This is a genomic window from Fusibacter bizertensis (assembly GCF_029914245.1).
GTDB classification, from domain to species: Bacteria; Bacillota; Clostridia; order Peptostreptococcales; family Acidaminobacteraceae; genus Fusibacter_C; species Fusibacter_C bizertensis.
Genome location: NZ_JARYZI010000004.1, coordinates 115,343 through 346,028, shown reverse-complemented (window position 1 = coordinate 346,028; position 230,686 = coordinate 115,343). Strand labels below are relative to the sequence as shown.

Sequence of the window (230,686 nt, the reverse complement as noted above, 5' to 3'; positions counted from 1 at the left end):
GCGAATCGATGGTCATCTAAAGCATCTGATGGAAAATCCGATCACGATCAATGATAGAAAATTTGTTTGCTCTTACAGCTATGGTATTTCTTCCTTTGGTGAGGAAGGGATGACTTTAAATGAGCTTTTTAGAGTTGCGGATGATCGCATGTACCAAAACAAAATTAGGTACAAATTAGGATTTGATTTTATCGAGGCATTTGATTCGGGCAATGTTCCAATCTTCGATTCCATAGAACTAAAAAAATTCAATGAGAGTTTACCCAAATAACATATTTATGCGAGTTTTAAAATTTGGCAATGGCCGATTTAAAAGCTCGCATTTTCTTTCGTTGAGCGCAATAGAAAAACTGTGATATACTAATAAAGGTGTAAAATATTCGAAAAGAGGGCTATATGGAAAAGGGATATGTGCATGTTTATACGGGGAATGGAAAAGGCAAGACCACTGCTGCGTTTGGGATAGCACTTAGAGCTGCAATGGCTGGAAAAAAAGTCTATGTTGGGCAGTTTGTGAAAGATATGAAGTATAGTGAGACAGGAATTAGTGATATCCTATCAAACATCGTTATAGAACAACTTGGAGAAGGGTGTTTTATAAAAAAAGATCCGGAAGCATCAGATCGAAAAGCGGCACGCGAAGCACTTGAAAAGTGTGATGCAATCTTACAATCCGGTGATTATGATATGGTAATTCTAGATGAAATAACCATTGCACTTTATTATCAGCTCATCAGTTGTGATGATGTTATAGAAGTTTTGAAACACAAGGCAGAATTTGTTGAAGTGATCTTAACAGGACGATATGCGCCGGATCAACTATTGGAAGCAGCTGATCTGGTCACTGAAATGGTTGAAAAGAAACATTATTATAGTCAAGGTGTGTTATCTCGTAAGGGGATTGATTGTTAAGTAAAATAAGGATGTGGGGCAGGAGGAAATATGGAAAGTAGTTTTTATAGTTATGGTGCACTTACTTTAATTTGTACGCTTATGATTTTAAATGATTTGAGAAGACGTGTATTTGCTAAAGAAGAAATTTTATATCGCATAAAATATAAAGCCAAGTCAAAAAAAATCTTTTTCTTGCTTGGATTGACGATTCCTGCTGTGATCATAGTTGCTGCACTTATGTTAAGTTATGATTTACCTACAAGATTACTTGTGATTTTCATGGGACTAGAGATGTCGGTACTTTGGGCAATCATGGAGCTAGGCGATGGGCTCATTACTAAAAACTATATTGGAAAAGTTTGGTTTACTCGTGTTGACAAGGCAGAATACTATCAGCTTATGTCATTTAAAAAAGAAAACTACCTAGTTATAAAAAAAACGGATGCAAAACGGGCTGATATGATCCAAATTAGCATTGAAGATCAAGAAAAGATCATTGAGACCATGAAAATGCTGAAAATCGCTAAAAAATAAATGGAATATTCTAAATTGCATGACAACTGCCACAATTGTTTGGTACAATGTAAGTAGGGTTTTTTTAATTTGTCATGTCTTTTTTTTAACGAAATATTTTTCGAATTAAATTAACCTAAAAAAAAATAAGGGGTACTAATTATGGGAAGAAAAATTAAAGCTTTGGTATTGGTGGCGGTTATGATCGTCACGATGTTTGCAATGCCAGGTACTGCATTTGCAGATACGGATACGTGGACTTCTGCAACACCGACGACACCAACTGAGCCAGCTCCAACAACACCAACAACACCAACAACGCCAACGGCTCCTACTGAGCCTACAACTGAAAAGCCAGAAGTTATGGAAAGTGATTTTGCAATTCCAACGATTACGAGAGTACTTTATTTTGGGACTTCAGGCGTAGATGTTGAATCATTACAAAATTACTTGATCAAACTAGGTTACTCAATTGAAGCTGATGGCATGTTTGGAAATATGACTTTGAAAACAGTTAAAGCATTCCAAACAAAAGCTGGTTTAGTAGTGGATGGTTATGTAGGAAAAAATACAAACAAAGCTATCTATGATGCAGCAGGTGGTACTGATGCAATTACGACAGCATCTTTAGTAAATGATATTGATGCATTTAAAGCAGGAATCAGTGAAAATGGTACTTGGATTATCACGACTTTAGGTGATTTAGTTTCTGAGGAAGAACTAGTACTTGAAGGTACATTTAAAAATGGTAAACAAGATAAAGTTACTGGAGAAGATTTAATTCAAAGAAAAATTGGTCTTTATACTCAAGATGAAGATCACAATGTAACTGCTAGATTTACTTTAACTGCACCAAAATTAACAATTAACAGCCCAAACACTAGACTTCAAAGTGGTACATTCTACGGCAATATATATGTAAATGCAACAGGATTTAACATGAAAGATTTCGTAGTAGAAGGTAATGTTTACTATACAACTCAAGAAGTGAAAGATACTGCTTCTATCGATGATACAGACAATGTTAAAGGTGAAATCGCACTTGTAGAAATCATTGAAGGTACTGATGTTGTAACATCAGCTTCTTTGACATATGAAACAGATGTCTTTGCAAATAGCATCGGCGCTGAAGGAACTTGGATTATTTCAGTACTTAAAGATATGACGATTGATCAAGATTTAGTTCTTACTGGAGAATTTTTAAACGGTAGAGGAACTGTTCAAAGAAAAATCGCACTTTATAGCCAAGATGATGCACATGTAGTTACAAGAAAATTCACTTTAACTGCTCCTAAACTTACTATTGAAAGTCCTAACGCTAGAATTCAAGGTGGTATCTTTAAAGGTGATGTCTATGTGACAGTAGATAATTTCCAACTCGTAAAAGCAACTGTAGATGGCAACATCTATTTTACAACTCAATCGGCTAAAGATACTTTCACAATGGATGAAGAAAGTTCTGTAACGGGTGAAAAGATCCTTACTGAAGTTGATGCTGTAGTTTCTCCTTCACTTTATAGAGACGAAGATGCTTTAATTAAAAATCTTTCAAAAGATGGTACTTGGATTATCTATGCTGGTAATGATGTGACAACAGATCAACCTCTATACCTTATGGGTGATTTCACTTACAAAGATGTGGTACAGAGAAAAATCGCACTTTATAGCCAAGATGATACAAGAAAGGTTACTAGAAGATTTACTTTGACTGCTCCTATGTTAGTTATCAATAGTACAAATGCAAGACTTGAAAAAGGTGATTTTGTAGGTGATATCTATGTACAAAAACCTAACTTCAAATTAAATGTTGCAAAGGTAACTGGTAATATCTATGTAGGTCCATTTGCAACTGGATTTACAATGGTTGATACAGCTGTAACTGGTAATGTATATTATGCAACTCAATCTGTAATGGATTCAGCTGTTATAGATGAGTTAACTACAGTTTCTGGTGTTCAAGAAGTAGAATAAGGAAAACTAACGAGCGTTAAATAACGAAATATTAAAAAAATCTCCCTTTGTAAATCAGAGGGAGATTTTTTGTTAAGTGACCACTCATAACTTTGTTAAGCATTGTTAACATTATGGTGTCGTGATATAATATAAAAAAACAACTATCAGGATGGACAATATGCAGGAAAACTCTCTCTTAGAGCGAATTAGTGCTCTTGAAAATAATCCCAAAGATACTATCAAACAATTGCTTGAAGAAATTGACTTCAATTCAGAAGTTAATACACTTTATCATGCTCAAACTCTTTTTTTATTAGGAAGAGGCTATTTGATTACAAGTAGGAGTGATATTGCAATTAGATTTCTAAATAAGGCGTTGGATTTTTTTGTAAAAAATAAAGATCCTATGTCTTTGTTCCAGTGTTATAGCAACCTTGGCATCGTTTATAGAGAAGAGAAACAATATGATTTAGCACTAAAGGCACTAAATAAAAGTTACAATGTCGCTTTTGACCTTGACGATTTTTCGTATACAATCTTATCACTGGTTAATATCGCATCCGTTTACAGCTCTTTAGACAATATACATAAAGCAACTGAACTCCTTGATAAAGCGCTGGAATACAAAGATAAGTTGAAAAACAACAAGATACTAGGTGATCTTTATAACAATTATGCATTTACGTTGTTAGGTGCTTGTGATTATAAAAGCGCACTGGAATATTTGAAAAAAGCTTATAGTGTATATGAAGGAATTTATGGTGATGTCGTTAGAACCAATATGTTGATTGTGATCAGTAATATTGGAGAAGCTTATGTTATGCTAGGTGAATACGAGAATGCATTTCATTACATCAATAAGGCACTTCATTTTGCAAGTGAACAGCAAATAAAATATATTGAGATAGATTGTCATCATAACCTTTCTATGATATATGAAGCACAAGGTGATTATAAGAAAGCTCTAGAGCACCATAAACTATATACACAGATCAAAGATGAAATCAACGAAAAGCAAAATCATGAAACAATTGAAGCGTTAAAAGAGAGTTTGGAGCAAGAATCTAAGAAGAGTGAAGAAGAGATCAATTTGCTCAAAAATGTAGAGCTAAAAAATAAAACAAACGAATTAGAAAAGACACTTAAAAATCTATCTATGATCGGTCAAATAGGACAGAGGCTAACTTCCTCCATGGATATCGATCAAATTTACGAAATTTTGAGAAGTTCTATCTATAAATTAATGAAAGCTGATATGTTTGGTTTAGCATTATACGATAAAGAAGACGGTATGATTATCTATAAGTACTTTGAAGAGGGTGGACGAAGTTTACCACTTAAAGAAGTGGATGTAAATGATCATGTATCTCTTGCCGCATATTGCATACAAAATGGTGTGGACGTTCATGTGAAGTCCTTTGATGAAGAGTTTACTAACTATTATCCCAATTCTTACTATGCAGCTATTGGAAACAACAAAGAAAAAAAGACGCAGTGCATCATATATAGTCGATTAATCAGTGAAGAAAACTGCATAGGTCTTATCACTGTTCAAAGTTATGAACCTGAAGCATACACAGACGCTGATTTTGAAGTCATAAAGGCATTGGCATCTTATGTTGCAATTGCTATATCAAATGCACAAAAGAAAAATATCATCAGTGAAAAAGCAAGAGAACTTGAGTACCTTAGTTTTAACGATCCACTTACTGAGCTATATAATAGAAGGTTGTTTAATATAATGACAGAGTCTTATTGTCTTGATGAGAGATTGTTACCAATTGGCCTTGTGATTGGAGATATGAACTACTTAAAAGATATTAATGATCATTATGGTCACTTAACAGGAGACCAACATCTTATAGAAATTGCTAAAACGCTGAAAAAATATGCAGATAATAATCCTGTATTTAGACTTGGTGGAGATGAGTTTGCAATAATGGTAAAAAATACCGACGAAGACTACATGCAATCACTTATAGATAAAATCAAGGCTGAGTGTAAAGAGAAGTTTATTATTGATAACGCATTATCTATTTCTTTAGGATTTGAAATTAAACGTGATAAAAAAGAAAGTATTGAGGAGTTATTTGCTTTAGCTGAATCAAAAATGTACGCAGAGAAAAAAGCGTACCAAAGAAGATCTTGAAAAGAGAAACTAGTAAAAAAGAGCATATGTAGATATATATTTTAAAGCCCATCTGAATGGTTTAAGGAATTTCCTTAACAGTGAAGATGGGCTTTTTTTGTGTGGAACTTTTTGAGTGATTCATCCGTCTAATATTACAAGAAGATGTCAGTTATATGACAAGTGTATGTTAAACACAAATTTACTTTAATGCACAAGTAAACCTTGTCATTCATATCATATAAAATGGGGAAAATATTTTATGGCTAATCATTTTAATGTACGAGATAAATTTTTATGGGGAATTTGTTGTTTTGCACTAGCCGGGGTTTTGATTATGGGGATTAACCTGAAACTATCAAATACGCGTAGTTCTGCACTGGAAAATGCGCATGATGCAGTAAAACAAGAATATGGGGATTTTTATATACCGAGTAAAGTAATTTCCCTTGAATCACTGAAGGATACGTATGGAATTTCAATGAAATATGTTGAGGATTATATTGCTGAATCAGCAATGATGTCAACACATGCAGATATCTTTATGGGCTTTAAAGTTAAAAGTGGAAAAGTGGATCTTATTAAAGAGGAACTTATAAGGTATAAGGAATCTTTACTTGTGATGTATAAAAACGATAAAGTCAAGTTGGCTAAAATAGAAGCATCTGAAGTATTCAGGTATGGAAATTATGTTTTTTATATGGTGTTGGGACAAAATATAGATGTCATTAGTACTGATGAAGATGAATTTCTAAGCGATGCAATTGCAGAATACACTAAAGGTGTGAAGGTACTTGCTCATATATTTAATTGATGAAGATAATGCCCAAAATTTGAATAGATATATAAAGATAAAGTTCTACCCATACTGTTATGATGATGAAAAGGTCACCTCTCTATCCTTTTCTCAGATTAGCAGTTTTTTTTGTATCATGAATCAGTTGTTAACTTTTTGAGAACTATTCTCAATGGTGTTAGTGATAGAAATTTTCGGGTATATGCATATTAAATACTTAAACGCTAATGGAGCAGTTATGAAAAAGAGACTGATGATACTTTCAAACTCAAAAGATCCTTATATCAACCACGCGATTGAAGAGATTCTATTCACGACTTTTGTCGATTATGAGCAGATTCTTTTTCTTTGGGTAAATGAGCCTTCAGTGGTTTTTGGTCGTAACCAAAATCCTTGGCACGAAATTGATGTGAGGTTTGCTGAAGAGGCGGGTATACATTTGCTGAGGAGAATCTCAGGTGGTGGAACTGTTTTTCATGATGAGGGTAATTTAAATTATGCATTTATTGAACATCATTCGATTTATGATGAAAATGCACATTTTGAAATGATCAGTGAGGCAATCCAGAAATTCGGTCTCGAGGTTAAAGTAACTGCACGAAAGGATATAACGCTTGAGGGAAAAAAAATCTCAGGAAGTGCTTTTTTTTTAAAAGGGATGAGAAGGCTTCATCATGGTACGCTGCTTGTAGATGTTGATCTTGATAGACTCTGGAAAAGTCTTAAGGTTAATGATGAAGTCTACAAAGCAAGGTTTTCAATAGGGAGGACTATCCCCTCAGTGCCTAGCCCAGTTATCAATCTAGCGCAGGTGAATCCTAAGCTAAAAGTATCGGACATTACCAATGCAATCGTCGACGAATATTACAAAAGAAATGAATACGACGTAGAACTACAAAGCATCGATGATGTCATAAAAGCACATGAACCGGCTTATGAAACGATTAGGGCCAGACATGCTTCGTGGGAGTGGGTATTTGGTGAAACGCCAAGTTTTTCATTTAGGAGCGAAGATGGCATGGAGTATCAGATCGTAAATGGTGCGGTTACGCCTACGGGCAATATAAATTCCATATTGACGACACAAGTTATTTGTGACAGAAACTGAGGACTCGATGTCCGAAGTTTATTAATGAAGGAGGGCATTATGTTTTTAGAGAATTTTGACCCATTAAAGGACAGTATGATTCAAATTATGGACAAAGACGGAAAAATCGTCAACCCTGACGCAATGCCAGAGCTTTCAGATGAAGAGATCATCAAGCTCTATGAAACAATGCGTTTTAGTAGAATTATCGATGAAAAAACATTACAGTATCAAAGACAAGGACGTATGTTAACTTATGCACCGAACCTTGGGCAAGAAGCAACTCAGGTGGGTTCAATAGCAGCTACGAAACAAACGGACTGGGCTGCCCCTTCTTTTAGGGAACTTGGCGTTTGGCTTTATAAAGGCGCACCGCTGAGAAGTATATTTCTTTACTGGTTTGGTAATGAGATGGGCATGCACATGCCTGAAGATGTAAGGGTATTACCTATATCAGTGCCAATCGCATCACAGATGCAGCATGCAACTGGACTTGCTTATGCATCGAGGTATAAAGGTCTAGATGACATTGCGATCGCTTACGTTGGTGATGGTGGTACATCACAAGGTGACTTCCACGAAGCGCTTAACTTTTCAGCAGTTCAAAGTCTGCCAAATGTTTTCATCGTTCAAAATAACCAATTTGCGATTTCAACACGTAGAAAAATTCAGACAAAAGCAGGTACGATAGCACAAAAGGCCATCGCTTATGGGATCCCTGGTATACAAGTAGATGGTAATGATATCTTTGCAATGTATGCGGTTACAAAAGAAGCGGTTGATCGTGCTAGACGTGGAGATGGACCAACGCTTATCGAAGCCTATACTTATAGGATGGGTGCACATACGACTTCAGATGACCCAACTGTTTATAGAGACAATAGTGAAGTTGACGAGTGGCGAGATAAAGATCCAATCGATCGACTTAGAAAATATATGATGGAAAAAGGCATCTGGGATGAAGAAAAAGAAGAAGCTTTCACAGAAGAAAAAGGCAAGTTTGTCAAAGCAACTTTTGAAGATGTTGAAAAATCTGGCTTAACACCACTTGAAGATACATTTGATTATGTATTTGCTGAAAGAACACCTATCTTAGAAGCGCAGTATCAGGCGAAAAAAGCATTCTATGCAAAGGAGGGTAAATAAATGTTAGTACTCAATTTAGTAGAATCGGTTACCAATGCCCTTGAAGTGGCAATGGATCAAGATAAAAATGTAGTTGTATTTGGTGAAGATGTCGGCGTAGAAGGTGGCGTGTTTAGAGCGACCAAAGGTTTGATGGAGAAGTACGGATCAGATAGATGTTTTGATAGTATACTCGCTGAATCTAGTATCGTAGGATCTGGCATCGGGATGGCAATAGCAGGTCTTAAACCTGTAGTGGAAATCCAATTCTCTGGTTTTATGTTCCCAGGTTACAACCAAATCGTCACACATGCTGCAAGGATGAGAAACAGAACGAGAGGCCTTTTTACAGTTCCTATGGTGATACGTATGCCGTATGGTGGTGGTGTGAGAGCGCTTGAACATCACTCTGAAAGTTTAGAGGTTTTATTTGGTCATACTGCTGGACTTAAAGTAGTTGTTCCTTCAACACCATATGATGCAAAAGGACTTTTACTTGCAGCAATTGCAGACCCTGATCCTGTTATCTTTATGGAACCAAAAAGGATTTACCGTGCCTTTAAACAAGAAGTACCTGATGAATATTATACAATCCCGATCGGTAAGGCAAAAGTACTTAAAGAAGGTAATGATCTTACTGTAGTTGCTTGGGGCGCTATGGTGAGAGAGACGCAAAAGGCAATTGAAATTTTAGAAAAACAAGGACATAGTATCGAACTAATTGATCTTAGAACGATTTCACCTATTGATAAAGAAACGATTATAAAGTCTGTCCAAAAAACAGGTAGGTTTGCAGTTGTGCATGAAGCTGCTATGACTTTTGGCCCTGGCGCAGAGCTGATTACAACTGTTAACGAAGGTGCCTTTTTATATCTTGAAGCACCACCAAAACGTATTACAAGTAATGACACCATCGTGCCACTTCCTAAAGGGGAGCATCATTATGTGCCAGACGTAAACTTTATCACAAGTGAGCTAAAAACTGTTCTCGAATTTTAGGAGGTGACTTTATGTTTCATGTTAAATTTGCAGATATAGGCGAAGGCATACACGAAGGTGTGCTGCTCAAGCTATTTTTCAACGAAGGTGATTCAGTAAAGGAAGGGGATTCTTTATTTACGCTAGAAACAGATAAGGTAAATGCAGAGATTCCCTCTCCAGCAACAGGAACGCTAAAACGCAATAAATTTAAAGTGGGTGCAAAGGTTCATGTTGGTGACGTAATCGTCATCGTGGATGATGGTGAACCTGGAATCCGTTCCAATATGGAAGAAGGAGAAGTCATATCAGAAGATGAAACTTCTGGTCAGGCAGACAATTCGTCTCAAAAGGATGCGTCAGCGCAACCTAATTCTCAACTCACTCCTGATGCTGATGTAGCACTAGAATCGGTTGTAGAAAAAGGTAGCACAGCTGTTGTAGGGGAAATAGAGATCTCCGATGCTGTGATCCCATCAAGTGGTGAAGGAAGTGCTGTCTCAGAACCGTCTAGGGCAACGACGAAAGTACTTGCTACGCCTGTTGCAAGGAAGATGGCGAAAGATTTAGGTGTCGATATCAGTACTGTAAAAGGCACAGGTCCACAAGGACGTGTGATGAAAGCTGATATACAGGCAGCTGCTGATACAAAAGCACCTAGTGATGGGGCAAAAGCACCTAGTGCTGACACATCAAATTCTTCAGTAGGTGTCAGTTCAGGCCAAGGTGGAGCAGGTCATGCTTACCCTAAAACCACTGTTCCTGAGCTTGATCGTTCAGAACGTGTGCCGATGACCATGCTTCGCAAAACCATAGCAGCAAATATGTCTCTTTCTAAATTCACAATCCCGCATACAGCGGTGATGGATGAAGCAGATGTGACTGAACTTGTCACGTTTAGAGGTGAAGCGAAAGCGCTTGCTACAAGTGAAGGCGTTAAACTGACTTACCTAGCATTCTTTATAAAAGCTGTTATTGCAGGACTTAAAACGTATAAAGGATTAAATGCATCTATAGATGAAACTGCAGAAGAAATTGTGTATAAACATTTCTACAATATTGGAATTGCAGTAGATACACCGGATGGATTAATGGTTCCTGTCATTAAGGATGCTGACCGTATGAGTATCTTTGAACTTGCAGCACATATTGAAGATTTAAGCACACGTGCGCGCAATAAAACGCTCAAACTTGATGAACTCAGCGGTGGTACATTTACGATTACCAATTATGGTGCTGTAGGGGCAAGTTTTGGTGTGCCTGTTATTAAACACCCAGAAGCAGGTATTTTAGGTGTAGGTGCGATTGTAAAAAAACCTGTTGTGGTTGACGATGAAATTGTTATCCGCTCAATTTTACCTCTTTCACTTTCATTTGATCATCGTATTATAGATGGTGCAGATGCTGGTAGGTTCGTCGGACATGTAAAAAAACTACTTGAAAATCCACACTTTTTATTGATGAACTAGGAGGCAACTTATGAAAACGTATGATGTGATCGTCGTAGGAGGCGGACCAGGAGGCTATGTTGCTGCGATTAAAGCTTCGCAGCTCGGCTCAAAGGTTGCGCTAATCGAAGGAGATCGTATAGGAGGTGTATGCCTAAATTATGGTTGTATTCCTACTAAAACATTGCTCAGAAGTGCTAAGCTGTATCAGGATTTGATGATTTCTGAGAGTTTTGGTATAGATATAGAGAATTTGTCAGATGTAAAAATCAATTGGGATAATTTAATGAAACGTAAAGATACAGTTGTTAATAAGATCGTGGGCGGTGTCGAGCAACTCGTTAAATACAACAAGATCGATGTGTTTAAAGGATATGGTCATGCAACTGATGCGCATACTGTTGTGGTTGGTGAAGAAACCCTAAGTGCAAAGAATTTGATTTTAGCGACGGGTTCTTCTGTCTTGATTCCTTCTATACCGGGGATAGATGATGCTGTCACAGCAGGATATGTTATCGATAGTACTGGAGCGATAAAACTACCTAAACAACCCAATTCAATTACGATTCTTGGTGGTGGTGTTATAGCGATTGAGTTTGCGACGTTATTTAACAGTTTAGGTACAAAAGTAACAATTTTGCAGCGTTCCGATACAATTCTTAAAAATCTTGACGCTGATGTACGTACCACGATACAAAGACATTTAACAGATACGGGCGTTGAAATTGTAACAAACTCAAGTATTTCTCGTGTTGATAATGGAACGGTTCATTATACACATGAAGGTAAAGAACTTTCAGTGACTTCTGATATCATCCTTGCAAGCCTCGGTAGAACACCTAATCTTAAAGGGTTTGAACCGCTTGGTATTAAGGTTGATAAAAGAGGTGTCGTTGTAGATGAACACATGCAAACCAACGTAAAAGGTGTATATGCAATAGGTGATATGTGTGGTAAAATGATGCTGGCACATGTAGCCTCTGCTGAGGGAATCGTTGCAGCAGAAGCGATACACGGTGACAAGACTTCAATTAACTATCACAAAGTTCCTTCATGCATCTACAGTTTCCCGGAGGTAGGCGTTATTGGTTATTCTGAGGAAGCTGCGATAGAAGCGGGTTATGATGTAGGAACAAGTATGTTCCCTCTAAGTGCTAACGGCAAAGCTGTAGCAGAAGGGGAAACAACTGGTTTTGTCAAAATTGTTCATGATAAAAAATATGGAGAAGTGATTGGCGTTCACATCGTTGCCTCACATGCCACAGATATGATTGCAGAAGCTGCTGTATCTATGGAACTTGAGGGCACAATTTACGATATTGCAAAAACAGTTCATCCACATCCAACTTTATCAGAGATCGTTATGGAAGCAGCGCATGGCGCAGTTGATAAACCGATCCACATTATCAAACGCTAGTATAAATTGTGTTCATAAAACGAGGAGGAAATATGCATACACCTGAAATCTTTACTATGGACATGCCCCAGCTATCGAAAACTAGAAACATTAGGGTATGGACACCATCAAATTATGAAAGCGAACCTACACGGCGTTTCCCAGTTTTATACATGCATGATGCGCAAAATCTATTTGATAAGCAAACAGCAGCATATGGTGAGATTTGGGACGTACACACAGCAGTTGAAAAAGCTATGAAGGAAAAAGATTTTAAGGGGATCATCATCGTGGGGATAGATAATGCGCCAGGTCTTGAAAGACTTGATGAATATTCTCCATGGATTTCTGAACGTGCCAATGAACTCAAAGAACTTGGAGAATTTACAAGAGACATAGGTGGTGAAGGTGTTCGCTATGGTGAATTTTTAGTAGACACGCTTAAACCTTATATAGATGATAATTATAGAACAATACCTGATCGTGATCACACAGGTGTAGCGGGCAGTTCAATGGGAGGTTTTATTTCTCTTTATCTCGGCGCTCAGTATCCAGAGATTTTCGGAAAAATCGGTGCATTTTCAACAGCAGCTTGGTTTGCTGATCGTGCGCTAACCTCCCATTTAAACAAAATTGATAAAAATTATCGCACACGCTGGTACTTAGATATAGGTACTGAAGAAACAAGTAATCAAAACGTCAAAGATTTTAATAAACTTTATGTGGATGGTTCTCTTGCAATAGAGAAACAGCTACTTGATTTAGGTGTGCCAAGAGATGATGTGAAACTCGTTATCGAAGAAGGCGCAAACCATTTTGAAACTGCATGGGCAAGACGCTTCCCAGCTGCTTTTGACTGGCTTTTTGAGATTTAGTGGAAGTTGAGAAATATAAAAAAAATTAGGTATATTACGATAATGCAAGAAATGGTTTGTGGGCTGCTATCATATAAGTTATAATAAAATAAATACTAAAATTATAATTGAGATGGTGGCATACGTGAAAAAAATCATGAAACATATGAATGAAGTTTTAACAACATTGATTGTACTTTTAGGTGCGATGATAGCGATCCAATTTATAGATACTGCTAAAGTTTTGGAGCATGATGACTTAGTCAAAGGCATCCTTTTAGCTGTAACATTGATTGGGTCGTTTTTGTTGATTATATTCTTTCAAAATAAATACATCAATCAGCCACTGGTAGAAATAGAAGATCAAGTTGAGCAGATAGATTTTGATAAAAATCCCGATTTTTATCTGACGCTTTCCAAAAAATCCATGTTAAAAGTGCTTGTTACTAAGCTTAATTCTATACTTGATAAAACCTATAGCATGATGAAAGAAATTCATGAAGATAAAGAAGAGCTTCAAGCCCTTAATGAAGAACTTGAAGCTTCTTTTGGTCAACTTGTCGCGATGGAACAGGAAGTCACAAAGCAAAAATTGAATTTTGAAGCTCTCTTTAGAAATTCACATGATGCGATTGCGATGTTTGATCATGTGCATAATGTGATGGACTGTAATAAGCATTTTGAATCCTTTTTTGGTTATAGTCTCAATGAAATGTTAGGTAAAAATCTAGATTGTTTTGTCTCTAGCTCGGATCATCGCGATGATGCAGAAGTTTTGACTGCTCAAATATTTGATGGTAATCATGTCATCACTGAAGGGGTAAGATATAACAGGGATGGCTCTCCACGCGAAGTGTCTATTCAAGGTGTACCAATGGTTATTGATAACCATATCGTTGGAGGTTATGCAATCTATGCTGATATTTCTGAAAGAAAAAGCAAGGAGAAACATTTAGCGCATATAAGCACCCACGACTATCTCACAGACCTTTATAACAGGAATTATTTTGATCAACAATTGACAAAACTATATAAAGACAAAGAATACCCAGATGGTTTTATAATGATTGACATCAATGGTCTGAAGTTGATCAATGATGCATTTGGTCATGTTGTAGGTGACATGGTGCTCGTAGAGACAGCAAACCGGATAAAGGCAGCGGTTACTTCTGATGAAATCGCTGCAAGGCTTGGTAGTGATGAGTTTGGTGTGTTGGTAACACGTTCTAATGGGAGACAGATTGAACAAATTGCAGATAAAATTAAAGCGAATTGTTCTGATATAAGTTTAGGTGAAGTTGAAATCTCAATCTCAGTAGGTTGGTCAGAACTCAAACAAACTGAAACTTCTGAAAGAATACTTTTGAGAACTGCTGAAGATAACATGAACAGAAGTAAACTGATGGAGGCACCCTCTGTTCGAGGTAAGGCTGTTTACGCAATTGTAAATACACTACATGAAAAGAACAAAAGAGAAGAAGAGCACAGCCGTAGAGTGGGTGTTCTAAGTTACCAACTGGGTGTTTGCTTAGGCGTTTCAAATCGTGAGTTAAATGAGCTTAAAAGCATGGGACTTCTACATGACGTTGGAAAGATCGCAATTGAAGAGCGAATCCTTAATAAAGAAGAGCGTCTTACAACTGAGGAATACCTTGAAATTAAGAAGCATCCAGAGATCGGATATAGAATACTTAGTTCAGTTAATGAACTAAGTGAGATGGCAGAATATGTGCTGTGTCATCATGAGGCATGGGATGGAAGTGGTTATCCAAGAGGGCTAAAAGGAGATGAAATCCCTTATTTGGCAAGAATTATCGCGATTACGGATGCCTATGATGCGATGACCAGTGATAGAGCATACCGTAAGGCAATGCCAAAAGATGAAGCACATGCTGAACTTAAAAGATGCGCAGGATCTCAGTTTGATCCTGAAATCGTATCAGTGTTTTTAAACCATATTGATAGTTTTGATGAAATATAAGAAACGTAACATATGTAACGGAAATTGATTTTTCAACCTGCTATAGTCATATTAGAAGATATGATTTAGCAGGTTTTTTTAGTTAAATCTTTAATAATTTTAAAAACAAGGAGATAAATAATGATTACGAAAGAGATGACGATCGGCAGTGTAGTTAGAAACAACCCAGCAGCAGTAGAGGTGCTTTTTAGTTTTGGTATGGGATGTGTGGGATGTCCTTCGGCACAAGCAGAAACACTTGAAGAGGCATGTTTGGTACATGGTTTAAACATAGACACTTTAATGACAGCATTAAATAATAAGGCTTAGTAGGTGAAGAGATGAGTGCATTTTTAGGGCCAATTCATTATTGGCTATACGATAAAGTAAAGTGGCATGAAGAATTGTTAGATGAAATCTACAATCAAATGAACAATCAAGTAAGTTATGAATATAATGCCAGTGATTTAGCGCTTTTAAAACAAAATCTAGAAGCACAATTCGGTTCACCGGTGGTGGCTGATCTAGCAGATGTAATTGAAACAGATAATATACATGGCTGGTTACAACTAAAAATACAAAGCTTAGAATATAGGATGGCTGGTGCGATTACAAAAGGCTTGGAGAATCAGTGGATTGATTTCTCAACTTTAGAAGCTTTATACCGTTCAAATGGTGTTAAGGCATACAAATCATATAAAGGAAATCTTAGAACACCTCAAGAGATGTTCAAAGGAATCTATGATTATCTTCTTGAGGGGATGCCGTGTGACAGAGTGAACCAGCCTACAGCATCTGAAGAAAATTTTATTTCTTGGGAAAAACGTATTTGTCTGCATACTGAATTTTGGCATGCAGTAGGTGGAGATATAAATGTGTATAATCAGCTAAGGGAGAAGTGGCTTGATGGGTTTATAACATCAGATTATGAACTTCTTTGTATGGATCATCAAGCGTACAAACTATCGAGGAGGACTGCATGAAGAGCATAGATTTAATGGTATCAGAGCACAAATTGATCAAAAGAATGCTGACTGTTTTACGAAAAGCATCTTTTAAAGCGATTGAGACTGGTGAAGTTGACTATGAAGATTTTGCAGGTATGATAGATTTTGTGAGGGTATATGCAGATGGACATCATCACGGCAAAGAAGAGGAATTTCTATTTGATGAAATGGTGAAACACGCTGGACCAGCAGCAGAAAAGTTAGTAACTCATGGTATGCTCGTTGAACATGACTTAGGTAGACTTTATATAAAAGGACTTGAAGATGCACTAAGTGCGCATAAAAGTGGAGATAGAGAAGCTGTATTAGATGTTATTGGCAATGCAATAGGCTATACGCATTTACTGCATAGACATATAGATAAGGAAGATCAAGTGGTTTATCCTTTTGCTGAACGGACGCTCTCTAAAGAAGTACTTGAAGCTGTTGACTTAAGAAGTGAAGCATTTGAAAATGAACAATTAGAAAAAGGCATTCAAGAAAAATATATGAAGGTATTAGCATTACTTGAAAGCAAATATGTTGCTTAGCTAAGAAGATGTATTAGTATCGACCAAATAATAAAGACCAAAAGACTTAGTACAATGAGAATATTGTAGCGTCTGTTGGTCTTTTTTTTAATTTTGATTCTTTTCTCTATAGCACAGTGATTATTAGCATGATATGATTGGTATATAATACATAAAAACATCCTAAGGAGCATATCAATGTTTATTGCTAGACAGCCAATCTTTAACAGAAAAATGGAGGTTTTTGGATACGAGCTTCTATTTAGGGCGGGGAGTGATTCAAAAGGATTTGATGGCATATCTTCATCACATGCAACTGCTAGTGTGATAGGTGGTCTTTTTGAATCTGGAATCGATCAAATTGTAGATGATAAACGCGCATTTATCAATTTTGATGCGGAGTTTATCAATTCTGATCTACCTGAATTAATTGAAAGTCATCGTCTGATAATTGAAGTGTTAGAAGATGTTGAAGTTGATGAACAACTAATAGAACGTATAAAAAGTTTGAAATTTAAAGGTTATCGAATTGCACTTGATGACTTTGTGGAGAGTTATGATGATTATCCACTGGTACCTTTTGCAGATATCATAAAATACGACCTAATGGCAACACCACTTTCTACGCTTGAATCAACAGTGATAAAAGCGCTTAAAAACGGGAAAATACTACTTGCAGAGAAGATTGAAACTGAAGTGGAATTTATTCAGGCCAAGGAGATGGGTTTTACTTTATTTCAAGGATACTTTTTTAGTAAGCCTTCAATTATTGGAAAACCAAGCTCAAAGGCAACAACAAAGGCACAATATAGCCGTATTATAAATGAACTCAAGAAAGACGAACCTTCTTATCAAGTACTTGCAGAGATCATTGAAAAAGATGTGAATCTAGCCTATCGTGTGATGCGTGTGATAAGCTCAAGAGCAGGAGATGATTTGGTTTATTCTATTAAACGCGCTTTAACCTATATGGGTCTGAAAGAAATTGAGAGATGGATTAATATATTGATGATTCAAGAACTTGGTGATCATAAACCAAAAGAGTTGATGAATATGTCTTTGATTCGGACCAAGTTTGCTGAAACGATTGCCATACAAAGTGGCATGAGAAACATTAAGCACGAAGCATCTATGATGGGTCTTTTTAGCACGATAGATGCAATGCTCGATCAAAACATGGAAGAAGCCTTAATGGATATCTCTTTGCCAAACTCGATTAAAGATTCATTAATCAAGCATAAAGGTGTACTTATGCCAATCTTTCAGCTGGTGAGTGCATATGAAAAAGGTGAATGGGATATTACTGAGGAACTGACAAAACGGATGAAACTAGATGAAGATCAGTTGTTTGATGCCTATGTAGACGCTGTGAGCTGGGCGCGTGAAACGGTCAATCTGATGTATAAGATATAAGTTTACTTACACTGGAGGTTAAGGTGGCATTAAGCAAAATCATATCAAATGTACAACTCATATGTGAAGCAATTGCGAGTGTGGTTAATATTGATGTCACTATAGTTGATGATCAGCGGATTAGACTTGCTGGCACAGGGAGATACCGAGAGAGCATTGGAGAAAAGGTCAATGAAAACTCGGCTTTTAGTTATGCACTGAGAGAGAGCATGGGCTTCATCATTGAAAATCCAGGTGAACATCAGGCTTGCCTTAACTGTGATTGTAAAGATAAATGCACAGAACATGCTGAAGTGTGTTGTCCTATTCGTATTGATGGGGAGAATGTTGGTGTAATAGGGCTGATTGCTTTTAAAGAAGATCAAAGATTAGCACTGATAAAAAACCAAGGAAATCTGATGTCTTTTCTAGATCGAATGGCAGATCTAATTGCTTCTAAGTTAAAAGAATTTGAAAGTCATGAGGCGATTGAGCTTTTAGCTAAAGAGCTTGAGGTCGTTTTTGAAAGTATAGATACGAGTTTGATTGCATGTGATAAGACGGGGACTGTTTTGCGAGTGAATAGAAAGTTTAAGCGCGCTTTTGGTCTTGAAACTATAGGGCATCTAGATGAACTTTTATATGAAAGAGAGTTAACGCATCTACTGAGGTTAAAAGAAAATAGTAAAAACCACTTTCAAACTTTTAAGGGCGGGATGCAGGGCATCTTCGATGTCTCTTTGATCAAAGTACAACACGCGATTAAAGGCTATATCATCACTATTAAAACGGTGGAAGAAGTGATGCGCACTGTCAATGATATGGTATTGGATTCACTTGCGACCGGTTTTGATCAAATCATAGGTGAGTCAAAGTCTATGGTCCAAGTCAAGGCATTGGCACAAAAGGTAGCAAGTAGTGCATCTACGGTACTGATTCTCGGTGAGAGTGGCACTGGAAAAGAACTGTTTGCAAGGGCGATTCACCATAGCAGTCAAAGGCAGGCATTTCCTTTTGTTGCAATTAATTGTGCTGCGATACCAGATCATCTTCTTGAAAGTGAGCTTTTTGGTTATGAAGAAGGTGCCTTTACAGGTGCTAAAAAAGGTGGTAAGCCTGGTAAATTTCAGCTTGCTAATAAGGGTACATTATTTTTAGATGAAATAGGCGATATGCCTTTGCATTTACAAGTAAAACTTTTAAGAGCGCTACAAGAAAAACGTATAGAACGGTTGGGTGGTAATGGCGGTGTAGATGTAGATGTTAGAGTTATCGCTGCAACGCATGCCAATCTTGAGGAAAAAGTGAATGAGGGTACTTTTAGACAGGATCTATTTTATAGATTAAATGTAATCCCCCTTAATATTCCTCCCCTTAGAGAGAGATCAGATGACCTAATGCTTACGGTGCATTATATGATCTCGAAGTGGTGTACAAAACTTTTAAAACCATTGCCCAAAATATCAGGTGCTTTTAAAGATGCCTTGTTACTTCATGAATGGCCGGGTAATGTGAGGGAGCTTGAAAATGCAGTGGAGTATGCCATCAATGTATGTGAGGGCGACCGCCTCGAACTCTGGCATCTGCCAAAACGATTTACAGCTGTTTATGAAAAGGCAGCGAATAAAACTAAAGATCAAATTGTAGATCACCAACTAGATCAGCAACTAGTTCAACCTGTTGAACAACCGCAAAATAACTGGTTGATGCCACTTTCGCTGCTAGAAGAGAAAGCAATACATGCTGCTTTAGAGGTATATGGTAGTAGCGGTGAAGGTGTTGAAAAAGCTGCTAAAAGCTTAGGAATTAGTAGAGCGACACTTTATAGAAAAATGATGAAGAAATAGTTACATTGAAATCAATTATAGGTTTTATCTATAGTTGATTTTATTTTTTGACTTATTATTGCCACAAAATATGACGATACTATTTTATAGTATGGATACAGTTGAAATTTTTTAACACATGGAGGTGTTGACATGAAAATTTCGAGTTATGATGTGCAGCAAAAAGCGACATCAGCATTCTCAAGGGTTGAGCGAAGTGAGGTTAGTGTACAAACTTTTAACGTAGGCACTCAGCAAGGGAGTGAGCAAGGGTTACAAACTGGGAATCAAAACAGTTTTCTATTGTTGTCTTTATCTGACCAACAGTTAAGTCTAAATGAGACTAGAACTGAGGATTTATTTCATCTATCGGATGCAGATAAAGCAAAGATTCAATTACTAGAGACTTTTATTTCGGCAATAACAGGCCAGAAGTTTAAGTTTCAACAAGTGGTTAAGTCTGATGATAAGGCGAAAGATAATTCAGACTTTAAAAATCCCATCAAACTTGATCCAAAGTGGTGGCAACGTTATAAGAACGGAAAGGTCCATGGTAGTGGTCAGCGCGCTAATCAGCCGCATGTTGATCACGCGCCTCTTGATGTGGTTCCATCGCAGTCAAGCGGGCAAGGGGAAGGTGGATTTGGCGCTAGAATCACAACCTTACATACTGTAAGTGAGAGTGAACAGATGCGCTTTAGTTCACAAGGTGTAGTGAAGACCTCGGATGGGAAAGAAATTGCTTTCAATCTCAATTTGGAGATGTCACGCTCATATACAGAATCTACATCAACTTTACTTGAGATTGGTGCAAAGATGCAAGATCCTTTGGTGATCAACTTTGACGGGAAAGGGATAGCTTTTGGAGAAGATAGTCTAAAGCTTGACATCACTATGGATGGAACACCAGATCAGTTTAAAAATCTTGCTTCTGGTAGTGGTTTCCTTGCACTTGATAAAAACGGTAATGGAACAATCGATGATGGTTCTGAACTTTTTGGTCCTCAAACTGGTAGTGGGTTTGGAGAGCTTTCAAACTATGACACTGATGGCAACGGTTGGATTGATGAAGGCGATGAAATGTTCTCCTCTTTAAAAATATGGACGGTTTCTCCAGCAGGTGAGCAAACTTTGATCGGGCTAAAAGAAGCTGACGTAGGCGCGATTTATTTAGGAAAAGTTGCATCTAAATACCAGATGAAAAATGGTAGCGACTTGCTAGCATCAATCAGAGAATCAAGTGTTTATCTAAAGGAAAATGGTGGTGCTGGTTCGATACATGAAATAGACTTAAAAATTTAATCAATAAAAAGTGACGTGCAGTTATTAAGATGAACATTCTTAATAGCTGCTTTTTTCTAGCGTTTTAAATTTTGTTACAATTCATACATAAAGTGCGCTAGAACAGAGCCCACTCTTTTGTTAATTTATATATAAGAGTTAAATACTAGTAAAATTGTCGGAATTGCCATATTTACGTTTTCTTTGGGTATAAACATAAAGTAAAGAAAACATATTAAAAGATAGAAAATGTGGTGAAAAAATATAGGAGGAGGACAATTATGAAAAAACATGAACCTAAAGTGGTACTCAATGTACTAGGCATATCAGAGATGGTTCTATTTAAAGGCAATGAGCTTTCGATCAGAATTGGAAAAGAGCCTTCTCGAGATTTAGAAAGAGATTTAGTTGAAGATGCTATGTACGCACTTGGCGTAACAGTTAAAAAACCAAATCCATCTGCGCAATATGATGTGAAAGATTTTTATAGATTTGGTGTGCTTTTAGAAGTGAAGAGCATTAGACGTGAAGATGATTTTTATTACCTTGATGTTAAGGCTGTAGATAAAGTGAAGATAGAGCGGTTCTATACGATGGAATCTATACTTAAAGCGGATTATTCTTTCGAACCGACTATTGCAGATATGGAAGGACTTCCATATGCAGATATGTTAAAACATATCAAGCAGCTGGTTAAGGAGATCAGTATCTACTTTAAGGGGTCTGAACCTTTTGTGAATTTCATTGATGAAATTGATGATATCGAATTGTTAGCAGGTGTTTTACTTCAGTATATGAATATCACAATTGATGAAAAACAGCATATTTTTGAAGCCAAATCGTACAGTGAGAAGGGACTTAAGTTAATTGATGCCCTTAGTAAGCAGCGGGAATCTTTTGCTTTTCAAAAGGAAATGAGCGAGAAATTTTCTCAAGAAGCGAATAAAAATTACCGTAAGGCATTTTTAAGAGAACAGCTGAAAGCGATTCAAGAGGAATTAAATGAAGAAGGATCAGAAGGTTCTGGTAAGAAAGATTATAAACAACTTGTAGAAGATTCGCTTATGCCTGAAGATGTTAAAAAGATTGCTCTTGCAGAGAGTGAAAAATTTGAAGCCTTATCTCCGCAAAGTGCGGAGCGCAATGTCATCGCAAACTATCTAGATCTTTTAATTGCACTACCATGGGGTAAGTTTAAAGGTCCAGAAATCGATATCGAAAAAGCGAGAGCAGTCCTTGATGAAGATCACTATGGACTTAAAGATGTTAAAGATAGAATTATCCAGCACCTTGCAGTGCTTAAACTTAAAAAAGAAAAGCAAGGTTCGATTTTGTTACTTGTTGGACCGCCTGGAACTGGTAAAACAAGTCTAGGTAGAAGTATCGCGAAAGCGCTTGATCGTCCATATGTCCGTATGAGTCTTGGTGGTATACGTGATGAAGCTGAGATCAGAGGACATAGAAGAACTTATGTTGCAGCACTTCCCGGTAGAATTTTACAAGGAATGAAAAAATCAGGTCAAACAAATCCTATTTTCGTACTAGATGAAATTGATAAGCTACAAGTGGGCAACAGTGGTGATCCAGCAAGTGCACTTTTAGAGGTCCTCGATCCTGAACAGAACAATTCTTTTGCCGATCACTATCTGGAAGTACCTTATGATTTATCAGATGTCTTTTTTATCGCTACTGCTAACTCACTGAGAAGTATACCTGGACCATTACTTGACCGTATGGAAGTGATCGATATCTCAAGTTATACCAACATGGAAAAATTCCATATTGCGAAGGATCACTTGATTCCAGATGTTTTAGAGGAACATGGTCTAAGTGATGAGCAGTTGGTTATTGAGGAAGATGCGATTAAACACATTATTGATGCCTATACTAGAGAGGCAGGGGTGAGAGGTCTTAAACGCCAAATCGCTTCTGTTGCAAGGGTTGTATCTGAAAAAGTAGTGTTAAACCAAGTGCCACTTCCATACCATATCACTGACGATTTGGTATATGATGTGCTTGGAAAACCACTTGCAAGGCATGATCTAGCTGGAACCAACAACGCAGTTGGTGTAGCTACTGGGTTAGCTTGGACACCTGTTGGTGGTGAGATTCTCTTTATTGAAGGGTCGTTTATGCCAGGTAATGGTCAGCTGATTCTTACAGGTAAACTGGGTGATGTCATGAAAGAGTCTGCTCGTATTTCGCTAAGTTTAGTGAGATCAAGGCTTGCTTTCCAATCTCCTAATTTTGAATTTGGTAAGAAAGATCTGCATATCCACGTGCCATCTGGTGCGGTTCAAAAGGATGGTCCATCAGCAGGCGTTGCACTTTTTTCAGCCATATCATCTTTGATTTTAGGTCGTAAGATTCCATCGTATATTGCTATGACTGGTGAGATCACGCTTAGGGGCAATGTGCTTCCGGTTGGTGGGGTTAAGGAAAAAGTGATTGCGGCGCACCGTTCTGGTGTTAAAAAGATTTTGCTTCCTGAGGAGAACTTAAAAGACCTTGATGAAGTCCCAGAAGAAGTGAAAAATGAACTGGAATTTGTTGGCGTTTCTAAGGTTGAACAAGTGATCAAAGAACTTTTTGATCTTGAGCTTCCTGAAAATGAACCACTTGGCGGCGCGAGTTTTGATAGTGTCCATGCAACATTTTAGTTAAATTTAAGGAGTTGTCGCAAATCTAATATTCAAATTAGAAGAGCAGCAACTCCTTTTTTGTCGCAACTATTTTACTCGCTAACGTGATCGAGCATGACGTTAAGGATGACTTGATCGACTGTATCCATGGCATGTCTCGATAGAACACCAAGGTTTTTAATGGTATGGTCTGCCGTCTTCCCGATGATACCGTTTCCTTGCGGGACGATGACACCGCCCATAGAGAGGAGCGCTGATTGAACGGCAGCAGAAGCAGAGGTAGCAAGTTTAAGTGAGCAACCAATTTTTGCGCCATCACAGATCATACCTGTTGTATTGGCGATCATGTTTTGAACGGCACCTTCTAGTTGCTTTTGAGTGGCGCCCATTAACCATGAAAGTGCCACGGAAGCGCCAGTACCGGCTGCTACACCGCAGCCACAAAGCGCAGATAATCTGCCGATGTTGCTTTTTATGATGCCGTTAACAAGGTGAGAGATCGCAGCTGCTCTTGCAAGATGATCATCAGAAACTGCTGTTGATTTTGCGTATGCAACGATAGGTAATAGTGCTGTGATGCCGTTGTTACCACTGCCATTGCTACTCATAACTGGAAGTGAAACACCAGACATTCTCGCATCTGACGCTGCCGCTGTAAGGATCATGGAACGGTTCATAAGATCATCGCTGAGGATACCCCGTGTGGTGTTTTTATGAAGTGTTCGTCCAACTTCGAGTCCACAAGTGTTATCAAGACCATATTCGGCGATTTTTCGATTCATTTCATATCCTTCAAGTAAAAATTTAATTTCATCATATGGTAGTTTCTCTACTTCTTGAACAAGTTCATATAATGGGTATTCATATAGTGGGTTGATTTGAGCGCTTTTGCAAGTGCTAGGTTCTTCATAAAATTCGATGCCATCTTGGGTTTCAATGAGTGAAAAGTGATCGTGACGCCCTTCAATGATTGATTTACCAAATAGGACTTGATCGCCAACTTTTACTTCTATATAGATTTTGGCATCTGTGTCGGCGATTTTGAGCCTTATGCGTTTTGCGTTGATCAGTTCATATGCGCGATCTATGTCTTTGCGCGTGATGTTTTTGAAAATTTCAAGTCCATCTTCACTTTCACATGCGACGATACCAAGTGCTGAGGCAACCACAAGACCAACTTGATCTGTGCCAGGTATGCCAACTGCTAATCCGTTTTTGAAGATGTTTGGACTCACTGCGACATCTACTATAAAATCAGGATTCTCTAGTGAGAGATCACCGCAGTATAACTCTTTAGCTTTTGATACCGCAAGTGCAACAGCAACTGGTTCGGTACAGCCCATCGCTGGTTTCACTTCATCTTTAAGTGTTTTAATGATCATTTGTGAAAGTGTCATCTTATCCTCCGCTCTTTTGGTTGAACATATCATGCATGGTTTATTCTGCACTTTGCATATATGTGTTAGCATGCATGTATAAGTTCATTTACATATGTAGCTTCTCTTGTACAGTTATAAGTGCAATTGTCATGCCAAATTATCAGGAGAATGATATATACGTTGATATTGCTTTAGTGTTGGAAGATTAAGAGTTATGAGAGGGAGGAAATTCAATTCTGATTTCTCATATTGAGAAATATTTTGAAGAAATTGTGTTGATATATTCTCATATTGAGAATAATCGGTATCTTTTGATGTTGTTTCTCATTTTGAGAATATGATGCGTGTGATTACAAAAAAAAATGACGCATAAGCGTCAAGTGGCATGTATACGTTATGAGGAAATAACGTGTTATTTTTATCCACAAAGAATAGAAATTAATAAGGGATACCCCCTGCGTGGGGGGCTATAATTCATTTTAGCACAGGCGGTTTGATTAATCAATAGAGTATGATAAAATATTTATAGTGATAGTATTTATAGATGAAAGGTAGGTTAAATTTATGGATTATAAAGAAGTGAAATTGGAATTTACAAATAGATTTGAAGGTGATTTAATTGCACCTAAAGCAGTGGTGAAAATAGGCGGAGAAGAAGGTATGGTAGCGCCATATGACATGTTATTAGGTGCCCTTGGTTCATGTCTTTACTCGACTTTCCTCGATATTATGAGAAAGAAACGTATCGGTTTTGAAAAACTTGAGATGGTGATTACTGGAGAGAAAAGAACAGAAGTACCAACTACCTTAAAATGGGTGAAAATTGAAGCGAATGTATTTGCACCAGAAAAAGAAATCGGTGTGGATCAAGCTTTCAAATTATCAACTGAATATTGCTCAATCTATCAGACGATCTCACATGTGGCTGAGATGTCTTATGAAGTAAAGATCGTTTAGTTAAGGATCGCCCCATTAACCAGTCGGTCAATGGGGCGAATTTTATTTTTAATCGTTCTAATTTTTAAGTGTTTTTATTGCGATGTGAATTTCAGTCATACGTGAGCGTGTTAGCGAATAGGGTTTATATGAAAGATATGCAAGTCCAAAGCTGGCAATTGCACCGACTGCTAAAAGTAGTGCAAGTCCAATTACGGTAGAGTTCAGCTGTGTACTTAGTTTTGAATCAAATTTTAAAAAATCTAGTGCAAATCCTAGTAAAAAAATCGCAACGGATTGAGACAACTTGTAACAAAGTGTAAGCGTACCATAGAAAACACCTTCTTGTCGCGCGCCAGTTTTAAGTGCTTGCGCATCTACGGCATCTGCAACCATGGCTTGTGGCAGTGTAAATAGTCCGCCTGTTCCAAAACCAGCAATGATACCAAAAGGCAGGAGATAGATGACATTGCCTTGTATCGCATCTTTAAAGATGACGCATATAACAAAATATGCTGTAGCTGCAAAAGCTAACTTTAGTCCAAGTTTGATCCCTGTTTTCTTTTCATGTCGATCGGTGTATTTGATCCAAAAAGGTTGACTTGCAATACTGAGTACAAGTTGAGAACCAACGATTGCTGCGATTCCTGTGTTGTTGAGTCCAAAGGTATACGTATACACATGAAGCCCTAAAGTGCTGATAAGTGCACTTGCGATATTTGTAAATAGATAACCTAAAACTACCGCTCGGAAATCAACGTTTTTAAAGGAACTCCCAATTTCAAAGAAAAATGATTTTATATTTAGTGATGAATCTCTCATCACGCGTTCATTTAGCTGAGGAATAAGATGTTTTGTTGACGTGTAAGCTGCGATCATGGAGAGAAACATTATAACAGAAGCAAAGATTGCCATGTTGTGATAGCCTGCGGGATTAAGTTGCCCGATTGGAAACTCAGGTGTACTTCTAAAAAACACGAGCATCCCAAAAGCGGTTGCTAGAAACAAGCCAAGTAAAAAGAAAGTTGTCTTTACAGCTTGAATCCGTGTACGCTCTGTATAATCATCGCTAATTTCAGCGGCAAGTGCAGTATAAGGTGTTATAAAGATGGTTAAGAAAGTCTTCACTAAAAGAACTAGTATAATCATAAGTAGCCATTTGACGATATCACTGTATGAAGCAGGGATAAACCAAAGTCCCAAATTAACAACTGTTGCCCCTATGCCACCAATGATCAGATAGAGGTGTCGTCTACCAAAGCGTTTATTTCTTGTTAAATCAGAGAGGTATCCCATAATAGGATCTGAAAGTGCATCCCAAATAATGCCAAGACTGACCAATAATCCGATAGATGCACCGGACATTCCCAGAATTACAGTGGCGTAAAAGACTAAATATGCCGATATTATCTGTGTAGTGAGGCCAAAGCCTATATTTCCGAAGCCAAAGCCCCAGAGTGTGCGTTTTTTCAGTGCTTCCATAGTGTTCCTCTCAGTCGGTCTATATTTGTAAGTGTCAGTTAGCTGTGTAGCTATAAGGCAATTGGTAAGTCTTATGTCCCATTATATGTGAATCTTATATGGGTTTCAAGATACGTACAGATAAGTTATTGTTAAATCTTTATAGACGTTTGTTACATAGCTATTATATACTGTAGAAAGTCATACAATATTATATAGCCTTATATTGTTAGTCACTCAATGTCAAATTTATAAAGTGGTGAGATGATGTCAAATAAAATCGATATAAATACGAAAATTCAAAGCAGTTTTGAAGGCCCAAGTAAAAGTTATTATCAGACGAAAACGCGTTTTGATGAGATATTAAAAAACAAGCTTGGGATAGGTAAAGGTGCATCGTCAGAGTATAGTGTCAGTGGTTATTCTGATCTCTCTGGTATAACGCCTACTTCAAATACCAACAACTATGGCATAGCTTCATCGGTCAATTCTATATATGACAATGTGAGGCTTTCAAGTGGTGCGTCGGCAGCTGCTATAGATGAAAAGCTTAGAGGTACTGAACTAGAAGGCTTAGGTGCTTCTTTTGCAAAGGCTGAAGCAGATTATGGTGTCAATGCATGGTTTTTAACGGGATTAGCGATCCATGAATCCGGTTATGGGACAAGCAAGATCGCTCAGGATAAAAACAATCTCTTTGGGTATCAAGCTTATGATGCAACGCCATATGCCAGTGCAGCTACTTTTTCTAGTAAATCTGAAAGTATTGACTATGTTGCAAAGTACTTATCTGAAGCGTATCTAACACCAGGTGGTACATATTATAATGGTACTTCAGTGGACAGTATCGGACAAAGATATGCTACAGATCCGAACTGGTCAAGTAAGGTTAAGAAGCTTATGGCGAATCTTCTTAGCGCATAAACAGCATAACAAACGTTTATGAAAATCACATTAAAATATAACTAAAATTCAATTTAAAGGTGTGACTTTAGACGTGTTATTATAAAGAAGCTATGAACTATATAGCGTAAAATTAAAGAGAAGATTAAAGAGGAAATCAAAGAGGATTTTAATTTAAGTAGATGTACTACGAAGTCTAAATATGAAGTCGCGGTACGAAGTAAAGGGAGGACACATGTCAAAAGTTTATTTTAAGAGGGTAGACAACAAGGATATTAAAGCGCTTAGTGATGCTGCGCTTTCACTTATGGAAACATTAATTGCTCAGGAAGGGCATACCTTTAAAGGTACTGTGCCTATGAAAGTGCATTTTGGCGAAAAAGGCAACGATACTTATGTACCGTCGACTTGTTATGAAGGTGTTATAGATTATTTAAAAGCAAATGAGATTCCATCGGCTTTTATAGAGACTAATGTACTTTATAGAGGCGCTAGAACAACAGCAGAAAGTCATAAACAAATTGCAAAAGACCACGGTTTCACACAACTTCCTGTGATCATCGCAGATGGTGAAATGGGTGAACTTTTCGATGAAATTGAGATCAATAAAGAGTTTTTTAAATCATGTAAAATCGGTAAAGCTTTTGGAGATTATGAGCAGTTTATAGTGATGAGTCACTTTAAAGGTCATGGCTCTGCTGGTTTTGGTGGCGCAATGAAGCAACTTTCTATGGGTTTTGCATCAAGAGGCGGCAAGATGGCACAGCACGCAGGTATTAATCCTGTGGTGAAGGCATCAAAATGTATCGCTTGTGGACTTTGTATCAAAAAATGTGATGTTGATGCGATTACTATGGAAGAAAAAGCGTTCATCAATCATGACAAATGTGTTGGCTGTGCAGGCTGTATCGCTGTTTGCCCTGTAGGCGCAATCCAAAGTGACTGGACAGGCAAAAATTTTAAAGAAAAAATCGCTGAATACGCTTATGCTGCTCAGCTTGGAAAAGATAATATCTACATTACGTACCTTATCAACGTGACACCAGAGTGTGACTGTATGGGACAACACATGCACACAGTCGCTGAAGATATCGGTGTTTTCGTCTCAAAAGATCCGGTAGCAATAGATGCAGCTTGTATTGATATGCTCCAGAAAGAAGCTGGCGAAAAATTATTTGATGATGGTCGTGATTCAATAAGACATGCTGTGAAGATCGGACTTGGCACAGATGCTTACGAACTAATAGGCTAAAAGGTGTCAGGTCATAGTTAGCCTTTTGGCTAACTTTGACCTGACACCTTTTAGCTTTAACCAGATAGGGAGTAAAATTTTGAAGAGACAGAAAAAAACAAGATGCATGATGATGTTATATCAGATGCTGATGCTGACGATGGTCGTGTTAACCGGTTGTAATCAAGGTGGTTCCGGCTCAAATGAGCCTATAATTCATGAAGCTACCTCGCAAGTTGAATCACAAACTAAGCCGCAAGACGACCCAATAACGCTTCCTTCTCGTGACACAAATAATCAAATTACAGCAACGATTATCTCGGACATACACCAACTTTCGCCAGATTTAAGAGCGGACAATAAGGTGTTCGAAACATTTATAAATAGTGGAGACGGCAAACTCTTAGCGTATTCGACTGAAATTTTAGAAGCTCTTAAAGTGGATATTGACACTGACATCTTAATCGTCAGTGGCGACCTTACGACCCATGGTGAACTTAGCTCGCATGAATGGCTTGCCAATTATTTTCATGAGATCGAAGCAAAAGATATAGGTGCTGACAGTGGCACAAGTAGACATACGCGGGTCTTTGTCATCCCAGGTAACCACGATGTAAACAACCCATATGCGCGGACTTTTGTCTCTGGTAAACAGGAAGTCACTGACACAGTTTCACCTGGCGAATTCTCCAGTATATATTCGGATTTTGGCTATAACGAAGCACTGTCTAGAGATCCAAGTTCACTCAGTTACGTGGTAAGATTAGCAGATGATTTTTATTTAGTGATGCTTGATACCTGCAAATATGAGGATAACATAGCACTTGGTTACCCAGTCACAGGAGGCGAACTTAGGACGTCTACGATAGAGTGGCTTTTGGATGTGGATAAGCAGATAAAAGCACTCTCGCCAAAAGGTGCAAAGGTCATTTCTTCTTCTCATCATAATATGCTATCGCATTCACCAGTTCATGACCGTGGGTTTGTCATTGATAATATTCAGGAAGGAACCGATATCCTTGATACATTGGGGATAAAACTCAATTTTTCAGGACATATCCACATACAAGATATTATATCTGAGGGTAATCTCACAGAGATTGCAACAGGCAGTCTTTTGCAATATGCACAGACTTATGGCGTTGCGACTTTTACAGATGAAAAGGTAGATTATCACACGCAGTGGATAGATATGGACAGTTACGCCCAATTAGAAAAATTAACAGATCCATTTTTACTAGACTTTAAATCGCATGCACGTGAAGTTTTTAGAGAAAATTCTGTGGCACTTATCGGTGAAAGAATTGCAAATAGCCGAACGCTTGAGGAAGTTGAGGCGATGAAAACAGTATTTGCAGACCTTAATGAAGGGTATTTTGCTGGAACAGATAGTGATGCTATCATAAAAGAAACCATCAGAAACGGACTGGGTTATGCACTTTGGATGCAGGAAGAAGAAGGGTTTTTGAGGAGCTATGTGGAATCCATGCTATTGGATGATTCACCCGATAATGAATATAGCGGAGAAATATAGGCTAAAAGGTGTCAGGTCATAGTTAGCCATTTGGCTAACTATGACCTGACACCTTTTAGCCAACTAGGAGATACGTATGCGAATTACAGTGATTACAGTTGGAAAAATTAAAGAAAAATTCTTTACTGATGCGATTGGTGAATATACGAAGCGGCTAAGCAAGTATTGCACCCTAAATCAGATAGAAGTACCAGATGAAAAAGCACCGGAGACACTCTCAGACAAAGAGATGGTGCAGATCAAAGATAAAGAAGGCGAACGAATCTTAGCCAAAATCAAAGATTCACAGTATGTGATCACACTTGAGATCAAAGGAAAGCAGCTTACTTCTGAGGGGTTATCAGAGAAGTTAGCGGATCTTGGACTTGAAGGTAACTCTGATGTTGTATTTATCATCGGAGGGAGTCTTGGACTTTCGGATCTTGTTTTGGAGAGGTCTAATTTTGCACTGTCCTTTTCTAAGATGACGTTTCCGCATCAGATGATGAAGGTGGTGCTCTTGGAGCAGATTTATCGTGGGTTTCGGATTATGAAGGGTGAGCCGTATCACAAGTAAGTGCGTTTTTTTCAAAAGTTTATGGAAATCAAAATGATGCACAGGAGAATCTATGGAATACTTGACATATAGACCTAGCCATGAATTGGAATCATTAATAAACTTATACTGGAGTTTGAAAGTTCCTAAGCAGGAAAGTCATAGTAGGCAAAGAATCATACCAGATGGTTGTATAGAGATGGCTTTTATTCTAGGTGATGACATCAAAAGATTTATATCAGATGATGAGTTTATCTTACAGCCAAGAGCTATGGTAATTGGGCAAATTGTGGAGCCTTTTTATATTGAACCTGTTGGGGAGGTGGATACTTTTGCGATTAGTTTCTTCCCGCTAGGATTTTCGAATCTGATTGATCAATCATTGGATGAATTAGTAAACAAAGAAACACCTTTAGATGAATTGTTTGACCCAAAGATAATCAGAAAACTGGAAAGTGATATCATACAAGCAGACTCTACTCAAGAACGTATTGCTATTATGGAGGCGTTTTTACTTGAGAGGCTAAAAGAAAATAAAGTCATAGATCAAGTTGTAAGAACGACTGTAGACGCCATTTATCAAAGTAGTGGTCGTGTAAAAATTGCGGATATTTTCGGAGTAGACAAGGGGAGTAGAAGACGATTAGAACGTCAGTTCAAAAGACACATTGGCTTAAGTCCTAAACAGCTAGGCAAAGTTATACGCTTACAAGCAGCACTTTCTCTATTGCTTGATATAGAACCTCAAAGTTTGACGAAAATCGCGTACTCAAGTGAGTATTATGACCAGTCTCATTTTATAAAAGATTTCAAGGAGTTTACAGGAATTACACCCAAGGATTTTTTTAGATCGGATGAAATGATTCTATCAAGTAAATTCTACAAATAGAGCATCTGTCGCTTTTTTACAATTTTTTTAATCAGGTATGGTTTATAGTGATAATACCATTAAAAAAAGGAGGCATTTTATATGAAAAGCATGATTGCAATATTTGAAATTCCAGCTAAAGATATCAATCGGGCTGTGCATTTTTATGAAACACTGCTTGGTATTAGTATTAAAGTTATGGATTTTCAGGGTATGAAGATGGGTGTATTCCCCAGCGAAGATCAATTGTCATTTGGCACTATTGTCGAAGGTGAAGGAAATGAACCTTCGGTGAATGGCGTGACAATATACTTGAATATGGAGAAAGACATTGAAGGACTTCTAAGCCTTGTTGGCGATCTTGGAGGAACAGTGCTAGTAGAAAAATCACCTCACGCAGATGAGAGTGGATATTATGGTTTGTTCATAGATTCTGAAGGCAATAAGATAGGGCTTAATAACTTTAAGTAAATTTGAGGACAATAAAGATCTTTTTCATCGCACTAAATAACTAAAGGGACAGTTAATGCTGTCCCTTTTTACTGCTTATAAGTGTTCTAATACTTTTTGGAAAGGCAATCCTCTTCGTACAGTGCATTTCATAAGCAAAGGAAGTTTTAAGTGATTATTGTTTCCAGAACTTTGGTGAAAAAAGTGCAAGTACTGTAAATAATTCAAGTCGACCAAGAAGCATAAAGAACGATAATAAGAGCTTACCTGCATTTGAGAATTCAGAGTACGTATTCGTTGGGCCTACGAAATCAAAACCAGGTCCAATGTTGCCCAGTGTTGCTGCGACAGCACTGCCTGCACTTAGCATGCTAATACCTTCAAGTGAGATCAGCATCGTTCCAAATACAAATATGAGTATATATAACATAAAGAAACTTGCGATATTTAGAAGGACATTCTCTGGAACAGCTTGATTATTTAGTTTTACGGCTACTACGGATCTAGGATGTAGTATGCGCGTAAATTCACGACGGACAAGTTTGATTAGGGCAAGTATTCGGACGACCTTGATGGAACCACCCGTTGAACCTGCACTACCACCTACAAACATGAGCATGAACAGAATTGCTTTTGAAAATGTCGTCCACTGTTCATAATCAAAGGAGGTGTAACCCGTCGTTGTTATGATCGAGGTTACCTGGAAGAATGCGTGTTGGAAGGATTCAAACCAGTTGTGGTAAAGATCCATATTCATGTTAATTGTAATAGCAAGAACCGTTGCAACAATAATGCCTACATAAAATTTCAGTTCACTGTTGCGAAGCACATCGCGCCATTTACCTTTATATACGTCATAGTAAAGGGAGAAGTTTGTGCCTGATAGCATCATGAAAACAGAAATCACGATATAAATATATGCGTTATTAAAGCCACCAATACTAGCATTTCGGGTAGAAAAGCCACCAGTGCCCAAAGTGGCAAAGGTGTGTACAGCGGATTCGAATGGGGTCATGCCCCCTATGAGAAGTAGAATAAATTCAGCGAAAGAAATAATGATGTATGTGGCATACAGAATTTTAGCAGTATCCTTAATACGAGGAACGATTCTATCTGCTACAGGGCCTGGGCTTTCTGCTTTGAAAACATGAAAACCACCAGTACCCATCATAGGAAGAATGGCGACTGCCACCACAAGAATTCCCATGCCTCCAATCCAGTGGGTGAAAGATCGCCAAAATAATATGCCCATTGGCAAGACTTCAATATCATTTATGATAGTTGCACCCGTTGTGGTAAATCCAGAAACGGTTTCGAAAAATGCATCCACATAACTTGGGATGCTGCCTGAAATATAAAATGGCAAGGCGCCAAAAGCTGATGCTAGAAGCCAACCTAAAGTCACTATGGCCAGGCCATCTCGTGTTTTAATCTTGGTCTTACCCTTTATGGGTATTTGAGACATTCCTGCGCCTGTAAATGCTGTAATACCAATACTCAATACAAATGGCATCACATCATATTGTTGCTTTGAAATGGCAATAAGCAGTGGAATAACCATACCGAGTGCCAGGATTAATAGTATATAACCAAGAACTTTTACAATTATACGTTTATTCATTAAAGACCATCCTTTAACTTCAGGAATGCTTTAAGTTTATGCACTTTCGCTAGTATGGAGAATATGACAACTCTATCGCCAGCTTGGATTTTAGATTCACCATGTGGAATAATCACTTTGCCATTATGGACAATAGAGCCGATTATAATGCCTTGTGGTAACTTGAGGTCTTTTAGAGGTTTGTTAATAATGCTCAATTTTTTATCAGCAATAATTTCCATGACTTCTGCTTGTCCATCGAGTAACAAGGAAACGGCAGCAACTCTACCACCACGGATGTATTTAAGAATATCACTGGCTGTAATGTTTACAGGGTTTATCGCCATATCGATTCCAAGTTTTTCGATAATATGAACATAACTTTGTCTTGATATCTTAGCAATAACCTTGCCTATCCCAAGTTGCTTTGCACGTAAAGACATGAATAGGTTTTCTTCATCAAAGCCTGTACAACCAATGAAAGCATCCATGTCAGCCAAGTCTTCTTCTAGCAAATCAATATCCGTTCCTTCACCATGTATGATGAGGGCGTTATCGGGTAACAGTTCAGAAAGATTTTTGCAGCGCTCTAAATCAGACTCAATGATTTTAACACTAATCCCTTTTTGAGTGAGAGATTTTGCAAGATAGTATCCAATTCTACTTCCACCTATGATCATGACTTTACGAATGTTTTTATTGTCAACTGAAGATTTCAATACTTTTGCTAAATTTTGAATCTTATCACGTTGTCCAACAACATAAATCGTATCATTTTCTTTCAAAATAGTATCACCATGTGGAATGATAATATTTCCATTACGTGAAATAGCCGCGATTACCAGATCATCTAAGTAATCAAGCTCACTAATGGACTTATTAACAAAGGATGAGATATTTTTAATACTAAAGTTAACAACTGAAACTTTCCCCTTTGCGTAATCGTCAAAATAGAAGGTATAGCTTTCCATTAAATAACGCAGTATCATGTTTGCAGTGGATTGCTCAGGATTGATAACGTGATCAATGTTGTAGTATTTTTTAAAAAAGTCAAGTTGTGAAGCGTACTCTGGATTCCTGATACGAGCGATGCTACGTTTAGAACCGAGATTTTTTGACATGGAACTAATGAGAATGTTGGTTTCATCACTACTAGTAACAGCGATGGTTAAGTCATAAGTTTCAATATTCAATTCTTCCAATATATCTTTTCTAGCACCATTTGCATGTACTGTTAATACATCCATATGATCCTTTAAGTGATCTAAAACTACAGGATTGTTATCCATTAGTGTAACTTGTATTTCGCCATTGAGTGCAGCTGCTAATTTTTTGCCTAATTTTCCTGCTCCAATAATCATAACTTTCATATTGCGACCAACCTTTTGATTTTTTATGTTGTCTATAAGCATTGTATTAGAAAAAATAGGCATTTTCAAATTTTTATTTAGAGAATTAGAATCATTTTCAAAAAAATCATTTCAAAATTACCATAATAATCCTGAATTGCTTTTGCTCTTTATCAATAGATCGATGAACGCATCAGCATAATTAAGCAGACCTAGAAAGCTTCATAAGGAGTAATATATCTTAAGATTTTTTTGGAAAGAGAGTTACACCAATTTTGAATATCATTATTTTGATAGAGCCATACACCGATAGGCTTAATCAAGATGCTGTATGGGAACTACAGCTTTTTAGTGGGCGTTTTTAATAGTTGTATCTAACCATTTGACGATCAACTCAATAGCTCCTTGGGCATATATTTTGTCTCCCAGAAAAAAAGCATGGTAAGGCAGCTGATCCCTTTTATAATTGTAGCGCGCATTAAGAAGCTCATGACTCGCATCCTTAATTAAATGAAGTTCGTAATTTTTTTTATTTATTTTTTCAAACTCACTGGTATACGTCTGAATCGAATCTTCTACATCGACGTTTAAATCAGAATCACCAAAAACACCAAGAAATGGCGCTTTGATATAAGATATTCCCTCTATGCTATTTGCCTCAAAATTTAGAAAGGCAAAGTTAAAGCGTTCTTTTGACATTGGTTGTTCGTAATCATGCTGCTTCACATACGCTGAGTATACTTCGTAGTCGTTTTCAGCAATGAGTTGATCACTTGTATCGATATAACTCAAATAGTTATTGGTTTCCTCTGCACTAAAACCTGAGGTTTCTGCATACTTTGTTTCAAAATAGCGATGTTGTTCGATCCAATCGATGGCGCCCCCGACAACAATATAAAAATCAAGGGGTGCATCCATCATTGCTAACTCAGAAGTTACCCAACCACCTTGTGAGAAGGCCAATGTACCAAGTGATTGAACTGGCACTTGTTTTTTTATTGCTGAAACAGCATCCACAACTTCTACAGCACGGTCTTTTATCGTCTGATTTAACCAATCTCTAGATGACTTACCAACACCTGCTTTATCATAGGAGAAGCAGGCATAACCAGCTTCTAGCAGGCGATTCATGATAAAGTTATAGCCACCATCCAAAGTCCTATTTGCGGCACCATCGCCATGAACGAACACGACCACATCATAGGGACCAGGCTTATCAGGTAAAAAGAGTGAACCAGACAGCTGGTTCTCACTTGAAAAAGTGAGTTCAATCTCTTTTGTGGCCTTAAGTTCCATCGCATCTAATCTCACTAAAATATACATCGCCAATATGACAAGTAGAATGACTATAAGTGTAACTCTTTTTTTCATATCGCCTCCTAGCTAGTTTAAGTTTTTTTTCATGTGCGTCACCCCAGTAACGCCCAACAATCCTGCAAAAGGTTTATGAGTTTTCGTATAAGCTGTTTTTCTAAAGCCTAATCTATAATAAAGGTTTTGGGCTTTAGGGTCTTCATCCCCGATTATATTAACAAACTTTCTTTTGAAGGCACTGGCATATAAGTAAGCTGCTTGGTCTTGATCAATTTCTTTAAAGCCTTGTTGTATACTCATTTTCTGCTCTCCAAGTTTAAATAGAGTGTAGCTGCGAGGTGATCTCCCGTATAATAGGATGGTTTTGCTAAAACTTTTAAGTATATTGCAGGATTGGGAATCAGGCTGTTTTGATCGCAGTAGGTCATCATCTCGTCTATTGCGGCATCAATGTCCACCTCTTTCTTGTAGATTAAGGCCTTCAGTAGAAATAGATTCCCCTGCGCCGGGACATTTGATAGGGGGAGGACAATATCCTTATCCGATAACAGGAGTTTCAAGTCGGTTAACTCAGTAATATCAAAGGCTTCAGAAACATTACAAACATGACATCCTTTATTTTGCAGAGCATAAAAGTCTTTCAACTGTTCTAAACTCGCCATTAAATCTGCTTGGATTTTTTCTAAAGCTAGAATATTTTCTTTCACATGGTCCAGGCCTTGAGAGATAAGTTGAAACTGCATGTCAGGTGTATGTGCATATGCCCCTTCGTGTAACTGTTTGATTTGTTCAAGAGAAAAACCCGCATGCCTTAATTGCGTTACGCCTTTTAAAAACAAGAGGTGCGTTAGTGAGATCAGTCGATAATTATTGGTATCGCGATGTAACGGTGGAATGATCCCTTCCTTCTCATAATAGCGAATTGTTTCCACGCTAATGTCTAAAAAGCTTGCTGCTTGACCAATCGATATATATCTACTCATATTCCCTCCTTGAACCTATTATATACCCTGAAGTTACTTTAGGGTCAACAGGTATCACGCATTAGGTGTTGTTTTACTTTGGTTCACTCAATTTTTTGATAGATATCCTTTGTAAGTATTAACAAGCCTACTCTGTTTCGTCTTTTGATTTATGTGTCTATTTCATATGAAAAGTAGATAAAAATATCAATTATGTAACCAGCCTTGTTATAAATAGAATTTGCTCTTGAAGAAAGATTTTTTATATGACAAACTTGAATCAGACCACTTAAAAAGGGAGATGAAGAATATGGACGTCATTCAAGTATTTATCGATTATAGAAATTCGATTGGTGACAGGATGCCACTATACAAAAGCGTTACCGATACTTTTGAAATTCAAAGAGCACTGTATCCGGGGAGTCATGTTGATATAATGCCATCCTTCGTTATACCAAGTGTGATATACATGGACAGTTTCAAAGGAACAATAGAGTTCTTCAAAAAGATGGAGATTATACGAGGGTACGTCGAAACAAATAAAGCCTATTATAAAGACTTAGAGATCACTTTCATCGAAGGCGATTATAATCTTAAGTATGACATTCAACCTGTTGATTTGATCATCTCCCAGTTTGCTGGATTTGTTGGTCAGGCGACAAAGGCATATCTAAAAGTGGGTGGGATCTTGCTTTGTAATGACAGTCATGGAGATGCAACATTGGCTTACTGTGACTCTGATTATGAGTTTGTTGGTGTTGTAAATGCTAATGGCATAATTGATACTGAGAACCTGGAGAAGTATTTTAAATTTGCGAGAAGTCGTGATATAGACTTGGAAAAAGTAAGAAAGACGATGAAAGGCCCAAATTACAAAACAAAAGCTGATAATTACATTTTCAGAAAAAACCGCACTTAGGGGTTGTACGGAGAACCGTATTATAAATAACTACGATTTTTAGAGGAGCAATGAATGGCAATTTACTATTTAATACGACACGGCGAAGCTGATTATAGTGAAATGATGGATAAGGGATTTTGGGGATTTGGTCGTTCTTTTGCGCCATTATCACAAAATGGAGTCGCTCAAGTTGAAGCTACTGCAAATGATGTGATGGGAGACATTGGCGAACTTAAGAAATAGAATGAGAAATGTAGCTGATAAATATACTGATTACGACAAAGTAATTTTTGTTGGTCATGGTATGGCATTTAGAACGCTATCATACATTGAGCAGATGAATCCTGCTGAAATCATAGAATGCACTTATGATAGAGGTCAAAAAGATTGTGAGTACACTTTTCTCTAATGTTATACACAGAAGGTATACTGTAAAATATGCATTATATTTTACAGTATACCTTTTTATAATTTGAGTAGAAGGAGTTGATGAAAATGTCAAATATGTATTCGTCCATATCACCGCGCTCCAAGTATCAAAGCGGCATTTTGGATGATAAGCTGCAAATTTTCAAAAAAAGTCTTCCACAAAAGACAAAAACATTAAATACCACACAAAAGTCTTGTATAAAAGACTTTTGTGTGGTATTTTTATGTTGAGGTGATGTCTATGATGATCAAACGAGAAAAATACTTAGAAGAAATAAGAAAAGTAATGGGTAAGCAAGTGATTAAAGTACTATTAGGTATGCGCCGTGTTGGAAAATCTACATTACTTTTACAGATACAAGAGGAACTTTTAAGTCAAGGTGTAGAGAAGGATCAAATCATCAGTCTTAATTTTGAGTGGTTAGAGTTCGAAACGCTTAAAGCGTACAAGGCTCTTTATGAATATATTGAATCTAAGAAAATTAAAGGGAAGAAAACCTACGTCTTCTTAGATGAAGTTCAGGAAGTTGATGGATTTGAAAAGGTTGTAAATTCATTGAACTCAAAGGGTGATACAGAAGTCTTCATCACGGGCTCAAACTCAAAACTCTTATCTGGAGAGCTCGCAACCTATTTGACAGGGCGATTTTATACGATAGAAGTTTTGCCATTATCCTATAAAGAAGTGAGTGAAAGTTTCTCAAAGAATGAGGATGTTTTTATAGAATACCTTAGAACCGGTGGTATGCCTGGAAAATTTCAGTTTGATGAAGAACGCACTGCGAAAAATTATCTGATGGATATGTACCAGTCCATCTTATTAAGAGATATTGTCAAACGCTATAATGTAAGGGATGTAGATTTACTACAGCGTTTTATGTCTTATTTAATAAATAACATCGGTCAGATATTTTCAGCAGTGACAATTACAAATTATCTTAAAAGTGAAGGCCGAAAACTCTCAAAAGAAACGATCTATAACTATATAGAAGCTGCGAAGAGCACATATCTTGTTCACGGTGTCCCTAGGTATAATATTAAAGGCAAAGAACTAATGAAGACCAATGAAAAATATTTTATCAATGACCTAGGGATTAGAAATCTCTATTTTGACAATGAAAAAGATATAGGGCAAGCACTTGAAAATATAGTCTATCTAGAACTCAGAAGAAGGGGCTATGAAATATATGTTGGTAAATTTGACGATAAAGAAGTTGATTTTATAGCTGTTGATGGAGATAAGACAAAATATATTCAGGTTACGTATTTATTAGCAGAAGAAACGACTATTGAAAGAGAATTTTCAGTGCTTGAAGCCATTGACGATAATTTCCCCAAGATGGTTATTTCTATGGACAAAGTGAATCGCTCAAGAAACGGCATTGTGCATAAAAACATTATCGACTTCTTGCTGGATGTTTAGCTACTTAAATTGAGTACAATCTTAATTCCTTCCCAAGTGCGACACTCAGAATCGTATCATAAATAAAGGTTAACTTCGGTGTCACCAATAATAATTATTAGAAAGGAATCCTAATTTCAAATTTTGAAATCAGGATTTTTTACAGTTTGTCCTTTTGTGAAAACAATATGCTCACACTACATATTTTTCTCGATTGTTGGGGATTATAAAGCATGATATAATTGCACCAAAAGACCCGCTTTGATATTTGAAGGTAGGTAAATAACAATTTTATTCTCAAAATAGTGTATTAAAAACATCAGAACTTACACAGTTGGGACTTTCGAGTAGACAAATGAAAAAATTGCTTGACGTCGGTTTAACAAATATCGATATGAACGGCATAAAGGTAAGAATTTATGATCGAGAAAAAATGAAAGAAATAGTGTTTGTAACAACTAATAAGTGAAAAATCGCCTACGCAAATGAGTTGCTTTCGAATATAACAGTAATTCCATATGAGTATGATTTAGTAGAACCCCGTGAAGATGATATTAGAGTTATTGCAGAAGCTAAAGTTAGACAGGCTTATGAGAAAACAAAAAAACCTTGTATAGCCATGGATATTGGCTTTTTTATAAGGTCGTTAAATGGATTTCCAAAAGCTTATGTCAATTATGCATTAGAAACTATTGGAATATCAGGGATATTGAAACTAATGGAAGGTATTGAGGATAGACATTGTGAATTTCGTGAATGTCTTGCTTACTATGATGGTAATAAACTTGAATTATTTGAAAGTATTGGACCTGGAATTCTTTCAACTGAGATTAAAGGGGTTGAAAAAGAACATAAATTATCAGATCTGTGGTATATAGTCGAACCAAACGGTTTTGGAAAGACTCTGGCCGAGTTCAGTGAAGATGATTTCAATAAGCATCGAAAGCATCGTGAAAAATCAAGTTTAAGCATGTTTAGTTAATGGTATGAGAAACTGGTTTAGCATCAAATTATGCAATTGGATTAAGACGTAATTGTTACATTAAGTAAGTAAAATAATGTTATTCCTAGATTTTGAAGACTAAGATTCAGGGCATAGATTACCCATCGAAATAGGCCCAAACTATGGAATGTCAACACTTAGATACCCAAGCGTCCAATGAATTCTATTATTATTGAACCAATTCAGTATCCTTTCTTTCACCTGAACTGTAACCAATTATTTTGCGATTATACAGATCTATAAGGATACAAATGTAGTCACAGCGATTTCCAACTCTTACATACATCAAATCGCTTACAACAGCTGAAGTTCTTTGCGGAGTTTAGGCAGTTCTTCTTCCTCTGGTGTACGATTATCTTTAGCTTTGAACGATCCAGAGCTTTGACTCTGCTTCAGCCAATTATCAAAGTTGAGTCAGTCAAATGTTATTCAGCTAAAATATCTTTGCGTAATTTACCATTCAAATGTAGTTGGTTCATTTGTTTTTTGAATTCATCAGTAAATTTTCGGCGTTCGTGTCTAGACATAGTTATCTCTCCTAATCTTTTTCGGCTAGTTTAGTGCTGACAATCCATAGAGATATAGAGAAGTTAGTGCTAAAGAGTTTGTAGATTCTTAAAAGTCTCCCACAAAAGACAAAAACATAAAATGCCACGGAAAAGTCTCTTATAAAAGACTTTTCTGTGGCGTTTCTAAATTAAAGAATACGAAAGCAGCACATTAAGGTACCGTTTGGTACGCATCAAGCTAGTCACTCAAAAAAATGGCTTAACTTTCCCAAAACAGCTTAATCGTCTCCTCAGAATTCGCTCTACCGAAGAATGAGCCAAGGATGAAGGCGATAAGTGCGATGAACAGGGTAGGTACAATAGGGTGTGTATCGAAAAGCTGGATGTCCTGAATTGTAAAGAAAAAGAAGGCGGCGATACCTGTTACGATGGACAAGATGGCGCCTGTGGCATTTGCCCTTTTCCAGTAAAGACCTAGGAGTGTTGGCCAGAAGAAGGCTGCTTCTAGTCCACCGAAGGCAAAGAGATTAATCCAAACGATAATTGAAGGTGGTTTTATCGCGAAGATAAAGACTATTAAACCAATGATCGCTGTGGATACAAAGCTGATGCGGTTTAAATGCTTTGCTTTTATGTTGCCCTTACCATAGTTGATATAAAGATCTTTGATGATAGAGGCAGAAGCCAAAATCAGCATCGAGTCAACAGTAGACATAATCGCTGCAAGTGGTCCTGCAATAAAGATACCAGTTAAAATGGGTGGTAGTACCTTAATTGTAATACCTGGGATGGCACTATCGCCTGCAAGTCCAGGAACGACATAAGCGCCCAAAGCACCAACCAGATGCATGCCGAGCATCAAAAATCCTACGACTACTGTACCGATGATCATGGCACTATGAAGTGATTTAGAGTCTTTAAACCCCATACATCTGACTGTAGTTTGAGGTAATCCAATAACAGCAAAGCCAACGAGTACCCAAAATGATAGAATATATGGAATAGGGACTTTGCCACCGGCTGTTGGTGTCAGGGCGTCTGGATTTTCAACGATCATTTTTGCAGTAATATTTTCCATGCCACCACCTGCATGGATGACAGCAACAAGTAGAAATATCGTCGCAAGAACCATAACCACACCTTGGATTGCATCTGTAATTGCGACAGCCTTAAAACCACCGATGGTCGTATAGATAATTACAGAAATACCAAAGATGACGAGACCAGTTAAATAAGAATACCCTGTTACCGCTTCAAATAGCTTAGCACCGCCGATGAATTGCGCCACCATAGCAGCAGCAAAGAAAACGATCATTGCAATAGAGGTGGAAATGGCAATAAAATTATTGTCATAGCGCTTCTTTAAATAATCAGTGACAGTAACCGCGTTAATCTTTCTAGAGATAATGGCAAATTTCTTGCCGAGTACACCAAGGGTTAAAAAGGCGGTTGGCACTTGTATCATCGAGAGTAAAATCCACGCATAGCCTCTTGAATAAGCGACGCCAGGACCACCGATGAAACTACTTGCACTAGAATAGGTGGCAATCAAAGTCATGGCAAGAACAAATCCCCCCATAGAACGCCCACCGATAAAATAATCCTCAAGGAAGTTGCCATTATTTGAAGTGCGTGAGTTGGTATAAAGTGCAATTGCCAACATAAAAATGAGATAGACAATCATAGGGATTAAAATCATTAAATTATTCATGGTGCTCCTCCTCATCGCTTGCTTCATCTTCAAAAGGGATGTCTTTAAAGTGTTTTTTTACTACAAATGCAAGAAGCACTGAAATAAACACATACCCTAGGATACAACTATAAAAAAACCATGCTGGGAAGCCTAAAATATAGCTGTACTGAGAAACGTCCTTTAATCCTAACCCGTAAGCAAAGGCAAACCACCAGATGAAAAATATAATGTAAAGTCCAACGGTAATGAGGGCTTCCTTGTTGATCTGCTTGTTTTTTTCCTTGAAATTCATAGTTAATCTCCTCAATTATAATCAAAAAGGCAATAAAAAAGATGTAGATTGAGACCTAAATAGTCTTACTACACCTGCTTAGAATTGTTTATGAAGTAAAGATAGAGCCACCAAAAAAGCGATGGTTTGATCTGTCTTTGGCCGTGGCTCAAAGCAGAAAAAAATGAAAAAAAAGTATTCTAGCAGGTATGACTCAAAAAGATATCATCCACTCGCATAATACCATAATTTTCAAGTTGATTCAATACAAGGTTAATGGTTCATCATTTTCTTTCATTATTAGTTTTAGAAAATACACTAAAATACAAAAAATGGCAATCTATCCATCACCTATTGCAGAAAGGTAAGACACAGAAGTACAGGGGAGTTTATTGGCATGACCGAGAAATTCCTTTTTTTCAACATGGAGTAAAGGCTCAACGTGAAATAGATTTTGTCGGTATCAGATTAATGATAAACTTATCAAAGTATGAGTTAGATGTTTCGAAGAAAGAACAGGTCGCTCAACTACTGAGGGGAAAAACGTGCTTTTACAGTGAAATTTTGTTATGATGTATATAGTAAAATACATATAGTAGGTGATAAAATGTATTCGATTATAGATTTTAGTCAATGGATAGTAGATGAAGATACACCATATGGTAGTGGGGCAAGTGAAAAACATTGGTTAGTGAATGAAGAGACTAATGAAAAAGGAATTTTCAAATTTCCTAAAATCCAATATAATAAGAAAACAACAGGGGAACATTTAGCTGAGAAATTGGCTTATGAAATAGCAAAATGTATTGGTGTTAGTTCAGCGCGAGTAGATTTAGGACAATATCAAGGTAGAGTGGGTTCAATGAGCTATATGATTTTAAATAGTGATGAAGAATTAATTGAAGGTATTCAATATATAACAAAGATTTATCCCAATTATGATTCGGACAAATTTAAAGATAGTTTAACGGGTGACATTTATTCTATACAGATGATAATGGATTCTTTGATTGATTTAGGAGATAAGAGTAGAAAATTTATAGAAATTCCATTATTTGATTGCCTGATTGGAAATAGTGATAGGCATCATAGCAATTGGGCCATAATAAAGAATCGAAAGACTGGAAAATCAAAATTTTCACCAGTCTACGATAATGGTTCATCATTATGTTGTTATGTGAATCGAGAGAAAATTGATGATATATTGCGAAATGAACAACGGCTTGAGTCTTTGATTTATGGGAAATCAAAATCTTTAATAGGATGGGATACAGAAAAAAAAATAAGACATTTTGATTTATATGAGAAATTACTTGATGCATATTACGATGAATGTTCATTATTTGTTGAAAAAATGAAAGCCAATTTATCGGACCAGAAAATTAATGTTTTAATTAACGATTTTGATGATATAATTATGGATGCAAAAATGAAAAAAATAATTCAAATATTTATACAAAAACGAAGAGATTTCATGATAGATAGATATATTCTACGAAAGGAGGCAAAGGATGAGTAAGTTTGAAGGACGCGATTATTTATATGTTGTTTGGAAGTCCCCAGATAATGGTGCTCGAATTGTAATTGGAAAACTTTCAAAGAACGGGTGTTATGAATTTATATACAATGAAAAGGAAATTTCAAGAGCGTGCAAGAATGGATTTGAGCCATTAGTTGCTTTTCCTGAGTTTTCAAAAGAATATAAAAATGATGAAGTTTTCCCTACGTTTTCTTCAAGGCTTCCTGATAAAAGAAGAAAAGATATTCAGAAAATCTTACAAAAGTATGAAATGGATAATTATGATTCTTTTGAGTTATTAAGGAAGAGTGGTGGCAAACTACCAACAGATACATTGGAATTTATTGATCCTATTTTAAGTGATGATGTACATAGTATTGTAAGAGAATTTTATATTGCCGGAACGAGATATCGCGATTTATGTGATAGTGAAACGTATCCGGAGTGTATTTTGAAAATAGATTTAGTTGAAGGAGAAGCGTTAATAGTAGTTCATGATATAGATAATCAATTTGATGAAAATGCAATTTTACTTTTAAAGAATTCAGATAAGCGTGAGAAAATTGGTTATATTCCTGCATATTTTTCTGAGGCTGTATTGAAAGCGCTTAAATCAGACCGAAAAGTCACATGCGTTGTTAAAGAGTTTAGCCGTGAGAATTGTCAAGAATGTGTTAAGGTTAAAATGGTGATCCATTAGTAAGTATTGTTTAAAATACATTAGTTTAGTTAAATTATAGATTTTTAGTTTTTTCTAAAAGCGAGTTCAAGATGATGAATTCGCTTTTTTGAATAGTAATCAATTGGAATTGCTTAGTGAAAATATTTAAACTGTAGGTGTTTTTGACACTCACTAGGGTGCAAAACTAAGTACCTTAACACAAGAGATTGCGTTACCGATTATAAAGATCGTGATTAGCTTCTCAAATTTACCACAATTGTAGATGCAGGTAGCACGGGTTGCGCCCATGAAAATATAGATTCTCAATTTTTTAACTTAAAAAAGATAAATGACTGTTTGAAAAATACCCAGAGGAGCTATTGGGATTGAAAATACGCTTTTCGAAAGAAATTGTTGATGATCTAGGAATTGAACCCCTATTGAAAACGATTGAACTAGCGAATGAACTAGCGGTTCCAATCGTCGGTCATAGTACGAACTCACCTATTCCAGTAGATAAATTGGTATCCTATTTGAGATCTGGTGACATTCTAACACACGCATTTCATGGTATTGTCGGCGGTGATAAATGGATATTTTGAAAACATTATTCCCAAATGGTATGCAGAAACAATAGCTAAACTCAGAAACAACGGTTAAACTCAGATGCAATGGCTAAACTTGAAGTGGATGTTAAAAGGGACAAAGGATGATTTTTATAAAAACCATTCTTTGCCCCCTTTTATACTAGCGATTTACCTAGATTTAGTTGCCGAAATCACCCTATAAGGGCTTAAATTTGATTAAACGATTTTAAGAACATGACGTCCTGTATGTGAACCAGCTTTGATGTTTTTAAACACTTCATCGAGTTCTTCCATAACAACATCTTTAACAATCGCTTGACTCATGATGTGCCATTCATTTGCAAAACGCGTCCAAATTGCATCACGTTTTTCGATTGGGAAATTTACTGAGTCAACGCCAAGAATGCTAACGCCTCTGAGAATAAATGGCATAACTGTCGCATTGAATTTAATACCACCAGCATTGCCGCACATGCTCATGCTTCCACCGTAATAGATCTGAGGCAGTATGCCTGAAGCGACTTCACCACCTACAACATCAAGCACATAATGGAATTTTTGAGTATCGAGTACTTTTGGTTTTTCAGGGAACACGTCGCGCGCTAAAAGCACTTTTGTTGCACCGATTGAGAGTAGTTTTTCTATTTCATTTTCTTCTCTTGCAAGTGCGTTAATTTTCTTATAGCCACTTTCTCTAAGAAGTTGGATCGCAACACTGCCAACGCCGCCAGAAGCGCCAGTAACGAGAATTTCTTGATCCATATCAGGTGACATGCCTTTTGACTCAAGGGTCATAATCGAAAGAGCAGCTGTAAATCCAGCAGTACCGATGACCATCGCATCACGATGTGATAGTCCTTTAGGCAACGCGACAACCCACTCCGCGGGCACACGTACATACTCTGAAAAACCGCCTGTGTGTGACATCCCAGTCTGGAAACCAGTTACAAGAACATCTTGCCCTACTTTAAATTTGCTGTTTTCAGATGAAACAACAGTGCCACTTAAATCGATCCCAGGAATCATCGGATAGTCTCGAATGACGCCACCTTTCGTTTGTACTGCTAGCATATCCTTAAAGTTTACAGATGAGTATGCCACTTTTATTAGTACATCACCTTCTGAAAGCATTTCAGTTGTAATTCTTTCAATAGAATGTGAAACCTCACCGTCTTTTTCTCGTACAACAATAGCTTTAAATTCATTATTCATATTTTATACCTTCCTTTTTTTCTTTTATACAAAACAATTCGAATACAAAACATTTCTGTATAAGAACTATTTCTACTTCAAATATTATCAAATTTATGATATACTGTCAATAGAAAAAAATGAGGTGACCGTATGGAAGTAAGAGAATGTATCAATTTTTTATTGGGCGCTTCGCAGAATGTCGTATTTAAGTATTTTGCGAAACAATTATCAGATTATGGCTTGACGCCATCTCAATATGGCGTTTTAAATTGTCTTTGGCAATATGGTGATTTAAGCCCTTCTAAAATAAGAGAAATTTTGAGTCTTGAAGCATCATCAGTGTCTGGAATTCTTGATAGGATGCAAAAGAGTGGACTTGTTGATCGGCATATTGATGAAAATAATCGAAGGATTATCATTGTTACTCCAACAGAAAAATCCATGGAAGTGAAAGATGATGTGGAAGCAGTGGTTCGAGAAATGAATCAAAAATTTTTGGAACCTTTCTCAGATGAGGAAAGAATAATACTTAGAAAAGCGCTGACAACCATTATTGACAATGAATGAAAAAAGATATATTAGGATTAAAATGATAGCTTAATAAGCACTATAGAACGCCATACAAAATGCTTGCACTAAGGACTTTGTATGACGTTTTTATGTTTGATGGGGTCGAAGTGCTTCAAACATATAAGGTGCTTTATAAATATTGCGTAAATGCATAGGATAATACGGCGGCACATGGCACTAGCTGAAATAATAAATACTAATAAGGTGAAAAATATATAAATTAAATATATAAATTAAATTTATAAAAAAAAGTTTGGGGTATAAACTTTTTAAATCTTACGAATTTGTGGTTATTAAAGTTCATTTACACGGGGAGGAATGAATGTTTAATAAAGTCAATCAGTTGCAGATTATATCGAATCTAAACCTGTAGAGGGTTTTGAGTTCAAATTTATCGATATTGCAAATCTACCACTCTATAATCAAGATTATGATGAAAATTCTCCTGAAGCATATGTGGCTTTCAGAAATGAAGTAAAAGCAGTTGATGCAGAACAAGTCTTAGGATTCCTGAATTTGTTTGTGTTACCACAACCAGAAGTTTACCTAGGTAATATCATGAATGCTTTAGATGAAAATGGTAAATTAAGCAATGAAAATGTTCAAGGCTTTTTAGACAGTTTCGTTGGTTCATTTATACAATGGATTAATAAATTCTAATCGATTTGACAAAGTTAAAATCTTTCTTGGTAAAAATCAAATCCCTCATGTCTTCATGAGGGATTTTCTATGTTTCTTTTTTTGATTAGCCAACCATTCAAATAAGCTGATCGTCTTACTATCAATCGTCTCTGCTTGTAATCATTTTATAGGTCATCTGAGTGTTCTCTTTCATTGAAAAGAGGTTGGCTAGTGGTTTCCTCTCTATAGAATAACATCCCTAATCCCACCGCTGCAAGAGAGACGATTAGATAAAGTCCAATACTCGGATTTGTGATACCGCCATAGACGATAACGAGTGCGCCTAATATTGCACAGATGGGCACAACATAGCGTTTGCCAAAGCTAAGATCATCAAATGTGCGAATATACCAGATGTATAAAAAGATATATAAGCCATAAATCATTACGATTGGAATTTCATCGAGTCCGATGTATCTACCGAAGGTTTCGTTTATGCTAGCGTACCACAGTGCGGTATAGAGCAATGAAAGAGCAGCTGCGAAAAAAGCTGAATAAGTTGGAATACCTGTCCTTGGATTGACAAGTGCAATCTTCTTTGGAAAGGGACCTTGATTTCTAATCGCCAAAGAATAAGGGATACGGATACAAGAAAGAACGAGTCCGTTCAGGGTTCCTAGACAAGAAATGATAACAAAGACGGTTAAAATGGTGGACGCTACAGAACCAAACAACTGCGTGGTTGCAGTAGCGATAGCGCCATCTCCTTGAGCAATAATCGCAGAAGTTGGCAGTACCGATGCGATGCCTAAAAAGTACATGACGTAAACCACGAATACGATAAATGACCCCCAAACAAGTGCTTTAGGAAGATTTTTTTTCGAATCCTTTATTTCACTGTTGATCGTCACAGCAGCAATCCATCCTTCATAAGCAAAAGCAGTTGCTACAACGGCGTTTGCTAGAGTGCCACCGGAGGTTCCGATGGTACTTACTGCAGAAGAGAAGTTGTCGAAGGTAACGTGATTGAGCAGTCCTGAAATTGTTCCGATAATCGCAACCAAGCTTAGAGGAATAAGCTTAATCACCGTTGAGCCCACTTGAAATTTACCTGCTAAAAGAGGAGCCAAGCAGTTGATTAGGTAAATGACAGTAAGGTAAATAAGCGCCAAGCCCCAGGTCATTGGGGAATTTGAAGGATTATCACTACCTGTTAATATCATCGTGTATAAGGCTGCCACCCAAGCGAGAATTGCCGAGAGAGGCGTATAATATAGCACGCCCTTAAACCAACCGACCAAATAACCAAAGCGTTTGCCATATGCCATTTCTGAGTAATCTACGATACCATTTGATTTTTCTATTCTCTGAGCAAACTCCGCAAATACCAATGATCCAAAAATCATGGAAAAGGCACCCAACCCCCATGCGAGTAAAGCTAAAATCAAGTTACCATTTGTAAGTGTTAAAACGTCATCGGCTTTAAAGAATACACCTGAACCGATTACGACACCGACCACCATTGCAATAGCAGTGGGAAGTCCATATTTTTTTTCTAGTTTTCTCTCCATCCTACACCCCTTGGTTTTTATTAGGTGTAATTTTAAGTGTTTCGGCTGATTCTGTCAATGTATTTATATAATACATAGCGTATAGAAATATAGATAAGGTATAAACAATTTTGAATATTAGTTTTCTTTACGGTTTGCAAATTCCCGTTTATAATTATAAATAAGTATCATAAAGATAATTATTTATACAAGGGCACAATAGGAAAAGCATCAAACGCTCAAAAATAAAATTGCAATAAAAAGACGAAATCTATTATCATAGAAAGTAACGCCAAGAGAAGTTTCTGGGATTTTTTATATCGAAGTCGCAATTGATTTGTGACTGGAGTTGAGTTTTATATTATAATCGGGAAGGTTGATCAATATGCCTAACAAAGAAACTAGAAAAGAGGAGAGACGTAAAAAGAAAGAGTCTTTTTATAACGATGCTGAGATCTGGTGGGATAAACTGGATAATACTGCACATATTTTCCCGGTAATCGCTGGTGAGAGTATGTCAAATGTCTACAGGATCAGCGTAGTTCTTAAAGAGGACGTCATCCCTGAAAAACTTCAAGAGGCGCTCTCAATTGTCTTACCTAAATTTAAAGGGTTTAATGTTCGTTTAAGACAGGGCTTGTTCTGGTACTACTTTGAGAAAAATGGCAAACCAGCGCCTATTGTCAAGGAAGAGTCTTATTATCCATGTAGGTTTATCGTGCCGCATAGAAATAAAAGTTATTTATTTAGGGTGAGTTATTATAAAAAGAAAATTAATCTCGAAGTCTTTCATGTCCTATCTGATGGAATGGGAAGCCTTGCATTTTTAAAAGAACTAACATATCAATACCTCAGACTTGTTCATCCATCACTTAGAGAAACCCACGGCGATACCCTGAGCAGTGATACCTCAATGAATCGAGAAGATAGTTTTTTAAGTAATTTTAAGAAAAAAGCAGCAAAGCCCTATGTTTCAGCTAGAGCTTTTCTAATAAAAGGACAAAAGCTCACCAAGAACGAAATTGGGATCATACATGGCTACATGCAAGTAGATCAGCTCAAAGCTGTCTCAAGAAGCTATGGCGTTACCATAAATGAGCTATTGGTTGCGGTGTTTACTTATAGCATCTATATGGAGCACAATGAAGAGATGAAGGACAACAAAGCCATAAGAGTTGCCGTTCCTGTTAATTTGAGAGGTTTTTTTGAGTCTATCACAACAAAGAATTTTTTCGCAGTCGTTTCATCAGAATTCCATGCCCAGAAAGAAAACTACACATTTGAAGAGATTTTAGATATCGTAAAAAAAAGCCTTAGAGAACAAATTACACCAGATAACTTAATGAAGATCGTTTCTTACAATGTTTCTAATGAGAAAAACTTGTTGATACAAGTACTGCCACTTGAGATCAAAAAACTTGCGATGTATTATATTTACCGGAAGTCCTCACTTGCCAATACGACCACTATTTCAAACCTTGGAAATGTCGTTTTTAAAGATGAGTATGCGCCGTATATTGAAAAGTGCAACGCGATTATCGCTTTATCAAAAGGGCAAAGCTTAAAAGGAATTGTTTGTTCATATAATGGAACGCTTGCATACACCTTTAGTTCAATTCTTGTGAAGCCAGCCATTCAAAGGCGGTTTTTTAGAAAATTTGTCGAACTTGGTGTTGATGTCACAATAGAGAGTAACGGGGTGTATGATGAGTAGATGCAATCAGTGTAAAGTCGATGTCATAGACGATCATGCGGTTTGTCCTTTATGTCAAAGCGTACTTGAAAAAACCGAAACTACTAAAATTACTAAAACTACTGAAAATTTGTATCCCAATGTTAGGGTAATCGCGAAAAGGATTGATCTTATGATTAGGATTTACGCATTTTCAGCAATAGTTGTTGAAACTATGCTCGCTTATTGTAACTATAGAACATATGAAAAGTCATATTGGTCAGTTCTAGTTGGTGTAGTTCTTTTCTATGTGTTTATGGCACTCAAGATCACTTTTAAGGAAGGATATGAATATACAACCAAGAGTCTACTAATGGTGATCTTGGCGGTTTTATGCGTGGTTTTAATAGATGTTTTGACGGGCTTTAGAGGTTGGTCTCTTAACTATGTCCTACCATCGGCCATCATACTTCTAAATACGGGCATAATTGTCGCCATGTTTGTCAACATAAGAAATTGGCAAAGCTATATGATGATTGAACTCTTCGCGATTATTTGGAGTGCATTACCATTTGTTTTAAATAAGCTTGGATTTTTGACTGACCTAAACTTAAGTCATATTGCAACTGCATATTCAATCTTACTGTTTCTCGGCACAATTATAATCGGTGGTAAGCGCGCATCGAACGAACTTAAAAGAAGATTTCACGTGAGGTAGAGATGGCTAAAGAACCAAGCATACAAGGTAAAATAGCACGAAGTATGATTGCGAGTATCGCGTCAAATAAATTGGCCGGTTCAAAAATGAAAATTGGAAAAAAACTGAAGAATAAAAGTATATTTAAGTTGTATTATCCCCCTATATATAAGAGTGAAACTATAGAAAAGGCTCAGTTCACAATGGAGACATTGCGTAAAAGAGAAGTGACAGTGAAGTGCGCAATTCTTTATTTACATGGTGGCGGTTATGTTGGAAAACTAAAAAACAAACATCGATTAATGGCACTTAAATACTGTGAAAGCATCCCAGATGTGATGGTGCTCATGCCAGATTATAGAACGGCACCAGAGCATCCATATCCTGCGGCACTTGAAGATGCACTAGATGCTTATAGTTGGCTTCTTGAACAGGGTTATAATGAAGACCAAATCGTTATTGCTGGTGATTCTGCAGGAGGTGGTCTTGCTTTAGCAGTCTGCCTTTATTTAAAACACCTTAAAAGGAAACTTCCATGTGCAATAGTTGCAATGTCACCTTGGACAGACATGACTGCTAGTGGTGCATCCTATCATTTCAATTACGAAAATGACCCTCTTTTTGGCAATACAAAAGAATCTCTACTGTACAATAGAGATTATTTGGGCCGAGCAAGTAAATTTACACCTTATGTGTCGCCTTTATTTGGTGATTATAGCGATTTTCCCCCGATATTAATACAGGTTGGTAGTGATGAAATGCTACTTTCTGACTCAGTACGCGTAGCAGAAAAAGCTCAAAAAGATGGTGCAATAGTATGGCTACATATCTACGAGGGAATGTTCCATGATTTTCAAATGGCTGGTGACTTAATTCCAGAATCAAAAGAAGCCTGGAAAGAAGTCACCCAGTTTCTTTTAGATGTAAAAGAACAAGATAGCATTCTAGTGAAAAGGAGTCCAACTTTGATTAAATGAGAACCTTGATGGTGGTTAAAATGATAAATATAGTAAATGAATTCAATACCTATAAAAATTCAATTGGTAACAGAGTAGCTCTTTATAGAAGCGTTGCTAAAGCATTTCAAATAAAATCGGCTTTATATCCCGGGAGCCATATCGATATCATGCCATCATTTGTAATTCCAGATGTGACCTATATTGATAATTTTAAGGGAACGGTTAAATTTTTTAATGAAATGGAAGCGATTCATCGTTTTATAGATGAAAACAAAGAGTATGATGGCGAATGTAAGTTGAATTTTATAGATAGCGACTATAAAAAAAGTTTGGAGATTGAACCGGTTGATTTGATTATTTCTCAATTTGCAGGATTCGTTGGTCAAGAGACCAAGCGATATCTTAAGGCGGGAGGAATCTTACTTTGTAATGATAGCCATGGTGATGCAACTTTAGCTTTTTCTGATGAAGATTACACTTTTGTTGGGGTTATAGTTTCTAACAACAAGATAGAAACTAAAAATTTAGATTGCTATTTTCAGTTCGCTAGAAAAAGGCCAATTGATATCGGAAAAGTTAAAGGCACCATGAAAGGGCCAAACTATAAAGTAAAGGCAGAGAATTATCTGTTTAGAAAGATTAAAAAGTAACATCAATCACACAACCTTACCACTATTTATGGTAAGGTTGTTATATGTAAGGGTATAATAATTATAGCTACTTTGACAGAGTTTACTCAAAAGTGGACAAAGACTAATAAGGCCAGGTGAGATAATGCTCAAAGGAATAATAAAAAATATAAGCAGAAAACGATTGGTAATTCTTGTTTCTATGGCTGTTTTCGTACTGTTGATGTTTATCAGCTCAATGTTTATATATAACTATTCAATGAGAATCAAAGAAGATAATGAGAATAAAGTAACTGTTTCTTATTATAGTTTAAGCGATGAAATTAGGGATTTTAAAAATCAAAATGCGAGTCTCTTATCTGGATTTGCTGCTTATATACAGCTAAAAAATACATTTGATGGTGACGAAATTTATAATTATTTGGATTATCTATTGAGAGACCATCTAGAAGATATAAAAAATATAGGTGTATTTGTTGATACAACGATCAGATGGATATACCCACTTGAGGGAAATGAAAGTGCAATAGGCACAGATTTATCAAAGGTCCCAGGACAAGCAGAAGAAGTCAGAAGGGTGAAAGAAAATTTGGAAACGCTTTTTGTTGGACCCATTGACTTAGTTCAAGGTGGTACTGCCTTTATCGTTCGGATGCCATTACTTAAGGATGATGTTTATTGGGGAATGGTCAGTATCGTATTAAAAGCTGAGAATGCTTTTACGTTTGTGGAAAAGTTTTCTGATATTTATGATGTAGCGTATTTGATAACCACTGCTGATAACAAAGCAGAAATTATTCATGGAGATCGTAAAGTCCTAGAAATGAAACCGTTAAAATTCAGAACTGAGGATTCGCTAGGTGGTTGGGATGTATACGTTGTACCTGCTGGCGGATGGGACAACAAAACTGGACAGATCTTATTCATTTTGAGTATATGCGCGGTTATTAGTAGCTTGATTGCATGGCGTATTTATCTTTGGATGAAAAACTACAATCAAATTTTAACTGATAAAATTGAACTTGAAAGCAATTATATATTAGATCGTTTTACAGGAATTTATACAAGAGAATATTTTAATTTTCGTTTAAAAGAAGAGGTTAGTCACGTAAAGCGGAGAAAATATCCAATAGCCATGATCTATTTTGACTTAGATCACTTTAAAAATGTAAATGATACGCATGGACATTCAGCTGGTGATGAAGTCTTATTAGTAGTAGTTGCAGTAGTCAAATCTATCATCAGAGTTGAAGATGTTTTCTCAAGATGGGGAGGCGATGAATTTATTCTACTTCTACCGAACACGGACTTAGTTGGGGCTGAATTTGTGGCTGAGCGTATTCGCTCTGAAATTGAGACGCTGAAGATCAACAAAGCCTATGGTGTAACAGCTAGTATAGGCTATTCACAGTGGAAACTCAATGAATACCTTGAATCTTGGTTTCTTAGAACCGATAAGGCTCTGTATGTTTCAAAAAATACCGGAAAAAACAAAGTGACAGCAAGCGACTATAATCTCGAGAAGAACATACTTGTTAAAGTGGACTGGGAGGACGCATCAAATTCAGGTTGTACTATCATTGATGACGAACACAAAGCCATACTAGATCGCTGTAACATAATTGTAGAAAGTGCATTAGAGGCGTCTTCATTTGATGAGACCATTCGCAATGTTGAAGAACTTATTCGAGAAATGGAACAACATTTTGAAGATGAAATAAAAATTTTAAAAGAAATTAATTATCCTGAAGTGGAAAAGCATAAAAGAATTCATGATGCATTAATGAAAAAAACAAATGCAATTTTTAATAAAACGATTCAGCGCGATGTTACTGCAGTAGAGTTTTTCACATTTTTGTTAGAAACAGTAGTTGAGGGACATTTTCAAAACGAGGATGTTAAATATTTTGAGTTCCTTTTTGAAAATAAAGTAAAAAATTTAGTTCTAAAGCAATAACGCTAAAGGAACCCTTGTTCTCAATATGCCAACGTGATAAAATAAATGCGAAATCGATTTCGTTATTATTGATTTTAAATCGGATATTGAGAGGATGTTTATGAATAAGACAATAGTGATAATTTTAGTTCTTTTCACACTGACATCACTTGTGATTACTGGTTGTAGTGCTTCTCAACCAATCGATGAAAGTGAAGATGCATTGGACCGAGGAAAACTTACAGTTGAATCATATGGTTCCATTGACAAAGCAATTGAAAAGATGACACTTGAGGAAAAAGTAGGACAGTTAATCCAGGCTGAGCGCAGTGGTATCAGCTTAGCAGAAGTTACTCAGTACAATATTGGCTCAGTTTTATCGGGTGGTGGTTCCACCCCAGTAGATAACACACCAGAAGGCTGGGTGAGTATGTCAAATGAATTTCAAAACGCTTCGAGAGCATCTTCAAGTGGCATCCCAATCATCTATGGAATCGATGCGGTTCATGGACACAACAACGTCAAAGGCGCTGTGATTTTCCCTCATAATATTGGTCTAGGCGCTGCCAATGATCCAGAATTGATGTTAGAAATTGGTAAATCAGTAGCAAAAGATTTAAAAGCGACAGGCATACAGTGGAATTTTGCACCAGCGGTATCAATCGTTCAAGATGTTCGCTGGGGGAGAAGCTATGAAAGTTTTAGCGAATCAACCGAGCGTGTCGCAATACTCGGTTCAAACTATGTAAAGGGATTACAAAGTGAAGGCATTGCAGCAACTACGAAACACTATATTGGAGATGGCTTTACAACCTTTGGTACTGGTGAAGGTGAGAATCTAATTGATAGAGGGGATGTAACTGCATCCTATGATGATTTGCTTGAGCTATACTTACCTGCTTATGAAGAAGCGATCAAAGCGGGAACAAAGACAATTATGGCCTCTTTCAATAGTGTGAATGGTGTCAAAATGCATGCACATAAAGAACTTTTAACAGATGTATTAAGGGGGCAACTTGATTTTAAAGGTGTTGTGGTATCCGACTGGGAAGCTATTTCAGCTTTAGATGGTAATCTAGAAGAACAAGTGGCATCGGCTATCAATGCAGGCGTCGATATGTTGATGCAACCTTATAACTGGAAAGAAGTTTATGAAGCTATTATAGCTGATGTAAATAAGGGCACTATTAGTGAAGCGAGATTGGACGAAGCGGTAAGTCGTATACTCACATTAAAATACGAAGTAGGCCTCTTTGAGCCTTTTGATAGATTTACAGCACAGCCTTTAGGTGGTGAGCAGTCTCAGGAACTGGCGAGACAAGCAGTAGCAGAATCACTTGTACTTTTAAAAAATGATGGCACACTGCCTTTGGCGACAAATATTAAGGTGTATTTAACAGGACCAGCAAGTGATTCAGTAGGTATACAATGTGGCGGTTGGACACTGAGCTGGCAAGGTGATCGATTAAGTAAATTTGAAAACGGGACGAGTATCAAAGATGCTTTTGAGGCGGTATTAACTTCAGGTGGTGGTAAGTTGGTAGAAACTGCTGATGAAGCTGATGTAATCGTGCTAGCTATTGGGGAGAAACCTTATGCTGAAATGATGGGTGACACGGCGAATTTAGCACTTGATGGACCATTGTCTCTGCCTGAAAATTTAGATGCAATAAAAGCGATAGCAGGTACTACAAAGCCTGTAATTACACTTATGATTTCAGGTCGTCCGCTTTTGATAGATGACCATTTAGATACGTGGAATAGCTTTGTTATGGCATGGTTACCAGGCACTGAAGCCCTCGGCATAACAGACGTACTGTTTGGTAACAAAAAATTCACAGGTACTTTACCGATTTCATGGCCAAAAACAAGTGAGCAAGCTGGTATGGTGTTTATGAGTCGAAATAATAGCTTAAACGAATATCAATTTAAGTATGGTGATGGACTATCGACCAAATAAGAAAACTGCTGTAGATTTTATCTATAGCAGTTTCTTTTTTAGAGATCCATAAATTTTATTTATATCTATCTTGATTGTTCAGCTAACCACTGGAAGAGGGTAATTTCATTACCATCAATGGTCATAACGCAGTCGTTGTTAAGTGTATATATCCAAGACCAGTGTCCCATATATTCATAAGGTTTTCCGTCTGCTGTAAAATAGTTGCCAGAAGTATCTACAACTTTATCGAAAAGACTGTAATGTACATTTTTATTGCCAGCAGCAACTAATCGGTTATATAGCGCATTTGAGGAATCGTCAAGCGGTATGAAATTTCCTTTAGCATCAAGTTTAGGGACGAAGTTTGTAAAGTTTACAACTTCCCCTTCAGAGATTTTTACGGTTGGATCATTTTGAGCATGCGTTAACCACATAGGTAAATCTTTGATCGTATTAATTCTTTCTTCTGTCAGCCAATCACCTAAATACGCCTCAGCAGCTGGATATGCCGCAGCAAAATATTCAGGGTGATCAATGACCATTTTCACTGTCATGTAGCCGCCATTAGAACAGCCACCGATATATATACGATCAGTATCAATATCCCCTTGTTCAGCGACAAAATCTTTAATAAGCGCCATCAATGCTTCTTCGTAGAAAGAATGGCTATCGCTATCAGCGATGGTGTTGTTATAGACATTTTCACCATTAAAATCCATCCACATCGTCGGTGCTTGAGGTACGAGAACATAAGCGCCGTTATCACCAAAGTAAGCTTGTGTATCTTCCTTGATGAGATTTGTGACATTGTTACCGAGGACTGCGATGGTCGTATCAACGCCACCTTCGCCAGCACCATGTAACCATATAAGCAGAGGTGTTTTTTCATTTGTTTTTTCCTTAGGTGTAAAAGTTGCATATTTAAGTGCGACACCGTTTAATTCAAAGTCTTGGTTATGAACGAACTTGTCGCTATATGGCTGAATATCACCAGTTTTATCTTTAATACTTGTAGGCTTAAATGTCAGCTGTTTTTCTTCTAAGTTAGCTATTTTGCTACCTGGAACAACTGATATTTCATATGAAGTCTCAACATATTCGTTGCGTCCAGACAAAATATTGTAGTTAAAAGGTGAGCTTTCTGCCATATCAGGACCGACTTCAAATTCTAAAGTGATAAAAGATCCGTCAGTTATAGCATTGCCTGTGGCATCAGAGGTATAAGCCTTGATCACTTCTCGTGTGACTTCATGATCTGTCGCCGCATCAGCAAATGTGAAAGTCGCAAAATCCAAATCCTTGAAAGTTCTTATTGACTTCACTTTGAAATGCTCTCGACTAACTGTCTTCGAGTCCACAGCCATACCCATATCAAGTACTACTTTGTCAATTGCTGGTCCCCAATCATAGCCATTTGTAACGGTGGTATAGGTAACATCCACAACATCTTTTGCAAGTGTCTCATCATTTGTTGCTAATTTTTTAATCATAAGTGGTAACCATTTTCCCAAAACATCGTTAGATTGGCTTTCTATGAAGTTAAGCCAGTCCTCTGGATTTTCGGTCCTTTCATAAAGGATTTTTTCAAGTGATGCATCAACATCATTTGTGGTGACATCAGCTAGTGTAAAATTAGCTGTCAACATTAATAATAACATCATCATCATACTAATTATCGTTTTTTTGTTAATTTTTTTCATTTTTTAGCCCCTTTTCCTAAATTTTTTTTTGAATCAAACTCCCGTAAACCTGAAATTTCATCTAATTTCATTTCAGGTTATAACAAAATTTTAACATGCTGAAAATTCTGAATCTTTAAAATGCGTGAACTGTAGATTAGAGAACTTGATTTGTAGGTAGGGGGGGATTTGTAGTATCATCTATATAGAAAAGTAGTTAGTGGCAGCAAAGTTATTCTTTCACTACAAAATATAATAAATGAGGTGTAGTCATGAAATTAGATCGTGGAATAGTGAATTTGACTTTTACAGTGGTTGTTGTTATAGTTATACTTATTCTAACACAACAATATTTAGGGGATTCACTTGGTGAAATAATTACGATTATTACAGCAGTATTCGGTGTGTTTTCAATTTTATATCAACTCAGAAAGGATTATCAAATTTCAAAGGCAGAATTTATTTATTCGTTAAATGATTCTTTCTCAAACAATGCTGAGATTGCATATGTTTATATGCTACTCAAGAATTTCCGTGATAATGTAAACCAAACGATCAGTGAGGATGACGGAAGAAGAATGGGTGACTATATCATGTTCTTTGAAATCATGGGTTATTTACTCGAAGAAAATATGATTACACTTGAATTAATGGATAAAATTTTTGCAAATAAGTTTTTCTTGTTTATGAATAATCCATATGTTCAAAAATATCAACTAGCTTATAGTGAAATAAACAAACCCATCTTAGAACTATATTGTGTATGGTACAATTATAGATTGAAAATCGGAAGACGAGAATTGTATCCTCAAAACAGTTTTAGCAAGTTTAAGTCATATGTACTTGTAAAACCCAACGGACAAATATATTTGAATGAAAATGAAATGAGCGTTGGGTATGATTGAAAACAAAGTATTTCCAGCTGCATAATATGCAGTTCGGTGCATAAAAATTGACTATATGTACAATATGTGTTAAAATTGTCAAATAAATACGGTCAAAAATAAGTGAAGTATGTTGTTTGAGTAATTGAATTGTGAGTATAAATACGCTATTTAAGTGGATTGGTATTAGCTTTTCGGTAAATGAAATTACGACTGAAAAATGTGTTTTTAGAACTGGGGTCTGGTTAGGACGATAACGTCATGACCTATGCTACCTGTGGTGGCATAAAATGAGCATAATGCGAAATTTAGGCACTCTAACTCTATTTGGAAATCAAATAGAGCTAGAGTGCCTTTTTTGTTTATTTGCACGGTAGCTTTGAATAAAGATGCCGGTATATGCAATTATTAAATTTTATCAAGGAGGAAATATGAAAACAATGAAGACGGAACAAAAGAGTAAAAGAGTGATGAAAAAAATAGTGATAGGAATTATGTTGTCAGTAATGGTGTTCACTTTATTTGGCTGCCAATCTTCAGATGAGACTACTTATGAGAAGATACAGTCTTCAGGAGAAATGACATTTGCCATGACAGGAGCTTACCCACCTTTTAATTTTATCGATGAAGATGGAGAACTTGCAGGTTTTGATATCGATATTGCAAATGCACTTGCTAAAGAGATGGGTGTAAAAGCCGTTCCAATTACCACAGCGTGGGATGGTATTATCGGTGGAATTACAAGTAACCGCTTTGACACCATAATCGGAAGTATGGCGATTACCGAATCAAGACTTAAAGAAGTAAATTTTACAGATCCTTACTACTATGATGGCGCACAGTTTTTTGTACCGACGAGTTCAGCAGTAACGAGTTTGGATGATCTTGATAACGGCGTTGTCGGTGTCGTAACAGGTACAACGTTCCACGATATGCTTAAAGATAAAGAAAATGTTGCTGATATTATGCAATTTGAGAGTGATGTAGATAACTTCATGGCACTTGAGCAAGGACGTATGGATGGTCTTGTTACAGGTAAATTCGTTGGTTTACAAGCACCTGATAAATATGGAATAGACATTGTACCAGCTGGTGAGATGCTTTACGCTGAAGAGATAGGTATAGCAGTCAGAAAAGAAGATACCACTTTACTGGAAAAACTTAACGAAGCACTTGCAACTATTGTTGAAAATGGAACATACCAAGAAATTAGCGAAAAATGGTTTGGTGTGAACATATTAGAGCGATAGGAAGGCATATATGATGACGTTTATAGATAGTATAGTTGCCTTTTTCGAGGTTGCTATAAAATTTGCACCTAAATTTTTGCCTGCAGTCGGTTTGACGCTTCAGTTGTCTTTTTTATCAATTTTACTTGGAACGGTCTTTGGCTTGCTAGTGATGTTACTGAAACTCACGAGACTTAAAGTGCTGGAGGCAATTACAAATGTATATATCTCAATCGTAAGAGGTACGCCACTACTATTACAACTTTATTTTATCTATTTTGGCTTACCAAAACTGGGACTTGAATTTGATAGTTTTACTTCCGCTGTAATTGGTTTGGCATTTCATAGTGGGGCCTATATTAGTGAGATTTTTAGAGGTGCAATCAATGCAGTTCACTATGGGCAAGAAGAAGCAGGAAAAGCGATTGGATTAAATCGTTTTCAGATATTTTATTACATTATACTGCCACAAGCGGTTAAGCAAGCAATACCAGCTCTAGGAAATCAGTTCATCATTGCTGTGAAAGACTCGTCTCTTGCGAGTGTCATCACGATTACAGAAACAATGCTTATAGCGCGACAATTTGTCGCCGCAACATATAATCCGTTTCCAATTCTATTTGTAGCAGGATGTTATTACTATGTTATTATCACATTCCTCAGTCTTGGCCTACGAAAAATTGAGAGGAGGTTGAAGGTTAATGAACGATAAAGTAATCCTAAAAATCAACAATTTGCACAAATATTTTGGAGAGTTAGAAGTCCTAAAAGGTATTGATCTCGACGTCTATGAGGGAGAAGTTATAAGTATCATAGGCGGTAGTGGATCTGGTAAAAGTACGCTTTTAAGATGTATTAATGGACTTGAAAGAAAAAACAAAGGTGACATCGTATTTGAAGGCAAAAAAGTTAAACGCGATTTTACTAAATTACGAGAACGCATAGGTATGGTGTTTCAGCATTTTTACCTTTTTCCACATAAGAAAATCATTGATAATATTACATTAGGACCACGTGTTGTCAAGCATACTGCAAAGGATGAAGCAAAAAATCAAGGCATAAAGTTACTTGAGAAAGTCGGTCTTGAAGATAAAGCAGACGTTTATCCGGCTATGCTCTCTGGGGGTCAGAAACAACGTGTTGCCATTGCGAGAGCGCTTGCGATGAATCCAGACATTATGCTATTTGATGAACCGACATCAGCACTTGATCCAGAGCTTGTAGGTGAAGTGCTCCAAGTTATTCAACAACTTGCAAAAGAAGGGATGACCATGCTTATAGTAACCCACGAGATGGGATTTGCAAGAGAGGTTTCAGATCGCGTTATATTTGTAAGTGAAGGTCAAATCGCAGAGATGGGAACACCAGAAGAAATCTTTGAAGCACCAAAGGATGAAAATTTAAAAAGGTTTATACAAAGTATTTATTAGCATATAAATCTATATGTTATGGTAAGTATCAGAATTGCTTTTAGCAAAGAAAATGATATATTACTACTAACCCCTGAGTTCAATTTAGAACTCAGGGGTTTTGTCAATCTTGGAGGTATGAATTTTCAGCGAGTTGACATAATGTAGAAATAAGCGCATACTGAAGTAGGAGTGCAACCGATGACCGGTACTTTTGAACTAAATATTTGATACTAATGCCACTTTATTTAAGGTGGCTTTTTTGTGCTTCATTATGCATCAGATTGTAGATGAAAGGATTTAATATTATGTGGGGAATAGTTATTGTTTTAGTTGTTTTATGGCTACTTGGTGTTGTAACAGCAAAAACCATCGGTGGTCTAATTCATGTACTTCTTGTAATTGCAGTTATAATAGTATTGTTTCGAGTTATTAGGGGCTAGGAATATAGCATTAAAGGAAATATTAAGTGAAGTTAAGGGATGTGTCAAAATCCCTGACTCAATGGGAGAAAAATGAAAGACAATAGAGCGTATATGGAAAAGAGATCCAAAGTTAAAAAAACGATTTGGTATATATGTGGCTTTTTAGAGGTTCTTTTCGCTTTTAGACTTATATTCAAGGTTTTAGGAGCGAATCCATCGAGTGGATTTGTGTCTATAATATACAGTGTTACTGGTGTTTTCTTAGCACCTTTTAATGGTATATTTAGATCAGCTGTTACAGAGGGGATCGAAACCACGTCAGTCTTAGAACCAATGACTATAATTGCCATGATCGTTTATGCACTTATTGTATATGGTATTGTTAGACTAATAGAAATTTATGATCCAAATAGAAAGGCATAATTGATGAACCTGAACTTATTTCCATTAAGTTCAGGCTTTTTTTGCAATAATACTTTAAATTTGTGCTATAAATGATGGTGCACAATATATAAAAGAAATATACTAGAGAAGTTTTTTTATGGTAAAATATAGTAACTTACAAATTTGATGGCTATTTTGATGGCAATAGGTATTCATTTTCTTCTGTTCAAATCTGTTAGATGCATAGAAAGGAAGCTGTTATTATGAACTCTAAAAATAAGCTACTTAAATCGGTCATTAAACATTTTCTAATTATGATTGGTTTATGTATTATGGTTTCGATTGGTCTTTACTTATTGAGTCTTAGTCCTACTGTGAAAGTTCATCCTAATGCATATAGGGATATGATTCGAAACGTTGTTGTGATATATGTACTGTTTTTTTGTGTTTTAAAATCAACAGAATATCTTTTGAATCGTTACATAGTAGGGAATTCTGATGAAAATGAAAAATTCAGTCTCAGGGAGTATTTTGAAAGGATTACGCCATATGAGACCATAGCGATTACTTTTACTTTGTTGACCATTGTAAACAGTATAATGATGCTTACAGGAGTGGATACTCCAAAGGAAGGTGTATCCGCATATATTCACCTGATCACAAGATTGGGGATTATAACTTTGGTTGTGATTACAATCTTCTATAAGGAAATAAAGGAAAGGCTCAAATGTTTTGACCATAAAGAGCTTAACTTATTTGATGTCATGTTTGGACATAAAAAAGATGCTTTTATTAGCGTATCCAAGACTTTTACTAATACAATTGTTCTTTACTGCATTATGATGATTACCTTTCAATGGTCTTTTGATTTCCTAGGAGGACGAAACTTCTATGTATCTCTACTTGTTGTTTTAGGGATTATAACTTTGATCAGAGTAACCAGCTCTTTGATAGGACCTTTTTTTCGTAAACAAATTAAATGAATAGCAGGTTAGAGTTTAGTCTGTTAATAGCAAACCTAAATAATTAAGTAATAGGATTGATGAGGAGATATCTGTATGAACGAAAAACAAAGACGCATATTTATGACGGTTGCTGGTGTACTGATCTCTGGTTTCAGTGTAGGTCTCTTTAATTTCTCACTGTTTGGAATGGATCCTTTTCAAGTACTTGCTCATGGTATATGGCGTCATACGACTTTAGGCTATGGTACTTTTTACACGATTGTGAACTTATTGATGTTAGTAGGTATATTTTTAATTGATAAATCAAAGATTGGACTTGGAACGGTTATCAATATATTTTTACTGGGTTACGTGGTCCAATTTTCATCATGGCTTTTTAACGTTTGGATACCTGAACCATTGCTTTTGGTGAGGGGGATAGCACTTATGATTGGAATTTTAGTAATCAGTTTTGGATCTGCACTTTATTTTACTGGTGATCTTGGTGTTTCCACATATGATGCAGTTGCACTGATCATGGCTGAAAAGAAAATAGCGAAGTTCCATTATTGTAGAATGGGTACTGACTTAGTTTGTACTTTAACTGGTTTTTTACTTGGAGCAACTGTTGGGGTGGGGACTCTGGTAACGGCTTTCTTTATGGGACCAATAATTGCATTTTTTAACAGAACTATAGCTGTGCCATTTAGGTATGGGAAGGCTAAACAAAATACGCCATTATAATTTGACGTATTTTATCCAGCCTATAGAAAAGAGATTACCTTGCGATTACGCCTTCTGGAAAAGCTTTTCTGAAGACGAAGCGCACAACTGGACCAGCAATAAGCAATTGTAGTGGTAGCGCCACAACAAAATTCGCTGGGATGTTATAAAGCCAAACGATAAGTGTTTGTGAGCTGAATCCTACCCCCATGATTGCGCCAAAAAGCGACATGATGAGCACCATTCCACAGACCATACAAGTTGGAATAGCAATCATTTTTTTCCATATGGGTGCATCATAGCCAACAATTTTTAAAGCAAGTTTTTTAGCGATTGGAGCGACAAGAAACCAATCTGCTATAATTGCTATTGCATAAGCAAGAGGGAATCCTAACCAAGCATTTGCTAAAAGGTTAGCTGAAATTCCATGGATACGCGCAGTGTTATAAAGTGTCATGAAAAAAACCATGAAAGCACACATTATAATAGTAAAAACCATACTTTCTCTTTTGTTAATGGGCATAATTTGATCTCCTTAAATTAATTTGATAGATGGGGTTCTCAAAAAAAGGTAGTGAAAAAAAGACAGCTATCCAATCTATAACTTTCGCTAAGATTGACATACCTGCCTGAATCATCACTACCATTTTCATTTGATTTTTTTGCAATTGTAGCGTTATTTTAACATGAATTAGGATTTTGTGCAATCTCATTTATTTATTTCATTATTAATTGGAGTTTGAGTTGGAATTTTTATATGATTTATTATATTCTATTTATAAAGAAGTCGTAAAGTATAATCAAAAATTATCAGGAGGCCCATATGCAAACGAATTTTGATGAAATTATCAACAGAAAAAACACCAATTCTATTAAGTATGAACCTGGGGTTTTAAAAGAGATGTTTGGCTCGGAAGATTTGTTACCTATGTGGGTGGCAGATATGGACTTTAAATGTCCTGATGTCATTGTTAATGCGATTCTTGAGCGTGCAACGCATGGTATATATGGCTATTCTGATATGGACGATGCATTTTATGATGTTTTTATCGATTGGAATATGCGTAGAAATCAGTGGAAGATTGAAAGAGATTGGATATGCTATTCGCCAGGGATTGTGCCTGCAGTCAATTATATTGTACAAGCTTTTTGTCATACGGGTGACAAAGTGATCATTCAAAATCCTGTGTACTATCCATTTTCACAAGCTATTTTAAATAATGGTGCTCAGGTTATATATAATCCACTTGTGAAGATTGAAAATCAATATAAGATGGATTTTGATCATCTTGAGGAAATTGTAAAAGATTCCCGTGTGAAACTTTTTATACTGTGTAATCCACATAACCCTATAGGGCGTGTATGGTCTGAGGAAGATCTTTTAAGACTTGGAGAAATATGTATAGCACATGATGTGATTGTAGTTTCTGATGAAATTCACTCGGATCTCATATTGAAAGGGCACAAGCATATTCCTTTTGCAAGTTTATCAGAAAATTTTGCCGAACATTCTATCACATGTATGTCCCCTTCAAAGACATTTAACATAGCAGGTCTTCAAATTTCTAATATCGTCATTCCGAACGCCAATATTAGGGCGACCTTTCAAACCATATTAGAAAATAATGCCATAAGACATCCCAATATATTTGGAATTGTGGCGCAGAAAGCGGCATACGGAGAAGGAGAACAGTGGTTAGAAGAGGTGTTAGAATATATCGAAGGCAATATGGACTATATTGATGCGTTTGTTAAGGCGCGTTTACCGGAGATAAAGTTTCAAAAACCAGAAGCAACTTACTTAGCGTGGCTTGATTTTAGTGGACTTGGAATGGATCAATTATCTCTTGAAAAATGGATGCATCATGAAGTGAAACTCGCACTTGACGAAGGCTATATCTTCGGTGAAGGTGGCGAAGGTTTTGAAAGAATCAATGTAGCTTGTCCTAGATCAGTTGTAGTTGAAGCACTTGAAAGAATTGAAAAGGCAGTTGCATTGAGACGATAGAGAAAGGAAGGAGTGCGATTTGAACGATACGTGGGAAAAACTGTATGATACAGTTAGAACAAAGGAATTTCAAAGCATTCAAGATAATTTAGCCAAGTCTTCCGATCTTGCTATTATCACTGTAGATTATAAGGGTAGGCCACTTACGGCGCATAGTGAGTGTAGTAGCTTTTGCGAGAAAATAAGGACGATTCCAGAATATGCAAAGCTATGTGAAAAATGCGATTCACATGGCGGGCTTGAAGCTGCAAGATCAAAAGAACCGTTTATCTATCTTTGTCATGCCAACGTCATAGATGTTGCAGTACCAATTATGGTCAATGATATGTATCTTGGTGGTATCATGGCAGGTCAGATTAGATTGGACCCAAGTGAGTCTGAGGTAGAAATTGAGCAAATCTATCGACCCTCTGATTTAGAGGGATTGTTTACTGATAATCCAATGCTTAAAGCGGACTACGATGAATTGCCACTAGTTTCTTTTCACAAGATTGAGGCAACTGCTAAAATACTTCAAACCATATGTAAATACATGGTTCAAAACCCAGGTGAGAAGTTATTAGATGAACTTACTTCTTCAGTTGAAGGTTTTAACCACTTTGAAAAAAGAAATAACTTAACCAATGAAGAGTTACTAAAACCTGCGATACACTATATTAGTGAGCATTATTCAGAAAAAATTAGGTTAAAACAACTTGCCCATGTTTGTAATGTCTCTGAAAGTTATTTTAGTAGGCTATTTCCTAAAAACTACGGTAAAAATGTAACACAATATATCAACGATATTAGAATTAATAAAGCAAAGTTGCTACTTTCCAATCAAGAAATGACGGTAAACTATATTGCAAGAGTTTGTGGATATGATGATAGTAGTTATTTCATCAAATGCTTTAAGAAATCCAATGGCGTGACACCTCAAGAATATAGAAAAGCAATTGGACAATAAACTAGAGTCTATATGTATTTTCATGCATCAAAAATTGAACGCCCCATCTTTAATAAAGATGGGGCGTTTTGTTAATTCATAATTCTTATTACTTCATTTTAGAAGCTAGATCGGTAAAAATAACACCAAGTGCATGCGCGCCTGCATCAGGATGCCCAATGCTACGATCACCTACTGTACCAGCTCTACCCATGCGAGCAGCAATTTTTTTAGTTGCCTCAGCGCCTTCTACAGCTGCTTTTGCGCCGTTTTCTAAAGCGATTTTGATATCAAGACCTTCTTTTGCGCTTTGTGAGAGTGCATCAACTGCTGGTACGAGTGCATCGATCAGTGTTTTATCTCCGACCACAGCGCCTCTACCAAATGAGCGCTCGCCAGTCTTTTGGATAGCTGATATTGCCCCTTGCATCATCTCAGCAAATTGCGTCAATCCCATTTCATTGACCAAACCAGCTTTTTTTCCTGCACCTCTGAAAGCTGACCCCCAGATTGGACCAGAAGCGCCACCACAGTATTCCATGATGATGAGTGAGCAGTTTTCTAAGAATTCACCAATAGTTGTTGATGTGCTCACAAGTTCATGCCACTCTGATTTCAGTTGTCTGAAGCCTTTGGCAACACTCATACCAAAGTCACCATCACCTGCAAAAGAGTCAAGCTCGCAAAATGGCACTTCATTTTTGATGATACATTCACTCATCACATCGACCATATATTCAAGGTTTTCAAGTGTTACGACATTGTTTTTGAGAGTTGATGCTGATGCATCTGTTTCAACTTCATAAGAAACTTTTCTTGCCAAAGTTTCCTTGTTTATGATAGCAAGTGGTGTATATGAAGGTGCTTCAATAGGACCATATATGTTAAGTCCAGGTGCCTGGCAAGGTTCATTTAGCAGAGATTTAAGTTCATCATCTAGTTTCATGATAGAAACTGAAGCACCAAGCATGTCGATGCTGGTCATGAAATTACCTACGAAAATTCTATGAACTTTGATGTCTCTGTTATGAAGTGCTTTGAAAACAGAATGATTTAATAAATAAAGTTCTTGTAGAGGTGTACCACCAAATCCATTGATCATAAGTGCAATTTCATCACTTGAAGTAGAGTGGCTTTTAATCTCTAGTGAAGATAAAAGAGCAGGGACCATCCTTTCAGCAAGTTCATCAGCAGAGATGATTTTTTCTCTTTTAATACCTGGCTCACCATGGATTCCTACGCCATATTCCATTTCGCTTTCAGCGATTTCGAAAGTGGGTGTTCCTTTTGCTGGTACTGTACATGAACTAAAAGCAAAACCTATGCTTTTAACGTTTCTTGCAGCTTTTTCAGCGGCAGCTTTAACTTCGTGAAGTTCTTTTCCCATCTCAGCCATAGCGCCTGCAATTTTATGAACCATAACGGTTCCGGCAACGCCTCTATGTCCAACCGTATAAAGCGAGTCTTGAACAGCGATGTCATCGTCAACCTTTATATAATCTACGTTTATACCATCTTCAGTAGCGAGATAAGCGGCATTCTTGAAATTCATCATATCGCCGCTGTAGTTCTTGATGATCAGCAGTGTACCTTTATCGCTAGCAGTTTCACGGATTGCTTGATATACCTGGATTTGAGATGGTGAAGCAAACACATCTCCACATACTGCGGCGTCTAGCATACCTTTTCCTACAAACCCTGCATGAGCAGGCTCATGACCACTTCCACCACCACTGATTAAAGTTACTTTTTTTTCATTGATGTTTCGTTTCTTAATGATCTTAAATTTTTCTATAAACTCAAGTTCTGGATGTGCCAGTTCAATGCCTTTGCACATCTCATAGACTAAGTTCTCAGGTTTATTGATGATTTTTTTCATAAAAACTTCCTTTCAAAACCGATATTTGGAAGTGGACAGGTAATCTACCTGCCCACAAAGATTTATCTATTAGAGATTCAATTACCATTTGATGAAATACCATATGGTGATATTACTGTAGATTGTTGATGACATTTTATAATTTAGATGCTTTAAATGCTTTAAATGCACTTCCGATAATGTCAGCAGTTTTTATAGCTGCAGCAACTGATTTAACTGTGATTGGGAATGGCATTGAGTGTACAGACTCTTCAGGAATACAAGCTTTTTCTGCAACAGCATATAATTCTTCATCAGTAAGATGATCTACACCAATATCTGCTAGACATACTGGAAGTCCAATACTATGGCAAAATTCTAGTACTTGACCTAGTTCTTCGCTTGGAGAATTTTCAAGTACCAATTGTACCAAAGTACCAAAAGCAACTTTCTCGCCGTGGAAGTAATGATGTGTACCTTCAAGGATTGTAAGGCCATCATGAACTGCATGAGCAGCAGCAAGACCACCACTCTCAAAGCCAAGGCCTGATAATAAAGAGTTTGCTTCTATTATATTCTCAAATGCAGGAGTCACTTGATTTGCATCACATGCGTGTTTAGCTTTTAAGCCATCAGCAAGAAGTGTTTCATAGCAGAGTGTTGCAAGTGCAAATGCAGTATTAGTTCCCTTTGCTGGACCACAGTGTCCTTCTCTAAAACCACATGGGAGACCAGCGTTTACATTAGCATAAGCATTTCTTGTTGCTCTAGCTTCAAAGTAAGTAGAAAGAGCATCACCCATACCTGATACTAAGAAACGAGTAGGTGCATTAGCGATGACAGTTGTATCTACTAATACAACACTTGGGTTTTGGTTAAAGTAAGCATAGTCGTCAAAAGCGCCTTCTGGTGTGTAAAGCACAGCTGAATGACTAGTTGGTGCATCAGTAGCAGCAATGGTAGGACAAATAATGAGTGCATGACCTTTAGCGACACACTTGGCAGTATCTATAGCTTTTCCGCCGCCAAGACCGATTGTACAATCGCAGTTATTTGCTTTTGCAACTTCAGTAAGTCTTTCAATCTCTTGTCTAGAACATTCGCCACCAAAGTTGCTTTCTACAAATTTGATCCCGTATTTTTTTTCTGTTTCGTCTAGTTTTGCTTTAACTCGCTTTACATCTTCTGAATGTGCGATTAACAAAGCTGATTGACCAAATGTTTTAACAAAATACCCTAAGTTCAATAATTCATCTTCACCTTGTACGTATTTAGATGGAGATATGAATGCTTTTCTCATGAATTTGTTCCTCCTCATTTTTATTTCTTACAATTAAGTATATGTAAGTTTTAAAAACAGTACATTAGACACAAATGGACACTGATGAAACATTACGATAGAAAAATATTGTCGCGAAATAGCGCTAAAATTTCATGAGGACAAAATTGTTTCATAAAAAGGCTAAAAGGTGTCAGGTCATAGTTAGCCAAGTGGCTAACTATGACCTGACACCTTTTAGCCTTTTAACACGCCATTACTTGAGACTTCAGTAACGGTACATCTTGTAAGGTCAAAACAACAAGGTCTTTTTTTTCCATTATCTAGTTTTGAACATGTCACTTCGATTCTTCGCTTCCTCGTATCAGGATTTTTAGTAAACTGAATCCAGCGTATCCATTCCCATCGTGCTCTTACTGTGAGTCCATCCCACAGATCAAGAAGTTCCGATGATTTTAGTGCGACTTCAAGGTCCTTTGGTACAACCGGTTCATACCAATTATCTAAAACCGATATTTCAAGTTTCACCAGACCACCAGTTGAAAGTGCTGCATCATCGATTAGCTTATCATCTAATTCAAACCAGTGAGAGCCTAAACCATCGGGTTCAAGTGCAGCTTGAAAAACTATTTGATTAAGGGTACCTTCGAACATCACCATGCCCCGCGAGGGAAGTTGATCGCTGATTTCTTTTGGTAGCTTTATGATTTGGTGTTGATTGATATCGTGTACATTAGTTTCAAAATGAAGTTTTGTCATATTAATTTTCCTTTCATACTTTTAGTAATTTTAATAATTATTTATGATCTTGGACAAGTCAATCTTATTATTGTTAATATACTTATACCTTATCTTTTAGAATTTATGCCTCAATTTAGTATTTAGCGTTGTTGGTTAGCTCTAATGATCTCTGTATAAGTATAAATTAAGACTTTGCAATTACGTAAGTTGACTTAAATATTCTTCCATGTTATGGTGAACAGAGAGGCATTTCACGATTTATCGTGAAGTGCCTCGTTGCATTTTTATGGGGCTTCCATTAAATGTATAAATTTCTGAACAATATGAACTGAGGAGGATGAGTATGTCTGGTGGAGATTTGCTCAAGCGTCATTTGGCGTGGGTTGAGCAGGATAAGCTAGAAGTGAGTGAGAAATTATTTGGATTTAATTATCAAGAAAAACAACAATACGAAAGTTTTGTGGAGGGCTATGTCAAAAAAATCTGCGATATCTATGGAGAGACAGTTTTAGATGAAAATGATTTACCTTTTGTTGCGATTACATCACGAGTGACCGTGTTTGACGAAGCAGAAGGCGAGCGATTAACCTTTAGAATTATTTCTCCTAATGATAATAACACTGTTGATTTTGAATCAGCTGAAGAGGTGATTGGTGCTTCATATTTATCAAAGGTAGGCAAAGCAATGCTGCTTAAAGGAAAAAATGAACGTGTAGAAGTTCATACACCTCAAGGTGGTCTTTGCTATAGAATAGAGAAAATAAGTATGTGAAATAAAGTTTAATATGAACAACAGATAAAAAGTGACTTCCAATGTGTATAGGAAGTCACTTTTGTATTGTCTAACAAATTTATTGTAAAAATAAGTTGATAAAATAATTATATACAACAAGGGCTGATCTAAGCTTCTATTTATATGATCTTCTCCCCCTGATAAGTTTCCCCATCAGCATCTTTCATAAAGCCATATCCTACTGTCCAAAGTGTTTTATATTTAACCGCTTGAGCGTGGATAGAAGAGATGTCTTCTGGTAGTGTTTTTACTATTTTTCCAGGGATGCCAACTACAAGTGAGTAGGGTGGAATTACGGCATTTTCCTTCACTAGCGCACCAGCAGCGATGATACTTCCTTTACCGATAACAGCACCGTTAAGCACTGTGGCACTCATGCCGATTAGGCAGTGATCTTCTATGGTACAACCATGGATACAGGCTTTATGTCCGATTGTCACAAAATCACCTATAATCGTTGGATGGGCATCTGCCACGTGTACAACAGAGTTGTCTTGTACGTTGGTATAAGCACCTATTTTTATAAAGTTTACGTCGCCTCTCACCACAGTGTTAAACCAAACGCTAGCGTATTCGCCCATTTCGACTTTTCCGATGACCTTTGCACCTTCTGCGATAAAAGATTTTTGATGGCAGGTAGGTGTATGGTCGTTAAATGTTAGTTTCATTTTGCCTCCTCAGTATTTATAGGATTATTTTTCTATAGTAGCTTTCTTTTAGCTTTCATATTAATTGTAATAATTATATTATAGCAAAAATGATGAAAATATAGTAGGTTACACGTCCTTCCAAAAAAATCAGAAGAGATATCAGAAAGAACCCTTTAAGCAATAATTATTAGAAACTTAAAAAACCTTAAAAACAACTACTTTATCAAATTCTCATGTACGCTTCTTTTTAGGCGTCAATAACGACAAAATCAACATCGTAAGACTAATCACGATAAGTGGTAAATTTCCTAGCGCACCTGGTGCCGTTCCAGCTGTAGGGATGGGTTTGAAATTCGGGAAATAAAAAGCACGTATGCAGTATTCAACGCACATTAGAATGTACATGAGAGGAATCAAGGCGCGGTACCTTAAAGACGTTAGTAAATACAAAATCCCGATGATGAGTTGGGATAATCCCCATAGACCAAAAACACCTATGACAGCAGCTGCACCGCTTGAAGTAAATGTATCTAGTGGTATTGTTGCGATGCTTTGAGCGCCACCATCAGGTGAAAAAAGGTGATGTTGGCTTCGCCAAAGTGTGATAGCTGTAAGGATATAAAACACGAATTTTGCTAAATCATACCCTAAGTAGTTATTATTTATATTTTGTGGAAGAATCCTGTTTATTATTTTAATTTTAAATAGCTTTTCAAACAACTGTGATTTCATGTGATGCCTCCTAGGGACTAAGTTAAACTTAAAATGTTACATTGTAACTTTTGTAAGAGAATTATATAATAGATGTTGTGTGATATCAATATGAAGAAGTCATCTTATACACATATAGGAGATCTGTAACATGAAAAGAGAAAAGCAAATCAAAGAGTCCAAAGAAATGATTAAAAGTGCATTATTCAAACTAATGAAGTCAAAAGAATTTGATGAAATCACGATGTCTGAAATCGCCTTAGAGGCAGGTCTTGTAAGGATGACCCTTTATCGACACTTTAAAGATAAAGAACAGATTTTACTCTATTGTTTTGAAGATTACTATGAAAGAGCACTACTAGAGATGAAAGTGAAAATCAATCCAAACTTAAATGATTTGTTGAGATTTAGATTTAAAATGTTAAAAGAATCACCGTATACTAACTTGTTGATGGCACATAACTTACTTAATCAGCTTATTCAACGTATAGGGCTAATTTATATACAGAGTTTTAAAGGGATTTTACCTGAAATTGACGATGCTTATAGAAAGAGTTTTGTAATGGGTGGCATAGATGCGATGACTATCAGATGGATTGAAGGTGGCATGAATGAACCCTATACTCAGATTGCCGATAAAGTAGCAAACATTTTAATAATGTTTCGTAATAAAGGTCTGGAGGTGCAAAGTGAAGCTTGAGCGCATGTTAGCGATTATCAATATATTGACAGAAAGGGGTAAAGTTACAGCACCTGAACTTGCCCAAATGCTAGAAGTATCAAAGCGGACCATCAACAGGGACATTGACAGTTTATGTTTAGCGGGCGTTCCAATAGTTACAACTCAAGGTTATAACGGTGGTGTTTATCTCATGGAAGGGTACACTTTTGATAAACGCATCTTGAAGGAAGATGAACTTTCGGATATCGTTGCTGGACTTAAAGGTGTCACTAGTATCCAAAAGAACCAAACGGGGCACATGTTGTTACAAAAAAGGCTAAGTGGCGCATCGGATTTTTTATCTATAGATTTAGCCTCTCATTATACAGAGAGCTTGTCGTCAAAAACAGAAATTTTGAAGTTAGCTGCCATGAATCACCAAAGCGTGATGTTTGATTATTATAGCCCAAAGGGGAAGACTTTGCGTACTGTAAATCCTTATCGCATGCTCTACAGATGGTCATACTGGTATCTACTTGGATGGTGCACCGAGAGCAAAGATTTTAGATTTTTTAAGCTTAATCGTCTCTGGGAACTTAAGCTTACTGACATAAAGTTTGAGCCACTTATGATTACAGATGACAATTTACTTATGGGGACACATATGGTGGATGATCAACCTTTTGAAGTTATGTTTAGTAAAAGCGTGGAATATCAAATTATTGAAAGTTATGGACCAAGTAGTTATGTGCATACAAAAGAAGGATTACATTTCAAGGGACAGTATTCTAATATTGGATATATCATCAGTTGGATTTTGAGTTTTGGAAAAGATGCAAAAGTGATTGGTCCAGATGAACTTACAAGGGCTGTGGAAGAACAGCGGGGGTGAAGATTTCTGATAATATATTTAGACTAAAATATTAGTCAAATACGGAAATGGAAACGCTGATTTACTTCTCGATTTCTTCTAGAAATCTAACTGTTTTCCCATTGGATTTAGCATATTCTATTTCAGATCGAGTACTGCTGCCAATATAACCATTTTTGTTAATTACAAATATTTCATTTGCCATATCGATTTTTCGCTTATGCATGTCATCAAGCATTTCTTTAGTACCCTCTTGCCATACTTCTTCATCTCCTGAATGACCAAATAAGCCGACAGAAATCACGATATTTCCCTTTAGTGTTAATTCCTTTTGAACTTGTAAAAATTCATCTTTAAATTTAGTACTTCCGCATAAAGTAATTACATTATATTCTTTCATTTCGAACCTCCTAATAAATATAGTGTTTGTCCGGACGTATTGTAAACATGAGTTTTTGTTTATTATAGAATGACTGTTCGTGTTCGTCAAATAACAACTGGAAATTTATTTTCAACTAACACGACATACAGCTGTCATGTTACTGCTGATATACTTATGATAAATAAAAAGGAGAGGTGTTATTATGAGTATATTTAATCTTCACAACGTTTATAAACAGGCTTCTGACATCGTTAGTAAATGTACAGAAGGGCAATTCGCAATTATCGATGAAAACGGCTATCCAAAAGTAGCAACAAGATCATGTATTAAAGTAACTGGAATCAATGAAGCATATTTCTCTTCTAATGTAAGTGGTCATTTGATACAGTCTATCTTAAACAACCCTAAATCTTCAGTTTGCTTTGAAAAGGACGGCAATAACATTACTTTAGTAGGAAAAACTAAACTTGTGACTGACTTTGAGGTTAAGAAAGACTTATGGCTTGACTGGTTTATAAATCATTATCCTGGAGGATTTGATGATCCAGACTATGGCATTATCAAATTTGAGACTGAATATGTATCTTTATGGATAGATCGGAAAGTATATAAATTCCAGATTGCTGATCTCAAACAGATCACGTCAAGGTGTGGACTAATGTGTAACAGTTGCGAGTGGAAAGTGCCAAATAACTGTAAAGGGTGCATCGCTTCAAATAGTAGACCATTTTATGGTACATGTCGCATTGCCACTTGTGCTCAGGAGAAAAAACTTCTGCACTGTGGTTTATGTGATGAGATGCCGTGCGAACTTTTAAAGGATTTTTCATGTGGAGATGGCGAACACTGCGATATTCCAAAAGGTGCTAGGATAGAGGTGTTAAAAATGTGGAGCTAAAAGGTGTCGGAGCTAAAAGGTGTCAGGTCATAGTTAGCCATTTGGCTAACTATGACCTGACACCTTTTAGCCTTGCTTAATCATCATTTACAATATAAAATTGTATAAATAGTAAAAACATAAATTTTAGAGGTCAATGTGGCAAATAAAGATAAAGAATCCATGATGAGAGACTATAAAGCAATATTTGAAAAAGCATATGCACTGATGAACGAACCAATAATAGAGGGTAACTGTGGTGCGCTTTGTGGCTATCATTGTTGTAGGCGAACAGAACCAGATGGTGAAAGGCTTGGGATGTATTTACTACCACTGGAATATGAGTACATGCAGGTGGATAAGGCTAAAGAACTTGAGGTTCATACCAATCTGATCTACGATATGCCACCTCGTATAAAAAAAAGGTACTATATATATTGTCATGAAGAAGAAGGATGCTTAAGAGATTTTCGTCCCATTCAGTGTAGAACTTATCCCTTTGAGCCACATATTGAAAATGGGGAATTCTCTCTAGTGGTTGAAAAAAATCAAATACATGCATGTCCACTTCTTAGTCAACCTGAAATTTGGAGACCAGCATTTATAGAAGGGATCTATGAAGGTTGGTTAGAGCTACTTAAGATACCTATTATCAAATATTTCACACTATATTTTTCACAGGAAAGAGTTGAAAACGCTAATGTTTTGATGCAATATACACATGAAGGATGGAAAGACAGTTATGAAAAAGACAAATGTTGAACGGATATTAGATCAGCAAAAGTTAATTTATGAAGTGATTCACTATGAGGTTTCAGATGGTAAAATCGATGGTCTTTCAGTCGCTGAAAAAATAGGAAAACCACCTGAAGAGGTATTTAAAACTTTAGTAACATTAGGACACAGCAAATCATTATATGTGTTTTTGATTCCAGTTGCAGAAAACTTAGATATGAAAAAAGCTGCAAAAGCTTGTGGTGAGAAAAGTATCGAGATGTTAGCAGTTAAGGATATAGAAAAATATACTGGGTATATACGAGGTGGATGTTCACCTATTGGGATGAAGAAGAAATATCATACTTTTATCCATCAAAGCATTGAAAATGTTGACTATATAACTGTAAGTGCTGGGAAAATTGGCTCTCAAGTAAGGCTTAATCCTGAAAAACTAGCACAGTTAACGGATGCCGTATTTGTCGATCTGATACAAAAAGGCTAAAAGGTGTCAGGTCATAGTTTGCCAAAAGGTGTCAGGTCGTAGTTAGCTATAGTTATCCATAGTTATTCATGGTTTTCTACGGGTGATGAATTTTTATATTTTAAGGAGGTTTTGAATTGAAATTATTTATGTTGAGTTTAGGCGGTAAGATATTTGGCGCTAATATCGAAGTACATGATGTTAAGTTTGCAGTTGCTGAAAAGATAGAAGACACTTATGATCTTGTTCGCTCAAATTGGTACGGTATCAAGGAAAAGCTGCATATGGATGCTTATACCGAGATAAAAGGTGCAGATGGTTATAGGATTAGGCTTACAATAGAGAAACCAGTAGTTTCAGATTCTAAAGAAAGTGATTCCATTGAAGCGACTGAGAAACTATATTTTGTCTATATGGGTGGTTACAGCATAGGCAAAACTCAGGAACAGCATGATGTTGGTTTATATGTGGCAAGTTCTCCAAATGAAGCAAAAGCAAAGGCTTCAAAAGACACGCGAAGGTTTGAAAAAGAAGGACATATTGATAGTGTTGTTGAAGTTGAATCTTGTTTGCTCGCTGCAAATGGTGATAAATACTATATTGCTTTTGAAAAGACGGATGAAAGTTTTGAGATAAAACCTGAATGGCTTGGCTATAAACGATTGGATATTTAGAGCGAATTAGTTCAAACGATTAATCATTTCTTGATGTATGCCCATAATTTGTATATAATTTAGATATTCATTTCCAATAAAAAGGAAATACATATCAAGGGGGAACTATACATGGAACAAAATGAAATGAGGCATCAGTCTGACGAATATGGTCAGCGTCAACCTTCTACGGGAAGTCGCAGAAACGAAAATCCTGAGCCAGTATCAATGAAAGAATGGATTATCACGATGCTGATATTGATGATACCACTGGTAAATCTTGTGATGCCTTTTGTATGGGCATTTGGGGGAAGTGCAAATCCAAGTAAAGCAAATTTCTTTAAAGCACAAATCATCGTTGCTTTAGTGGGTATTGTTTTATGGTTTTTATTTGTTGGTGCACTTATAATGCCAATGTTCAGATCAATGTACTAAGCTAAAAGGTGTCAGGTCATAGTTTGCCATAAGAGTCGCATCGAAATGGCATTTAAGGATTTGGCACTTTTTATTTTAAAGGATGGTTATATGAATAGAAGCGATCGAGTAGCTATAAAAACTAGATTTAGAACTGTGGAGCAATGCAGAGAAGAATGTGTAGACGGTATAGGGATTAAGCATATTGCAAAATCATGGTCAAATAAACTTTACGGTATTTTTGATGAGGCAAACCATTTCAAAATAGCTTCGGATGCAAAAGGAGCAGCCCTCTTTGTTTTTGAAGGTGTGATTATCGAAAGAGAAGATGGGATCTATATGGAAGGCAATATTAATGTGAAACCTCATTCTAAAAAAATAGTTTTGGGTAGCATATTGATGAGTCTTATTGCAGGCATTATATTAATTACAACGTTTAACATTGTTTTAATGTTTATGGGAATTTTGTTTATGATTGTTCCTTGGTTTAACTACACCTATATGAAGAAAAGTGATGTACTTTATAAGATGATTCATAAAAAAGTGAGCTAACATAAAGAGGTATAATATTGCCTTCATCGAACTGATGAGGTGATATTATACCTTTTTTTAACCTACTTAAGTAGCTATTCAATATAGTTTAATTAAAATAAGATAAGTATAAGTTAATCGTTTTTTACTTACATAATTGCTGGGTATAATAGTAAAAATATGATACCAAAACAAATAGTACTGGAGGTTGAGATGATAAGGACAAAGTTGAATTTACCTGTCCAACATACAAATGATATTGCTAGAAATAATGTGATTGATAAGCTAAATCAGAAATTTTCAAGCAGACTTTTTTTGATCATAGCAGGTGCTGGTTATGGTAAATCGACTTCAATTAGTCAATGGCTTACTAAGATAGAAAATCAAAATTGTCGCGTAGGTTGGATTTCACTTGATCATTTGGATAACGATCCCATTAGATTCATGAGTTATTTTGTTACAGCTATTCAGATGCAATTAGGATCAGGACTAGAAGAGGTCATTGAGAGACTAGAATCGCCTTATGCGCCTAATTTAGATTGGGTCATGATGGCATGTATTAACGCTATAGATAAAGAACTTAGATCAAACCAAAGAGATGAGCCATTAAAGCTAGTCTTAGCACTTGATGATTTTCATTTTATAAAATCGAAAGAGATACTTGCTGCTATTGACTTATTAATCACCTATTGTCCTGAAAATTTTAAACTGGTGCTTATTTCTAGAGAAATACCTGATCTGTCACTTGTGACTTATAGATCAAAAGGCTGGCTAATAGAAATTAGTTCAGCAGATTTAGCCTTCAATCACATGGAGAGTTTGGTATTTTTAAAACAGGTAATGGAAACAGGTCAAGAAATAAATTTGTTAGAGACTCTAATTGAAAAAACTGAAGGTTGGGCTGCAGGGCTACAATTAGCAGCGTTGGCAATTTCTAAAAATAATAATGACGTCTTTGAGGTTGAGAAAATATCGGGGAATCATCCTTTTATACTCGAATATCTGACTGAACAAGTTTTAAAAACACTTCCTGAAAATGAAAGAATTTTATTGATGCTATCCTCTATATCAGATAGGTTTTGTATAGAATTAGCCCTAAAATTGTTGAAAAGTGTAAATCAAGCTGTAGATTTTACTGAAAATCCATATGTTTATTTTCAAAAGAAACACTATTTTATAATTTCTTTAGACGCTGAAAAGGTCTGGTTTAGATTTCATCATCTGTTTTCAGATGTACTCTGTCTACAGCTAAAAAAATGGATTAAGCACCAGAATAATCTTGATGGCCAAACGACACTAAATAAATTGCATCTAGAGGCAAGTATTTGGTTTTTAGAAAATGGATATGAAGTAGAGGGATTTCACCATGCGGTACTAGCTGATGAGATTGATCATTGTACTAAAATTTTACACTCTGGCATAGTACCTTTTCTTTATAGAGGTGGGGCGGGTCAAGCTATTGAGTGGCTATGTAAGTTACCGGCTTTCGAACTTAACAAGAGGCCATGGTTATGGATGATATACGCTTCTGCGTCGCTTCATGTGGGTAAAACAGATGATGTTGAAATTAGGCTGTTGGCTGCAGAAAATAGTTTAATAGCATGTGAAACTATGATGGAAAAAGGCATTCCAACGATGTCGAAGAGTGAAATTGATAAAATAAAAGAACATATCGCGTCAATTAGGGCCGTACTTTATGCAACGCAACATCATATGGAGAAGGCAATCGAACAAGCTCAGCTAGGGCTAAAATATGCTGATGAAAACAGCATTACAACTTTAAGTTCGTGCAACTGGGCACTTGGATATGCAAAATTTGAAGCAAAAGATTATCGTTTAGCACAGCAATACTTTGGCACTGCAAAATTATTAAGTCAAACTAATGGACCGCTTATTATCTGGCTAATGTCCACAATTGGACTCGGTAAAATTAAGCAATATAGCTTATCTTATGAAAAGGCTTTAATGATTTTTCAGGAAGTCTTTGATTTTCCAGGACATAAGGGATACGCAATTACCTGTGATGTATATTATGGGTGGGCACAAATTCTTTATCAACAAGGTGACATTGAAGCGGCAGAAACCGTACTGGACGAAGCTATTGAAATTGCAAAAAGTATAGATAGAACGGATCGAAAAGCAATGTATCAAATTTTTAAAGCAAAAATAATGGCATTCCAAGGAGAAGAAAGAGAAGCTTTGTTTTTGCTGGAAAAAGCAGAAAAGTATTGTAAAAGTGAAGGATACACACATCTGTTGGCAGAAATTGCTTATGAGCAAGGATTGATTTTATTAAAACTTGGGAATCTTACGGCTGTAGAAGTGAGTTTGAAGTTACAAGATCAAGAAAAATTAGAGATAAGATTAAAGCTTGCAAAAGGTGAAGGGCGTGATGCAATTGCTTTATTAGAAAAAAGAATTCAAATTGAATTTGAAAATTTATGGCTTGAAGAAGTGGTAGAGGATTTGATATTACATGCTTTGGCATGTTATAAATACGGTGTGCTTGGCAAGAGCCTTGAGTCCTTACAAAAGGCTGTAGAGCTATCACATCAAAGCAACAGTATTCAGATGTTTATAACAAATGGACTGGAGATGCTTAAACTTTTACGTGAATCTAACTTAGACCAAGTTTATCCCGAGTTTATCAGGGGGTTAATCAAAAAATTAGAACTTGAAGTTTCAAAAGATGAATACAAGCTGATTGAACCATTGACCACACGTGAACTGGAAGTTTTAAAGCTGATTGCAAATGGCTATTCTAATGAAACCATAGCACAAAATCTCTTTTTAGCGACGAGCTCGGTTAAAGGAATCAATCAAAGAATTTTTAGCAAATTGCAAGTAGACCGAAGAACAGAAGCAGTTTTAAAAGCAAAGCTATTAGGTTGGATAGATTAATTATGGGAGGCAACATATGAAAGCAGCTATTTGTACGGGTTATGGATCACCGGATTTAGTCAAGGTTATGGAAGTACCTAAGCCTACGGTAAAAAAAGGGGAGTTAATGATAAAAGTTATGGCTAGTGCTGTAAATTCAGGTGATGCTAGAGTGCGAGGCCTAGTAGCTAGTCCGATTTTGCGTATTGGCCTTAGACTTGCACTAGGGATTAAAAAACCTAGAAAAGCTATTCTTGGTGTTGCGCTAGCAGGTGAGATTGTAGAAATTGGCGAAGGCGTTAATCAGTTTAAAGTAGGAGATCAAATCTTTGCGATGACAGGCATGAGGTTTGGTGGACATGGACAATATGCAGTACTTAGCGAGAAAAGTGCTATGGCTTTAAAACCCAAAAGTGCACTTTATGAAGAAGCAGCTGTACTACCTTTTGGAGGAACAACTGCGCTTCACTTCTTAAGAAAAGCGGGGTTGCAGGATGGTAATCAAGTGATGATTTATGGCGCGTCAGGTGCAGTTGGTACATCCGCAGTCCAGTTAGCCAATGTATTAGGGGCTGAAGTTACAGCGGTATGTAGTGACAGACATAATGCTGTTGTCAGTGAGCTCGGTGCAAATGAAATATTAGATTACCGACGAGTAGATATATCAAAATTAGATGTGAGATATGATATTATATTTGATGCTGTTGGTAAAATAAAGAAAAACGAAGTAAAACACTTACTTAAGCCAAATGGAAGATTTATATCCGTCGCTGGATATGGTGTTGCATCAGAAAAAAAAGTAGATTTGCAACTTTTGGCACAGCTTTTTGATGAGGGGAAATTGAAAGCCGTTATTGACCGCTCATTTCCGCTAGAAGAAATAGCCTCTGCATATCGATATGTAGATCAAGGTGTAAAAACTGGAAATGTAGCAATAAGGATTAATCATGTTTAGTATAAAAGATCAGCAATTGCTGAAAGATGGAGAACCGATTTATTTGAAAGGCTTCAATCTCACCTGTAAATATTGGGAAGATTATGAAGTGATTCTAAATTTATATCAAACAAATCATGCTTATATACAAATGAAACACTTAGGTGCCAATGCAGTCAGAATACTTTTTAGCTACAAAATTTTCGAATCTGATAATTATCCTTTTACCTACAACGAGGCAGCTTTTCAATGGCTGAACTTACAAATCGATTTTGCTTCCGAACAAGGACTTGGCGTTATTTTATGTATGATATTACCAGTTGGTGCTGACTGGAACGACGTGAAACCAAATCTTGATTTTTCACTTTGGCATGATCCAGTTAAGCAAGAGCGGTTTATTGCATTATGGTGTGAAATGGCAAATAGGTATTCTGAGAATGATGCAATCATTGCTTTTGATTTGTTTAATGCGCCTGTTACAGATGATGGTACTGGCATATTATATGAACTACTGGCAAGTAAAACCATTAAAGCTATAAGGCAAATTGATAAAAAAAGAGTCCTAATAATGGGTAAGTTATATGGTGTTAATGGTAAGCAACCATTTTTTTATGATCATGATCGATTAATAAAATTTGATGATGAAAGCCTAATTTATGACATGCATTTTTATGAACCGTTTATGTATACACATCAGTATGCAGAATGGGTAGGCGTGTCTTCAGACGGAGGAAGATATCCAGATATAGATAGAGATAAAAAACATTTATTGTCTTATTTTAAACAAATACTGGATTTTAGGGAGAAATACAATGTTCCCGTTCTAGTGAGCGAAATTGGTTTAATCAATCACTGTTTCAATGCTGAAAAAGGTGGTTTAAACTATATTTCGGACCTTGTTGAAATACTTGAAGACAATGGATTGGGTTTTTTCTATTGGGAGTTTCAATCTGAAGTTATGGGCGTTTATAAAAGCGAAGCTGAGCAAGAGCTAAAAGAAACGGATTTGAATTTTGAACTTACAGGCATACTATTTAATAAACTATAATCTATACTAGATTTTTCAATTTTCTTTTTAGAGACTACTTAAGTAGCTACCCCAAATCTTTTGAAATCTATATGATTGATTTAAGGCAAGATAAAATAATCATAGATTATTGATCAAATGAATTGGAGGAAATATTATGAAAGAAAATATTATGAAAGAAAATGAAATAATTTCTAGAGGTACTTTAAATTTTCGTACTAAAATAACATTAGCTTCAATATGGACTAGCTTCATGATTTTTTATTTATACGCTGATGTACTTTCATTTTACAGACCAGGTGTCTTAAACCACATAATTGAAGGTTTTATGGGTCCATTACAAGCTAACCAGTCTAACCTGTTAATGGCTTCAATGCTCATGGCAATACCAGCGCTTATGATTCCATTATCGATAGTATTGAAAGATCGTGTAAGCAGAGTAGCCAATATTGTAATCTCCACACTTTATATTTTTGTGAATATTGGCAATCTTGTGGGAGAAACTTGGATTTATTACATTGCATATGGCGTAATAGAAATAATTTTAAATATCACAATGATATTTATAGCAATAAGATGGAAGACTAAATAAAGCGAAAAGGTATAATTACACTTAAAAATGTGAAAGTGTAGTTATACCTTTTTCTAATTAATAAACTAAAACAATTATTAAATTTGGACTCAAGTTTTAAGTAGTTCCATTAAGCAACGTCAAAATCAACATAAAAATGAATCATTCCTTCATCATAGTAAACACCGTATTCGTTGTTATCCGCTTCTTGTATAGCTTTGATAATTGAGAGTCCTAAACCGTAACCGCCGTTTTCTCTGGTTCTTGCTTTATCAGCTTTATAGAAACTTTCCCACCAGTTTTGAAGTTCATCTGGTTCAACAGGTGGATGACTATTGGCAAGATCAATCCTAAGATGAGTTGAATCATTTTTTTTATTTTTTGGAGGTTGATTAAGTGCAACGGTTATATCTATAATCTGATGTTCATCTACATAAGCAAGTGCATTGTTCATTAGATTTGTGATGATTTGTTCACTGCGAAGGGCATCTATACTCAGTATAATAGGACTTTTTAAATCTGTAATTGAAAAGTTGTAGGACAGTTTGATATTATTACTTTTAAGCATGGGTTCGTATTTTTTTAGAATATAATCAATAAAGTCCTTTGCAACAATTGATTCTTTATACAAAGGAATATCGCTAAATTGAATACGATTGATATCTAGGAGCTCACTCACTAGCAAATCCATCTTTTTAGCCTCGTCAATAATGACATCACAGTAAAAAGCGATTTTCTCTGGATTTTTGTTAAGGCTTAGTTTAAGACCTTCGCTATACCCTTGTACAAGGGATAAAGGGGTTTTAAGTTCATGAGAGACATTGCTTAGCAATGCTTTACGTTGTTCGTCAATTCGATGCCTTTCATCAATTTCGATTTTAAGCTCTTTGTTATTTTCCTCAAGTTGATTAAGGTTATTTTTTAAAGAATAACTCATCTCGTTGATATTTTCAGCTAATTTTCCTAATTCATCATTGGCAAGTACTTCACATGAACTAGAAAAGTCTAGTTTCTTGATATTATCTGTAACCGCGAACATGTTCAAAATAGGAGTGGTAAAGTGTTTTGAAATAATATTTGCAGAAAAAATAGTGACCACTAAAATGACAACGCCTGCGATTAATAAAAATTGATTTAAAAAACCTACATTTTCATTGATAGAAGTCATGGGCACTCTTATCTCTATATGTAGACCACTATCCAGATAGCCTGAAAGCATGAAAAAATGAGTGCCTTTTTGTGGATCTTCAAACCATACATATTTCAAATTTTGATTGACTGATTCTTCTTTTTCAATAATTATCCGTTCAAAAGGAGGTGGTTTTGGTCCTTCTCTATCACTAGGAGTCGTTGAAAGATAGTCTGGATTTTTAGGAATGATAATTGTGCCATCAGTTTCATTGATGACTTCTATTTCGATAAAGGTAGAGCTTTTAAGTTGTAAAGTATATAGCGTATTTGAATCAATTGCTTCTGAATGCATTGCATTTAGATTTTCATAAGTTGAAAGTAGTTTTCTTTTTTCACTCTGAACGTAAAAAGGTTCAAGTAAAAAAGTGTTTGCTAAGAATAGTAGTAAAATAAATAGCAACATCAACGAACCTATCTGGAAAAATAATTTTTGTCTAATATTCATAATTTAGTGACCTCAAATCTATAACCCATTCCTCTAACCGTTTGTATATATTCCATTGCTTTACCTAACTTGTTCCTTAAACGATTCATATGTGTGTCAACCGTCCTCTCGGTACCTTCATAGTTAAAACCCCAGACTTTATAGAGAATTTGATCTCTTGAAAGGACAATACCTTCATTTTCAGCTAAATAATAAAGCAGCTGAAATTCCGTGTGACTCAGTTCTATATCCTGATTTTCAATGGTAATTTTTTTTTGTTTAAGAAGGAAATGAATAATGCCTTTCTCTAGGGTTTCATAATCGCCATAGACTCTTGAAAAAAGAGCGTTTACTCTAGCAACGAGTATTGTAGGACTGAAAGGCTTTCGAACATAATCATCTACGCCGAGTTTGAATCCTGTGAGTTCATCTTGATCTGTTGATTTTGCCGTCAGCATCAGTATTGGCGTATCTGTTAAGGGCCTTATTTCTTCGACGACTTGGAAACCATCATAAAAGGGCATCATTACATCGAGAATAATCAACTTACAATCTTTGTGAGCATAAAAGAGATCAAGTGCCTCTTGACCGTCTTTTGCTGTGATTACATCGTAACCTTCAGCTTCTAGAAAATCACTTACCAAGATCCGAATCCTTGTTTCATCATCCGCAATTAGAATTTTACCTTTCATTATCTTGTCCCATCTTTTTTTATTTTCAATACTTTTTTCTTTTTAATATATCATATTCCTACTATATTATAAAACGTCATTGTCACAGTAAGGTTACAAATATGAATTTATATATTTATTATTTTATTTTTTTTGTGACAAAGCTGTGACATTGACAGTGTAAATTGTTTGTAAAGGTAAGATAAAACAAAATAAAACAGAACAGAACAGAAGAAATCATAGTAAACATTATTTTAGAAAGGAGGTAGACATGGAACAAATTAAAAAAGTCTATCGACATGAAAAAAAATATACCATTTGTTGGAATGAATTTCAGGTTATCAATGGTAAACTTAAACATTTATTGAAACGCGATCCTCACTGTCCTGAATATGGCTATGAAGTGAAGAGTTTGTATTTTGATAATCCTTATGATTATGCACTTGGGCAAAAGGTCGAAGGAACGGATCTGCGTCACAAGTTTAGACTCAGAGTTTACAATAATAATTTTGATTTACTGAAGCTCGAAAAAAAATCGAAGAACAACGTAATGACAGATAAAGAAAGTGTCTACATTACAAGTGAAGAGGCAAAGCGAATCACAAAAGGTGATTTTGAGTTTTTAAGAGAAAGAGAAGATGGATTTCATCAAAATTTTTATTACAAACTAAAACATGGAAAGTACACCCCAAAAGTGATCGTGAAGTACAATCGCATAGCATATATGTATCCTGTAGGAGATGTGAGGATTACATTTGATTCCCGAATCAAGAAAAGTAATCAAGTTGAAAAGTTTTTCAATACTGACAATAGTTACATGGACGTATATGGATCTGATCAAGTGATTATGGAAGTGAAATTTGATCATGTATTACCTACTTTCATAAGAAGCGTGATTCAGTCGCCCAATATTATGGCAAGCGCCTCATCAAAATATGTTTCATCTAGGTTTGTATCGGGCTAAAGTTTGATGGAAATAGCAAGCAATAATTTATGTACGAAAAAAATAATAAATAATAAGTTGGAGGTCGTCTTATGAGTTTTCAAGATATTTTTAAAGACAATTTTTTAGAAAGTAGTGCAAATCTTTCAGCAGTTCAAATTGCAATGACTTTGGTGGTAGCATTTATTGTAGGTGCTTTTATATATCAAATATACAAACGTTCATACCAAAGTGTCGTTTATACAAAAAGTTTTAGTATGTCCCTCGTTATGATGACAATGATTACAGCACTTGTGATTATGGCCGTTACATCTAATGTGGTATTATCTCTTGGTATGGTGGGTGCGCTTTCTATAGTTCGTTTTAGAGCAGCTATAAAAGACCCAATGGATATTGTATTTATGTTTTGGTCAATTGCAGGTGGTTTAGTAGCAGGTGCAGGATTCTATACACTGGCTCTTATTGGATCTGTGGTAATCGGTATTATTATATTGGTATTTAGCGGCAATATCAAAGAAGAAACACCATATTTATTTGTGGTTCATTTTGACAAAGAAGAAGATGAGGAAAAGATTTTAAATAAAATTAAAGCGACAGTGCAACGTTATTTTGTAAAATCAAAAATCATTGATGGTGAGCATATCGAATATACCCTTGAACTTAGAATTAAGAATAACGAAATGGCTTTTGTTAATGAAATCAAAAGTATTGCTTCTGTATCTAATGCAACTTTAGTAAGCTCAATGGAATTTACACAATAATAAATTAAGCTGCCTGTGTTCATAAACTCAGGTAGCTTTTATAAAAGTAGGTGGTTTGATGAAAAAATTACAAGCTCTTATCGCAATAACAATTTTAATTGTCATGATTATTTTTATAGATCAGTTTAGTGCGTCGTTTATTTTGAATGATAGTACAGCTAGCGAAATAGATAATTATGTCTATCCTCATGAGCAAGTTATCGATGTCAATATTCAAATAGATACTGATACTTACACCGAGATGATAGCAAATGCAATGAGTGAAGAATATGTGATGGCAGATATTACTTATAATGGTTATACATTTAATAATGTTGCCATTAGACCAAAAGGAAACTCAAGTTTACGCGATGTTGCACAATCAGGAGGAACTCGACTTTCTTTTAAAGTGGATCTTGATAAATATATAGACGGACAAAACCTCTTTGGCATAACTAAACTGAATTTAAACAATTTGTTTCAAGATGAAACATTGATGAAGGAATATATCAGTTATGATATGCTCGATTCTATAGAGGCTATCGCTCCTGACACAACCTATGTTTCACTATCAATTAATGGAGAATTCTTTGGTTTGTATTTGTCTGTTGAAGAAGTAAATGAAACGTTTTTAATGGAGAATTTCGGAAATTATGATGGTGAATTGTATAAACCTGATGTGGGAATAGGTGCAGACTTAGCGTATATCTCTGATGATCCTGAAGATTATGAAGGTGTCGTGCCTCAAGATGATGATATGGAGACTGATGCAAATTTTGTTGAATTGGTTAAAGTAATTGATAAGATTATAGAAAATGGTGGGGAAACGGATGAATATCAGCTAAGTGACGTTCTAAATGTGGATTCTTTTTTGAAATATTTAGCATTTAGTACCGCTGTTGTCCATATGGATTCTTACCAATCAGGCATGTTTCATAATTATTATCTTTACTACAATACAGATACAGAGTTATTTGAGTGGATTACTTGGGATTTAAACATGGCATTTAATGGCTTTCCGATGTCAGGGCTGACAGACGAGGAAGCGACTCAATTTCTAATAGATGAACCTGTGATCGGTGCGATGAGTGGCTACCCATTGGTAGAAGCAGCTTTCACTAATACTGAGTATGTCAAAATATATCATGATTATATCCAAGAATTAATTGATGGTTATTTAGATATAACCAATTTTGAAAATGTTGTTACAAGCACATTTTCAATGATTGAATCTTATGCAAGTATTGACCCATCAGCATTTTTTGAGTTAGATACGGTTAAAACTAATGTGTTTGACTCAAGTTCAACTTCAACGATTTCATTATTGGAGTTTGTAGAGCTCAGGGCTGAAAATATGCAAGACCAACTTGATGGTTTAATTGTTTCTACCAATGATGGTAAAGGCAACTCGGGCTCGCAGAGCATGGGCCAAAAAGGTGGTCAACCTAACCAAGGTGGCGAACAAATCCCAGGTGATGCTACGGCAGAAGGTGTGCAGTTAGACGGAGCAGAAGTAAGCAACAAGCCAACAGCACCAGCAGACGGAGCAGAAGTAAGCAACAAGCCAGCAGCACCAGCAGACGGAGAAGAAACAAGCAATATGCCGGCAGCACCAGCTGATGGGGCAGAGGTTGCTGTTGGAACTAGACCAGGTCCAGCAGTTGCAACAGGATCAGAAGCAATAGACGTAGAATTTAGCATCGAGATGTTACCTCCTGTAATACTAGCTTTATATGAAAGTGGTGAATTACCAGATGAAATCACTGAGTATCTTGATAAAGGTGAAGCGCCTCCTAAGGACTTAATGGATGCTTTTATGGTAGAATCAGGAATCAGCACACAAGTGGGTAATCAAAACCAACCACCATCTGATGTAGCAGGCGGAGTGTCAGGCAATGAAACTAGTAATCCAGGAAATTTAACTGGAGATGTGACAACTGAGTCAGTAATGACTACGCAAGAAATTATAAACACTTTAATCCCTATTGGCGGGAGTTTGGCGGTGGCAGTTGTGCTTCTTTTGTATCTAGTTTTTAGAAAGTACTAAACATAAATAAAATATCCATCGGTACTAAAATCTATTCACATCAGTTCAAAATATAAGGAAGTATATCTTGTATATAATGAATTAGATGGTTCTAATAGGAGGAAATAAGTGAAGTTTATTAAGAACATGAAAATCAGTGGCAAGATAGGTTTGCTATCCGTAAGTTTTTTGATCTTTCTGTTGATTGTTGGATTTGTAGGCATCAACAAAATTGCAGTTGTTCAAAAAAATGTAAAAGAGTTGAATAATTTAAGACTGTTACCTATACTTGAACTTGAGGATGCCAAGGCAAATGTGGTATACATCTCAAATCAGATTAATTCAAGTATGGCGTCATCTGATAGTGAGACATTTAAAGTTTATGAAGAGGCTATTTCAGAAAAAGTACAAACTTTAGAACTGGTTTTATCAAAGCATATAAATGATCCAGATTATCAAGAATTTTTCGTGAATTACAATGAGTTTTTGGCGACTAAAGATGCATTTATAACCTCTCAAAATGATAGGTTCTCAAATGCAACCACAGCTACAAATACGCCGACACCGACTGAAATAGTTGCCGCTGAGATGCCTACAGGGCCTCCAGAAGAGTTAGAGGTTGTCTCTAGTGCTATTAATACTGTAACGCAGTCTTTTGAAGAGATAATTTCAAAGCAAGTTGACGCTTCACAACAGACATATATTAATAGTGAAAATGTATATAACAGTACAAAAATAATCTTAATCAGCCTGATTATAGTTTGTGTAGTTTTAACTATTATGTTGTCTTTGGTCATTATTAGGGCAACGGTAGCACCTATAAAAATAGTGACTCGAAAACTAAAGGAAATATCTGAAAATGGTGGAGATTTAACCCAAAGAATAGATTATAATAGCAAGGATGAAGTGGGTGAACTTAGTAATAGTTTTGATTTGTTTATCGATAAGTTACAATTGATTATTAAAGAAGTGGCTTCAACAGCAGAAGAAATGAATACTTCAAGTACACAATTGAATCGTGCGATCGAAACCTTTACAAGAACACTTGAAGAAATTACAAATACTGTAACTGAAATTGCATCAGGAACACTTGATGGGGCTTCATTTGCAGAAGAAACATCAGTAAGTGTAGATGACATCGTTAAGTTTTCACAGGTAACTGCAAAAGTAAGTAGTGATGCTCTTGAAAAGGGTAAGAACACGAAGGAAACAGCTGAAATAGGGGTATTTAATATTTCTGAGGTAGTATCTTCTATTGAAGAAATTGCTGAATCATCAAAGAATGTATCTTCAATTATTAGTGAACTTGACGGTTCATCAAAAAAAATAGGTGATATTATAGAAATAATTACTTCAATCTCAGCACAAACAAACCTTTTAGCGCTTAATGCAGCTATTGAAGCGGCAAGAGCAGGTGAATTTGGTAGGGGCTTTAGTGTAGTTGCTGATGAAATAAGAAAATTAGCTGATGAGAGTAATACTGCAGCCGCTCAAATTGCAGCTCTTGTTAAAGACAATCAGATTAAAACGTCATCTGCTGTAAACTCAGTTGGAGAAGTTGAGATGAAAGTTGGGCATGGTGTGACAAAAGCATCTGAAGTTGATGCGAGCATAAAGAGAATTCTAGATAATGTCAATGAAATTGTTTTGCACATAGAACAAATTGACAGCGGTAATGTGAAACAAGTTCAAAGTACAGTAGAAATAGGAAAAGCTATTAAAGGTATAGCGGACACCTCGAATAAGATGTCAAAAGGTACTGAAAATATAAGTGCAAGTATTCAAGAACAGTTGAGTACGATGTCTGAGATTGAGCAAACGACAGGTAATTTGGCAGGTATGACAAATAAAATGAATCAGATTATTATGGATTTTAAAGTGTAGATACAAAATTGTTATTTTTTCTTGATTTTCAATAATCATCAGTTTGCAGTTAAATTAAAGTTATATAAAGCGAAAAGGTGTCAGGTCATAGTTAGCCAAAAAGGTGAGTTTATAGTTATCCAAATAACAGCAAAAAAGTGTCAAGTCAGATGTTGCCAATTGAAACGGCAATATTGATTTAACACTTTTTTAATTGTATCTAATAGTTATTCTAAATCTCTAGTGCCACTATCTGCAGCAATCTTTCTCAGTTCATTCACTTGTAAATTATTACCTAGAACAAGCATGACATCACCACTATTGAGAATAAGATCAGATTTGGGATTAAGTGTCATATTTGTCTGACCAAATTTTTTAGTTGCGATGACGACAAGACCAAATCGATCAGGGATTCTTAATTGCTTAAGCTCTTGACCAACGATCTCTGAATTCTTCCCAATAATTACATCTTGAAGATCAAGTTGCACATCGTCAATGCTTGTTACTATTTCAAGGAAGGAAACTACAGAAGGTCTTAACATTTGAGCTGCCATCCTTCTACCACCAATTTCATTTGCAGAGATAGTTTTATTGGCACCAGCACGTTTAAGTTTATCAGGTGCATGTTTATCTATGGCTCGTGATATTATATATAGACTACGATTCATAGTTCGAGCAGTAAGTACGACGAAGACATTGTCTACATCTGTCGGAAGTGAACTTATAATCCCTTTCGCTTGTTTGATGTTTGCCATCTGTAAAACTTCTTCTTCAGTTGCATCTCCATTAATGATGTTCAATCCTTGAGCAAGAAAAGTTTTATAACGATGCACATCTTTTTCAATAATGACAAAGTCAGTTTTATTCTTTGTAAATTCGTTGATAATGACTTCACCAGTTTCACCAGCACCACATAATATATAATGATTATTCATTTTAGCAATGTTTGATTCCATTTTTCGTCTCCTCCAAAAATAATTCTTATCGCCTTCAACTATAAGTAGTAGTAAATTTGTAAGTGCATAACCTACAGTACCAACTCCGAAAAAAATAATGATAATCGAAAATATTTTGGCTGAATCAGTCATGGGGGCGACTTCTTTATAACCCACTGATGAGATCGTGATGATTGTCATATAAAGACCATCAAGTAAACTAACTTTAAGTAAAAATGAATACCCTAAAGTGCCTATAAGTACAAGTGACAACAATATAACTAATATAATTCTAAGCTTTTTCTTTTCGTTCATATAGCACCCCTCGGAAAAGATTGAATAGTCTAGATTTACCCAATTGTGCGCTTATTAATCTTATCATAAGTAAAAAAGGCTAAAAGGTGTCAGGTCATAGTTTGCATTTGGCAAACTATGACCTGACACCTTTTAGCTTCATTCATTGCGATGCCTATGGCATCTATGGAAGTCTTCAGAGGAGTTACAAGCATCGTATAGTTTGTAGTCACCACCTTGAATGTGGATTACATGACCATTTACAAGTGATTGAGCAAGTATTTTCCGCGCGTCAAAATAAATTTTTTGGACGGTTGCTCTAGCAACATTCATTTGACTTGCACATTCTTCTTGCGTTAAACCCTCAAAATCAATTAACCGTATGCTTTCATATTCTTCAACAGTCATATTGATTTCTTCAGTTCTTTTCGCAATCTCTAATGGACCGTGAAAGTTTGCTTCTGGAAGACAACATACATTTCTCCATTTTCTAGGCCTTGGCATACTTAGTTTCCATTCAGTCTTCTACGATTACCTGATCCTTTTCCACATCTTCGCATTCCGCTATTTTGCATATCACTTCTACGCAGACCATTTCCGTACAATCCATTTCTACGTGAATTGAAGCGATTAAGTTCATCATTGTTCATAGTCATATTTCTAGAAGTAATACCATTTTCATCTTGTAATCCGTCTTTACATCTTCCTAATCCACGTCCTGTCATAGGGCCGCTACCATTTGGTCCAGTTCCGTTTAATCTTGGCATAATTATTATCTCCTTTTTTAGTTATTGACATATGTCGGTTATAATTCAATCATACGCCATTTGCGACATATGTCAATAACAAATTCAAAATATATTTATATTTGTGAGATATCAATTATCAAATCTGTTGGTTTAACATGGTCGTTTTTCCAAAGTGCTATCATAATGGCGCATTCTATTCGCTTCTTTTGAAGTGTACAACTAATAGAATTGGGCTTAGAAATATCATTGTTTGAGAAGTATGCATTGGCATGGCAACCACCAGAACAAAAAAGTTTTGCCCAACAGGATTTGCATTCTTCCTTAGTGAGTACATTTGTGTTTGCAAAAGTATCTCCGATTGATGTATTACTGATTCCTGCAAAGACATCTCCAACTTTAAAATCTACTTCACCAACAAATTGATGACAAGGATACAAATCGCCTTCTGGTGAAACTGCAAAGTAATCAGATCCAGCTCCACATGCATTTATTCTTTTGTAAACACATGGACCTTCAAAAACATTAATATTAAAGTGGTAATATCTAAAACTATTTTCTCCTTTTAACCGCTCAATATATTGAAGTGCGAGGTTTTCATATTCAAAGATAATGCTAGGAACATCACTTTCAGTAAAATGGAGCGTTTGACCACTTCCAACGACTGGCTCAACGGATATTTCTTTGAAACCCAAATCGGCTAAGTGCATCACATCTTTTGCAAAATCTTTGTTTTCTGACGTAAAAGTGCCTCTCACAAAATAACTTTTAGCGCCTCTATTTTTAATAAGGTTTTGGGCTTTAGGTACAATTCTGTCATAACTGCCTTTACCACCTCGATCAGGCCTGATTTTATCGTGTACTTCCTTTCGACCGTCAATGCTAATCACAACATTATCAATATACGTGTTAATAAAATCTGAAATCTCTTCATTTAGCAGCATGCCGTTGGTTGTAATCGTAAAATAAAATGATTTTTGATGTGCTTCCTCAAGTGATTTAGCGTAAAACACTGTTTCTTTCACAACATCAAAATTCATCAGTGGTTCACCACCAAAAAAATCTACTTCTATATTATTTCGTCCTTTAGAGTGTTCTATTAAATAATCAATAGATTGCTTTGCGACTTCGAGTGACATAAGTTTTTTACCACTATTGTAATCTCCCTCTGATGCGAAGCAATATTTACATCGAAGGTTACAATCATGCGCCACATGTAAACAAAGTGCTTTGACATGTTGATTGATCATTTTGTGAGAAATTGAGTCCAGTAAGAATTTTTCTTCTGTAAAAAGAAGATTGTTTTCTTTAAGTGCACGTAGTTCAGAATAGACTTCTTCAATCATTTCATAAGCATAAATGCTATCGAAATGACGGTGTAGCATCTCATTGCTAGGCATGAATTTAAAATCCTTGATAATATTGAAAGAGATAGGGTCAAGTTGATGGATACTGCCACTATTGCCATCAATAGCAATTTGATAGTTATTAAGTTCATAAAAGTGTGTCAATTTTTTCTCCTTTAGTAATGTAATATTCAGCAATGATATTATAACACATTATTGACATATGTCTAAAACGGAGTATAATCAAAATTGTAACCGACATATGTCAGATATTTGGAGGAAATATATGAAATTAGCAATGCCAGTAGATGAGAAGAATTTAGAGTCAACCGTATGTATCTCTTTTGGGAGAACGCCTTATTTTTTAATTTATAATACTGAAAATGGAGAACATTCATTTTTAGATAATAGCGCAGCAAATAGTCAAGGTGGGGCAGGGATAAAAGCAGCACAAGCAGTTGTTGATCAAAAAGTTGAAGTATTGATTACACCTCGTTGTGGTGAGAATGCTGCAGAAGTATTTAGTGCTGCAAATGTTGCACTTTATAAGTCTTCAGGAAATTCAATTCTAGAGAATATAGCATCATTTAAAAATAACGAATTATCAAAACTTGTGGAAACACATGCAGGCTTACACCAACATAACAAATAAGAAATAGAGGTTTACTATGAAAATTGCGGTTTTAAGCGGAAAAGGTGGTACGGGGAAAACGCTTGTTTCTGTTAATTTAGCATCTGTTTCAAAAAATGGAACATATATCGATTGCGACGTAGAAGAACCCAATGGTCATCTTTTTTTTAAGCCTGAGGAAGTCAAGAGAAACGAGATTTCAGTGAAAATTCCTGTGGTGAATCAAGACAAATGCAATGGCTGTAGAAAATGCGTTGATTTTTGTAAGTTTAATGCCTTGGCGTATATTAATAATAAGGTAAAAGTATTTGAAACAGTTTGTCATTCTTGTGGTGGATGTAACTTGCTTTGTCCAGAGATGGCGATAGATGAAAAGGATAAAGTTATTGGAGCGATTGAGACGGGCTCATCCGAAGGCATCAGTATTATAACTGGGATTCTAAATACGGGTGAAGAAACAGGTGTGCCAATTATCAAAGAAATTTTAAAAATGCAAGATGTTTATTCGCCAGTCACTATAATTGACTGTCCTCCAGGAAGTTCATGTATGGTAATGGAGAGTATCAAAGATGCTGATTATTGCGTGCTTGTAGCGGAGCCAACCTTGTTTGGTAGCCACAACTTAAGTATGGTTTATGAACTTGTTAAACTTTTCGAAAAGCCATTTGGTTGCGTTCTAAACAAATGCATAGATGGTGAAAATCCGTCAGAAGAATTTTGCACAGTACATGGTATTCCAGTGATAGAAAGCATCCCTTTTGACATAAACCTTGGAACCATCAACTCAAATGGCGATATTATAACAAGGCAAGATCAAAAATACTTTGAATTGTTTTCTAATCTTCTTAGTCGGATCAAAGAAGAGGTGGGCTTATGAAACAATTACTGATATTAAGTGGAAAAGGCGGTACTGGAAAAACAACAATCGCTTCTGCTTTTATCAAATTATCCAGTGCAAAAGCATTTGCCGATTGCGATGTAGATGCTCCCAATCTTCATTTGATTAAAAGAAACTTTGAACACGAAGAGAATTTTGATTATTTTGGAATGGACAAGGCTTTTATTAATAGTGAAAAATGTATACAGTGTGGTATTTGTCAGCAGGAATGTAGATTTGATGCAATACAAAGTTTTGATAAAGATACAAAAAACGGCTATTTAATTGATACTTTTGCCTGTGAAGGATGCGGGGTTTGTGAGCGTATCTGTCCAGTGGGGGCCATTGAGATGAAACCTGAAAAAGCAGGTGATCTTAAGCTCTTTTCGGGTAATGCTACATTTTCAACGGCTAAACTGAAGATGGGCAGTGGCACAAGTGGTTTACTCGTATCCGAAGTTAAAAAGAAGCTTAAGGCAAATACCTCAGATGAGCCACTTGCTATTATAGATGGTTCACCAGGTATTGGATGTCCGGTAATTTCCTCAATTAGTGGCGTAGATATGGTTTTAATAGTAACAGAGCCATCGGTTTCTGGTATAAATGACATGAAAAGAATAGTGGAAACGGCTAAGATATTTCAACCTAAAGTCGCCATTTGTATCAATAAATACGATACAAATGTAGAATTATCAGAGAAAATAGAACAATATTGTCTAAATGAATCACTTAAATTCGTTGGAAAAGTACCTTTCGATATAGGTGCAGTTAAAGCAGTCAACCTTGGACTAACAATAGTGGAAACTGATACAAAAGCAGCTAGAGCAGTACAAGATGTATTTACAAAAACCATGGCATTTCTTGAAAATGATTCAGAGGATAATTTTTTTAAGATCAACAGGGGGTAATGAGATGTCTTATAGTAAGTCTTTAGGCAGTTCTTTGACAAATACTAAGGTTAGAACACCAAATTTTGTCACGTTTTCATCCGGAATGTGTTCTGTATGTACTTCAAACTGTATCGGAACCTGTGAGATTGGTTTATCCGCTATTAGGGGATCTGAAGCAATCTATCCTTTTGCCACAGATGTGTATCAATTTGCATCAGAAAAAGAGTACCCACTTGATTTTTCTCACTTCAACATCAACGGTAGAGTCTTTGGGGCAATGGGGTGTGAAGAAAATTCAGATATGGCAACTTTTCCAAAAGTCAAAACAGATTTTCAGTTTGGAATAGGTAGAAATGTGAATTTAAAGGCGCCTATTATTTTACCTGCCATGGCAAAACTAAACTGGAAAGACTACTACGCTGGTGCTGCACTGGCTGGTGTTTTAGTCGTTATCGGTGAAGACGTGGTGGCGAAAGACGCGGGGCTTAAACTTGAAAATGGTAAAGTTGTAGATTCACCTTTACTTAGAGAAATGGTGAATGCTTTTAAAACCCATTACCATGGATATGGCGATATCATCTTGCAAGCCAATGTCGATGATGAAAATCTAGGTGTACTTGAATTTGCAATTTCAAAATTGGGTGTTAAATCAGTTGAACTCAAATTTGGTCAAGCAGCTAAAGGCATTCAAGGTATGGGAAGACTCAAAACAATTGAAGAGGCACTAAAGTTTCAAGCAATGGGCTACTTAATTTACCCAGATCCGTCTGATCCACAGATTGCTGAAGATTACCGAGAAAATAGAGGAAAGCCTTTTGAGAAAATCGGAAAATTGCCCATGTGGTCAGAAACGACACTCACTAGTAGAGTAGAAGAACTTAGAAAACTTGGCGCAGAAATTATTTGTTTTAAGACGGGACCATATGATGCAAAAGACTTAATCCGAATTTTAAAAATAGCATCAGCTACAAAGGTGGACCTCGTCACTTTCGATGGTGCAAGTGGAGGAACCGGCAATAGTCCAGTAAAGATGATGAACGAATGGGGTGCACCAACTGTGCCACTAGAAAGTATGGTTTATGACATCTTAAAGCGCATGGATGAAAAAAAATATTATCTACCTCAAATTGCTATTACCGGTGGTTTTTCTATGGAAGATCACGTTTTCAAAGGCCTTGCCCTTGGCGCGCCTTATATCCAATTGGTAGGAATCGGACGTGCTGCTATGGCAGCAGCAACTGTAGGTAAAGTGGTAGGAGATGCCATCGCAAATGGTAACATCCCAAAAGAATACGCTGGTTATGGTGATTCTATTGAAAGTGTATTTGAAGGTTACAAAAGACTTAAAAAGATATATGGCGACAAAACCAGTGATATTTCACCTGGAGCAGTGGGTCTTTATTCATATCTTGAACGCATTACTACAGGGATCCAGCAATTAATGGCACTCAATAGAAAATTTTCTTTAGCGCATATATGCCGAAATGATATCGTTGCTTTAACCGATCCTGCAGCAAGTGTTTCGGGTATTATGACATATAAAGAACAACTAAAAACAGAAATATTAGGAGGCATTTTATGAAAATTGCAGTAGCGAGTAACGGAGAATTTGTAACAGAGCACTTTGGTCATTGTGAAGCGTTTCACATTTTTGATTCAGAAAACAATGAAATTATTAAATCAGAAAAAGTTGCTAATCCAGGCCATAGACCAGGATTTTTACCTAATTTTTTAAACGATCTAGGTGTAAAAGTCATCATATCTGGTGGAATGGGTGGCGGTGCCATTGATATTTTTAATGAAAAGGGAATAGAAGTGATCGTTGGGACACAAGGACTGGCTTTAGACGCAGCAAAAAATTATCTTGCGGGCAATTTAAAATCAACAGGTTCAGTTTGTCATGAGCACCAACACCACGACGAATGTGGTCACTAATTCATGAAGGGGTATGAGATGAAAAAAGTAGATATTTTAGTAATAGGCGGTAGTGCTGCAGGTTTAGTGAGTGCAATGACATCTAAGTCTAAAAATCCAGATAAAAGTGTCATGTTAGTGAGAAAAGAAGAAAAAGTAATGATACCATGTGGTATTCCTTATATTTACGGGTCACTTGGAAATTCAGATGACAATATACTACCTGATGGTGGACTCTTGCAACTTGGCGTTGAAATTAAGGTTGATACTGTATTAAAAATCCAAAAAGAACTAAAAGTTTGCAAAATGCAATCAGGTGATGAAGTTGAATATGACAAACTCATCATAGCCACTGGATCCATGCCTGTAAAACCAGCATGGTTAAAAGGCGGCGAACTCAAAAATGTCTTCACAATTCCAAAAGATAAAGTCTATTTAGATGAATTATTAGTTCAGATGAAAGCATTTAAAAATGTGGTTGTTGTAGGTGCTGGATTTATCGGTGTTGAAGTTTCTGATGAAATTAATAAAATGGGTAAAAATGTATCTTTAATTGAGATTCAGCCAAATATATTAGGTCTTGCATTTGATAAAGAAATTGCTATTGAAGCTGAAGAAAAATTAAGAAGCAGAGGTGTCAATATCTTTACAGGTACTGGGTTTGAAGAAATTATCGGAACTGATAAAGTGAGTAGCATCAAACTTAGTAATGGTGATGTCAAGGAAGCTGATGCGGTTATACTTTCTATGGGTTATAGACCTAATGTGAGTTTAGCCAAAGAGGCAGGTTTATTGATTAATGAAAAAGGCTTTATTAACATAGACGAATATATGAGAACCTCTGAAGCTGATATATTTGCTGTTGGAGATTGTGCAAGTAAACGCGATTTTGCGACAGGTAAAATTTCTACCATCATGTTGGCGTCAACTGCATGTGCGGAGGCGAGAGTGGCTGGCTTAAACCTATATAACTTATCTACTTTTAGATCTTTTAGTGGCACCATTGGTATCTACTCTACTAATATTGGAGAAACTTCATATGGCGTAGCGGGATTAACAGAAGAAACGGCTATTAGAGAAGGCTTTAAAGTAGTGACTGGTTCTTTTACAGGGATAGATCGACACCCTGGAAAATTAAACAACGCACATAAACAAATGGTAAAACTAATCGTATCTAAAGATAGCGGTAAAATTTTAGGTGGCGAAGTTATTGGTGGTAATAGCGTGGGTGAGCTTATTAATGTGATTGGCTTTATTATCCAAGCTGGTTATACCCTTACTGATTTACTTGTCGCACAAATTGGTACGCAACCGATGTTAACCGCTTCACCAGCGGCTTATCCGTTGATTAAAGCTGCTGAAGTGATTTTGAAAAAGACAAATTAATTCTTTTAATGAATATAGATAATAAGGAGATACAAAATGAGTGAAGCTTGCGATCAGAATTGTAATAGCTGTGGCGTGGAATGTTCAGATAGAAAAGAAGATACAGATAAGCATGATTTTACCGAGCGATTACATGACATGAGTAGCATAAAAAAAGTGATTGGTGTTGTGAGTGGTAAGGGTGGCGTAGGGAAGTCTATGGTAACCTCTATGCTTGCGGTAACGATGAATCGACTTGGCTACCATTCAGCGATCTTAGATGCTGATATCACCGGACCATCCATACCAAAATCATTTGGAATTAAAACAAAAGCAACTGGGACAGAATTTGGTATTTTTCCTGTAAAAAGTAAAACAGGTATTGATATTATGTCTGTAAATCTTATGCTAGCAAATGATACAGATCCTGTGGTTTGGAGGGGACCTATCATTGCTGGAACAGTAAAACAATTTTGGTCAGAAGTCATATGGGCAAATGTTGATTATCTGTTTATTGATATGCCACCAGGTACTGGAGATGTTCCGCTTACTGTTTTTCAATCTATTGCAGTTGATGGCATTGTCATTGTGACATCACCTCAAGAACTTGTATCAATGGTGGTTACGAAAGCCATTAAGATGGCAGAGATGATGCATGTCCCAATCCTCGGGATTATTGAGAATATGTCCTATTTTAAATGCCCAGACAATGACAAATCATATCATATATTTGGTGAAAGTCATTTGGAAGAAATTGCAAGCGAACATCAGTTAGAAGTACTAGCAAAATTACCGATCAATCCTCAAATTTCGGCATCATGCGATAAAGGCTTAATTGAACTTTATACAACGACTGATTTTGATAAAGTTGGTCAAGTCCTTTCTAATATGATTGGCTAGAAGGTAGGCTAAAAGGTGTCAGGTCATAGTTAGCCATATGGCTAACTATGACCTGACACCTTTTAGCCTTGTATTGACATATGTCGATAAATAGATATAATTAAATTTAAATGATTACACTAACTACGTATGGAGATGAACAATATGCCGAGACCGAGAAAATGGAGAAAAGTTTGCTGCTTACCAGAAAGCAATCAATTCGGACCACTTGATAAAATAAGCGAAAGTAGTGAAACTATTACAATGTCAATTGATGAGTATGAAACCATCCGACTTATTGACCTTGAAAATTTTACGCAAGAAGAATGTGCTGGTCAGATGAACATTGCAAGAACAACCGTTCAGGGGATTTATACTGAGGCGAGAAAAAAATTAGCAGAGTCTTTGGTCAATGGAAAAACACTGAATATAGAGGGTGGAGATTATGAACTTTGCAATGGACTCGAATCATCATGTGGCTGTGGTGGGTGCAAAAGACACAAGCAAAAGTGTAGCAACAAAGTTGAACCAATCAATGATTGACCAACATATGACCTTGCTTGATGTTGTCTATAAGTATCCCGAAACAGAAGCGATTTTTCACTCTTTTGACGCTATTTTAGAGCAGTGTATATTGTGTAGCAACCTGTTTGATTCAATTGACACGGTATGTAAACTATATCATTTAAATCAAGCAGAAATGCTTATGCGCCTAAATATGGTAATCGAATAATATCAAAAAAATAAATGAGAGCTACAAACAGATTAATGATTTCATTAAATGATTTCAATTAGTCGTGTTTGTAGCTCTAAGTTTTTAGAAATTAATCATCGTCTTTCACAGACCATTCTCGCCAAACATTTCCTACCAATTCAGGATTTGGTTTTAAAGTTTTCTTACCCGTTCTCCAACCTGATGGTGCTGCTTCCGTGCCACCAGAATTTCTAACCAATTGAAAAGCCTGAATTTGTCTAATTGTTTCAGATACGTTTCTACCGACAGGAGGCGTTAAAACTTCATACCCTTGAATATTACCATCAGGATCAATGATAAAACGTCCACGCATTTCGACGCCGGAATCTGGATCGTATACGCCATATAAAGAACCTACACCGCCACCGGAATCGGAAAGCATTGGAAACTGTACACCACCTTCTACCATTTTAGAGAGTTCATAATCGTTCCACATCTTGTGTACATAGATACTATCGACACTTACGGACAATACTTCTACACCTAAAGCTTTAAAATCATTGAGTTTATCTGCAACTGCAGATACTTCAGTCGCTCAGACAAATGTAAAATCGCCTGGATAAAAACACAATACGACCCATTTCCCCTTAAACTCTGATAATTTGAAATTTTTAAAAACACCTTGAAAATACCCAGCGAGTTCAAAATCCGGTGCTGGACCGCCTACTTTGATCATAGATTTTTCCTCCTTTTTCAGACTCACTTGATCAAACACGTCTTCAACATTTGTTTTTAGTAAACTAGATTTTGGACGCGCACAACCGGGTTTAAAATCAGTTGGCAATAGTACCACCTCCTATTGTTTGATGAGATAACATTTGACATTTTGTAATTACCCTAAGAGAGTTAAATCAAACAAAATTTATGACATATGTCGCAAATAGAATGTTTTTAGATTGTTTGATTGTAAGGTTAATAAATTTTGATATAATTAAAGAAATAAAATGGAAAGAATATATTCAAATGACATAGAAACATTAACTTATTGCTAAATCAGAGTAATGAAAAATAGTGATTTACAGGGGGGATTTATGAAAATAGGAAAATACGTGCTAGTACTTGTCGTTTTGTTGAGTGGTCTTGCACTTACAAGTTGTAGCAAGAGTGTGGATGATAGCCCACTTAATCCTGATAAACCTATAACAGTGACAGTTTGGCACTATTATAATGGCAACACGAAAGAGATCTTCGATGCACTTGTCTCAGAGTTTAATGAAACGATTGGTGTAGACGAAGGCGTGGTGATTGATTCTCAAAGCCAGGGCGATGTTAACCAACTTGCAACAGCAGTCTTTGATGCAGCGAACCAATCAATTGGGGCAGCACCAATGCCCGATATCTTTGCATCCTATCCAGACAATGCCTATAGAGTCAATAAAATAGTAGATTTAGTGAGTTTAGATACTTATTTTTCGGAGGAAGAGCTTAGCAGTTACCGTTCAGAGTTTTTAGAAGAAGGCAGATTTCAGTCCAATAGCGATTTGTTTATCGTTCCAATAGCCAAATCAAGTGAAAACTTATTTGTGAACAAGAATCTATGGGAAACATTTGCAAAGGAGTTTGCACTAACAACTGAAGATTTACAAACATGGGAAGGGCTTTATAAAGTTTCAAAATTATATTATGAGAAAACGGGTAAAGCATTCTATAGCATAGATGCAAGTGCCAACTTCATGTTAGAAGCATCAATGCAACTTGGAAGTGAGATGTTTATCTATAATAATGATGGTACAGTCGCATTTAATCTAACACCTGAGGTAGCTCAAAAGATTTGGTCTTATTATTATATACCTTATATAAGCGGTTACTATGTGAAGACGGGTAGATTTAGCTCAGACGACGCGAAGACAGGAACTGTACTTGCTTACACTGGCTCAACCGCAGGCGCAGCTTACTTTCCAACAGAAGTAACGATTGATCAGCAAGAAGTATATGAAATCGAGCCATTGGCACTACCATATCCTTATTTTGAGGGTGGTAAGCCATATGCTATGCAGCAAGGTGCAGGCATGTGTATCACCCAAAGTGATAAAGAACATGAGTATGCTGCTGCGATGTTTTTGAAGTGGTTCACCGATAATGAGCAAAATATTGAGTTTGCAATTTCAACAGGTTATTTTCCAGTAAAGAAAGAAGCCTTAAAGGAAGAGACATTACTTGGTGCATTAGCAAAAACTTCATTTACCAATCCAGCGATCAAAGCATCCATTATTACTACAAATCAAATGTTTCAAGACTATACACTTTATAATAGTAAACCCTTTACAGGAAGCTATGAGATGAGGGTTCTACTTGAAACCAATTTATATGATAAAATATTAAGAGATTTGGAAACAGTTGCAAGACGTGAATCAGATGGAGAAAATAGAGACGTCATCATTGATGAGATGGTTTCAAATTCGGAATTTGAAAAATGGTACCAAGAGATGTTGGATGAAGCCTCATTAATTATGAATAACTAATAGTCAAAATAGAAATTTAAATTGAAATTATAATTAAAATTAAAGCAGATATATTACAGCTAAAACATTTAAAGAATAACTAATTCTAATTCAAGAAGGACTGAAAAATGGCTAAGGTGAAATGGCGTCGAAAATCTATAGTTTCAAGACTGACTTTTTTGGTTTTGATTATAATAGTACTGCAAACTGTTCTGTTAGCAGGAACTTTAATCATTGGAGGAGTCTTTGATCAAGCTGAAAAGAATGCTTATCAGTCTTTCTATGATAAGGTAAATAATAGAAAAGAGTATGTACAGCGTGAGATGAAAAACAGGTGGACGAATCTAGATCCATATGTTTCTACCATTGAAAAGAGCATAGCTAGTGATAATTTTGATAGTGATCAAATCTTTAAAGATATGATGGATCAATTAATTGCTATGCTTAGAACCACTCAAGTAACAGGTGTATATATAATTTTGGATCATAAAGGCATAAATGACAATCGCTACCCTGCGCTTTATATTAGAGATTATGACCCCTTGTCAAATATATATAGTGATGATGATATCTATATGATCTCAGGTCCGTCGGAACTTGCAAAAGATTATCAAATCCCCTTGGATCAGACATGGCAATATCACTTGAAATTAACAGATGCAAATAAGTCTTTTTATACAAGTCCATATACTTATGCTTCCTTGACCAGTAAAGCAAGTTTGCTTGGGTATTGGAGCAAGCCTTTTAAGCTAACAGAAAGTGATGTTCCTATTATTACTTATTCTATGCCTTTGTTTGATGCTTCTGGTACATTAAGAGGGATTGTTGGAATCGAAGTTACACTTAACTATTTAACTGATTTTTTCCCGGCAACAGATTTGCAACCGAGAGATTCTCTAGGGTATCTAATTGCTTATAGAAAAGATGGCAATGAAGAGATGATGCCTGTTGTGATGGAAGGTGCACTTCAAAAGAGGATGATTATTGAAGATGAGCCCTTGAACCTAAAACTTCTAGATAGCAATCGTAACATCTACGAACTGTTAAACCATGAAGGTAAAGAAGTCATTTACGCAAGTGTTGAAAAGATTGGACTTTACCAATATAATACACCATTTGAAGATGAAGAGTGGTATATCGTGGGTTTTATGCGTGAGGACTATCTACTAAGTTATGTCAAACGAATTCAGCAGATACTGATGATTTCATTATTTTTATCTATCATGTTAGGCGCATTAGGTGGTAGTGGTATAAGCTATCAATTGGCTAAACCAATTATTAATTTGGCAAAAGAAGTTAGAGAAAGTGATAAAAGTAAGATATTGCACTTAAATTCAACAGGCTTGTCGGAACTGGACGAATTATCACATGCTATTGAAGTTGCAAATAAGTTGATATTAGATTCTGCATCGAGACTATCTAAGATTATTGAGATGGTAGCACTTCCTATAGGTGCTTTTGAGATGAATAAAAACAATGATAATGTGTTTGTGACAGAACAATTTTTTGATGTTTTAGGGTATGAGAATAAAGATGACGATTCATATAGAGATAAAGAAACCTTTAAGGCGATGTTAGATCAGGTCTTTTCAAATCCAGAACCGGATGAAGATAATGTTTATTGTTTGAATCTAGAACCCAAAAGATGGGTCAGAGTAAATGTGACAATCTCGGACGAGCTTATCATAGGTGTCGCAATGGATGTTACAGATGAAATATTAGAAAAAAATGAGATTAAACGCGATAGAGATTTGGATTCGCTGACTAAACTACTGAACCGCAAAGGCTTTCAGTGGCAATTTGAAGCTTGGGAAAAGCAATACAAAGAAAATAAATCAACAGAGGTTGCTGCACTGCTCATGTTTGATCTGGATAATCTCAAGATTATCAATGATACTTATGGCCATAAGTGGGGTGATCAATATATCATTAAAGCAGTTGAAAGGTTAGTGCATATTAGTGATGACTCACATCGAATTCTGGGCAGAAGATCTGGCGATGAATTTGTGATGCTACTGCATCATTTTGACAGCAAAGAAGCTTTGCGTGAGAAAGTCTCCTTATTTTTTGAGGGACTTAAAGATCATTTAATAGAGTTTCCAGATGGTTCACAAAGACCTGTTATGATTTCAGCTGGTTTGATGTGGTATGAATATCCGGAACTTAATTACGATGAATTGTTACATTATGCTGATGAAGCGCTCTACGAGTCAAAGCGTCATAAAAAAGGAAACTTTACTGAGAGTTTGTATTAAAAGAAAGTATGAAGATAAAAGCGTAACGATAAAAGTAAGAGCAATAGAGGTGTCAAATGCTTAGGAGGGTAATATGACCGTCGATAAAAATAAATACGAGATTACATTAAATAAAATCCTATGTGGTAAAGACCTCTCAGTAAGCATATATGGTGGAGACAAACCTCATATTGGGGCAGTTGCAGTGGCAGTGCCCAGAGAGAGTTTAAGTGGTGATGGTAGCATATCTTCAAGTGCAAGTGTGATTTGTATCACTGGACATAAAGAAGATGACCTCGCAAGAAAAGTGGCTCTAAAAATCAGTGCTGCTTGGAACTGCGTTGTTTCAGTTACAGTGGGCATCCATATTGAGGATGCAACAGTTTCTGATTTTATGGAAATAGAACGTGGTGTACACGAATTAGTAGATGAATTACTCGCAGAAAGAGGCTGATTTTATGCAGAAAAATATAGAATACCCCCCTGTACATGAAAAAAAAGAAGAACAAACAGAAGAGCAAATCATCATCGTAGATGAGTTTGATAATTCACTGGGCTCAATTGGAAAGATGGAAGCACATTATAGCGGTACGTTGCACCGTGCTTTTTCAATCCTTGTTTTTAATGATCAAAACCAGTTGCTCCTGCAAAGGAGAAGTCTTAGCAAGTATCATACACCAGGATTATGGACAAATACTTGTTGTAGTCATCCAAGATATGGTGAGCAGCTATCTGATGCTGTCAACCGAAGATTAGTCGAGGAGATGGGCTTTATATGTGAACTTGATGAAATTTTTCACTTTATCTATCAGGTAGAATTTGAAAAAGGGCTTTTCGAACATGAACTAGATCATGTATTTGTTGGTAGATATAATGGAGATGTTAGCCCCAATCCAGATGAAGTTCATGAAGTTAGATGGATTGATCTTAAAGCGCTGCATTATGAGATCGAGAAAACTCCTAATGAATTTACGTATTGGTTTAAGTATTTGTTAGCAAAGCACTCAGATAAAATAGAAATTTATTTAAAGGATTAATCAAAAAGTAAAAAATTTAAACCTCTTATATACATAGGACGTCCTACGTGGTATTCTGAATTTGGAGGACATCTTATGTATAAATTATTGTATTCATTTTTAATTATCCTTTTGGGATTAGTAACGGGCTACATATTACAGTATGTATTAATACATCAAAAAAAAACAGGGAATCTCAATAATACATTTAGCAAAGAAAACATTATAAGAGTTATTCAGAAGATTGCTTTATTGTTCTTAAATCCCATAGCATTGATCAGCGCACTTTGGCAAGTAAAATTAGATAATTTTGGATTAATTTTGTTGCCTTTGCTTGGTATAATCGCGATATTTACTGGTGGAAGTCTTTCATGGCTATACGCAAGTAAAATGAAATATTCAAATGCTCAAATAGGTACACTCATTATATCTGGAGGATTTACCAATATAGGAAACATTGGCGGTGTAATAACCTTTATATTTTTAGGGGAAACTGGATATGCCTTAGTACCTCTTTACAAATTATTTGAAGAATTAATTTATTATGGTATTGGTTTTCCAATTGCAAGAGCGCATAGTGATGAAGTGTATCAGAAAGGATCTTTATTAAGAAAGCTCTTTAGTGATATATTTATTGTTGTTGCAGTATCAAGTGTTATTGTTGGGCTTATATTAAACTATAGTCATTTGCCTAGACCATCTTATTTCAAAACATTAAACCAAGTCATTATTCCAATTTCAACTTATTTATTACTCATTACCATTGGATTAAATATTAAGCTGACTAAAATAAGTAAATACTTGAAGCCCGCACTGATGCTTATGTTTATAAAAAGCATATGTACGCCAATTATTGTTACTACAATTTGTTATTTCCTTGGTTTAGGAAGTTATAGTGATGGGTTAGTTCTCAAAGTCGTTTTGATACTATCAAGTATGCCTTCTGGCTTTTTATCACTTGTACCTCCAACTTTATATCGATTAGATGTAGATTTAGCAAATGCAGTATGGATGACTACAACTCTCAGTTTGCTTTGGATCATTCCCTTGTTAAGTTATTTGATGTATTAAAAGCTGATAAAGTTTAGAAAAATGAAACAAAAATAGTGATCAACACAACTAGTATGTCGTGTTGAACACTATTTTTTTTGTTCAAAAAGAGGGATAACAGTTTGAAAGGTTGTGAATAATCGAAATAATCAAAAAGTATACAGTATACTTTTATGACAACACCTTGACAAATTTTAAGGTGAAGTTCATAATTCTAAACATAGGACATCCTACGTATGACGTTGTATGTCTTAAAATTCAAAAGGAGATTTTTATGGAAAACAGAGTGAAAAACTTGGAAGAAAAAGCAATTGATCTTCGAAAAACAATTCTTACGATGATTCATGAAGCTGGCTCTGGTCATCCTGGCGGATCGCTTTCTGCTGCGGATTATGTGACAGCACTTTATTATGATGAGATGAATATAGACCCAAGTAATCCAAAATTAAGAGAGAGAGACAGATTTATACTTTCTAAAGGACATGCATGTCCAGTATTATATTCTGTTTTGGCACTTAAAGGTTATTTTGATTACGATAAAATTTATACTTTAAGAAAATTAGGTTCTATACTTCAAGGTCACCCAGATATGAACAAAGTACCAGGGGTTGATATGACTTCAGGATCTTTGGGTCAAGGATTATCATGCGGTGTTGGAATGGCAATTGGCCTTAAATATGATAATAATGCTGCCAGAGTATTTGTTGCATTAGGCGATGGTGAAATTCAAGAAGGACAAATTTGGGAAGCAGCTGAAACGGCTGCAAAATACAAATTAAATAATTTAATAGCAATAGTGGATAATAATGGAATTCAAAATGATGGATTTACCAAGGATATTATGCCACTTGGCAATATAGCAGGAAAATGGCAAGCATTTGGATGGTTCGTGATTGAATGTGATGGCCATGATATGAAGGATATATTAAGAGCGTTTAATGAAATGAAGTCCGTAAAAGAACAACCTGTTTGTATCCTAGCAAACACAGTAAAAGGAAAAGGTGTCTCTTTTATGGCAAATGTACCATCATGGCATGGTGTCGCACCTAATAAAGAAGAATTTGCTAAAGCAATTGAAGAATTGAAAGGTGGAATTTAAAATGAGTGGTGAATCAACAAGACAAGCTTTTGGAGATGTAATCATTGATATAGCTGCTGAAAATGAAAAGATATTTGTAATTGACTGTGATATAGGTAAATCAATGAAAACGGTAGGATTTTCTCAAAAATACCCAGAAAGACATATAAATGTTGGTATTGCTGAGCAAAATGCTGCAGGAGTTGCAGCTGGTTTGGCAACATTAGGAAAAATACCAATTGTTAGTACTTATGCAGTATTTGGTAGCATGAGAATGTTAGAACAAATAAGAACTTCAGCATGTTATGCAGAGTTAAATGTAAAAGTGTTTTGTAGTCATGGCGGTTTAACCCCAGCAAATGATGGTCCAACTCATCAAGCGATTGAGGATTTTGGAATATATAGAACAATCCCTAATATGACGGTTATAATGCCTGCAGATTATGAGTCGTGTAAAGCCTTAATCAAAGAAGCGATTAATATGGATGGACCGGTATATATGAGATTTACGCGTGATGCAATGCCTTTTTACTATTCAAACGGTGAACCTTTCGAGATCGGTAAAGGAAAAGTGTTAAAAGAAGGAACTGATTTAACGATTATTGCAAATGGAGATATGGTGCATGAAGCACTAAAAGCAGTTGCAATTTTAGAAGCTGAAAATATTTCTGTTGAGTTAATTGATATGCATACGATTAAACCAATTGACGAAGCGTTGATATTGAAAACACTAAGTAAAACAAAAAAAATCATTACGGTAGAAGACCATAATGTGATCAATGGATTAGGCAGCGCAGTAGCTGATATCGTAGCTCAAAGTCCTATTGGAATCATGAGAAAAATTGGACTAAACGATCGATTTGGTGAAAGTGGTCCATATCATGACCTATTGAAAAAATTTAAAATGGACTTTTCAGAAATCGTTAGCGTCGCAAAAGAGTTAATTTAATTGGAGGATATTAAAATGAAGAAAGTTTATTTAATCAATACCATCAATCAATTTATGGATATGATCTATACACCGTTTGCAGTTCCTTTTTTATCAGAAAACCCAGATGTTGAAATTTTCAATATCGCTGATGATAGTTTGTTACCGGACACACTAAAAGAAGGCAAGTTGAATGAAAAAGTTGCTAGAAGAATATTAAGTTATGCACAAGCAGCTGAATCAAATGGTGCAGATTGTGTTATGGTTACTTGTACTTCAGTCAATGAAGCAGCAAAATATGCGAGAAAATTTGTTAATATTCCGATTTTTAACATTGATGAACCCGTCGCTAAAATTGCAGTTACTACTGGGACGAAAATCGGAATTTTAGCAACGTTGCCAACAAGTCCAATTGCGACACTTCGTTTACTAGAAGAAGAAGCATTGGCTCAAGGAAAAAAAATTGATGCGACAATTAAAGTTGTTGATGGCGCTTTTGATATCTTATGTAATGGGGAAAGAGAATTGCATGATCAAATGGTAAGTGATGCTTTAAAAGAACTTGCTAAAGAAGTTGATGTTGTTGTTTTTGCACAAATATCTATGAGTAGAGTTGTGCATGACGATCCAGGAGTTCCAGTACTGAAAATTGGAAAATCTGGGTTTGAAGAAGTTAAACGTGTGTTACAATTAGGATAATAATTATCTAATTGAACATGAGTTTATAGAAGGGATTTTGTGATAAGGGAGAAAAATTAGGAGGAGTTAAAAGATGAAAAGAGTTATTTCTATGGTACTTGTGTTTGCAATGGTTATGATGATGTCTTTAACTGTTGTGGGATGTGCGAAGGAAGAAACAAATGAAACGACTAACTCAGAAGTAGCTGTTGGTGAAACTTCGGCAACTGCAGTAACAACAGAATCAAAAACAAATTTTCCAGAAAGACCGATTAATAATATTGTTCCTTTTGGTGCTGGTGGCGGTACAGATTCATGGAATCGTGCGCTTTCTGCAGCGATGGAAGCACCTCTTGGTGTAAAAATATTGGTAAACAACATGACTGGTGGGGGACCAGGTGGTACAGGTCAAGCTTATGTTTGGGAAGCTAAACATGATGGCTATACGATGTTGGGTACTTCTGAAACGCCATTGCTAGTACCTGTTATGACAGGAATGAAACAAACGACTGATGATTTTGTTTATTATATCGCTGGTGGTTCCCCTGGATTATTGCTTGCTAATAAAAACGCAGGAATAACTTCAATGGCTGACTTAATGGACATGGCAAAAACAAAACCAAATGAGATTAAGGTTGCATCAACTGCTGGTGGCTTATGGTTTATCCTAGCAAATTTATTTAATTCATATGGAGATGTTCCGCTAGGTAATGTAACTTATGATGGCTCAAGACCAGCAATCACAGCTTGTGTTTCAGGTGAAACTGCACTTGTAGTTGCTTCAGCAGGCGAAGTGGCTGATTTCATTAAATCTGGAGATTTAATTCCACTCACAACTATTCAAACAACAGATTATGATATGACAGGTCATGGTATTATTCCAAGTGTAATTACTTCAATTCCATCTTTAGAAAAGTATTTACCATTAAATCAATGGATTGGTTTTATGCTACCTGCGGATACTGATGCAGCAATTATTGCAAAATTTGAAGAAGCATTTAAAGTAGCAATGGCAAGTCAAGAAATTCAAGATTTTGCAACTTCACAGTATGCTGTTATTTATAATTTAACAGGCGAAGAGGCAAGTGCAGTTGCTGCCAAAGCACAAAGTACTATGAGTTGGATATTAAATGATATGGGCCTAACTGAATATAGTCCTGAAGAATTTAACATTCCTAGACCTTAGTATAAATCCTAAAGAACCGAGAGAAGAATCGTGCTTCTTCTCTCGGTTCTCCTCACTACAACTTAGTTTTGAAAATTACAGGGGGATTAATTATGGAAAAGAAGGCAATGAGACGTGCTGATCTAATCACAAGTGTTGTGCTACTGATTTACTCAATCGGAATGTTTGTTATGTCAGTTAACCTGGTGTTGAAGACACTTTCAAAAGGGAGAATGTGGTATCAATCAGCGGGGTTGTTTCCCACAATAGTCGCCACATTTACCTTTTTATGCGCCATTTCTTTGATGAGAACAGCTTTTAAAGATGGTGCTGATTTTAGCTTTTTGACTATGGATAATGCAAAGAAACTAATCAAAAGTAAAGAATTTAAGGTATCATTTATAATAATTGGATTATTAGCCATGTATATTTTTATTTTACTACCAATAACATGGTTAAGATATGAGTTTTCAACTTTTATTTTTTTGTTCACGTTTATGATTATTTTTAACAAGAAAGATATAAAAAGCATCATAAAAACAATCGTTATTTGTATTATCGCCACAGGAATGTTGACATATGGCTTTGGTCAATTGGCAATGATACCATTACCTTAAGAAAGGAGCAAATCATGGAAAACTTGGCTTCATTTATCAGCGCATTTATTGATTTGTTGAGCATAAATGTCATATTGCTTATGTTAGGATCTACAGCTCTTGGCGTAATTATAGGTGCACTGCCTGGTTTAACAGCTACAATGGGGATTGCATTGCTTACAGGATTAACCTATAATGTGCCATTAGAATATACTTTCACCATATTGATGGGTGTATATGTAGGAGGAATTTATGGCGGAAGTATATCAGCAATTCTACTCAATATTCCAGGAACTGCATCTGCAGCTGCAACTGCATTAGATGGTCATCAATTGGCTTTGCAAGGTAAAGCGGAAACAGCAATCAAAGTAACGCGTTTAGCATCGATTATTGGTACGCTTATAGGTGTATTAGCACTCGCTTTGTTGGCACCACCATTGACAAAAATTGCATTACAGTTTCAATCTACTGAGTTTTTTGTACTTGCATTATTTGGTGTTTTAATATGTGGTTCTATTGCTGCAGAAGATTTAAGCATAAAAGGATGGATTGGCGGATTAATTGGACTATCTATCGCATTTGTAAAGATTGATAATATAGAAGGCGTTGCAAGATTTACATTTGGAAATCCAAATCTCTTATCCGGTATTTCAGTTATTCCAGCAATGATTGGATTTTACGCAATACCAGAAGTCATAAAAGCTTTTTCTAACGATGATCCATTAGAAGTAACAGAGGCAAAAGATATTTCAACTGAGAAAGTCAACGTCTTAATGACTGTCATTAAGAAATTTAGAGTTATTGTGCAATCTGCTTTAATTGGTTTAGGCCTTGGTGCCCTACCTGGCGTTGGTGAAGATGTGGCTGCTTGGGTATCATATGATACTGCCAAAAAAACCAGCAAAGAAAAAGAAAAATATGGTAAAGGGTCATATGAAGGCGCAATTGCACCAGAAGTAGGAAATAATGCAGCAATTGGAGGCGCTACGATCCCACTCTTAACACTAGGTGTACCAGGAAGTCCTCCAGCAGCAGTTTTATTAGGCGCACTCACGCTTCATGGTATTCGACCAGGTCCAATGATCAATATTGAATCACCTGGCTTTATTAGTCAAATTGCAGCTCTGATTTTATTAGCAGTAGTGGCATTATGGGTCGTAGGAGTGATTTTAGCAAAGCCAATGACTAAAATTCTGAAAGTTCCCAAAGTATATTTAATGCCTATTGTTGCTGCATTATCTGTTATTGGTTCATTTGCCATTGGTCTTTCAATGTTCGATTTGACAATGGTATTTATATTTGGCGTGTTAGGATTCTTTTTGTCTAAAATGGCTTATTCGCCAGCACCTATAGTCTTAGGACTTATACTAGGCGGAATGATAGATGAAACTTTTAGAAGGTCATTAATAGCACACAATGGTAGCTTCTCATCATTTTTCACTAGACCTATCGCACTCATATTTTTAATTTTAATAGTCTTGACAATAGCAAAACAAATTTTTGATAATAGAAAACAAGTGAAAAGTAAAGTATAATAAAGGGTGAATTAAAAATTAATATAGAGAGGCGAAAATAATGAACCCATTACAATTTGATAAGATTGATTCTCAGTCGGTAGTAGGAAATGTTGTCAACCAAATATCCTCATTAATTATAAACAAAGAGTATACTGCAGGAGATAAAATTCCTACAGAAACTGAACTAGCAGAAAAATTGGGTGTAAGTCGCAATTCTATTAGAGAAGCAATTAAAATTTTAAGTGCGATTGGCATCTTAGAAATCCAACGGGGTAGAGGCACTTTTGTAGCATCAAAAGTAAGCCCTAGTTTTTTTGACCCCTTGATATTTTCTCTTATCATTGAGCCGAAATCAGCGAGCGATATATATGAGTTTAGAGTCATGTTTGAAAGTATGATTATCTTTTCTGCAATGGATAAGATTACAAGTAATCAATTAATTGAACTTAAAGCACTAGTAGACTTAACAAGAGAAAGATGGGAGAAAGACCATATTGAATCCGTAGATTTTTATGTTAAGCAAGACTTACTTTTCCATCAGACTTTACTCGAAATGACTGCCAATCCGCTTATTCAAAGAGTTGGCTTAACAATTATGCAATTTATTCCAGAGTATATTGGGAAGTCGATTAGTCAAAAAAACGGAATTGAACGAAGCATCATAAATCATGAACGGATTATCAGTGCTTTGGAGAGAAAGGATAAAGATTGTATCATAAATATCATTGAAGATACACTTAGTGAATGGAAAGATAATTGGTCAGAGTAGATAATATTGATAAATAGGAGAACGGCATGCACATCATATTAATTCCAGATTCTTTTAAAGGGACATTTTCATCAGAGCAAGTGATTCATTATATTCGAGAAGGATTTGAACATCATTTTGATGATGTGACTTTTGATGAAGTGCCAATAGCTGATGGTGGAGAGGGAACTGTAGATTCTATTGTGAGCGCGTTAAGGGGAGAAAAACACTTGGCTCTTGTCCGTGATTCTCTAGGTCGATTGATTGAAGCTTCATTTGGCATGTGTGGCCGAACTGCAATTATAGAGATGGCTGAGTCTTCTGGTATTACCAAGATAAGTTCAAAAGAAAGAATGCCATTATTAACCTCGACTTATGGTGTCGGTGAGATGATTTTGGAAGTATTAAAACATGATACAGATGAAATCATCATAGGAATCGGTGGTAGTGCAACCAATGATGGTGGTACTGGTATGCTTCAAGCTTTGGGGGTAAGATTTTTTGATGAAAGTGGTGAAATCTTAGAGCAGGGTGGTCAAATTCTCAAAAGGATTCGTAGAATTGATGCCTCAGGTATTCCTGAAGAATTAAAAAAAATACCAATTACGGTAATGTGTGATGTGAGTAATCCTTTGACTGGTCCAAAAGGTGCAACGATGATTTATGGTCCTCAAAAGGGTGCAAATGATAAAACTTTATTGGAACTTGAAGCGGGAATGGTTAACTATAAAAAAATCTTACTAGAAACAGTAGGCATAGATGTTGACTTGATTGACGGTGCAGGAGCAGCCGGTGGATTAGGTGCTGCACTTGTAAGTTTTTTAGGTGCAAAGCTTAAACCAGGTATTGAAGTAATCTTAGATTTGGTTTCCTTTGACTCTATGGTCTCAAATGCGGATTTGGTGATTACAGGTGAAGGAAAGATCGATGCTCAATCTATATATGGTAAAGTCCCTGTAGGTGTAGCTGGTAGATGTCTCGACTTTAACGTTGAGGTTATTGCACTTGTTGGTACTGAAGGAGATCAATCAAAAGTAGTTTATGATCACGGAATTAATGCTATCGTCTCGACCATCGCGGGTGTGATTTCAGAAGAAGATTTAACATTAAATGCAGAAAAGCGTATTAAAGAATCCATTGAAAATTTATGTAGATTGCTTAAAATCGGAATGAAACTAAATAAATAAGTTTTTTTAGGCGATTGAATAGTGAAAGGAATATACGATGAAGATAGTAGTACTTGATGGTTACACATTAAATCCAGGCGATATTTCTTGGGATGGTTTGTCAAAACTTGGAGATTTAACTGTATATGAGCGAACTAAAGAAAATGAAATAATCGAACGTATAGGTAAAGCTGAAATTGTTTATACGAATAAAACGCCCATCACAAAAGAAGTTCTAGTTGCCTGTCCACAAATTAAGTTTATTGGTGTATTGGCAACAGGATATAATGTAGTAGATACAGAAGCCGCAAAAGCATTTGGAATACCGGTTTGTAATGTTCCAACTTATGGAACGGATGCAGTTTCTCAATATGTATTTGCATTATTATTGAATATTTGTCATCGGGTTGAATTGCATTCAGAATCTGTGTTTAAAGGTGATTGGGCAAGATGTGAAGATTTTTGTTACTGGAAGTCGCCTTTAATTGAATTAGCTGGAAAATCTTTAGGTGTTGTTGGACTTGGAAGAATAGGTAAGAGAACAGCAGAAATTGCTGAAGCTTTTGGAATGAAAGTTTTGGCATATGATCCACACCCAATCCCTGATTTTGAATCAACTAATTTTAAATATGTCTCGCTAGAAGATCTCTATAAAAATTCAGATGTGATATCACTACATGTTCCCTTGTTTGAAAGTACTCGCGGAATGATAAATAAAGATACAATATCTCAAATGAAAAAAGGCGTAATTATCATAAACACTTCTAGAGGACCTTTGATTAATGAATTTGATTTAGTTGAAGCTTTAAACTCAGGAAAAATAGGTGCAGCAGCTTTAGATGTAGTTGAGACAGAACCAATACATGATAATAGCGTATTGTTGAATGCAAAAAATTTATTTATTACACCTCATATTGCATGGGCACCAACTGAATCAAGAGCAAGACTGTTGGATATTGCAATAAACAATTTAGATGAATTTTTAAAAGGAAATATAGTTAACAGAGTTAATAATTAATGTTTATTAACATAAAAAAAGGGTGCGATGATTTTTGAACTGCCCTTTGTCAAGTAGACAAGCAATTAATTAAAGACTGCACAAAATTAGTGCTTGGTTTCGATATTTCATCGGAGCTAAGCACTTTAGTTTTTAACCATTTTTCGTTTGGCTTGCTCGCAGTGAAGTCTCGAGACAAAATATTGTCTTATACATAATCAGGTTTGACCTTTTTGTGATTCACTTTCTTTCTCCTGATGCGTGCAAAACTCATCACAGAGCATCTTTACCGAATAACCATGCGTTTTATAATGGTCAACAGTACGGTATTCCGCTTCATTTCTTACTTTCGTGAATGTAGTTTTTTCTCTAAGTACGCTTTTTTTGTATTCCAAAGAAGCCCCATTATCCTTCTGATATTATCTTATCCATTGATAAATCGCTACATATTTAACACCAAATTTTTCAATTGCAGCCTTATAATTAAAGTTGTTCTCAATAACCCACTTTACAATTTCAAGTCGTTCTTCAAAAGCTAATATACCTTGATAAATAGTAGTATAATACCATTTTTGTAATGTTAATATACTTACACCAATGGAACTTGAGATAGATTTATAGCTTCCTTTAACGACATGATAGTCTTCACAGGTCCTTATCTAAACTTCTTTACTTACTTTATAACATCTTGGCATAGAAAAACCTCCAAAATAGCAATCTAATTTTTATTAATTAGATTGTCTACTTTGGAGACATCATATCACTTCAGATGAATCCCTTTTGCTATTTTCTAAGTCTAACTTGATTTCGACCATTTTGCTTACCATCGTAAAGTGCTTTATCAGCACAGGCGATACACTGATCTAAGGTGTTGGCAACAGTGTATTTACAAAGACCAAAGGTTAAGGTGACTTGATCATTAATGGAGTGGTATTGGTGACTGGAGAGGTGTTCTCTAAGTGCGTCCACTTTTAAAAAGATTTCCTTAGATTCTTCACCAAAGATAACTAGTAAAAACTCTTCTCCGCCCCATCTGCCTACAAATCCATCTTCTCCAACTTGTTTAATTAACAGATCGGAGAGCTCTATCAGCAGTTGGTCTCCCATATCATGCCCGTAGGTATCGTTAAAGGTTTTGAAGTGATCAATATCGGCGATGACGATAAAAAATTCTATTTGATCGTGAATAAGTGCTTCTAAATCTGCAACTATACTTCTTCGATTAGGGAGCTTAGTGAGGTAATCTGTTTTTGACAAAAGCTCAACATCACTAAGTGCTTTTTTTAAATCGCTGGTTCTACTGTCGACGATTGCTTCAAGGTTTGCGTTTATATGTTTTAAATCCAGTAATATAGATGCATTTTCAATGGATAGTTTTTCTGTGTTAGAAAAGGCGCTTGAGAATTTAGACGAAAGCATGTAAGCCTGTGTTAACACAAAAATGGACAAACCAAATGGGATCATAGAAGGCGTATTGGTGAGATTGATTTCATAAAAATAATCATTTGCAAAACCGATTAATAAACATACGAAACCAACGATTACTTCTCCTGTATATGGAACGCCTTTGATAAGGCCAATTAGTAATTTGATAAGGGCATATATTAGGATTAAGAACCCAATGCCTACATAGTAAACAATTATTTGATCAATCACTGGAAACGGCAAAAATAGCGTTAAGATTGCAGTTAAACCAGAGACACCAACACTTATCCAAAGCATCCATCGATTCAGCAAAGTTTTAAATGAAAAATATAAAAAACCACAAAGTGATGCATAACCTAGATAAACAGTTATATAAGAGGCACGTGCATATACCTTAAAATCAATCTCATAGAGAGAAGGCAAAAATCTTTCGCCAACGATGAGCATTCTCAGTGCAAACATGAGACAGAAGATCCCAAAGTATAGCGGCGTCCTATCTTTTGTACGCATGACGAAAATCCCGACGTGATAGATTCCCATAATTAAAAGCATACCAAAAAGAAATAAATCGCGACTTAAACTAAGTTTGGATTCATTGGCAATCTGTGTAGCTAAGCCAAGCCTTGGTGACGTTATAGCATTATCGCCAAAGTTAAAGTCAGAAGTGTGATAGATCAATTCAATAGTGCGACTATTAGCGTCGAAGTAACTTTGATTTAATTTATAATAAGGGGCACTTGAAGCTTTATCAGTTCCAACTTTACCCACTTCACTATAGAGCATCCCATTGACATATAATTTATAAGAGCTCAAAACGATATCGGAGGATAAACCATAGCTCAAATCATTTGCTGGAAGTTTTATGACCAATCTAAGCGTACCATAAAAATTGTTAGACGCGAATGGTTTAACTTCGTTCATGCTAGAAAATGTGCTAGGAATTTGAATGTATGTGGGTTTGAATTTCTGACTACCTTGAAAATCATCAGATGATAGAAATTCATTGAAGTAAAATTCCCATTTACCATCAAGTGTCACAGGCCCTTGAGATTCAAAAGACCAATTGGTCAAATCAAGTACGCCATCAACAGGACCAGGTGTGTTGATAGAGTGCTCTTCTGTATATAAGCCTGAGTATAGCATAGCTGATAGAAAAATTAGTATGACGACGATACCAAGCCAGTTTTTTATCTTCATATTTACCTAGCCTTTCAACTTTGCCCCATCAAAGTACTGATAGGCTTTAAGTTTTGGAAAGTTTAGTTGCTCATCAAAATCTTTAGGACAGTAACCATTAGCAACATAAGACTTTGATAACATATTCATCGCCATAAAAGTCATGGCAGTAAGTTGACTACAAAACAAGCTATCAAACGAAGCGGGAATATTTTGACGTCTCCCTTCAACGTATGCGGTAAGCATCTGAGCATCTGATGGAAAGGAACGCATATGAAGTTTTAAGATACAATTTTTAAGGGCAGTCAGTTCATCGTTTTGAAGTGATTGACTGAGGTATTTCACTTTAAAATGCGTATCAAATCGCTCAGTGGAATCAATGGCTAACCTTCCTGCTAAACTAACGAGCATTGGACCGTCGTTTTTAGGAACTCCTAATATCACATCGTTTAGACCATCAGATGATGAAGTGGACTCCCAAAGTAATGGCTCGGTTCCTTCAAGTCCAATATCTTTAGGTAGGACAACCATGCCTATATGTGACCAATAGGACCATTCGATGAGTTCGATTAGCTTGCTCGATGTTTCGATGCCGTGGAAGAGGATCAAATCGCCGGTTTTTAAACTTGTACTTACTTCATTTAACAGGATTTCTCTATTCATTTTATCCCCCATTTTATTAATGTGATTTGGTATGGTGTCGTGTTTTTCTTGATTATGAAATTTTGATTATGAAATACTTGTCACAAAGCAATATGTAGTATTTATAAAAATTTAAGTATAGTTTAGTTAATGGATAATAATTACTTTAACATCATTTTATATGAAATAGTGTAACATGTGAAGTAAATTAAACATTTATCTTGCTGATGTTAAAAGTGAGGAAAGATGAATAGGGGATTGTTAATTTTATGTAAGTATAAAAGGGCGTGACTTGTACTTTTTAAAAGGAAAGCGTAATATAGATTTAAAACGTGGAATGGAGCTATTATGAACTATATTGAAACGGAGAGGTTAATCCTTAGAGATTGGTTAGAATCAGACCGAGGCGTTTTTCAGAAGATGAATGCTGACCCAGAAGTCATGCGTTATTTTCCTAAAACCTCAAGTGCAATTGAAACAGATAATTTTATCTTGGCAATTCAAAGAGAACTCAAAGAATCGGGCTTTGGATTATATGCAGTAGAAGTTAAAGAAACAGGGGCTTTTATTGGCTTTATTGGTTTTCATAAAGCTAGTTTTAAAGCAAGTTTTACCCCATGTATCGAGATTGGTTGGCGTTTAAATAAAACGGCTTGGGGAAAAGGGTACGCTACTGAAGGCGCTAAAGCATGTCTTCAATATGGCTTTGAAATTTTAGGTTTTAAAGAAGTGTATAGTTTTACAGCAGCTGTTAACACTTCATCTGAAAATGTCATGCGAAAAATTGGACTTCAATATGTTGCAACATTTGACCATCCAAGTGTTGCTAAAGAAAGTCACTTAAGTAAACATGTATTGTATAAAACGTGATGACTGTTAGGGTTTGAAAATTTGAAATTGTGGTATCACTAATATTATAGGAGTTTTTTATGCATTTTATCGAAACAATCAAAAATTATATTCCAAAATGTGATCAAGAAAAGCATGATCGTGAGATTATATTAGATTATATTAAAGATTATGAATTAAATATTTTAACAAGAGAGAATCGAATTGCTCATATGACAAGTTCAGGTTTAATCCTCAACGAAACATTGGATAAGATATTGATGGTACATCATAATATCTACAAAACTTGGGCATGGACTGGTGGACACGCCGATGGTAACTCAGATTTACTGGAAGTTGCCATATCAGAGGGCCTTGAAGAAACTGGAATAGAATTTCTAGAGCCTTTATCAACTGAACCGTTAGCGATAGATATATTACCAGTACTTGGACATATAAAAAGAGGGCATTATGTTTCTGCACATTTGCACCTCAATATCACTTATGTATTGATTGGTGATGAATCTAAAAGTTTGGTGATAAAAGAAGACGAGAATAGTGGGGTCAAGTGGATTCATATTTCAGACTTAAAACGTTATTCTAATGAGCCATATATGATTGATGTATATTTAAAGATAATTGAAAGTGCAAGAAACTTTAAAGGACTTCAAAGGATTTCAAAGGACTTCAAATAAATGATTTACAATAATCAGTATTAAATGGTCATTATAGAGGTGTAATAATTCCTTTGATATAGAATTGATTCATTTTATTTTGAATTGACTCATATTATTTTGAATTGATTCATACATACTATATTGAGGAGGGGTTATTATGATTAAAAAGAGCTTAAAAGCAAAAATGCTCGTCATCATTGTTGGAGTTCTAATAGTGATTTTAGCAGTATTGGCAGTTTTTGTAAGTACACTATCATATCAATCAACGATGTCAATCTCTGAAAAGTATATAGAAGAACAAATGAGAAAAGAAGGTCTTGTTCTTAGTAAATTTTTCGAAAATCATCTTAATGCAGCAGAGGCTATGGTTTCAGCAGTTAAGATCGCAGAGGAAAAGGGTATCTTGTCGAGAGATAATGTGAATCAAATATTGATGAATGTACTTGAGGACCAGCCGTATGCCTCTGATAACTGGTTTGTTTTTGAACCCAATGCATTTGATGGACTAGATGCGCAATCAGTTGGAAGGTTAGATTCTGATGAAAAAGGTAGATTTGTCCCACTCGTTTATCGCGATGGAAGTGATTATGCGCTGGACAGATGTTATGCATATGAGACAGATCCTTATTATCTAATTCCAAAAGAAACGTTAAAACCTTTTATTACTGAACCAACCGTATATGATATAGGTGGTGTACCAGTTAATATGGTAACCATTACTGTTCCAATTGTAATTGATGGAAAATTCTATGGTGCTGGTGGTATTGATATCGCCGTAGATCAACTATTGTTAGATCTAAACAAAGTTCAGTTGTTTGATACCGGATTTATCAAAATTTTAGGACCAGACGGCAAGATTTTTGCACATCCAAATGAAGATTTGATTGGAACTATTTCAGAAGAATTTTCATCAAGTGATAGCAGTACTTTGTTAAGTTCAGTCGTTGGTGGACAAACACTCAATAGCATTACAGATAAAATATCAGGAGATAAGCATGATTTTAAGATGTTGTTGGCGTTAGATGTTTCTGAGTACGGGCCGACATGGATTTTGGGATCTGAAATACCGACGAAAGAAATTACTCGGGAAGCAGCAACTATTCGTAATTTTAACTTTATCGCATCTATAGTGGGCTTAATTATAATTGGGTTTATCACAGCATTTTATATCTCAAATATCACCAAATGGATAAAAAATGTTGCGGATGCATCAAAATTGATCTCTGAAGGGAATTTGGCAATTAGTATTGATTCCAATATGTTAAGGAGAGAAGATGAAATTGGTGTTTTGGCGCAGTCATTTGAACACATGAAAGAAGAACTGAGACAAATTGCAATAAATATAGTTGAAACATCGGAGGAAGTTAGTGCATCATCTAACATGTTGAAAGAGTCAACTTCTCAGTCTGCAATCACTTCTGAAGATATATCAAGAGCTATTCAAGAAGTGGCACAAGGGGCAACAGATCAGGCGAGAGATACTGAAAAAGGAACTGAAGAAGTTGTAAATCTTGGGGTAATAATTGAAGCAAATCAAAACCAACTCAATCAACTTGCAGAAAATGCTCAAGAAGTTATAAAAGTTGTAAAGCTTGGAACTGAATCCATGCAAAAATTAGACGACCAAGCAAACAGAACCAATCAGGAAATGGACGTAATTACAGTTAGTATAGATTCAACGTATAAGAGTGTAGGCAGAATTAAAGAAGTAAGTGGTTTAATTGCATCTATTTCTGAACAGACCAATTTACTTGCATTAAATGCTTCGATTGAAGCAGCAAGGGCAGGAGAACACGGAAGAGGTTTTGCAGTTGTGGCAGATGAAATTAGAAAACTTGCAGAACAATCAAAAAATTCTACATTAGATATAGACAATGCACTTTCAGTGCTTAATAAAGACGCTGAAAATTTAGTAGAAGTATCAGAAAAAATTAGAATCGTAGTCACGGAACAACTTGAAGGCGTTACAATGACTACCGAACAATTTGAAGCGATAAGACAGTCTATAGATGATATTGTAAATCGTATTGAAACTATAGATCAGGCAGGTCTTGATATGCAGACCAAAAAAGATCATATCATGGAAGTAATGACTAATCTATCGGCTATTGCAGAAGAAAATGCAGCCTCTACAGAAGAAACTTCAGCCTCTACCGAAGAGCAATCAGCTAGTATTCACGAGATGAGTGATAAGAGTGAAGAACTCGCAAAAGTTGCGATTAAACTAAAGGAATTAGCGTCCTATTTTAAAATTTAAGTTAGAAGGCACATAGCCTTTTCTACTTATAAGAAAAGAGTCGTTACGACATGGTAACGACTCTTTTTTTTATAACGATATTGTATTTTGATTTTAGATCAATTACTTGGTTTATATATGTGCCACTTAGTACGCGTATAACGGGTCTAAGAGGCATCAATTCGTTACTACTGAGTACCAAGGCAATGCTTCTATCACTTAACTCTACTAAATCACCAGGTGGATAAGGTATGATATGTCGCGAAAATGCATAAGCGCTCTCATAGTCAAACAAGTGACCAGCGGCCATTATATATTCAAGTGCTTCGTTCGGCGTGTATGCTTTCCGGTAAGGTCTATCAGATGTCATGGCATCATATACATCAGCAATCATGACGATTTTTGTGTACTTATCAATATCGTTTGCTTTTAGCCCCTTTGGATAACCACTACCATCCATTCGTTCATGGTGTTTAAGAACGATGTTTTTTACAAAAGCGTTTGCTTGCGTATTATCGGTAAGTAACTCTCTACTAAGTTCAGGATGTGACCTTATAATGTTATAGTCCGTTTGTGAGAGTTGTTCATTTTTGCTAGTAATAAATGGCTCAAGTAGCTCGTTGCTGATATTCATAAGTAGTGCGCCTTGAGACATATTCAATAGTTCTTTTTCTGAAAATCCAAAGCTGATACCGATGATTACTGATAAGATGGCAGTGTTAACGGAATGTTCATAATCATAGATATCTAAATGTTTAACATCAACCAAAGTGATCTGTCTGTCTTTTCGTAGCAAAATTTCTGAAACAATAGTTTGAGAAATATCCTCGACTTGTCTCATTAGGTTTTCACCTTCTTTTGAGAAGTTAGAAATTCCCTTTGCTCTTTTAAAACTTGAGATCCCTTCCTTTAATTCAGTATTGAATTTTCTCCTTAGGAGAGGATCAATAACATCCTTTAGGTCAAATTCGTCGTCTAAGTTCATCTCTTTTTTGATGCTTTCAGTAATAGGGTCAGTAATATATATAGAATGTATATCTTGATTTTGAAGTGCTCTTATTGCTTTATCAGTGATGACAGTATCTTCTTTTAGTAACATGCTACCACTACTTGTATAAACACTTCTTGCAAGGATAGCATTTTCGGGTATTTCAAAAATATTGACCAATCTCATGTCTTACCTCACTTTGAATTTATGTTTAAATTGGGTATGTAAGTCCTGTATCTGAGTTTATTCGGGCGTGAGATTTGTAACCGTATTGTTATCGGAGTAATAATTTTGTCCCCAGTTACACATTAAACTTAGGATGGGCATCAGAGAAGCACCAGTTTCAGTTAAAGCGTACTCGACCTTGGGTGGAACTTGAGCATATACAGTCCTTTTAACCAATAAATCTGTCTCAAGCTCACGTAATTGTTGCGTCAGCATTTTTTGAGTGATAGTGGGCATAATCTTTCTTAACGCGTTGAACCGAAGCGTACCCTTAGTACCTAGATGCCATAAAATTAAAGGCTTCCATTTACCACCAATTAGATCCATGGTTATTTCAAAAGAGCATGAATATGTTTTGTTTTTAATCGTATAGTTTTGATTTGTGCTAGACATTTTAGACTCCTTGAGAATATGAGATAGCGACAATGGTATCTTTTTGATACTAAGAAACTTTTAAGTGTGTACTTGATGAATAATTGTTAATTAATTATAATGATACCATTCAATAAAGTGTTAGGCAACGTGTAACAGGCGAATTTATAAAAATGTAATATTTAGGTAGGAGGAAATGATGAAAGTTGTAGCGTTTAATGGGAGTCCTAAAAAAGAAGGTAACACATATCAAGCGATTCAAATGGTTGCTGAAGAACTAGAAAAAGAAGGCATAGAAGTGGAGATTGTTCATGTTGGGGATAAAGTGATCCGTGGTTGTATGGCATGTGGTGGTTGCTATAGAAATGGCGATTCACATTGTGTGATCAAAAATGACCCTGTTAATGAATATATAGATATGATGATCAAGGCCGATGGCGTAATACTGGGAACACCAGTACATTATGCTGCTATAGGTGGTACCATGAAGTCTTTTCTAGACCGCGCGTTTTATGCGATCGCAAGTGATAAGTTAAGACACAAAGTCGGTGCAGCAGTGGTTGCAGTAAGGCGATCAGGAGGCGTTCCGACATTTAACCAATTGGGTAACTATCTAAACTATAAAGAAATGTTAGTCCCATCTACTAATTATTGGAATGTAATCCATGGTGCGATGCCAGGTGATGTTCAAAAAGATGAAGAAGGTAAACAAATTATGCGTGTTCTTGGCAAAAATATGGCATGGACGCTTAAACTTGTTGAATCTGGAAAAGATAAGGTTGAAAAGCCAGAGCAGGAAAGAAAAGTGATGATGAATTTTATTAGATAAATTATTCTGTTTACACAGTTATCAAGTTTTGTTATACTAGCATTAACTTTAAGACCAAGGAGAAATAACTTATATGACACCTTCAAACTGCTAGAATTGATGATTTTATCAAACTTTAAAAAGTATACGTCATACCCGCTATTTGGGTTTATTTGTCGTACACTCGATAAAGAGCAGTTAGAAGACAGCATACTTTGGCTTGAAGCGGACAAAACACTGTATCATACAGTGTATTAATCGTAGAGTTAAACTGTAGGAGCTTAGTCTTTCCTACAGTTTTTTTAATTTAAATTTCAAGCCCTAACTGTTCTTTTTATAAAAAAAAGAAAAGGGAAGGGAAACAATATGTTCGAATTATCATTTAATCAAGTTTTAAAATATATGGGTACAGCACTTATTTTAGAAGATTTAAACTTTCAAATCTTCTCGGGAGAACGTGTAGGTATTGTTGGTGCAAATGGATGTGGCAAAAGTACCATTCTTAAATTAATTGCAGGAATTGAGCCATTTAATTTATATATTGGCTCATGGAGTATCGGTTACGATCGAGGTCAAATCAATATTCCAAGAAATTCAAAAATCGCTTATTTAGAACAAATACCGAGCTATCCTGATGGACTTACTGTAAAAGATATTCTGATGCTTGCTTTTGAAGAGGCAATAGTACACGAGCGTACACTTCGTGAGATTGAGAAAGAGATGCAAAGTGCAAGAGAGCCTGAATTAGAAAAACTATTGAAGCATTATGCTAAAACAACAGAGGCTTATGAACTAGCAGGTGGGTACGATATACAGGAAAAATTTAATAGAATCTGTGTAGGTTTAAAATTTAGAGAAGATTTTCTAAATCGACCATTTGACTTATTAAGTGGTGGCGAGAAAACGACGGTTATTTTGGGTAAGATTTTGATGGATCAACCAGACATTCTGCTCTTAGATGAACCGACAAATCATTTGGACACTGATGCTATAGAATGGCTTGAAAATTACCTGCTAAGTTACAATGGGATAGTGATTATTGTATCGCATGATCGCTATTTCCTAGATAAAGTTGTGAATAAAGTAATCGAAATCGAACAAAAAAGTGCACTTTCATTTAAAGGAAATTATTCATCTTATTTAAGACAAAAAGAAGAAATGGTTCGTATTCAAATGGCGCAGTATTTAGAGCAACAAAAGAAAATTCAATCTCTCGAACAAGCTGTAAAATCTTTGAGAGATTGGGCACTTAGAGCAGATAACAACAAGTTTTTTAGGCGTGCTGCAAGCATGCAAATCAAACTTGAAAAAATGGAGACTGTAGAAAGACCAATTGAAGATAAAAAAAATATGAAGCTTAATCTAAAAGCTACAGGTAGAACAGGGAATGAGACAATTGTATGTGAAGGTTTAACCAAATCGTATGAAGACAAAGAGATTTTTAACAATGCCTCTATGCTTATAAGATATGGTGAACGCGTTGCACTTCTTGGCCCAAATGGAAGTGGTAAAACTACTTTTCTAAAACTGCTTTTCGGGTATGAAAAGCCAGATAGTGGCATCGTAAAACTTGGTGCAAATGCTAAAGTCGCATATCTGCCTCAGCATATTGAGTTTGAAGATGAAAGTTTATCGGCGCTTGAGTGGTTTAGGCGAGACCTTGATATACCTGTGGGTAAAGCAAGGGAACATCTTGCGAAGTTTATGTTTTATGGCCAATCGGTTTATACCATAGTAGGGGCTCTTTCTGGGGGCGAAAAGATCAGGTTAAAGTTATCTCGTTTACTATTTGATGAGATCAACCTACTGATCTTTGATGAACCGACAAATCATCTAGATATTGATTCGATTGAAACATTAGAAGATGCACTTGAGGGATTTACGGGAACTATTTTGTTTATTTCTCATGATCGCTATTTTATCAACAAAGTAGCGGAGAGATTATTGGTGATTGAAAATCAAAGGTTTCGTAGCTATGTTGGAAACTATGACACTTATAAAAAAACAGTAGAGATAGAAAAGGATGAAATCACATCGTATGAAAAGATGCCTAAAACAAAAGTCAATATTGAAAAAGAAGATTGTGATTTGGTAGCACTAGAGCGCAAGATGAAACACATGGAATTTGAGATAGAACAGATTGAAAATGAAATGAACCTATGTGATGATGACTATGTTAGTTTAGGAGCACTTGAAGTGAGAAAGAACGAAATTCTTGAGGCAATTGAAACGCTTTGGTTAGAACTAAAAACATTATAGGCCCATCGCTATTCAGAATTGTTTGAAATGAACCCTTATATCGTGTAAAATATGAGTAATTGAGATTCGTTCTTAAAAAGACATAGCTATTCGGAGGTTTTCTTGAAACAAGTTGATATTCGTTTAAGATTATATAAAACTGTTTTGTTTGCGGGTATTGCGCTTTCGATTATTAGCGTTATTGGCAATTTTACAGCAGCGTTTCCATTTGATTTAAATTATAAGTGGATGATCTTATTTACGATTTGTAGTATTGCACTACACTATACCGACAACGAACGTGTGAGTCCGCATATTATGTTTTGCGTATTTCTCAGTATAATTTTTATATTTTTACCAGTTGGATTTTTCGCTTCGGGTGGTTCTCAAAATAACGCATCTGGTTATGCTATTGCCTTTCTAATTACCATCACTTTTATTTTTGTAGGAAAAAAGAGATTATTTCTAGTGGGTGCATTAACCTTTGTCTTTATGGGAATGCAAATTACAGAATTTTTTCATCCTGATTTAGTCTCAATTTACTCTAGAGAAACCCAGTTTATTGATCACATGATTCAAGTACCACTTTTGATTATTATCTCATTTGTTGTACTCAGTCTTTTTGCTAAAGAGTATGAACATATGAACCAAAGACTGAATCAATATGCCAATCTAGATGAGTTGACGGGCTTATATAACCGAAGGGCATTTAATCGAGCAATGGAAGACATCAGTGTTACGGCAGAAAGCCAATCGCATCTTGTGATGCTAGACTTAGATGATTTCAAAATGATCAATGATTTATATGGACATCACACTGGTGACGCTGTACTCATCAAGCTTTCAGATTTGCTTCAAAAAGAGTTTGACTTAAATCAACATATGGTGAGCAGATGGGGTGGAGATGAATTTGCGATTATTTATCACGGAGAAAGAGATGAATTTTCAAAAAAATTAAAAAATGTGCAAAGTACATTTAAAGATTATGTGAAAAAATATAATGAGACGACAGATGTGACTCATAGTCTTATCTCTTTAAGGGATTACAATAGCGGTACAGAAGGTCTTGTCGCTGTGGATCATATGCTTTATGCTGAAAAACGTAAGAAGTCCAATTCTAGATAATGAATTGGACTTTTTTTTACAATTTTTTGATCTTTCTAAGGTATTCGACTACAAGCTTAGAGCTTTGATCCATTTCTTTTAAAACCATCTCGGCTTTGATGGTATCGCCCGAATTATAAGCTTTAATTGCACGACTGGCCTGGTCATGTAAAGCTGCATGTGGTGCTTCCATTTGCTTAAGGGTACTTTTGTACTTGTCGATTTCCATACCAACGGTATTGCCCCATTGACCTAACCTACAAGTGTTATGTGTACCAACTTGTTCTGGTGTTAATTTATCAAATCCAAGAATCATATTGTATACTCTCCATCTCCAGATGAGATGATCGCTAATACAAAGTTCAAGTTGGTTACCGATATTCAGATGTGTTGTTTTCTTTAAAGTGGCAAGGCGTATATCGTCAACTAATTTACTGATATCATAGAACGCTTCACCTGTTCGCTCGGTTTCATTCTTCAGGGTCTTAATTTTTTCGTTTATTACCGCTAGATTTGCTGCCATCTCTTCTGTTGCTGCGGTTTGTTCTTCAATATTAGCTGTAATCTCTATAAAATTCTGCCCTATGCCTTGTAAAGCTGTCTCCATACTGTCCATACTTTTTACGGCATCATCAATAGAATGTTTTCCATTTTCAAAAGTACTTGTAGCAGTATCAATTGCAGATGTACTATTATTAACCTCGCTTTGGAGGCTTGCAACAAGTGTCTGAATAGTATTGACTTGATGCTTTGTGCTATCTGCTAGTTTTTTGATTTCATCTGCAACAACTGAAAAACCTCGACCTGCTTCTCCCGCCCTTGCAGCTTCAATAGATGCATTTAGTGCAAGTAAATTTGTCTGATCAGCTACTGCTTTGATCATTGCTACCATATCAGCGATTTTATCAGCCTCGGTGTTAACACGATGCATGGCATTTTGTGCATCTTGAGTTTTTAAAAATGCATCATCAATCATTTTAAAAGAGGTACTGATATCACTCACACATTTTGTGGTAAGGTTCAAGGCATCATTTGTACTTTCGCTTGATTTTAGTATGAATTCTGAGATATCAGACACTGATGCACTCACTTCTTGAGAGCTAGCAGCAACATTTTCAATCATACTTGCCTGTTTGTCTGCATCAAGTAACATCTCTTTAACATAATCCAGCTGAGTCATATACTGTAATAACTCGTTGATTGACATGAGCGTTGTTTCCAAATTTTCATCTCTTTGATTATTAGTACTTTTGTCTAAACTATGCTGATTAAACCCATCCCCATCTTTGGTTAATAAGTCATTGTTTACTAATTCGGTCTTTTTTTTCTTAAACATAGTCTTCTCCTAATATCATAATCCCCATTTAGTTTCATTACGGAACTTTATAAACTGCTAAGTTCTGATAGCAAATAACCTTTGTTTTCTTGATCTTGAATCCCCTCAGCTGACGTTCTTGCCATTTCAAGATATAAGTTTTTATGAGTTTCATCACCAAGCACCCCGTATGCCCTCGCCAAGGCTTCGTATGCAAAAGCTAAATCAAAATCAGCAATCTCGTTTTCAATACAATAGCGTAGGGCTTGCTTACCATGAAACAATGCGCTTTCCCCCAGACCTAGTATACTGTATACACGTGAGATTTGCCACTCACCTCTTGTGAAATGAGTCGGTGTACCTTTGATTTAATACCCTTTAAATCTAGAAATAATCTATTTCACATGTTCACGCTGTTTTTATGTACAGGTTGACTATAACGAATTACATAACGAGGTAAATAGTTGCGTTTTTCTTAGATAAATAGGTATAAATAAAGTAATTGTTATGATTATACAAATTGATTCATAATTGACAAATTCAAAGATAAGCAAATTCATAAGAACTGGAGCACTTATGCGTAATATATATTTGATAAAAGGACATAGAAAATCACTTGGAATCTCTATAGTTGTGGGGATTATTCTGCTGTTTGTTTTTTTGGCTTTTTCCACATATGAGTACAACCGGGTCAATCAGATGGAACAAATCAAAGCGACGGAACATTTCGTTGTTTTTGATAATGCATTAAATAATCTCGTATATACCAATATCAATTTGATGAGAGGTTTTGCAGCGTATATACAGACTGGTTCAAACTTAGAGGATGAAGATGTATACGCTTATCTTGATGAGCTTTTAAAAAGTCAGGGAGATCTCATTAACAATGTAGGAATTTTAAAAGATACAACGATTGTATGGAATTATCCATATGAGCTCAACAAGTCTACTATTGGTGTGGATTTGATTGGGGTAAAGGCTCAAAGCCCCTATGTTATAAGTGTAAAGCAAAATGGCAAACCTACCTTTCAAGGACCTGTGGATCTATTGCAAGGGGGTATTGGCTTTATAATTAGATCACCAGTTTATCAAAACGGAAATCGATACTGGGGACAGATCGGTATAGTCCTTAAAGGAGATCGCTTTATAGAGAAAATCCAGCAAATTGAGTCCTCACTCAATGTAAAAAGTATCATCATGTCAGATGATCAAATCGTCTATGGCGACAAAAATTTATTAGATGAAAATATCCACTGGTTTAAGTTTGCCGATGATATGTTTGTATGGGACTTTGGTATTGTGATCAATAACAGCGATACACTACCCTATCTAAATGTTTATTTGTTTATTATAATAGGATTTTTTATGTTTATTGCGATAACATCTGCATCATTTATTATGCTCAAATCAAATGACATTATAAAACATGAATCCATGCATGACCAACTAACAGGTCTTAGAAATAGAAACTCACTTGATGAGACCATGCAGCAACTGTTTGCAGCAGCGAAAAGAAATGATCACAAAGTAGGGGTTTTATTATTAGACCTCAATAAGTTTAAAGAAATAAATGATACTTTTGGTCATACTGTTGGTGATTCAGTTTTAAGAGAAACCGCTTTGAGACTAAATGAAGCTGCAAGAAAAGATGAGGTTTTATTTAGAGTAGGTGGCGATGAATTTTTACTTGTTGTTCCATTTGTAGAAAGTAACGACGTTTTGAAAACCATAAAAAAACGTTTTCAATCAGTTTTATCTTATAAATTAGATGTAAATGGTTACTCTGTGATTGTTACATCGAGTATAGGATGTGCAATATCAGGTGATGATGGAGATAATTTTGATGAGTTGTTTTTAAAGGCTGATCGACGGATGTATGAAGAAAAAAATAAGGTGATATGATGCTTTGTCATCATATCATTTTTTTTATATCAACCACTTATGACCGAATTGATGGATCTAAATCAATAGAAGTTTTGTATATATATGAAAGCTTATCAAAGTATTAATTAAGTATTAAATGCAATGTGACTAGGTTGTCACATTTGAAATAATATGCTATTTTTAAGGTAGGCCATGAGAAGTTAAGTGCGCTTAGAAAGGGGTTTAATATGAATATTATCGAGATCAACCAATTGACAAAATACTATGGAAAACATCGGGGAATAGAAAATGTATCATTTAGTGTTGAAGAAGGTGAGATTTTTGGTTTTATCGGTCCAAATGGGGCTGGAAAATCAACGACTATTCGCACGCTTCTGTCTTTAATTTATCCAACAAGTGGTACTGCAACTATTTTTGGCAAAGATTGTATCAAGCACGGAGATGAAATAAGAAAAGAGATAGGCTATCTTCCTTCAGAAGTCTTTTACTATGAAAACATGAAAGTGATCGATGTACTAAAATACTCAGCAAGTTTTTATGAAAACGTAGACATGTCTAGGATAGAGTCTCTTTCTAAAGCGATGGACCTAGATTTGAACAAGAAAATTGAAGATCTTTCTTATGGTAACAAAAAGAAAGTGGGAATTGTTCAAGGGTTACTACATGAACCAAAACTCATTATTTTAGATGAACCGACTAGTGGACTTGATCCTTTGATGCAACAAAAGTTTTTTGATTTGATCTTAGCGGAGAATAAAAAAGGTGCGACTGTTCTTTTTTCATCTCATATTTTAACTGAAGTTCAAAAGTTATGTTCTAGGGTTGCCATTATTAAAGAAGGGCAAATTATTAAAGTAGAAAATATCAATGATATGCGTAATAGCTCATATAAAAAAATAATTGTGGAATCACAAGAGGATTCTATTGAGAAACTTTTTGGTTTTGAAGGAATCACAAATTTGACGAAGACTGCAGAGGGCGTTAATTTCTTATTTAAAGGCGATATCAATACGATTATCGAAGTCCTTCATAAAGTAAAACTCCAAAACATTTTGATTGAAGAACCAACCTTGGAAGAAATTTTCATGCACTATTATCAAAAGGAGGCATAATATGAACATTTTAATGCAAGAGCTTAAAATGGGCAGAAAATCCTTGATTGTATGGTGTGCATCACTTGTAGGAACCTTTACAATTTTTATGATGCTTTATCCTTTTATTTCAGAACAAGCGGCTACTTTTACGAAAGTATTTGAAAGTTTTCCGCCGGAGTTTAGAAAAGCTTTTGGCCTGACAACGACAAATTTGGGAGAAGTATTAGGTTATTATAGTTTTGCATTTCTCTATATTATACTTGCTGGGGCAGTTCAAGCGATGAACTTAGGTGTTTCGATATTATCAGCTGAAGTGAGAGAAAAAACAGGGGATTTTCTATTTGTTAAACCAGTAAAGCGCACAAAAATAATTACACTAAAAATTGCTGCGGTGTTAATTGAGCTTGGCATCATCAACGTGGTGATCTGTTTAGCAAATTTAATTATCATTAACTTAGTGAGTAAAGATGCATTTGATATGAAGCTTTATATGCTTTTAACAGGAACGTTATTGTTTATTCAACTTTTTTTTGCTTCTCTTGGATTAGCAGTTTCTGTCTTTTTAAGAAGAATTAGAACAGTTCTACCAATTAGTATGGGCGTTGTATTTTTATTTTATATCATCTTTTTATTAAACCAAACACTTGAAGATCCGAAACTAGCATGGATTTCACCTTTTGGATATTTTGATCTAGCTTATGTTTCCGAACATGTGGCTTATCAAGGTAAATTTATTGCAGCTTGGTTTGTACTGAGTGCTATCTTCATCTTTTTTACGTATAAGTTATTTACTAAAAAAGATTTACCATCTATATAGGAGGCCTTATGAATATCATATTGAGAGAATTAAGAGCAAATATGAAGTCTTTGATCATATGGTCCGTGGCTCAAATGTTTATTATATTAGCGGGCATGATGAAGTATGTTGGTTTTTCTGAATCAGGTGTGGATATCAACAGCATGCTTGAAGGTTATCCAGAAGGGATTATGAAAGCGTTTGGAATCTCATCTGTTGACATCACAACTGTAGACGGATTTTATACCGTGTTTTTCCTCTACTTCATGCTACTTGCTGCGATTCATGCAGTGATGTTTGGAGCTGTTATCGTTTCAAAAGAAGAAAGAGACCATAGTGCAGATTTCTTATTTTCTAAACCGGTAAAGCGTTTCAAAGTAATTGTAAGTAAGTTTATAGCAGGTGTTTTTAATATTTTAGTTTTTAACCTTGTGACGCTGATTACATCAGTAGTGATGATTGCACAAAACAATGGTGGTGATGGACTACTTGGTCAGGTCACACTACTCATGATCGCGCTATTCTTTATACAGTTGTTTTTCCTAACACTTGGTTTTTTACTGGGTGCTATTTTGAAAACCACAAAACTTGCAACTTCAGCTGCAACAGGGATTGTACTAGGTACATTTTTCCTAAGCATCTTATCAGATCTTAGTGATAAAGTAACTTTTCTAAAATATTTCACACCATTTAAGGCTTATAACAGTGTAACGGTTATGTTCGATCAGCAAATGGCACTGCCTTCAACACTAGTGCTCATCACCTGTTCTGGAATATTTATCGTCCTTGCATATCAGAGGTTCTATGCACGTGATTTGAACACTTAAATGAAGTTATGATTATTAATAGAGCGACAATGATTTTTATCATTGTCGCTCTTGTTTTATGAAGTCATATCTTTAGCCTTACTATTCGATTTCTCTTAAGCGTTCTATAATTGAGCGCTTAGTAATATTTCGATATACAATTAGTGGCACTATAATACCTAGTATAGCAAAAAATGGTGTGACACTGATGATTGGCACTAGAGTAAACTGATAAGTAGAAAACCAAAACATACTTGAAAATGCATTAGATAAGAATGGACCAACTGTTATAATAAGCACTAGTGATGTAATCACTGCGCCTAAAGTATAGTAGAGACCTTCCCAGATCAGCATAAGTTTTAATTGCTTACCTGTCATACCAATTGATTGTAACATCGCAAGCTCATGACGACGGCTCAAAATACTTGTTAACATAGCATTAAGAAAGTTGAGTATGCCAACGATGCCTATGATGAAGCTTAGAACACCTCCCAATATGAGAAACATTTTACGGAAGGAATCAAACTCAGCAGCGTACGTAAATTTACTTTCATAGCCTAGTTGTGTATTTTGGTTATTTGTTAAATTGGACAAAAAAGCTTCCATGGCATCAGTGTTTTCATCATCAACATCACAAGCGTAGTACATCATATCATTGGTGCCTGTATCTTCCATAAAAAGCTGTGCATTCATCACAAATTCATCAGCGCCATAATAGCGGTAGCTAAGTGTGTGTGGTATGCCAATTCGTGCAACAACTTCATAATCAATATCATCAAAGACGGTTGTTCTTAGTCGATAATCTTGTCCTTCCCGGATACTATTTTGATCTAGAATTTCTCCGGTGTTAGGGTCAAAATATTCATATGCCTTTATATGACGAATTGTAACTGTATCGCCGATGCTTGCCCAGTTTGTACTTGGCATGGCATTACCATAGTCATCCAGTCCATAAACCGCGGCGATATAATGTCCACTTGGTTCATATAATTTAGTTAAGTCTCCTTCAATTAGTTTCGTTTTGTCAAGTACAAAGCGCTCCATACCATATAATTGAACACGATTGGATAGTAAACCCGATTCGTTTTTTTCCTTTGAGGCAACCATATAATCTAAAGCTTCTTTGGAATTCCACTGGCTTTGAGATGCTCTCAAGTAATCTTCAGTGACAAATTCTTCCGCGAGACTACTTTGACCATAGACACGTCCACCAGATTCTATTCCTGATTTATTTTCAAGGTCTGAAATGACATCATCAGGAATTGCGTAATTTTTATTCCAATAATTCCCCACTTGAAAATAATGGGCATCAGCTACGATAAAATCTGCAACTACTTCAGTCAAATATTTGTCCATATCAAAACCATTTGTAAAAGTAACAGTTGTATTGAGGAGTAAGAGCGAAAGTGAAAGTGAAATAACAGTGATGATGGTTTTGCTGTTATTGCGTCTAAGGTTCGCAAAGGCCATTTTAGAAAGTGATGCACCATGTCTTGCACCACGCATTTTTTTCTTGTAGTTTGTCCCATCTGAATAACGGATTGCTTCTAGTGGTGAGACCTTTGCAGCTATACGGCCAGGTCTGCGGCAAGAAATGATCACTGTTATAAGTGCGAATACGGCAGAGCCTAAAAATATCAGAGGGCTTGATGATACGGTGTTTGCTTTAACGACATTAAGTGTTGAGAGTATCACTGGCGTCAGCTTTATGCCGATCAAGTAACCCGAAAGTAATCCAAAAGGGATACCGATCATCGAAAGTAAAAAAGCTTGAAAGTAAATGATGCGCTTAAGTTGCTTTCCTGTTGTTCCGATGGTTTTAAGCAAACCATAAAATTTGATATCGTTTGATACGGTGATCTGAAAGATATTATAGATGATGAGGTAACCTGTGAATAATATGAGGAGTAAAAGTCCGATAAGCGTTACAACCACCATGGGATCAATGTTATCGGCTAGCTGAGAACCTGAGTAACCCCAGTTGACACCAATAGGGATATAATTCTCTCCCGCGGCACGACTTTCACTTTGATAGCCATGATTAGCGAGTATGTTGTATAGATCTTGTTCAATATGAAGGGTGCTACCTAACATGACGTCCATATTCCATGAAGCGGTTAATCCGTCTTTGCCTATTCCGGTGCCGATACCAACTTGATCGTAGATCTTCTGTGCACGCGTAAGAGGGATAAGGACATGATTGGCTTTAATTACATCGTCGTACTCCCACCATCCACTAAGTATAAAGGTCTTGGTAACTTCTGTACCATCCACGTCAAATGCCATGGTAAACGAATTTCCGATAACAGGCTCAATGCCTAAAAGTGCAAGAATATGTGTATCTGTAGCGGCTTCATTTGTCCCTTCTGCAGGTAAATGTCCCTTGATAGGGTCACAGTACATCCAGTGTGCTTGAGTGGCATCACTGTAACCGATCTCCACATGTGATTTGTTAAAGGGTACATCAGCTGCCATACCAACAAAACGACGCAGCCCATAGTCTTTGATAAGTGCATCACTTTTGATCTCGTCATATTGTTCCTGAGTCAAATACTTAAATGAACCATGTGACCAGCCGCCGACTTGTCTAAAATTGGCTTCTTGGATAGATTGGTTAATAGAGAGTGAGATCGTGAACAATGACGTAAACAAAAGCGTCGTAAGGGCAATGGCAAATATGGCGATAATGTTTCTGGTTTTTGCTGTTTTCAAATTATTGTAACTGAGTTTACGAATGATTTTCTTATTAGCGACTTTCATATAAGCACCTCCTTATCTACTGACGATTAAGCCGTCTTCGATCCGAACGATGCGATCTGCCAACTGTGCAATTTCTTCGTTGTGAGTGATCATGACAATAGTTTGTGCAAATTTTTGACTTGTGATCTTTAAAAGTCCCATGACATCCTGACTGGTTTTGGAATCCAGATTACCAGTGGGTTCATCTGCTAAAATAATTGAAGGTTTTGCAGCTAGTGCACGGGCAATAGCGACGCGCTGTTGTTGCCCACCTGATAAGTTATTGGGAAGATTATGTAGCTTGGTTTCAAGCCCAAGTGTTTCGATGATGTTGGCAACATAATCTGCATCTGGAGTGTCACCATCAAGTTGAATAGGCAAAACTATATTCTCATATACATTAAGTACAGGTACTAAATTGTAATTCTGAAAAACAAATCCAATTTTACGGCGACGAAAGATGGTTAATGCCTCATCCTTTAGTGAAAAGATATCTTTACCATCTACGTTAACGGTACCGCTTGTTGGTCGATCTAGTCCCCCTAACATATGGAGCAGTGTAGATTTACCGCTACCCGAGGTCCCCACGACGGCTATGAATTCACCTTTTTCCACTTTTAAGTTGACACCAGCAAGTGCATTGACAGTATTGTCTCCAGTTCCGTAAATTTTTTTTAGATGATTGGTCTCTAGTATAGACATGGATATTACCTCCAGCTTTAAAGTTTGTATTTTGTTTTATATATCAAACTTTAGCATGTGTTTCTTACCGAAATCTTTCAAGCTAAATATAAAATCTAACAGTTTTGAAAGAATTTAAGCTTTTCTTGGTAAAAAAATTGAAAATACGGTTCCTTTATCTAGGGTGGATGATACTTTGATATAACCATTTTGCTCAGATATGATATGTCGAGTCAAATAAAGACCAATGCCTATCCCTTCTTGGTGATAAACAGAGGGTGAACGGTAAAAACGTGCAAAAATTTTAGCTTGTTCATCTTCTGAAATCCCTATGCCATTATCCTTAATATCGATACGACAAAACAAATCGTATTCTATAACAGAAATAGAGATTTCTCCACCTATAGGTGTATATTTAATGGCGTTATCTAGTAGATTACCAAGTGCTTCAGCTGTCCATTTGTAGTCGAAGTAGGCATATACATCTTTAAGCGCATGAATACCTTTTACATCAACCAAACCGAGTTTGATTTCCTTATGAAGTGCCTTTTGTTCAAACTGAAAAATGACGTCTTCAATCATAGTAGAAACAGGAGATAATGTTGGATGTAGTTTGAAAACGCCTGTTTCAAGTCGAGACAGTTTGACCAAGGTATCGATTAAAAAACTAAGTTTACCAGCCTGACCACGCAAGGCTGATACAGCGTTTAAACTTTCTGCCTTTAGATCGTGTTCTTCTAAAAGCTGTGCATAGAGCAGTATATTTGCAAGGGGTGTTTTTGTTTGATGGGAAATGTCAGCTAACAATTGCTTGATTTGTTCTTTTTCTTTAGCTAAATTCTGTGCTGAAGCTTCATTTGCGGAGAGGTAACGATAAAATCTGCTTTCAAATGAAGAGATTAAGCTTTCATTATAGAGTTGTTCAGAAAATTTACCTTCGATGGCACTATCCAGCATCTGGGTAAGTTTTTTCATGATTTTTCTAGTTTTATAGTGTTGATAGATTACCATAAAAGTGCATAGTATAAAAAAGACTGAAACACAAAAGAGTAAAGTGGTGTCATTTTTATTCATCTTGATTCACCACCCATGTGTAACCCAGTCCATAGACCGTTCTGATATATTTTGATGCATCAAGTTTATCGCGGAGGCGCTTAACAGTGACCGATAGCGCATTTTCGTCAACATAATCAGAGCCATCATCCCAAATTCGGTCAAGGAGTATTGCTCTCGACATAGTTGTACCGCGATGCTTTACCAATAACCGAAGCAATTTTTGTTCTGTTTTACTTAATTCAACCAACGTATTTGCGTTTGCAAACTTCATGTGTTTAAAATCGAAGCGGTAGTTGTCTATAGTAATCAATTCTGTTTGTTCGTTTGCAAGACGTCTTAATTGATTCTTCACACGTGCTCGCAATATCTCTAGGCTAAAGGGTTTAGTGATATAATCATCTGCACCGTTTTCTAAACCAGAAACTATATCCATTTCAGTATCATTTGCAGTCAGTAATATAATAGGGATAGGTCTACTACTGGTTTTGATCTTATGAAGAAGTTCTAAGCCGTTGCCATCGGGGAGATTGATGTCGAGTAAGATTAGATCTGTCATTTGGCAAGCGAGTTGTTCATATGCTGATTTCAGATCAAAACAGGGCACGATTTGAAGCTTTGTATCTTTTAGAGCCATACATAAACCTTTATTAAGATCGCGATCATCTTCTACTATTAACAGTTGCTTCATAAAATTACCTCCAAGTAATTTCGATTATGTCTGTATAATTATGATAGCCTAAAGCATAGGAGAATTCAATTTTCGATTTTCAATGGATACATATCTAGTTTGTTATATTTTATGTAGAGTAGATAAAGCTTTAAGCAGTCATCTTTAAGTTTGTAGTTTAAGTGAAACAATATGGTAATGTTAAAAATAGCGCTTTAGGGGTACAATAGTAATATCAATATAAAAACCTAAAAATTAAAAATAGGAAGTGAAATTATGAAAAAGTTAAGAGAAACGATGCGTTTCATTCTAGACAAATTAAAAAGATCTGGAGAGAGGTTTCCTTTAACACTAGCGATGACCTTTTTATTGATGATCGTTACAATTGTACTTGTTCATCTAGATTATAATTCACAGCAGCAAGATCTATACCAAAAACTTGCACTGACATTAGCACTTGGTCTACCAATGACCGGAGCAGGAAAGTTGTTAATCGAAAGATATAAAATAGATGGAATTAAGAAATATGGGGTTCATGTATCAGCTGTTGTGTTGACATTACTCTATTTTTTAACCATTCCCGAAGTTATGACACCTTATTTTGCGATGCGCTATATGGCACTTTGGGCAATTCTTTTTATGGCTTTTTTAGTAGTACCTTATTTTTATGAACGAGAGGGACTTTCGAGGTATATTTTACATCTAGTAGGACGGTTCTTTTTGACAGTATTATATGCAGGCGTCATAATGGGTGGCGTCTCAATGATAATTTTCTCCATTGATCAGCTATTTGGTGTGCACTGGTGGGATGAAATTTATATGGATGCGTTTATATTAATTGCTGGCGCTTTTGGTGTGACTTATTTTCTAGGAAGTATTCCAGAGATGGGTTCAGAGCTTCCCACTGAAGGCTTCTCGAAAGTGTTTAAAGGGTTGTTTCTTTATATCCTTTTACCGATTCTCAGTGTGTATACCGTAATTCTATATGCGTATTTTGTAAAAGTACTCTTTAATTTTAAGTTACCAGATGGTGTCATAGGCAATTTAGTTTTATGGTATGCGCTTGTGAGTATCATCACGTTATTTTTTGTAAGGGATCTAAGAATTGAAGTGCCGTGGCTCTCTAAGTTCTTTAAAATCTATATCCCATTGATGTCAATTCCTCTTGTGATGTTGTTCATCTCGCTTTTTATAAGAATCAATGGTTTCGGGATCACGATGCCAAGGTACTTTGTCGTCACGCTAGCAGTTTTTTCAAGTGTGACAGCTGCACTTATGTGGCTTGTAAAAAAAGATACAGCAGTGATCTCTATGATTTTGTTGATAACATTTATTGCAATAGCCTTCTTTGGGCCATTATCGGGATATAGTTTGACACTTACAAGTCAGACGCATCAACTAGAGCGATTACTGATAGCGAATGAGATGTTATCAAGTGATGGTCAATTAAAGCCTAATGCTGAAATCAGTAAAGAGTCTCAAAGTGATATCTCTGAGAAAATTACATTCTTAATTGATGCTTATGCAGTTGATCAAATTAAGGTACTGCCAGAGGGGTTCAGCGGTGATAATGCTAAGCAATACCTCGGTTTTGATCTACTTTATTATTGGAATCGAAATCAAAGTGTTTTTGAGAGATTTAATTATTTCACGAAGATGCAAACCGAATTAATAGCACTTGATGGAGCGGACTACATGCTAAACGTGAGGCAGTATGATGTTTTGGAGAAAACTTTACTAACAAAAGGATTAAGTATTGAAAAAAATTTAGAAGAACTTACGATTAAAGAAAATGATGTGACCCTTTTAACTGTGGATTTAAGCAGTAGTGCAGCAGCTTTTTATCTAGATCAAAATCAACCTCAAATTATTACTTCAGAAGATCAAAGTGTTAAATTGAAACTTGTATATACCAACATAGATGGCCAAATTACAAGTGATCAAGCACCCACTAAAGTAGATGATTTAAAAGTAGAATATTATGATGTTAGGATACTAATTGACTTGATCCCTTAACCTTATTCATTTTTTGTTCATCTTCTGTTCGTTGATTTTTATAAAATTAAATTGTATAATATTTTGCAAAGCGAAATAGTTTTATTGCGTCTATTTTATAGAGAGCGGAAGGAATAGAACATATGAAGGGGATAGAAAATACAGTGAAAAAAGGTGAGATTTACACAAAAGAAAAATATATAAGCGCACAAGTTGATTTTTTTAAAGCACATTCAACTGAGCAGCCAAAACTTTTGGGTATGGAGTTTGAGCACTTTTTATTAGACAGAGAAACACTGAGAAGTTACGATTATTTTGAAGAAAATGGTCAAATGCAAATGATGAAAGCCCTCGCTGAAAAAGATTGGAAAATCATAATTCAAGAGGATGATTATATTTTAGGTTTAGAAAAAAATGGTGATACGATAACACTAGAACCAGGTGGCCAGGTGGAAATAAGCCTTAGACCACTTACTTCTGTTGTAGAGATTGAGAAATATTATCTAGAAGTCATCGAAGAGATCAATAATGTGCTAATGCCAAATCAAATGTTGGCTGGAATCGGTTATCATCCGGTTACTCGTATTGAAGAATTATCATTATTGCCTAAAAAAAGGTATGCGATGATGTACGACTACTTTCAAGATAATGGCATCTTTTGTCACAATATGATGAAAGGTACTGCAGCGACACAAGTCTCTATCGATTATAAAGATGAAGAGGATTTTATTAAGAAATTTAGAGTTGCAAACTATATTTCACCAGCGATGGCATCACTCTTCGATGCGACACCTTTTTTTGAAGGGGCACCAACCATAGGTAAAAATATGAGAGCAAGGATATGGGCCGAAACTGATGTGAAGCGTTCTAAACTTATACCTGGCAGTTTGACGACGCACTTTGATTTTAAAAGTTATGCCGAGTACCTGCTCAAACTTCCGCCAATTTTGCTTTATACGGAGGGAAAACTGATTTACTCTAAGGATGAGCCTCTTTTATCTTCACTTTCAAAATATCCATTTTACGAAAGTGAACTTGAGCATCATCAGAGCATGGTATTTCCAGATGTAAGACTTAAACGATTTATTGAGATTAGGATGCCAGATTCGCTCCCATTTCCATATAGTTTGGCAGTAGGTGCAATGGTTAAAGCCGTATTCTATACACCTTCTTTATTAGAAAAATATTATCAAGAGTCTTTAGCGTATGATGATGCGTGGGTTGAATCTCAAAATACAAACTTGCAATCTTTTACAAACCTTTCATTGATGGATACACTTGAGTCTTTAAAACTAAACTTATTAAATGATGCACAATTAGTGATAAGTGAAGGTGAGCGTGTATATATCAAACAGCTTCAAGAAATCCTTGGTAAATATGGCTCTATTACAGATTATCTACTGCACCAATACGATCAGTCTGTTGACTTGTTTGCTGAATCTATAGAAATAAGGAGAAAATAGTTTATGGGCAATGATACAAATGTAAGATCAGTGAAAATTAACCGTGATTTGGTATCAACTTTTATGAACGAATACGATAAATATATTGAGGATTTTAGAAAAACTAAACTTGCAGTAAGCAATTCGAAAGCGATTTATAAGGGTGCTCCTGTGCCTTATCTTCATGTTCCTATGCTTTATGATCAAGTAGACCTAGATACGTTTAAAAATGCGCTAGAAGGCATACACGCTGTTTCTAAACGCACCATTGAACTATATCTTGAAAAAGAAGAAATCAGAGCGCTTTTTAACTTCAGTCCGGAATTAGAAGCACTTATAAATGTACCACATCATTATAATGCGACAGTACCTATGGGCAGATTTGATATCTTTTACTATGGTGAAGGAAATTTTCAGTTTTGCGAACTCAATGCTGACGGTGCTTCAGCTATGAATGAAGAACTTGAACTGAGCCAAATTATGATGCAAACAGAACTCCTAAATAGTTTTAAATCAGATTTTGCTTTTGAGAGTTTTGAACTTTTTAGCAGTTGGGTTGAAGAAGTGAAACAAATCTATGCTGAATATTTAGCTGAAACAAAGAGAAAAACATACAGTGATAAACCATTTGTCGCAATTTTAGATTTTATTGATAAAAGTAGCCCACTAGAATTTGAAGTCTTTCAGAAAGCATTTTTAAAAGAGGGGTTTAACTGTGAAATCGTTGATCCGAGAAACTTAACGGAAAAAGACGGTAAATTATACTCTGGTGATCAAGCGATTGATATTATTTATAGGCGTCTCGTAACCAAAGATTTGATGGATCATTATGAGGAAGTCCCTGAGCTTATCGCAGGTCTTTTAGCTGACAAAACTTGTGTCGTTGGCACTGTAAAAACACAGATCATCCATACAAAGCGATTCTTTGAAGTTTTATATCATCCCGTATTAAGACAATATTTTTCAGATGAGATGCTAAGCTTTATCGATAAACATGTCCCATATACAAAACCACTTGTTCAGGGTGATGATTTCATAAACTATCTTGAAAATAAAGATGAATATATCATCAAACCTATTGATTATTATGCTTCTAAGGGCGTCTGTGCAGGTAAGGATTATGACAATCAAGCTTGGCAAAATCTGCTTGATGAAAAAGTAAAAGAAGATTTTATCATCCAAAAATATTGTCCTTATGCTTTGACGGAAAATTTATACGAAGATGTGGATGGCAATGTTAAGCCACAACTCTATAGAACGATTACTGGACTTTTCACTTATAATGAAAAGTTGAGTGGCATATACGTAAGGGCTGGTCTAAATGCAATTATTTCAGGCCTTCATGATGGCTATACAATGTCAACTTTAAAATACAATAAAAGGATGGTTTAGAGATGAGTTATTTATGGACGACGATTCACGTAAAGAATATTGAAGCATCTATTAAGTTCTATCAAGAGATAGTAGGCTTAGAACTAAGAAGAAGGTTTTCGCCTTCACCAAGTACTGAACTTGTGTTTTTAGGTGTAGGTGAAACTGAAATTGAACTGATGTATAATGAAGGTGAGCAATTACCTGGAAACTATGAAGGCTTTTCAATAGGTTTTTCAACTGAAGATGCAAATAAGCTTAGAGAATCTTTGATCGCATCTGGTGCTACTGTAACAGGTATGATTTCTCCAAATCCAAATCTTCAGTTTTTCATGGTGAAAGACCCAAATGGCGTGAATGTACAATTTGTTGAGGATATGAGAAAGGCTTAAGAACTTCTTAAGTAAGGATCAACCTAGATAGAAGCAAAAATAATAAAAATATGAATATATATATGTAAATGTAAATGTTGAGAATATAGCACAATATATAAAATTGGAAAAGATCACTTTCGAGTGGTCTTTTCCAATTTTTTTTTATTTTCATAATTAATTGAGTAGATATTAATCCATTTAAAGATTAGATAAAATATTTACTAAATTACATCATTGACATTTAGTAAAAGATTTAGTAAACTGATTTCATCAACACAATACTAATGTTTTGAAGGGAGTGCTTTTATGAAGAAACTTGGTTTGTTATTAGTGTTTATCCTCATATTTGGTTTAATGGGATGTGCCAAAGAGGATACTAAGACTTTACGATTTGCAACATGGGATTCAGAAGATACTTTAGAAGTTCAAAAACAAATTGCCAAACGTTTTGAAGAGTTAAACCCAGGCGTTAAAGTGCAGGTAGAAGGCTATGGAGACGGTTACGATCAGAAGATCGCAGCTGGTTTTGGCGCAAAAAACGCACCTGATGTTATGTATATGTGGGACTTTCCTACTTATCAAGCATCGCTTGAAACTTTGAATAGTTACATGGATTCTGATGAAAGTTTTAAAACATTAATGAATGATCTCTATCCTGGTATTTTGAATTACAGTACGATGGATGACAAAGTTTTAGGAATGCCAGTTGGTTATACTTCACATGTTGTGTATTACAATAAATCACTTTTTGATAAAGCAGGAGTTGCTTATCCAGAAGAAGGTTGGACATGGGATGATCTAAGAGAAAAAGCAATTGCCCTTTCAGCTCTTGGCGATGATGTGTATGGATTTGCTTTCTCAACAAGCCCAGATCCATACGATTTTGAACAGTATTATTGGAGCTTTGGCACTTCATATCTATCTAACGATGGAAAGATGATGGATGGTTATTTCAATAGTCCAGAAGCAGTTGCAATGATGCAAATGTTCTCTGATATGGTGAAAGAGGGTTCTGCTCTAGGTGCACAGGATAGTGTAAGTAATGCATTTAGAGGTGGAAATGTCGCTATGCAAGAAAGTGGAATCTGGCCACTTGAGCGCCATATCGAAAGTATTGGAGCTGAGAATTTAGGTATTATAGCACTTCCAAAAGCTAAGGAAGCTTCAAGTGTCATCAACTCTTCTGCGTTATGTATGGCAAAAGACTCTAAAAACAAAGATTTAGCTTGGGAATTTATTAAATTTTATACTTCTCCAGAAGCAGTAAAAATGCGTGCAAAAATTGATTTGCCTGTACTAAAAAGTGTATCTGAAGAATTAAACTATACAAGTGATCCATTATACAAACCTTTTTATGACATGTTAGAAACGGCTGCAGCACACACGCCTGCATTCTTGCTCAATTCACAATACAGTAAAATTTCTGAGAAAATGCTTTATGCAATTGAAAAGGTGTTTGTTGATTCTGTCAATGGAGAACCGGTTGATGTAAAAGCAATTTTAGATGAAGCAGTATCTGAATCAGCGCAGTTTTTAGAATAAGTTTAAAGCCAAAAAGGTGACTGTATATCAGTCACCTAGGCTTATAAAGGGAGAAAATGATGGCAAAAAAATTAGGCAAAATAAAACTAAAAAAAGAGATCATTCCATATTTGTTCATCATGCCATGGATTTTGGGATTTCTTATCTTTACAATAGGACCATTGATATTCTCATTGATTATTAGCTTTTTTGACTGGCCAATAGTAGGACAGCCAACCTTTGTAGGTTTTGGAAATTATATTAGGATGTTTACCAAAGATAAGATGTTCACACATAGTCTTTTCATCACCGTAAAATTTGCAATTATTTTTGTACCCCTTTACATGGGTATTGCACTTGGACTTGCTTTATTGCTTAATCAAAAGATTAAAGGACAGTCCTTTTTTAAAACAGTATTTTATTTACCATCCGTAATATCAGGTGTCGCTTTATCCATGATATGGATCTGGATATTCGACTTTAAATATGGCGTCATCAATTACTTATTATCACTTATTGGAATTGCCGGTCCGAACTGGCTTGGAGACCCTAAATGGTCATTAATCGCCATGGTGATTGCAAGCTTATGGGGACAAGGTACAATGGTACTCATTTTTCTCGGCGCACTTCGTGAAATTCCCAAAGATTATTATGAAGCATCTATGATTGACGGCGCCAATTCACTTCAAAGGTTTTATAAAATTACCTTACCACTGATTACTCCAGCTTTATTATTCAACTTAATAATGACAATTATTGCGGCGTTCCAACAATTGACTTTAGCACTTTTGATGACCAAAGGTGGACCGTCGAATTCCACATATTTTTATGCGATGTATGTTTATAACAATGCATTTAAGCACTTCGAGATGGGTTATGCCTCTGCAAATGCTTGGATTATGTTCTTCATCATACTGACACTCTCTCTACTCGTATTTAAATCATCTTCTTTATGGGTTTATTATGAGTCAGAAGTCAAAAAATAAGGAGGCCAAACCGTGAAGCAAACATTTATCCGTAAATTGCCAATATATGTACTACTGATCTTGTTTTCGCTTTTGTTCTTATTTCCTTTTTTCTGGACAGTGACGTCTGCTTTTAAAGCAGAAGCTGAATTACATGCTTACCCACCCGTTTGGATTCCATCGAGTTTTAGCTTGGTTAATTTCATTAAATCTTGGACTTCCCAGCCTTTTACGCAATATTTTTTTAATTCACTAACAGTAGTAATTGGAACGACAATTGGGCAACTTATATCCTGTTCATTGGTTGCATATGGATTTGCACGCTTTAATTTTAAAGGGAGAGATGTGCTATTCATCATCTTGCTGGCAACGATGATGATCCCATGGGATGTAACTATGATCCCGATGTATATGGAATTTAATGCTTTTGGATGGATCAATACACTCAAACCGCTTATTATTCCTGCGTGGTTTGGTTCGCCATTTTATATATTTTTACTCAGACAATTTTTGTTGAATATACCAAAAGAGCTTGAAGAAGCAGCGCTTTTGGATGGTGCCAACCATTTTCAAATTTACTATAAAATCTATATGCCATTGGTTAAGCCGACACTGGTTTTAATTGCAGTATTTAATACACTTTCAGTTTGGAATGATTATCTTGGTCCATTGATTTTCTTAAATGATCAATCAAAATATACTTTAACACTTGGTTTAGCACAGTTTAAAGGTGTTGGCGATGTCAATATGTCTGCGATTATGGCGATCACTTCAATCATTTGTATCCCACCATTGATCGGTTTCTTCTTTGCTCAGAAACAAATCATTGAAGGTATATCTACTACTGGTATTAAGTAAGGAGTTTATAATATGGAAAAATTACACCTCATGCACAATCGAATTGAATCCAGAGCCTACTTTAAGAGCAAGCATGAAAATGTGTTTTCTTTAGATGGTATGTGGCGCTTTCGTTACTTTGATGCGCCAGCCCGAATTCCTGAAATTATAGATTTTTGGCATGAGATAAAAGTACCATCTTGCTGGCAGCTCGAGGGCTATGATCAGATGCATTATACGGACTTGTACTATCAATTTCCACTTCTGCCACCCTATGTACCGGCAAAAAACCCAACAGGCGTATATGAACGTACCCTAGATGTAAATGAAATAGATCTAGATTCTCGTAAAGCGCATAGAATAAGATTTCATGGTGTGGACAGTGCGTTTGAACTTTGGATTAATGCTAAGTTAGTAGGAGATAGTACTGGTTCTAGATATACAACTGAATTTGACATAACCCAGTTTTTAAACTCAGGCGAAAATACGATACGCGTTATTGTTAAAAAATGGAGCATTGGCACCTATCTAGAAGATCAAGATATGTGGTGGTTAAGTGGCATTTTTAGAAGTGTAGAGTGGTTAATACTCCCCAAAGACCGCATCGAGGATTTTAGCACTATCACAAAATTATCTAAACATAATCAATTAGCGAGTATAGCCATAAACGTTTCACATATAAACCGTAAAATCGAAGATGATTCTTATGAAATTGAAGCGCAATTATGTTATCGTGATGAGATAGTCGTTGGAAAGAAAATAAAGGTCAGCACTTCTCAAGGGGTACATGGGTTAGAACTTCAATTAGAAATGCCAAAACTTTGGACTGCAGAAACGCCATTTTTATATGATTTAAACCTTAACCTCTATTATAAAGGTGATTTAATGCACAGTGTTCAAGATCGAATAGGCATACGTGAAATTAAAGTGCATGCAAATCAGATTTTGATAAATGGAATGCCGATTCATTTTAAGGGTGTCAACCGTCACGATTTTAACTGTGATACAGGTAGAACTGTTTCTCTAGAAGATATGCGGTTTGATCTTGAACTTATGAAAAGTAACCATATGAATGCAGTTAGAACAGCACATTATCCCAACTCACCTGAATTTTACGCCTTATGTGATGAAATAGGATTGTACGTCATCAGTGAAGCGGATCTTGAATGTCACGGATTTGAACTTACTGGCCGTTACGACTGGATTACAGATGATTCAACTTGGACTGAGGCGTATGTTGACAGAGCTGTCCGACTTGTTAAGCGAGATATTAATAGGCCATGCATTATCATGTGGTCGCTTGGAAACGAATCTGAATTTGGGAGAAACTTTATAGCCATGGCTGAAGAGATTCGCGCTATAGATCACACCAGATTGATACATTATGAAGGTGATCGTGACGTTGAAGTCTGTGATGTATATAGTACGATGTACACAAGACTTGAGCGATTAGAAGAAATAGGAAAATCAACCGATGGGACGAAACCTCATTTGCTTTGTGAGTATGCACATGCAATGGGTAACGGTCCTGGTGGCCTCAAGGAATATCAGCAACTCTTTAGAAAGTATCCACGCTTAAATGGTGGTTTTATATGGGAATGGATCGATCATGGTATTAGAAGCTATGATGAAGAAGGTCGAGTGTTTTATAAGTATGGTGGGGACTATGGGGATGCACCTCATAATGGTAATTTCAACTGCGATGGACTTTTATTTCCAGACAGAACGCCCTCTCCAGCACTTGCAGAAGTGAGAAAAGTGTATTCGCCAATTTGGATAGAGTCGTTTTATGAAGCAGAAACTAAAACACAATACATCACAGTTGAAAATGATTATGATCATATTACACTTGATCATGTCTGCTTTACAATTACAGGTAGAAAAAGCGGATTCAAGTTTAAACTTCACAACATGATGCCGAAAGAAAAGGTAATCCTCGTATTAGCCTCAGATGAACTCAAAACATATCCAGAGGATAAATTGAAATTTGAAGCATTCATACCTGCGGACATGGCTGCTAGGCATAAAGGGGCAATGCTCAGAGCGTATGATGAAAGAAATGAAAGAAACGATAGAAATGAAAAGTATGAAATTACTTCACACCAAATTATTTCGCCTGAGGATATTGAGTTGAAAATCTTTAGGGAAGAACAATTTCTTCAAAGTAAAAACAGACTTCTAACGACTGAAACGCATGAATCCCTTGAAATTAAAGATGCACAAAATAGTTTTTCTGTAAAATTTGATAAAATAGAGGGTCTGCTAACTTCGTATAATGTCCATGGCGTTGAATTTATCAAAAATGGTCCAGAGATTAACTTTTGGCGCGCGCCTATAGACAATGATATGTATGTGAAACGCGTTTGGATGGATCAGTATTCACTTCATTTATTGAAAAGTTACCCAGAATCATTTGGATGGGAGAGAGAGACTGAAAGTGGCGCAGTACTAATAAAGATCAATTTCATAGTAGGCGCTCCAAATCAGACATGGTACTATAAAATTAGACAGCATATTTGTATTCGAACTGAAGGAACGATTGAATTTGATTTTTATGGACAGTTTAAAGATCCTAAAAGAGTATATCAATCTTCTATACCAAAGATTGGAAGTGTTTCAAGTCTTGCCATTTCACCAGAATCAGTGAAATACAATGGACTTGGACCTTTGGAAAATTACCCAGACAGTCAAAGTGCTGCTTGGCTAGGCATCCATGAATTAATCATGGAAGAGATGTTTACACATTATCCTTATCCTCAAGAAAACGGAAACCGTAGTGAAGTTACAGAAATTGAGTTGTGCTATGATGCTTACACGTTTTGTATCGACATGAAAAAGGGTTCTCATTTTGCGATAAGACCTTATAGTGATGGACATATTGAACAAGCTAAACATATGAATGTGCTTAAGGAAGAGGGGTGTTTTTTACATCTCGATTATAAAGTTAATGGGCTTGGTAGCAATAGCTGTGGTCCTGAGCCATCACCTGAGCATAAACTTAAACCTGTTGATTTCGAATTTGGTTACACATGGCACATTAAACAAAGGTAGTTTTAAGAACTGAAATCGTAAGTGATAGAAAGGGTATGTTTGATGAATGCGATAGACTTGATTAAGATTCCATTTAGCACGAGAGGTTCATATACCGTATTTTCGATTCTAAAGAATGAAAATAAAGCGCATTTTTACATGAGAGATATCCGAGGTGGAGATTTAGATCCAGGTTGTTTATTTGAGTTTGAATTTCAGGATATAAGGAAAGACGGCGTTTGTCGTAGATTAGAAGTTGATGAAATCAAATTTGAAGTTAAACCTAGTTTATTGACTGGATATCGATTTGAAAAACGTGCCTTTGAAATTACATTTGAGGATGAAGATTCATTTAGAGTGCGCACATTTGAAGCAAATCTACGTATCTCTATGGTAGCTGTAAATCATAAATACAACACGATAGCAGAGCTTAATCTTTTAAACTGGGAGTTCACAAGCTACTTTAAAGAGGTTAAAGTTGGCATACACAAATTAAGTGGCAACGGCAATGTAACAGCCAATTGGCTTGAGATCGGTAACAAAGAGATAAAAATTGATCTAGGCGAGGAGGATGAGTGGCGATTTGTCACCTATCGCGTTGCTGAAGGTGAAAAACCATTTGCAATTGACACTTTTGAATCTTGTGAAAAACGCATGCATCAAAAATACGCAGGTTGGTCCAAAAGATTCAAAATAAAGAGTAAGATACCTATGAATACTATGCTGTCTATTTTAGAGGCGAGAGTTGAAGAAGCTGCTCATATCCTATGGCAGAATTTTGTAAAGGCAGAGGGAAAATTAAGCTATCCAGCACTTTATATGACGAAAAATTGGATGACGAATATTTGGAGCTGGGATAACTTTTTTAGTGCAATGGGTTTATTAACAGCATCTAGAAAAGCAGCTTTAGAGCAGCTAATAATCTTCGAAAAATTGCAATCACCAGAAGGTGCATTCCCAGACTATTCAAACGATCGCTATGCATCCTATAGTTGCAATAAGCCGCCTTTACTAGGGTGGTGCTATAACTGGATGATTCAAAAAGATGGATCTTTTAAAAAAGAGTCATCACTTAAACGCATATATCAAATGGCTGAGAAGCAGGTAAATTACTGGTTGAACCATAGAATGAGTGATTTAGGTCTGCCATATTATACACATGGCAATGATTCAGGATGGGATAATGGCACTTTCTTTAGCGAAGGCGTTCCAGTGATCACACCAGATTTGACAACTTTCCTTTTGCTACAAATTCAGTTTTTGATTGATTATGCAAAGACTCAAAAGGACTTAGAGCACTGGCAAGTTATCTATAACAAACTATACAAAGCGATGATGCTACATCTTTGGAATGGTGAGCAGTTTGTGGCAATCAAGTGGCCAGAAAAGAAAGTAATCCCCATGGAGAGTACCTTACAGCGTCTTTTACCATTGTTACTTTCAAAAGCTCTTCCTGAAAAAATAGTGGATAAACTCAAAGAAGATTTAATAGATTTTGAAACGCCGTTTGGCTTCGCTACTGAGATGCCTAATAGTCAATATTATAAATATAACGGTTATTGGCGAGGACCAATTTGGGCACCAACAACTTATTTGATGATTGATGCACTGCACTTAAATGGTGAACAAGTATGGGCAAACCGCATAAAAGAAAAGTTTATTAATTGCATTATCAAAGGTGGTTTTGCTGAGAATTTTGACCCATTCACTGGCGAAGGACTTGTTGACACGGGATTTGCGTGGACAGCATCTGTATTTGTATTATTAACGTGTACTGAGAATTGATATAGAGTGCATTTTAGATTATGACGTTGGTCGATTCCCCAAGTTTATCAGCGTCATTTTTCTATTAAATGCCAATTTGACTTGTAATTAATAAACAAAGTTATGATATAATGAATAAAAGATTTACTAAACATTAAGTAGGTGAAATATGGTTACAATTAAAGAAATCGCACAAAAAGCAGGTGTTTCTCCTGCTACTGTCTCTAGAGTACTTAACGAGGATAAGAATATCAGCGTGAGGGAAGAGACTAGAATTAAAATATACGAAGCTGCAGAAGAACTTGAATATATTCCACTTATTCAAAAGTACTCTACGCGTTTAAATATGAGTCACTCTGATTTGAAAATAATGGTTATATGTGCATTTACAAGTCAACTTGAAATTGAAGACCCCTATTATCTAGCAATCAGATTTGGTATTGATGAAGAATGCAAAAAAAGAGGGATTGAAATACATCGCGTTTATGCAAAAGAAATGAATGAGGAATTATTAACGCATAAATTTAATGGTGCTATTGCGGTGGGCTCTTTTACAACAGAAAATGTTAATAAAATGGCGGCCCTTTTTGAGCATATTATATTTTTAGATAGTGATCCTGACGACGAGCGGTTCGATGCAGTAACGGTTAATCTCGATGCCGGAATGAAAAAAATACTTAAATTTTTGTCAGAGCATGATGTGAAAAATATTGGATATATTGGTGGACGTGATTACCATGAATTACTTAAACATAAGCAAGATCAACGTGAAATAACTTTTATAGATGTAATGTCTAAAGCGGGCAATTTAAAAGATGAATGGGTCTGGATTGGCGAATTTTCATCTGACTCTGCGTATGAACTTGTGAAGGATCATATAGATATCAATCATCTTCCCGAGTGTTTTATAGTGGCCAACGATTCTATGGCTGTAGGTGTACTCAGGGCATTTTACGAGTTAGGCATCAAAATTCCAGATCAGGTATCAATCATCAGTTTCAATGATATCCCTCAAGCGAAGTTTACGACACCGGCACTTTCAACTCTGAAAATTCACTCAGAGCAGATGGGTGTCATCGCAGTTAAAACGCTTTTAGATAGAATTTCAAATGAACGTGTCGTACCATGTAGAGTTTCAATTGCGACACAATTAGTAATAAGAGATAGCTTCAAACAAACTAATGAAAAATAAAAAATGTAGAAAAGACTGGATTAAGCTGGTCTTTTTTTTGCGTGTTTCTCAAATGAAAATGGGTATCAATAAAAAATTAGATAAGAACGGTGGTGGCAAAATGGATCAAAGGCGCTTAGCGAAAAGTAATTGGAAGAGAAAAACAGTAATTTTTTTGACAAGTCAAAATATCTCGTTATTTGGTACATCTTTGGTTCAATACGCGATCATGTGGTATATCACTATTAAAACACAGTCTGGTTTTATGATGACAATTTCCATTATATGTGGTTTTTACCCACATTTTTCCTTGCACCTTTTGCAGGCGTATGGGCAGACCGATTTAATAGAAAATGGCTTATTATGCTATCAGATAGTATGATTGCACTTACAACATTGATGATGGCAATTGTATTTTGGATGGGCTATGAATCGATCTGGTTGCTGTTTGCTATGTCTGCAATTAGGGCGATAGGATCAGCAGTTCAGCAACCTGCAGTCAACGCTTTTATCCCGCAGTTTGTACCTGAAAATCAGTTGATGCGCGTAGGCGGCATCAATTCAAGTATCCAATCAGTTATGATGCTCATTGCACCAATGGTTAGTGGTGCGTTGATGACTTTTGCACCCCTTCAATCTATATTTATGATTGATGTGGTGACAGCTGCTTTTGCAGTGTTGATTTTGACGAGATTGAGTGTACCTGTCCATGCAAAAGCACTTGAAAAAGGCAAAATAAATTACCTTGAGGATATGAAACTTGGCTTAACCTATGTCGTACAGCATGAATACATTAGACGTTTTTATATTTTTATTGCGATTTTCCACTTTTTTATCACGCCAGTAGCTGCGTTAACGCCACTTCAAGTCACAAGAAGTTTTGGGAACGACATATGGCGATTAACAGCTATTGAGATTGCTTTTTCTTCGGGAATGCTCCTAGGTGGTTTGCTCATATCCTCATGGGGTGGTTTTAATAACAGGATTCACACGATGTCTCTTTCTACGTTTGGAATTGGACTCATGATTGTTGCACTTGGGATCGTGACAAATTTTTGGGTGTATATTAGGATAATGCTTATCTCAGGTGTTACACTTCCGCTTTTTATGACACCTTCTACAGTTCTGTTGCAAGAAAAAGTTGAAGAAGCATATATGGGAAGAGTCTTTGGTGTAATGACCATGATTTATAGTTCTGCCATGCCACTTGGAATGCTTGTTTTTGGTCCCCTTGCAGATATCGTTGACATTGAATGGCTATTGATTGTATCGGGTGCTGTGATTTTCTTCCAAGGCTTTTTCCTTATTGGAAACAAAGCGCTAGTGCATGCTGGAAAGCCAAAAGAAATCAAACAAAATATATAAAGACTATTTGTAAAGCTTTTGTTAATGAAAGCAATTCTCATTGACTGAAATCTAAAAAGACGGTAATATTAGAATTGAATTAAACCCGATTAAAATACTAGGATATAAACAGGAGGCATCAATGCAAATTATTAAGATAGAGAATCTAAAATCTCAAGTAGAAGGTCAACAAATACTTAAAGGGATTGACTTAACTATTAATAAAGGAGAAATCCACGTTATCATGGGACCTAATGGTGCTGGAAAGTCAACGCTTGCCAATGTGCTTATGGGACACCCTGCACATGAAGTTTTAGAAGGAACAGTTGATTTTCTAGGCAAAGACTTGTTAGATATGAAGGTTGATGAACGCGCTAAAGCGGGTCTTTTTTTATCGTTTCAATACCCACAGGAAGTTCCTGGTGTAACGGTTGAGAATTTTTTAAGAACGGCTAAAAAAGAAGTAAGTGGGATCATGCCAATGATGACACAGTTTAACAAGGATGTAAAAAAACAAATGGCTGACCTTAATATGGACGAGAAATACCTTGAGCGCTATTTAAATCAAGGCTTTTCTGGTGGTGAAAAAAAGAAAAATGAAATCCTACAAATGTCAGTGTTAAATCCCAAACTTGCTATTTTAGACGAGACGGATTCAGGACTTGATATAGATGCTATTCGCGTTGTATATGAAACAGTTCAGAAACTATCAAACGATAACAATGGGATCTTAGTCATTACGCATTACAACAAAATCTTGAATTATATAAAGCCAGATTTTGTCCATGTACTTGTTGATGGAAAAATTGTTAGAAGTGGGGATATAACACTTGCTGAAGAGATTGAGCGTACTGGATATGAAGTTTTCAAAGCTGAAAATGCTGCCAAAACTGTGTAAGTGACAACGAGAATTAGGAGGAATAATGGCTAATAAAACATTTATAGCCGATGTCGATCGCGGTATCTATGATGTAATCAATCAGGAAGACCATAGATTTGTAGCGGACAAAGGCTTAACAGAAGATATTATAAGAGACATCTCTAGAGAAAAAAATGAGCCCCAGTGGATGTTAGAATATAGACTAAAATCACTTGAAATCTACAAATCAAAACCTATACCCACATGGGGAGCGGATTTAAGTGAACTCGATGTGGAGAATATAGTGCACTACGTACGTCCTAATACAGACATGAAAACAAGTTGGGACGATGTGCCAGACGATATCAAAGAGACTTTTGAAAGACTAGGTATACCAGAAGCGGAACGCAAGTCTCTTGCTGGTGTAGGTGCACAGTACGACTCTGAGGTTGTTTATCACTCGCTTCAAGCAGAATTGACTGAGCAAGGCGTAATCTATACAGATATGGATACAGCGGTAAAAGAGTATGAGGAAATTGTACGCAAGTATTTTATGACGATTATCACGAACCGTGATCATAAGTTTTCCGCACTACATGGCGCAGTTTGGTCAGGTGGCTCATTTGTTTATGTGCCTGCAGGCGTGAAAGTTGAACTACCATTACAATCCTATTTTAGACTCAATGCAAAAGGTGCAGGTCAATTTGAGCATACTTTGATTATCGTTGAAAAGGGCGCAAGTTTACACTTTATCGAGGGCTGTTCAGCACCTAAGTATTCTGTTCAAAACTTACATGCTGGAGCTGTTGAATTATTTGTAAAGGAAGATGCTAAATTAAGATATAGTACAATTGAGAACTGGTCTCGAAATATGTATAACCTGAACACCAAAAGATCAGCAGTTGACAAAAATGGCAAGATCGAATGGGTATCTGGTTCATTTGGTTCTAGGGTTTCCATGTTATACCCTATGAGTATCCTCAGAGGTGAAGGTGCATCTAGTGAGTTCACAGGGATTACATTTGCTGCGAAAGGTCAATACCTTGACACAGGGACAAAAGTGCTTCACGCAGCCCCAAACACTACCTCAATCGTCAACTCAAAATCGATCTCAAAAGACGGCGGTCATGCTTTTTATAGGGGGCTGCTTAGAGTTACCCCAAATGCCACTAACGTTAAATCAACCGTAAACTGCGAATCCTTGATGCTAGATAATAGATCAAAATCAGATACAGTGCCAATTATAGAGATAGGAAATGACCAAGTAGATATTGGACATGAGGCTAAAATAGGACGTATAAGTGATGAAACCATATTCTATCTTATGAGCAGAGGCATAGATGAGGCTGAAGCAAAAGCAATGATCGTAAGAGGTTTTGTAGAGCCGATTACTAAAGAATTGCCACTTGAATATGCGGTAGAACTTAACAACCTGATTACTTTAGAACTCGAAGGTACAATTGGCTAATGGAGGAAGACATGAAATTAAATCAAACAAATGATAAAACATCAAAGCCTATCTATGAAGTTCCTATTTGGAAACGATTAACATTGCCTGAAAATTTATTTCCAGAGATAAAAGGTGAAGTGATTGAACAGATTAGTGTGGATGGAAATGGTGTTGAAATTGAACCATATGAAGCTTATCATGAAGCACTTTTTAAAGACAGTAACTTTACCAAACACTTAGGATTAGTTTTTGGTGAATATATAAGCAACGAGAAAAACCATGGCTACGTTGTAAAATCCAACTCTAGAGATTGGCAGTCACCGGTTGTGAAGATCTCATATCATATGAGTGATGATCGACCTGTGCTCGTGGATAATCAATTGATTGTAGTGGAGGAAGGGAGCAAGCTAACCGTAGTTCTTGATTATTTAGCTGATGACAATGTAGAAAATAGTAGACAACACTATGGGACAACTCGTGTTATTGCCAAGAGAGGTAGTTTTGTAAAAGTTATAAAATTGCAGCGTTTAGGCGATGCAGATGCACATTTTGATCAAAATTTTTCTATCGTTGAAGAAGGTGCAAAGCTTGAACTCGTCGATGTTCAATTTGGTGCACAGACTAAAGCTGTTGCATATGAATCTCAACTACTAGGTCGACACGCCAATGCAGATTTACAATCACTCTATTTTGGTGATAAGAACGAACAATTAGATTTATCCTTTACGATGCGTCATTTTGGTGCAAAATCAGAATCACACATTCTTTCTAAAGGCGCATTAAGCGGCAATAGTAAAAAAGTATTTAGAGGTAATTTATTCTTTGAAACCGGTTCTGTTCAGTCAGTAGGAAAAGAGAAAGAAGTTGTGGTTTTATTAAATGATAAAATCAAATCTGATTCTATACCTGCTTTACTTTGTTCAGAAGATGATGTGATTGGAGAACATGCAGCGAGTATAGGACAGCTCGACCATGAAAAACTTTTTTATTTGATGAGTCGTGGGTTGTCACTAGAAGCAGCAAAAAGGCTCGTGATCAAGGCCTCTTTTGAAGAGGTTTTGATGACAATAGGTGATGACGGATTAAAATCATCTATAGAAGAAGCCTTGGATAGGAGGTTATCAGATGGTAGAGCCGCGAATGAGGCAAGAGAGTTATAAAAGCTTTTTTCCGATATTTGAGCAACATCCATCACTCATTTACTTAGACCATGCTGCAACTTCTCAAAAACCCAGTATGGTGATTGAGCGAATGAGGCAATACCTAGAAGAAAGTAACGGAAGTCCTCATAGAGGGGCACATCTTCTCAGTGTAGAAGCTACAAGGCAGTATGATTATGGACGTGGAAAAGTAGCAGAGTTTATAGGTGCAAATAGTGAAAGAGAAATAGTTTTCACTAAAAATGCCACTGAAGCACTAAATTTAATTGCTTTTAGTTATGGCAGAACATTTGTGGACTCTGGTGATGAAATTGTCATTGCTATAACTTCGCATCATAGTAATATTGTCCCTTGGCAACAAATTGCGAAAGAAAAAGGCGCGATTTTAAAGTACTTGTATGTTGATCAAGAAGGTGATTTTCTACCTGGAGAAATTGATAAAATTACGCCAAGGACAAAAATAGTTGCTTTCCCGTGGATATCAAATGGTTTGGGCTGCATACATGATCCCGAGCGATTAACAAAACGTGCTCATGAATTTGGTGCAGTTGTTGTTTTAGATGCAGCTCAAGCAATCGCGCATATGCCTGTTGATGTAAAAGAGATGGGTATTGATTTTCTTGTGTTTTCTGGGCATAAAATGTATGGTCCTACTGGCGTCGGCGTTTTATATGGAAAGTACGAGCTGCTTGAAGTCATGCCTCCTTTTTTAACTGGTGGTGACATGATCGAATACGTTGAAGAACAAGAAACGACGTTTGCAACTGTACCTGAAAGATTTGAAGCAGGCACACAGCATGTTGAAGGTGTAGTTGGACTGGTTGCCGCAATTGACTTTATAGCATCAATTGGACTTGAGGAAATTGCACTTAAAGAACAACGCATCACAAAATATGCGATGAAAAAGTTGTCGGAGCTAAAATGTGTACAAATATATGGTCCTAAAATTGATAAAGACAGAGGTGCACTTGTCACCTTTAATGTTGAAGGAATTCACCCGCATGACATGGCAACACTATTAGATCAAAAGGGGATTGCCATAAGAGCAGGTCATCACTGTACGCAGCCTTTGATGAAGTATTTAGAGATAACGGCTTCATGCAGAGCAAGTTTTTCTATTTATAATTACGTTGAGGAAATCGATGCTTTAGTAGAAGGCATTTTATATGCAAGGGAGGTGTTTGGTTATGTCAATGGATAGCATATATACAGAACTTATTATGTCCCATAATAGAAGTGGTCACAATAAACACAAATTAGCAGATGCAAGTCATATTGAAAGGGGACACAATCCTAGCTGTGGTGATGATTTAACGCTTCAAGTTAAAATCGAATCGGGATTAATAGTTGATGCGGCTTTTTTAGGTAGTGGATGTGCAATTAGTCAAGCGGCAATGTCGATCATGATTGATCTGGTAAAGAACAAAACCGTAGAAGAAGCTAAAGCACTTGCTAATATATATCTTAGTATGATTAGAGGTGAGCATGTATCATCTGAGCAAATAGAGCTACTACAAGATGCTGTAGTTTTTGAAAGTCTATCAAAGATGCCAGCAAGGGTAAAATGTGGCACTTTAGGATGGCATTGCCTAGATGTGATTCTTGAAAAATAGTTCAGTTGAATATATAATGATTCGAGACAATAAGGGTTTACACTTTGGTAAATTGTGGTATCAAAGCGATATACTGTTGTCTCTTCTTCATTTTTTGAAGAAATAATTAGAAGTTGGAGTTTGTATGTACGATATTAGAGATATCCTACGCAAGGGGATCGACATTACTAAGAAGATTAAGGCAGAATACAAGAAACTTCAAGAGAACAGTGGGGATATGCGTATGCGTATACTCATTGGTGTCTTTATTCGGTCTGCTGACAGAGATATCAGTTATTACGAACAACTGGTTGAAAATCTGACAGATTCTATTGCTGAAGCGATAGATTTTGGCGTGTTTGATAAAATTTCTTCACTGGTGAACCAATTTGCACGTACAATTGGTCCTATTAACATCACTGAGAGAAAACCTTTGGTTGAATATGCACTATCTCAACAGAAATCACTTTATGCTTTGCTAGTTGATATTCAAGGCAGAATGGTAACGGGTAACGAAGAAACTTCTATTGCTTATTATGTGTTGACTGACCTAATCGAAGAGAAAAGAAGATTTATCTTAGAACTAGAACAAATGTCGCAATAAGCATGGTAAAGAGGCTATTTCAAAACTAACGTACAGCAATTTTTGTGTACAGCACGTTTTGAAAATAGTCTCTTTTTGGTACTTATATTAAAATTTTATTACGCTAAGTAACGACATCGGGGAATATTCTTAATTATGTTATAATAAAGTTACTGTAAATGTTTGAATAATCATAAATTAAGGTAATAATTAAATATCATATAATCGGAGGAATTTACATGAGTGAAAATAAAACAGTAACATCCACACCTAAAGCAAGTGATAAAAGACATGTAATGTATGCGCTTAGTATTCATATGAAATATGGTGAAGTTCTTCATGTTGAAGGTCTGAATAAAGAAGAAAAAGACGCGTATTTCAAGCTAGCTAGAGATAAAGATGCAACGATGATCGTAGAAGATAAAACGAGTGTTAGACATCTACTTAGCAAAGACATCGCAAAAGTATCAGTTAAAGCGTATGATGAAAAATATGAAAAAGTTTATCATCCACTTGAGAAAATCCTCTTTTCAGAAAGCAGCATGGGTAGAAGAGTCTTTACACTTATCATTAAAGCTTTTGTGATTCTATCAATATTGAGTATTGTTGGTATGTTTGGTGTAGCAATGCTTGAAGGCGATATCATGGATGTTTTCTTTGATTCGGCAATTTTATCTGAGACGATACTCAAAGGGTTTGACTTGATGAATAAAATATTTGGTTTAACAGTACTTGTGATGGCCATTATGAATATATTAGACCTTGGTCTCGGTTTGAGATCTCACTATTATATCAACCAAGATGGTGCAGACCCTGTAGAATATTCGAGGGTCAGTAATGTACTTGTAACAGGAGCTTTTATTGTTATATTCCTGATTGCAAAAACCATTCTTAACACCATCGCAACTATGCTTTAAGAAGAGAAAATAACGAAGGGCTACATGCATATCTGATATGATGCCTCCAAAGTAGAGATTCTAATCAATGATGATTAGAAGATCTATTTTGGAGGTTTTTCTATGGAAAGAAATAGTGTTTTAGAGTAATTACAGAGAATACAAAATTTTTTGAATATAAGATAAAAATAAGATTCCTTTAAGAAAAAATTAATTCTAACCGGTTATAGTTATTAAGTAGACTAGTGAATTATATAATTTTGACTCAAAAAAGGGGAAGTATGGATAGAAATCGTAAAACAAAACATAATTTGCACCAAGTAATCAAGATATTTCTCTTTGTAGTTATTATTGGAACGGTATTGTTATCTTTATACTTTCAAAGTGCAAAAACAGAAAAAAGTGCTGAAAAAACTGCCCATAAATTTTTAGTTGCACTTTATGATGCAACACCTAAAACTTTAAACAATATATTGCCGATACAAGATGCGTCCGCTGCCTCACAAGATGAAGCGTTTAAGCTTTACATAAAAAATCTAAACCAAGCAATACGCAAAAGATTTGGCAATTGCTATACAGATGAATTTTGGAACTACATGATTGGGAATCGAATGTGGTTAACAGCGCCAATAGCAGCACAAAATAGAGAATGTGATATAAAAGTGAAAGCAGTAACTTTTAAAAGGCTAAATCCTAAAGAAAAAGAAGTTCATCTTAATTTTGAAGTTGAGATGGCAATGACAAGTTGTAATAATCATGTTGTTAAGCCTGTTATTCAAAGTGGAGAAATGTGGTTAGTCTTTGAAGGGTATAATTACAAAGTGAGTCAATTGATTTACATAGATAATCAATTGATTCAGTATACTTATTGAGAACACAGAAAATATCCTGTTTTAAAATACCATTTAAAACGAGCACTATAATCCCTAAGGAATATAGTGCTCGTTTTTTAAAATTTTTAAAGTTTGATTTGAACAGAACTCGCTTCTTCAGGAATGTGGATCGATGCGTGATCGCCTCTACCCATATCTACTCTGAATCCTGCACTTTTAATACGGCCTTCTATACACTGGCGGCAATGTGCTGCTTCGTCTCCAGTACATATCTTGTCTTTGTATAGTTCATACTTTTCTCGAACGTCAGTTGGTGATAAGTTTGGCATAACAACATTGGCACCAGCTTTAAGTGCTTTTTCTCGTCCCTTTGGATCAAGTGTCCCCATAGCAGTTGTTGAAGGCAAAAGTGCTTTAGGTAATAATAGACGAGCAAGTGCAACCATAACTAAGGTCTCTTCCACTGTACCACCTTTAGAACCTTTGAGTGGTGTTTCATCGTGAGGAATATAGGGACCTATGCCGATCATTTCAGGTTCTAATTCTTTTATAAATCTAAGATCTGCAACTAAATCAGTCGGCGTTTGATTTGGAAGTCCAACCATGAAACCAGCACCAACTTGATAGCCTAATTCTTTAAGTGTGAATAAACAATTTCTTCGATTTTCAAAGCTCATATTTGGATGTAGAGATTCGTATAAGGATTTTGTAGCAGTTTCATGTCTGAGAAGGTATCTATCTGTCCCTGCTTGTTTTAACAATGCGTAACTTTCATAAGATCGCTCACCAACTGATAACGTAATCGCACAGTCGGGATAAGATTCTTTAATGGTCTGAATCAAGTCGACAAGAACTTCATCCGTGAAAAATGGATCTTCTCCACCTTGTAAAACAAAAGTTCTATATCCAAGCTTATAGCCTTCTTCACAGCAATTTAAGATGGCTTCCTTACTGAGTCTATAGCGATCCACTGTAGTATTTTTACCACGGATACCGCAGTAATTACAATTCTGCTTGCAATAATTTGTAAATTCAATAAGGCCCCTCATGTAGACAGTGTCTTTATAAAAGATTGACTTTTTTTCAAGGGCTTTCTCAAAAAGGTAAGGCGCGGTATCTGCATCAAGATGCGTTATAAGCTCTAGTAACAAATTGTCTTCTAGGTCTTCGTTTTTATATAACAAATCAATTAAGCTAATAATCCTGTTCACAAAATCCTCCAATATATCAAATAGAGTAAAAAAAATACCACTTCAGATCACCCTGATCTAAAGAAGCACACTAAGTTCAATCCTCAAGCTATTGGGAATTGTAAGTTTCATGTCTCCTTTGAGATTAGAGTTTTCTTTTCTCTTAGGTTTTCATTTGTAAGGCTTGTCAATTATAAAGACGCATCTCGATAAAAGACTTCTTTGTTAATAAATTATCAAAAAAACAATTAAATGTCAAGTTGAAATTAAATCTGAAATATAACACTTATGTAAACATTAGGTAGAGTTGAGAGGCAAATATTCACAACATGAATAAATTTTAAAAAACGATTGAATAGGGTATAATAGGCATGTAATTGATACGAGTATTTTGTAAGCAGAAAGTGAGTTTGTGATGAATGAAAGTAGTGTGATACATGATAAAGAATTGATTGACATTGTTAAGAAGATTATCACTTCTTCAGCCGATGAATTGTTAACTGAGTCATTTACCATAAAGGAAAAAGGGAAGCAAGACATCGTCACAAATCTTGATTTTGAAATGGAACGACGCATTAAAAAAGAACTTCTTTATTATTTTCCTGAAGATGGTTTTATAGGAGAAGAAGAAAATCATGACCTTGGAAATCTAAAAACCAAAAATAAGATGAGAACTTGGATCCTTGATCCGATAGATGGGACACTTAATTTCACACAAGGCCATCCATTCTTTGGTGTGCAGATTGCTCTTATGATTGGTACTGAGCCCTACTTTAGTATGATCTATTTACCTAAAATTAATGAGTTATACTATGCGATTAGTGGCAAGGGAGCTTATATAAATGACCAGTCCATTCATGTGGTTAAAGAGACTAAAGGACAACAGCTGAAAGATGTGATTGTAACTTTTGGTGACTTCTCAAAATCAAATCCTTCTTCGAGAAGCTATCAATTGAAAGCAATAGAAGCGCTAGTTGAAAAAGCCATGAGAGTTAGGATTCAAGGTGCATCCTCAGTAGACTTTGCCTTTACTTCTGTAGGTAAAAATGGCTGTCATATTATTTTTTCAAAGAATATATGGGAGCTCGCCCCTGGTTTGATGCTTGCGAAGGAATCTGGATGTGTCACCTGTAAAATTTCAGGTGAGAAACATGGCTTCAGTGGTGAAGGGATTATCATTGCTCAAAATCTTAGTATACTTTCAGAAGTATCGATATTATTAGAAGACATAAAATGAAAGGAGCAGCTTATGAAAAAAACTAATCAAGAAATTATGAACCATGAATACCTTATGACTAACGGCCTTGGTGGATATAGCTTTGGCACCTTGGATCAAGTTAACTGCCGTAAATACCACGGTTTATATACTGTGAGTTATAATCCTCCAATAGAGAGGACGCATTTGATATCTAAATTACAGGAGTTAATTACCATCGATGGAAAAGTTTATCCTTTGACTTTTGAAAACGTTCCCAGTGAAAAGGAAACGGAGACAAATCTCATTAATTTCACACACGAGGGTATCATCGAACAGTGGTTTCAAATTGAAGAAGCTCATATATCTGTGGAGAGAACGATTGCAATGAAATATGGTAGCAATCATCTTGCTGTAAGATATCAGATTGCTTCTGAGAAACCTGTGAAATTTGAAATCGTTCCACTTTATAATTTTAGAGATCACCATGATACAATCACGCCTGATATATCTGAATATAGTGATGCTTATAATCAAAATGAAAACGTATTAGAAGTTAGTGCATCAGGTAAAAGCGTCTTTTTAAAAATCGATGGACTTGAAAAGGTTTCATATCACCCAAATAGAATTTATTCACAGGAAAGTTACTATCCTATAGAGACACAACGTGGCTATCCAGATATTGAAAGACATGCGATAATGGGAAGTTTTATAGTCGACCTTGAACCAGGACAGAACAAACTTGATGTTCTGGTTAATATAACAAATGATTTTGAAAGTGCAGACGCAGTATTTTTAAACCGTAAGGAAAGGTATCAACAACTCATAAGAGAAGCTGGTGCTTCTTCTGAACCTTTCAAACGTCTAGTTCAAGCTGCAGATGATTTTATCGTCTACCGTAAAACCACTGGAAAAATGACGATTATAGCAGGTTATCCATGGTTCACTGATTGGGGACGCGATACAATGATTGCGATTCCGGGCTTAACACTTGAGACAGGGCGATCTGCTGAAGCGCTTCAAATGATTGAAGGTTTTCTAGAGATGTCCCATATGGGGATTATTCCTAATAATTTTCCTGATGAAGGTCAGCCGCCTATGTACAACACTTCTGATGGTACACTTTGGCTTTTCAATGCAATGTATGCTTATTACCAAACGACAAATGATTTAGCTGCAGTTGAAAAATGCTATCCTCAAATGATGCGTATTATTAATCATCACATTCAAGGTACGATTAATGACATCTACATGGACCATGATGGTCTCTTAAGTAGTGGCAACGAAGAAACACAACTGACATGGATGGATGTTAAAGTAAATGGTTGGGTTGTTACGCCTAGACATGGAAAAGCAGTCGAAATTAATGCACTTTGGTATAACGCGATTGCTATTATGCATGAGTTTACGCAACTGCTGGGAGTAAAATCTGAAAACATAGAAATTGATTTTGGTAATTTGATGAATAAGATTAAAAAATCATTTAATGCACTATTTTGGAATGAAAAAGATCAAAATCTATATGATCTAATTATTGATGGAAATGCGATTGATATACCGAGACCCAATATGATTTTTGCAGTGAGCTTACCATTTGCAGTGCTTGATGAGAAACATTGGAAAGCTGTCGTAGGTTATGTCCAAGAACATTTTAAGATGCCATATGGTTTGCTGACATTAAGACGAGAAGATGAGAATTTCCATAAAACTTATGATGGAGATTTACTGAGCAGAGATGGTGCATACCACAGGGGCACAGCTTGGGGATGGCTAATTGGACCTTATTTAGAGGCACATTTCAAAACCTATCATGACCTTCAGTATGTCAAGGCTTCACTGGATACGCTCATGACACATCTTGACGAGGGAATCCATGGAAGCATATCGGAGATCTTTGAAGGTGGTGCACCTCATGCACAAAGAGGTTGCTCTGCTCAAGCTTGGTCAGTTGCTGAAGCTATAAGAATCTGGAAGATGGTTTACAAGAAATAAAAATATATGTTCTTCATATAAATCGATGAAGCACTAAGCGGTATGGGTAAAGCTCATTATTTGTTTAGTGCTTTTCATTTATTTACAACTTGATTTGTATGATTCAAAGACATAATAAGGTATAATATTGTATATAGTGACGTTTATTTGTCATCATCATTAAGGAGGCTAAAATGCAAGGCATAAGTTTAGGTTCTTGGATATTAGACTTGGAAAATCTGACATTTGATGAAACAGAAAACAGATTGAAAGTACTAGGTATCGAGAAAAATAAGATGTTGTTACCCGACACACTTGACTTTTTTTTACAGCGCATTTATGTAGAAGATTTGCCTAGAGTTCAGGATTTGATATTAAATCTAATTCAGGGAGAGATTGACGCGTTTGAAGTTACATATCGTATTAGAACAGTACTAGGAGGACTGAGATGGTTTCATGATAGTTGCCATCTTATTAAAGAAAAAGGTGAAGCTAATAGTAAACGTGCTATAGGTGAAACGATCGATATTACTGAATCAAAAGTGATAGAGGATAGACTGACAATAGAACACGAGCACGCTTTACAAAATACTGATGAATTTGAATTGAGAGATCCTTTAACACACCTACTTAGCAAAAGCGAAACCATAATGCAATTAAAAGCATTAATTGAACTAAAAAGAGGAGATATTGAATTTTTATCGGTGGCACTGATTTGTATAAAAAACTTCTTTGAACTCAATGATCAAGAAGGACGTATGATTACTGATCATGTTTTGGTACGTGCTTCAGATATTATTGGGAAAAGTTTAAATGAGGGTGATTTACTAGGACGATATAGTGTAGATTGTTTTCTCGTCGCTTATAAAAAAGTCCCGAATACTATGGCAGAAGCTATTTGCAAAAATGTGGTGGATCAAATTGAATCATATGATTATGGTAATGATATCCCTGTGAAAATTAGTTATAATCTTGCTGAATACCTTGGAGAAAGTGCGAATGAACTTATCTCTAAATTAGTTTGTGCGTTATGAGGTGAAGTTAAAAAAACCGTGGATAAGTTTCTTTAAAAAGAAATTTATCCACGGTTTTTTTAGTAAAAGATGTATTTTGGTTATAATAAATTTTGAAGTGAATGCTACTATTTTACGATTAAAAACTTAATTGATACAGGTGGAAGTGTAATACTCAGTGTTTGTCCGTCGAAGTCACCGACTAGTTCTCCTGTAACATAGTCTGTTAGCGATTGTGCTGCAAAATCAAATGAGATCTCTTTGTCTTTTTCAAGTGAGTTGATAATGATCAACATCTTGTCTTCACCTTTGGCTATTTCATAGGCGATAGACCCTTTATCATGAAAGATCTTATTAAACTCTTCCATATAAGTTTTTCTTATTTCTGCAAGTGTCTGAGTAAAAGTCAGTAGTTCATTGTTTTGAGTAGTATCCCAAGCCATGAAGCGTCTGTTTTCAGGATCATAACCACCAGCCATTCCAAGCTCTGTACCATAGTATACAACAGGGATTGCAGGATATGAGTAGAGAAACGTTAATGCTTGCTTAGTGTACTCGGCAGACATCCTAGGATTTAAACTCATAAATCTGGAATTGTCATGATTATCTATAAAGATGGCATTTAGCTCGGGATGTGTAAATGCTTTTTCTTTATCAAGTGCATTAGCCAGTGAAAACATATTTGCCAAGGAATTGAAACCGTTTTCAATACCATTGAAGAGTGAGTAATTTGTGATGCTGTCTATACCATCTTGGTGGTAAGACTCCAGTGTTTTAGGATTTTCATCCCACACTTCACCCATTAAGAAAAAATCAGGATATTTAGCTTTTATAGCGGTGGAGAAAGATTGCCAAAAAGTATGAGGTACATGGCGCACTGTATCAAGTCTGAATCCATCTATACCGGTCTCCTCAATCCACCAAAGTGCATTTTCAATGAAATAAGATGATACTTCAGGATTGGATTGATCCAAATCAGGAAGTCCTGCAAGCCATCCGTTTTCTACTTCAGTTTTATCTTTCCAGTTGCTAATCGTGATGTTATCATGAAACCAATCTTTTTTGTCGGGATCAGTAAGCCATGGTGAATCATAGCCAGTATGGTTAACGATATAATCAAGTATGACTTTAATTCCTTTTTCATGTGCTTTAGCGACTAATTCTTTAAAAACATCAATATCTCCAAAGTGTGGGTCTACTTTATAGAAATCATAGATCCAATAACCATGGTAACCATTAGGGCCATTTTCCATAATTGGTGTGAGCCAAATTGCAGTTGCACCTAAATCTTTAATATAATCTAGTTTTTCGATAATTCCCTGCAAGTCACCGCCTTGATAGGCACGCATATTCTCTTTGTCAACATCAGGTAGGTTATCAGAAGGATCGCTATCAGCAAATCTATCTACCATAATAAAATAGATAATGTCCTCTTTTGTAATACGCGTTTCCGGATAAGGCGTTGATAGTGTAGCCTCAGTAGTAGGTTCTGATGTTGTGGTTTGAGAATTGGTCAACTCCTGCGAGTTATCAGTTTCTTCGAGATTACTTATCGCCTTAGGTGCACAGCCAACGGTAAGTGCAATAACCATCAATACAAAAAGCATTATGACAGTCATACGATATTTCAAATTACTATTTGCCCTTATTTTCTGAAACTTTGACATTGAAACCTCCAATTTTTAATATAAAAAGCAATTGATGCAACCGATTGCATAATGAATGAGAAAAAAACACCTATAAGAGGGTGCATTTATTTAATATTTTAGGGTATTTATGTGCATAATTCAATACAAAATAAATAGTACACCTTATTGACAAGGGTAATAAAAGTTAATATAATGAAATTGTGCAAACGGTTGCAATATTGATTTCAACTGTTTTGATTGAATAGTTCAGTGAACTTTTAACGTCTATATTAACAATAAAATGATGGTTGAATACGTTTTTCTACACCATGAATATAACATAAAGTAGCGTTTATTTAAGTCGAGTTTCTTATGAAAAGAGGGAGAATATGAAAAAGAGAAGTAGCGGTGTGCTATTGCATATTTCGTCGTTACCAGGCGATTTTGGTATTGGAGATTTTGGCAAGGGAGCATATGATTTTTTGGATTTCCTAGAAAGTTCAGGTCAAAAAAACTGGCAAATTTTACCGATTGGCATAACAGGATATGGTGATTCACCTTATCAATCATTCTCTGCTTTCGCGGGAAATCCGTACTTTATAGATCTTAATGAACTGATAGATATGGGTTATCTTGATAAAAAAGTAGTAGATAAAGCTGATTTTGGTAAAAACAAACATAAAATTGATTATGAAAAACTTTATTATAACAAAATGCCTCTGCTGAGAGTCGCATATGAGAATTCTAAAATTAAGTTAGCATATGAACTCGAGAAATTTTACGATAGTGAGAAACTTTGGCTAGAAGATTTTGCGCTTTATATGGCGATAAAAGCCAATAACGACAATAAATCGTGGATCGAGTGGGAAAAAGGTTTTGAACATAGTAAGACACCTAAAGTAGAAGCTTTTAAAGTTTCACATAAAAACGAGATTTTCTTTTGGGTGTTTACACAATATTTCTTTTTCAAACAATGGTACGCACTTAAATCTGTTGCTGCCAATAAAGGCATCAGTATAATTGGCGATTTGCCAATATATGTTGCTGAGGATAGTGCTGATGTATGGTCAAATCCGAAACTTTTCAAGTTGGGAAAAAATACAAAACCTATCAGTGTTGCGGGATGTCCTCCTGATGCTTTTTCAGCAACAGGGCAGTTATGGGGAAATCCAATCTACAACTGGGAGTATATGGCGGAACAAAACTATGCGTGGTGGATTACACGTATTGAGTATAGTTTAAAGATGTTTGATACAATAAGAATCGATCATTTTAGAGGGTTTGAAGCCTATTGGGAAATTCCATATGGCGACCCAACTGCAGAAAATGGTCAATGGACGCAAGGACCAGGAAAAGCATTGTTTGTAGCTATTAAAGAGGCGCTCGGTGATGTCAATATTATTGCAGAAGACTTAGGCTATCTAACAGAAGGTGTCATAGAACTTAGAGAATTCACAGGCTTCCCTGGCATGAAGATTTTGCAATTTGCCTTTGATGCAAGAGAAGAAAGTGACTACTTACCGCATAACTATACAGAGAATTTCCTAGCTTATACAGGTACACATGACAATGAAACTATCGTAGGGTGGATGGATAACGTTGCAAAGACAGATCGGGATTTTGCGATAGATTATCTAAAACTTGATAGAGGTGAAGGTTACCATTGGGGCTTTATCAGAGGTGTTTGGAGCTCAACTGCTTATCTTGCAATTGCTCAGATGCAGGACTTTTTAGGCCTTGACAACAAAGCGCGTATGAATTTCCCATCTACACTTGGAGGCAATTGGGTCTGGAGAATATCTAAACATGATTTATCTCCAGCACTGGCAAAGAAAATGAAACACATTACAAAACTTTACGGACGTCTATAAGGCAATAATGCTAACGGACATATATGTATGCATCAATATAACTGAGGGCGAATGTCCTTGGTTATATTTTTATTAAGTCACAATAACTTTGTGACAGAATCAGAGGGCTTGACGCCCGAAGATTTTTATTAAGTCACAATAACTTTGTGACAGAATCAGAGGGCTCGACGCCCGAAGATTTTTATTAAGTCACTATTTTCGAAAGTTGCAATTGATAGGGAAAAAGAGGACTAACCATGAAGAAAATAATAAATAGAACCAATGGAAAAATTCTAGGCTCAATTATCAAAATGAATCGTCATCACCAGAATATGAGTCAAAAGGCGCTTTCTGATGGAATTTGTGTGAGTTCATATCTAAGCAGAATTGAAAATGCTGAAATTATTCCCTCTGAACAAGTAATCTCAGAGTTGTTTGAAGCTTTGGCGATCCATTATAACGATTCAGAAGATTTTCTCAGACAAGGTCAGCAGCTTTTGACACATTTTTTAGAGGAACTTATGTTCAACGAATTTTCAAATTCAAAGCAAATTTTTGAAGAAATTGAAAAACAATCAGAGGCTTATAGACATTCACCTTTGATCATTGATTATTATATTGTTTGCCTAGCTTTTTATTGTACAAACAAGGACCGTCATGTTTTTGAAGCAACGCGATCATTACTTGAATCAGTGGAGAGTTTAATGAGTGCTGATCAGCGGTTTAAGTATTATCTCTATTATGGGATTGATCATGCAAAAGTATATAGAGATTATAACGGTGCATATGAGTTGCTCGTAAAAGCCCATCAGTTTGACACCAATGGGCATTTGTTTTACTGGCTTGGTTATGTTCATCTTGAACTAGGGAGCTACATAAAAGCGTTTGAGATGTTTACTAGAGCCCTTGAATTATATGTTTCAGAGGCTAATCTACTGAGTATTATTGGGACATATGAGATGCTGGGATTAACACATTTCCGTGCGAATAATTACGAAGATGGCATTAGCTATTTGAAAAAAGGGTTAAAATTATCTCAGAAACTTCAGTCATCTCAGTATGAAATTGCTTTTAAGAGCAATATCAAATGGGGAATGTTTAAATTGGGTGATTTCGATTTTGCAAGTTCTAACATCACTGTTGCTGAAATAGGTGTTTTAAATGAATTTACGATTCCAGTTATTATGACTTCTTTTTTTGCAAATCTTGAGATGGAAAATTCTATGAGTGTATCTGAATTACTGCCATTTTTCAAAAAAGAGGACTCACCACACTATGAACCATTTGTTGACCTTTTAGAGCATCCAGAACCGATCTTATGGTCTGAGAAAATCATAGAAAATGAACTGATTCTTAAGATGATGTTTGATCGTTATGAAAAACTAAACTATGAACTTGCTAAACACCTAAAATCAATGCTTATCAGGTTATATAAAAACAAGAGACGTTATAAAGAAGCACTTGAATTAACGAACATGCCTTAATTTTAATTGCTTTGTTTGTTAAAAAGTCCTCTTTTAAATGTTTTAAATTTTTGATATGAACTCGTTTGAACAAAGATGCTATAAAGGAGCATGGAGATGCTAAATCCCATACCGAAACCTCTTATTGCATCTGGTATACTAAAAAACTCACTTAGTGTTAATGTAACGATTAAAGCGACGATACCGACATAATAAAATCCATTGAGATGTTTGTTTCTTTTCATAATTAACCTCCATTTAATATCTATGCGTATAAAATAACTTAAGTGCGACTTTCACAATTGCCATATAAAGCATAGTAGCAAATAGTGTATAAAAAACCAAGTCGTTAATGAAAAATGATATACATGTTGCAATACCAAGTGATAACGCATAAATAAGCATAGCTGTACGACTTGTTTTTTGTAAAATTAGTATTTTTCGTTCATCTGACTCTTTGATAAAATGTGTTTTTAATGCTTCTTTTGATCTCATTGATAATGCGGTTTTACTTATTAAAGCGACACATATGCCAAGTAGTGAGATGTATAATCCGGTGATAAAACCCATAGATGCGGATGCAAGGGACTGTTTTGTAATTATAAAGTAAGAAAGTGAAAGTACTGCAGCGATGATTAGCAATAAGATAATTCTTTTGTTTGCTTTTTGTTTTAACTGATCCATGGTCAATCCTCCAATTCTGAGAAATCAAATACTTCTTCGATGGTTAATCCAAAGTACTTGGCGATTTTGTAAGCTAGCGCAAGAGATGCAGTGTATTTCCCTACTTCTATAGATGTAATTGTTTGCCTGGTAACACCAACAGCTGATGCGAGTTCTTCTTGTGATAACTTTTGAAGCTTTCTTAATTCTTGTATTTTCGATTTGATAACCATCACCTCTTTTATTGTATAGTTAACTTTGCAAATTTAGTATAGCATACTTTGCAAAATTTGTATAGTTAACTTTGCAAAAAAACAAAATGTGAAATGAAACGTTTTATTTGTGGATAAAATAGTTATTTTGATTGTGTTATTCACATGATGATCACCTTTGCTCTTGCCTTATGGTTTTATATAATGTAGTTGTAGAGGAAGTAATTCAATTTACATTTTTGAGTAAATTCAATCAAAGGAGAAATTAACATGAATATACATGCGATTTACCACGAAGCAAAAAGCAAATATGCTTATGCATTTGATAAAGATACAGTTCATATTCGGCTTAGAACTGCAAAAGGTGACATTAGCAATGTCAACATGGTATGGGGAGATCCGTTTAATTGGAGAAAAATGACTGAAGCTGAGATGATTGAGCATCAATCCAAAAATGAGGACCCTGATTTTACTAAAACGCATACTTGGGCAAGTGATAAAGATTCACCCATGGCGATGGTCAAAGACTATAGTGATCATTTATATGATTATTGGTTTATTGAAATTAAACCAGAGTTTAAGCGTACTAGATATGGTTTTGAGCTTTTTAAGGAATCAGTAAATAGCGATGAACGCTTTTTTTACGGTGCACATGGTGCATATGATCTTTCTTTACATCCTGAGATGCTATCTTCATTAAATGACTTTTTTAACTTTCCATACTTAAATGAAGAAGACGTCTTTTCAGCACCATCTTGGGTGAAAGATGCTGTCTGGTATCAAATTTTTCCTGAGAGATTCGCAAATGGTGATCCATCTTTAAACAAGCCACATGTTCTACCATGGGGAAGTCATAAAGAAGTGACAAATGAGATGCATTTTGGCGGAGATCTACAGGGGATAATATCTAAACTCGATTATATAAAAGATCTTGGTGCGACAGGAATTTATTTTACACCGATTTTTGAAGCGCCTACAACACACAAATATGATACAATCGATTATTTTAAGATAGATCCAGAGTTTGGTACCAACGAAGCTTTTAAAATACTTGTGGATGAAGCGCATAAAAGAGGCATCAAGGTTATGCTTGATGCTGTATTCAATCACTGTGGATTCAAGCATCCCTTTTTTCAAGATGTCGTTAAAAATGGTATGCGTTCAGAGTATGCACAGTGTTTTCATCTAATTAAGGAACCAGTTATTAATTTTCCGATAAATGCTAAGGGATTTCCGGCACCAACAGGTTATATGGCGGCCGGTGCGCTTAACTACGAAACTTTTGCTTTCACCCCAAATATGCCAAAATGGCGAACAGGGAATCCAGTTGCAGAGCGATATCTGTTAGATGTTGCAGAGTATTGGATCAGAGAATATGATATTGATGGTTGGAGATTAGATGTATCAAACGAAGTTTCTCATGCGTTTTGGAGAAAATTTAAAAAGGCAGTAAGAGCTATAAAACCTGACTTATTCATTCTTGGTGAAAACTGGGATGATTCAACTCCGTGGTTACGCGGTGATCAATTTGATTCAGTGATGAATTATGAGTTTACTTATCCAGTATGGCATCTATTAAGTCGTGAAGCGATGTATAAAGATTTTGGTGTTGAGGCATTTAAAGATAATATCAGTAGATTACTAGTAAGTTATCCTAAAAATATCGCCATCAATATGTTCAATCTTCTTGATAGTCATGATACATCAAGACTTCATACTATGTTGGGGGAAGACGAAAGATTGGTTAAAATAGCTTTTTTACTACAAATGTCTTTTGGAGGGTCGCCAAGCGTTTATTACGGAAGTGAAATTGGACTTTTTGGAGTACATGATGGTAACCGTCAGTGTATGGTATGGGATGAAGCAGAGCAAAATTTAGGATTAAAAGCGCACGTAAAACAAATGATTGCTCTTAGAAATCAGTACCCAGCAATGAAAGAAATGGATATGAAGTTTATAAGTTATGATCAAGCATCTGAAATGCTAATTTACTCGAAAGAATATAAAGACGAAACATTGACTTTTATTATAAACTTGGAGGAACGTAAACAGACCATATCACTTAAATCTCTCAATCTGGATTTTATTGAAGATGTTTACAATGGTTATAAACTATCTGTTGATGAACAAGCGAGCTTGGTACTGGACGCATTTTCCTTTAGAATCTTGAAATAATATGATAAAATGAACCTGACAATATCGTTTGGGTTAGAAGAGAATCTAACCATTCTTAAAAAACGAGAGTTTGAAAGGGGATTTTTATATGGAACGCGTACTTAAGGGATTAGAACCTGAAAGTGTTTTTAGAAATTTCGAAACTTTGACACAAATACCTAGAGAATCTGGAAATGAAGAGGCTGTAGCAACTTATTTGGAATCATTTGCTCAAAAGTTGGGCCTTGAAGTTGTAAGAGAAACGTCCAATAACATAATCATAACTAAACCAGCAACACCGGGTTATGAGCACTCTAAAAGTGTTATATTACAGGGACATACAGATATGGTCTGTGTCAAATTGGATACATTAGATTTTGATTTTAATACACAACCAATTCCTATTGTGATTGAAGGAGATTGGATCAAAACAAAAGGTACAACTTTAGGAGCTGACAATGGTGTAGCTGTTGCAATAGCAATGAGTATTCTTGAAAGTACTACACTAGAGCACCCGAAAATTATTGCGCTTTTCACAACCGCTGAAGAAACTGGAATGGATGGGGTAATCGCGCTTGATCCAGAACATGTAAAAGGGGATGTACTCATTAACCTTGATTCTGAAGAAGAGGGCACGCTTTTGGCATCTTGTGCTGGTGGCGTAAACAATATTGCTGATTTGAAAATTTCATATACTAATCGCATGCTCCCACTGGCTTATGAGCTTGTTATAGCAGGATTAGCAGGTGGTCATTCAGGAGCAGAAATCGATAAAAATCGTGCAAATGCCATCAAACTAATAGGACGAACACTTTCCATCTTTAAAGCACATTTCCCTTATGAACTTTATGAAATTTATGGTGGAGAGAAAATGAATTCTATTGCAAAACGTAGTGTCATGAAGTTCACTGTGGATCATGAAAATAAATATCTGTTAGAAGATCTTGTTGAATCGATTGAAGCTACATTTAAAAACGAGTATGAAGTTGCAGATCCAGAAATTAGATTGGAACTTAAAAAGACGCAAGTTCCGGAACAAGTTTTCTCACAAACTACAAGGGATGCGATAGAAAAGCTTCTGAGACTTACACCTTTTGGTGTGTACACTATGAGTGCTGGAATTCCAGGCCTAGTAGAGTCTTCTAATAATTTGGGTGTTCTTGAACAATTTGGTGATACGCTAAAGCTTACCAATGCAGTTAGAAGTTCAGTTAATTCTAAAAAGCAGGAGTTAAATGAAGTTATGGCGCTTGTATGTGAAGCTGTAGGTGCTGAAAATTCTCTTATGGCCGATTATCCAGAGTGGTCGTTTAAAGTAGAATCTCCAACGCGAGAGTTGATGAAAACAACATATCATGACTTGTATGGTAAAGAACTCAAAATCGATGCTATCCATGCAGGACTTGAATGTGGATTCTTAAAAGAAAAAGTAGGCGATATTGATATGATTTCTTTAGGACCAGATATGCATGATGTGCATACACCATTTGAAAGACTAAGTATCAGCTCGACAGCGAGAACTTATGAATTTTTATGTGAAGTTCTTAAACGCATGAAATAATGTGTTAGCATACCAAAAAATGACTATAACAATTCAGAACTGAATTGTTATAGTCATTTTTTTATTTTAAGGCTATCTTGCAACAGTCCCTTTTTAAGTTAAGATATGAAGTACTTCTTCTTTAAGTGCGTCTTTTGAGATGGTTTTTGTGTGTCTTTCTACTCGCAAATCGAGGTTTTCAATAGGTTTTGGTATAGCCAGGCCCGTATGTTTTGAGAGCATGTGGATCAGCTCAAAGTCATTATGATGACCATCATTTATACCTAACCCCGAAGCTACTGCACCAGCAAATTTGTAAGGACTAGCAGTTGAGGCGATAAGTGTGTGTGTGTGATCACCAGTTTCTTTAACATAATCACTATATACTTTGTAAGCTACTGCTGTATGAGTGTCTAAGAGATAATGCTGCGCTTTGTAGAGTGTATTTATCGTTTCGAGTGTTTCTGTATCAGTGGCAAAACCACCATAAAAAGTAGAAAGTTTCTTCTTCATCTCATTAGAGATAACATATCGATGATTTGATTTCAAATCTGTCATCAAACGGTTAACTTCGCTTGCATCTTGATCACTAAGTGCGTAAAGAAGACGCTCTAGATTACTAGAAATCAATATATCCATTGATGGCGATTTGGTAACTTCAAAAGCACGATCAATATCGTATATACCTGTGTTGATAAAGTCAGTGAGTATATGGTTGACATTTGAAGCACATATAAATTTGTTGATTGGAAGTCCCATTTCTTTTGCATAATAAGCTGCAAGTATATTGCCAAAGTTACCAGTAGGTACAGTTACATTGATCAAATCACCACTTGAGATGGTGCCCTCTCTTACGAGTTCAAGATAAGCATGATAGTAATAGACAATCTGAGGCAACAACCTTCCAATGTTAATTGAGTTCGCAGAAGAAAAACGATAATTTTTTTCAGCGAGCAAATTTTTTAACGCTTCATCGAGAAACATATTTTTGACACCAGTTTGCGCATCATCAAAATTCCCTGTGATTCCAATAACTGAAACATTATTTCCCTCTTGTGTCGTCATTTGTTTTTTTTGTACTTCACTGACGCCATCCGTTGGATAAAAAACGATGATTTTGATACCATCTAAATTCGAAAAACCTTCAAGCGCTGCTTTACCAGTATCACCAGAAGTAGCAGTTAAGATAACAATTTCATCTTGAACGCCAAGCTTGCTAGCTGCTGTTTTTAAAAAATATGGCAATATAGATAATGCCATATCTTTAAATGCTAAAGTGCTACCATGAAATAACTCTACAAAACTTACCTCGCCAAAAGTCTTAAGAGGTACAATATTTGCACAACTGAATTTTGAGTCGTAGGCAGCATCGACGCATTTTTCTATCTCTATCTCAGTAAAATCGGTTAAGTATAAACTAAATATAGCTTTAGCAAGGGAGGCGTAAGAGGTGTTAATTAATGCGTCTGTAAGTGGATAGTTTGGGAATTTTGAGGGGACAAATAGTCCTCCATCTTTGGCAATTCCTTTTAAGACTGCATCAGAAAAAGTAGCTTCTTCTTGCTTATTTTTTGTTGCTCTTGTGCTACTATATGTTATTTGTGAGGTTAATGTCATGTTTTCCTCCATAGATTTATTGAATTTTCTTAACATAAAATTAGTTTATTTTAACACGTCACTAGACCATAGACAAGTTCATTTAGGAAGTAAAAACCACCATTTAGGAAAAAATAAAGTTGCTATGTACGTTTAACGCTATATTGTAGACAAGATTATCTTTTCATGCAAGATAAAATTCGACAATAAGGAGAAGATATGAAAAATAGAATTAGTTCTGTGGCGGTTGCCATTATAACGATTCTCATCTGTCTGATGTTAGTGGTGGTAATCTTTAAAGATAAAATAATTGAAAATACAATCAATACATACTTTGAATCCATATATAATGTTTCTCCAAACACATATAAAGAAATAACTAAAGGGAATAACATCATAAAGTTAAATAAAAATGGTGCTTTAACGCATTCTGAAATTTTAGATGAAAATATTGAAAACTATGTTAAAGCACGTATGAGTGGCTTATATACTGACAGATTTTATGAAAAATACCTTATAGGAAAAAGTGAGATACTTACACCATCCATTGCAGCATTTAACAGTAACTTGGATATTAAGTTTAAGTTGTTGAAGCTTAAAGATGCCAACTATGCAGGGGATGATAAAGTATATAATTTTCAAATTCAACTTATCGTTAAAGAGAATGAAAGTGGAATAGAACAGATCCTTCTAAACCGAGGACAGATATCACTAAGAAGAGTTTTTATTTTCTATAAAATTGATCGGATAAAGTACGACTGTGATGAACTAATACGTTACTTAGGTGTAGAGCCGAACTCTTGATTATTGAAATGAGGCAAATCTATGGTTAAACAAAGATATTATGATTATGTAAATAGTAAATTTGATGCAGAACCAGGTTCTATTAAGGCGATTAGATTAAAATATGGTATTGAGATGTTTTATTTGAGTTTTTCAAAATTAATTGCCGTTTTAGTCATATCATTTTTATTAGGTATTTTCTTAGAAACCATCATTACACTTGCTTCTTACAATTTTATAAGACAAAAATCACAAGGTCTGCATGCCAAATCATCACTAAAATGTTTGATTTCCAGTATGACCTTTTTCGTAATATTGCCTTGGATGGTTGTTCATGTGGATATATACCCCTATATAAGCATTGCAGCCGCCTGGGCAATCCCCGTTATTGCTTATCTGTACGCACCTTCAGATACTCATAAAAAACCGATTGTGCAGAAAAAAGTAAGAGAAAAATTAAAAAAAGATGCTATAATTCGAAGCTTTATCGTAGTGGGATTAATACTAATTGTCCCTGATCCTACGGTTAAATTTCTTTTGGTAATGGGAGCATTTATTGCTCTATTATATATTTTGCCAATTACTTATAAGATTATGAAGGAAGAGAGGAACAACTATGAGAAATTTGAAAGAAACACTTGAAACAAAAGCGGTGTCAACGCTTGAAAAAGTCATTCTTAGCTTTTCAGACCGTTCAGATGATTGTACATTTGTTATGATTGATGAGATTCCATATCCGAGTGAGCTTATAAAACTTGAGTGTGAGGAAGAGTAGTTAATCGATCATAATTCGAGTAGGGTTTTCTTACCAGAAAGTGAGGAATTAATGAGAAATTTCAAAGAAAAACTTGAAGCACATGTAGCTCAGGTAATCGAAAAAGTTGTCTTAAGTTATACTGACAATTATGATAACGGTAGCTTTTTGCTCATTGATGACATCCCATACCCTGAAGAATTAATTATACTAGAGACTGAAGAATAAAATGAGTACAAAATCATGAAATTTTAAAATGTTACCTATAGCCAATGCTATTTAGTAAGAACCTTAGAGAGAGAAGAACATTTCCATTTGACATGCATCATCATATGCCTTTGATTACACAATATGGTATAATCTACTATATGGAGGGCGATATGATGGTGTATTTTTTTCAGTCATTGTCTACAATAGGGCTAGTTTTACTTGTTAGTAAGATCATGTTAAGAGAACGAATTGTGATTATAAAAGATTTATCGATACTTATAGGATTAACAAGTTTTATCGTTCTTATAGAGAGCATACTTAAAATCAAGGAAAGTTCACTGGGAGGCTTGTTTTTACTGGGCTTGTTTGTTTATTTTTTTCTGTCAAATAAAAAAGTTCTCATCAACATATTGAGCTTATCTATAAGTATGATTATTGCTATTTTATCTGATATCCTTTCCATGACTGTTTTATCTGTTTTTATCCAAAGTTCTGTATTAGAAGCAGAAAGATTTAGAAATAATCCGCTTCTATATTTTGTATCTTTAATCTTGATGTTTGTTTTTTCTTGTTCAATTGCATTAGCACTTAGAAAATTAATTGGCAAGCGAGAGCAAATGGTCAGAGCGATTCGCAGCAGAGAACTTCCGAGCTTTGTCGGACTGTTAGCTATGGGGCTTTTTTTGTTTTTGTATTGGTTAACCTTTTCAGTGACCTCTTATACAACCATCTCTAGAGCGATTTTACTTGTTATTATGACGGTTATTGTAAGTGCGATCCTGATTGCAGCACTCTTTTTTGTAAAATCACGAACCAGTATCATAGAATTAAAAAGTAAAGAAAATGAATTAGAGCAATTGATGATGTATACAAGAGAAATAGAAACAATGCATAAAGAGATCAGAAAATTCAAACACGATTATATAAATATTTTGGCCTCTTTATCAGGTTATATTGAAGCAAAGGACATGAATGGACTTCGGGCCTACTTTGAAGATAAAATTGTTATGGTATCACAAAAAAATGAAAATATAGATATGACACTTGACCGTTTAAGTTATCTAGAACAACTTGAATTAAAAGGCTTGTTTGCTTTGAAAGTCCTGAGAGCTCAGGATGCAGGTATATCCGTGCTAATCCAAATTGTTGAAAACATAAGGATTGATATGGATATTGTAGAGCTGTGCAGGGTGATAGGTATTTTTATGGATAATGCCATTGAAGCAGCAGAAAATACAACTAATCCGAAAATAACAATAGCAGTTATCAAAAGATCAGATCGTGTAATGGTGGTTATATCTAACACAGTTAAAGACATGCCTCCTATTTATAAATTGAGGGAAAATGGCTTTACATCCAAAGGAAAGCAAAGAGGCTTAGGACTTGAAATTGTGAGAGATATTTTACGAAAATATGAAAATATAACAAATGACTTAAAATATGAGAATGACACATTTACACAAATATTAGAAATTTTTAATTATACATAACTAGGGGGGCATAATGATAGATATTTTTATTTGTGAAGATGATCAAATGCAACTAGAGCAGTTAGGAAAGATGATAGAAAATCATATCCTAATTGAAAATTTTGACATGCAGATTAAAGTGAAAACCCAATATCCTGACGAAATATTGGACCATATAGTTGATAATAAGACATCAAATATATATTTTTTAGATGTAGATTTAAAAACAAATATCAATGGTATTGAGCTTGCAGAAAAAATCAGACGTAACGATCCTAGAGGCTTTATCATCTTTGTGACAACACATGATGAGATGAGTCCGCTTACTTTTAAATATAAAGTTGAAGCATTAGATTATATCATCAAAGGCAATGCCAAAGAGATCAGTTATCAGATTTTACAGTGTCTATTAAATATTGACAGTAAAACATCGATTGCCTCACCTCAGTTGATGAAACGTTTTAATTTGAGAACAAAAGATAAAACTGTAAACCTGAATTTCGAAGAAATATATTTTTTTGAGACAGCATCATCAGCGCATAAAGTAGCTATGCACTGTAAAACGCAGATTGTTGAATTTAATGGTAGCCTTAATGACATCGAAGCTCAATTAGATGATCGATTTGTGAGATGTCACAGATCTTATGTAGTCAATATACAACATATAGCTGAAATCAATCATAATAAAAAAATCTTAAGTCTTCATAATGGACAAACATGCTTGTTGTCATCAAGAGGACTTAAGATGTTAAAAGCTAGGATGACATCGATTTTTCCGCATCCTCTGGGCCAGTAAGAAATTTTTTGTACGTCAGATCTATTCCTATTGCACCTATAGGTGCAGTAATCATAATCGCTAGAACTGCAATTGTAAGTATTAAGTGACCTGAAGTTACACCAGCAGAAAGTGGTATTGCACCAATTGCTGCTTGAACTGTTGCTTTTGGCAGATAAGCAATTGAACAAAAAAGACGTTCTTTTTGCTTAAGTGGGGTTTTAATGAGGCTGAGATTGACACCAATTATTCTAAAGATCAGTGCAACTAGAATTAATGCAATTGCACCAAGGCCAGCCGCACCTAAATATCTAATGTCAACTGCTGCTCCAACCAATACAAATAGCAATATTTCAGCACCAACCCAAATTTTTGAGAACTTTCCCTTTAACCTTTTGGCAAGCACTTCATAGGTTTCTAAAATGGTAGCACCCATCGCCATAACGGCTATAAGTCCGGAAACTGGGAGATAAGGTTTTAAAAATGTTTCAAGCGAAACAAAGAGAAAAGCAACGCTTAAAATTACCATGACTTTAACAGTATCCCTTACGTGAAGACGTTTGAAAACTTTTACGATGATTACACCAGAGATAATTCCTAGTCCTATCCCCAGCGCTATAGAGATAGGTACTTTAAGAAGAGTAGAAGCGTTAAAGCCTTCACCACCGTACATCCCCATGAAAGCAGTGAAAAGTACAATAACATAAATATCATCTACAGAAGCCCCAGCCATAATCAATTGCGGAATACTTTTATCTTTGCCATATCCATTTTCCATTAAATGTAGCATACGAGGCACAATTACTGCTGGAGAAACTGCTGCAAGCACAGTTCCTAATATAGCAGCCTCAATTACAGAGATGCCAAATAAGGGTGGCGCTAATAGTATAATTGCCACAAGTTCAAAAGTGGCTGGAACAAAGCACATTAGAATTGCGGGTCTACCAACACGTTTTAAGTCAGCTAGATCAATTGCTAAACCTGCTCTTGTGAGTATGATGATCAAGGCGATTTCTCTCAGTTCAGAAGAAATGTCTAAAATATCATTTGAGATCCAGTTGAGTACATAAGGACCTAGCAAGATACCAGTTAATATCATTCCCATTAAACCAGGTAGTTTTAAACGATTAAAAATGCCACTTAGGGAAAAACCAACAATGAGTATAAGAGATAAGCTTAATAACATATAATTGCCTCCAAATTGTGAGTGCTCAGATTTTATCACAAACAAGTTGTGACTTTAAAAAAGCTGATGGTTCTGTGACGTTAATCACAGAAGTCATCAGCTGTTTAAGCGGTTTAAGTACAGCGAACTGTAACTAAGGGAGAACCTCATTCCCACTGGAAATATAATAGCATAATTCAAACCCTAGTTCAATCCAAACCAGATAAATTTATGCTTGACAATCAAAATTCAAAAGTTTATATTAGGTTTAATCTTATAAGAGTAGCGTCGATAAGGCCAGTATGCTTTTACATATCTACAGAGAATGGAACTCACCGGTTGAAAGGTTCCTAGATGATGGAAAGTTGAACCTACCTTGGAGCTTGTATAAACATACACGGTTAGGACCGTTATATCCTGTCAAAAGTGAGTAAAGCATCGAGCTTTGCTAATTAGAGTGGTACCGCGAGTCTTCGTCTCTAGAAAGAGAGGAAGGCTTTTATTTTTTTTGTAAGGGAGGACGTTATGCGTAAACAAAGTGAAAAAGAGTTTGTAAAAGACATCACAAAGATGGAAGATGACTTTGCCAAGTGGTACACAGATGTGATTAAAAAGACCGATTTGGTAGATTATTCTCCAGTTAAAGGTTTTATGGTTATTAAACCTTATGGATATGCAATCTGGGAAGGTATTCAAACATTTTTAGATCGTAGATTTAAAGAGACTGGCCATCAAAATGTATATTTTCCACTTTTGATTCCAGAAAGTCTTTTAAATAAAGAAAAGGAACACGTTGAAGGCTTTGCACCTGAAGTTGCTTGGGTCACACATGGTGGCGAGGAGGAACTTTCAGAAAGACTCTGTATACGCCCTACATCTGAAACAATTGTTTGTTCTATGTATTCGAAATGGTTGACATCTTATAGAGAACTTCCTTATCTAAATAATCAGTGGTGTTCTGTTGTAAGATGGGAAAAAGCGACTCGTCCTTTTTTAAGAACTTCAGAGTTCTTGTGGCAAGAAGGGCATACTTTACATGAAACGGCTGCTCAGGCACAAGAAGAAACTTTGAAAATGCTCAATATTTATATAGAAATGTCAGAAAATTTGTTAGCGATTCCTATGGTTGCAGGTAGAAAATCAGAACGCGAAAAATTTGCAGGTGCAAAGGCGACATATACGATAGAGGCGTTAATGCACGATGGCAAAGCGCTTCAGTCAGGCACCTCACATAATTTAGCTCAGCACTTTACCACAGCCTTTGATATCACTTTTCAAGGACGAACGGGTGAACTGGAATATCCACATCAAACTTCTTGGGGAGTATCAACTAGACTCATAGGTGGGGTGATTATGGTTCATAGTGACAATAGAGGGCTTGTATTACCACCAAGACTAGCACCAACTCAAGTTGTAATTGTTCCTATAGCACAGAAAAAAGAAGGTGTTCTTGAGCATGTTAGCGTGCTTTACGAGGAATTAAAAGCTGCGGGCGTACGTGTAAAACTAGATGATTCTACTGAGTATTCTCCAGGATGGAAATTCAATGAATATGAGATGAAAGGCGTTCCGATTCGTCTCGAGGTGGGACCAAGAGATATTGAAAATGGCGTGATGATGGCAGCGAGAAGAGATACTCTTGAAAAAGTAGTACTTGAAAGAGAAGGGGCTACTGAAAATGTCAAAAGGTTATTGAATATAATCCATGATGACATGCTAGAGAAAGCTAGAAAGAATAGAGATGATCAAACATTTGTAATTGATTCATATGAATCCTTTAAGATTAAGATGATAGAATCACCTGGATTTGCAAAAACCATGTGGTGTGGCGATGAAGCCTGTGAAGCAAGTGTAAAAGAAGAGACAGGGGTTACAATCCGATGTATTCCTTTTGAACAAGAAAACCTTGGTGACACTTGTCCCTTCTGTGGAAAACAAGCAAAGCATATGGTGTATATGGCGAAGGCATATTAAGAGATAATGCCTCCACCAACAAGCACTTCGTCTTTATAGCAGACAAGTGCTTGTCCCCTTGCAGGTGCCCTTACAGGTGTTTTAAAACGGATTATAGCATGATGACCCTCTTGCTGAAGCTGTAGCATACCGTCGTATTTAGCAGACCACTGACTGACAATCACTTCAACCGGTAGAACATTTTGTGGCATTAAGAGCCACTCTTTTAAACGCGGTGAAATAATATTAAAATCGGTACAATTGATGTGATCATATAGGAGCTCTTTTTCTTCACCAAGTGTAACCTCATTTGTATCGGGGTTTAGCTTTGTCACCACATATCTTCCGTTCAAATATTGGCCGTCATATCCCATACCAAGTCGTCTTTTTTGACCTATAGTAAAGTTTGCTGTACCACAATGCTCACCTAATCGATTACCCAAAGTATCTATAAAATAGCCGGACTTCATGGCGGTGCTGTTGATCTCTGATAGAAATTTACGATGGTTTTTATGGTCAATAAAACAGATACCTAAGCTATCTTTTTTTTGTGAGAGTTGTATATTTAGCTTTGAAAAATGCGCCCTAACTTGTTCCTTACATTCGATTGTTCCAAGTGGAAAGATCAATTTTCGAAGCGTTGCTTGATTAAGATGATACAAGTTATAAGATTGATCTTTCTTAGAATTTTCTGCACGTAGAAGTTTAAACTCATGGCTGTTAGCATCAGTTATACACTTTACATAATGGCCAGTAGCAAAAAAATCTGCACCAAGTGAGGTGCAGTCATCAATCAATTTGCCATATTTGAAGTGCTTATTACATAATATACAGGGGTTTGGCGTCACTCCCTGTTCATAAAGCTTGATAAAATTTTTAATGATTTTGTTTTTAAAGTCATCTCTGTAATCGAGTATATAATGCTTGATTCCAAGTGATGATGCAACGGTTTTTGCGGCTTCAAGTTCTTCCTTTTGATGGTCAAACAGCCACATTGTTACACCAAAGACTTGGTATCCTTGTTCTTTTAAAAGTAGTGCGGTAGTGCCACTGTCGATGCCACCGCTAAGTCCAACGGCAACTTTTTTCATCAATTTTCCCTTTCATCTCCAATAAATGCAACGGCAATCATGTTGGGGCCAACGTGAGAAGCAATAGTCATGGAAAGTTCGCTGACAAGTATATCAGCTTTAGGATCAAATGATCTAATTGCATCCGCTAATAAAACAGCATCATCTTCACAGTTACCATGTCCAACTATAATTGTTGAGAAGTTTGTCTTACAATAATGTTGATCAAATTTCGATGCCAATTGAGCAATAGATTTTTTTCTGCCACGAACATTGCCAAAAGGCTTGAGTCTGCCATCGTTTCCGACACCTAAAGTAGGTTTGACGTTTAACATGCTACCAACTAGTGCAGAGACATGTGAGATTCGGCCACCATTTTTCAGATAGTTAAGATCATCAACACCAAACCAATGATGCGTTTTTAGTTTAATGTCATCTGCCCACTTTGCAATCTCTTTTGCAGTTTTTCCTGCTTTGGCAAGTTTTAGTGCTTCAACGATGAGAATTCCTTGACCGATTGATGCAGAAAGTGTATCAACTAGTTCAATTACAGCACCGTTATTTTCCTCTTGAATCAATTGTTTTGCGATGTTAGCAGAATTGAATGTACCACTCATACCAGAGGTAAACCCTAGATAGACAACCTCTTTGTTTTCGTTTAAGGCTTCAGTAAAGGCTTTCTCAAAACGATAAGTATTGATTTGTGAGGTAGTAGGCATAATACCTTGACGTAATAATGAGTAAAATTCTGAGCGTTTAAACGTCTTTCCAAGGTCATCGATAATTTCACGGCCTTGAATCTGAATGGGCATCCCTAGCACCACCAATAAATCTTGATTTGCCTCGACAAACTCAAGGGGTAGATCGCAGCATGAGTCTGTAATAATTTTTATGTTCATGTGTTGCCTCCGATGTGATGGTCTACAGTTGAAATTATGTCCCTTTTCTCTTTGAGTACATAAAATTAACGTAGGAAGAAAATGCAATCAGCTTAAATCCAACAGCCAACATCACTAAATATTGTAACCATTTAGTATGAGGTGAGAGCAATAATAGGGCTATTGCTAAGCTGAAGACTACAGTAGCAAGTTTTCCAAAGATATTTGCGGGTATAATCATCTTTGCTTTACGCATATACAGATAAATACCAGCACAAATCATGAAAACTTCTTTAATCAGCATAATTATTAACACCCAAAGTGGAATTACGTGATTGATGAAAAGTGAAATAAGTGCCGTCAAAAGCATAAATTTGTCGGCAAGTGGATCGAACACGGTTCCAAATGGTGTAATATACTGAAATTTTCGTGCAATGTAGCCATCCAAGAAGTCGGTAAAACCAGCGAATATAAATATAATAAGTGCTAGGATTTGTGCGTTTTCAAAATTTGAAAAATACACGATAGGAAATACTGGTACTAACGCTAGTCGAATGGCTGTTAATATGTTGGGTATGTTTTTCAACCGTTTACACTCCTTTCGTAAAAGGGCTAAAATTAAACGTATACATATAAATTATAAACTATTTCCTTTGAAAAGTGTTAAAAAAGTTATGGTACCTGTTTTGATTTACAAAAAAATGGTATAAACTATAGACAGATGAATTAAATCTTACTCAATAATAAAACGTAAGAATTAAGACAAAGCAAAATTCACAGGAGGCTATATGAAAAAATTATTGCTATTAATGATTGTCGCTATATTAGTTTTGGCAGGTTGCCAAAGTACAACGCAAGAAGATTCAACAGCTAAAGAACCTTTAAAGGTAGGTATGGAATTGAAATATCCACCTTTTGAAACTAAGGATGAAAATGGCAAACCAGCAGGTGCATCTGTAATGTTAGCAGAGGCATTGGGTGTTTATTTGGACAGAGAGATTGAAATTGTTGAAACAGATTATTCAAGTTTAATTCCAGCACTTGAACAAGGAAACATTGATCTGATTATTTCATCAATGACGATTACACCAGCAAGAGAAGAAGTCGTTGATTTTTCAAATCCGTATACCAATAGTCAACTTATGATGTTAGTTTATAAGGATTCAAAAGTTATGTCACCAGCTGATCTCAACGATCCTGATGTAATTATTGCATCAAAAACTGGAACTATTGGAGCGCTTTGGGCTGCAGAGTATGCGCCAAAAGCTCAAATCAAAAACATTGATGAAGAAGCTTCAGCAGTGCTAGAAGTTGCTCAGGGCAATGCAGATGTGTTTATCTATGATCCGCTTTCGATTATTAGACACCATGATAATTATCCTGATACGACAAGAGCAGTTCTTGAACCGCTACCAAACACAAAAGGTTGGGGGATTGCTTTGAGAAAAGGTGAAGATGAACTTAAGGGTCAACTTAATGACTTTATTGAAAAGGCAAAAACTGATGGCACATATGAGAAAATCAGAGAAAAATATTTACAAGATAAGATTAAAGAGTTTGATGACAATGGTTTAGAATTCTTCTTCTAAAAAGAGATGTAAAAGGCTGTCTCAGAATAACTGCGGCAGCCATTTTTAAGTTGCAAATTGATCATAACAAAATCTGTGGATTCGCGGTCTAAGATTTGTGTTGTGATTAGAATAAGGGGAAAATATGAAAAAAATCACAAGTTTCTTAGTTGCACTTAGCCTTTATGGTTTATTATTTTATGTTGTTTATACCAATGCACTTGAAAAAGACCTAGATTTTACTGTTTATAACGAATATTACAAAGTTATATTTAACGGTTGGGTAACAACCATTATGATTAGTGCAGTTTCATTAGTTTTAGCGCTTATTGTGGGATTGATTTTATATCTCATGAATGAATCCAAGTTTAAAGTACTCAATTATTTGTCTGAAATTCATAAGACCATTATTTTTGGGACGCCACTTATTGTTATAGCAATGATTGCATATTTTTACATTGGACATGCATTTCATGTAAAGTCAAAGTTTTGGGTTGGTGTTTTAACACTTGCATTTTATATAGGTGCTTATATCGCAGATATATATAAAGGTGCAATAGAATCAATCCATACAAACCAGTGGCAGACTGCGCGCATGTTTGGTTTTACTAAATATCAAACGTACCGCTATGTTGTTTTTCCGCAAGTAATCACTTCAATTTTACCTCCACTTGCAGGGCAGTTTGCCATGACCATAAAAAGCAGTGCATTGCTTGCTTATATGGGGACAAGCGAATTTCTTAATTCAATGCAGATTGTTCAATCGGTCAGCTTTAGATATCCAGAAGGGTTCTTGATCATTGCCGTGGGATACTTGATTTTGACAATCCCGCTTATATTACTTGTAAGATTCTTAGAAAAAAAACTTAATTATAAGGTGAGCCATGAATTTGAAAATTGATAAACTAACAAAAAAATATTCAGGAAAAGTAGTACTAGATAATATTTCATTAGATCTCAAAGAGGTTCAAGTACTTGCTTTAATTGGTGCTTCTGGCAGTGGTAAGTCAACACTACTAAGGCTTTTATCAGGACTTGAGAGTTTTGACTCAGGTAAAATCATAGTCAATGGACATGATGTAGATTCGAAGTCTGATGAAGCATATCGGAAAAAGATTGGTTTTGTGTTTCAAGATCACAATTTATTTCCTCACTTGTCAGTGCTTGAAAATATCATGCTAGTACTAGAAAAAGTCCATGGTATGAAAAGAGAAGAAGCACTACCAGATGTGTTAAGAGTGCTTGAACAATTTGGTTTGAATGAACACTCTGATAAAAAACCACATCAAATCAGTGGTGGACAAGGTCAAAGGGCGTCAATTGTGAGAGCGCTTTCTATCCATCCAGAGTTAGTTCTGCTGGATGAGCCAACATCATCACTGGATCCTATCTTAACACATGAAGTGCTCAACGCAGTTAAGCTCCTTGCAGAGGATCAAAAGGATTTTGTTATCGTCACTCATGAGATTGGTTTTGCAAAAGAAGTTGCAGATTATATAGTCTTTATGGATGAGGGTGGTATAGTTGAACATGGCACAAAAGAGATGTTAAGTAATCCCCAATCAGATAAATTGAAAGCATTTTTAAATAAAGTACTGACATTTGTAAATGAATTGTAAACTCTTGGGGACGGTACTTGAATTTCATGCGATACTTTGCTATACTCACTTTAAAGGTAAGGTGAGTTTATGGCGAGGATAGCACGAAAAGCTGCACCTGAAGGTGTTTACTATATTAGTCAAATGGGGAACCAACATAGAGACTTGTTTGTAACTGATATGGATCGTACTAAACTTCTAGAACTTATAAAAGAGAGCAAACGCAAATATGGTTTTAAGTTGTATGCTTATTGTCTTGAGGATGCCAATGCGTATCATCTTGTGATTCATGCAAATGGTAGTGATTTATCAAAGATTATGAAATCACTTAATATTGCTTATGCGATGTATATAAAAAGTGATAAACCACTTTTTAAAGATCGCTACAAAAGTGAACCCATTTTGTCGAAATGTGAATTTGATAGAATATGCTCAGATGTGATTTGTAATAAGGTTATAGGGTCATGCTTTAACAGTGAATCTGAAATATGTGATCATGATGATCCATTTAAGACCGAATGTAAAACGTGTATCAAGTCCTCTGAAGAAGCGATGATTAAACTTAAGGAAATAGCAGCGATTGACCAAATATCACTTGAGAGTTTGCTAAAAGACAAAGAAAGACGAAACGAACTTATTGTTTTGTTTAGGAAAACATCACTACTGTCTTTAAAAGATTTAGGTGAGTTGTTTGGTGGTTTATCTGAATCTTCAGTGTGCAAAATTTTAAAAACAAGCTTGTAGATAATACAAGCTTATCATTAAATACAAAATTCAAGAATCGTCCCTATGGATGAAGAAGAAGGAGAGACATAATGGAACTTAACTTAAATATGGACTTAGGAAGTAAAAGTAAGAAAACGCCATTTGACAAGAACCTGAAATTTGATTTGCTAGTAATTGGCTCGGGGCCTGCAGGTCTAAACGCGGCACTTTATGGCAAAAGAAAAGGATTAAAAGTTGGTGTTATTGGTAAAAAAAGTGGTGGCCAAGTAATTGATACTACTTCTGTTGAGAATTATTTAGGGTTTGAGTTTAAAACAGGTGAAGACTTAGTCAAAGAGTTTAAAAACCATGTTGCAAGTTTAAATGTTCCAATCTTAGGAGATGCTGAGGTCGAGGGTGTGCTCAAGACCAAAGAAGGTTTTGATGTGAAATTGACTTCAGGCGAAATTATAAAATCAATCGCTGTAATTATAGCAACTGGAAGTAAGCCAAGACAACTCGGTGTAAAAGGTGAATCAGAGTTTTTGGGTAAAGGCGTCGCATACTGTGCCATATGTGATGGACCTTTGTTTGAAGGTTTAGATGTAATAGTAGCAGGTGGTGGCAACTCAGCCGTTGAAGCTGCCATAGATTTGGCGAAAATTGCCAATACTGTAACGCTTGTTCACAGAAGTCAGTTTAGAGCTGATCAGATTGTGATTGATAAACTCAATACACTCGAGAATGTAAAAGTAATGCTACAAACTGAAATTCTAGAAGTAAAAGGTCAAGCGCTAATGAGTGGCATTGTTGTAAAAGATAAGGAAACTGGTAATGAAAGTGAACTTATAGCGAATGGCTTATTTGTGGAAATTGGTTATCTCCCTAATAGTACATTTCTTAAAGGAAGTGTCGAGTTTAACTCAAGAGATGAAATAAAAGTGAATGCAGCTTGTGAAACTTCAGTAGAAGGTTTGTTTGCAGCAGGTGATGTGACAGATATTCCATATAAACAGATTATCATATCAGCGGGAGAAGGCGCAAAAGCTGCCCTGACTGCAAATGATTATATTAATCGTATGAAATAATAAGTTTAAATAAAATAAAAAATATAAGGAGAATGAATATGAGCTTGTTAAATGAACAAATTCAAGGACAATTAAAAGAGATTTTTGCAGATATGAAAAAGGAGATTACCCTAGCGGTTTTTACTAAGAAAGAGGGCTGTGAAACTTGTGCAGATACAATTGCTTTTATGCAAGAGATTGAAGCACTTAGCGATAAAATCCATCTTGAAGAGATTGATTTTGATACAAATGCTGAAAGAGCAGCTGCATACAATGTGCAAATGGTACCAAGTATCGTTATGCTCAATGATCAAAAAGAGTATCTAGGGGTTAAATTTAATGGGATTCCTGCTGGTCACGAGATCAATTCATTTATCCCAGCCATCGTTGAAGTTTCAGGTGCTGGAGAATCACTTCCAGAAAATTTTATGGAAAAAATTAATGCGCTCGAAAAACCAGTTAACATTAAAGTCTTTGTTACTCTAAGTTGCCCACACTGTGCGGGTGCAGTACAAAAAGCACATAAACTTGCGCTTGAGAGTCCTATGATTGATGCCGAAATGGTGGAAGCACAAACATTTTTCGAACTTTCGGATAAGTTTAATGTATCAAGTGTGCCTAAAATTGTCATCAATGATCAGTATGAGTTTGTTGGCAATCAGCCACTTGAGGTATTCCTAGAGGAAATTGCAAAAACACAATAATAAATGAATAAGAGAACAATAGTTAAAATAAAAAGATGTCTAGGAGGATTGACCATTCCATGACATCTTTTTTTTCTTTTAAAGTGAGTTGTTGATATTGATCAGTGAACTGGGAGGAGCCTTTCTTTCCATATCGACGATTAGACCTTCGTAAATCAGTATCTTATTTTTAAGTTCAAATAGATCGATGGTTTGTACCAACTCGGGTTGTTTACCAACGTCTAGAATATGATGTTTTTTAAGTAAAATATAAACAAACTGAGAGCAAAAATAATGGTTTTTTCTATGGATTGGACGGTTAAACAAAACACCAAAAAGACCTATAAAATTATATCGATACCGATCTCTTGTACTGTGAAAGTATTCGATATCTTTTTTTAGTCCTTCATATTGTTCTAAAGTAACAGGCACTTTGAAGATTTGACATTCGCTTGAAGGATTGTTTTTATAAACACCTTCGTATAGGCTTTCTTTTACGAACCCGCCAGAAAATGGATTCTTAGGATTAATACGACCGAAAGAATACATCTCATTGAAAGTTTCGTCAAATCCAATGGAGGTGTGAACGTATTTTGATGGTTGAAAGTACTTTAAAGCACGAGATAACCATGTCCCAGTTTTTGAGAAAACGAGATAGATACAATAACTTTGTTCGGGCATATTATACATCCTTTATGATATAGTAAATCTATTATAATATAAAAAGTGATTGAGATGTTATTTTTTTTTAAAATGTTGCTAAACTCCTAGATTCATGTCAATTAGCATATAGATTGGGTATATAATTAAACTAGTAGTGTTGAGGGAGGCTGTCATGAAAAATATTGATTATCGGCTGATATTAGATGCGCTTTATGAAGGTGTCTATATTGTAGACAAAGACCGAAAAATAATTTATTGGAATCAAGGTGCAAAACGAATCACTGGTTATTCTTCTGAAGAAACCATAGGTAAGTATTGCCATGACAACATTTTAAACCATATAGATGTCTATGGTAGGCAGCTGTGTTTAGATGGTTGCCCACTTAGAGAAACTTTGGTTGATGGTATTGCTAGAGACATGGACTCATATTTACAACATAAGCGTGGGCATAGAATACCTGTAAGATTAAAGGCGATGCCTTTATATGAAGATGGTGTCATTACTGGGACTATTGAAGTTTTTACTGAGAACGTTGAGTCATTTTCGCCCCATAAGAGAAGTGATATGACTCCATCAAAATCACTGAAGGATGCGTTAACTGGATTGCCAAATAAGCTCTATTTTGAACATTTTCTTAATGCAAAGATGAATGATTATAGAATTTTAGATATTCCTTTTGGTGTGTCAATTGTTGATATTGATAATTTTGAAGGGATCAACAATACTTTTGGAAAGCAGCTAAGTGATGATTTGTTGGTTTTACTTGCAGATAGTTTCAGACATTCTATAAGGATGGCAGACATGATTGGCAGGTGGCAAAATGATGAATTTGTGTTTATTTTCTCGGGTGTCACAAATGATAGTTTAAATATGGTGTGTGAAAAAATCAGAGTTTTGTCAGAAGGTAGTTGTTTGAGAACTTCTGGATTTTCAGATATTGACATCACAGTGTCCATAGGTGCATCAGTGGTTCGTAAAGATGATACTGTTGAGAAAATTCTAGCGCGAGTTTCTGAACGCCTTAAAAAGGCGAAACGTAAAGGCGGAAATTCGTGTATAACTAAATAGTTCAAAAGGAGTTTTAATGTCAAAAGAGTTACTAAGTTGGTATGATAATAATAAAAGAAGTTTGCCATGGAGAAGAGATAAAGACCCGTACAAGATCTGGATTTCTGAAATTATGTTACAGCAGACTCAAGTTACAACTGTGATTGATTACTTTAATCGCTTTATTAGTAGATATCCTACAGTTGAAGCTTTAGCTAATGGCACTGAAGAAGATGTCTTTAAGCTATGGGAAGGACTGGGTTATTACTCTAGAGCTAAAAATCTAATTAGATGTGCATATCAAATCGTTAACGAACACAAAGGCGTGTTTCCAAAAGATGTTGAAGCGTTAAAGCAACTTCCAGGAATTGGGCCTTACACAGCGGGAGCTATTGCAAGTATTGCATTTGATCTGCCGGAACCTGCTGTTGATGGAAATGTACTTAGAGTCATTTCAAGATTGAATTGCTTATCAGAACCTATAAATGAAAATAAGCATCAGATGCTTTATAAACAAAAGACGATTGAACTAATGTCTGAAAGGCCCAGTGATTTTACCCAAGCCATGATGGAACTTGGAGCTATGATTTGTACACCCAAATCACCAAGATGCTCAAACTGTCCTTTAAGTGAGCGTTGCTGTAGTTTTAAACAACAGACACAGTTAAATTATCCTGTGAAAATAAAAAAAATTAAGCAAAGAGAAGAACGTGTCGGTTTAGCAATTGTAGTTTCGGGTCAAGATGTTATGTTGATTAAGCATGAAACAACGGGCCTTTTAGCGAACTTATGGGGGTTTCCTAGAACTACTTTAGATGATTTGTCAAAGCTTCCCTTTGAAAAACAAGTCCAAAACCACTTGGAACAAGAGTTGGATTTTAAACCTGAGTTTAGTCACTGCATGGTGGGTAAACCCCATGTGTTTACACATATTAAGTGGCAAACAATCTTGTGTTTTTTCCATACTGATGTTAAGATTTCAAGTGAAATACCTAAGGTAGAATGGGTAAATCTCAGTGATATTGATTTGAAAGCATTGCCAACAGCACTAAAGAAACAACTCAATATAATCTCTAAAGAAATCGAAGAAATATAAAGTCGATCGAGGTGAACATGGATTTTGTTAAAGTTGCGGCAGAAAGTTTGTATGAGCTAGCTGCGTTAGATTATGCAAAAAACTATTTCATATGCTATACCCTTAACAATCAACAAGCATATGAATGCGCTTATAGGTTTGGAGGTAGCGATGATCCTATAATTGGTGTTTTTTTAAGAAAAACTGGAATTGTGCAAATTGCGGTCAAACCGGGCTATACACCTGATAAATGTAAAGTGGAATTAGAAAAATTATTGTCTTCTATTGCATGGAAGCAGATCAATGCTTCTGGTGAAGTTGCCAAAGTAATAAAATCAATGTCATTTCAGAAGATTATTTATAAGGGGGCAATCATATCTAAGTGCCTACCGGATCATTTCAAAGTAGAGAATAAACAAAATAAATTGATTTTCAAGATGCTAACAGTAGATGATTTACCTGAAGTAGTTGAACTGTATAAAACTGTATTCAAAGGCTTCGCTACATACCAATATATGAAAGAAAAATTGGAGTCTGGTCGTGGACGAGCCCTAGGTGGTTATTATAAAGGTATGCTAGTAACGGTTGCTCAAACAGACTATGAAACCTGTAATTCTGCACTAATTGTTGGGGTGGCAACTCTTTCGGAGTTTCAGAAAAAGGGTTACGGTAGAACATGTTTAGAAATCCTTTGTAAGCCCTTGATAAAACAAGAAAAATCATTGTATTTGCAATATGATGCACCACATGCAGGTAAGTTATATAGCGATTTAGGATTTCAAATCATTGACAATATACTACTGATAAAAAGAAAATTAAATGAGGTATAATATGAATGTACTATTAATGTATAATCCAAGATCGGGAACAAGAAGTTTCCAGGCACAATTAGATTATGTGGTAGATCGGTTTCAAACTGAAGGTATGCAAATTATACCTTATAGAATGAATGATATGAACCGACTAGAAACCTATTTAAAAAATATAGATGTTTCTACGTTTAAAAAGATCATCATATCTGGAGGCGATGGAACTGTACATCAAGTCGTTAATTGCATGATGCGCCTTGGTATCGACTTACCAATAGCTATTTTTCCAACTGGAACAGCCAACGATTTTTCGCAGTATTTTGAAATTCCCAAAGATATAGAGGGAATGACTGAAGTTGCATTAAAAGATCAGTATGTAGATTGTGATTTGGGTAAAGTAAATGATCAGTATTTTATCAACGTTGCAAGCTTTGGTAATTTGGTCGACATAAGCCAACGCGTTAATGAGCAAGCAAAAAACGTAATTGGCGTGTTGGCTTATTATATCAAGGGGATTGAAGAAATTCCTAAACTTAGAGCCTTTAAAGCTAGGATAGGAGTAGATGACGTAGTAATTGAAGCGCAGATCTATTTTGTACTGATTATGAATGGTAAATCAGCAGGAGGATTTAGAAAATTAGCACCTTATTCAGATATATCTGATGGCTTATTAGATGTCCTGGTCTTTAAGAAATGTCCAGTACTAGAACTCATGCCACTTTTGATTCAAGTATGGAATGGTGAACATCCTAAAAGTGACTATATTCAATATACACAAGCAAAAAAGATCACTGTTGAATGTAGCGATGCGATTACTTCGGATTTAGATGGAGAAACGGGACCTGCTTTGCCATTAGAAATTGAAGTGGTAAAGTCGTGTATAAAGGTTAATTCAGCTAAAATCAAGAAATCTTAATCATTTATTTCGCATTTAGAAAATTTATTTCTAAATGCGTTTTTTTATCCATTTAAATGGGTAAAATAACAAACTAAGAGTATCGTTAAACATATGAGGCGAATGATCAGTATTCGTTTCTAATAAAATACATGATAAGGAGAGTTGGTATGAAAATAGGTTTAGTAGGATTGGGACGTATGGGTTATGCGTTAGCACTTAATATGAAAGATTGTGGCGTTGAAGTTATAGCTACAAATAGGTCGTTAGACAAAGTGGATGAAATTGCAAAAGAAGGTATAAAAGGCGCATATTCTTTAAAAGAAATGGTAGATGCATTTGGCGATGAAAGGAGAGTCATCTGGTTAATGGTACCATCGGGTGAACCAGTAGATGCGATGATAGAGGAACTTATTCCATTACTTAACTTTAACGATATCATTATCGATGGTGGAAATTCATATTATAAAGATACAGTTGCGCGTTATCAAAGGTTAAAAGCGATTGGTCTTCAGTTTTTAGATGTAGGTACAAGTGGTGGTATAAGTGGAGCTAGAAATGGCGCTTGTTTAATGGCAGGCGGTGAAGAAGAACCTGTTAAATATATTGAACCCGTACTTGAAAAAATTTCTATAGAAAACGGTTATGGTTATTTTGGAGCACCTGGAAGTGGGCATTATGTGAAGATGATTCACAATGGGATTGAATACGGTATGATGCAAGCGATTGGTGAAGGTTTTGATATACTTAAAGCTTCTGAGTTTGACATTGATTTTGAACTCACTTCAAAAGTCTGGAGCAACGGTTCTATCATTGAAGGTCTTTTGATGCGGTTAATGCATGAAGCCTTTAAGCAAGATGCTGACCTCAGTCAGATTGTTGGAAAAGTAGATGCATCTGGCGAAGCGGATTGGACTTTACTTGAAGCTGTTAGATTAAAAGTATCTGCTCCAGTGATTACACAGTCTCTATTTACAAGGTACAAATCCAAGGATGATGAACGTTTTAGTGAAAAAGCTGTTGCGGCACTTAGAAATCAATTTGGAGGACACAAGGTTTATAAAGCATAAGGGGAGAGTCTATGTTATTTACGATATTTGGTGCTACAGGCGACCTAACCACAAAAAAACTTATACCTGCGCTTTATCGTCTGTATGAGGAAGAACAACTACCTGATCCTTTTACAATAGTCTGTATTGGAAGACGCCACTATGAGACCGCATCTTTTGTTGCCGAGATCAGAGAAAAAATAGAAGGTGAATATCCACATTGGGAAGCGTTCCAAGGGCGGATTCACTATTTAACCATGGATTTTTCAGTTGAGGCAAACTTTGAAATTTTCAAACTATATGTTGCATCACTTAACCTATCACAGGGCGGTCAGAAGATATATTATTTGGCTACTGCGCCACATTATTTCCCGATTATTGCACGCGCATTGATTGTTAATCAAATGATTGTACGCGGTGATATGCGCTCAAAGATTGTATTTGAGAAACCGTTTGGTGAGGACTTAGATACAGCTAAAGCGTACAACCGCTTGCTACTTGAATCAATTGAAGAATCTCAAGTGTATAGGATAGACCATTACTTGGGTAAAGAAATGCTCCAAAATGTTTTGACGGTTCGTTTTGCCAATAAAATTTTTGAGAGTATTTGGAATCATGAAAATATTGAAAATATAAAAATTGTTGCGTTAGAATCTGAATCGGTGAAGCAGCGTGGGGGGTATTATGATCGCTCTGGGGCTTTAAAGGATATGGTTCAAAATCATCTCTTTCAAACGTTAGCACTCGTTGCCATGGACTCGCCTATGGGACTTAGCGATACACTCATCAAAAATCAAAAGGTTGAAGTGCTAGAGAATTTACAAATTAGTGATGACATAGTTTTTGGTCAATATGCGGGTTATCTTCAGGAAAAAGGAATCCCAGTGGATTCAAAAACAGAGACATTTGTAGCGATTAAGGCATATGTGAATACCCAAAGATGGCGTAATACGCCGTTTTATCTGATGACGGGTAAAAAGATGTCGCATAAATTAGCTGAAATTATAGTAACCTTCAAAGATGCAAGTTGCTTCTTTGAAAAGGGACAACCAGAAAAAAACACCTTGACGATTGAGATTTTTCCAAGGGAAGGTATTGTACTAAAGTTCAATGGTAAAGCACCTGGCTTACAAGCCTATACCATGCCTATGCGGTTAGATTATTGCCATATGTGCAACGTGGTAGGTAACTCTGCCGAGGCGTATGAAAAACTCATATTGGATGTTATTCATGATGATTCATCACTATTCACAAGATGGGATGAAATTGAAAGTTCATGGAGAATTATAGATAGTATTAATCGGATGAAACGTTTTGAACCCTTGCATGTATACCAGTCAGAATCTGAAATAATGCAAGTGGTCGACGAAAAATGGAGGAATGCATGAAAAATTGGACAGATGTAACCATGACCATATATCCAGAAATGATGGTTTATAAGAATAAGGACGAAAAAAAACCAAAATTAACAGTAAGAGCGACGCATGAAGTAAATGGCCACTATGAATCGAGTATTTACATGGATCTCCATACAGGTACGCATATTGATATGCCCCTACATATGTTGCCAGATGGTCATTCATCAGATGAATTTGATCTTGAGTCAGTAAATGGTACTTGTATCGTGGTAGACTTTAGCTTAGAGGAATCACATGAAGTTGGAGCGGATTTTTTGAAGAAATATGAGATTCAAAAGGGTGACATCGTAATCATCAAGACAAAAAATTCTTATGATCATATGTTTAATCCAGAATACGACTACCTTGATGCTTCGGGTGCAACTTATCTAGAAAATTGTAGCGTAAAAGCAGTAGGGATTGATGCCCTTGGTATTGAACGTAGTGTTCCTAATCATCCTACCCATAGTATTTTGCTTGGAAATGGGATATATATTATCGAGGGACTTGCGCTAAAAGATATTAAAGAAGGTAGATATGATTTTATCTGTATTCCTTTAAAAATTGCTGGTGTTGAAGGACTGCCATCAAGGGCATTCATGAGGGCGATTGAGGTGAAATAAGATTAATTAGGTTGTTTTAGGTTTTTTTAAAGAGACTTTGTTTATTCAAAGTCTCTTTTTTTATGTCTCGTTGACGTAAATCTTTATGGCATAACTTTTGCAATATACTTATATATCAAATATTTAGTGGTGGAGGTATTCATGAGAAAGCTAGCAATAATGGTATTACTATTGTCGTTAATCGTTTCAACATCGCTTGTTGGAACTATAACATGGGGAGAGGATGTTCAAGAAACAGGATCACTAGTTATAGTAGGAGGAGCTTTAAGAGCCGACAATGACGCTGTCTATGAAGCATTTATAGAACGTGCAGGTGGTGATCAGGATGCTAAAATTGGCATAGTCCCTGCTGCAAGTGGCAGTCCGGCAAAATATGCAAATCTCTTTGTAGAAGATATGGTGACAAGAGGACTTGATGAGTCTCAAGTTGTGATTTTACCATTGGCAGTAAAAGATGATTCAAAAACGCAGGACGTTGATGAATCATTATGGTCTGACAATGGAAACAGCGCCGAAGTGGTTCAAATGGTAGAAAATTTAACTGGAATATGGTTTGTTGGCGGTGACCAACTAAGAATCACTGAGATCTTGATTAATTCTGATGGCTCTAATACGCCTGTTCTTGATGAAATCTGGAAAGTTTATAATAAGGGTGGTGTGATTGGCGGTTCAAGTGCAGGTGCTGCTATCATGAGTGAATTGATGATCGCAGGAGGCGACAGTTTAAATGCACTTAGAAATGGTTATACTGAAGATTTCGATACTGCATCAATGGACTATCAAAACGAAGGTGGTTTAGTAGTTACTGAGGGGTTGGGATTCTTTTCGCATGGTATTGTTGACCAACATTTTGATAGAAAAGCAAGATTAGGGCGTTTGGTCGTTACTGCATATGATAACAAAGAAATTTGGTCACATGCATATGGCGTTGAAGAGAATACGGCTCTAATCTATGATGGTCGATTAAATAAGATTAGCGTTGCAGGTACAGGTGGCGTTGTTATACTTGATATGACCTATGCTAAGAAAGATTCTGGCTATACTGGCATCAAAGTTTCTTACCTTGAGGGTAATGATCAATATGACCTTGCAATGAATAAGGCTGAGATGGATGCAGACAAATATACGACTATTGGATATGAGTACATGTATACACAAGAAACACTATGGGGTGGACCGATGAGTCCGAGTCAAAGATTTAGAGATTTTATTGCATTTGAACTTGTGGATAATGAAGCTAAATCAAAAGTTAGTACTTACCTACTTGATGAAGCGTTATCAGGATATGAGTTTTCATTTTCAAAAGCTGAGGATACCGAAGGATATTGGGGGCAATCAGGTGCTGCAGATCTATATTCTTTTGAAAATGTCGCGCTAGAAATACAACCAATTGATTTAATGGTTAAGATGGATGTTCAAAAGTCAGATAAATCTTATAAAGTTGTGGCAGGTGATGTTTTGTGGAAGATTGCTGAGAAATTCAACATCACAAGTGAGGCTCTAATTGAACTCAACCAGATTCAAAATCCAAATGTGATAAAAGTTGGACAAATATTGATGTTGCCATAATAAATGAGTGTGAGGTAAGTGATGGTAAGTGAAGGTGAGAAGAAGTCTGAAAGATTGCTGAAATTCATTACTGAATTTTCAGTCAAAATTGATCAGGTTAATTTAGATTTAAATGATATTCAATCCAATATTCACACGCTACAAGAAACTTCAACTTGCCAAGTTTCGAATGTTCAGGCGATGCTTTCGACTTTTGAAAGCATCGCGATTTCTTCTGAATCGTTTGAAAGAGATATGGAAGGTATGAAGCATGAACTTGTAGACTCTAAAGAATTATTGACTTTAAATGTAGATAAGATGGTGGAAGAAGCAAAGGCGCTTAAGTATATGAATCAAAACCTAGGGACAACAAAAAAGAATGTAGATCAGCTTAGTGAAATCTCTCATGAAGCTCAGTCTATGACAAATAGAATCAAAAAGATCAACTCTCAGACCAATCTATTAGCACTTAATGCGAGTATTGAAGCAGCAAGAGCGGGAAATCATGGACGTGGTTTCTCTGTTGTCGCAGATGAAATTAGAAAGTTGTCTCTTGAAACTGAAGGTGTTACTAAAGGTTTGACAAAATTTATGTCCGATATGATTGGTCAATCGGAAGCGATTACTCAAGAATTAACTAAAATCGTATTGGAAATTGATGAAATTTCTAAAAACATGCTTTCAGGTATAACAGCTTTTCAAAGTGTTGGAGATGCTTTTAACCATACAGAGAAAGTAAGTGACTCTATAAAAGCGGCAAGTAACACGATATCAAATGAAATAAAAAATGTGTCACAACACAGTGATGCATTTCAAGGTTTATCAATTGCAATGAATGAAACAATCAAAGAAATATATGGTTATATCAATGATGAAGTACGTGAGATAGAAAGTTTGGCTCGGGGAATTGTAGATATAGAAGGTGTGGGCTTTGAACTTGCAGTATCCGAATCAAAGCTGTCAAACGTGATAAAAGTTGCTACTTCACCTTATGAGCCTTATATTATATATGAAAACGATCAATTTAGTGGCAAAGATATCGAACTCATCAGACAAGCATTTAAAAATACAGCTTATAATATAGAGTTTCAGTTGGTTCCATGGGATACTTCTATCAATATGATACGGGATAAAATATCCAATATTTTGCCGACAATTAGTTATAGAACTGATAGGTTAAATTACCTTGATTATAGTGAACCTTATCGTACGCAAAGTATATATTGCTTTTATGCAATAACGGATTCTAAGGTCAATGTAAGCAGTTATAAAGACTTGCTGAACTATAAAATAGGTCTAGTTAAGGGATATAGTTATTTTGAACAATTACGAGAAGATCGGAAAATTGAAAAAGCATATTTCAGTAGAGATGAAGTGTTGCTCAAACAATTGCTAAAGGGCCATGTAGATGTCATCGTTATGAACAAAGATGTCGGTGATTATTTGACTGAAAAAATTGACAAAGAGAATAAATTGGTAAAAATGAAATTTGAAGTTATAGAATATAAAGATGCAGATACACGCCTTGGTTTTTCTAAAGATGAGCTGGGAATGCATTTGAAGGAAACTTTTAACAATTATTTAAGGCAACTAAAGTAATTAGAAGAATAGATTAATTATGAATAAAAAGATATAATTAAAGCGTAATTCACTGGAGGGTACAATGATTAAATTAATTAAGAATGCACATATTTATAGTCCGGAAGATTTAGGTGTTATGGATGTACTAGTTGCAGATGGTAAAATCGCAAAAATCGCTAGTAATATAGAACTGAAAATTGATGCAGATTTCGTTGAAACGATTGATGCCAAAGGTAAGATCATGGTTCCAGGATTAATTGATTGTCACGTTCATTTGCTTGGTGGTGGCGGTGAAGGTGGTTTTAAAACAAGAACACCTGAAATTGTATTAAGTGACCTTGTAATGGGTGGAATTACAACAGTTGTAGGTTGTTTAGGTACTGACGGCGTAACTCGGAACATGGAATCGTTAGTTGCTAAGGCATATGGTTTACGTGAGGAAGGGATATCAGCTTATGTATATACTGGTTCTTATAGAATTCCACTTGTAACTGTAACGGGGTCTATACAAAAGGATATCATGATGATTGAGCCAATAGTGGGTATTGGTGAAATCGCTATTTCTGATCATAGAAGTTCATCTCCAACTGTGAATGATTTCGCAAAAGTAGCTTCTGATGCTAGGGTAGGTGGGATTCTTTCTGGTAAATCAGGTCTTGTTAATATTCACCTAGGTGATGGAAAAGAAATGTTAAATTATCTCTTTCAAATGAAAGATAACTCTGAGATACCACTGACACAATTTTTACCAACACATGCCAATAGAAATTCGGACTTGTATCAAGAAGCAATCAGATATGCACGAGAAGGTGGCTATATAGATTTTACGACGTCTACGGTACCTCAGTTCATTGAAGAAGGGGAAGTCCCAGCGGCACTTGCATTTGTAACTGCAATTGAGAAAGGTGTTTCAGACACACATATGACATTTTCTTCTGATGGACAGGGATCGCTTCCACTATTTGATCAAAATGGCGAATTAAAAGGATTAGATGTAGGTAGAGTTACATCTATGTTTGCAACATTAAGAACTTTAATGCTTGAACATCATATGGCTTTAGAGGTTGCGTTAAAACCTTTTACAATTAATCCTGCACAGTTATTAAAGTTAAATCAAAAAGGAAGACTTAAGGAAAATATGGATGCCGATATTTTATTAATTTCTAAGGAGCGATTTGAAATTACTGATGTAATCGCTAGAGGCAAATGGCTATATAAAGAAAATAAATTAATTGTGAAGGGAACATTTGAAAAATAAAACACCTTAATTGAACACATTTGACCTTTGAGGCTGTATAATATGAGTAGATTATACAGCCTTTTTGTTGGAGGAAATATGGATAAAATTGGTTTGGTAACAGGCTCGAAAGATACCGCAATTGTACTTGAAAATCAGTTGAAAGTTTTCTTAACAGATAAAGTAAAGATTAATCTATACATCAGTGACGATGGGATTGAGAGTTTTAGCGGGGAGACTTTACTTGTGTTTTCGAGTCAGGCTTTACACGATGAAGTTTTAAGTAAAATCAATATCCCACCAGTGATGAAGATTATAGGCAATAGGACTGTAAATTATGATGTTTTAGATGCCTTGGTATCTCTACCTTCTGAAGTGCCAATTTTGCTTGTAAATGACTTAGAAGAAAGTGCCAAAGAGGTATATGCTGCACTTCTAGAAATTGGACTAGACCATCTTAATCTAACGCTTTATTATCCGGGATGCCAATTAAATGTAGCTGATTTTGAAATCGCTATTACACCTGGTGAAGTGAGATATGTCCCTCGTCATATTCAAAGGATATATGATATTGGTTCGAGGATATTTGACTTTAGAACGATTGCTAAAATTCTTTCGCAGCTCAATCTTTTAGAATATTCTTCGGGTTCTTTTTCGAAGATGTATCTTGAGAAAATTATAAAAATTGCTAGAGGACTTGCAGTATCACGCGCTGAAGTTGTGAAACTCAATGAGAATATGGAACAAGTAATCCATAGTTTTAATACAGGATTACTAATGTATGATAACGATTACCGCATTATAGTATGCAATGAAGTATTGAAAAAATTACTTAAAATCAACAAGTATAAAATTGAAGGCAATACACTTCAACAAATTGTTCACAATAAAAAATTATTAAGTTTTATGCAATTGGAACAACAGGATTCTCACTTGGAGCTCACACTCGATGGCAGTGAATTTAGTGTTGATAAGTTTAAAATCACAAATAATGAGATAACATGTGTTTCGATTAAGACACTTCAGAACCATAAAATGATAAGAGAAAATGTCTATAAAAAGGGACATATTGCTAAATATAATTTGGACGATATCATAGGGCAATCAGATGCAATTACACGTTTAAAAGCGATCATCACAAAACTTGCTAAAACAGATATGAACGTATTGATTCAAGGTGAGAGTGGAACTGGAAAAGAGCTTACAGCAAGTGCAATTCACAATATGTCTTCTCGCTCGGATGCCCCTTTTTTAGCGGTAAATTTCAGTGCGCTTTCAGATGATCTAATTGAAAGTGAACTTTTTGGATATGTGGAGGGCGCCTTTACAGGGGCTAAAAAAAGTGGAAAGACAGGCCTGTTTGAAGAAGCCAATGGGGGTACGATTTTTTTAGATGAAATAGGTGACATATCACTAAAAGTTCAGTCAAGACTTTTGCGTGTGCTTGAAGAACGTGAGATTATGCCTATAGGAAGTAATGAGATTAAACCCATAGATGTCAGAATCGTTGCCGCTACAAATAAAGATTTAAAGCAACTAATTGAAGAAAAGCAATTCAGAGAAGATTTATATTATCGTTTAAAGATGGGTTTTATTCAGCTTCAGCCACTTAGAAACAGAAAAGAAGACATACCTGCGTTAATTGATCATATGGCACAGTCTCAGGCTTCTTCAAAAGTAACTTTCAGTGAATCGCTAATGGAAATTCTCATGCGATATGATTGGTCTGGCAATGTAAGAGAACTTAAGAATACTTTGACATATATGCTAGCTGTAAGAGAAAAGGATAGTTTAAGTGTAGTAGATTTGCCTGACGATAAATTTTTTGACAAATCACTTGATCTAAGCTCAGATGATGCCATGACTTTCGAAACCTATTATGATACACATCCGGACCAAGATCAGGATTTATTTATCAATGAAGAACAAGCATATTTTTTAAGAGCTATTGTAACGATGATAAAACTAGATCAATCAGTTTCAAGGGTTTCGCTTGCAAAAAATAGTGAAAATAGCAACTTTGTAAGAACTGAGAATCAAGTAAGGCGGATACTGACGCAACTAGGAGAGCTTAACATGATTACCTTGAATAAAGGGAGAAGAGGAATTATGCCTACTGCAAATGCATATCGATGGATAGAAAATAAGAAGTAAGTAACTTGCTGTATAAGGGTGATAAAGGTGAAATAGGTTGTAATGTATCGAGATTGTTTTAACCTTATTCAGCCTTTTTTTTTATTTTTATAAAATTTGTTCAAAATTTAGTGAAAACTAGATAAAAATAGAGTGTTTCTTTTGGCACAGTATTTGCGATATGTTTATATGATTAAAACTAAAAGGGGGACAATATGTCAAATAAGCAATGGCGCATGCCGGATACGTATGTAATTATTTTCTTTATTATTTTACTAGCAGCAATCGCAACTTACATCATACCTACTGGTTACTTTAATGTGAGTTATGTAGTGTTAGATGATAACGATGCTACAATCGCTATAGTTGAAGACAATGTGGTTGAAGAAGTCGATGTAAATGGTACGTTATACACCATTGATACAACTGATGGGTCGCGAACATATGTATTTAGTGGGGAAGAAGAAATTGGAAGTATAAAAAAATCTAAAGCTGCAGCTTTAGAACTCGAAGGTGCTAAAGTCGTTCAAGAATATGAAGGCTTCCAAAGCACTGGCGAAACAAAAGCGATAAAGATCTTTGAAAAATGGGGAGATGTAGGTTTCCTAAACTATATGTTTGAGGGATTAGTAACAGGAGATAAATGGGGTTCTGCCGTAGGGGTTGTGGCATTTATCCTTGTTGTTGGAGGTGCTTTTGGTATTATTCTCCGAACAGGTGCTGTTGATGCAGGAATCATCAATATCATTACGAAATATAGAAATGCAGATTTAATTCTGATTCCAGCACTTTTTATAGCTTTCTCAGCTGGCGGTGCAGTGTTTGGGATGGGAGAAGAGGCAATTCCTTTTGCGATGATTGTCGTTCCTCTGATGATATCTTTAGGATATGATGCAATCGTAGGGATATTGATTACCTATGGCGCAACTCAAATTGGATTTGCGACCTCTTGGATGAACCCATTTTCTGTTGCAATTGCACAGGGAATAGCAGGTATTCAAGTAGGATCAGGTTCATTGCTCAGAATTATTATGTGGACGATATTTACTGCAGTGGGCATCGCAGTAACAATGTTTTATGGAAGAAGAATTAAGAAAGATCCAAGATTATCAGTTGCTTATGAGTCGGATGCGGCTTATAGAGAGGAATTCTCTAACAAAACGATTGAAGGTAACAAACTCACGATTGGTCACTCTTTAGTATTACTCACAATTGTACTAGGAATTATCTGGACAATTTGGGGCGTACAAACACATGGTTACTATATCCCTGAGATTGCAACTGTATTCTTTACAATGGGTCTAGTGGCAGGTATCATCGGTGTGATTTTCAAGCTGAATAATATGACGGTAAATAACATTGCAGAGTCATTTAAAGAGGGTGCTAAAGATCTAGTTGGAGCGGCTTTAGTAGTGGGTATGGCACAAGGAATTATCCTTGTACTTGGTCATAACTCAGCAAATTCTCCATCTGTACTCAACACAATTCTAAATGCGATGTCTAATAGCCTAGATGGTGTTCCTGCTATCTTTACAGGTTGGTTGATGTACGTGATGCAATCTGTATTTAACTTCTTTGTTGTCTCAGGTTCTGGTCAAGCGGCACTTACTATGCCTTTAATGGCACCACTTGCTGATTTGTTAGGCGTTTCAAAACAAGTTGCTGTTTTAGCATTTCAATTGGGAGATGGTTTTACAAATTTGATCGTACCTACATCTGGATGTTTAATGGGCGTTCTTGGTGTTGCAAGGTTAGACTGGAACAAATGGTTTAAGTTTCAGTGGAAATTCCAAGCTTTATTGTTTGGACTGGGATCAGTATTTGTGATCATAGCAGTTGCAATAGGATGGTCATAATCAACGCTTGAATTAGATAATCAATCATCGTATACTTTAAGAACAGGCAGTTATATATAAAGTTTGTCGATGAGGTGATAATATGAAAAAAATAGTACTTGGTGGCGGATGCTTCTGGGGAATGGAAGCTTATTTCAAAAGATTTGATGGCGTTATTAAAACAGAAGTTGGTTATGCTAATGGACATACAGTTGATCCAACATATCAAGAAGTTTGCAGCAACACAACTGGTCATGCTGAAGTTCTTTGGCTTGAATATGACCCCGAAGTGATTTCACTTGATGTGCTATTAGAGCACCTCTGGAAAGTGATTGATCCAACGTCTTTAAACCGACAAGGTGGAGATATTGGGTCGCAGTATAGAACGGGTGTATATTATTTTGACGCGTCCGATGTGGCGGTTATAAATGCATCAAAAGCCAAAGAACAGGAGAAACATGAAAAGCCAATCGTTACTGAGATTGAGCCACTTAAGTGTTATTTTGCTGCTGAAGAATATCATCAAGATTATCTTAAAAAAAATCCAAATGGCTATTGTCATATTAAATTGGATTAAAACGTTTTAAAAAATAAGGAGAATTCAAAGATGGCTGACATCTTTGAGTTCTCCTTTTGTATATCAATTACCAAAAAGTTCTGTGTTTATTTGTATGCCCGTTTTGGTGGTTGCTAGCCCGCCCATGGAGGTTTCTCTTAGCGATGGTGGCATTGCTTTACCCACACGATACATGGCTTCTACGACTTCGTCAAACGGTATGATGCTATTGATCCCCGCTAAGGACATTTCTGCACATAGTAAAGCATTTGCAGCCCCCATACCGTTTCTTTTGGCACAAGGACTTTCCACAAGACCAGCAATAGGATCGCAAACGAGACCAAGTAAATTCTTAAAACACATGGCAGCAGCATTGAAAACTTGCTCAGGTGTACCTCCTAACATATGGACAACAGCCCCTGAAGCCATAGCAGACGCCGTACCAACTTCAGCTTGGCATCCCCCTTCTGCTCCGGAAATAGTTGCGTTCCTAGCAACGATAGTCCCAATCATGTTGGCTGCCAATAATCCTTCAAGTAACTTTTCTTCACTTAATGTGAAGCGCTCTTTTGTCGTCATAAGTACTGCTGGAAGAACACCACATGATCCTGCAGTTGGTGAGGCGACCACTTTTCCCATGGAAGCATTAACTTCCATAGTGCTCAGTGCATAAGCAACAGCTTTTGCAACAGTATCACCACATACTGTTTTGGAAGATTCTATTCTTCTTCTTAGTAAAACACTATCATTGCCTATAATTTTCCCTTTGATATGGTTTTCATCATCATTGATGCCTGCAGTAACTGCATTTTCCATGACACGAAGTACATGTTTCAAGTAATCTCTAATGTAGCCATAGCTTCGACCAGTTTTTTCAATTTCTGATGAAAGTGAAATTTCGTGAAGTGGCTGTTTTTTTTCATTGCAAAAACGGATGATATCTAATCCTGAATTGAATTTCATGGCGCCTCCTAATCGTAAATTTTCTCTATGAGATTGACATTGATCATACCATCAAGATGCATTAGTTCAGTTAGAACACTTAATTCTATCGTTTCATCAGTTTCAATGATGCCTATGGCCTTTTGTCCTTTTTCTTCACGGTAAAGTTTCATGAAAGCGATATTGATACGGTGTTCTGATAGCAAGGTCGAAATTCTTGAAACCATTCCGGAGTTATCTTTATGGTGTGTCACTAAAGTGTTGTAATCCCCTGTATATTGAACGTCTATTCCGTTGATAGAACAGATAATCATTTTTCCGCCACCAATGGAAATGCCTATGATTTCCCAAGTCTGGAGACGATTTGTTTTAGTCGTGATTTTTACTGTATTTGGGTGAGAAACTTCATCTTCTGAAGTGATAAAATGATAATCAAGTGAACGTGTATCTGCGATTTTAAAGGCATCTACGATTCGCTCGTCATCAGGTTTTAAACCTAAAAAACCACCAAGCAAGGCGACATCAGTTCCGTGACCCTTATAAGTCTTTGCAAATGAGCCATAAAGTGTAAATGTTACTTCTGTCACTGGTTGTTTGATGATGTTTCTTGCAATATATCCGATGCGACAAGCACCAGCAGTGTGAGAACTTGATGGTCCAATCATTATCGGACCAATAATATCAAAAATATTGTATTCTTTCATGGCTAACTCCTTAAAATTTCACTAAAAGAGATTGTTATCTCAGGATATTAAAAACATCATAACAAAATGTTTTGATAAAATCTAATAAATTCCCTTATTGTAACAAACTTTTAGTTAATTATAATTTTTATGGGTAAATATAAATTACTTATATAAAAATTACGAATAGGGGTGTAAATATGTCGAAAGCTATACTCAACGGAGTTGACTTTTATAATATTTTCAAATCGGGTGCAGATATTGTTAAAAGGAATAAAGAAAATTTAAATCGAATAAACGTTTTCCCAGTACGAGATGGAGATACTGGAACTAATCTAGCACTTACAATGGGATCGATTGCCGATGAAGCTGTAGTTTCAGAAGATTTTGATATTGTGATTCAATCTATGGCAGATATTGCTTTTGAAAATGCAAGAGGGAACTCTGGGATTATTTTTGCTAGTTTTTTAGGAGGCTTTTCAAGTGCCTGTATCAACCTAAAAACAATTGACTTAGAACAATTTAGTCGCGGAGCTGAACTTGCTGTGGAATCGGCTTACTCTGCTGTATCTGAGCCGGTTGAAGGGACCATGTTAACGGTTATAAGAGAATGGTCGAATTATATTACTACTAACCACAATACACACCAGAAATTTAGTGATCTTTTTGAGGGTGCATATAGAAAAGCAAACCAAGCGCTGGAAGAGACCACTGATATGTTAGAAGTGCTTAAAAAGAACAAAGTTGTTGATTCTGGCGCTAAAGGTTTTGTTATGTTTTTGGAAGGATTCAGCAAATTTATCGGTGATTTTATCCATGGTAATGAAAAAGTAGTACAATCAATCTCTATAGGGCATACACATGCTAAAACGGCTTATACAGACCATCAATCACTTAAATTTAGGTATTGTACTGAAGTTCTGTTAAAAGAAGACATAAAGGTAAAATCAGAAGTAGAAGCCATGCTAGATGGTATTGGTGATTCTTTAATTGTTACCGGAAATGAAAGATTGGTTAAGATACACGTTCATACTGATCGCCCTGATTTAATCACTAAATTATTTGCTGATGCTGGCTATAAAGTATATAAATCAAAAGTAGATGATATGCTCTTACAAGTACAGGTGGAGAAGGGCGCGAAATCTAACATAGGGATACTGACAGATTCAATTGCAGACATAGAAGACCAACAACTTTTATCTGAACAGATTCATATGATTCCGCTTGCGTTAATCGCAGATGAAAGTACTTATCTAGATAAACTCACTGCAACTAAAGATAATTTGTCGAGCATACTCAATCAGAGCAAAACATATCCTACAAGCTCTCAGGCTGAAGTGCGTTTTATAAGCTCTAAGCTTGAATGGCTATTGGGACAGTACGAACATGTGATAATTTTTAGTGTTGCTAAAGCCTTAAGTGGTACATATACCAGTTATGAAAAGGCAATTGAGTCATTTGCAGAAGATAAACATAGGATTCACTTAGTGGATACGAAATTAAATTCTGGTGCTCAGGGCTTAATTGTTCTTAAAGCTGCGCAGATGGCAAATGCGGGTATGCGTGTTGATGAGATTATTAACCGTGCAACTGATGATATTTCTAAAACGAAAATCTTGGTAAGTTTGGATACTTTTAAATATGCAGTTAAAAGTGGCAGAGTACCTTATAGAATAGGTCGCATTTTTGTCATGCTAAGAGCAAAACCGATTATGTCACTAAGTTTAGAGGGAAATGGCATCGCTTCTGGACTGGCATTTTCAAGAAAAGCTGCAGACATGAAGATCTATAGACGTGTCAAAAAGATCATGAAACAGGGAGGCATATCTCAGTATTCAATTGTACACTCAAATAATCCAGAACTTGCGAATGCATATAAAGTACAGTTTGAAGAGCTAATTGGATTTCCACCAGTGATTACCACAGAAATCTCAGCAATAACAGCAATACACGCAGGAATTGGTTCTGTTGCAATTGCATTCACAAGGAAGGAGTAGTTATGTTATTAGAAGTTGGATTGGTTGTTTTAGCATATTTTATGGTTTTCTTTATTATGGGCACCATTTTGAAAAATAATAGTATAGTAGATCAAGCTTGGGGGCTTGGCTTTGTCCTTATTGCCATTTATTCACTGGTTAGGTTGCAAAACTTTGGCATAGTTTCTTTAATCACTGTCTTATTGGTTTCACTTTGGGGTGGAAGACTTTTTTACCATATTATGAGACGCAACTTTGGTAAGCCAGAAGATTTTAGATATGCAAATTGGCGTGAAGAATGGGGAAAGTTTGTTGTAATAAGGGCATTTTTTCAAGTATATTTACTTCAAGGTGCACTGATGTTATCTATTGCATACCCAATTGTGTTAATTCATGAAAAATTAGATCAATCATTTAATGGTTTAACATTTATAGGGGTTATAGTCTGGGGAATAGGGTACTTTTTTGAAGTAGTGGGCGATGCACAACTGCGTGCATTTAAAAAGGATCCTGGAAATAAAGGTAAATTAATGACTACTGGCTTATGGCAGTATACACGTCATCCAAATTATTTTGGAGAAGCGACAATGTGGTGGGGAATATTTATTTTGGCGCTATCAACAGGGGTGACATGGTATTCGATTTTTAGCCCGATCATCATTACACTTTTACTGCTATTTGTTTCTGGTGTTCCAATGCTTGAAAAAGCAATGGAAGGCAGGACGGGGTTTAAAGCATATGCACAAAGAACAAACAAATTTTTTCCATGGTTTCCTAGGGGGTAAGCAATGAAGAGTATCAAAAGTAAAATTGTATTACTGGTAATTGGGAGTGTTTTGGTGACAGCACTTATCTTAGGAGTAGTCTCACAGTATATGATCTACACTACTAACTCTGATCGAATTGATCAGATGGAGAAACAATTAAGAGAAGGATATGATGTTAACATCAAGCATCAAGTGGAGATCATCATAAGTGAACTTGATGGGATTATGAACCAGAAAGATAAAGGCATCATAACGCAATCAGAAGCTGAATTGATTGCTGCGGATGTGATTAGGAATGCCAAGTATGGGAGTTCAGGTTATTTTTGGGCCGATACCACTGATGGTGTGAATGTCGTTTTGCTTGGAAATTCAGAGGTTGAGGGGACAAGTCGCATCGGATTAACAGATACAAAAGGCAACAAGATCTTACAAGGGTTTATTGAACTGATTAACAAAGATGGAGAAGGCTATTATAATTATTATTTTCCAAAACCAAATGAAACTGAAGCATTGCCAAAGCGTGCTTTTGTAAAACTTTATGAGCCTTTTGGTTGGATGATTGGTACTGGAAATTATATTGATGATATTGATGCAACTATAGCAGCGGAAAAAGAACAGATGCAATCAGAAATCTTTACTGCATCTATTGTCTTGGTGGGCGCAATAGTGATAACACTTATCTTAGGTATATTTTTTGCATTTATATTTGGTAGTGCCTTGTCAAAACCAATTTTGAAGCTTTCAGAGATTCTCAATAAGACTTCTAATTTGGACATTAAAAATGATGACATCTATGATTATTTGCTTAAAAACAAAGACGAAACTGGTGTAATTGCAAAAGCTGTTGCGAATCTAAGAAATGTCCTTAGGGATTTAATTGAAGAGATGCAGCAAGACTCAGTTCAACTTGAAAATTCTTCAGATGAACTTCGAAGAGTAGTTGAGTATGGGAGAGAGGGCATAGATGCAGTTACTCAAACGGTTGGGGATTTTGCTTCAGGAGCGACTTCGCAAGCACAAGATGCCATGGTTGCCTCAGAGAAAATGGAAGCACTTGCAAAAGATATTGAAGAAACTGTATCAAGTGCAGCAAAACTCAAGCTCTTTACCAATGCAGTCTCGGATAGCAATATTGAAGGCGTTAAGCAACTAAGCGATCTTAATGTAAAATTCCAAATGACATCAAAAGCAAATGATCTATTAAGTGAAAATGTTGGAACACTTACTATTAAATCTTCCTCAATTGTACAGATTACCAATACGATTCAACAGATTGCTGAGCAAACCAATCTATTAGCACTTAACGCAGCGATCGAAGCGGCTAGAGCAGGTGAAGCAGGAAGAGGATTTGCTGTAGTTGCAGATGAAATTAGGAAGCTTGCAGAAGAAACATCTAAATCAACGACACAGATTGATACGATCATACGTGAGATTTTATCTGAAATAGAGGAAACAGAACAAAACATGAGTTCGTCAAATGAAGCTGTTAAAGTATCGGCAAGCGTGCTTGGAAATGTGGAGATGGCATTTGAAGCAATTGAAAAATCAATAAGTGATACTTTGATGCAGCTTGATTCAATTAGTAATAATATCCAAAATGTTAACCTGAACAAAGACAATGCTACTGAATCTATCCATGGCATATCTGCTGTTACTGAAGAGAACGCAGCGGCTGCTGAAGAAATCGCCGCTACAATGGATACGCAAGCAGAACTAATGAGAGGGATTCAAGACAACTCTACTGAAGTCAAAAAAATTGCTGATGACATGACAAAAATCATTGGTAGATTTAAGGTCTAAAATCTATTTTATTTAAAATGAATAAACGAGTGAATCAAACACTTTTAGGATTGATTCACTCGTTTTTATTGAGCTTAACATATAATTTAAGATTATACGATTTTAGTTGTCCACTGTTCAAGATTCCAGACATCTGTCACAATATCTCTATAGAATTCTGGTTCATGGCTAATGAGTAAAATTGTACCTTTATACGCAATAAGTGCACGTTTGAGTTCTTCTTTGGCATCCACATCGAGATGATTTGTTGGCTCATCTAGAACTAAGAAATTTGTTTCGTTGTTGAGGAGTTTACAAAGTCTAACCTTGGCTTGCTCTCCGCCGCTTAGTACGACGATTTTACTTTCGATGTGTTGTGTGGTAAGACCACATTTTGCAAGTGCAGCGCGAATTTCATACTGTGTATAGGAAGGAAATTCTTTCCAAACTTCTTCAATACAAGTGTTATAGTTAGCTTCTTTTATTTCCTGCTCAAAATAACCAATGTGTAAAAATTCACCTGTATCTACAGAACCCTCAATACTTTGAATCTCACCTAGAACACTTCTTAATAGAGTTGTTTTACCAAGTCCATTGGCACCAGTAATTGCGATTTTTTGACCACGTTCAAGTTTTAAATTGAGTGGCCTACAAAGCGGTTCGTTATAGCCTATTACAAGGTCATTTGTTTGAAAGATTAGCTTCCCAGAAGTTCTAGCGAGTTTAAAGTTAAATTCTGGTTTGGGTTTTTCTCTAGCAAGCTCAATACGGTCCATTTTATCAAGTTTCTTTTGTCTAGACATCGCCATATTTCTTGTAGCTACTCTTGCCTTATTTCTATTAACAAAATCTTCTAGATCAGAAATTTCTTGTTGTTGTTGCTTATAAGCAGATTCAACTTGTTTTTTCTTTGCTTCGTAAACTCGCATAAAGTTATCATAATCACCAACATAGCGGTTGAGTTCTTTGTTATCCATGTGGTAGATGAGGTTGACTACACTATTTAAAAATGGGATATCATGCGATATGAGGATAAAAGCATTTTCATAGTCGTTGAGGTATTTTTTTAACCATTCAATATGTTCTTCATCCAAATAGTTAGTAGGCTCATCTAAAAGAAGAATATCTGGTTTTTCAAGTAATAACTTAGCCAGTAAAACTTTTGTACGCTGCCCACCACTTAAACTATCAACAGGTTTATCGAGACCAACGTCTAGTAGACCAAGTCCTCTTGCCACTTCATTAACTTTAGAATCAGTGATATAAAAATCGTTGTGATTGAGTATATCTTGAATTGTTCCGACGTCTTCCATCATCACATCAAGTTCTTCTGGAGAGACTTCCCCCATGCGCATATACATATCGTTCATTTCAGTTTCCATATCAAATAGGTACTTAAAAGCACTATCGAGAACTGATTTTATAGAAGTTCCTTTTTCAAGTGCAGTATGTTGATCTAGATAACCAACACGCACACGCTTAGACCATTCAATGTTGCCTTCGTCTGGCTCTAACTTGTGTGTAATGATATTCATGAAGGTTGACTTACCTTCGCCGTTCGCGCCAATCAAACCGATATGTTCGCCTTTTAAAAGTCTAAAAGATACATTGTTAAAAATAGCTCTGTCACCAAATCCGTGACTCAGGTTTTTTACTGTTAAGATACTCATGATAAATCCTTTCTATCTTTACACGAAGAATCGTGCTTTAGCTTTCAATTATCCTTTGATATTATATAATAAAAAGATAGAAAATAGCAAAAAAAATTAAAGAGGTAGCCAATGAAAAGTAAATTGACCATTAAAAATGTTGCTAAAATTAATGAATTAAAATATTTAAATGCATTTGAAATCACTTATACCAACAGAGTTGGAGCTGAAAAAAAATGGGAGCTTGTCTCAAGACAAGGATTGGATCGATTAAAAAAAGAATTATATGACAATCAAATTTTTAGCGATGGTGCTATGATTTTCGCAACAAATCGCCAAAAGACTCATGTTGTAATGATAAGAGAGTACAGGGTATCTGCTGGTAAGTATATTTATATGGTGCCAGCTGGTTTAACTGATCCAGGTGAAACAATCGAACAAACTAGTACAAGAGAATTCTTAGAAGAGACAGGGATGCATTTTGAGTTTGTTAAGAGTTCTCCTCCAAGATATTCTTCAGTTGGACTTTCCAATGAAAGAGTTGAAGTGGCTTATGGTTATTTTCATGGAGAGCCAAATGATGAACAGTTGAGTGTTGACGAAGATGTCCAAGTTGTTTTTGTGGATAAAGAGATGGCAATTAAACTTTTGTCCACAGAGGATGTGAGTATAAGAACCGCATTACTTTTAGAACATTTTTTTGACTTAAATGAATTTTTCGTATAGCGTAATATTTGTATTTAATCGAAAGGTGGTTGTAAATGAAAAAATTAACACGTCAAGATGCTGAAGAAATATATGAGCTATGTTCATTATTACGAGATGAAAATGCTAGAATGAGTTTTACAGATATTATCTCTATTGATGATTTAGAGCTTTGGTTTAAAGATGAGAGTATTTCTCTATATGGTATTTATGATGCAGAAGATCACTTAACTGCAATGCTGAAAAGCACACGTGGTAAAGGCAATAAAGCACATAGTGCTTACCTGGCTGCAGCAGTTCATCCAAACTATAGAAAACAAAGTTTAGCAAGTGAGCTAACGTTAAAAGTACTTGATAAATTAAAGTCTGAAGGTATATTGATTGCAAGAACGTATATATACTCATGGAATACAGCTTCTATCGCAACAATAGAAAAGTGTGGCTTTCAGATGAGTGGTCGTGTTATGATGCATGAATACGATGAAATATCAGGTGGTTATATTGATGACCTCATCTACTATAAAATGCTCTAAAATGTGCCTATTATATTAAAAAATAAATAATAATAGGTAATCAAGTACTTCTGTGATATAATGAAGTGTTTGAAAGACAAATATCGTACTATACAAGAGATTTCGGGGAAGAATTCCCAGTCTTGTTAAGAGATATATATGAAAGGAATTATTAATGGAAAAAATTCAATTTAGTGAGTTAAACTGCTCGAGAGAAATCTTGAGAGCTGTTGAAGATATGGGCTTTGAGGAAACAACGCCTATACAAGCAATGGCGATCCCTGTAGCATTTGCAGGAAAAGACCTTGTGGGACAGGCGCAAACAGGTACGGGAAAAACGGCAGCATTTGCAATACCAATGTTAGAGAAAATTGATTTGTCTTCTAAAAATGTTCAGGCACTTGTCTTGTGTCCAACAAGAGAACTTGCAGTTCAAATTTCAGAAGAGGTTAATCGTATTGGTAAATATATGAAAGGATTACACATCCTTCCTATATTTGGTGGCCAGGACATCGAAAGACAAATCAGAGGCTTAAGATCAGGTGCACAAGTGATCATCGGAACTCCTGGACGTGTTCTAGATCATCTTAGAAGACGCACACTTAAACTAGGCAATCTTCAAATGTTGATATTGGATGAAGCTGATGAAATGCTTAATATGGGTTTTAGAGAAGATATTGAGCTCGTAATGAATGAAGTGGATCACGAGATTCAGACTCTTTTATTCTCTGCGACAATGCCTAAAGAAATCCTAAACATCATCAATAAGTACCAAAGAAATCCTGAAATTTTAAAAGTTACACATACTGAACTGACAACTCCAAATATTAAGCAAGTATATTTGGAAATGAAAGATCGCGATAAAATGGAAATCTTGACGCGTTTGATTGACATTTACAATTACAAACTTTCAATTGTTTTCTGTAATACGAAGAAAAGAGTTGATGAAGTTACTGATATGCTACAAGCGCGTGGTTATATGTGTGATAAAATCCACGGAGACATGAAGCAAACACTTAGAATGAATGTTATTAACAAGTTCAAACGTGGTGATATTGAGATCCTTATTGCAACTGACGTTGCTGCTAGAGGACTTGATATTGATAGTGTAGAGGCAGTATTTAACTATGATATGCCTTCACATGAAGAGTATTATGTACACCGTATTGGTAGAACAGGTAGAGCTGGTAAAGATGGCATCTCATTTACATTTATCACATCAAGAGATTTCCACTTACTTAGAAGTATCATGAGATACACTAAGTCTGATATCAAACCACATCCAGTTCCAAAGATCAGTGACCTTGAAGCAATGAAGCGCGAACTTTTCTTAACTAAAATTAAAGAACGCATAGAAACTGGCGTTGATCGTAAATATATTGACATTATCGAGGAATTTACTGATGCCTCATATACTGCTACTGAAGTTGCAGCAGCACTTTTCCAAATGGAACTTGAAATGGAGAATGTTAAAGAAATCGACTCTGTTGATAATTCTAAGATGGCTTCTAGAGATAGAAACGATCGTGGAGATAGAAATGGTGGCGATCGCGCAAGATCGGGTAAACCAAAGAGAACAAGTCAAGGAATGGTACGTATGCATATCAACGTGGGCAATAACAACAATGTTAAGCCAAGAGATATCGTAGGTGCAATTGCTAATGAAGCGGGTATTGAAGGTAAATTGATTGGTTCAGTCGATATATATGATAGTTTTACTTTTGTAGAGATTCCTGAGAGCCAAGCGCAACGCGTTATGGAAAGAATGGATAAAAGAATGATCAAAGGCAAACCAATTTCTATTGAGCCTGCGAAAGATTCAAAAAGCAAAGTAAAGACATCTAAACCTGCGGGACATGATAGTTATGCTAAAAGAAAATCATCTTCTTATAAAGAGGGTGGACGTGAAGGCAGTCGTGATGGCGGAAGATATGAAAACAAAGATCGTGAAAAAAAACGCGTTAAAACTTCTAAACCACCACAGCAATAATTAATTACAAAATAATAGAGCTACCTCAAATGATAGAGTAAATGTCATTTTGAGGTAGCTCTTTTTATATGCTTAGTTTTCTAGTGCTTGAGAGTAGATTCTCACATTATCTGATTGGTTTTCACGTCTTAGATTAAGGAGTTCATCTACTGTAACGATATCATAACCGTCGGCAGTTAGCCCATCTAAGATAGCGCTGAGGGCCTGAGTAGTTGAAGCATTTGTATCGTGAAGTACAATAATTGCACCATCAAAAGCATGATCGAGGATATAGTTTGTAAGATATGCTGAGTCCTTGTATTTTAAGTCATTTGGATCAATTGACCATAATATTGCAGGCATCTGTATATTGCTGATTACATTCTCATTATAGATACCATAAGAAGGTCTATAAAGGAAGGGGAAATAACCTGTCGCCTGACTGATAATATTTTGTGTTTTATCCATTTGTATAATTAAATCTTCATTGGATAAGCGTGTCAACTGCGGATGACTCCATGAATGATTACCAATAAGATGGCCTTCATCATATATGCGTTTTGAGATCTCCATATTATCATTTACCCGAATCCCAAGTAAGAAAAAAGTTGCTACTTTGCTTCTAGACTTGAGAGTATCAAGTATAAGAGGTGTATAGACTGGATCGGGACCATCTTCAAAAGTAATGGCAATTTTCTTTCTACCGACAACGACTGTTATATCATCTTCTTCAGAGGAAGTGGTCTCTTGGGCTTGATTTGCTTCAGTTGTCACAGGCGAAATTGCATATTCTTCAGTTGTTGATTCAAGGTTTGATGGATCTGTGGTGTTTGTTTCTATATCTTCTATTGTTTCTTTTAACTCAATATGTGCTGTAAAAACGTCGAAAGGAATTTCCAACCTAGGTTCACCGATAAAGGCGGGGCCAATTTGGTATTTTTCAAACAGTATGATGATTCCATCATTGGTAAATAGAAAATGTTTGAAATTTGACTCTAGAGGAGAACTTCCTTTTACTACCCAATCTTCGTCAAGTGCAATATTAAGCGCATTTTCATTGATCAATTGATCAAAAACAAATTGAGACAAAATTTCGAGATATGCAGAGGAACCTTTAAACAGATCCTTAAGTGCTAACTCGCGTCCTTGTTCCAAGTTGAAATTAAAGGTATAAATCGTCGATAAGGATTGTGCACCACCTAAGTATTTAGTTTCTTTAAAAAGTAACGACAGATGTCTGGATGTCTCATAAACAATTTCATATTCAATTTGAAGTTCAAATGGCCAGTTTTCCTCATTACTAAGATAAGTATCTGCAGTCTCTTGTTTGAAAAGTTCTATGCGGTTTGAAGCAAAAGCATTTAGTGCATTATCGACTTTATTATATCCTGTAACAGGAAAATGGACAGCAATTATCTGATAATCTTCTTCTTCAATAACAGATTGGACACCAATTTCTGGATTTTTATCATCGTTTTTTGAGGGTGATGCTTCTGGTCTAATGGGTGTATCAACTTCTTCAAAAGTAGTAGAGCAAGAAGAAATTATAGTCAATACCACCATGAGCATGAAAATTATGCTGATTTTTTTATTCATGTTATTCCTTTCTGCTTTAACAGGATCAGTGTTTAATTCTATATTTCTATTTTAGTATAATTAGCTAAGGAAAGAAATAGAATTGTTAAGTCAATTATCAGGTTGTAGATTGACCAAGCACCTCGCTTATGATAAACTTTTCACATGAAAAGCACCTTAGTCATTCAAATAGAGCGTTGGAGGAGTTATGCCGCATATTATTTTTAAAGGCATCGATATGGAAGATGTTAAACGTGTAGACAAATTGATAGTAAAAGAGATTTCAAATATCGTCAACTGCCCAGTAGATCATTTTACAGTGGAGTGGACACCAACTATTTTTATCTCTCAAGGTGTTGAAAATACAGGTGGTTATCCTTTTGTAACCGTGAACTGGTTTAAGAGGTCACGTGAACAACGTGATGAAGTCGCTAAACTAATCACTGGACAAATACTTGACCTTGGCTATACTGATGTTTGTGTTTATTTCCATGAACTAGAGCCAAGTGCATACTATGAAAATGGAATACACTATTAAAAAATAAAATCTAGCCTATATGCATACGTTTGAAACGTAGCGAGGGCTAGATTTTTTAATTCATTTAGAAGTTATTTTACGACTCTTAAGAAAACAACTTTTAAATAATTGCTTTCTTCATAAAGATGATGTGATCTAAAATCTTTAGGTAGCTGATGAGTTTCGATTATTTCAAATCTTTCTCCAGCAGCATTAAACCCTCTTCCAATGAGTTGCTTAAACTTATCAAGCGAGATTGTACTAGAGTTATTTGAAGCTATAATAATACCACCTTTTTTTGTGATACGGATAGCATCTGCAAGCAATTCTGGATAATCTTTTTCAGCACTAAAAGTGAAATCCTTAGATTTTGCGTAACTAGGTGGATCTAAAATTACCAAATCAAAGAACAAACCTTTTTTATGTGCAAATTTAAAATAATGAAAAACGTCTTCAACTAAGATATGATGAGGTTCAAGCGGTAGTTGATTGAGCTTGAAGTTTGTCTGAGTATGTTCAAGGCTTCTATTTGCAAGGTCAACACTTGTAACACTTTTAGCACCGCCTATGGCAGCAAAAACTGAAAACGCACCAGTATATGAAAATGTATTGAGTACAGTTTTACCTCTTGAATAGTTGTTGCGAATTGATTTTCTAACTTCTCTTTGATCGAGAAAAACGCCGACCATAGCACCTTCATTAAAGAATACAGATAAATTAACGCCATTTTCTTTTACAACAAGTGGAAACTCTGCTTCTTTTCCTGTAATGAAGCCATCTTCATGTTCAGACACCGCATTTTCAAATCGTAACTTTTCATAAATTCCATCAAACTCTACTGATTTTTTTAGTGCTTCAACGATAAGTGGTTTATAGTGATAGATGCCTTCACTATACCAGTTGATGAGATAATAACCATTATAAAAATCAATTGTTAATCCACCGATGCCATCGCCTTCACCATTAAATACTCTAAAAGCATTGGTTTTGGGATTGTTATATAGTCCTAACCTCTTCTCTATGCTTTGATAAATTTTGCGTTGAAAGAAAACTAAATCAATTTTTTCTTTTTCGTTTCTTGAAAGCACCCATCCAAGTCCTTTGTTTTGATGACCTAGATATCCTGTAGCAACATATTTTCCGCGTTCATCAACCAGTTTGAGCAGTGATCCCTCAGCAAGATTTTCAGCTTCAAGAAGCTGGTAACCAATGATTCCTTCTTTAAAAATTAATGGGTATTGTTTTTTAAATTTTTCTACGTGTTTTTCATGTAATTTAATCTCGTACATTTGTACTCCTTTTTTTACTCTACTGAGCAATTATTTGATGCGAATGAATTGATTCAGCAAAGAGCAATGCATCCTCAAAATTTTCAAATATATGTTCCTCACCAATGAGCTCGATTATTCCAGCTTTTGCAAGAACTTCGCGAGGTTGATTTTTTAATCCAGAAAAGACAATTTTAATTTTGTGTTTTTTACAGGTTGAGATAAAGCGTTTAAGTGCATGCACTGCTGTTGCGTCCATAGCAGGAACGTTTCTAAGTCTTAATATCAAAGTCTGAGTTTTTCCATCTACTTCATTTATAACTTCTAAGAATTTATCAGCTGCACCGAAAAAAAACGGACCATTGACTTCATAAACTTGAATTCTTGCAGGAAGTCTTTGTAACAAAGAGCGGTCAAATGAGGGGGTAAAACTATCGTCTTCTTCAGCATTATCTCTAGTAAGTTCCGTGATTTCAGTTACATCAGCCATACGTTTCATGAAAAGTAACGCAGCAAGTACCATACCAATCTCTATTGCAGCAACTAAGTCAACTAATACAGTGATGAAGAAAGTCATGAGTAACACGAGGACATCACTTTTGGGTGATTTTAGAAGACCAATAAATTCACGCCATTCACTCATATTATATGCAACAACAATGAGAATTGCTGCAAGTGCCGAAAGCGGAATCAACTTAGCAAGTGGCATAAAAACAAGCATAATGAGTAATAATGCTAAAGCATGTACCATGCCTGCTACTGGTGTACGACCACCGTTTTTGATATTGGCAACTGTTCGAGCAATTGCGCCAGTTGCTGGTATTCCACCGAAAAGACCAGAAGTCATGTTGGCGATTCCTTGAGCAATTAACTCTGTATTTGATCTGTGTCTCCCACCGATCATCCCATCAGCTACTACTGCTGAGAGTAGAGATTCAATAGATCCCAGAAGTGCAATAGTAAATGCAGGTCCAATTAATACTTTGACTTTTTCAAGG

215 protein-coding genes, 3 pseudogenes, 1 riboswitch and 1 other annotated feature (2 of these 220 cut by a window edge) are annotated in these 230,686 nt (G+C 35.9%); of the genes and pseudogenes, 162 read left to right on the top strand and 56 right to left on the bottom strand.

The annotated features are described in order from the left end of the window. From QE109_RS08540 to lon, 20 genes are all read left to right on the top strand, one after another. Nucleotides 1–271, top strand: the 3' end of a protein-coding gene (locus tag QE109_RS08540; protein ID WP_281094022.1) for a sensor domain-containing diguanylate cyclase. 1,214 nt of this gene lie to the left of the window's left edge; only the last 271 of its 1,485 coding nucleotides appear in the window; the start codon falls outside the window, past its left edge; the stop codon is at nucleotides 269–271. A gap of 125 nt (nucleotides 272–396) precedes the next feature. Then, nucleotides 397–912, top strand: coding sequence for a cob(I)yrinic acid a,c-diamide adenosyltransferase (locus QE109_RS08535; RefSeq protein ID WP_281094021.1), 516 nt, complete (start codon nucleotides 397–399; stop codon nucleotides 910–912). A 30-nt stretch (nucleotides 913–942) separates the two neighbouring features. Further along, nucleotides 943–1,428 carry a hypothetical protein gene (locus QE109_RS08530; RefSeq protein ID WP_281094020.1) on the top strand — a complete coding sequence of 162 codons (486 nt, stop codon included), beginning with the start codon at nucleotides 943–945 and terminating at the stop codon, nucleotides 1,426–1,428. A 141-nt stretch (nucleotides 1,429–1,569) separates the two neighbouring features. Then, on the top strand, nucleotides 1,570–3,378 hold the full coding sequence (locus QE109_RS08525) for a peptidoglycan-binding domain-containing protein (protein ID WP_281094019.1): 1,809 nt from the start codon (nucleotides 1,570–1,572) through the stop codon (nucleotides 3,376–3,378). Between the two features lie 160 nt (nucleotides 3,379–3,538). Further along, nucleotides 3,539–5,509 carry a GGDEF domain-containing protein gene (locus tag QE109_RS08520; RefSeq protein ID WP_281094018.1) on the top strand — a complete coding sequence of 657 codons (1,971 nt, stop codon included), beginning with the start codon at nucleotides 3,539–3,541 and terminating at the stop codon, nucleotides 5,507–5,509. A 241-nt stretch (nucleotides 5,510–5,750) separates the two neighbouring features. Beyond that, nucleotides 5,751–6,302 carry a DUF4358 domain-containing protein gene (locus QE109_RS08515; RefSeq protein ID WP_281094017.1) on the top strand — a complete coding sequence of 184 codons (552 nt, stop codon included), beginning with the start codon at nucleotides 5,751–5,753 and terminating at the stop codon, nucleotides 6,300–6,302. Between the two features lie 220 nt (nucleotides 6,303–6,522). Further along, entirely contained in the window at nucleotides 6,523–7,392 is an 870-nt protein-coding gene (locus QE109_RS08510; RefSeq protein ID WP_281094016.1) for a lipoate--protein ligase family protein, read from the top strand. A gap of 39 nt (nucleotides 7,393–7,431) precedes the next feature. Next, complete coding sequence (gene pdhA / locus QE109_RS08505; RefSeq protein WP_281094015.1) at nucleotides 7,432–8,517, top strand: pyruvate dehydrogenase (acetyl-transferring) E1 component subunit alpha; 1,086 nt, start codon at nucleotides 7,432–7,434, stop codon at nucleotides 8,515–8,517. Beyond that, a complete protein-coding gene (locus QE109_RS08500; RefSeq protein ID WP_281094014.1) occupies nucleotides 8,518–9,495 on the top strand; it encodes an alpha-ketoacid dehydrogenase subunit beta in 978 nt (325 codons plus the stop codon). An 11-nt stretch (nucleotides 9,496–9,506) separates the two neighbouring features. Further along, a complete protein-coding gene (locus tag QE109_RS08495; RefSeq protein ID WP_281094013.1) occupies nucleotides 9,507–10,943 on the top strand; it encodes a dihydrolipoamide acetyltransferase family protein in 1,437 nt (478 codons plus the stop codon). Nucleotides 10,944–10,953: 10 nt separating this feature from the next. Next, entirely contained in the window at nucleotides 10,954–12,339 is a 1,386-nt protein-coding gene (lpdA, locus tag QE109_RS08490; protein ID WP_281094012.1) for a dihydrolipoyl dehydrogenase, read from the top strand. Nucleotides 12,340–12,371: 32 nt separating this feature from the next. Beyond that, nucleotides 12,372–13,193: an alpha/beta hydrolase gene (locus QE109_RS08485; protein ID WP_281094011.1), complete on the top strand. Its 822-nt coding sequence runs from the start codon at nucleotides 12,372–12,374 to the stop codon at nucleotides 13,191–13,193. Between the two features lie 124 nt (nucleotides 13,194–13,317). Then, entirely contained in the window at nucleotides 13,318–15,153 is a 1,836-nt protein-coding gene (locus QE109_RS08480) for an HD domain-containing phosphohydrolase (RefSeq protein WP_281094010.1), read from the top strand. 120 nt (nucleotides 15,154–15,273) lie between these two features. After that, nucleotides 15,274–15,462: a DUF1858 domain-containing protein gene (locus QE109_RS08475; protein ID WP_281094009.1), complete on the top strand. Its 189-nt coding sequence runs from the start codon at nucleotides 15,274–15,276 to the stop codon at nucleotides 15,460–15,462. 11 nt (nucleotides 15,463–15,473) lie between these two features. Further along, nucleotides 15,474–16,115, top strand: coding sequence for a hypothetical protein (locus QE109_RS08470; RefSeq protein ID WP_281094008.1), 642 nt, complete (start codon nucleotides 15,474–15,476; stop codon nucleotides 16,113–16,115). Continuing rightward, complete coding sequence (locus QE109_RS08465; RefSeq protein ID WP_281094007.1) at nucleotides 16,112–16,669, top strand: hemerythrin domain-containing protein; 558 nt, start codon at nucleotides 16,112–16,114, stop codon at nucleotides 16,667–16,669. The genes QE109_RS08470 and QE109_RS08465 overlap by 4 nt, the downstream gene beginning before the upstream one ends. 177 nt (nucleotides 16,670–16,846) lie before the next feature. Continuing rightward, nucleotides 16,847–18,061, top strand: a complete 1,215-nt coding sequence (locus QE109_RS08460) for an EAL and HDOD domain-containing protein (protein ID WP_281094006.1) — start codon at nucleotides 16,847–16,849, stop codon at nucleotides 18,059–18,061. Between the two features lie 23 nt (nucleotides 18,062–18,084). Further along, entirely contained in the window at nucleotides 18,085–19,887 is a 1,803-nt protein-coding gene (locus QE109_RS08455) for a sigma-54-dependent Fis family transcriptional regulator (RefSeq protein WP_281094005.1), read from the top strand. Nucleotides 19,888–20,019: 132 nt separating this feature from the next. Further along, nucleotides 20,020–21,168 carry a hypothetical protein gene (locus QE109_RS08450; RefSeq protein ID WP_281094004.1) on the top strand — a complete coding sequence of 383 codons (1,149 nt, stop codon included), beginning with the start codon at nucleotides 20,020–20,022 and terminating at the stop codon, nucleotides 21,166–21,168. A gap of 260 nt (nucleotides 21,169–21,428) precedes the next feature. Next, nucleotides 21,429–23,807, top strand: a complete 2,379-nt coding sequence (gene lon, locus QE109_RS08445; RefSeq protein WP_281094003.1) for an endopeptidase La — start codon at nucleotides 21,429–21,431, stop codon at nucleotides 23,805–23,807. Nucleotides 23,808–23,881: 74 nt separating this feature from the next. Here the strand turns inward: lon and QE109_RS08440 are convergent, their stop codons facing one another. Further along, a complete protein-coding gene (locus QE109_RS08440) occupies nucleotides 23,882–25,186 on the bottom strand; it encodes an L-cysteine desulfidase family protein (RefSeq protein ID WP_281094002.1) in 1,305 nt (434 codons plus the stop codon). A 546-nt stretch (nucleotides 25,187–25,732) separates the two neighbouring features. Between QE109_RS08440 and QE109_RS08435 the strand changes: the two genes are divergently transcribed. After that, nucleotides 25,733–26,125, top strand: coding sequence for an OsmC family protein (locus QE109_RS08435; RefSeq protein ID WP_281094001.1), 393 nt, complete (start codon nucleotides 25,733–25,735; stop codon nucleotides 26,123–26,125). Nucleotides 26,126–26,182: 57 nt separating this feature from the next. Here the strand turns inward: QE109_RS08435 and QE109_RS08430 are convergent, their stop codons facing one another. Continuing rightward, nucleotides 26,183–27,586 (bottom strand): MFS transporter, encoded by a 1,404-nt coding sequence (locus QE109_RS08430; protein WP_281094000.1) that lies wholly within the window; start codon nucleotides 27,584–27,586, stop codon nucleotides 26,183–26,185. Nucleotides 27,587–27,832: 246 nt separating this feature from the next. Here QE109_RS08430 and QE109_RS08425 point away from each other — a divergent pair, with 246 nt between their 5' ends. From QE109_RS08425 to QE109_RS08400, 6 genes are all read left to right on the top strand, one after another. Further along, entirely contained in the window at nucleotides 27,833–28,489 is a 657-nt protein-coding gene (locus QE109_RS08425; protein ID WP_281093999.1) for a glucosaminidase domain-containing protein, read from the top strand. 214 nt (nucleotides 28,490–28,703) lie between these two features. Further along, a complete protein-coding gene (locus tag QE109_RS08420) occupies nucleotides 28,704–29,720 on the top strand; it encodes a DUF362 domain-containing protein (RefSeq protein WP_281093998.1) in 1,017 nt (338 codons plus the stop codon). Nucleotides 29,721–29,799: 79 nt separating this feature from the next. Further along, nucleotides 29,800–31,233, top strand: a complete 1,434-nt coding sequence (locus tag QE109_RS08415; protein ID WP_281093997.1) for a metallophosphoesterase — start codon at nucleotides 29,800–29,802, stop codon at nucleotides 31,231–31,233. Between the two features lie 76 nt (nucleotides 31,234–31,309). Further along, nucleotides 31,310–31,789: a 23S rRNA (pseudouridine(1915)-N(3))-methyltransferase RlmH gene (gene rlmH / locus QE109_RS08410; RefSeq protein WP_281093996.1), complete on the top strand. Its 480-nt coding sequence runs from the start codon at nucleotides 31,310–31,312 to the stop codon at nucleotides 31,787–31,789. Between the two features lie 52 nt (nucleotides 31,790–31,841). Beyond that, complete coding sequence (locus QE109_RS08405) at nucleotides 31,842–32,657, top strand: AraC family transcriptional regulator (RefSeq protein ID WP_281093995.1); 816 nt, start codon at nucleotides 31,842–31,844, stop codon at nucleotides 32,655–32,657. 81 nt (nucleotides 32,658–32,738) lie between these two features. Further along, nucleotides 32,739–33,107: a VOC family protein gene (locus QE109_RS08400; RefSeq protein ID WP_281093994.1), complete on the top strand. Its 369-nt coding sequence runs from the start codon at nucleotides 32,739–32,741 to the stop codon at nucleotides 33,105–33,107. A gap of 154 nt (nucleotides 33,108–33,261) precedes the next feature. On the opposite strand, the gene QE109_RS08395 is transcribed toward QE109_RS08400, so the two are convergent. The 5 genes from QE109_RS08395 to QE109_RS08375 form a co-directional block, all read right to left on the bottom strand. Then, nucleotides 33,262–34,707: a TrkH family potassium uptake protein gene (locus tag QE109_RS08395; RefSeq protein ID WP_281093993.1), complete on the bottom strand. Its 1,446-nt coding sequence runs from the start codon at nucleotides 34,705–34,707 to the stop codon at nucleotides 33,262–33,264. Continuing rightward, on the bottom strand, nucleotides 34,707–36,056 hold the full coding sequence (trkA, locus tag QE109_RS08390) for a Trk system potassium transporter TrkA (RefSeq protein ID WP_281093992.1): 1,350 nt from the start codon (nucleotides 36,054–36,056) through the stop codon (nucleotides 34,707–34,709). Before trkA ends, QE109_RS08395 begins: the two co-directional genes overlap by 1 nt. A 327-nt stretch (nucleotides 36,057–36,383) precedes the next feature. After that, on the bottom strand, nucleotides 36,384–37,406 hold the full coding sequence (locus QE109_RS08385; RefSeq protein WP_281093991.1) for an alpha/beta hydrolase family protein: 1,023 nt from the start codon (nucleotides 37,404–37,406) through the stop codon (nucleotides 36,384–36,386). Between the two features lie 12 nt (nucleotides 37,407–37,418). Then, nucleotides 37,419–37,649 carry a hypothetical protein gene (locus tag QE109_RS08380; RefSeq protein WP_281093990.1) on the bottom strand — a complete coding sequence of 77 codons (231 nt, stop codon included), beginning with the start codon at nucleotides 37,647–37,649 and terminating at the stop codon, nucleotides 37,419–37,421. Continuing rightward, nucleotides 37,646–38,332, bottom strand: coding sequence for a helix-turn-helix domain-containing protein (locus QE109_RS08375; protein WP_281093989.1), 687 nt, complete (start codon nucleotides 38,330–38,332; stop codon nucleotides 37,646–37,648). The genes QE109_RS08380 and QE109_RS08375 overlap by 4 nt, the downstream gene beginning before the upstream one ends. A gap of 289 nt (nucleotides 38,333–38,621) precedes the next feature. Here QE109_RS08375 and QE109_RS08370 point away from each other — a divergent pair, with 289 nt between their 5' ends. The 5 genes from QE109_RS08370 to QE109_RS08350 all read left to right on the top strand — a co-directional run bounded on the left by QE109_RS08370 (nucleotide 38,622) and on the right by QE109_RS08350 (nucleotide 42,025). Further along, on the top strand, nucleotides 38,622–39,230 hold the full coding sequence (locus tag QE109_RS08370; protein WP_281093988.1) for a hypothetical protein: 609 nt from the start codon (nucleotides 38,622–38,624) through the stop codon (nucleotides 39,228–39,230). 54 nt (nucleotides 39,231–39,284) lie between these two features. Then, entirely contained in the window at nucleotides 39,285–39,455 is a 171-nt protein-coding gene (locus QE109_RS08365; RefSeq protein WP_281093987.1) for a histidine phosphatase family protein, read from the top strand. Between the two features lies 1 nt (nucleotide 39,456). After that, nucleotides 39,457–39,621, top strand: a complete 165-nt coding sequence (locus tag QE109_RS08360; RefSeq protein WP_281093986.1) for a hypothetical protein — start codon at nucleotides 39,457–39,459, stop codon at nucleotides 39,619–39,621. A 261-nt stretch (nucleotides 39,622–39,882) separates the two neighbouring features. Further along, nucleotides 39,883–41,064, top strand: a complete 1,182-nt coding sequence (locus tag QE109_RS08355; RefSeq protein ID WP_281093985.1) for an ATP-binding protein — start codon at nucleotides 39,883–39,885, stop codon at nucleotides 41,062–41,064. Between the two features lie 469 nt (nucleotides 41,065–41,533). Further along, nucleotides 41,534–42,025 (top strand): non-canonical purine NTP pyrophosphatase, encoded by a 492-nt coding sequence (locus QE109_RS08350; RefSeq protein WP_281093984.1) that lies wholly within the window; start codon nucleotides 41,534–41,536, stop codon nucleotides 42,023–42,025. A gap of 193 nt (nucleotides 42,026–42,218) precedes the next feature. Here QE109_RS08350 and QE109_RS08345 read toward each other — a convergent pair. From QE109_RS08345 to QE109_RS08335, 3 genes and pseudogenes are all read right to left on the bottom strand, one after another. Beyond that, nucleotides 42,219–42,353, bottom strand: a pseudogene (locus tag QE109_RS08345) (IS3 family transposase); the annotation flags it as partial. 461 nt (nucleotides 42,354–42,814) lie between these two features. Beyond that, a complete protein-coding gene (panF, locus tag QE109_RS08340; RefSeq protein ID WP_281093983.1) occupies nucleotides 42,815–44,266 on the bottom strand; it encodes a sodium/pantothenate symporter in 1,452 nt (483 codons plus the stop codon). Further along, on the bottom strand, nucleotides 44,259–44,540 hold the full coding sequence (locus QE109_RS08335) for a YhdT family protein (protein ID WP_281093982.1): 282 nt from the start codon (nucleotides 44,538–44,540) through the stop codon (nucleotides 44,259–44,261). Before QE109_RS08335 ends, panF begins: the two co-directional genes overlap by 8 nt. Before the next feature lie 586 nt (nucleotides 44,541–45,126). Here QE109_RS08335 and QE109_RS08330 point away from each other — a divergent pair. The 3 genes from QE109_RS08330 (at nucleotide 45,127) to QE109_RS08320 (ending at nucleotide 47,301) form a co-directional block, all read left to right on the top strand. Next, nucleotides 45,127–46,038: a HipA domain-containing protein gene (locus QE109_RS08330; protein WP_281093981.1), complete on the top strand. Its 912-nt coding sequence runs from the start codon at nucleotides 45,127–45,129 to the stop codon at nucleotides 46,036–46,038. Then, nucleotides 46,031–46,738, top strand: coding sequence for a HipA N-terminal domain-containing protein (locus QE109_RS08325; RefSeq protein WP_281093980.1), 708 nt, complete (start codon nucleotides 46,031–46,033; stop codon nucleotides 46,736–46,738). Before QE109_RS08330 ends, QE109_RS08325 begins: the two co-directional genes overlap by 8 nt. A gap of 347 nt (nucleotides 46,739–47,085) precedes the next feature. Next, complete coding sequence (locus tag QE109_RS08320; protein WP_281093979.1) at nucleotides 47,086–47,301, top strand: hypothetical protein; 216 nt, start codon at nucleotides 47,086–47,088, stop codon at nucleotides 47,299–47,301. Between the two features lie 201 nt (nucleotides 47,302–47,502). Here the strand turns inward: QE109_RS08320 and QE109_RS08315 are convergent, their stop codons facing one another. Beyond that, nucleotides 47,503–48,498: a YhdH/YhfP family quinone oxidoreductase gene (locus QE109_RS08315; protein WP_281093978.1), complete on the bottom strand. Its 996-nt coding sequence runs from the start codon at nucleotides 48,496–48,498 to the stop codon at nucleotides 47,503–47,505. A 132-nt stretch (nucleotides 48,499–48,630) separates the two neighbouring features. Between QE109_RS08315 and QE109_RS08310 the strand changes: the two genes are divergently transcribed. Together QE109_RS08310 and QE109_RS08305 are read left to right on the top strand one after the other, a co-directional pair. Then, a complete protein-coding gene (locus tag QE109_RS08310) occupies nucleotides 48,631–49,047 on the top strand; it encodes a MarR family winged helix-turn-helix transcriptional regulator (protein WP_281093977.1) in 417 nt (138 codons plus the stop codon). A gap of 459 nt (nucleotides 49,048–49,506) precedes the next feature. Next, complete coding sequence (locus QE109_RS08305; protein ID WP_281093976.1) at nucleotides 49,507–49,710, top strand: hypothetical protein; 204 nt, start codon at nucleotides 49,507–49,509, stop codon at nucleotides 49,708–49,710. 146 nt (nucleotides 49,711–49,856) lie between these two features. On the opposite strand, the gene QE109_RS08300 is transcribed toward QE109_RS08305, so the two are convergent. Next, entirely contained in the window at nucleotides 49,857–51,242 is a 1,386-nt protein-coding gene (locus QE109_RS08300) for an APC family permease (RefSeq protein ID WP_281093975.1), read from the bottom strand. 364 nt (nucleotides 51,243–51,606) lie between these two features. Between QE109_RS08300 and QE109_RS08295 the strand changes: the two genes are divergently transcribed. From QE109_RS08295 to QE109_RS08270, 6 genes are all read left to right on the top strand, one after another. Next, nucleotides 51,607–52,935, top strand: coding sequence for a hypothetical protein (locus QE109_RS08295; protein ID WP_281093974.1), 1,329 nt, complete (start codon nucleotides 51,607–51,609; stop codon nucleotides 52,933–52,935). Next, nucleotides 52,928–53,611: a DUF6320 domain-containing protein gene (locus QE109_RS08290; protein WP_281093973.1), complete on the top strand. Its 684-nt coding sequence runs from the start codon at nucleotides 52,928–52,930 to the stop codon at nucleotides 53,609–53,611. Before QE109_RS08295 ends, QE109_RS08290 begins: the two co-directional genes overlap by 8 nt. A gap of 2 nt (nucleotides 53,612–53,613) precedes the next feature. Beyond that, nucleotides 53,614–54,567, top strand: coding sequence for an alpha/beta hydrolase (locus QE109_RS08285; protein WP_281093972.1), 954 nt, complete (start codon nucleotides 53,614–53,616; stop codon nucleotides 54,565–54,567). A gap of 20 nt (nucleotides 54,568–54,587) precedes the next feature. Beyond that, nucleotides 54,588–55,199, top strand: coding sequence for a hypothetical protein (locus QE109_RS08280; protein WP_281093971.1), 612 nt, complete (start codon nucleotides 54,588–54,590; stop codon nucleotides 55,197–55,199). Between the two features lie 124 nt (nucleotides 55,200–55,323). Further along, nucleotides 55,324–57,135 carry a diguanylate cyclase gene (locus tag QE109_RS08275; protein ID WP_281093969.1) on the top strand — a complete coding sequence of 604 codons (1,812 nt, stop codon included), beginning with the start codon at nucleotides 55,324–55,326 and terminating at the stop codon, nucleotides 57,133–57,135. Between the two features lie 100 nt (nucleotides 57,136–57,235). Further along, the gene (locus QE109_RS08270) at nucleotides 57,236–59,074 is read left to right on the top strand and encodes a glycoside hydrolase family 3 protein (RefSeq protein ID WP_281093968.1); all 1,839 of its coding nucleotides are present in this window, start codon (nucleotides 57,236–57,238) and stop codon (nucleotides 59,072–59,074) included. A gap of 65 nt (nucleotides 59,075–59,139) precedes the next feature. Here the strand turns inward: QE109_RS08270 and QE109_RS08265 are convergent, their stop codons facing one another. Then, nucleotides 59,140–60,756 (bottom strand): prolyl oligopeptidase family serine peptidase, encoded by a 1,617-nt coding sequence (locus QE109_RS08265; protein WP_281093967.1) that lies wholly within the window; start codon nucleotides 60,754–60,756, stop codon nucleotides 59,140–59,142. Nucleotides 60,757–61,007: 251 nt separating this feature from the next. Here QE109_RS08265 and QE109_RS08260 point away from each other — a divergent pair, with 251 nt between their 5' ends. From QE109_RS08260 to QE109_RS08225, 8 genes are all read left to right on the top strand, one after another. Continuing rightward, nucleotides 61,008–61,640 (top strand): hypothetical protein, encoded by a 633-nt coding sequence (locus tag QE109_RS08260; RefSeq protein ID WP_281093966.1) that lies wholly within the window; start codon nucleotides 61,008–61,010, stop codon nucleotides 61,638–61,640. A gap of 410 nt (nucleotides 61,641–62,050) precedes the next feature. After that, nucleotides 62,051–62,869 carry a transporter substrate-binding domain-containing protein gene (locus QE109_RS08255; RefSeq protein ID WP_281093965.1) on the top strand — a complete coding sequence of 273 codons (819 nt, stop codon included), beginning with the start codon at nucleotides 62,051–62,053 and terminating at the stop codon, nucleotides 62,867–62,869. Nucleotides 62,870–62,879: 10 nt separating this feature from the next. Then, nucleotides 62,880–63,560 carry an amino acid ABC transporter permease gene (locus tag QE109_RS08250; RefSeq protein ID WP_281093964.1) on the top strand — a complete coding sequence of 227 codons (681 nt, stop codon included), beginning with the start codon at nucleotides 62,880–62,882 and terminating at the stop codon, nucleotides 63,558–63,560. Continuing rightward, nucleotides 63,550–64,278 (top strand): amino acid ABC transporter ATP-binding protein, encoded by a 729-nt coding sequence (locus QE109_RS08245; RefSeq protein ID WP_281093963.1) that lies wholly within the window; start codon nucleotides 63,550–63,552, stop codon nucleotides 64,276–64,278. Before QE109_RS08250 ends, QE109_RS08245 begins: the two co-directional genes overlap by 11 nt. Nucleotides 64,279–64,547: 269 nt before the next feature. Then, nucleotides 64,548–64,700, top strand: a complete 153-nt coding sequence (locus QE109_RS08240) for a lmo0937 family membrane protein (protein ID WP_281093962.1) — start codon at nucleotides 64,548–64,550, stop codon at nucleotides 64,698–64,700. A 72-nt stretch (nucleotides 64,701–64,772) separates the two neighbouring features. Next, nucleotides 64,773–65,105 carry a YggT family protein gene (locus tag QE109_RS08235; RefSeq protein WP_281093961.1) on the top strand — a complete coding sequence of 111 codons (333 nt, stop codon included), beginning with the start codon at nucleotides 64,773–64,775 and terminating at the stop codon, nucleotides 65,103–65,105. Nucleotides 65,106–65,305: 200 nt separating this feature from the next. Beyond that, nucleotides 65,306–66,049, top strand: a complete 744-nt coding sequence (locus tag QE109_RS08230; protein WP_281093960.1) for a hypothetical protein — start codon at nucleotides 65,306–65,308, stop codon at nucleotides 66,047–66,049. 75 nt (nucleotides 66,050–66,124) lie between these two features. Next, nucleotides 66,125–66,754 (top strand): YczE/YyaS/YitT family protein, encoded by a 630-nt coding sequence (locus QE109_RS08225; RefSeq protein ID WP_281093959.1) that lies wholly within the window; start codon nucleotides 66,125–66,127, stop codon nucleotides 66,752–66,754. 34 nt (nucleotides 66,755–66,788) lie between these two features. On the opposite strand, the gene QE109_RS08220 is transcribed toward QE109_RS08225, so the two are convergent. After that, the gene (locus QE109_RS08220) at nucleotides 66,789–67,256 is read right to left on the bottom strand and encodes a DUF2798 domain-containing protein (protein ID WP_281093958.1); all 468 of its coding nucleotides are present in this window, start codon (nucleotides 67,254–67,256) and stop codon (nucleotides 66,789–66,791) included. 300 nt (nucleotides 67,257–67,556) lie between these two features. Between QE109_RS08220 and QE109_RS08215 the strand changes: the two genes are divergently transcribed. After that, a complete protein-coding gene (locus QE109_RS08215; RefSeq protein WP_281093957.1) occupies nucleotides 67,557–68,741 on the top strand; it encodes a MalY/PatB family protein in 1,185 nt (394 codons plus the stop codon). 19 nt (nucleotides 68,742–68,760) lie between these two features. Continuing rightward, nucleotides 68,761–69,687 (top strand): PocR ligand-binding domain-containing protein, encoded by a 927-nt coding sequence (locus QE109_RS08210; RefSeq protein WP_281093956.1) that lies wholly within the window; start codon nucleotides 68,761–68,763, stop codon nucleotides 69,685–69,687. Nucleotides 69,688–69,775: 88 nt separating this feature from the next. On the opposite strand, the gene dhaK is transcribed toward QE109_RS08210, so the two are convergent. From dhaK to QE109_RS08195, 3 genes are all read right to left on the bottom strand, one after another. Beyond that, nucleotides 69,776–71,545 (bottom strand): dihydroxyacetone kinase subunit DhaK, encoded by a 1,770-nt coding sequence (dhaK, locus tag QE109_RS08205; protein ID WP_281093955.1) that lies wholly within the window; start codon nucleotides 71,543–71,545, stop codon nucleotides 69,776–69,778. Between the two features lie 136 nt (nucleotides 71,546–71,681). Continuing rightward, nucleotides 71,682–72,824 (bottom strand): glycerol dehydrogenase, encoded by a 1,143-nt coding sequence (locus QE109_RS08200; protein ID WP_281093954.1) that lies wholly within the window; start codon nucleotides 72,822–72,824, stop codon nucleotides 71,682–71,684. 216 nt (nucleotides 72,825–73,040) lie between these two features. After that, entirely contained in the window at nucleotides 73,041–73,562 is a 522-nt protein-coding gene (locus QE109_RS08195; protein WP_281093953.1) for a YdeI/OmpD-associated family protein, read from the bottom strand. A 325-nt stretch (nucleotides 73,563–73,887) separates the two neighbouring features. Between QE109_RS08195 and QE109_RS08190 the strand changes: the two genes are divergently transcribed. Continuing rightward, nucleotides 73,888–74,316 carry a GreA/GreB family elongation factor gene (locus QE109_RS08190; protein ID WP_281093952.1) on the top strand — a complete coding sequence of 143 codons (429 nt, stop codon included), beginning with the start codon at nucleotides 73,888–73,890 and terminating at the stop codon, nucleotides 74,314–74,316. Nucleotides 74,317–74,456: 140 nt separating this feature from the next. On the opposite strand, the gene QE109_RS08185 is transcribed toward QE109_RS08190, so the two are convergent. Together QE109_RS08185 and QE109_RS08180 are read right to left on the bottom strand one after the other, a co-directional pair. After that, nucleotides 74,457–75,005 carry a gamma carbonic anhydrase family protein gene (locus QE109_RS08185; protein ID WP_281093951.1) on the bottom strand — a complete coding sequence of 183 codons (549 nt, stop codon included), beginning with the start codon at nucleotides 75,003–75,005 and terminating at the stop codon, nucleotides 74,457–74,459. A 213-nt stretch (nucleotides 75,006–75,218) separates the two neighbouring features. After that, nucleotides 75,219–75,719, bottom strand: a complete 501-nt coding sequence (locus QE109_RS08180) for a hypothetical protein (protein ID WP_281093950.1) — start codon at nucleotides 75,717–75,719, stop codon at nucleotides 75,219–75,221. A 130-nt stretch (nucleotides 75,720–75,849) separates the two neighbouring features. Here QE109_RS08180 and QE109_RS08175 point away from each other — a divergent pair, with 130 nt between their 5' ends. Both QE109_RS08175 and QE109_RS08170 read left to right on the top strand, forming a co-directional pair. Next, the gene (locus tag QE109_RS08175; protein WP_281093949.1) at nucleotides 75,850–76,398 is read left to right on the top strand and encodes a TetR/AcrR family transcriptional regulator; all 549 of its coding nucleotides are present in this window, start codon (nucleotides 75,850–75,852) and stop codon (nucleotides 76,396–76,398) included. Then, nucleotides 76,388–77,251 (top strand): helix-turn-helix transcriptional regulator, encoded by an 864-nt coding sequence (locus QE109_RS08170; protein WP_281093948.1) that lies wholly within the window; start codon nucleotides 76,388–76,390, stop codon nucleotides 77,249–77,251. The genes QE109_RS08175 and QE109_RS08170 overlap by 11 nt, the downstream gene beginning before the upstream one ends. A 61-nt stretch (nucleotides 77,252–77,312) precedes the next feature. On the opposite strand, the gene QE109_RS08165 is transcribed toward QE109_RS08170, so the two are convergent. Then, on the bottom strand, nucleotides 77,313–77,630 hold the full coding sequence (locus QE109_RS08165; protein ID WP_281093947.1) for a hypothetical protein: 318 nt from the start codon (nucleotides 77,628–77,630) through the stop codon (nucleotides 77,313–77,315). Between the two features lie 184 nt (nucleotides 77,631–77,814). Here QE109_RS08165 and QE109_RS08160 point away from each other — a divergent pair, with 184 nt between their 5' ends. From QE109_RS08160 to QE109_RS08115, 10 genes are all read left to right on the top strand, one after another. After that, complete coding sequence (locus tag QE109_RS08160; protein WP_281093946.1) at nucleotides 77,815–78,510, top strand: pyridoxamine 5'-phosphate oxidase family protein; 696 nt, start codon at nucleotides 77,815–77,817, stop codon at nucleotides 78,508–78,510. Between the two features lie 138 nt (nucleotides 78,511–78,648). Continuing rightward, nucleotides 78,649–79,251 carry a hypothetical protein gene (locus QE109_RS08155; protein ID WP_281093945.1) on the top strand — a complete coding sequence of 201 codons (603 nt, stop codon included), beginning with the start codon at nucleotides 78,649–78,651 and terminating at the stop codon, nucleotides 79,249–79,251. Further along, on the top strand, nucleotides 79,232–79,708 hold the full coding sequence (gene ybaK, locus QE109_RS08150; protein ID WP_281093944.1) for a Cys-tRNA(Pro) deacylase: 477 nt from the start codon (nucleotides 79,232–79,234) through the stop codon (nucleotides 79,706–79,708). Before QE109_RS08155 ends, ybaK begins: the two co-directional genes overlap by 20 nt. A gap of 116 nt (nucleotides 79,709–79,824) precedes the next feature. Continuing rightward, nucleotides 79,825–80,361, top strand: coding sequence for a DUF1543 domain-containing protein (locus tag QE109_RS08145; RefSeq protein WP_281093943.1), 537 nt, complete (start codon nucleotides 79,825–79,827; stop codon nucleotides 80,359–80,361). A gap of 111 nt (nucleotides 80,362–80,472) precedes the next feature. Beyond that, nucleotides 80,473–80,775, top strand: coding sequence for a hypothetical protein (locus tag QE109_RS08140; RefSeq protein WP_281093942.1), 303 nt, complete (start codon nucleotides 80,473–80,475; stop codon nucleotides 80,773–80,775). Between the two features lie 90 nt (nucleotides 80,776–80,865). Next, on the top strand, nucleotides 80,866–81,306 hold the full coding sequence (locus tag QE109_RS08135) for a hypothetical protein (RefSeq protein WP_281093941.1): 441 nt from the start codon (nucleotides 80,866–80,868) through the stop codon (nucleotides 81,304–81,306). Nucleotides 81,307–81,498: 192 nt separating this feature from the next. Further along, nucleotides 81,499–84,186, top strand: coding sequence for a LuxR C-terminal-related transcriptional regulator (locus QE109_RS08130; RefSeq protein ID WP_281093940.1), 2,688 nt, complete (start codon nucleotides 81,499–81,501; stop codon nucleotides 84,184–84,186). 16 nt (nucleotides 84,187–84,202) lie between these two features. Then, entirely contained in the window at nucleotides 84,203–85,120 is a 918-nt protein-coding gene (locus QE109_RS08125) for an NAD(P)-dependent alcohol dehydrogenase (RefSeq protein ID WP_281093939.1), read from the top strand. After that, a complete protein-coding gene (locus tag QE109_RS08120; protein ID WP_281093938.1) occupies nucleotides 85,113–86,147 on the top strand; it encodes a glycoside hydrolase family 5 protein in 1,035 nt (344 codons plus the stop codon). Before QE109_RS08125 ends, QE109_RS08120 begins: the two co-directional genes overlap by 8 nt. A gap of 136 nt (nucleotides 86,148–86,283) precedes the next feature. Further along, nucleotides 86,284–86,718, top strand: coding sequence for a DUF6326 family protein (locus QE109_RS08115; protein ID WP_281093937.1), 435 nt, complete (start codon nucleotides 86,284–86,286; stop codon nucleotides 86,716–86,718). 109 nt (nucleotides 86,719–86,827) lie between these two features. Here QE109_RS08115 and QE109_RS08110 read toward each other — a convergent pair whose 3' ends face one another. Both QE109_RS08110 and QE109_RS08105 read right to left on the bottom strand, forming a co-directional pair. Next, complete coding sequence (locus QE109_RS08110; protein ID WP_281093936.1) at nucleotides 86,828–88,333, bottom strand: sensor histidine kinase; 1,506 nt, start codon at nucleotides 88,331–88,333, stop codon at nucleotides 86,828–86,830. Further along, nucleotides 88,330–89,004 carry a response regulator transcription factor gene (locus QE109_RS08105; protein ID WP_342637121.1) on the bottom strand — a complete coding sequence of 225 codons (675 nt, stop codon included), beginning with the start codon at nucleotides 89,002–89,004 and terminating at the stop codon, nucleotides 88,330–88,332. The genes QE109_RS08110 and QE109_RS08105 overlap by 4 nt, the downstream gene beginning before the upstream one ends. A 250-nt stretch (nucleotides 89,005–89,254) precedes the next feature. On the opposite strand from QE109_RS08105, the gene QE109_RS08100 reads away from it, so the two are divergent. The 4 genes from QE109_RS08100 (at nucleotide 89,255) to QE109_RS08085 (ending at nucleotide 94,576) form a co-directional block, all read left to right on the top strand. Next, a complete protein-coding gene (locus QE109_RS08100; RefSeq protein ID WP_342637120.1) occupies nucleotides 89,255–89,947 on the top strand; it encodes a polyphosphate polymerase domain-containing protein in 693 nt (230 codons plus the stop codon). Between the two features lie 71 nt (nucleotides 89,948–90,018). Continuing rightward, the gene (locus QE109_RS08095) at nucleotides 90,019–90,687 is read left to right on the top strand and encodes a DUF4956 domain-containing protein (protein ID WP_281093935.1); all 669 of its coding nucleotides are present in this window, start codon (nucleotides 90,019–90,021) and stop codon (nucleotides 90,685–90,687) included. A gap of 58 nt (nucleotides 90,688–90,745) precedes the next feature. Beyond that, on the top strand, nucleotides 90,746–92,713 hold the full coding sequence (locus QE109_RS08090) for a CotH kinase family protein (RefSeq protein WP_281093934.1): 1,968 nt from the start codon (nucleotides 90,746–90,748) through the stop codon (nucleotides 92,711–92,713). A gap of 108 nt (nucleotides 92,714–92,821) precedes the next feature. Beyond that, the gene (locus QE109_RS08085) at nucleotides 92,822–94,576 is read left to right on the top strand and encodes a methyl-accepting chemotaxis protein (RefSeq protein ID WP_281093933.1); all 1,755 of its coding nucleotides are present in this window, start codon (nucleotides 92,822–92,824) and stop codon (nucleotides 94,574–94,576) included. A 206-nt stretch (nucleotides 94,577–94,782) separates the two neighbouring features. Here the strand turns inward: QE109_RS08085 and QE109_RS08080 are convergent, their stop codons facing one another. The 4 genes from QE109_RS08080 to scfB all read right to left on the bottom strand — a co-directional run bounded on the left by QE109_RS08080 (nucleotide 94,783) and on the right by scfB (nucleotide 98,041). Further along, the gene (locus tag QE109_RS08080; protein ID WP_281093932.1) at nucleotides 94,783–95,805 is read right to left on the bottom strand and encodes a potassium channel family protein; all 1,023 of its coding nucleotides are present in this window, start codon (nucleotides 95,803–95,805) and stop codon (nucleotides 94,783–94,785) included. Between the two features lie 138 nt (nucleotides 95,806–95,943). Next, on the bottom strand, nucleotides 95,944–96,288 hold the full coding sequence (locus tag QE109_RS08075; protein ID WP_281093931.1) for a DUF134 domain-containing protein: 345 nt from the start codon (nucleotides 96,286–96,288) through the stop codon (nucleotides 95,944–95,946). Nucleotides 96,289–96,290: 2 nt separating this feature from the next. After that, nucleotides 96,291–96,551 carry a DUF5320 domain-containing protein gene (locus QE109_RS08070; RefSeq protein ID WP_281093930.1) on the bottom strand — a complete coding sequence of 87 codons (261 nt, stop codon included), beginning with the start codon at nucleotides 96,549–96,551 and terminating at the stop codon, nucleotides 96,291–96,293. Between the two features lie 95 nt (nucleotides 96,552–96,646). Next, nucleotides 96,647–98,041 carry a thioether cross-link-forming SCIFF peptide maturase gene (gene scfB / locus QE109_RS08065; RefSeq protein WP_281093929.1) on the bottom strand — a complete coding sequence of 465 codons (1,395 nt, stop codon included), beginning with the start codon at nucleotides 98,039–98,041 and terminating at the stop codon, nucleotides 96,647–96,649. Between the two features lie 121 nt (nucleotides 98,042–98,162). Between scfB and QE109_RS08060 the strand changes: the two genes are divergently transcribed. From QE109_RS08060 to QE109_RS08020, 9 genes are all read left to right on the top strand, one after another. Next, a complete protein-coding gene (locus QE109_RS08060; protein ID WP_281093928.1) occupies nucleotides 98,163–98,528 on the top strand; it encodes a NifB/NifX family molybdenum-iron cluster-binding protein in 366 nt (121 codons plus the stop codon). A gap of 16 nt (nucleotides 98,529–98,544) precedes the next feature. Next, the gene (locus tag QE109_RS08055) at nucleotides 98,545–99,384 is read left to right on the top strand and encodes an ATP-binding protein (RefSeq protein ID WP_281093927.1); all 840 of its coding nucleotides are present in this window, start codon (nucleotides 98,545–98,547) and stop codon (nucleotides 99,382–99,384) included. After that, the gene (locus QE109_RS08050) at nucleotides 99,381–100,292 is read left to right on the top strand and encodes an ATP-binding protein (protein WP_281093926.1); all 912 of its coding nucleotides are present in this window, start codon (nucleotides 99,381–99,383) and stop codon (nucleotides 100,290–100,292) included. Before QE109_RS08055 ends, QE109_RS08050 begins: the two co-directional genes overlap by 4 nt. Nucleotides 100,293–100,296: 4 nt before the next feature. Continuing rightward, nucleotides 100,297–101,856, top strand: a complete 1,560-nt coding sequence (locus QE109_RS08045) for a glutamate synthase-related protein (RefSeq protein ID WP_281093925.1) — start codon at nucleotides 100,297–100,299, stop codon at nucleotides 101,854–101,856. Beyond that, nucleotides 101,853–102,209: a NifB/NifX family molybdenum-iron cluster-binding protein gene (locus QE109_RS08040; protein WP_281093924.1), complete on the top strand. Its 357-nt coding sequence runs from the start codon at nucleotides 101,853–101,855 to the stop codon at nucleotides 102,207–102,209. The genes QE109_RS08045 and QE109_RS08040 overlap by 4 nt, the downstream gene beginning before the upstream one ends. An 18-nt stretch (nucleotides 102,210–102,227) precedes the next feature. Then, complete coding sequence (locus QE109_RS08035; protein WP_281093923.1) at nucleotides 102,228–103,574, top strand: FAD-dependent oxidoreductase; 1,347 nt, start codon at nucleotides 102,228–102,230, stop codon at nucleotides 103,572–103,574. Nucleotides 103,575–103,610: 36 nt separating this feature from the next. Further along, nucleotides 103,611–104,453: an Mrp/NBP35 family ATP-binding protein gene (locus QE109_RS08030; RefSeq protein WP_281093922.1), complete on the top strand. Its 843-nt coding sequence runs from the start codon at nucleotides 103,611–103,613 to the stop codon at nucleotides 104,451–104,453. 144 nt (nucleotides 104,454–104,597) lie between these two features. Next, nucleotides 104,598–104,975 carry a DUF134 domain-containing protein gene (locus QE109_RS08025; RefSeq protein WP_281093921.1) on the top strand — a complete coding sequence of 126 codons (378 nt, stop codon included), beginning with the start codon at nucleotides 104,598–104,600 and terminating at the stop codon, nucleotides 104,973–104,975. After that, a complete protein-coding gene (locus tag QE109_RS08020) occupies nucleotides 104,878–105,165 on the top strand; it encodes a hypothetical protein (protein ID WP_281094046.1) in 288 nt (95 codons plus the stop codon). The genes QE109_RS08025 and QE109_RS08020 overlap by 98 nt, the downstream gene beginning before the upstream one ends. A gap of 91 nt (nucleotides 105,166–105,256) precedes the next feature. Here QE109_RS08020 and prxU read toward each other — a convergent pair whose 3' ends face one another. Then, complete coding sequence (gene prxU, locus QE109_RS08015; RefSeq protein ID WP_281093920.1) at nucleotides 105,257–105,970, bottom strand: thioredoxin-dependent peroxiredoxin; 714 nt, start codon at nucleotides 105,968–105,970, stop codon at nucleotides 105,257–105,259. A gap of 247 nt (nucleotides 105,971–106,217) precedes the next feature. Between prxU and QE109_RS08010 the strand changes: the two genes are divergently transcribed. The 14 genes from QE109_RS08010 to QE109_RS07945 all read left to right on the top strand — a co-directional run bounded on the left by QE109_RS08010 (nucleotide 106,218) and on the right by QE109_RS07945 (nucleotide 120,821). Beyond that, nucleotides 106,218–107,648: an extracellular solute-binding protein gene (locus tag QE109_RS08010; RefSeq protein ID WP_281093919.1), complete on the top strand. Its 1,431-nt coding sequence runs from the start codon at nucleotides 106,218–106,220 to the stop codon at nucleotides 107,646–107,648. Between the two features lie 107 nt (nucleotides 107,649–107,755). Beyond that, the gene (locus QE109_RS08005; RefSeq protein ID WP_281093918.1) at nucleotides 107,756–109,882 is read left to right on the top strand and encodes a sensor domain-containing diguanylate cyclase; all 2,127 of its coding nucleotides are present in this window, start codon (nucleotides 107,756–107,758) and stop codon (nucleotides 109,880–109,882) included. 73 nt (nucleotides 109,883–109,955) lie between these two features. Next, nucleotides 109,956–110,315 (top strand): prenylated flavin chaperone LpdD, encoded by a 360-nt coding sequence (gene lpdD, locus QE109_RS08000; RefSeq protein WP_281093917.1) that lies wholly within the window; start codon nucleotides 109,956–109,958, stop codon nucleotides 110,313–110,315. A gap of 4 nt (nucleotides 110,316–110,319) precedes the next feature. Then, the gene (gene idi / locus QE109_RS07995) at nucleotides 110,320–110,898 is read left to right on the top strand and encodes an isopentenyl-diphosphate Delta-isomerase (RefSeq protein WP_281093916.1); all 579 of its coding nucleotides are present in this window, start codon (nucleotides 110,320–110,322) and stop codon (nucleotides 110,896–110,898) included. 75 nt (nucleotides 110,899–110,973) lie between these two features. After that, a complete protein-coding gene (locus QE109_RS07990) occupies nucleotides 110,974–111,948 on the top strand; it encodes an AEC family transporter (RefSeq protein ID WP_281093915.1) in 975 nt (324 codons plus the stop codon). A gap of 253 nt (nucleotides 111,949–112,201) precedes the next feature. Further along, entirely contained in the window at nucleotides 112,202–113,026 is an 825-nt protein-coding gene (locus tag QE109_RS07985) for a transketolase (protein WP_281093914.1), read from the top strand. A 1-nt stretch (nucleotide 113,027) separates the two neighbouring features. After that, a complete protein-coding gene (locus QE109_RS07980; RefSeq protein ID WP_281093913.1) occupies nucleotides 113,028–113,954 on the top strand; it encodes a transketolase family protein in 927 nt (308 codons plus the stop codon). Nucleotides 113,955–113,969: 15 nt separating this feature from the next. After that, complete coding sequence (locus QE109_RS07975) at nucleotides 113,970–114,632, top strand: aspartate/glutamate racemase family protein (protein ID WP_281093912.1); 663 nt, start codon at nucleotides 113,970–113,972, stop codon at nucleotides 114,630–114,632. Between the two features lie 73 nt (nucleotides 114,633–114,705). Further along, entirely contained in the window at nucleotides 114,706–115,797 is a 1,092-nt protein-coding gene (locus tag QE109_RS07970) for a tripartite tricarboxylate transporter substrate binding protein (RefSeq protein WP_281093911.1), read from the top strand. A 92-nt stretch (nucleotides 115,798–115,889) separates the two neighbouring features. Beyond that, nucleotides 115,890–116,393 (top strand): hypothetical protein, encoded by a 504-nt coding sequence (locus QE109_RS07965; RefSeq protein ID WP_281093910.1) that lies wholly within the window; start codon nucleotides 115,890–115,892, stop codon nucleotides 116,391–116,393. Nucleotides 116,394–116,407: 14 nt separating this feature from the next. Further along, entirely contained in the window at nucleotides 116,408–117,907 is a 1,500-nt protein-coding gene (locus tag QE109_RS07960) for a tripartite tricarboxylate transporter permease (RefSeq protein ID WP_281093908.1), read from the top strand. Nucleotides 117,908–117,947: 40 nt separating this feature from the next. Further along, a complete protein-coding gene (locus tag QE109_RS07955) occupies nucleotides 117,948–118,658 on the top strand; it encodes a FadR/GntR family transcriptional regulator (RefSeq protein WP_281093907.1) in 711 nt (236 codons plus the stop codon). 26 nt (nucleotides 118,659–118,684) lie between these two features. Then, nucleotides 118,685–119,824 carry a glycerate kinase family protein gene (locus QE109_RS07950; RefSeq protein ID WP_281093906.1) on the top strand — a complete coding sequence of 380 codons (1,140 nt, stop codon included), beginning with the start codon at nucleotides 118,685–118,687 and terminating at the stop codon, nucleotides 119,822–119,824. 37 nt (nucleotides 119,825–119,861) lie between these two features. Beyond that, nucleotides 119,862–120,821 carry a D-2-hydroxyacid dehydrogenase gene (locus QE109_RS07945; RefSeq protein ID WP_281093905.1) on the top strand — a complete coding sequence of 320 codons (960 nt, stop codon included), beginning with the start codon at nucleotides 119,862–119,864 and terminating at the stop codon, nucleotides 120,819–120,821. 197 nt (nucleotides 120,822–121,018) lie between these two features. Here QE109_RS07945 and QE109_RS07940 read toward each other — a convergent pair whose 3' ends face one another. The 4 genes from QE109_RS07940 to QE109_RS07930 form a co-directional block, all read right to left on the bottom strand. Next, nucleotides 121,019–121,195, bottom strand: a complete 177-nt coding sequence (locus tag QE109_RS07940) for a hypothetical protein (RefSeq protein WP_281093904.1) — start codon at nucleotides 121,193–121,195, stop codon at nucleotides 121,019–121,021. A 24-nt stretch (nucleotides 121,196–121,219) separates the two neighbouring features. Continuing rightward, the gene (locus QE109_RS17745) at nucleotides 121,220–121,315 is read right to left on the bottom strand and encodes a hypothetical protein (protein ID WP_425365115.1); all 96 of its coding nucleotides are present in this window, start codon (nucleotides 121,313–121,315) and stop codon (nucleotides 121,220–121,222) included. Nucleotides 121,316–121,583: 268 nt separating this feature from the next. Then, nucleotides 121,584–123,422 (bottom strand): sensor domain-containing diguanylate cyclase, encoded by a 1,839-nt coding sequence (locus QE109_RS07935; protein WP_281093903.1) that lies wholly within the window; start codon nucleotides 123,420–123,422, stop codon nucleotides 121,584–121,586. 6 nt (nucleotides 123,423–123,428) lie between these two features. Then, nucleotides 123,429–124,064, bottom strand: coding sequence for a hypothetical protein (locus QE109_RS07930; protein WP_281093902.1), 636 nt, complete (start codon nucleotides 124,062–124,064; stop codon nucleotides 123,429–123,431). A 327-nt stretch (nucleotides 124,065–124,391) separates the two neighbouring features. Here QE109_RS07930 and QE109_RS07925 point away from each other — a divergent pair, with 327 nt between their 5' ends. The 3 genes from QE109_RS07925 (at nucleotide 124,392) to QE109_RS07915 (ending at nucleotide 127,805) form a co-directional block, all read left to right on the top strand. Further along, on the top strand, nucleotides 124,392–124,913 hold the full coding sequence (locus tag QE109_RS07925; protein ID WP_281093901.1) for a GNAT family N-acetyltransferase: 522 nt from the start codon (nucleotides 124,392–124,394) through the stop codon (nucleotides 124,911–124,913). Between the two features lie 59 nt (nucleotides 124,914–124,972). After that, nucleotides 124,973–125,566: an NUDIX hydrolase gene (locus QE109_RS07920; protein ID WP_281093900.1), complete on the top strand. Its 594-nt coding sequence runs from the start codon at nucleotides 124,973–124,975 to the stop codon at nucleotides 125,564–125,566. Nucleotides 125,567–125,705: 139 nt separating this feature from the next. Further along, nucleotides 125,706–127,805, top strand: a complete 2,100-nt coding sequence (locus tag QE109_RS07915; RefSeq protein WP_281093899.1) for a methyl-accepting chemotaxis protein — start codon at nucleotides 125,706–125,708, stop codon at nucleotides 127,803–127,805. 43 nt (nucleotides 127,806–127,848) lie between these two features. Here the strand turns inward: QE109_RS07915 and QE109_RS07910 are convergent, their stop codons facing one another. Both QE109_RS07910 and QE109_RS07905 read right to left on the bottom strand, forming a co-directional pair. Continuing rightward, a complete protein-coding gene (locus QE109_RS07910) occupies nucleotides 127,849–128,958 on the bottom strand; it encodes an HD-GYP domain-containing protein (RefSeq protein ID WP_281093898.1) in 1,110 nt (369 codons plus the stop codon). 57 nt (nucleotides 128,959–129,015) lie between these two features. After that, nucleotides 129,016–129,390: a winged helix-turn-helix transcriptional regulator gene (locus tag QE109_RS07905; RefSeq protein ID WP_281093897.1), complete on the bottom strand. Its 375-nt coding sequence runs from the start codon at nucleotides 129,388–129,390 to the stop codon at nucleotides 129,016–129,018. 178 nt (nucleotides 129,391–129,568) lie between these two features. Between QE109_RS07905 and QE109_RS07900 the strand changes: the two genes are divergently transcribed. The 3 genes from QE109_RS07900 (at nucleotide 129,569) to QE109_RS07890 (ending at nucleotide 133,540) form a co-directional block, all read left to right on the top strand. Next, on the top strand, nucleotides 129,569–130,198 hold the full coding sequence (locus tag QE109_RS07900) for a flavodoxin family protein (RefSeq protein ID WP_281093896.1): 630 nt from the start codon (nucleotides 129,569–129,571) through the stop codon (nucleotides 130,196–130,198). 345 nt (nucleotides 130,199–130,543) lie between these two features. Beyond that, the gene (gene abc-f / locus QE109_RS07895; RefSeq protein ID WP_281093895.1) at nucleotides 130,544–132,436 is read left to right on the top strand and encodes a ribosomal protection-like ABC-F family protein; all 1,893 of its coding nucleotides are present in this window, start codon (nucleotides 130,544–130,546) and stop codon (nucleotides 132,434–132,436) included. A 102-nt stretch (nucleotides 132,437–132,538) separates the two neighbouring features. Then, nucleotides 132,539–133,540, top strand: coding sequence for a GGDEF domain-containing protein (locus QE109_RS07890; protein WP_281093894.1), 1,002 nt, complete (start codon nucleotides 132,539–132,541; stop codon nucleotides 133,538–133,540). Between the two features lie 16 nt (nucleotides 133,541–133,556). On the opposite strand, the gene QE109_RS07885 is transcribed toward QE109_RS07890, so the two are convergent. Beyond that, a complete protein-coding gene (locus QE109_RS07885) occupies nucleotides 133,557–134,855 on the bottom strand; it encodes a methyl-accepting chemotaxis protein (RefSeq protein WP_281093893.1) in 1,299 nt (432 codons plus the stop codon). Nucleotides 134,856–134,902: 47 nt separating this feature from the next. Beyond that, nucleotides 134,903–135,118 carry a hypothetical protein gene (locus QE109_RS07880; protein ID WP_281093892.1) on the bottom strand — a complete coding sequence of 72 codons (216 nt, stop codon included), beginning with the start codon at nucleotides 135,116–135,118 and terminating at the stop codon, nucleotides 134,903–134,905. A gap of 292 nt (nucleotides 135,119–135,410) precedes the next feature. Here QE109_RS07880 and QE109_RS07875 point away from each other — a divergent pair, with 292 nt between their 5' ends. From QE109_RS07875 to QE109_RS07860, 4 genes are all read left to right on the top strand, one after another. After that, entirely contained in the window at nucleotides 135,411–136,736 is a 1,326-nt protein-coding gene (locus QE109_RS07875; RefSeq protein WP_281093891.1) for a sensor domain-containing diguanylate cyclase, read from the top strand. Between the two features lie 209 nt (nucleotides 136,737–136,945). After that, the gene (locus QE109_RS07870; protein WP_281093890.1) at nucleotides 136,946–137,830 is read left to right on the top strand and encodes an ABC transporter ATP-binding protein; all 885 of its coding nucleotides are present in this window, start codon (nucleotides 136,946–136,948) and stop codon (nucleotides 137,828–137,830) included. A 1-nt stretch (nucleotide 137,831) separates the two neighbouring features. Continuing rightward, entirely contained in the window at nucleotides 137,832–138,629 is a 798-nt protein-coding gene (locus tag QE109_RS07865; protein WP_281093889.1) for an ABC transporter permease subunit, read from the top strand. A gap of 8 nt (nucleotides 138,630–138,637) precedes the next feature. Next, a complete protein-coding gene (locus QE109_RS07860; protein ID WP_281093888.1) occupies nucleotides 138,638–139,435 on the top strand; it encodes an ABC transporter permease subunit in 798 nt (265 codons plus the stop codon). An 81-nt stretch (nucleotides 139,436–139,516) separates the two neighbouring features. On the opposite strand, the gene QE109_RS07855 is transcribed toward QE109_RS07860, so the two are convergent. The 4 genes from QE109_RS07855 to QE109_RS07840 form a co-directional block, all read right to left on the bottom strand. Beyond that, on the bottom strand, nucleotides 139,517–142,174 hold the full coding sequence (locus QE109_RS07855) for an ABC transporter permease (protein WP_281093887.1): 2,658 nt from the start codon (nucleotides 142,172–142,174) through the stop codon (nucleotides 139,517–139,519). 12 nt (nucleotides 142,175–142,186) lie between these two features. Beyond that, nucleotides 142,187–142,855 carry an ABC transporter ATP-binding protein gene (locus QE109_RS07850; RefSeq protein ID WP_281093886.1) on the bottom strand — a complete coding sequence of 223 codons (669 nt, stop codon included), beginning with the start codon at nucleotides 142,853–142,855 and terminating at the stop codon, nucleotides 142,187–142,189. Between the two features lie 114 nt (nucleotides 142,856–142,969). Next, nucleotides 142,970–143,845, bottom strand: coding sequence for a sensor histidine kinase (locus QE109_RS07845; RefSeq protein ID WP_281093885.1), 876 nt, complete (start codon nucleotides 143,843–143,845; stop codon nucleotides 142,970–142,972). Between the two features lie 55 nt (nucleotides 143,846–143,900). Beyond that, nucleotides 143,901–144,578 (bottom strand): response regulator transcription factor, encoded by a 678-nt coding sequence (locus tag QE109_RS07840; protein WP_281093884.1) that lies wholly within the window; start codon nucleotides 144,576–144,578, stop codon nucleotides 143,901–143,903. Nucleotides 144,579–144,833: 255 nt separating this feature from the next. Here QE109_RS07840 and QE109_RS07835 point away from each other — a divergent pair, with 255 nt between their 5' ends. From QE109_RS07835 to QE109_RS07745, 19 genes and pseudogenes are all read left to right on the top strand, one after another. Further along, entirely contained in the window at nucleotides 144,834–146,573 is a 1,740-nt protein-coding gene (locus QE109_RS07835; RefSeq protein ID WP_281093883.1) for a DUF4153 domain-containing protein, read from the top strand. Between the two features lie 122 nt (nucleotides 146,574–146,695). Beyond that, entirely contained in the window at nucleotides 146,696–148,015 is a 1,320-nt protein-coding gene (locus tag QE109_RS07830; protein ID WP_281093881.1) for a glutamate-cysteine ligase family protein, read from the top strand. Between the two features lie 3 nt (nucleotides 148,016–148,018). Beyond that, nucleotides 148,019–149,386, top strand: a complete 1,368-nt coding sequence (locus QE109_RS07825) for a circularly permuted type 2 ATP-grasp protein (RefSeq protein WP_281093880.1) — start codon at nucleotides 148,019–148,021, stop codon at nucleotides 149,384–149,386. Nucleotides 149,387–149,388: 2 nt separating this feature from the next. Beyond that, nucleotides 149,389–149,757, top strand: coding sequence for a VOC family protein (locus QE109_RS07820; protein ID WP_281093879.1), 369 nt, complete (start codon nucleotides 149,389–149,391; stop codon nucleotides 149,755–149,757). A gap of 288 nt (nucleotides 149,758–150,045) precedes the next feature. Then, nucleotides 150,046–151,281, top strand: coding sequence for an ABC transporter substrate-binding protein (locus tag QE109_RS07815; RefSeq protein ID WP_281093878.1), 1,236 nt, complete (start codon nucleotides 150,046–150,048; stop codon nucleotides 151,279–151,281). Between the two features lie 59 nt (nucleotides 151,282–151,340). Beyond that, a complete protein-coding gene (locus QE109_RS07810) occupies nucleotides 151,341–152,246 on the top strand; it encodes a carbohydrate ABC transporter permease (protein ID WP_281093877.1) in 906 nt (301 codons plus the stop codon). A gap of 12 nt (nucleotides 152,247–152,258) precedes the next feature. Then, nucleotides 152,259–153,083, top strand: a complete 825-nt coding sequence (locus QE109_RS07805; protein WP_281093876.1) for a carbohydrate ABC transporter permease — start codon at nucleotides 152,259–152,261, stop codon at nucleotides 153,081–153,083. Between the two features lie 12 nt (nucleotides 153,084–153,095). After that, nucleotides 153,096–156,113, top strand: a complete 3,018-nt coding sequence (locus QE109_RS07800; RefSeq protein ID WP_281093875.1) for a glycoside hydrolase family 2 TIM barrel-domain containing protein — start codon at nucleotides 153,096–153,098, stop codon at nucleotides 156,111–156,113. Between the two features lie 42 nt (nucleotides 156,114–156,155). After that, a complete protein-coding gene (locus QE109_RS07795) occupies nucleotides 156,156–157,877 on the top strand; it encodes an amylo-alpha-1,6-glucosidase (protein WP_281093874.1) in 1,722 nt (573 codons plus the stop codon). 148 nt (nucleotides 157,878–158,025) lie between these two features. Next, entirely contained in the window at nucleotides 158,026–159,048 is a 1,023-nt protein-coding gene (locus QE109_RS07790; protein WP_281093873.1) for a LacI family DNA-binding transcriptional regulator, read from the top strand. 100 nt (nucleotides 159,049–159,148) lie between these two features. Next, a pseudogene (locus QE109_RS07785) lies at nucleotides 159,149–160,392 on the top strand (MFS transporter). 121 nt (nucleotides 160,393–160,513) lie between these two features. Further along, nucleotides 160,514–161,269, top strand: a complete 756-nt coding sequence (gene sufC, locus QE109_RS07780) for a Fe-S cluster assembly ATPase SufC (RefSeq protein ID WP_281093872.1) — start codon at nucleotides 160,514–160,516, stop codon at nucleotides 161,267–161,269. A gap of 25 nt (nucleotides 161,270–161,294) precedes the next feature. Next, nucleotides 161,295–162,698, top strand: coding sequence for a Fe-S cluster assembly protein SufB (gene sufB / locus QE109_RS07775; RefSeq protein WP_281093871.1), 1,404 nt, complete (start codon nucleotides 161,295–161,297; stop codon nucleotides 162,696–162,698). An 11-nt stretch (nucleotides 162,699–162,709) separates the two neighbouring features. After that, the gene (gene sufD / locus QE109_RS07770) at nucleotides 162,710–163,840 is read left to right on the top strand and encodes a Fe-S cluster assembly protein SufD (RefSeq protein WP_281093870.1); all 1,131 of its coding nucleotides are present in this window, start codon (nucleotides 162,710–162,712) and stop codon (nucleotides 163,838–163,840) included. Beyond that, on the top strand, nucleotides 163,806–165,041 hold the full coding sequence (locus QE109_RS07765; RefSeq protein WP_281093869.1) for a SufS family cysteine desulfurase: 1,236 nt from the start codon (nucleotides 163,806–163,808) through the stop codon (nucleotides 165,039–165,041). Before sufD ends, QE109_RS07765 begins: the two co-directional genes overlap by 35 nt. Further along, nucleotides 165,028–165,453, top strand: coding sequence for a Fe-S cluster assembly sulfur transfer protein SufU (gene sufU, locus QE109_RS07760; protein ID WP_281093868.1), 426 nt, complete (start codon nucleotides 165,028–165,030; stop codon nucleotides 165,451–165,453). The genes QE109_RS07765 and sufU overlap by 14 nt, the downstream gene beginning before the upstream one ends. A 124-nt stretch (nucleotides 165,454–165,577) precedes the next feature. Continuing rightward, nucleotides 165,578–166,036, top strand: coding sequence for a hypothetical protein (locus QE109_RS07755; protein WP_281093867.1), 459 nt, complete (start codon nucleotides 165,578–165,580; stop codon nucleotides 166,034–166,036). A 218-nt stretch (nucleotides 166,037–166,254) separates the two neighbouring features. Then, nucleotides 166,255–166,932: a hypothetical protein gene (locus QE109_RS07750; protein WP_281093866.1), complete on the top strand. Its 678-nt coding sequence runs from the start codon at nucleotides 166,255–166,257 to the stop codon at nucleotides 166,930–166,932. A 260-nt stretch (nucleotides 166,933–167,192) separates the two neighbouring features. Beyond that, nucleotides 167,193–167,783 carry a hypothetical protein gene (locus QE109_RS07745; RefSeq protein WP_281093865.1) on the top strand — a complete coding sequence of 197 codons (591 nt, stop codon included), beginning with the start codon at nucleotides 167,193–167,195 and terminating at the stop codon, nucleotides 167,781–167,783. Between the two features lie 86 nt (nucleotides 167,784–167,869). Here the strand turns inward: QE109_RS07745 and hydE are convergent, their stop codons facing one another. Continuing rightward, the gene (gene hydE, locus QE109_RS07740) at nucleotides 167,870–168,946 is read right to left on the bottom strand and encodes a [FeFe] hydrogenase H-cluster radical SAM maturase HydE (RefSeq protein ID WP_281094042.1); all 1,077 of its coding nucleotides are present in this window, start codon (nucleotides 168,944–168,946) and stop codon (nucleotides 167,870–167,872) included. A 403-nt stretch (nucleotides 168,947–169,349) separates the two neighbouring features. Here hydE and QE109_RS07735 point away from each other — a divergent pair, with 403 nt between their 5' ends. The 3 genes from QE109_RS07735 (at nucleotide 169,350) to QE109_RS07725 (ending at nucleotide 173,134) form a co-directional block, all read left to right on the top strand. Beyond that, nucleotides 169,350–170,171: an inositol monophosphatase family protein gene (locus tag QE109_RS07735; RefSeq protein WP_281093864.1), complete on the top strand. Its 822-nt coding sequence runs from the start codon at nucleotides 169,350–169,352 to the stop codon at nucleotides 170,169–170,171. 12 nt (nucleotides 170,172–170,183) lie between these two features. Further along, complete coding sequence (locus tag QE109_RS07730) at nucleotides 170,184–172,121, top strand: amylo-alpha-1,6-glucosidase (protein ID WP_281093863.1); 1,938 nt, start codon at nucleotides 170,184–170,186, stop codon at nucleotides 172,119–172,121. 173 nt (nucleotides 172,122–172,294) lie between these two features. Then, entirely contained in the window at nucleotides 172,295–173,134 is an 840-nt protein-coding gene (locus QE109_RS07725) for a GGDEF domain-containing protein (RefSeq protein WP_281093862.1), read from the top strand. 107 nt (nucleotides 173,135–173,241) lie between these two features. Here the strand turns inward: QE109_RS07725 and QE109_RS07720 are convergent, their stop codons facing one another. Beyond that, nucleotides 173,242–174,780, bottom strand: coding sequence for an alpha-amylase family glycosyl hydrolase (locus QE109_RS07720; protein ID WP_281093861.1), 1,539 nt, complete (start codon nucleotides 174,778–174,780; stop codon nucleotides 173,242–173,244). Between the two features lie 344 nt (nucleotides 174,781–175,124). On the opposite strand from QE109_RS07720, the pseudogene malQ reads away from it, so the two are divergent. Next, a pseudogene (gene malQ / locus QE109_RS07715) lies at nucleotides 175,125–176,612 on the top strand (4-alpha-glucanotransferase); the annotation flags it as partial. A 236-nt stretch (nucleotides 176,613–176,848) separates the two neighbouring features. Then, complete coding sequence (locus QE109_RS07710) at nucleotides 176,849–178,075, top strand: helix-turn-helix transcriptional regulator (RefSeq protein ID WP_281093860.1); 1,227 nt, start codon at nucleotides 176,849–176,851, stop codon at nucleotides 178,073–178,075. A gap of 2 nt (nucleotides 178,076–178,077) precedes the next feature. Here QE109_RS07710 and QE109_RS07705 read toward each other — a convergent pair whose 3' ends face one another. The 3 genes from QE109_RS07705 to QE109_RS07695 are packed head-to-tail and all read right to left on the bottom strand — an operon-like array spanning nucleotide 178,078 to nucleotide 178,944. Next, the gene (locus QE109_RS07705; RefSeq protein ID WP_281093859.1) at nucleotides 178,078–178,299 is read right to left on the bottom strand and encodes a hypothetical protein; all 222 of its coding nucleotides are present in this window, start codon (nucleotides 178,297–178,299) and stop codon (nucleotides 178,078–178,080) included. A gap of 13 nt (nucleotides 178,300–178,312) precedes the next feature. Next, nucleotides 178,313–178,738, bottom strand: coding sequence for a DUF2207 domain-containing protein (locus QE109_RS07700; RefSeq protein ID WP_281093858.1), 426 nt, complete (start codon nucleotides 178,736–178,738; stop codon nucleotides 178,313–178,315). Between the two features lie 2 nt (nucleotides 178,739–178,740). Beyond that, the gene (locus QE109_RS07695; RefSeq protein ID WP_281094041.1) at nucleotides 178,741–178,944 is read right to left on the bottom strand and encodes a helix-turn-helix transcriptional regulator; all 204 of its coding nucleotides are present in this window, start codon (nucleotides 178,942–178,944) and stop codon (nucleotides 178,741–178,743) included. Nucleotides 178,945–179,199: 255 nt separating this feature from the next. On the opposite strand from QE109_RS07695, the gene QE109_RS07690 reads away from it, so the two are divergent. After that, nucleotides 179,200–181,104, top strand: a complete 1,905-nt coding sequence (locus tag QE109_RS07690; RefSeq protein WP_281093857.1) for a glycoside hydrolase family 13 protein — start codon at nucleotides 179,200–179,202, stop codon at nucleotides 181,102–181,104. Between the two features lie 88 nt (nucleotides 181,105–181,192). After that, nucleotides 181,193–182,644 carry an aminoacyl-histidine dipeptidase gene (locus QE109_RS07685; protein WP_281093856.1) on the top strand — a complete coding sequence of 484 codons (1,452 nt, stop codon included), beginning with the start codon at nucleotides 181,193–181,195 and terminating at the stop codon, nucleotides 182,642–182,644. A 93-nt stretch (nucleotides 182,645–182,737) separates the two neighbouring features. Here the strand turns inward: QE109_RS07685 and thrC are convergent, their stop codons facing one another. Beyond that, the gene (gene thrC, locus QE109_RS07680; RefSeq protein WP_281093855.1) at nucleotides 182,738–184,240 is read right to left on the bottom strand and encodes a threonine synthase; all 1,503 of its coding nucleotides are present in this window, start codon (nucleotides 184,238–184,240) and stop codon (nucleotides 182,738–182,740) included. A 198-nt stretch (nucleotides 184,241–184,438) separates the two neighbouring features. Here thrC and QE109_RS07675 point away from each other — a divergent pair, with 198 nt between their 5' ends. The 6 genes from QE109_RS07675 to QE109_RS07650 are packed head-to-tail and all read left to right on the top strand — an operon-like array spanning nucleotide 184,439 to nucleotide 188,231. Further along, nucleotides 184,439–185,023, top strand: coding sequence for a hypothetical protein (locus QE109_RS07675; RefSeq protein WP_281093854.1), 585 nt, complete (start codon nucleotides 184,439–184,441; stop codon nucleotides 185,021–185,023). Nucleotides 185,024–185,044: 21 nt separating this feature from the next. After that, nucleotides 185,045–185,644, top strand: coding sequence for an accessory gene regulator B family protein (locus tag QE109_RS07670; protein ID WP_281093853.1), 600 nt, complete (start codon nucleotides 185,045–185,047; stop codon nucleotides 185,642–185,644). Continuing rightward, nucleotides 185,619–185,777, top strand: a complete 159-nt coding sequence (locus QE109_RS07665; RefSeq protein ID WP_281093852.1) for a hypothetical protein — start codon at nucleotides 185,619–185,621, stop codon at nucleotides 185,775–185,777. The genes QE109_RS07670 and QE109_RS07665 overlap by 26 nt, the downstream gene beginning before the upstream one ends. A 51-nt stretch (nucleotides 185,778–185,828) precedes the next feature. Continuing rightward, nucleotides 185,829–185,984: a hypothetical protein gene (locus tag QE109_RS07660; RefSeq protein ID WP_281093851.1), complete on the top strand. Its 156-nt coding sequence runs from the start codon at nucleotides 185,829–185,831 to the stop codon at nucleotides 185,982–185,984. 44 nt (nucleotides 185,985–186,028) lie between these two features. Continuing rightward, on the top strand, nucleotides 186,029–187,456 hold the full coding sequence (locus tag QE109_RS07655; RefSeq protein WP_281093850.1) for a sensor histidine kinase: 1,428 nt from the start codon (nucleotides 186,029–186,031) through the stop codon (nucleotides 187,454–187,456). Nucleotides 187,457–187,469: 13 nt separating this feature from the next. Then, the gene (locus QE109_RS07650) at nucleotides 187,470–188,231 is read left to right on the top strand and encodes a LytR/AlgR family response regulator transcription factor (RefSeq protein WP_281093849.1); all 762 of its coding nucleotides are present in this window, start codon (nucleotides 187,470–187,472) and stop codon (nucleotides 188,229–188,231) included. Here QE109_RS07650 and QE109_RS07645 read toward each other — a convergent pair. Further along, entirely contained in the window at nucleotides 188,191–189,396 is a 1,206-nt protein-coding gene (locus QE109_RS07645) for a cation:proton antiporter (RefSeq protein WP_281093848.1), read from the bottom strand. The two genes, QE109_RS07650 and QE109_RS07645, sit on opposite strands and share 41 nt — an antisense overlap. Nucleotides 189,397–189,476: 80 nt before the next feature. Beyond that, a riboswitch (Fluoride riboswitch) is annotated at nucleotides 189,477–189,559 on the bottom strand. A gap of 95 nt (nucleotides 189,560–189,654) precedes the next feature. Continuing rightward, nucleotides 189,655–189,859 (top strand) — a binding site (T-box leader). A gap of 41 nt (nucleotides 189,860–189,900) precedes the next feature. Between QE109_RS07645 and proS the strand changes: the two genes are divergently transcribed. Then, nucleotides 189,901–191,349, top strand: coding sequence for a proline--tRNA ligase (gene proS / locus QE109_RS07640; RefSeq protein WP_281093847.1), 1,449 nt, complete (start codon nucleotides 189,901–189,903; stop codon nucleotides 191,347–191,349). Here the strand turns inward: proS and mnmA are convergent. The 3 genes from mnmA to pgsA are packed head-to-tail and all read right to left on the bottom strand — an operon-like array spanning nucleotide 191,346 to nucleotide 193,862. Further along, a complete protein-coding gene (gene mnmA / locus QE109_RS07635) occupies nucleotides 191,346–192,419 on the bottom strand; it encodes a tRNA 2-thiouridine(34) synthase MnmA (protein ID WP_281093846.1) in 1,074 nt (357 codons plus the stop codon). The genes proS and mnmA overlap by 4 nt on opposite strands. After that, a complete protein-coding gene (locus QE109_RS07630) occupies nucleotides 192,419–193,297 on the bottom strand; it encodes a DegV family protein (protein ID WP_281093844.1) in 879 nt (292 codons plus the stop codon). The genes mnmA and QE109_RS07630 overlap by 1 nt, the downstream gene beginning before the upstream one ends. A gap of 34 nt (nucleotides 193,298–193,331) precedes the next feature. Further along, entirely contained in the window at nucleotides 193,332–193,862 is a 531-nt protein-coding gene (gene pgsA, locus QE109_RS07625) for a CDP-diacylglycerol--glycerol-3-phosphate 3-phosphatidyltransferase (RefSeq protein ID WP_281093843.1), read from the bottom strand. 202 nt (nucleotides 193,863–194,064) lie between these two features. Between pgsA and QE109_RS07620 the strand changes: the two genes are divergently transcribed. The 6 genes from QE109_RS07620 to pdo all read left to right on the top strand — a co-directional run bounded on the left by QE109_RS07620 (nucleotide 194,065) and on the right by pdo (nucleotide 198,918). Continuing rightward, nucleotides 194,065–194,865 (top strand): transporter substrate-binding domain-containing protein, encoded by an 801-nt coding sequence (locus QE109_RS07620; RefSeq protein ID WP_281093842.1) that lies wholly within the window; start codon nucleotides 194,065–194,067, stop codon nucleotides 194,863–194,865. Between the two features lie 124 nt (nucleotides 194,866–194,989). Further along, nucleotides 194,990–195,745, top strand: a complete 756-nt coding sequence (locus QE109_RS07615) for an amino acid ABC transporter permease (RefSeq protein ID WP_281093841.1) — start codon at nucleotides 194,990–194,992, stop codon at nucleotides 195,743–195,745. Then, the gene (locus QE109_RS07610) at nucleotides 195,729–196,463 is read left to right on the top strand and encodes an amino acid ABC transporter ATP-binding protein (protein WP_281093840.1); all 735 of its coding nucleotides are present in this window, start codon (nucleotides 195,729–195,731) and stop codon (nucleotides 196,461–196,463) included. Before QE109_RS07615 ends, QE109_RS07610 begins: the two co-directional genes overlap by 17 nt. A 69-nt stretch (nucleotides 196,464–196,532) precedes the next feature. Then, the gene (locus QE109_RS07605; protein WP_281093839.1) at nucleotides 196,533–197,186 is read left to right on the top strand and encodes a transposase; all 654 of its coding nucleotides are present in this window, start codon (nucleotides 196,533–196,535) and stop codon (nucleotides 197,184–197,186) included. A gap of 71 nt (nucleotides 197,187–197,257) precedes the next feature. Further along, nucleotides 197,258–198,235, top strand: coding sequence for an FAD-dependent oxidoreductase (locus tag QE109_RS07600; protein WP_281093838.1), 978 nt, complete (start codon nucleotides 197,258–197,260; stop codon nucleotides 198,233–198,235). Next, nucleotides 198,232–198,918 (top strand): protein disulfide oxidoreductase, encoded by a 687-nt coding sequence (gene pdo, locus QE109_RS07595; RefSeq protein ID WP_342637122.1) that lies wholly within the window; start codon nucleotides 198,232–198,234, stop codon nucleotides 198,916–198,918. The genes QE109_RS07600 and pdo overlap by 4 nt, the downstream gene beginning before the upstream one ends. A 78-nt stretch (nucleotides 198,919–198,996) precedes the next feature. On the opposite strand, the gene QE109_RS07590 is transcribed toward pdo, so the two are convergent. Further along, entirely contained in the window at nucleotides 198,997–199,578 is a 582-nt protein-coding gene (locus QE109_RS07590) for a hypothetical protein (protein ID WP_281093837.1), read from the bottom strand. 154 nt (nucleotides 199,579–199,732) lie between these two features. On the opposite strand from QE109_RS07590, the gene QE109_RS07585 reads away from it, so the two are divergent. The 13 genes from QE109_RS07585 to msrA all read left to right on the top strand — a co-directional run bounded on the left by QE109_RS07585 (nucleotide 199,733) and on the right by msrA (nucleotide 215,367). Next, entirely contained in the window at nucleotides 199,733–200,629 is an 897-nt protein-coding gene (locus QE109_RS07585) for a sensor domain-containing diguanylate cyclase (RefSeq protein WP_281093836.1), read from the top strand. 16 nt (nucleotides 200,630–200,645) lie between these two features. Beyond that, on the top strand, nucleotides 200,646–201,704 hold the full coding sequence (gene mutY, locus QE109_RS07580) for an A/G-specific adenine glycosylase (protein ID WP_281093835.1): 1,059 nt from the start codon (nucleotides 200,646–200,648) through the stop codon (nucleotides 201,702–201,704). A 17-nt stretch (nucleotides 201,705–201,721) separates the two neighbouring features. After that, on the top strand, nucleotides 201,722–202,513 hold the full coding sequence (locus QE109_RS07575; RefSeq protein ID WP_281093834.1) for a GNAT family N-acetyltransferase: 792 nt from the start codon (nucleotides 201,722–201,724) through the stop codon (nucleotides 202,511–202,513). Between the two features lies 1 nt (nucleotide 202,514). After that, complete coding sequence (locus tag QE109_RS07570) at nucleotides 202,515–203,408, top strand: YegS/Rv2252/BmrU family lipid kinase (protein ID WP_281093833.1); 894 nt, start codon at nucleotides 202,515–202,517, stop codon at nucleotides 203,406–203,408. 149 nt (nucleotides 203,409–203,557) lie between these two features. After that, complete coding sequence (gene gnd, locus QE109_RS07565) at nucleotides 203,558–204,457, top strand: phosphogluconate dehydrogenase (NAD(+)-dependent, decarboxylating) (protein ID WP_281093832.1); 900 nt, start codon at nucleotides 203,558–203,560, stop codon at nucleotides 204,455–204,457. Nucleotides 204,458–204,468: 11 nt separating this feature from the next. Beyond that, complete coding sequence (zwf, locus tag QE109_RS07560; protein WP_281093831.1) at nucleotides 204,469–205,824, top strand: glucose-6-phosphate dehydrogenase; 1,356 nt, start codon at nucleotides 204,469–204,471, stop codon at nucleotides 205,822–205,824. Then, on the top strand, nucleotides 205,821–206,456 hold the full coding sequence (locus QE109_RS07555) for a cyclase family protein (RefSeq protein WP_281093830.1): 636 nt from the start codon (nucleotides 205,821–205,823) through the stop codon (nucleotides 206,454–206,456). The genes zwf and QE109_RS07555 overlap by 4 nt, the downstream gene beginning before the upstream one ends. 141 nt (nucleotides 206,457–206,597) lie before the next feature. Then, on the top strand, nucleotides 206,598–208,025 hold the full coding sequence (locus tag QE109_RS07550; RefSeq protein WP_281093829.1) for a cyanophycinase: 1,428 nt from the start codon (nucleotides 206,598–206,600) through the stop codon (nucleotides 208,023–208,025). 21 nt (nucleotides 208,026–208,046) lie between these two features. After that, nucleotides 208,047–209,603: a methyl-accepting chemotaxis protein gene (locus QE109_RS07545; RefSeq protein WP_281093828.1), complete on the top strand. Its 1,557-nt coding sequence runs from the start codon at nucleotides 208,047–208,049 to the stop codon at nucleotides 209,601–209,603. Nucleotides 209,604–209,667: 64 nt separating this feature from the next. Then, nucleotides 209,668–210,843 (top strand): beta-aspartyl-peptidase, encoded by a 1,176-nt coding sequence (gene iadA, locus QE109_RS07540; RefSeq protein WP_281093827.1) that lies wholly within the window; start codon nucleotides 209,668–209,670, stop codon nucleotides 210,841–210,843. Between the two features lie 78 nt (nucleotides 210,844–210,921). Beyond that, the gene (locus QE109_RS07535; RefSeq protein WP_281093826.1) at nucleotides 210,922–212,976 is read left to right on the top strand and encodes a sigma-54 interaction domain-containing protein; all 2,055 of its coding nucleotides are present in this window, start codon (nucleotides 210,922–210,924) and stop codon (nucleotides 212,974–212,976) included. A gap of 194 nt (nucleotides 212,977–213,170) precedes the next feature. Further along, nucleotides 213,171–214,811 (top strand): putative basic amino acid antiporter YfcC, encoded by a 1,641-nt coding sequence (yfcC, locus tag QE109_RS07530; protein ID WP_281093825.1) that lies wholly within the window; start codon nucleotides 213,171–213,173, stop codon nucleotides 214,809–214,811. An 82-nt stretch (nucleotides 214,812–214,893) separates the two neighbouring features. Then, nucleotides 214,894–215,367, top strand: a complete 474-nt coding sequence (gene msrA / locus QE109_RS07525) for a peptide-methionine (S)-S-oxide reductase MsrA (RefSeq protein WP_281093824.1) — start codon at nucleotides 214,894–214,896, stop codon at nucleotides 215,365–215,367. 63 nt (nucleotides 215,368–215,430) lie between these two features. Here msrA and sdaAA read toward each other — a convergent pair whose 3' ends face one another. Together sdaAA and sdaAB are read right to left on the bottom strand one after the other, a co-directional pair. Then, on the bottom strand, nucleotides 215,431–216,309 hold the full coding sequence (gene sdaAA, locus QE109_RS07520; RefSeq protein WP_281093823.1) for an L-serine ammonia-lyase, iron-sulfur-dependent, subunit alpha: 879 nt from the start codon (nucleotides 216,307–216,309) through the stop codon (nucleotides 215,431–215,433). An 8-nt stretch (nucleotides 216,310–216,317) separates the two neighbouring features. After that, nucleotides 216,318–216,992, bottom strand: a complete 675-nt coding sequence (sdaAB, locus tag QE109_RS07515) for an L-serine ammonia-lyase, iron-sulfur-dependent subunit beta (protein WP_281093822.1) — start codon at nucleotides 216,990–216,992, stop codon at nucleotides 216,318–216,320. 179 nt (nucleotides 216,993–217,171) lie between these two features. Between sdaAB and QE109_RS07510 the strand changes: the two genes are divergently transcribed. The 3 genes from QE109_RS07510 to QE109_RS07500 are packed head-to-tail and all read left to right on the top strand — an operon-like array spanning nucleotide 217,172 to nucleotide 221,514. Next, nucleotides 217,172–218,968: a DegV family protein gene (locus tag QE109_RS07510; RefSeq protein WP_281093821.1), complete on the top strand. Its 1,797-nt coding sequence runs from the start codon at nucleotides 217,172–217,174 to the stop codon at nucleotides 218,966–218,968. 2 nt (nucleotides 218,969–218,970) lie between these two features. After that, nucleotides 218,971–219,732, top strand: a complete 762-nt coding sequence (locus QE109_RS07505; protein WP_281093820.1) for a DUF1295 domain-containing protein — start codon at nucleotides 218,971–218,973, stop codon at nucleotides 219,730–219,732. 3 nt (nucleotides 219,733–219,735) lie between these two features. Next, nucleotides 219,736–221,514, top strand: a complete 1,779-nt coding sequence (locus tag QE109_RS07500; protein ID WP_281093819.1) for a methyl-accepting chemotaxis protein — start codon at nucleotides 219,736–219,738, stop codon at nucleotides 221,512–221,514. Between the two features lie 92 nt (nucleotides 221,515–221,606). On the opposite strand, the gene QE109_RS07495 is transcribed toward QE109_RS07500, so the two are convergent. After that, on the bottom strand, nucleotides 221,607–223,163 hold the full coding sequence (locus tag QE109_RS07495) for an ABC-F family ATP-binding cassette domain-containing protein (RefSeq protein WP_281093818.1): 1,557 nt from the start codon (nucleotides 223,161–223,163) through the stop codon (nucleotides 221,607–221,609). A gap of 111 nt (nucleotides 223,164–223,274) precedes the next feature. Here QE109_RS07495 and QE109_RS07490 point away from each other — a divergent pair, with 111 nt between their 5' ends. From QE109_RS07490 to QE109_RS07480, 3 genes are all read left to right on the top strand, one after another. Next, nucleotides 223,275–223,868: an NUDIX hydrolase gene (locus tag QE109_RS07490; protein ID WP_281093817.1), complete on the top strand. Its 594-nt coding sequence runs from the start codon at nucleotides 223,275–223,277 to the stop codon at nucleotides 223,866–223,868. Nucleotides 223,869–223,903: 35 nt separating this feature from the next. Beyond that, nucleotides 223,904–224,380, top strand: coding sequence for a GNAT family N-acetyltransferase (locus tag QE109_RS07485; protein WP_281093816.1), 477 nt, complete (start codon nucleotides 223,904–223,906; stop codon nucleotides 224,378–224,380). A 154-nt stretch (nucleotides 224,381–224,534) separates the two neighbouring features. Further along, nucleotides 224,535–226,349, top strand: a complete 1,815-nt coding sequence (locus QE109_RS07480) for a DEAD/DEAH box helicase (RefSeq protein ID WP_281093815.1) — start codon at nucleotides 224,535–224,537, stop codon at nucleotides 226,347–226,349. A 72-nt stretch (nucleotides 226,350–226,421) separates the two neighbouring features. Here QE109_RS07480 and QE109_RS07475 read toward each other — a convergent pair whose 3' ends face one another. Beyond that, nucleotides 226,422–227,924, bottom strand: coding sequence for a polysaccharide deacetylase family protein (locus QE109_RS07475; RefSeq protein WP_281093814.1), 1,503 nt, complete (start codon nucleotides 227,922–227,924; stop codon nucleotides 226,422–226,424). 187 nt (nucleotides 227,925–228,111) lie between these two features. Between QE109_RS07475 and QE109_RS07470 the strand changes: the two genes are divergently transcribed. Further along, the gene (locus QE109_RS07470; RefSeq protein WP_281093813.1) at nucleotides 228,112–228,441 is read left to right on the top strand and encodes a DUF1904 family protein; all 330 of its coding nucleotides are present in this window, start codon (nucleotides 228,112–228,114) and stop codon (nucleotides 228,439–228,441) included. A 71-nt stretch (nucleotides 228,442–228,512) separates the two neighbouring features. Here QE109_RS07470 and QE109_RS07465 read toward each other — a convergent pair whose 3' ends face one another. Both QE109_RS07465 and QE109_RS07460 read right to left on the bottom strand, forming a co-directional pair. Further along, nucleotides 228,513–229,709 carry a class I SAM-dependent rRNA methyltransferase gene (locus QE109_RS07465; protein ID WP_281093812.1) on the bottom strand — a complete coding sequence of 399 codons (1,197 nt, stop codon included), beginning with the start codon at nucleotides 229,707–229,709 and terminating at the stop codon, nucleotides 228,513–228,515. 19 nt (nucleotides 229,710–229,728) lie between these two features. After that, nucleotides 229,729–230,686: the 3' portion of a SulP family inorganic anion transporter gene (locus QE109_RS07460; protein WP_281093811.1), read on the bottom strand. 722 nt of this gene lie beyond the right edge of the window; only the last 958 of its 1,680 coding nucleotides appear in the window; its start codon lies off the right edge, out of view; its stop codon occupies nucleotides 229,729–229,731.

Coding starts and splice junctions, on each gene's coding strand:
- QE109_RS08535 (WP_281094021.1), top strand. CDS start 397: ATGGAAAAGGGATATGTGCATGTTTATACGGGGAATGGAAAAGGCAAG.
- QE109_RS08530 (WP_281094020.1), top strand. CDS start 943: ATGGAAAGTAGTTTTTATAGTTATGGTGCACTTACTTTAATTTGTACG.
- QE109_RS08525 (WP_281094019.1), top strand. CDS start 1,570: ATGGGAAGAAAAATTAAAGCTTTGGTATTGGTGGCGGTTATGATCGTC.
- QE109_RS08520 (WP_281094018.1), top strand. CDS start 3,539: ATGCAGGAAAACTCTCTCTTAGAGCGAATTAGTGCTCTTGAAAATAAT.
- QE109_RS08515 (WP_281094017.1), top strand. CDS start 5,751: ATGGCTAATCATTTTAATGTACGAGATAAATTTTTATGGGGAATTTGT.
- QE109_RS08510 (WP_281094016.1), top strand. CDS start 6,523: ATGAAAAAGAGACTGATGATACTTTCAAACTCAAAAGATCCTTATATC.
- pdhA (WP_281094015.1), top strand. CDS start 7,432: ATGTTTTTAGAGAATTTTGACCCATTAAAGGACAGTATGATTCAAATT.
- QE109_RS08500 (WP_281094014.1), top strand. CDS start 8,518: ATGTTAGTACTCAATTTAGTAGAATCGGTTACCAATGCCCTTGAAGTG.
- QE109_RS08495 (WP_281094013.1), top strand. CDS start 9,507: ATGTTTCATGTTAAATTTGCAGATATAGGCGAAGGCATACACGAAGGT.
- lpdA (WP_281094012.1), top strand. CDS start 10,954: ATGAAAACGTATGATGTGATCGTCGTAGGAGGCGGACCAGGAGGCTAT.
- QE109_RS08485 (WP_281094011.1), top strand. CDS start 12,372: ATGCATACACCTGAAATCTTTACTATGGACATGCCCCAGCTATCGAAA.
- QE109_RS08475 (WP_281094009.1), top strand. CDS start 15,274: ATGATTACGAAAGAGATGACGATCGGCAGTGTAGTTAGAAACAACCCA.
- QE109_RS08470 (WP_281094008.1), top strand. CDS start 15,474: ATGAGTGCATTTTTAGGGCCAATTCATTATTGGCTATACGATAAAGTA.
- QE109_RS08465 (WP_281094007.1), top strand. CDS start 16,112: ATGAAGAGCATAGATTTAATGGTATCAGAGCACAAATTGATCAAAAGA.
- QE109_RS08460 (WP_281094006.1), top strand. CDS start 16,847: ATGTTTATTGCTAGACAGCCAATCTTTAACAGAAAAATGGAGGTTTTT.
- QE109_RS08450 (WP_281094004.1), top strand. CDS start 20,020: ATGAAAATTTCGAGTTATGATGTGCAGCAAAAAGCGACATCAGCATTC.
- lon (WP_281094003.1), top strand. CDS start 21,429: ATGAAAAAACATGAACCTAAAGTGGTACTCAATGTACTAGGCATATCA.
- QE109_RS08440 (WP_281094002.1), bottom strand. CDS start 25,186: ATGACACTTTCACAAATGATCATTAAAACACTTAAAGATGAAGTGAAA.
- QE109_RS08435 (WP_281094001.1), top strand. CDS start 25,733: ATGGATTATAAAGAAGTGAAATTGGAATTTACAAATAGATTTGAAGGT.
- QE109_RS08430 (WP_281094000.1), bottom strand. CDS start 27,586: ATGGAAGCACTGAAAAAACGCACACTCTGGGGCTTTGGCTTCGGAAAT.
- QE109_RS08425 (WP_281093999.1), top strand. CDS start 27,833: ATGTCAAATAAAATCGATATAAATACGAAAATTCAAAGCAGTTTTGAA.
- QE109_RS08420 (WP_281093998.1), top strand. CDS start 28,704: ATGTCAAAAGTTTATTTTAAGAGGGTAGACAACAAGGATATTAAAGCG.
- rlmH (WP_281093996.1), top strand. CDS start 31,310: ATGCGAATTACAGTGATTACAGTTGGAAAAATTAAAGAAAAATTCTTT.
- QE109_RS08405 (WP_281093995.1), top strand. CDS start 31,842: ATGGAATACTTGACATATAGACCTAGCCATGAATTGGAATCATTAATA.
- QE109_RS08400 (WP_281093994.1), top strand. CDS start 32,739: ATGAAAAGCATGATTGCAATATTTGAAATTCCAGCTAAAGATATCAAT.
- QE109_RS08395 (WP_281093993.1), bottom strand. CDS start 34,707: ATGAATAAACGTATAATTGTAAAAGTTCTTGGTTATATACTATTAATC.
- trkA (WP_281093992.1), bottom strand. CDS start 36,056: ATGAAAGTTATGATTATTGGAGCAGGAAAATTAGGCAAAAAATTAGCA.
- QE109_RS08385 (WP_281093991.1), bottom strand. CDS start 37,406: ATGAAAAAAAGAGTTACACTTATAGTCATTCTACTTGTCATATTGGCG.
- QE109_RS08380 (WP_281093990.1), bottom strand. CDS start 37,649: ATGAGTATACAACAAGGCTTTAAAGAAATTGATCAAGACCAAGCAGCT.
- QE109_RS08375 (WP_281093989.1), bottom strand. CDS start 38,332: ATGAGTAGATATATATCGATTGGTCAAGCAGCAAGCTTTTTAGACATT.
- QE109_RS08370 (WP_281093988.1), top strand. CDS start 38,622: ATGGACGTCATTCAAGTATTTATCGATTATAGAAATTCGATTGGTGAC.
- QE109_RS08365 (WP_281093987.1), top strand. CDS start 39,285: ATGGCAATTTACTATTTAATACGACACGGCGAAGCTGATTATAGTGAA.
- QE109_RS08360 (WP_281093986.1), top strand. CDS start 39,457: ATGAGAAATGTAGCTGATAAATATACTGATTACGACAAAGTAATTTTT.
- QE109_RS08355 (WP_281093985.1), top strand. CDS start 39,883: ATGATGATCAAACGAGAAAAATACTTAGAAGAAATAAGAAAAGTAATG.
- panF (WP_281093983.1), bottom strand. CDS start 44,266: ATGAATAATTTAATGATTTTAATCCCTATGATTGTCTATCTCATTTTT.
- QE109_RS08335 (WP_281093982.1), bottom strand. CDS start 44,540: ATGAATTTCAAGGAAAAAAACAAGCAGATCAACAAGGAAGCCCTCATT.
- QE109_RS08330 (WP_281093981.1), top strand. CDS start 45,127: ATGTATTCGATTATAGATTTTAGTCAATGGATAGTAGATGAAGATACA.
- QE109_RS08325 (WP_281093980.1), top strand. CDS start 46,031: ATGAGTAAGTTTGAAGGACGCGATTATTTATATGTTGTTTGGAAGTCC.
- QE109_RS08315 (WP_281093978.1), bottom strand. CDS start 48,498: ATGAATAATGAATTTAAAGCTATTGTTGTACGAGAAAAAGACGGTGAG.
- QE109_RS08310 (WP_281093977.1), top strand. CDS start 48,631: ATGGAAGTAAGAGAATGTATCAATTTTTTATTGGGCGCTTCGCAGAAT.
- QE109_RS08300 (WP_281093975.1), bottom strand. CDS start 51,242: ATGGAGAGAAAACTAGAAAAAAAATATGGACTTCCCACTGCTATTGCA.
- QE109_RS08295 (WP_281093974.1), top strand. CDS start 51,607: ATGCCTAACAAAGAAACTAGAAAAGAGGAGAGACGTAAAAAGAAAGAG.
- QE109_RS08290 (WP_281093973.1), top strand. CDS start 52,928: ATGAGTAGATGCAATCAGTGTAAAGTCGATGTCATAGACGATCATGCG.
- QE109_RS08285 (WP_281093972.1), top strand. CDS start 53,614: ATGGCTAAAGAACCAAGCATACAAGGTAAAATAGCACGAAGTATGATT.
- QE109_RS08280 (WP_281093971.1), top strand. CDS start 54,588: ATGATAAATATAGTAAATGAATTCAATACCTATAAAAATTCAATTGGT.
- QE109_RS08275 (WP_281093969.1), top strand. CDS start 55,324: ATGCTCAAAGGAATAATAAAAAATATAAGCAGAAAACGATTGGTAATT.
- QE109_RS08270 (WP_281093968.1), top strand. CDS start 57,236: ATGAATAAGACAATAGTGATAATTTTAGTTCTTTTCACACTGACATCA.
- QE109_RS08265 (WP_281093967.1), bottom strand. CDS start 60,756: ATGAAAAAAATTAACAAAAAAACGATAATTAGTATGATGATGATGTTA.
- QE109_RS08260 (WP_281093966.1), top strand. CDS start 61,008: ATGAAATTAGATCGTGGAATAGTGAATTTGACTTTTACAGTGGTTGTT.
- QE109_RS08255 (WP_281093965.1), top strand. CDS start 62,051: ATGAAAACAATGAAGACGGAACAAAAGAGTAAAAGAGTGATGAAAAAA.
- QE109_RS08250 (WP_281093964.1), top strand. CDS start 62,880: ATGATGACGTTTATAGATAGTATAGTTGCCTTTTTCGAGGTTGCTATA.
- QE109_RS08245 (WP_281093963.1), top strand. CDS start 63,550: ATGAACGATAAAGTAATCCTAAAAATCAACAATTTGCACAAATATTTT.
- QE109_RS08240 (WP_281093962.1), top strand. CDS start 64,548: ATGAAAGGATTTAATATTATGTGGGGAATAGTTATTGTTTTAGTTGTT.
- QE109_RS08235 (WP_281093961.1), top strand. CDS start 64,773: ATGAAAGACAATAGAGCGTATATGGAAAAGAGATCCAAAGTTAAAAAA.
- QE109_RS08230 (WP_281093960.1), top strand. CDS start 65,306: ATGCATAGAAAGGAAGCTGTTATTATGAACTCTAAAAATAAGCTACTT.
- QE109_RS08225 (WP_281093959.1), top strand. CDS start 66,125: ATGAACGAAAAACAAAGACGCATATTTATGACGGTTGCTGGTGTACTG.
- QE109_RS08220 (WP_281093958.1), bottom strand. CDS start 67,256: ATGCCCATTAACAAAAGAGAAAGTATGGTTTTTACTATTATAATGTGT.
- QE109_RS08215 (WP_281093957.1), top strand. CDS start 67,557: ATGCAAACGAATTTTGATGAAATTATCAACAGAAAAAACACCAATTCT.
- dhaK (WP_281093955.1), bottom strand. CDS start 71,545: ATGAAAAAAATCATCAATAAACCTGAGAACTTAGTCTATGAGATGTGC.
- QE109_RS08200 (WP_281093954.1), bottom strand. CDS start 72,824: ATGAGAAAAGCATTCATATCTCCATCTAAATACGTACAAGGTGAAGAT.
- QE109_RS08195 (WP_281093953.1), bottom strand. CDS start 73,562: ATGACAAAACTTCATTTTGAAACTAATGTACACGATATCAATCAACAC.
- QE109_RS08190 (WP_281093952.1), top strand. CDS start 73,888: ATGTCTGGTGGAGATTTGCTCAAGCGTCATTTGGCGTGGGTTGAGCAG.
- QE109_RS08185 (WP_281093951.1), bottom strand. CDS start 75,005: ATGAAACTAACATTTAACGACCATACACCTACCTGCCATCAAAAATCT.
- QE109_RS08180 (WP_281093950.1), bottom strand. CDS start 75,719: ATGAAATCACAGTTGTTTGAAAAGCTATTTAAAATTAAAATAATAAAC.
- QE109_RS08175 (WP_281093949.1), top strand. CDS start 75,850: ATGAAAAGAGAAAAGCAAATCAAAGAGTCCAAAGAAATGATTAAAAGT.
- QE109_RS08165 (WP_281093947.1), bottom strand. CDS start 77,630: ATGAAAGAATATAATGTAATTACTTTATGCGGAAGTACTAAATTTAAA.
- QE109_RS08160 (WP_281093946.1), top strand. CDS start 77,815: ATGAGTATATTTAATCTTCACAACGTTTATAAACAGGCTTCTGACATC.
- ybaK (WP_281093944.1), top strand. CDS start 79,232: ATGAAAAAGACAAATGTTGAACGGATATTAGATCAGCAAAAGTTAATT.
- QE109_RS08140 (WP_281093942.1), top strand. CDS start 80,473: ATGGAACAAAATGAAATGAGGCATCAGTCTGACGAATATGGTCAGCGT.
- QE109_RS08135 (WP_281093941.1), top strand. CDS start 80,866: ATGAATAGAAGCGATCGAGTAGCTATAAAAACTAGATTTAGAACTGTG.
- QE109_RS08130 (WP_281093940.1), top strand. CDS start 81,499: ATGATAAGGACAAAGTTGAATTTACCTGTCCAACATACAAATGATATT.
- QE109_RS08125 (WP_281093939.1), top strand. CDS start 84,203: ATGAAAGCAGCTATTTGTACGGGTTATGGATCACCGGATTTAGTCAAG.
- QE109_RS08120 (WP_281093938.1), top strand. CDS start 85,113: ATGTTTAGTATAAAAGATCAGCAATTGCTGAAAGATGGAGAACCGATT.
- QE109_RS08115 (WP_281093937.1), top strand. CDS start 86,284: ATGAAAGAAAATATTATGAAAGAAAATGAAATAATTTCTAGAGGTACT.
- QE109_RS08110 (WP_281093936.1), bottom strand. CDS start 88,333: ATGAATATTAGACAAAAATTATTTTTCCAGATAGGTTCGTTGATGTTG.
- QE109_RS08105 (WP_342637121.1), bottom strand. CDS start 89,004: ATGAAAGGTAAAATTCTAATTGCGGATGATGAAACAAGGATTCGGATC.
- QE109_RS08100 (WP_342637120.1), top strand. CDS start 89,255: ATGGAACAAATTAAAAAAGTCTATCGACATGAAAAAAAATATACCATT.
- QE109_RS08095 (WP_281093935.1), top strand. CDS start 90,019: ATGAGTTTTCAAGATATTTTTAAAGACAATTTTTTAGAAAGTAGTGCA.
- QE109_RS08090 (WP_281093934.1), top strand. CDS start 90,746: ATGAAAAAATTACAAGCTCTTATCGCAATAACAATTTTAATTGTCATG.
- QE109_RS08080 (WP_281093932.1), bottom strand. CDS start 95,805: ATGAACGAAAAGAAAAAGCTTAGAATTATATTAGTTATATTGTTGTCA.
- QE109_RS08075 (WP_281093931.1), bottom strand. CDS start 96,288: ATGCCAAGGCCTAGAAAATGGAGAAATGTATGTTGTCTTCCAGAAGCA.
- QE109_RS08070 (WP_281093930.1), bottom strand. CDS start 96,551: ATGCCAAGATTAAACGGAACTGGACCAAATGGTAGCGGCCCTATGACA.
- QE109_RS08060 (WP_281093928.1), top strand. CDS start 98,163: ATGAAATTAGCAATGCCAGTAGATGAGAAGAATTTAGAGTCAACCGTA.
- QE109_RS08055 (WP_281093927.1), top strand. CDS start 98,545: ATGAAAATTGCGGTTTTAAGCGGAAAAGGTGGTACGGGGAAAACGCTT.
- QE109_RS08050 (WP_281093926.1), top strand. CDS start 99,381: ATGAAACAATTACTGATATTAAGTGGAAAAGGCGGTACTGGAAAAACA.
- QE109_RS08045 (WP_281093925.1), top strand. CDS start 100,297: ATGTCTTATAGTAAGTCTTTAGGCAGTTCTTTGACAAATACTAAGGTT.
- QE109_RS08040 (WP_281093924.1), top strand. CDS start 101,853: ATGAAAATTGCAGTAGCGAGTAACGGAGAATTTGTAACAGAGCACTTT.
- QE109_RS08035 (WP_281093923.1), top strand. CDS start 102,228: ATGAAAAAAGTAGATATTTTAGTAATAGGCGGTAGTGCTGCAGGTTTA.
- QE109_RS08030 (WP_281093922.1), top strand. CDS start 103,611: ATGAGTGAAGCTTGCGATCAGAATTGTAATAGCTGTGGCGTGGAATGT.
- QE109_RS08025 (WP_281093921.1), top strand. CDS start 104,598: ATGCCGAGACCGAGAAAATGGAGAAAAGTTTGCTGCTTACCAGAAAGC.
- QE109_RS08020 (WP_281094046.1), top strand. CDS start 104,878: ATGAACTTTGCAATGGACTCGAATCATCATGTGGCTGTGGTGGGTGCA.
- QE109_RS08010 (WP_281093919.1), top strand. CDS start 106,218: ATGAAAATAGGAAAATACGTGCTAGTACTTGTCGTTTTGTTGAGTGGT.
- QE109_RS08005 (WP_281093918.1), top strand. CDS start 107,756: ATGGCTAAGGTGAAATGGCGTCGAAAATCTATAGTTTCAAGACTGACT.
- lpdD (WP_281093917.1), top strand. CDS start 109,956: ATGACCGTCGATAAAAATAAATACGAGATTACATTAAATAAAATCCTA.
- idi (WP_281093916.1), top strand. CDS start 110,320: ATGCAGAAAAATATAGAATACCCCCCTGTACATGAAAAAAAAGAAGAA.
- QE109_RS07990 (WP_281093915.1), top strand. CDS start 110,974: ATGTATAAATTATTGTATTCATTTTTAATTATCCTTTTGGGATTAGTA.
- QE109_RS07985 (WP_281093914.1), top strand. CDS start 112,202: ATGGAAAACAGAGTGAAAAACTTGGAAGAAAAAGCAATTGATCTTCGA.
- QE109_RS07980 (WP_281093913.1), top strand. CDS start 113,028: ATGAGTGGTGAATCAACAAGACAAGCTTTTGGAGATGTAATCATTGAT.
- QE109_RS07975 (WP_281093912.1), top strand. CDS start 113,970: ATGAAGAAAGTTTATTTAATCAATACCATCAATCAATTTATGGATATG.
- QE109_RS07970 (WP_281093911.1), top strand. CDS start 114,706: ATGAAAAGAGTTATTTCTATGGTACTTGTGTTTGCAATGGTTATGATG.
- QE109_RS07965 (WP_281093910.1), top strand. CDS start 115,890: ATGGAAAAGAAGGCAATGAGACGTGCTGATCTAATCACAAGTGTTGTG.
- QE109_RS07960 (WP_281093908.1), top strand. CDS start 116,408: ATGGAAAACTTGGCTTCATTTATCAGCGCATTTATTGATTTGTTGAGC.
- QE109_RS07955 (WP_281093907.1), top strand. CDS start 117,948: ATGAACCCATTACAATTTGATAAGATTGATTCTCAGTCGGTAGTAGGA.
- QE109_RS07950 (WP_281093906.1), top strand. CDS start 118,685: ATGCACATCATATTAATTCCAGATTCTTTTAAAGGGACATTTTCATCA.
- QE109_RS07945 (WP_281093905.1), top strand. CDS start 119,862: ATGAAGATAGTAGTACTTGATGGTTACACATTAAATCCAGGCGATATT.
- QE109_RS07935 (WP_281093903.1), bottom strand. CDS start 123,422: ATGAAGATAAAAAACTGGCTTGGTATCGTCGTCATACTAATTTTTCTA.
- QE109_RS07930 (WP_281093902.1), bottom strand. CDS start 124,064: ATGAATAGAGAAATCCTGTTAAATGAAGTAAGTACAAGTTTAAAAACC.
- QE109_RS07925 (WP_281093901.1), top strand. CDS start 124,392: ATGAACTATATTGAAACGGAGAGGTTAATCCTTAGAGATTGGTTAGAA.
- QE109_RS07920 (WP_281093900.1), top strand. CDS start 124,973: ATGCATTTTATCGAAACAATCAAAAATTATATTCCAAAATGTGATCAA.
- QE109_RS07915 (WP_281093899.1), top strand. CDS start 125,706: ATGATTAAAAAGAGCTTAAAAGCAAAAATGCTCGTCATCATTGTTGGA.
- QE109_RS07910 (WP_281093898.1), bottom strand. CDS start 128,958: ATGAGATTGGTCAATATTTTTGAAATACCCGAAAATGCTATCCTTGCA.
- QE109_RS07905 (WP_281093897.1), bottom strand. CDS start 129,390: ATGTCTAGCACAAATCAAAACTATACGATTAAAAACAAAACATATTCA.
- QE109_RS07900 (WP_281093896.1), top strand. CDS start 129,569: ATGAAAGTTGTAGCGTTTAATGGGAGTCCTAAAAAAGAAGGTAACACA.
- abc-f (WP_281093895.1), top strand. CDS start 130,544: ATGTTCGAATTATCATTTAATCAAGTTTTAAAATATATGGGTACAGCA.
- QE109_RS07885 (WP_281093893.1), bottom strand. CDS start 134,855: ATGTTTAAGAAAAAAAAGACCGAATTAGTAAACAATGACTTATTAACC.
- QE109_RS07875 (WP_281093891.1), top strand. CDS start 135,411: ATGCGTAATATATATTTGATAAAAGGACATAGAAAATCACTTGGAATC.
- QE109_RS07870 (WP_281093890.1), top strand. CDS start 136,946: ATGAATATTATCGAGATCAACCAATTGACAAAATACTATGGAAAACAT.
- QE109_RS07865 (WP_281093889.1), top strand. CDS start 137,832: ATGAACATTTTAATGCAAGAGCTTAAAATGGGCAGAAAATCCTTGATT.
- QE109_RS07860 (WP_281093888.1), top strand. CDS start 138,638: ATGAATATCATATTGAGAGAATTAAGAGCAAATATGAAGTCTTTGATC.
- QE109_RS07855 (WP_281093887.1), bottom strand. CDS start 142,174: ATGAAAGTCGCTAATAAGAAAATCATTCGTAAACTCAGTTACAATAAT.
- QE109_RS07850 (WP_281093886.1), bottom strand. CDS start 142,855: ATGTCTATACTAGAGACCAATCATCTAAAAAAAATTTACGGAACTGGA.
- QE109_RS07845 (WP_281093885.1), bottom strand. CDS start 143,845: ATGGTAATCTATCAACACTATAAAACTAGAAAAATCATGAAAAAACTT.
- QE109_RS07840 (WP_281093884.1), bottom strand. CDS start 144,578: ATGAAGCAACTGTTAATAGTAGAAGATGATCGCGATCTTAATAAAGGT.
- QE109_RS07835 (WP_281093883.1), top strand. CDS start 144,834: ATGAAAAAGTTAAGAGAAACGATGCGTTTCATTCTAGACAAATTAAAA.
- QE109_RS07830 (WP_281093881.1), top strand. CDS start 146,696: ATGAAGGGGATAGAAAATACAGTGAAAAAAGGTGAGATTTACACAAAA.
- QE109_RS07825 (WP_281093880.1), top strand. CDS start 148,019: ATGGGCAATGATACAAATGTAAGATCAGTGAAAATTAACCGTGATTTG.
- QE109_RS07820 (WP_281093879.1), top strand. CDS start 149,389: ATGAGTTATTTATGGACGACGATTCACGTAAAGAATATTGAAGCATCT.
- QE109_RS07815 (WP_281093878.1), top strand. CDS start 150,046: ATGAAGAAACTTGGTTTGTTATTAGTGTTTATCCTCATATTTGGTTTA.
- QE109_RS07810 (WP_281093877.1), top strand. CDS start 151,341: ATGGCAAAAAAATTAGGCAAAATAAAACTAAAAAAAGAGATCATTCCA.
- QE109_RS07800 (WP_281093875.1), top strand. CDS start 153,096: ATGGAAAAATTACACCTCATGCACAATCGAATTGAATCCAGAGCCTAC.
- QE109_RS07795 (WP_281093874.1), top strand. CDS start 156,156: ATGAATGCGATAGACTTGATTAAGATTCCATTTAGCACGAGAGGTTCA.
- QE109_RS07790 (WP_281093873.1), top strand. CDS start 158,026: ATGGTTACAATTAAAGAAATCGCACAAAAAGCAGGTGTTTCTCCTGCT.
- sufC (WP_281093872.1), top strand. CDS start 160,514: ATGCAAATTATTAAGATAGAGAATCTAAAATCTCAAGTAGAAGGTCAA.
- sufB (WP_281093871.1), top strand. CDS start 161,295: ATGGCTAATAAAACATTTATAGCCGATGTCGATCGCGGTATCTATGAT.
- sufD (WP_281093870.1), top strand. CDS start 162,710: ATGAAATTAAATCAAACAAATGATAAAACATCAAAGCCTATCTATGAA.
- QE109_RS07765 (WP_281093869.1), top strand. CDS start 163,806: ATGGTAGAGCCGCGAATGAGGCAAGAGAGTTATAAAAGCTTTTTTCCG.
- sufU (WP_281093868.1), top strand. CDS start 165,028: ATGTCAATGGATAGCATATATACAGAACTTATTATGTCCCATAATAGA.
- QE109_RS07755 (WP_281093867.1), top strand. CDS start 165,578: ATGTACGATATTAGAGATATCCTACGCAAGGGGATCGACATTACTAAG.
- QE109_RS07750 (WP_281093866.1), top strand. CDS start 166,255: ATGAGTGAAAATAAAACAGTAACATCCACACCTAAAGCAAGTGATAAA.
- QE109_RS07745 (WP_281093865.1), top strand. CDS start 167,193: ATGGATAGAAATCGTAAAACAAAACATAATTTGCACCAAGTAATCAAG.
- QE109_RS07735 (WP_281093864.1), top strand. CDS start 169,350: ATGAATGAAAGTAGTGTGATACATGATAAAGAATTGATTGACATTGTT.
- QE109_RS07730 (WP_281093863.1), top strand. CDS start 170,184: ATGAAAAAAACTAATCAAGAAATTATGAACCATGAATACCTTATGACT.
- QE109_RS07725 (WP_281093862.1), top strand. CDS start 172,295: ATGCAAGGCATAAGTTTAGGTTCTTGGATATTAGACTTGGAAAATCTG.
- QE109_RS07720 (WP_281093861.1), bottom strand. CDS start 174,780: ATGTCAAAGTTTCAGAAAATAAGGGCAAATAGTAATTTGAAATATCGT.
- QE109_RS07710 (WP_281093860.1), top strand. CDS start 176,849: ATGAAGAAAATAATAAATAGAACCAATGGAAAAATTCTAGGCTCAATT.
- QE109_RS07705 (WP_281093859.1), bottom strand. CDS start 178,299: ATGAAAAGAAACAAACATCTCAATGGATTTTATTATGTCGGTATCGTC.
- QE109_RS07700 (WP_281093858.1), bottom strand. CDS start 178,738: ATGGATCAGTTAAAACAAAAAGCAAACAAAAGAATTATCTTATTGCTA.
- QE109_RS07690 (WP_281093857.1), top strand. CDS start 179,200: ATGAATATACATGCGATTTACCACGAAGCAAAAAGCAAATATGCTTAT.
- QE109_RS07685 (WP_281093856.1), top strand. CDS start 181,193: ATGGAACGCGTACTTAAGGGATTAGAACCTGAAAGTGTTTTTAGAAAT.
- thrC (WP_281093855.1), bottom strand. CDS start 184,240: ATGACATTAACCTCACAAATAACATATAGTAGCACAAGAGCAACAAAA.
- QE109_RS07675 (WP_281093854.1), top strand. CDS start 184,439: ATGAAAAATAGAATTAGTTCTGTGGCGGTTGCCATTATAACGATTCTC.
- QE109_RS07670 (WP_281093853.1), top strand. CDS start 185,045: ATGGTTAAACAAAGATATTATGATTATGTAAATAGTAAATTTGATGCA.
- QE109_RS07665 (WP_281093852.1), top strand. CDS start 185,619: ATGAGAAATTTGAAAGAAACACTTGAAACAAAAGCGGTGTCAACGCTT.
- QE109_RS07660 (WP_281093851.1), top strand. CDS start 185,829: ATGAGAAATTTCAAAGAAAAACTTGAAGCACATGTAGCTCAGGTAATC.
- QE109_RS07655 (WP_281093850.1), top strand. CDS start 186,029: ATGCTATTTAGTAAGAACCTTAGAGAGAGAAGAACATTTCCATTTGAC.
- QE109_RS07650 (WP_281093849.1), top strand. CDS start 187,470: ATGATAGATATTTTTATTTGTGAAGATGATCAAATGCAACTAGAGCAG.
- QE109_RS07645 (WP_281093848.1), bottom strand. CDS start 189,396: ATGTTATTAAGCTTATCTCTTATACTCATTGTTGGTTTTTCCCTAAGT.
- proS (WP_281093847.1), top strand. CDS start 189,901: ATGCGTAAACAAAGTGAAAAAGAGTTTGTAAAAGACATCACAAAGATG.
- mnmA (WP_281093846.1), bottom strand. CDS start 192,419: ATGAAAAAAGTTGCCGTTGGACTTAGCGGTGGCATCGACAGTGGCACT.
- QE109_RS07630 (WP_281093844.1), bottom strand. CDS start 193,297: ATGAACATAAAAATTATTACAGACTCATGCTGCGATCTACCCCTTGAG.
- QE109_RS07620 (WP_281093842.1), top strand. CDS start 194,065: ATGAAAAAATTATTGCTATTAATGATTGTCGCTATATTAGTTTTGGCA.
- QE109_RS07615 (WP_281093841.1), top strand. CDS start 194,990: ATGAAAAAAATCACAAGTTTCTTAGTTGCACTTAGCCTTTATGGTTTA.
- QE109_RS07610 (WP_281093840.1), top strand. CDS start 195,729: ATGAATTTGAAAATTGATAAACTAACAAAAAAATATTCAGGAAAAGTA.
- QE109_RS07605 (WP_281093839.1), top strand. CDS start 196,533: ATGGCGAGGATAGCACGAAAAGCTGCACCTGAAGGTGTTTACTATATT.
- QE109_RS07600 (WP_281093838.1), top strand. CDS start 197,258: ATGGAACTTAACTTAAATATGGACTTAGGAAGTAAAAGTAAGAAAACG.
- QE109_RS07590 (WP_281093837.1), bottom strand. CDS start 199,578: ATGCCCGAACAAAGTTATTGTATCTATCTCGTTTTCTCAAAAACTGGG.
- QE109_RS07585 (WP_281093836.1), top strand. CDS start 199,733: ATGAAAAATATTGATTATCGGCTGATATTAGATGCGCTTTATGAAGGT.
- mutY (WP_281093835.1), top strand. CDS start 200,646: ATGTCAAAAGAGTTACTAAGTTGGTATGATAATAATAAAAGAAGTTTG.
- QE109_RS07575 (WP_281093834.1), top strand. CDS start 201,722: ATGGATTTTGTTAAAGTTGCGGCAGAAAGTTTGTATGAGCTAGCTGCG.
- QE109_RS07570 (WP_281093833.1), top strand. CDS start 202,515: ATGAATGTACTATTAATGTATAATCCAAGATCGGGAACAAGAAGTTTC.
- gnd (WP_281093832.1), top strand. CDS start 203,558: ATGAAAATAGGTTTAGTAGGATTGGGACGTATGGGTTATGCGTTAGCA.
- zwf (WP_281093831.1), top strand. CDS start 204,469: ATGTTATTTACGATATTTGGTGCTACAGGCGACCTAACCACAAAAAAA.
- QE109_RS07555 (WP_281093830.1), top strand. CDS start 205,821: ATGAAAAATTGGACAGATGTAACCATGACCATATATCCAGAAATGATG.
- QE109_RS07550 (WP_281093829.1), top strand. CDS start 206,598: ATGAGAAAGCTAGCAATAATGGTATTACTATTGTCGTTAATCGTTTCA.
- QE109_RS07545 (WP_281093828.1), top strand. CDS start 208,047: ATGGTAAGTGAAGGTGAGAAGAAGTCTGAAAGATTGCTGAAATTCATT.
- iadA (WP_281093827.1), top strand. CDS start 209,668: ATGATTAAATTAATTAAGAATGCACATATTTATAGTCCGGAAGATTTA.
- QE109_RS07535 (WP_281093826.1), top strand. CDS start 210,922: ATGGATAAAATTGGTTTGGTAACAGGCTCGAAAGATACCGCAATTGTA.
- yfcC (WP_281093825.1), top strand. CDS start 213,171: ATGTCAAATAAGCAATGGCGCATGCCGGATACGTATGTAATTATTTTC.
- msrA (WP_281093824.1), top strand. CDS start 214,894: ATGAAAAAAATAGTACTTGGTGGCGGATGCTTCTGGGGAATGGAAGCT.
- sdaAA (WP_281093823.1), bottom strand. CDS start 216,309: ATGAAATTCAATTCAGGATTAGATATCATCCGTTTTTGCAATGAAAAA.
- sdaAB (WP_281093822.1), bottom strand. CDS start 216,992: ATGAAAGAATACAATATTTTTGATATTATTGGTCCGATAATGATTGGA.
- QE109_RS07510 (WP_281093821.1), top strand. CDS start 217,172: ATGTCGAAAGCTATACTCAACGGAGTTGACTTTTATAATATTTTCAAA.
- QE109_RS07505 (WP_281093820.1), top strand. CDS start 218,971: ATGTTATTAGAAGTTGGATTGGTTGTTTTAGCATATTTTATGGTTTTC.
- QE109_RS07500 (WP_281093819.1), top strand. CDS start 219,736: ATGAAGAGTATCAAAAGTAAAATTGTATTACTGGTAATTGGGAGTGTT.
- QE109_RS07495 (WP_281093818.1), bottom strand. CDS start 223,163: ATGAGTATCTTAACAGTAAAAAACCTGAGTCACGGATTTGGTGACAGA.
- QE109_RS07490 (WP_281093817.1), top strand. CDS start 223,275: ATGAAAAGTAAATTGACCATTAAAAATGTTGCTAAAATTAATGAATTA.
- QE109_RS07485 (WP_281093816.1), top strand. CDS start 223,904: ATGAAAAAATTAACACGTCAAGATGCTGAAGAAATATATGAGCTATGT.
- QE109_RS07480 (WP_281093815.1), top strand. CDS start 224,535: ATGGAAAAAATTCAATTTAGTGAGTTAAACTGCTCGAGAGAAATCTTG.
- QE109_RS07475 (WP_281093814.1), bottom strand. CDS start 227,924: ATGAATAAAAAAATCAGCATAATTTTCATGCTCATGGTGGTATTGACT.
- QE109_RS07470 (WP_281093813.1), top strand. CDS start 228,112: ATGCCGCATATTATTTTTAAAGGCATCGATATGGAAGATGTTAAACGT.
- QE109_RS07465 (WP_281093812.1), bottom strand. CDS start 229,709: ATGTACGAGATTAAATTACATGAAAAACACGTAGAAAAATTTAAAAAA.